Here is a 230,686-nt window from a genome sequence, read left to right on the forward strand (position 1 = left end):
CCTTAAAACCTTGTTTATTCTAATAATTCTCTCTTCAGACATAAAATCTTTTTATTTTTACCTTATTCGTTGTTCCACTTTTATCATACAATAAAAATAGAAATTTATTTTATACGAGGAATTAACAGTCTGTTAACTATCAAATTCTTCATTTAATATTCTCATTACATCTAAAATCGTTTCCTCTTCCAGATCAGTTCTTCTAACTAAATCTTCAACATCGTGTTTCAAAATACTTTTGGCAGTGTCTAAACCAATTTTTGCAAACTCTTCAATAACCCAATCTTCGATTTCGTCTGAAAACTCAGTTAATTCAACATCATCATCATCAGCAGTAGTACCTGCAACATCTCCTTCACGGATTACATCTAATTCGTAGCCCGTTAACTGGCCAGCTAAACGTATGTTATGCCCACCTCTACCAATTGCTTTAGAAACTTCTTCCAATTTCAAAAACACTTCAGCCCTTTTAGTTTCCTCGTTAATTTTGATTGAAGAAACTTTAGCAGGACTTAATGCTCTAGTAATATACAATTGAACGTTGCTGGTGTAGTTAATTACGTCAATATTTTCATTTCCTAATTCACGAACAATTCCATGAATACGAGATCCTTTCATACCAACACAAGCACCTACTGGATCAATACGATCATCATAAGAATCTACAGCTACTTTTGCTTTTTCGCCTGGAATTCTCACTACATTCTTAACCATAATTAAACCGTCAAAAACTTCTGGGATTTCTTGTTCAAATAATTTCTCCAAGAACTTATCAGAAGTTCTGGACATAATAATTTGAGGTTTGTTTCCTTTTAGTTCAACGCTTTCAATTATACCTCTAACATTATCTCCTTTACGGAAGAAATCTGAAGGTATTTGTTTTTCTTTTGGCAAAATGATTTCGTTTCCGTCATCATCCACCAAAATTACAACTCTTGGACGCACATGGTGTACTTCAGCAGTATAAATATCACCAATAATATCTTTAAATTGTTTATAAAGATTTGTATTATCGTGTTCGTGTATTTTTGAGATTAAATTTTGTCTTAAAGCCAATATCGCTCTTCTACCCAAATCTATCAGTTTAACTTCTTCTGAAACTTCTTCACCAATTTCGAAATCGGCTTCAATTTTTCTAGCTTCAGTCAATGTAATTTCTTCATTTTCAAAATCTAAATCCTCGTCGGCAACGATTACTCTTCTTCTCCAAATCTCCATATCTCCTTTATCAGGATTTATGATGATATCAAAATTATCATCTGAACCGTATTTTTTCTTCAATGCATTTCTAAATACATCTTCCAAAATTGCCATAAGCGTTACACGATCAATAAGTTTATCATCTTTAAACTCTGAGAATGAATCGATTAATGCTAAATTTTCCATGCGAATTCTTTAATTAAAATGTTACTGTAACAACTGCTTCTTTAATATCTGTGTAAGGAATCTGTAATTCTTTCTGAACTGTCTCTTTTCCCTTACCCACTTTTTTGGCTTCTCTAGCTTTCCAAGACAAAATTATAAAAAGATCATTAGCTTCAACTAATTCTGCTTCAATATTTTCGGTATTCGTTTTAACAATTAGCGTTCTCCCAATATTTTTTTTATACTGTCTCACTAATTTCAAAGGAGATCCAACTCCTACTGAGGCCACTTCTAAAGAAAAATCCTGTTCTTCTCTATCTAAGCTACCCTCAACAGCACGGCTTATATCAATGCAGTCCTGCAAAACCACTCCATTATCCCCATCAATGCCAATAATAATTTTAAAACTATCCGTTATCGTCAAGTCAATTAAAAAAATAGACGGCTTTTCCTGAAGAGCCTCTTCTACTACTTGCTTTACTTTCTCTTTAAATGTCATAATCTTTATAAAAAGAGGCACGCTATGCGTGCCTCATTATCTAGTATACTAATAAATAACGGTGCAAATATAGTCTTTTTTTATAAATCAAAAAAATTGATTAGTATTAAAAAAAAATATATCTTTATTTTGTCAATTAAAAAACAATTAGACTTAAATAAACCCAAATTACCATGAAAAAAATTCTAATCCCAACTGATTTTTCTAAATATGCTGACGAAGCAATAGAAGTTGGAGCACAAATTGCAAAAAAGAATAACAGCGAAATTGTCTTAATTCACATGCTGGAATTACCTACTCACATGAATGATGCCATATCAGGCGAAACAAGCATACCAGAGATCATGCTTTTTAAACGCAAAGCAGAAGAAACTCTAAAAAGCATAAAATCCCGTTCGTATTTAGACGGAATCAAAGTATCTGAAGTAGTAAGACTGGACGGTGCTTATAAAGGAATCAACAATTACATCAAACAAAACAGCGACTTTGACTTAATAGTAATGGGATCTCACGGCGCTACAGGCATTAATGAAATTTTAGTTGGCTCTAATACAGAAAAAGTAGTTAGACAATCAGAAATTCCAGTTTTAGTAATCAAAAACAAATTAGAAGACTTTAAAGCAACAAATATCATTTTTGCTTCAGACTTCTCTAATGAAATTAAAAAACCTTTTAAGAAAGTCATTGAATTAGCTAAAATATTTGGATCAAAATTAAATTTAGTAATGATCTGCACACCAAATAGTTTTAAAAGCACTTCAGCAGCACATAAAATTGTAAATGAATTCGTTTCTGAATTTGATATGCCCGAGTACTCTTTTGAAACATACAACGAAAGCAATATTGAAAAAGGAATCATAAATTATTCAAATGAAAACAATGGAGATATAATTGCTTTTTGCACACATGGAAGAACAGCATTAAATCATTTCTTCACCGGAAGCATTTCTGAGGATTTGGTAAACCATTCTTCAAAACCTGTATTAACCTTTAGAGTATAAATTTAAAAACAAAGAAAGCCTCTCCAAAACTGAGAGGCTTTCTTTTTAAATACATACAGCGTAAATTCATTCCATAAAAAAAGCCTCTCAAGTGAGAGGCTTTTTTTGTTGGTCTACTAGGACAAATACCTTAATACATCATTAAACACCAAAACCATTCAATCCCTTACAGAATAAAGGATTAATATGATCCATATTAAAAAATATATTTCATATCATACCAATAAATTTCACTTTATACCATACTTTTGCTACGTGAATTACTACGTTATTTTTTACACCTATGACTAACCCAAAATATTCTTTTTTTCTGGAATCAAAACCGAACAACACTGGCGAGCACTTAATCTTCCTAAACATGTCTTATGGGAAACGAGAGTACAATGTAAAAACAGAAAAATATAAGTATCTACCATTAAAATTATCAACTGGATTTAGCATTAAAAAAGAGGAATGGGATAGTGAGAATAATTGTGGTAATTTAACACATGTTAGAAAAAATGGCTTAGCATTAAACAATGCACTTAGCAAAATTAAAACTACAAGTATCCAGCAACTACAGCTTTTCGAAAATGAGCACAAAAAAAAACCAACTCCAAATGAATTAAAACGCATAATTCAAAAGGAACTAGGAACAAGTAAAGACACAAATATAGACATTAGTATCACTAAATATATTTCTGACAGAATTTCAGCACGAACGAATGCAGAAATTACAACCAAACAAAGAATTGCTAAAAGCACCGCAAATCAATACACCAACTTAAAAAATCATATTAAAAATTATGAAAAACATAGAAATATAGTTTTATCATTTGGAAAATTAACGGGCGAACAATTTTTAGACTTTTTCACAGTTATAAATGATCTTTACAAAACTGAAAGTGGCAATTATTATGCTCATAATACAATAGCAAAAGAAAACAAACATTTCAGAGCCATTTTAAACGCAGCTTATAAAAACAATATCAACATTGGATTTAATCATCTTCATGAAGATTTCGAAATAAAGCAACGAGAAATAAAAAACGAAATAGTCTTGACAATTGATCAACTTACAACCATCCTTAATGCTGATGTAAGCTTTTCAAAAGAATTCATACATGCTCGAAACTATATTTTAATATCAAGTTTTACGGGATTGAGAATAAGCGATATGGTTTGTTTACACGAAGTAGAATCTAAAAATTTAAAACATAATTCGGCGAAGTATTTTTGCTTTACAACTAAAATCAGAAAAAACAAAGAAAACAAAGATGATCTGATAGCTGTAATTCCCGTTCTTGAGCCAATTAAAGATTTACTAAAGCAAAACAGTAATTCCTTTCCAGAATTTCCCGCACAAACAAACATTAGAAAATACATCACCAAATTCCTTAAACATTTAAAATTTGAAAATCTAGTAGATGTAAAAAAATATTACTACAAAGTCAATAAAGCTGTTACTACAAAAGAAAAATTACACGATGTTTTCGGCCCACATGACTGCCGTAGCACGTATATCACTAATTTGAAGCAACTCGGTATTCCGAATGATGTAATTGAGCCTATAACACACCCAAAAAACAGTTCCAATTCAATGATTGACCGATATGACAAGAGTTCTTTAGTGAACAAAGCAGTACAATTCATAAATGTCTTGAATACAAAGAATTGCTCCTTATACAAATACTAATAATTAATTTCTATTTAAATTCTGTCACCTCTAACTGTGGTTTTAGACTATACTCTCTAAAAAATAACTGTTCCATAATTTGCTCTACCATATAAATATTCTCTGTTGTTGAGACAACCGAATCATGTATAGTTAGTAATGGCGCTCTACCCTTACCTATTTCATAATCAATTTTCGCAACCGCATCGAAGATGAATTTCGATTCCATCTTTTGAAGCATGATTGCCAATGCATTATATTCTACAGCTTTCATATGTCTTATTACTCCGAAGATTGTCGGGAATTCTTCCTGGAATAACAACTCGTATTTTGATAATTTCGCTCGATTTACATCGAAAAGAACACCTGAGAAGATACTTTTCTTGAATTTTTTTCTGATAAGTGCGTCCTTTAAATTTAAATGCTTACATGACACTTTCTTTGCCATATATTCGTAAAACTGCCCAGAGCAAACCAGTTCCAAATATCTATCTAACTCAGCTGATTCAACCATAGTATTACCTCTCATTAACATTCCCAAAAACAACGGCTGTGAATTACGAATATCGACCTGTGCCAGTTTTTGATCGTCAATGGTTAAAAATTTTCGGAGTTTAGCATCAATATTAGTAAGATTACAATGTAGCCTGTTCGATGTATCATCAACAACAATGAACTTCATTTCCTTCTCAAATAAATTAATACTACAGAATGCTGAATTGTACCTGTCCATATCTTGATCCCTAGTATAACGGTTACTTATATATTTTTTTGCCTTCTTACAATCGATCTCAAATAGTTGAAACCAATGATTAACAATTTGATATCCTTTACCATGTTTGTTAACATTATCTTTGATATCATCATATTTTCCAGTTAATTTCTTTGCCAATTCATGATCTTTCATATCTTGGAGTTTCCAGGTTAACTTCCACTTATCTATTATCTTGTAACCTCTACTTTTCTTGCCTCTGATTATCTTTCCGTCCGTCTCAAGTATGTTAAGATATATAAGGTCATTTATAATTGATTCAGCTTTCAAATCAGAGACCACTGTTCTAAGTAGCTGCATATTAATTGAGACGTAATCGGAATCTTCAACACTTCTATCCACAAATGGACGTACATAAATGTTTGATATCACATAGAGATAGTGACTAGTAAAATCTTTTCTTATTTTTGTTACTGCACAATGCTTCGAAATGATGATTTCTACTTCCGGACATACGAATATTTTCAATTTTTTTATATGGTTGTTTTTTATATGGTCAGTACAATTGGTAATTGTACTTTAGTTGCAATTTAGCCTAGCCAACCCGCTGTCTCTACACCACTAGTTAGACAGCGCTAGGGATTTTTCATCTTTACTGATATAGTATATATAAGATTTACATGCTTTTGTTGTGATAATTTTTGATTATTTTCGATATATTTTTGATTAGTGGTCCAGCTGAAAAAATAAAAAGGTGTAAATCAGCTGAAATATCAAAATGTAAATTCCAGTCAAAAAGAAGCAAAGTGTTTTTTTTAAACCCCTATAAACACTGGGTAAAACAAAGACTACCCCCCATTATAAGGGCGTTATGATTATTATAATAGTATAATATTATGATGAATCATGTGTTTTAATCTTTAAAGATCAAATTGATTATGGAAAATTTGTATACAATTAATTGTGATATGATACCTAAACATAAAATCACCGAAGTTTTAAAGTATAACAACTTTCACTTCTTTCCTGATAACCCAAAACCCGAAGGAGGCTTTGGGAGATATATCTTATTTAGTGAAGATAAAATGTGGTTTACCCAATCTCTAAAATATTCAGAAACCTCCCCATCATGTTGGGTTGTAATAAGGGCTAAATAATTATTCTTATCTACTTCTGACTCTAAATTTAAATAAATTCCAAAATTTAGGCGAAATGCCATCGCTATTTTATCAATATTTATATTTTCAGTATTATCCAAAGTATAAACTCCATCCTTCTTGATAACATTTAACCCGCCCTTTTTCCTTAATACAACTACAGAAATATACCTGTTAACGCCTATATTATAATCAATAAACAAATAATATCCGCCAGTAGCAAACGGCTTACTTTCAATCTCTTCTCTTAATTTATCGAGAGATTTAGAGAAATCTAAAAAACTCTGATCATCAACATCATCAGACAATTCCAAATAATTATTCAATAGTGTTGAAAAATCATTAGTATTATTTTCTTTAAATTTAGTATTTTTTAATGATGCACTTTCTGTAATTGATTTATGTAAACTTTCCGCTAATATTTTTGAAAAATTATCCGAGTAAGATATTTTTTTAGAATAATCAATCGTTGCTGTGGTTTTATTTTTTTCTTTATCCAAAAAATGGATAACATAGCGATTTACATTAATTTTATCTTCCATAAATAATTTACAGGTTAGTTCTTTTTATTATCATAATTGTTAATTATGTTTTGATTTATTAAATCAACTTTGTAAAAGTCTAATTTTTAGAATCCTAGATTTAATATAATTAACGAATATACATATTTTATAATAAAATATACGAAAAACCGTATTTCACAAATCAAGTTTAAAATCGAAAGAATTATTTTTTTTAATATAATTATCCAACCTAATGATGAAGAGAATCAATTACTAAAATTAACTGTCGCTGGAGAATATTCTTTATACAAACATAAAGATCATACTGTAGTTGAAAATGACACTATTGAACCGTAATGAAGAAGAATTTGCCTTAGTAGATTTCCCTGACAATCATCAAAAAGAATGTCTTGAACAAATTGGATTCCAAACACTTGATAATTTAAAAAACAAATGTTAGGAATTGCAATTGAAAAACAAATATTAAAACTTACATCCTAATACCTAATCTTTTAAATTAATTCATGATAATTTATGGTTAACTATCTATCTTTTTTAGAAAATCCTCAAATAAATTTTAAAAAGACATTTGAAGTTATGCGAGATTTTAGAATGGGAGGATTAAATCCATTTATTTATGATGAATTTATAGATACAATCAATGAACTGCCGAACATCCGCATGAGGGGGCCATTCGCATACGCTATTTTCGATAAATTTAACTTAATTGACATTACTCCACATCAGTTAGAAATAATCCAAAAAGAGGTTATAAAAAGAGGAATTAGAAAAAGTAAAATTTGTTGGCACCCGGAAGCAAGTAAATCTACATGCAAAACTGATAAATTTGGCGAAATAATCGTTAGTGCTGCTCATTCAATACAAAACAACGGAATTCTAAGTGAAATATCTGAGAATGGCATTGTTGTTTCTTACATCAGTAAAAATGGAAAGCTTATTGGTAACGAAATTCAAAAAAATTTTGCATCAACTTTTTTAGGTTTTTGCAATATTCACGATTCTATATTTTATCCGATAGAAACCGTTTCTTATTTAAATACTGCTGAACAAAATTTTTTATTCGCATATAGAGGATTTGTTATCGCATGCCATAAAAAAAGAGAAGTCTCAATTTCTAAGAATTTCGGAGATCAATGGGAAATAGATATCATCGAAAATAAAAAGATTTTTGACAAGGCTATTCGGCATAAAGATTATTTCGCAATTGAAAGTGAAGTCTTTGAATTATCACAATTTTATCCAATGGCAGTATCCTCATCATTTTATTTGGATTTTGATTTTGAAGGCAACCCTATTCCACATTCTGACGACAGAATGGAAAATATATTTGTGACTTTACTTCCTAAGAAAAAGGAAAACAAAACCTATTTCATAATTAGTTATTTCAAAGAAGATAAGCTTTTATATGAAAATTTAGTTAAACAACTTCGACAGCGAAACAATTTAAAATCTGATATAACAATGATCATTGCGGCTCATACAAATAATATTTTTTTTAATCCAATTTACTACAAAACATTTATTGAAGAAATACAAGATGATATATTAAAATTGATCTTCGAAACTCAATTTGATCATGGAATTATAGATGGAAAGAATAACATTAAACATCAATTTTCTTATACTCCTACTAATTATCTAAGAAATCAATATAAAATTAATCTTTTCGGTTATTAAATTTAACCATAAATGTGACCAATTATCAAACATGAAGATATGTAAACGTTTATTAGCATTAGCTATGTTCAACTCAGCATAACTAAACGGGGTGCAAAACTTTTCAAACCAATCCCTCTATAAAACATCATAATATTTCAATTCACATCACTAAATTACTACGTGATTTACTACGTGGTTAAAAAAATAAACCCCGTAAACGTTATGTTTATGGGGTTTTCTTAATTTACTAGTTGGTCTACTAGGACTCGAACCTAGAAAGACTGCACCAAAAACAGTTGTGTTACCATTACACCATAGACCAGCATTTTTACCAGCATTCTTGCTTAGCGAGTGCAAATTTAGAACAAATTCCTAGTTGTGCAAATTTTTTTTAGCTTTTTCTTCAAAAAAAATGAAACAAATTTCAATTTTAAAATCAAAATCTGATTAAAATACTGAAACACAAAGCATTTAAGAAAACGATTATTTTCAATAAAATTATAATAATGCGACTTAAGTTTATAAAAAAAAACATTTTCTTTGTAACACTTTTTAAAATAGATAAAAAAACAGAAGATACAGTATATGACATCATTCAATTTCAACAAATGGAATACCATTACAGGTTGGTTTGCCTTTTCAATCGCATTAATAACTTATACACTTACTGTTGAACCTACCATGAGCTTTTGGGATTGTGGAGAATATATCGCGACTGCAGCAAAACTGGAAGTTGGACATCCGCCTGGAGCTCCATTATTCCAAATGATTGGTGCTTTCTTTGCAATGTTTGCCATAAACAAAGAACATATCGCATTGATGGTAAACATGACTTCTGTATTTTCCAGTGCTTTTACGATATTATTTATGTTTTGGTCATCGAGTATCATTTTAAAAAAAATAATAAGTCAGTATTCTGAAATCAACAGCAATAATTCCGTTGTAATACTTGGAAGTTCTTTAGTAGGATCCCTCGCTTATACTTTTTCGGACAGTTTTTGGTTTAATGCGGTGGAAGCCGAAGTGTATGCAATGGCCAGCTTATTAATTTCTCTGCTTTTATGGCTAGGCTTGCGTTGGGAACAAGACATGGACACTCCCAGAGGTCATAAATGGTTATTGTTAATTTCACTTGTAGTTGGATTATCATTTGGAGTACACTTTATGGCCTTATTAACTATTCCTGCAATTGGGTTTTTATATTTTTTCAAAAATTACAAAGTAGTAACCGTTAAAAACTTCATCATTGCAAACATTGTAGTTGTTTCTGTTTTACTTTTCATATTCAAATTATTACTGCCGTTAACAATGGCATTCTTTGGTAAAACCGAAGTTTTCATGGTCAATTCAATGGGATTGCCTTTCAATTCCGGAACCATTTTTGTAACGCTTCTTCTAATCGCTTTCTTCTATTTTGGACTGAATTACACCCGCAAAAAAGGATTAGTACACTATAATACACTTATTCTTTGTATTCTTTTTATTCTTATCGGATTCTCAACCTGGCTGATGCTGCCGATTCGTGCCAATTCTGAAACTGTTATCAATGAAAACAAGCCATCTGATGCTGCAGAAGTTTTAGCCTACTACAACAGAGAACAATACGGAGTAAATCCTTTGTTCTACGGACCTCAGTACACAGAAGCTTTTGTAGGTTTGGATTCAAAAACTCCTTATTTAGACAAAGCTCCCAATTATGAGAGAGATTACAAAACTGGCAAATATGTAATTGTAAATAATTATAAAAATGCCGAACAAAACTCGGATGATAGCCAGAAAACTATTTTGCCAAGAATGTGGAGTACTGAACATATTGAAAACTATATAAACTTCACGCATCCGCCAGCATTTAGAATAAACCCAGACTATCCTTATGAAGAAGATCTTGTAAAATACGGATTAGATCCAAATAAATTAAGTGAGGAAGATTACAACAAAGCAATAGCGCAGCTAAGAAACGAAACTGAAAAAACTGTAAGTGAGTTTAGACAGGCTTATGCTCAAAAACAAATCGACAACGAAGGTTATGTTTCCTTCTTAAGCCACTATAAAGACTATTTAATCATAGACAAACCTACTACTGCCGATAATTTCAGCTTTATGTTTGAATACCAATTTGGCTATATGTATTGGAGGTATTTAATGTGGAATTTTGTTGGAAGACAAAACGATGAACAAGGAAGATATGATTATCTTGACGGAAACTGGATAAGCGGTATACCGTTTATCGATAATTTACACTTAATTTCTCAAGATAATTTACCCGCTGATGCCATAAACAACAAAGGCCGAAATGTTTATTTCTTCTTACCTTTTATACTTGGTTTAATTGGAATTATGTATCATGCGAGCAAAGACAGAAAAAGCTTTTATGTACTAGTAGCACTTTTCCTTTTTATGGGAATTGCATTGAAGATTTACTTAAACGAAAGACCGTTTGAACCGCGCGAAAGAGATTATGCTTTAGTAGGATCATTTTACGTATTTGCCATTTGGATTGGTTTTGGTGTATATTCATTATACGAAAGTTTTCAGAAATACCTTTCTCCAAAAATTGCTGGTCCAGTATTTATAGGAGCATCATTATTGGCAGCGCCTGTATTAATGGCTTATCAAAACTGGGATGATCACGACCGTTCAGGAAAACATACAGCAACTGCAATGGCAAAAGCCTACTTAGAGTCCTGTGATCCGAATGCTATTTTATTTACTATTGGAGATAACGACACCTTCCCTCTTTGGTATGCTCAAGAGATAGAAGGCATCCGTACCGATATTAAAATTGTCAATACAAGCTTATTCATGACCGACTGGTATATTGATCAAATGAAGAGAAAAGCATATCAGTCTAATGCCTTACCAATTTCATTTAAACACAATGAATATGTGGGAGATAAACTTGATTATGTAGCACACATTGAAAAAACAGAAAGCCGTTGGGATCTAAGTGCTTTTATAAAATTCATAAAAGATCCAAGATCCACTGTAGAGATGCAAAATGGTCAAACCATACATTTCTATCCAACCAACAAAATCAGAATTCCTATTAATAAAGCCAACATTATAAAAAACAAGGTCGTCAATCCAAAATTATACGATTCTATTGTTCCTTATATTGAAATTGACATCAAAGGAAACGCTATCTACAAAAACCGACTGATGATGCTGGATCTTATTAACAATAACAATTGGAAAAGACCAGTATATTTTAGCGGAGGTGCATTTGACGCTGAAGATTATTTATGGATGAAAGATTACCTTCAATTAGAAGGTATGGTTTATAAATTAGTTCCAATAAAAACTGCATTCGATAAAGATTCTGGTCAAATGGACATGGGACGAATTGATACCGACAATATGTATGCCAAAGTAATGGCATGGGATTGGGGCAACAGCGACAGCAACAAAATATATCACGACCCTGAAACCCGCAGAGAAAGTCTTACCTACCGAATGAATTTAGCCAGACTGATGAAACAGCTCTCCGCCGAAGGGAAAACGGATAAAGCAAAAAAAATCATTGAATTGGCAATGACAAAAATGCCTTTGGAAAAATTTGGATATTACTCCTTAGTTGAACCATTTGCTAAAGGATATTATGATGTTGGTGAAAAAGCAAAAGCTCATGATTTACTGGAAAAACTAATGGGCAAATACAAAGAAGAACTTAATTATTATGCCAAATTAATTCCTTCTGAACAGTCTGATGTAAGCATTGAAATCATTACCGCTATTGAAAGATACAGAAGCCTGCTGACTGTAATGCAGGAAAGCAACGACATTGAATATTATAATTCCAGCAAAAAAACATTCAATACTTATATCGAAATTTTTGCTAGATTTGGACGTAAAAAAGAATAAAAATCTGATATAAATAAAATCAATAAAAATGTAGTGTAACTAAAATGCACTACATTTTCTTTGTTTAAAACTGAATTTAATTGTAGTATTGAATTATGAAATTGCCATAGTTCTAAATACAAATACCACTAACAAAGCTAATCATTGCGATACTATATCTACAAAATTTAAACATAATCTATATATGAAATTCTATTGGATTAAGACAGCTATATTTATAAAAAAAATATTCTCCAATTATGTTTGGAACATTCCCAATACAGAAAATAAAATCTATCTCACTTTTGACGATGGACCAACCCCTGATGTAACAGAATGGGTGCTGGAAGAACTAAAAAAGCATCAGGCAAAAGCAACTTTTTTTTGCATTGGGAAGAATATAAAAAACAATCCGGATTTATTCAATAAAGTAATCAATAATGGACATGCGATAGGAAATCACACTTTTAATCATTTTAACGGATGGAAAACAAATACAGATGATTATTTAAAGAACACTTTTCTGTGCCAAGATGAAATCAGCAAATTAAGCACAGTAAATAACAAGCTCTTTCGGCCGCCTTATGGCAAAATAAAAAAATCACAATCCAAAAAATTGCGGGATCTAGGATATAAAATAATAATGTGGGACGTTCTCAGTGCCGATTTTGACCAAACCATAACACCAGAAAAATGTCTGGAAAATGTACTTCAAAATGCAGTTTCAGGAAGTATTATCATTTTTCATGACAGCATAAAAGGATACAAAAACTTAGAATACGTACTCCCTCAGTCATTAAAAGTTCTAAAAGAAAAGGGTTTTACATTTGATACAATCCATTAAAAATCAAAGATTATATTCCAAATTATAACTGTTCCTGTACAATTCCAATTAAGGTATTAGCATCAAGCTCACCAGATTGTCTCCAGATCATCATGCCTTCCTTGTAAATCATCAAAGTTGGCAGTCCTTTTATACGCAAAGCACCAGCTAATTCCTGATTTTTATCTACATCAATCATAATTACTTTTACTTTATCTCCAAGCGCCGCCGCAACATCTTTTATAACAGGATGCATCGATAGTGACGGTTCGTTCCAATCTGTGTAAAAATCAATTAACACAGGAACTTGAGCATTTATAAGTTCTCCAAATTTTGACATAAAACCAAAATATTAAATTTTTATTACTTTCAAAATGAGATATTAGTTTACAAATTTAGCATTTTAAACCAATTATGCTAATTTTTCACCTTTTATTAGTTGAATTACTGTAATCTCAGGCATAATTCCAACTCTGCCAGGATAGGCATGAAATCCGAAACCTCTATTTACATAAACGTACCTCCCTAAGTTTTCATATAATCCCGCCCATTGTTTATACACATATTGTGCCAAACTCCATTTGAAAAAACCTGGAATTTCAATCCCAAACTGCATTCCGTGAGTATGCCCGGAAAGTGTTAGCTGAAAGTGCTTTTCGTCATGCTGTACCACTTCATTCCAATGGCTAGGGTCATGGCTCATTAAAATTTTAAAATCATCTTTGGTCAAATTCTGAGAAGCTTTCTTTAAATCACCAGCCTGCTTGAAATTTTTACCCCAGTTTTCAACACCGACTAATGCAATTTTATGACCCTCTTTTTCGATAAAAGTATGCTCGTTCAACAACAATGTAAATCCTATTTGTCCATATAATTTTTTTATGTCTTCAAAGTTTTTATCCTTGTCGGATTGGGTAGGCCAAGTAACATATTCTCCATAATCATGATTCCCTAGAACTGAATACTTTCCGTATTCGTGTTTTTTGATTCTGCTAAAAGTTTCAATCCACGGATGCATTTCTTTCGCATGCGTATTCACAATATCACCTGTAAATAAAATCAAATCCGAATTTTGTTCATTAACCAAATCAATGGCATAATTGATTTTTTCAGGATTATCAAAACTGCCGCTGTGCACATCTGAGATTTGAGTAATTGTAAAACCATCAAAAGCATCAGGCAAATCTGGAAAATGTACCGCTTGTTTTATGACTTTAAAATTATATTTCCCTTCAAATATTCCATAAATTAAAGACAAAAAAGGAATAGCAGCTAACCCTAAACCAACTTGGCTGACAAATTTTCGTCTAGAAGGCAAAAAGTCAGCTTTACTGTTATTGTCAATAAAATAATTAATTGCCCCAGCGGCAACACGAAATACATCTTCACCCAAAAGAACAATCATCGTTACAATTTTCGGGACATATAGTACAAGCAATAACCCCATGGTAAACATAGTCTGCTTAGTTTGTCCAACCGAACGGTCAAATTGTGTGAAAGAATAAAGGATAAACGTAAAAAGCAAAAGGCTTATTATTTGATAAGAAATCAGCATCCATTTCAATTTAATCAAAGTTTTGACAGCCTGAAATGCATAAAGCTCAATAATAAAAAGAACAGCTCCTAAAAAAAATAAACGTAGAATCATTATTTAAAAAATTTTACACAAAGTAACAACTAATGAAAACGTTAAGGTTTTATATTATCATAATTTTAACGCAAAAAAGGGGAGTAAATTTCTTTATCTCCCCTTTCCGTCTATTAAAACCAACTTTTAATGCTTTTTTAGTAAATAATCCAATGAATCATTTACTAAAAAACCATTATTTTTTTGGAGTTGCTGATTCAGCAGTAGCTGCAGTTTTGGTTGCTTCTGCTTTGTGTGCTTTTTTGTCTTTTTTTGCTTCTTTTTTAGTTGCTTTTACTTCTTTAGCTGGTGCAGTTTGAGCTGGTGCAGTTTGTGCACTTACCATAACTGTTGTTCCTAAAGCCACTGCCAAAACCATCAATAAATTTTTCATGTTTCTAGATTTTAAATTAATAATTCGTTTATTAATAGGACAAAGCTATGCATGGCAGATGAAGATTAAATGAAGTTTTGTCCTCCCCTAAAATATTAACTTTTAATTATGTTTTTGCTCACTAGGAAACAATAACCGAAAGGTGGTTCCAATGTTCATTTCCGATGTTATCTCAATAGTTATATGGTGAAATTGAACAATACTTTCAACAATTGCAAGCCCTAACCCCTGCCCTTCCTGATCTGAACTTACTCTGGCAAACCTCTTAAAAACATTGCCCAGCTGTTTTTCATTCATTCCAATACCCGAATCAGAGATAGACAAAAAATAATTACCATTCAAAAAACCATCGCTAATTTCAATTGTACCAAAAGATTTATTGTATTTAACCGCATTGACAATTAAATTATAAAAGAGAATATGCATCAGCGTTTTATTTCCTCTAAAACTAAAATGATACTCCAGATTTTTATGAAAAGTCAATTCCTTGTCTTCAATTCTATCCTGCAAATCCGCCACCAAATCGGTAATTACAGCCTCAAAATCAATCTCTTCATTTGCCTCATATTGATTATTTTCAATTTTCGAAATCAACAATAAATTGGCAATTACCTTTTTCAGCAAATCTAAAGTACTCAGTGAACCCACAATTTTATCTACTGCATTATCATCTAAAGACTCGTTTTGAAGTAAATTTTCAAATTTGTTTTTCAACAATGCCACTGGAGTCAAAAGCTCATGGGACACATTGGCTATAAATTGTTTTTCTTTTTTAAACAATTCACTAATTCTGTCCATCATCTGATTCAGAACTGTATCCAGTTCCTGAAAATCCTTAGAATGTGATTGTATTGGCGTATGGTCGAAAGCTTCAGGTTCATTGACATGACGGATTTTAGTATCAATGATTTTATAAAAAGGCTTTAATAAATATTCGATATAAAAAGTATCAGCCACAAAAGTAATGACAACAATTATAATTAAAACCATTATGAAGAAAAGCCGAATTACAAAAGTAAGATCATTAATTTCACTTAAACTGTTACCTATTTCCAAAAGATAATTTGTGTTTTCGTACTTAAAATAATATTGAAGAATCCTATAATCATTGCTTTCTTCTTCAATTATTCTTGGTTCGGTGATAAAAAGGGTTTGATTTACTTTGCTGTTCGAAGGAACTCTGGAAAGCACAAGAAATTCACTATGCAGTGTTGAAAAACTCGCATAAGTCTCGGAAGTATCGTTTCGAACAATGAAATCATTTATTTCTTCCTTGTCTAAATGCTCAATAAATTTTTGCTTTTTCTCCAGCAAACTTTTATTGATGTGATTATAAACCACTTTTTCGACCAAAACAGGAAGCATCAGCCATAGAACTAAAATCAGCAACAAACGTGTTAATGCATTAAATATAGCCAGCTGATGCTTGATTTTCATAGTAGAAGTTTATCGTTTTAAAATTACGCATTTATTCTGTACCCAACATTTCTAACGGTTTCAAACCATTCAATTTTGGAATGTTTATCCAGTTTTTTTCTAAGATTCCGAACATGAACATCTATAAAATTCGAATCGGAATTTACTTCAAGAATATCTCCCCAAATGTGTTCCGTAAGCTGCAAACGTGTTATTACTCGATTTTTGTTCAATACTAAATATTGAAAAATATCAAATTCTTTTTTGGTAAGATTGATTGGGATTTCATCATAACTCACTTTATAATCCTGCAGTTTTAAACTATAGCCATGAACATCCAACTGATTGACTGTAAATCCGTGCATTCTCCGAATAATAGCAAATAAACGAGCGCCCAACTCAGTTAACGCAAATGGTTTTGTCAAATAATCATCGGCGCCAAGCTGCAGTCCGTTTATTCTGTCTTCCAGTTCTCCTTGTGCCGTAATGATGATTACGGCAACTTTAGAATCCGTTTTTCGAATCTCTTTTAAAACATCAAAACCGCTTCCGTCTGGCAGACCCAAATCCAGAAGCATTATATCATAGTCATTACTGCTGATTTCCTCCAAAGCCTCTTCACAGTTTTTGGAAATTTTACAGATATAACCACTGCCCAAAAGATATTCTTTCACTTCAAAAGCCAATTCTGGATTATCTTCAACAATAAGAATTTTCATAATCAATTATAATTTAAAAACGATTCAAAGCAACAACTAATGAAAAGAAAATATATTCCGTTATTGAAATTTTAACGTACCTAAAAATACAAAAAAAGCCAGTAAATTTCTCAACTGGCTTATAAAAACGATTAATCTTTTTGTTTTCCTTTCATCCTCATACAAAACAAAACAAAAACATTAATTATTTTTTTGCACTAGAACTTGCTGTTTCTGCTGAAGCAGTTTTTTTCACAGTTTTAGCTTTTCTATGTTTTGGATGTTTAGTCATTTTGACCTCTTTTACCACAGCAGTTTTTGCTGGTAGTGTTTTAGCATTTACCATTACAGCGGTTCCAAATAATACAGCGATTAACATTAATACTTTTTTCATGATTTCTAAAATTTTGAATTAATAATTTATTTTTATAGGTCAAATGTATAATCCAAAAATGAAGACAAAATGAAGATTAATTCTACAAATGATTTAATTATGAAAATTTTAACTTCAACTATTCTGAGCGTATTTTTCATTAATCACAACTGGTTTGATGGATTTTAATAACTCAAAACCAATGCTTAAATTTACATCTTAACATTTAAATTTCAATAATTATGAAAGAATTAAAAGAAGGAGATTTTGCAACTTATAAATTAGAAGACCCTTCATCCATTAACAGAGAAAAAGAAGTTACTGTTCAAATAACAAAAACTCCAAATGACAATTATTTATTTTATGAAGCTTTGAGATTAGACAATAATAAGCCTATTCCAAAAAACAAAGAAAAAGACTTTAATTATGAAATTATCGAAATTGGAAATCATCATTTCAAAGGTTTAAAAGCTACATTTCAAAGGGATTATTATTCTCGAAAAAATAAAACTCTTTACTTAGATAAATGGAATGTAAAAAACCTGAACTTTATTACAATTTCCTGTATTTCAATTAATATTTTTCAGCAAATAGATTTTCTAGATTATTATTTTGTAATAGACAATTCCAATATTCTAAATCAGGAATACTTCAATTACTTTTTTAAAGAGATTGACGGACATATTGATCTAAAAGATAATTTAGAAAAAATAAACAACATAAATGAATTATTTGACAAGCTCGATTTAATCAATTACAACTACAATAAAAAAGAAATTGTACTACATAAAGAACTAGAATCGAAAAAATAAAAACTACAATATTGTAATTTGATTTTTCTACTTTTACCACAAGAAACAAATTACAAAAAATGTCACAAAAACGCCTTTACCTTCTTGATGCTTATGCTCTAATATTTCGTGGTTATTTTGCCTTTATAAAAAACCCAAGAATCAATTCTAAAGGAATGGATACTTCGGCCATTATGGGATTTATGAATGCCCTGATGGATGTTATCAAAAGGGAAAAACCAGACCATTTAGCTGTCGCTTTTGACAAAGGCGGAAGCACCTACCGATATGAAATGTACCAAGAATACAAAGCACATCGTGACGAAACTCCCGAAGCTATTAAAATTGCCGTTCCATACATTCAGGAATTATTGAAAGCGATGCACATTCCAATTATTGAAGTTGCCGGTTTTGAAGCCGATGATTTAATAGGTACTATTGCAAAACAGGCCGAAAAAGAAAACTACCAAGTTTATATGGTAACGCCAGATAAGGATTTTGCCCAACTGGTTTCCGAAAATATCTTCATGTATAAACCTGCTCGAATGGGCAACGACATTGAAATTTGGGGAATCCCGGAAGTTTTAGCCCGATTCGAAATTGAACGCCCAGAACAAGTTATTGATTATCTGGGAATGATGGGCGATGCTGCCGATAATATACCTGGATTACCGGGCGTTGGAGAAAAAACAGCCAAGAAATTTTTAGCAGAATACGGTTCAATGGAAAATCTATTAGTTAATACTCATCAATTGAAAGGTGCTATAAAAGACAAAATTGAAGCCAATGCCGAGTTGGGAATTTTGTCTAAAAAATTAGCCACTATACTGCTCGATTGTCCTGTGACATTCAATGAAACGGATTACGAATTATCCAAACCCGATGTAGAAAAAACCGATGCGTTGTTTCAGGAATTGGAATTTCGTCAAATGAAAGCCCAGTTTGACAAATATTTTGGAACTGGAAAAGAATATGACGAAATCGACACGAACGGAAATGGCAACAATAACGATAATGGCACTGAAAAAATAATTAAAAAAGCTCCAGCTAAAAAATCAAATGAAGACCAATTTGATTTATTCGGTTTTTCGGATGAAGAAAGCGGTGAAGCAAAACCTAATTCATTTTACGCAACTTTAGAAAATACAGAACATTTTTATCAAATCATTCAAGGTGATTTTGCTGTAAAATTGCTTTTACAAAACTTAATGAACCAAACTTCGGTTTGTTTTGATACCGAAACCACAGGAATTGATGCTTTGAATGCCGAACTGGTTGGAATGTCATTTTCTTTCGAAAAAGGAAAAGCATTTTATGTTCCGTTTCCAGAAAATAGAGATGAAGCACAAGTTTTGGTTGACAAATTCAAACCTTTTTTCGAAAGTGAAAACATCGAGAAAATTGGGCAAAACGTCAAATATGATTTAAAGATTCTTTCAAATTATGGTGTTCAAATCAAAGGAAAGCTATTCGATACGATGATTGCACATTATTTGATCAATCCCGATATGCGTCATAATATGGATGTTTTATCGGAAACTTATTTAAAATATTCACCAAAATCCATTGAAGATTTAATTGGCAAAAAAGGGAAAGGCCAAAAAACAATGCGTGAAGTGCCATTGGAAGACATCAAGGAATATGCCGCAGAAGATGCTGATGTTACTTTTCAATTAAAACAAAATTTCAGTCCGATTCTCGATAAAGCCGAAACTAAAAAACTATTTGACGAAATCGAAATTCCGTTAATCCCAGTTTTAGCAGCAATGGAATTGGAAGGAATCAATCTGGACGTTCCTTTCTTAAAATCGATGTCGATTGAAATGGCAGTCGAAAGCAATGCATTGGAACAAAAAATTTATGAAACTGCTGGCGAGAAATTCAATTTGGCTTCTCCAAAACAATTAGGCGATATTTTATTTGACAAATTAAAAATAGGCGGAGCCAAACAAAAGAAAACCAAAACGGGCCAATATGCCACAGGCGAAGAAATTTTATCATATTTAGCAAATGACAACGAAATTGTTCGCGACATCCTCGAATGGCGACAAATGGTAAAATTGCAAAGTACTTATATTGATGCATTACCCAACCAAGTTGACGCAAAAACAGGCCGCGTTCACACCGATTATATGCAGACTGTTGCTGCAACAGGACGTTTGAGTTCCAATAATCCAAACCTGCAAAACATCCCGATTCGTACCGAAAGAGGACGATTGATCCGTAAAGCATTTATTGCCCGTGATGAAAACTACACTTTAGTTTCTGCGGATTATTCTCAGATAGAACTGCGAATTATAGCCGCTTTATCTGGCGAAGAAAATATGATTGCCGCTTTTCAAAACAACGAAGATATTCACAGAAGCACCGCTGCAAAAGTATTCAACGTTCCATTGGAAGAAGTGACTAAAGAACAGCGTAGTAATGCCAAAACCGTAAATTTCGGAATCATTTATGGTGTTTCTGCTTTTGGATTGAGCAATCAAACTTCGCTTTCGCGAAAAGAAAGCGCTGAGTTGATTGATGCTTATTATGCGACTTATCCAAAACTAAAATCTTATATGTCAAATCAAGTTGATTTTGCAAGAGAACACGGCTACGTACAAACAGTTTTAGGAAGAAGACGTTATTTAAAAGATATTAATTCTGCTAATATGATGGTCAAAAGCGGTGCCGAACGAAATGCAGTAAACGCACCAATTCAAGGTTCCGCTGCCGATATTATCAAAATTGCGATGATTAACATCCACAAAAAATTAGTTTCAGAAAACTGGAAATCGAAGATGTTATTGCAAGTACATGATGAGCTTGTGTTTGATGTTCACAACAGTGAATTAGACAAAATTCAGCCGATGATTAAACACGAAATGGAAAATGCATTTAAGATGGATGTTCCGCTAGATGTTGAAATTGGTTTGGGAAAAAATTGGCTGGAAGCGCATTAAAAAAATCTGCAGTATTCAGTAGCAGTTAGCAGTAATTGACATATAGAACATAACCATTTTTATGAAAAAATTAATTTTAATCTTTTTTATATTTCATTCCATAATTGCATTTTGTCAGAGTCAAGAGGAAACCTATTTAGAAGGCACAATAGCAAAAAGTAAAATCTATATGAGTATAAATGTATTTGGTTCTGCTGCTGAGGAACCAAATACTAATGCAATTTATTTTTATCAAAATTCATTAAAAGACATTAATTTAGAAGGAACCAAAAAAAACAATGTTTTTACTCTTGTTTTTAAACACCAAGATACAATTCACGAAAAATTTGTTATTACAAAAGTAGACAATACTAATTTTGAAGGAACATGGAGCAATGCTCAAGGAAAATCATTTCCAGTAAAACTCTCCCCAATTGATTTTTCCAATTATAAATCGACTTTACCGAAAGATTATTATGAAGATGAAGAATTAAATCTTATAAAATTAAAATTCCTTGAATTCAAAAAACAAAAAGTTACTATTTACAAAAACAAAGAAATTATTTGGTACACCGAAAAGCATTGTGATGCTCCCTTTTTTAGATTAGGAGATACTTTTTCGGAGAAAAGTAAAAATTCAGTCAATCCTGTTTTAGAAAAAACACATATTAAAAATACCATAAGGCAGTTAAACTGTTCTTCTGATTGGTACTATAACACAGGAGGAAATATAAGTTTTGATACTGATTTCACATTTTTAAACAACAATTTACTAGGATTTAAAATATCTTCAGACTGGTACTGCGGAGGAGCATATCCCGACAACGGTACTAAAGGATATTTAATTGATTTGAATACTGGAAAAAATTATGAGATTGACAACATAATTGCTTTTGACAAAAGCGTTACCACAGAAAAAGAAAGTAATTTTGACAGTTGGGTGAAATACAGACAGAAATATTTTGCTCCTAAACTTTATGCAATTATAAATAATGAGCAACATTTTATAAAACCAAAAGATACCGATGAAGATTCTTGTGATATGACCAATTTAGACATATGGTGGGGCGACGAAACTTGGATTTACACTGAAAAAGGCATTGAATTCACACCCTCTTTTCCACATGTGTCGAGGGCTTGCACAGAATCTTTCTTAGTTACCTTTGAAAAATTAAAAAGGTATAAAAATCCAAAATTCAGATACACCCTAAATTAAATTTCCTTTTTTAGTTGTTTTTTGTCAAATTTCCATTCTTACCGTATCAGAAGGAAATAATAATTTTGCTTCTTGATTTTTTTACTTATCAATTACAAAACCTGCAGGCAACGCCAATAATTTATATTGAATGGTTTTTGCCAAGCGATAATCACCAAGGGCATTGGGATGCAGTCTATCTGTATCTTTGTCATGAAAGTATTGCGATTGTACATCAGCCATTGGAAACAGACCACTTGTCGAATAGAGGTCGATTAACGGAACCGCCCAATAAGAAGCCACTTGCTTCAATACATCAACATAGGAATCAATATACAATCCTTGTCCGTTAGCATAGTTTTCGTCTGGCTGTACATTCTTCTCATTAAACTTAGCATACCCCCTGTGAATAGGCGTCATAATAACAATTTGCTGCTGTGGATAATTGTTCTTCAGGTAGGACATCGCTTTATTGATTCGTCCGCAAAAGGTTGAATCATTCAGGTTTGGAGTTCGGTATTTACGGGTTACTTCTTTTCCGTTGAAGTTGGTTTGCTTTGTTGTTTCACTGAAAAATTCACCTAACGGAATGTCGTGGTTATAGTCATTCGTTCCTGCAAAAATCAGTATTGCATCAACGTTCGTACCTTTTTCTTCATGCAGCTTAACTGATTGTTTGTAAATGTCATTCCACTGATTTCCACTGACGCCATATACAAAAGGTTCCATCCCCAGCAATTCATTTAGATACTCCCAATAAACACAAGCAGTTCCAACACGGCGTTTGTCAGTCATCGAATCGCCCAGAAAAGCCACCCGCTTGCTCTTCCATTGTGAGTTTAGTGTTTTTTCATTGTCTGTTAATTTTACTTTAGGAACAGCTTGTTGTGCAAATCCATTAAAACTAACTATCAATAAAAAGATAGAGGCACTTGCAATTATATGTTTCATATTTAAATTTATCTTTTTTGTTATGCTTTTTATGTTTTCATTTTGGCATTTCTCCAATCCTTTAATAGATCTAATAAATGCCTTATAGTATTTTTTCAAATATAGAAAATAATAACTGCAAACTACAAATCGCAAATTTCTTCTATTTTTGCTGTTTTTGTCCTCCGACCAGTAAAATAGGGCATTCGAAGGAAAAATAATGCCCTGATGCGTGCTTCGGACTGCCTGATACGAGCTTCGGACTCCCAATTGCATGCTTCGGAACGCCTGATATATGTTTCGGACACCCAATTATAATCTTCTGACAAATTGTTGCCTGCTTCGGATAGGTTTTTACAGTCTTCGGATGACTTATTCAATAATTTGTTATTCTTTTTGGATATCCCGAAAAAATTTTGCTCGGTATTAATCAAACCAAGTTTACAGCAAAACTATTTTTTGCTTTGCAATCCAATCGCATAACAATTACCATCTGCACTTCCAAAATAAACTGTATTATTGGCGACAAACGGAGAAGAAACAATAGATCCCAATTTATAAAATCGATCCATAACCGTTTTGTTAATATCATAGAAAGAAAGATCAGCTCCTTTGGCAGCATACGAAAAATCAATAAAATTATTATTCAGTATTTCTGAAGCAAATAACTTTCTATTTTCTGTGCTAAAACTATTCCATTCCTTACCCAAAGACTTTGTATTTACGGCAAAAAAATTACCCGTAAAATCTCCAAAATAAACTGTATCGCCAACTATTGCCGGAGAAGAATACACGTAGCCATTTGCTTTAAACCTAAACAATTCTTTTCCGCTTTTTGCATCCAAACCAAGTAATGCAAAAGTATCTGAAGTGCCTACATAAACAACACCATTATCCACAACCGCCGAACTGATTATCCAAGAATGTGCGACATCATACTTCCAAACCAATTTCCCAGTCACGGCATTGAGCGCAAATAAGAAAGGATCACGAGCTCCAAAGTACACCATGTCATTGGCAATAGCCACAGTAGATTCAATTCCTTTGAAACCAATTTTCGTTCCTGTTTCAAATTTCCAGTGTTCTTTTCCGGTTTCGATATCTAATGCATACAAATTAGCATCCCAACTACCAATATACAATGTGTTTTTATACAAGACAGGACTGCAGTGAATTGATCCTTTTGTTTCAAATTTCCATTTCAGCTCACCTGTGTTTGCGTTCAGCGCATATACATTCCCATCACTGCTTCCGAAGAAAACGCTTGGATTTTGTTTGTCCGGATTTATAACTGGAGAAGACAAAAAGAAATCCCATAAATCATCCATGTACTGATCAACTGGTTTCAAGCCTAAAAAACTTATTTCGCCAAACCATTTTTCTCCCCCAGTTTTAAATTTCCATTTCAAATGACCGTTTTTGGAATCAATGGCATAATAATAGCCGTCAAAACTGCCTATATAAACCATATTATTAAAAATTGCCGGCGAGCTATGAACTGCCCCTCCTGTTTTAAATTTCCAAAATATTTTACCCGTTTTTTCATGTATAGCGTAGAGATTCCCATCTTCACTGCCTATATAAACAATTCCATCATGAACTATTGGTGATGAAAAGATTTTTCCGTTTGTTTTAAAAACCCATTTCAAATCCCCTAGAGGTTTATAATTGTCTCCTTTAAAAACGCGGTTTTGAAATGCGCTTACTGTTCCTCCATTTTGTTGCTGACCAAAAACTATTGAATTATTTATTCCAAAAAGAATTATCAATACAGCTATTAAATACGAATATTTCATACAATGTTATTTTTCAAATACAATCTCTTGACAATAAAATTTCATTTCAGTTTTGTAAAAATGAAATCGATTATTAATTATTCTAAGAATGAGGGAATTATTGATTAAAGAAATCGAAAATCTTGAAACCTAATTTATTAACTTCAATCTTTTGATTTCTAAATCAATGTATCAACCAAAAAATCTCATTATGCAAAAAACAATCAAAACGATTATTTTGTTTTTTACATTTCTTATCGGAATAAGCATCTATGCAGTCAGTACTCAAAATCCGCCTGCTCACGCAAAAGCACACGACGTAAAAAGAAATACAGATACTGCCGAATCCAATGTGTGTTTTGACCTGTAATTAAAAGATACTTTTACCTAAATGGAGGCAAATGGGTTACTGCCACTTTGCCCAATACTATTCGATTAATAGGAGCTTTTAATGATTTTGACTTTGATGGAAACGATCCTTGGAAAGAAAATTCACAGCACAAAGAAAAATACAAACCTATTAAAACCAGCGATGTGAAAAAAATTGAAAAAACATACAATTCAAATTCATATAATAGTAATGTGAATAAGGGAAATAGTAAAAAGAACAAATAAGAGTTTATAGAAACGCTCTCACTTTTTAAAAATTAAAAAAGGCAATCAAGAAAAAATCTGATTGCCTTTTTTATTCTTATTTAGTAGATTCTCTTTCTTTTAATTTTGTTTTGATAACAACAGTTTCAAAAGGTTTGTGTTCTTCTTTAGATTCTAATCTATCAATTAATAATCTTACAGCTTCTTCTCCTATTTCAATTCCATGCTGACTGACTGTTGTTAAACTGGGTGACAATCTCCTAGAAGCAAGGATTCCATCGGCAAAGCCAATAATTTTTAAATCCTTAGGGATTTTATACCCTTTCTTTACTCCAACTTTTAAAGCCGCAACCGAATCATTTTCTTCCAATGCAAAAACGCCGTCTACCAGATTATTAGAATACAATTCATCAATCTTCTCCGCTAAATCATGGTCTGATTCTGATTCTGTGCGGATAATAATCTTTTCATTGATTTCTATATTATTTATTTTCAAGGCTTTTAAATATCCCTCAGCTCTTAATTTACCAACACTTAAATTATTTGAAGAAGAAATTAATGCAATGTTTTTACAACCTAAATCAATCAGGTGCTGCGTCGCATTTTGACCCGAATCAAAATCATCAACAATCACTTTATCACACTCTACCTCGTCTGTTGTTCTGTCAAACATAACAATGGGCGTACCATCATTTATTATAGAATTAAAATGGCTGTAATCATGCAGTTTTTGTGCCTCTTCTGAAATAGACAATACAAAACCGTCAATAGTTCCATTACTCAGCATCTCCATAGTATGAGCCTCTTTTTCTAACGACTCATTAGAGATACACATAATAACATTATAACCTCTCTCATCAGCTACCTTCTCAATACCGCTAAAAACCTTAGCAAAAAATGAGTTCAATATATTAGGTATAATAACTCCAATTGTTTTGGTTTTTCGGTTTTTAAGATTCAAACCAATAACGTTAGGCTTATAGTTTTTTAATTTTGCATATTCTTTAATTCTGACTTTCGTTTGTTCACTTATCTCAGGACTGTCATTAAGTGCCTTAGAAACAGTAGAAACCGAGACATTAAGTTCTTTCGCAATTTGTTTTAATGTTGCTTTTGCTTTCATTGGAGAGTGGTGGTATTTAAACTAAATTAATAGTCTTAAAATGAAAATTATTCGTATTTACCTATACATACCTATATTTTTACTAAAAAACATAAAAAAAAAGAGGCATTTATTCAATAAAACGGAAAAGTACAAAAAAAATGCAATATCAAAAAAAAAATCAATCAAAATTATTGCAAAAGAATAAAACACAAACTCCCTCAAATTTTCAATTCTATAAATATATATTTGATTATCAGCACAAACTCCCTAAAAAAATAATCAAATAAGCTATTTGTATTTAAAATAATTAATTGTACTTTTGCAACCCCTTTATTGGGGATGGAATGTTTAATTAAAATATATTATTGTGAACGCATTAAGCTACAAGACAATTTCAGCAACAAAAGCCAATTCTACAAAAGAATGGATTGTTGTAGACGCTGATGGTCATAACTTAGGACGTCTTGCTTCAAAAGTCGCTATGATTTTAAGAGGTAAGTACAAACCAAGTTACACACCACACGTAGACTGTGGAGATAACGTAATTGTTATCAACTCAGAAAAAATCAACCTTACAGGTAACAAGTTGGATGAAAAAACATACATCCGTCACACAGGTTACCCAGGAGGACAAAGAACTTTAACTGCTAAAGTATTGCAAGCAAAAAACCCTGCATTATTAGTAGAGAAAGCTGTAAAAGGAATGTTGCCTAAAAATAAATTAGGAGCAGAACTTTTTAGAAATTTAAATGTTGTTGTAGGATCTGAGCACAAACAAGGAGCTCAAAAACCTAGAACTGTTAACCTAAACGATCTTAAGTAATGGGAGTTATTCACAAAATCGGTAGAAGAAAAACCGCTGTTGCACGTGTATATGTTTCAGAAGGAACAGGAGTAATCACTGTTAACAAAAAAGCATTCGCAACTTATTTCCCAACTGCTACTTTACAGTACAAAGTTTTGCAACCATTGTCTATGACAGAAAACGCATCAAACTTTGACGTAAAAGTAAACGTTTACGGAGGTGGTTCAACTGGACAAGCAGAAGCTGTAAGAATGGCATTAGCACGTGTAATGTGTGAAGTAAATGCTGAAAACAGAGCTATCTTGAAACCAGAAGGTTTATTAACTAGAGACCCAAGAATGGTTGAACGTAAAAAATTCGGTCAGAAGAAAGCTCGTAAGAGATTCCAATTCTCTAAACGTTAATATTGCCTGTCTTGTTCAATTAGGACAAGACATCCTAGAATGTATTAAAAAATTTAAAACAATGTTGTTGTTGTCCCATCGAGGTGGGAAATTAGTTTAGCATCTAAATGTATACAGCCGAGTAATCGCCATTTATACATTGCTAATCAACAGAACGTAAACTAGTACAAAAAATGTCAAACAAAGTAGAAGTAAAAGAATTACTAGAAGCAGGTGTTCATTTTGGACACATGACTAGAAAATGGGATCCAAACATGGCTCCTTACATTTATATGGAGCGTAATGGTATACACATTATCAATCTATATAAAACTGCAGCAAAAATTGAAGAAGCTAATGACGCTTTGAAAAAAATCGCTGCATCAGGTAGAAAAATATTATTCGTTGCTACCAAAAAACAAGCAAAAGACATCGTTGCTGATAAAGCAAAAGCCGCAAACATGCCTTACATCACTGAAAGATGGCCTGGTGGAATGCTAACTAACTTCGTAACTATCCGTAAAGCTGTTAAAAAAATGGCTACTATTGATAAAATGAAGAAAGATGGTACTTTCATGACACTTTCTAAAAAAGAGCGTTTGCAAGTTGATCGTCTTCGTGCTAAACTAGAGAAAAACTTAGGTTCAATCGCAGATATGTCTAGACTTCCTGCAGCATTGTTCGTAGTAGATATCAAAGCTGAACACATCGCAATAAAAGAAGCTCAAAAATTAAACATTCCAGTTTTTGCAATGGTTGATACTAACTCTGATCCACGTGAAGTAGATTATGTTATCCCTGCAAATGATGATGCTTCTAAATCAATTGATAAAATTTTATCTTTAGTAACTGCTTCAATTATCGATGGTCTTGCAAACAGAACTTCTGATAAAGAAACTGATGCTACTGAAGTTGTTGCTGAAACTGAAGCTCCTGTAGCTGAAGTTGCAGCAGTTGAAGCTCCAGCAGCTCCAGCAACTGAAGAATAAATCAAATTTTAAATTCCAATTTTAAATTCCAAATTCCCCAAAAAGATTAATAACATTATGTTAGTAATTTAATAAAATTGGAATTTGGGATTTAAAAATTGGAATTTTTACTTTTATAACATTAAACAAATTATATTATGGCAACAATTACTGCTGCAGACGTAAATAAATTAAGACAAACTACAGGTGCCGGAATGATGGACTGTAAAAAAGCTTTGGTTGAAGCTGAAGGAGATTTCGATAAAGCTATACAAAACCTTAGAGAAAAAGGACAAAAAGTTGCTGATAACCGTTCTGATCGTGAGTCTTCTGAAGGAGCTGCTGTTTCTTTCATCAATGCAGACAAAACTAAAGGAGCTATCATCACTTTAAACTGCGAAACAGATTTCGTAGGTAAAAATGAAAGTTTCGTAGCTTTAGCTAAAGAATTAGTTGAAAAAGCAATCAACTTCTCTTCTAAAGAAGAATTTTTAGCTTCAGATTTCAATGGAATTACTGTTGCTGAAAAATTAATTGAACAAACTGGTGTTATCGGTGAAAAAATCGAAATCGGTGGTTTCGAAATCGTAGAAGGTGCTTTCGTAGGATCTTATGTTCACGTTAACAAAATTGCTGCTTTAACAGCGATTTCGGCAGCAGTTCCTAATGCTGAAGTGTTAACCAAAGACATCTCTATGCAGGTTGCTTCTATGGGAGCTGATACATTATCTTACAAAGATTTTGATCCAGCTTTCGTTGCTTCAGAACTTGCTGCTCGTATTGCTATAATCGAAAAAGAAAATGAAGAAGCAAAACGTTTAGGAAAAACTTTGAAAAATGTTCCTAAATATATTTCTTTCTCTCAATTAACTGAAGAAGTTATAAAACAAGCTGAAGAAGATGCTAAAGCTGAATTAAAAGCTGAAGGCAAACCAGAACAAATTTGGGACAAAATTATTCCAGGAAAAATTCTACGTTTCATCTCTGACAACACTACTTTAGATCAAGAGAAAGCCTTACTAGATCAAAACTTCATCAAAGATGACAGCAAAAAAGTTGGTGATTACGTTAAAGGATTCAACGTTGAGATTACAAATTTCAAAAGAGTTACTTTAGGATAGTCTATAAATAATTGCAACAAACGGATTCTATTTATTTTAGAATTTCGTTTACATACAAAATCCCATCTCGTTTCATTACGGGATGGGATTTTTTTTAAAATTACAGCAAAAAAAAACTTATAACGGTCTTCTATTTGTAATATTAGCAAGCATACATTTATTCTCAAGGAATCCACAAACTTCATTTACAACAAAAACTTGGACAATATTAACAAAGAAACCAAATCTTTCTGCTACTCTATTTAAATAACCATAAAAAAAACAGCAGTAAGCCTTCGCTTACTGCTGTTTTAAATCTATTATTTCGATTATTCTTTTTAGAGATTAACTAATTATTTGAATAAATCGAAATTATTTACCATTATTAACTTCTACAGTTACCATTGCAGTATTCTTCAATTCTTCTTTTTCAACCATTTTAGACAAAAGAAAAACAAGTATCGTTCCCGCAACTCCAAGTCCAGTCATAAACAGCCAATTGGATTCGTAATCAAAATTTTGAATAATTTCCATTCCTGTTTTAGCACTCAAGATATGAGCAAAACTATAACTCATCGTAAAAGCAGCCATATATTTTCCTTCTTGCCTATGCGATCTATCCATTGCGAATGAATTTGCAAACGGAAACGTCAGCATTACACCACAAGTCATAAAGAACATCATAGGAATCAAAACAGCTTCAAAAGGCAGCAATAACAATAAAAAACTAGTTGCCATAAGCAATAAGCCTAAAGAAATCACTTTATGATTGTTAATTTTATTACGGCTAACATAATTCACAATTGGAAGTTCAAAAAGCAAAATAAGCAATCCGTTCAAACTCAAAAGCAATCCGCTATCAAATTCGGTCATATTAAAACGCTCTTTATGATACAAAGGCAGTGTAGTAAAAATCTGAAAGAAAAGAATTCCAGTAATAAGGCAAATAATCAAATGCAGCATAAAAGGCTTGTCTTTCATTACCGAAACCTTAACATTTGGCTTATCATATTTATGCAGCTTAACAGGTATTTTTTTCTCTTTGACAAAAAACATAAAAACAATTATTGCCAATATACATGTCACACCATCAACATAAAAAATATACTCATACCCTAACTGCATGATAATCAAACCACCTAATACAGGACCAAAAAGAAACCCTAAATTGATAGCCGCACGTGTTAATGAATAAGCACGAGCCCTGTCTTCTTTTGCAGTAAATGTTTTTAAGCAAATCAACATCGCAGGTCTAAACATATCCGCAATACTGGTCAACACCAAAATACCAACACATAGCTCTTCAAAAGTTGAAGCATATTGCAGTAGTATAAACACTATACCGCTGGCAAATAAACTGAATACCATGACCTTGTAAAAGCCAATTTTATCAGACAGCTTACCGCTCAACCAAGTTCCAATTATAGAACCTATTCCAAAGAAAACCATTACCCAGCCAATCTGGCTGTAAGTGAATTGTAAATTTTCTTTCATGTATTTTGACAGAAAGGGAATAACCATAGTCCCGGCTCTGTTAATGAATGTAACTAAAGTTAAAATCCAAATCTCTTTCGGAAAACCTTTAAAATTGTCGAAGTATTTTTTTATCATAATTAATTTTTTTTGGGGCAAAAAATTTGTTCATCAAGGCAAAAATAGATTTTTTTTTGAATCAACCAACAAGTAAACAGTTAAAAAACAAAACATTTTCTAAACATTGCAAAAACAATTAGAAAAATTTTACAAAAACTTTTTTTTTAAAAAAAACACAAAACAGGCGGATTATTCAATTTTTAATATAGATTTGCATTTCTAAGAAACCCCAAAATAATTATAATATGAAAGAAAAAATCTACTATTTAATAGTTTGCCTTGTGCTTTCCTATTCAACACAAGCGCAACTCTACGGCGGTATAGAAATAGGAAGTAAAGGTATAAAAATGACCGTTCTTGATGTCGAAAGCATCAAAAGAAACACTTATGATGTAAAAGAGTTTTGGACTGAAAACGTTGGTATTGCTACTGGTATAGGAATAGACGGCACCTTATTACAAGAAGACATTGAAAAAGCAGGGAATGTAGTTTACAACAATTACAAAAAAATGCTTAACGAATACAAAATCGAAGATAAAAATATCTTTGTTGTAGCATCTTCTGGAGTTGGTTTAGCAAACAACACAAATGATTTAGTTGTAAAAATCAAAACTCTTACCAATAAAAAAATCGAGATTATCTCTTCTTCTCTTGAAGCAAAATTACTTTTAAGAGGATGTATCCCTCCTAAAAACTATTTAAGTTCAGTAATTATCGATATTGGAGGAGGAAACACTAAAGGCGGTTATGCCAAAGACATCAACGGTGCTTCTGTATTTTTTCCAATATCATGTGATTTAGGAACTGTTACTTTGACAGAAATCATTAATAAAAAATGTAAACAAAAAACAGTTTTCGAATTCAATGAAAATCTTTTTGACTACTTACCTACTATGAGAGAAAGTTTCAAAAAAATGTATACAAGCCGTGCTGAATCGCAAGACAAGAATAATGTTTACATATCTGGTGGAGCAGCTTGGGCATTTTACACTTTATTGACAGGAATAAAAGCTGAAGAAAATTTTACGCAAGTCCAATATGATGACATTCTATCGATTAGAACTATTGCAGAAAACAACTATCAAAGATTTGTAACTAATGCTGAAAGCAATGTAGAAATGCAAAAAGTATTAAAAACATATCAGCAAAAATATTTGATTGCAGCATTTAATCTTTTGGAAACTTCATTGGAGGTTATTCCAAACATCCAAAACAAAAAGATTTTCTTTGCTAAACAAGGTCAGATTGCTTGGTTAGTAAGTTACGTTTTCGATAGTGCTAAAGGAGTTAAACAAATCTATTAACATTGTCATATTCAAGTATTCTTTTTATAAGATCTTAGAAAACAAACTAGAGGCTGTCCAAAAAAGACAGCCTCTTTTTATTTAACTAAGGCCAAAACACATTTTTTAACAAAGCACTATATTTAGATTCAAAAAATAGATTATTTTTGGACAACTGTTCCTGTATCCAAAAATTAAATCATGAAGAATTTCAAAATAGTATTTACTTTTCTATTACTTGTAACATTTTCTGGCTGTGGTAAAATGGGAATCAACCTGGCTCCTAGAAAAAATATCTGATGCTAAATTCAAAGACGGCAAACTCAAAATGTGGTTTGATAAAAACAAAATGTACACCTCAGGCAGTGTCATAGGCATTAAACACGAAAAAAATGTACACTAATTTAGTATTAATAGGAAGAGCGGCTTACATCCCAACAGTAAAAGGTTACCATTGAAAAATTGGAAAATAATGGATAAGGAAATTCAAAGATGCGGCTGGTGTTTATCCAGCGATTTATACAAAAAATACCATGATGAAGAATGGGGCGTACCCGTGTACGAGGACACCAAACTATTTGAATTCTTGTTACTGGAAACTTTCCAAGCTGGATTAAGCTGGATAACCATACTCAATAAAAGAGAAAATTTCAAAACCGCTTTTGATGCATTTGACTATAAAAAAATAGCAGCTTATTCTGAAGAAAAAATACAGGAATTATTACAGAATTCCGGCATCATCCGCAACCAGTTAAAAGTTCGTTCGGCAGTTTCCAATGCTGTAGCTTTTATGAAAGTCCAAGAAGAATTTGGCAGTTTTTCCAACTATATCTGGGGCTTTGTAGAGGGGAAACCCATTATAAACAGCCGAAAAAACCTAAGCGAAGTTCAAGCCACCACTCCGCTTTCCGACGCTATCAGCAAAGATTTAAAAAAACGCGGCTTCAAATTTGTTGGCTCAACCGTAGTCTATGCACACATGCAGGCCACAGGAATGGTCGATGACCACGTAGCCGATTGCTGGAAAAAAAGCGGTCAGTAATCAGTTTTCAATCTGCAAAAATCCAACAAAAAAACTTTAAACGTTTAAACTATTAAACCTTTAAACGACAAACTATTAAACTTTTTTAATTACATTTGCTTCACACTTTAGGGGTGTCTGCAAAATTGCAGGCTGAGACTTTACCCTCGAACCTGATCTAGTTCATACTAGCGTAGGAAAAAGTAAGATGACTTCTTATTGTACATTTGTGCGCAATTGTAGCCATTCCTAAAGTATAATTACATACTAAATTCAAAAGGAATGGAACTAAAAATCAACAATCAGACTAAACAATTTGCCACTGACAGCCTAACTGTTCAGGCACTTCTTGACTTGGAAATTCCCGTAAAACAAAACGGAATTGCCCTGGCCATCAATAATACCGTTATTCCAAAATCCGATTGGAATTCCCATCTCATCAAAGAAACCGACGACATTTTAATCATATCAGCAACACAAGGAGGTTAATTAGGCTGCTCGAGCGGGCTATTCATTACATGTCCGCAATCAAAACCTCAAAAACATAGTCATAGAAAAAGCTTCCTTTGGTCGCTTTTCTATTCCTTGTTTTTTCTCGGTTTTACCTTTACGGGCTTTTCATTACTATCCTTAGCAGAAGACAAATATTCAACAAAACATAAACTACTCAACAATGAACAACGAAGAAAAAATCTCGAGAACCCCGTTTCCAAATTCCAAAAAAGTATATATCGAAGGAGAAATCCACCCGATAAAAGTAGCCATGCGTGAAATTTTACTCGCAGACACTAAAATGTCAAATGGCAGAATCGAAAAAAATCCATCGGTAACTGTTTACGATACTTCTGGTCCATTCACGGATCCTAATATTGAAATTGATATCCGCAAAGGATTACCTCGCATTCGCGAACAATGGATTCTAGACCGCAATGATGTAGAAGAATTAACCGAAATCTCCTCCGAGTACGGAAAATCGCGTTTGAATGACGCAAAACTAAACGACTTGCGTTTTGAATATTTGCACAAACCAATGCGTGCTAAAAAAGGAGCCAATGTTTCTCAATTGTATTACGCAAAACAAGGCATCATCACTCCCGAAATGGAATACATTGCCATCCGTGAAAACCAACGCATCGAACAACTAAATGAGCAACCGGCAGCAATGCAATGCCAGCACACAGGTCATAATTTTGGAGCAAATACTCCAAAATCCAAAATCACAGCGGAATTTGTTCGTAGCGAAGTAGCCAGGGGTCGTGCAATTATTCCAAATAACATCAACCATCCTGAAAGCGAACCGATGATTGTGGGTCGTAACTTTTTGGTAAAAATCAATGCTAATATTGGAAATAGCACTGTAACATCAAGCATCGAAGAAGAAGTAGAAAAAGCAGTTTGGGCTTGCCGTTGGGGAGCTGACACCATTATGGATTTATCTACAGGAAAAAACATTCACGAAACCAGAGAATGGATCATCCGAAATTCTCCAGTGCCAATCGGAACTGTACCCATTTACCAAGCATTAGAAAAAGTAAACGGAATTGCCGAAGATTTAACTTGGGAAGTATTCCGCGACACCTTAATTGAACAAGCGGAACAAGGTGTTTCGTATTTCACTATTCACGCTGGAGTTTTATTGCGATATATTCATTTAACCGCCAACCGCGTTACCGGAATCGTTTCCCGTGGCGGTTCAATTATGGCAAAATGGTGTTTATTTCACCACAAAGAAAACTTCCTTTACACCCATTTCGAAGAGATTTGCGAAATTATGAAACAATACGACGTAGCCTTTTCATTAGGAGATGGATTACGTCCGGGTTCTATTGCCGATGCCAATGATGCTGCACAATTTGCCGAATTGGAAACTCTTGGCGAACTGACAAAAATAGCTTGGAAACACGATGTTCAGGTATTTATTGAAGGTCCTGGCCACGTTCCAATGCACATGATCAAAGAAAACATGGATAAACAATTGGAACATTGTGACGAAGCTCCATTTTATACTTTAGGTCCATTAACAACTGATATTGCACCAGGTTACGACCATATCACTTCTGCTATTGGCGCTGCGATGATTGGCTGGTATGGCTGTGCAATGCTGTGTTATGTAACGCCAAAAGAACACCTTGGTTTACCGAACAAAAAAGACGTAAAAGACGGAGTGATCACTTATAAGATAGCTGCACACGCTGCCGATTTAGCAAAAGGACACCCAGGGTCGCAATATCGTGATAATGCCTTGAGTAAAGCCCGTTTCGAATTCCGCTGGGAAGACCAATTCAACTTATCATTAGATCCGGACACTGCCCGTGAATTTCACGATGAAACCTTACCTGCAGATGGAGCAAAAGTAGCTCATTTCTGCTCTATGTGCGGACCAAAATTCTGTTCTATGAAAATTTCGCAGGAAATCCGTGATGTTGCCGAAGCAGAAAAAGGAATGGCAGCAAAATCAGAAGAATTTATTGAACAAGGAAAAGAAATCTATATTTAGAATTAAGATGAAAGTATTAAGTATCAAGACTAACATCTTAATACTTAAAACTCAAAACTTAATACTTCTCATTATGATCATAATTACAAATCCAATTCCGATAGCCAATGAAATCAGCACCATTCATTCTCTTTTTGAGAATGGATTGGAGTTGCTTCATATTCGAAAGCCTGATTTTTCGGAAGAAGAAATGAAATCTTTTCTGGGGAAAACGAAAGTGGTTTTGAGACAACAATTGGTTTTGCACAGCCACCATCAATTGGCGCAAGCATTTGGAATAAATCGAATTCATTTCACGGAAAAAACAAGAATAGAAACACCCGAAGAAAATTTAAAAAACTGGAAAGAAACTGGATTTACAGTCACTGCCTCTATTCATCAAATGATGGATTTTGAAAAATTGTCCAATGTTTTTGATTACGCTTTTTTCGGGCCTGTTTTCGAAAGTATTTCAAAACAAAATTACATTTCGAATCTTGACTTTAAAAAAGAACTGGAACAAAGGAAAAATAATAAAACTGCATTAGTAGCAGTTGGAGGAATCACATCTAATAACATCAAAACCGCATTAGAATATGGTTTCGATGATGTGGCGCTTTTAGGCAGTATTTGGAACAGCAGTAATCCAATAGAAAATTTTAAACTATGTCAGCAAATCGTCCTTTCGTATTAACAATTGCAGGCTTCGACCCTTCAGCAGGTGCAGGAGTTTTGGCTGATGTAAAAACCTTCGAACAGCATCGGGTGTATGGTTTTGCAATTAATACCGGCAATACCATTCAAACCGAAAACGAGTTTTTTGAAATGCAATGGACTGATTTGGCTTTTGTTTTGAAATCATTAGAAAAACTATTCGATAATTATACCATCAAAGCAGTGAAAATTGGAATTATACCTTCATTAGAATATTTGAAACAGGTAGTTTTTACCATAAAAAGGCTTTCCCCAGAAACAAAAATTGTCTGGGATACGATTTTGAAATCAACTACTGAATTTGATTTTTTAACTATTGAAAACCGTAATGATCTGACAGAAATCCTGAATCAAATTGATTTAATTACTCCAAATTATAATGAAATTAAAATCATTTTCCCAAACTTCACTCCGCTCTCTTGTTTTATCAATACATTATCATTCATGACGGGAGAAGTTAATTGTTCTGTTTTGCTGAAAGGAGGTCACAACCCTAATGAAATGGGAGTTGATTATCTCTATACCGAAAAGGATGTGCATCAGCTTTTGCCAAAAACAGGAGAATGCTATGAAAAACATGGCTCAGGCTGTGTGTTATCCGCTGCAATTACAGCAAATCTTGCATTGGAACAAAACCTAAAAATAGCTTGTAAAAATGCAAAAATATATACCGAAAACTATTTACTGTCTAACCCAACTAAACTAGGATTCCATCATGTATAATAAACTACAGTACATCTCACAGGGAGAAAGCATTGAAGAACAATTGCTCAATATTCATCAGGCCTTAGACAATGGCTGCGACTGGATACAAATGAGATTTAAACATCAAAAACAAAAAAAAATATTTGCTTTGGCGGAAGCCGTGAAATTTTTATGTGAAGAATATTTAGCTAATTTCATTGTCAACGATGACGTTCATTTAGCCAAACAATTTAATGCCGATGGTGTTCATCTGGGACTCACAGATATGGGAGTTGCTGAAGCGCGAGCCATTTTAGGCAAAACTAAAATCATCGGAGCCACGGCAAACACTTTTGAAGATATTGTACGACAAGTTAACAATAGCTGTGATTATATTGGATTAGGTCCTTTTCAATTCACAAAAACCAAAAAAAATCTGAGTCCGATACTGGGGATTGAAGGATATGAATCTATTATAAACAAAATGGAACAATCCAAAATTGAAATACCCATTTATGCCATTGGAGGAATTACATTGGAAAATGTTGATGCGCTCATACAAACAGGAATTCATGGTATTGCCGTTTCTGGTATTATCACCGAAAGCGAAAGAAAAAACATACTCATCACACAACTTAACGAAAAATTATATGGCAATGTCATTGTTTAAGATAGGAGACAAAACACTAGAATCAAGACTATTTCTAGGAACTGGAAAATTTGGTTCCAATATAGAAATGGAGAAAGCCATTTTGGCTTCCGAAAGCGAATTGGTAACTGTAGCACTAAAAAGAATCGATCTCGAAACCGATACCGATGCGATTTTAAATCACTTAAAGCATCCCAAAATCAATTTATTACCCAACACTTCTGGCGCACGAAACGCTAAAGAAGCCATTTTTGCGGCACAATTGGCTAGAGAAGCTTTAGAAACCAACTGGCTAAAACTAGAGATTCATCCTGACCCAAAATACTTAATGCCGGATCCCATTGAAACCCTGAAAGCGACTGAAGAACTGGCGAAATTGGGATTCATTGTTTTGCCCTACATCCATGCCGATCCAGTTTTATGCAAGCATTTGGAAAATGCAGGAACAGCTGCCGTTATGCCTTTGGGATCGCCTATTGGCAGTAACAAAGGATTAAAAACCATTGATTTTCTGGAAATAATCATCGAGCAAAGTAACGTTCCTGTCATTATCGACGCAGGCATTGGCTCACCATCTGACGCAGCCAAAGCAATGGAAATGGGAGCTGATGCAGTCTTGGTAAACACCGCCATTGCCGTAGCCGGAAATCCAAAATTAATGGCCGAAGCTTTTAAGGAGGCGGTAATAGCTGGACGAAAAGCATTTGAAGCAAAACTGGGGCAACAATACAAACACGCAGTTGCATCTAGTCCTTTGACGGCTTTTTTGTATGAGTAACAGAATTCATTATTAACCGCAAAGCGCGCAAAGATTTACGCAAAGTTCGCAAAGCTTTGCGGACTTAACTTTAGATTCGGAACATAAAACTTTGCGCACTTTGCGGTAAAAAACATAATACTATGAAAACATTCAAATCTGTTTTTGATGGTTATGATTGGGAAACCATTCAAACCAAAATATATCAAACGACCTCCAAGCAAGTGGAACAGGCATTGGCAAAAAGCAAAAGAGACCTAGAGGATTTCATCGCTTTGATTTCGCCTGTAGCCACAACTTATTTGGAGCAAATGGCACAAGAATGCCATGAATTGACAAAAAAACGTTTTGGAAAAACCATTCAAATGTATGCACCGCTTTATTTGAGCAATGAATGCCAAAATATCTGCACATATTGCGGATTCAGTCTGGACAACAAAATCAAACGCAAAACATTATCGGATTCCGAAATAAAACTGGAAGCAGAGGCCTTGAAAACAGCGGGTTTTGATCATGTATTATTGGTTACGGGAGAAGCCAATTACACTGTAAACATCAATTATTTTCTAAATGCAATTGAGCAGATAAAAGAGCAATTCTCAACCATATCAGTCGAAGTGCAGCCACTTTCGACCGAAGAATATCAAGAATTGCATAAAGCTGGAGTTTATTCGGTTTTGGTGTATCAGGAAACCTATCATCAGGAAGTGTACAAAAAGTATCATACCAAAGGTAAAAAGTCCAATTTTGATTTTCGGCTGGAAACTCCTGACCGAATTGGTAAAGCGGGAATTCACAAGATTGGACTGGGCGTTTTATTGGGTCTTGAAGATTGGCGAACGGACAGTTTTTTCAATGCTCTGCATTTGGATTATTTACAAAAAACGTATTGGCAGACAAAATATTCGGTTTCCTTTCCGAGGTTACGCCCCGCCGAAGGAATTATTGAACCCAACTTTATTATGGACGATAAAGATTTGACGCAATTAATCTGCGCCTATCGATTGTGGAATGAAGATTTGGAGATTTCAATTTCGACACGGGAAAACGAAAAGTTCAGAAATAATATCATCCCGATTGGAGTAACCAGCATGAGTGCGGGCTCCAAAACCAATCCAGGCGGTTACGTTGTTGATCCCCAATCTTTGGAGCAATTTGAGATTAGCGATGAGCGTTCCGCACAGGAAATTGCCAAAATAATCACCGATAAAGGATATGAAGCTGTATGGAAAGATTGGGACAGAACATTTAGTCAAAGGTCGAAAGCCGAAAGTCTAAAAGAAAATTCGATTCTTAATTAATACTTTCTTTCACTTTTACGACTATCAAACTTTTAAGACTTAACAAAAAATGAGTGTAATTCAAGATTATTTAAGATACAACCGCCAAATGATGTTGCCCGAAATAGGCGATGAAGGGCAAAAAAAACTAAAAAATGCCAAAGTCTTGGTAATTGGTGCTGGCGGATTGGGGTGTCCTATTTTACAATATATTACTACAGCAGGTGTTGGCACGATCGGGATTGTTGATTTTGATAAAATCGAAATTCATAACCTGCACCGCCAAATTTTATATACACAAAACCAAGTCGGCAAAAACAAAGCAACTACTGCCAAAGAAACGTTGAAAACATTAAATCCTTTAATTACTATCGTTGCTTTCGAAGAAAAATTAACCTCCGAAAATGCCTCAACAATTCTACGGGATTTTGATTTTATAGTGGACGGTTCCGATAATTTTACCACTCGTTATTTAGTAAATGACACTTGTGTGGCTTTGGGAAAAACATTGATTTACGGAAGTATTTTAGGTTTTGAAGGACAATTGGCTGTATTCAATCATAACGGAACAAAAAATCTTCGGGATTTATTTCCAGAACCGCCTAACCCAAAAGATGTTCCTAATTGCAGTTTGAATGGTGTGTTAGGCACTTTGCCTGGGATGATTGGAACTATGATGGCTCACGAAACCTTAAAACTGATAATGGATTTACCATCTCTAGAAAATGAATTGGTCTTATTCAGTACTTTAAATTGGAGTTTTACGAAGCTGAAGTTTTAGTTTTTGGGATTCCTTTACAACTACAGGTTAATAACCGCAAAGACACAAGGTCGCAAAGAAAGTTAGTCTCTCTTCAAAATTGCCATAAAAACTTCCCGCTCTATTTCCCTGCATCCCAAACTTTCGAGATGTTCGTTATAAACTTGGCAATCCAAAAGTCGATAATTATCTTTTTTAAGTTGGTTTGCCAAAGCAATAAAGGCCATTTTCGAAGCATTGGAAACTAACGAAAACATACTTTCTCCACAGAAAACATGTGCCAAATTGACACCGTACAATCCGCCGACAAGTTGGTCATTTTGCCAAACTTCGACTGATTTTGCCATTCCAAGTTCATTGAGTCTGCAGTAGGCATCAATCATATCATTCGTAATCCAAGTTCCGGATTGCCCGTCACGTTTTACCTGCTGGCAATTGGAAATAACATCCCTAAAATTTTGATTGAAAGTAACTTTGAAAATATTTCTGTTGAGAATGTTTCTCATGCTTTTGGAAACAACTAATTCGTCCAAGTACAATACCATTCTGGGATTTGGTGACCACCAAATAATGGGTTCTCCTTCATTGAACCAAGGAAAAATGCCACTGTTATAAGCTAACTGCAAACGCTCTGGAGACAAGTCGCCTCCAACGGCGAGAATCCCATCGCTATCGGCGTGAGAAACTGGCGGGAAAAATAAATCTTTGGATAAATAATACATTTTTCAATGGCAAATTTCAATGGCAAATTTCAATTCAATTTCAAAAAAAATCAGAAATTCAAGTAAACTCAAACTTCTGATTTCTTATCTTTAATTTCTATTTTTCTTAGAATGGCAAATCGTCTGCTTCTTCTTCGTTTAAATTAGTTGCTGGCGCAAAAGTTGCTGCAGCCGGCATTGGAGGCGCTTGCTGAGCTGGTGCTTCGGCAGCCAGTCTTTCGATTCTCCAGCCTTGAATACTGTTAAAATATCTTGTTTCTCCTTGTGGATTAACCCATTCTCTTCCTCTTAAATTGATAGAAACTTTTACAGCTTCACCAATATTATAACTGTTTAACAAATCACATTTATCTTGAGTAAATTCAATCAGAATGTGCTGTGGATACTGCTCATCTGTAGTAACAACCAATTCTCTTTTTTTGAATGCTGCACTCACTTGTTGCTCTGGATTAACAACTTTAATTTTTCCTAATACTTCCATCTTCTTTTTGTTTTATTATTGTTACTTTGAATTTATTTTTTGGCTAAAAGTACTTTCCAAGCTGAAAGAACATCATTTTCTAAAAGATATTTTTTGGCTTTCAAGTGCTGTTTTTCAAGGTCATCAGAACTCAAAACAGCCTTTATGGCAAAATTTTGCTTTACAAATATACTAACTTCTTTAATTGTAGGCAAGGCTTCAATATTCCCGAGCATCCCTAAATCGTTTCCGTCAAAAACTGGACTGTTTTTAATAAAATCAGGAATGGCATCTACTCCAACACCAAGCGTTGTAAGCGGTTTTGGCACTTCAAACAATCCTTGATTGGATCTGGAATACCAATTAGCTCCTAGCCTAGACACTAAATCTATTTTATGTTGGTCTATCGCTCCATCTTCATTGAGAATTGCTTCATTGATATGAATGCGAACCACTTCACAAAGGATTAAATTTCCTGCGCCTCCTTCTGTCCCTAACGGAATTATCTGAGTTACTTTGCACTCAAACTGAACAGGTGATTCTTTTACCCTATAAGGTTTTACAACCTCGGATGGAACTGGCGTAAATCCAGCTTTTAAAAACTCGTCAACGCCTTCGGCATATTCTGTGCTGGCCAGCGAAGTTTGCTGTACCATATCGTAATTTACTACGTTGATAACTACTTCTAAAGTAGCTTCGGCATTGATTAATGTGTGTTTAACCGAATTGTCCCGTACCCGCCTTGCAGGCGAAAAAATAAGGATGGGCGGATTGGCACTGAAAACATTAAAAAAACTGAAAGGCGACAAATTGGGAATCCCATTTTTACCGATAGTACTGGCAAAAGCAATAGGTCGAGGTCCAACTGCACTTTGCAAATACCCTTGTAATTTTGCGGTTTCAATGCTTTTCGGATCAATGCTAATCATAGACTTTTTATTTGAACAAAAATAACAAAATAGCAGTTAGATTCTAGGTATTTCAACAATTTTATTATGAAAACAATTGCCCAAGCCCTAATGGAAACGATATCCTTTTGTCTCGTCCTCAAACGAGACAAAAGGTATAGTGGACAGCAGGAAGCAGCTCTTAAAAAGAAAGATATTTGAATTTCTCAAAACAATGATTTTTGTCCCTACACAATCCGAAGTCCATTATTTCGTTATATTTATACCACAAATTTACTTTTATGAACTTTTCTGAAAATAGAAATCCCATACGCTGGATAATAATTTTTATTTCTTTTCTGATAATCGCTATTATCCTTTGGAATACATATACTTTTTTTCAAATTTTTAAAAATGAAGAGCGAGTAAAAATGAACCTTTGGGCTATTGCCGAAAAAACATTAATTAACGCAAAACCAAATACCGAAGTTGATTTACCGCTTCAAATTTTCAATAACAACACTACCATTCCATTAATTCTAACAGAAAATGACAGCATAATAAATGTCAAGAATATTGATGAAGCCATTATAAAAGACAAGGCAAAAGCTGAAGAATATCTGGATGAATTAAAAAGTGAAAACGAACCCATTACCATTATTTATGCACCTGGAAAATCACAAGAACTGTATTATGGAGATTCTTCCTTAATTGATAAACTCAAATATTACCCCATAGCCTTATCGCTAATTATTGTCCTCTGCGGTATCCTGATCTACAATTTTTACCTCAACCATAAAATAGCAAGCCAAAACAAATTATGGGCAGGAATGGCCAAAGAAACGGCTCATCAGATAGGCACGCCCCTTTCGTCATTAATAGGCTGGCTGGAAATTTTAAAACTGGATAATGTAGACGAATCTATTACTACGGAGATTGAAAAAGACATTGTGCGTCTGCAGACCATAACTGACCGGTTTTCGAAAATTGGTTCCGAACCCAAATTAGAACTAAAAGACATAGTCGAGGAAACAAAACAATCATATAATTATCTGATTTCCCGTTTTTCTAACCAAATTGAATTTTCTTTTAAAGGTCCGTCAAAACCCATAGAAATTCTTCTGAATCCAACGTTACACAGCTGGACAATAGAAAATCTGGTTAAAAATGCCATAGATGCAATGAAAGGCCGAGGGAAATTATCTTTGGAAATTGAAGAGGATCATCATCACATAAAAATAAATGTAACTGATACCGGCAGCGGGATACCTAAAAAAGAATTCCACCGTATTTTTGAAACCGGTTTCACTACCAAAAAAAGAGGATGGGGACTTGGACTTTCATTAACCCGAAGAATTGTAGAGGAATACCACAAAGGCGCTATTAAAGTACTTCATTCTGAAATAGGGAAAGGCACTACTATGCAGATTTCATTCTTAAAAAATAATCACGCCTGAAATAAAATTCATTTTTCCCGTATTAATTCAAAGGCACTCCGAACCAAGTTACCTTAGTAAACATCCCTTTTCGGGCTGATTTACTTTTGCTCAGATACTCATTGACAAATTTTTCCTGATCTTCTATCTGTTTCAAAACATCGATAATAGATTTTTTTAATGATTTTACATTTTCAAAATTATTATCATTGAACTTCCCAATTTTATAAATTCGATTTTGACAATCCAATATTTTTTGTTTTGGAGCCACAATCATTTCCTTAATAGCTTCATCTGGCAAAAGTGGTTTGAATTTATTATTTCTATACATTATAAAATCATTAAACTGTGCTATAGCCTGATTATAATCATCGCTAATACCTTGCATTTTTGACATTGCCTCGTTATTTTGCAAAGCATCGACTTCACTCTTTTTGAATTGAGCCATTTCCTGAATCAAACTATTTTTGATGCCATTATTCTGAATTCGAATCAAAGCAGTTCTTGCCTTATCCAGATCTGACATCTGGTCATATTCCTCTATTTCACGAACAAAATCAAATTTTGGTTTGGTCTTGTTTATTTGGCTTTTTCCATCAATAAATTCCTGATTGGCAACCGTATAATTCAAAAACTGCCATAAATAGTCAAAAGGCATGTGCGTCGCAATAAATTGATTTGGTAAAACTTTATAATTGAGATTGTTTAATTTTTTAAAAAACTTATTTTTATCAACATATCCAGACCCCCAAGTTGGATCAAAAAGCCACCAAGTATTATCAATTCTTGCAGCACACCAAGCATGCGAAAGTACGTCCACTTTACCATTTTGCTTGGTATATCCATAAATAATATAGGCTTTAATGTTTACTTTTTTGGCTATATCATTAAAAACTTCGGCATAATGAATACAAACCCCTTTCTTGGATAATACCGTATTTTTTATTTTATCTGGGGAGACTTCTTTGAAATCAATTGACGCAATATTCTCAATATCATAACTGATATTCGATGCTGTCCAATAAAACACAGCTCTGATTTTATCTTTTTCTAATTTAAGATTTTCATTGATATATTTAGCAATACCATCTGTTGAAGTGCTTAAATCAGCAGGAATTTTGTCTATTTTAGCATCTGTCAAAGCATAAGGATTCTTGACTTGGCCAAAACTGAAAACCGTAAACATTAAAAACACAAACACACTCTTCATACTGTCTTATTTTTGAACATAAAAAAACACGAAACTTTTAAATTAATTCTTAAAAGAGTCGTGTTTCTTGCCTTTATACTTTTTTATAAATTAGCCTGAATACTTTTTGCCAAAGCCTCAAAGTCATCTTTTGTCAAACTTACTTTATGTCTGAAAGTCATTTCGCCCATTTCATTTAACGGAATCAAGTGAACGTGTGCATGTGGCACTTCAAGACCTACTACAGCCATTCCTACCCGTAAACAGGGAACCGTTTTCTCAAGTGCAATAGCCACTTTTTTTGAAAATGCCATCAAACCAAGATACAAATCATCTTCAATATCAAAAAACTTATCAATTTCTTTCTTTGGAATACAAAGCGTATGCCCTTTAGCATTCGGATTTACATCCAAAAAAGCCAGAAAATTTTCATCCTCCGCTACTTTATAGCAGGGTATTTCTCCGTCAATTATTTTTTTGAAAATGGTACTCATAAAATTAGATATTAGAAGTTAGAAAAAAGAACATAGATTGTAGAAACTGCAATCTGATCGCTAAAAACTGACCACTGAATACTTATACTATTACTCTCTTGAAATTTCAAGGATTTCAAATTTCAAAATACCGTTAGGCACTGTGATCTCGGCAACTTCACCTACTTTCTTTCCTAAAAGTCCTTTTCCAATCGGAGAAGTAACCGATATCTTTCCTGTTTTCAAATCAGCTTCACTTTCGGCAACTAATGTATATTTCATCTCCATTCCGTTCGTTTGGTTTTTGATCTTGACATGAGACAAAACCAATACTTTAGACAAATCAAGATTAGACTCATCAATCAATCTAGCGTTAGAGTGTACCTCTTCAAGCTTTGCTATTCTCATTTCAAGCATTCCTTGGGCTTCTTTGGCCGCATCATATTCTGCATTTTCAGATAAATCTCCTTTATCCCTTGCTTCTGCTATATCTTGAGATGCCTTTGGACGCATCACGCTTTTTAAATAATCTAATTCTTCTCTTAATTTTTTTAATCCTTCCGCTGTGTAATACGATATTGCGCTCATAATTTCATCATTTATATAAAATAGAAAAAATCCCATCAGGACGGGATTTCTTTCCACAAAGATAGTGTATTTTTATTTTTAGATTACAATAATATGTTAATCATAATAATTTCAAAGTTAAATAAATTAAATTTGTTTCACTAATTCTTTAGCCTTAATTTTAAATAATGAAAAAACACATTCTGTTACTTATCATATCTCTATTTTTTCTGAGATGCAGCGACAATCAAAACTCGAATAAAAACCCATACATACCTAATTACAGTTTCTCTGTAGATCTCAATCTGAATTTACCACTCTATTCAAATCTTAAAAGCCCCGGTAATGGCATTTATTATTCAAATGCGGGTGCAAAAGGCATAATCGTTTTCAATACCGGCACAGGCTACAACGCTTTTGACGCTGCTTGCCCCAATCAGGAAATCAGCAGCTGTTCCACGATGACCATCAAAGGAATCAATGCGCTTTGTGTGTGTGACAACAAAGAATATAACCTTTTTACAGGTCAAGGAAGTACGGCCGTGACTTACCCAATGAAACAATACCGCGTGCAGGTAGTAAGCGATACCCAAATTCGTATTTACAATTAATACTATTGGGGCGTGCCACCATAAAAAAAGGGAGCTAATCATCGCAATAGTGATCCGCTCCCTTTTTTTTATGCTGTCGGGCTATCCGCGCTACTTCGGTAGCCAGCTATTATCCCTCACGCGTGACCCACAGCATTATTCTAAATCCAGAGAAATTCTAAAACTATTAAACTCTCACATTTAAAACTTCAATGTTAGTCCCGCCAAGAAATTAACTCCTGCCTGCGGAAAATAATAAACATAACCTCCTCCATAATCAGCTCCATTCGAAACATAATCAACATTAAATATATTGTTTACCAAAACATTGATTCCTATCGATTTGAAAACTGAATTCATTTTAATTTCATAAGCAGCATTTAAGTCATTTACAAAATAATCCTTTAGTTTACCACTCGCATCATCAATGTTGTTCAAATACTGCTCGCTGACAAATTTAGACAGCCAGCTTATTCTTAATGGCACTATTGGTGCAAATGTCAAAATATTTCCTGCAATAAAATCAGGAGAATAGGCAATATTAGTATTTCCCAGATTAACTAAACTACCACTGGCATCAGAAACAAAATCAACATTTTTATTACTGCTTAATGTGAAGTTTGGTGAAATTGACCATTGTTTTGCGAATTTAATGGTCGCATCAACTTCCAATCCTAATCTATAACTATCCCCACTATTCTTACGAATAGGTGAACCCACATCATCCAGCTCTCCTGTCAAAACTAACTGATCTTTGTATTTCATATAGTACAAATTAGAATTCACTTGAAATTTACTAGATTTGAATCTCCAACCCAATTCATAATCATTTAGTTTTTCAGGCTTTACATTACTTCCTCCCTCATAATCCGTTCTGTTAGGTTCTCGATTCGCTCTGGCGTATGAAAAATATATGACGTTTTGTTTATTAACATCAAACGTAAATCCAGCCTTAGGATTGAAAAAATTAAAATTATCATTTACCAAACCAGTTTCCCAGCTATTAGCTTTATAATGTACATTTCGATATTGCAGATCTCCGTAAACGCTTAATTTTTCTAACAATTGATAATTAGCTTTCGCAAAAACATTACCATCAGTCTTGATTGAAAAATCGTCATAATAATGATCTCCCAGTTCGCTTTGTGAAGCATATCTCGCCCAAATTACTTTACCAAAATGATCTCCCTCATATTTATTCCAGCCGCCACCTAAAATCACATCTAGTTTATCCGCTTTATAATTAGCAGAAAAAGTAGTTCCGTAAAAATCATTATCCAACCATTTTTGACGAATCAAATCAGTTGCAGCAACTACACCAACTGGCTGTAAACCATAATCAGACATAGCTGCATTTTCTTTATAATTTTCATAATACCCTTTCCCTTTCGTATAATGAAAAGCCAAATTAGTATTCCAATTTTCAGATACTTTTTCGTTCCAATGCAATTGATAATGATCTTGTTTATAATTATCTGTTTCGTTATTGTAGTAACGAGTTTTTCCAAACTCATCAGTAAATTCTCCAGCAGAGTTGTAGGTTCTATCTTCCGCCATTTTAACCGCATTAATTCCGTTCCAAGCCTGATAAGTTTTTTCGGTACCGCCAAAGGTTAAGGCTTTAATCAAAGTTGTTTTTCCCACATAAGTACCTTGAAGAAAATATGATTTCAAATCGCTGCTTGCTCTATCTATATAACCATCAGATTTTAAAGCTGATAGACGTCCAGCAATTTCAAAATGATCATTCATTAAACCCGTGCTGAATTTTACTGTATGTTTTTGAGTATTGAAGCTCCCAAAAGAATTCGAAATTTCTCCGGTGCTTTTCTTAGCATAATTATCTGTCAGCATATTCAAACTAGCTCCAAAAGCACCTGCTCCATTTGTAGAAGTTCCTACACCTCGCTGTAATTGTAAACTCTCTACCGAAGAAGCAAAATCAGGCATGTTTACCCAATACGTTCCATGGCTTTCCGAATCATTATAAGGAATTCCGTTAATCGTTACATTGACACGGGTAGCATCACTTCCGCGGACACGAATCCCAGTATAGCCTAAGCCATTACCTGCATCGGAAGTTGTGATTACAGAAGGCAAATAATTCATTAGCACAGGAATGTCTTGACCTAGATTTCGGACCGCTAATTCTTCCTTACTCATATTGGAAAAAGTTACTGGTGTTTTTGCAGTGACTCTTACTGCCGAAACCAAAACCTCATCGAGCTGGTTGACTTTTGTAGTATCTTTTACTTGTGAAAAAGAGAGAAAAGAAAAAAGAAAAAAGAGAAAAGAAAATAAAATCTTCGAAAATCTAAAACTTACTATGGTCGAAGATGTTCGTAATTCGTAATTGGTAATTGATAATTGATTAAAATGTTTCATCCGTAAATGATTTACGAATAAAAGGGGGAATTATTCTTTTGTTTAAATTAATAAATGATTGTTCTACGGCAAATAGATAGAAACACTATTTTTTTGTCGTTTTTTCCCTTGGCAGCATTACCTGCCCAGGTTCTTTGGGTATGATCTCAGCTCGTTATTTAGAGCACCCCTTTGAGACAATGCAAAAGTAGTATTAAAAATTACAAAAATCAATAACAATTTCAAAAATCAATGGCAATGGTAATGGCAAAATTCAATTACAAATTTAAAAAGGAAAATTTAAATAAGGCAACTAATCTAAGTTAGGCTTTCTGCGTGATTGTTTAATCTCAGAAATATTTTTTTTGTCTTTAATTCGTTTTCGAATGACAGCTTTTGGAATTTTGGTAGGCTTTCGTTCTTTTTGAACATACAACCCTTTTTTTATGATATCCAAAAACCGTTTAGTAACGATTTCTTTGTTTTTAAGCTGGCTTCGGTCTTCATCGCAATTCAGAATCAAAATTAAATCTGCAGTTAATCTGTTTTGCAAATTGGTCTCTAAAATCAGTTTTTCCTCATCTGACAATGCTTGGGAATTTTGCAGATCAAAAGTCAGCACCACCTTAGACGAAACCTTATTAACGTTTTGTCCTCCCGCACCACTGCTTCTTACTGCTTTATATTTTACCTCTGAAAGAATCGTATGAATTTCCATTTACAATGGCTGATGGGCTTTTTTTAACAAATCATTTACTGTTTTTACAGGATTAAAAGTAAACAGAGGCACTTCTACAAAAACGGTTAGCCAATTAGCCATAGCGCCATTCCACAAACCGGGAAGCTCATACGATTTTATATCAACTCCGCCATGGTTTTTATATACAATAAAACCGCTTTCTGGGTCTATAAACTGCTTTAAATCGAACTTTTGGTTTTGATAATTTTTTAACCCGCAAACTAAATCTACGGGATTAAAATGTGTTGCTTCCTCAAATAATTTCAATTGTTTACTGTTTTTCAAATCAATCTGCGAAGTCTCAACAATCTGCAAAGTTTGTTTACCGTCAATACCTCTGACCCAAAACGGTCCTCCGCCAGGTTCTCCTTCATTTTTTACCATTCCGCAAACGCGAACGGGCTTATTGAGCAAATCCTTCAATTTTCCAATTTGATTTTTAAGCTTGAATTTATAAAAATCGTTATCCAATTCAATATTCAATTTTTCTTTTATAAAAATCAAAATTTCCTTTATTGTTTCTTCACCTGTCTCGCCACTATCTAATGCTTTCAAATATTCAAAAGTTTGATACTGTAGCTCCAATAAAATTCCGGCTAAGCCTTTTTTATAAAAAGAAATGTGATGAATATCGTTTTGAATCACATTGTCTATATTTTTAATAAAGACAACATCTGCATCAATCTCATTTAAATTCTCTATCAAAGCACCATGCCCACCAGGTCTAAAAACCAACATTCCTTTTTCGTCCCGAAAAGGCTTATTTTCCAGATCTACTGCAATAGTATCGCTTTCTTTTTTTTGAAAAGAAAAGCTAACTTCTATTTTTGAATTTGATTTTATTTCAATTTTGCTTTTTATTTTTTTGATAATTGCTTCAAATTGCTCTTGATGGCTCTCAGAAACCGTCAAATGCAAACTAGAATGATTATTAGAAGTTGCATAAAAAGCACACTCATGCAAATGCTCTTCAATAGGAGTAACTATATTCGCAGGGTATTTATGAAACGGAAGAATTCCTTTGGGCTTATTAGCAAAATTAAAATATTCTGGTGACAAGAGTGTCTTTATGAAATAATAGTTTTTATAATCACTCGTCAGTTTATTAAAATCAGGATATATTTCATGCAGTTTTTCATCTACTTCTTTAAAAAAAGGAAACTTATCCATCCCTACAATAAATAAGGATAATTCAGCATCTTTTTTTCTGTTTATATAAGCATTAATAGTTTCATGCCCCAAATCAAAGTCATTCAAAAAAGCACTTAAAAACTTAAACATTCTTGTGGCTGCCCCAGAAGCAGGAACAAATTTTTTCAGTTTTAGGCTTGATTTATTAGCATCAAAAAAACTGGCTTTTTGCTCAAAATCAGCATCAGACAATTGTAAGATTCCGTGATTTATAGTTGCCGGATTAACCAATACAATTTTGTGTATTCCTTCCCTGAAAATATTAAGCTGTCTTTTTATATTTTCTACTGGAATGCCGTGATGGTAGATCTGTAGAAAATCCACCGAAGAAAATCCCATCTGTAAAGCCATCGTCAAATCCTCTACAATGGCAACAGTTTTTTTTAAACGAGTCTCTTTGTCGCCAGAAACAGTAATAAAAGGTTTTCTGTTATCAATCAGCGATTGCTTAAAAACTTCAAAAACACTTTCTCTTCCCTCTGGACTGTCCCGCAAACCATCATCTTCCCATGGCACATCAATATCTGTCAAAAAAAACAAATCATATTGATGGGTACGGGCTGCCTTATCCAGTAATGAATCACAAAAATTATAATACAACTCGGAAAACACCTTTGTCACTAATAAATTAGTATCACAAAAAAGATATCTGTTAGCAATTAATGCACTTTCATTTTCCAATTTTGTCTGCCCATAAGCAATGGGCAGCATATCATCAATATCGCAGATGCCGCGGCCACTATCTAATTTTTCCTGCAGATAATCGCGTGCAAATTCAGGAACCCAAACCGTTTTATAATAGTCGGCAAGTTGTGTTGCCAAAGTAGTTTTTCCTGTAGACTCTGGACCAAAAATGGCAATTTTTATGATTGGTGATGCTCCAGACTTTGCAAGCTGTTCAAGATTTTCTTCCATTCTAAAAAACCGTAAACGGCAATAATTGTGAATACTGTATATTGAAAACTGGTAAAGGTATAACCTTTTGCAAAATAAAGCGGAATAGAAAGTAAATCTCCTGCAATCCAAAAAATCCAGTTTTCAATTTTTCTTTTGGCCATTAACCACATTCCAACGAAAAAAATTGCGGTCAATAAGGTATCTAAATAAGAGTACCAATTCGTAAATTTATTAAAATAAAGATAAATAACAACCACAAAGACAATAGTTAATGTAAAAATAATAACAGCTATCACCCTCTCTTTACCATTCATCGTAGAAATTGGAAATTCATCGATATTATCCTTTTTTCGAGTCCAATGATACCATCCATAAATGCTCATTATGAAATAATATACATTAATCATAGAATCGCCCAACAAACTCCATTGCCAAAGCAAATATGCATATATTGAAGTACTGATTAATCCTGTTGGAAAAACTAAAATATTATCCTTCTTGGCATACCAAACACTGCATAGCCCAAAAAAGACAGCTATAAGCTCCAGATACACTTCATGGACAGGATAGCCTTTATATTGCGCAAATAAGTAATCAAACATAATCGTTTACTTTTTATCTGTATTAAAAAAATCGGCATCATTTTCAAATGCTGTTCCTATAACAACTAAATCAGCACCTGCTTTATAAGCGCTCTGAATACCCTGCAAATCTATAATTCCGCCACCAACTATCAGCGGAATTTCGATGTTCTTTGCAACTAACTGAATCATTTCTAACGGAACTGCATTTTTTGCACCGCTGCCTGCTTCAAGATATAATAATTTATTCCCCATCATCTCCCCCGCCTGCGCAGTTGCAAGCACTAAGTCGAGATTATACCTGTCCAAAGGCTTGGTTTTACTGATGCGTTCTACTGCAGTTTCGCCCCCGCTTTCTATGAGCATATAGCCTGTTGAGATAATTTCGAGCTGTGTTTTCTTTAAAATTGGCGCAGCGTTTACTTGATGCTCTATCAAATAATCAGGATTACGACCAGAAATTAAGGACAAAAACAAAATAGCGTCCGCCTGATCTGAAATCTGGGATGGATTCCCTGGAAAAAGAACAACAGGCAAACTCATTTTTTGTTTTAAAGCAATAATCAATTCGTCCAGAATATCATTTTGAACATGGCTTCCGCCAATAAAAATATGAGTTGCGGGTGACTGTTTGATTTTTTCGATTAAATATTCCACATTGTCCCAAATAATTTTGTCGGGATCCAGAAGAATAGCGAGTAACTTTTGGTTTACTTCTTTAGACTGAAGAATTTGTTTATATATTACCATAGAAATTTTACAGAAATGCGCAAAGTTAACGCAAAGATGAACAAAGATTAAAAACTATTTTTCGAAAGCGTAAACTAAAGTAAAGTTTTCTATTTCCAAATAATTTACTTCGAACATTTTTTCCAAATTATCAAAAAGAAGACAAGCTTGAGTTTGGTTTTCGGTTAAAGAAAAAGGCGCAACCTGAATGTGATCTTTAAAACTGATTCCTTTTTCGTTTCTAATTTTAAAAATAGCTTCTTTGGCTCCCCAAATAACTGTTAGTTTTTTTATGTATTCGTCTAAGGATTCCAGTTCTAAATAATCGAATTCGCAATCAACAAACTTATCGGCGATACGAAGAATTTTTTCACGCTGCAGTTCCATATCAATTCCTACAGTTTCTTCACTTATGATTATCGACGCAAAATTATGAGAATGAGTAATTGAAATGTAACGATGATCACTTAAATACGGTTTGCCGAATTCATCATAATGCAAATCAAAATCATTAATACCAGCTTCCTGCAATAACATACGCACACTCAAAAAGGCACGCTGATGCATTTCAGATTTCATTCCGTTTAACCTCTTTTCGGTTTTGGGTTTTAAAGTTACCTGCGAACGCAATTCATCAAATGATTCAGTTATTTTCCAAACTAAAATTTGAGTTGCGGGACTGACATGTATGGTTTTGTATAAAGACATTTTGAATTTAGATTTCAGATTTCAGATTTCAGATTTCAGATTTTGAATTCCAACAACATTTAAGGAATCCCATTTTTGTTTGGTTTTTCTTAAATCAAAAATCCTAAATCACTAATCTACAATCTAAAATACTTTCGATTACGGCATTAAACAATTCACAAATATTACTGAATGCTTTTTAAATAATAAGTTATTATGTAAATTTGCAAAAAATTTTACACCCGAGCCTGAAAGGCAAACGGACGAAGTAATACAAATATACTATAAAAAATGAGTACAACGACTACGCCTTATGTGGCTTTCAAAGTAAAAGACATTTCTCTAGCGGCTTGGGGAAGAAAAGAAATTGAATTGGCGGAAGCTGAAATGCCAGGTTTAATGGCGCTTCGTGCTGAATATAAAGACGAACAGCCACTGAAAGGTGCGCGTATCGCCGGATGTTTGCACATGACCATTCAAACTGCTGTTTTGATCGAAACTTTAATTGCTCTTGGTGCTGAAGTTACTTGGTCTTCTTGTAACATTTTCTCTACTCAAGATCAGGCTGCTGCCGCTATTGCTGCTGCAGGAATTTCAGTTTACGCTTGGAAAGGTCTTGATGAGCAATCATTTGACTGGTGTATTGAGCAGACTTTATTCTTTGGCGAAGACAGAAAACCATTGAACATGATTCTTGATGACGGCGGAGATTTAACTAATATGGTTATTGACCGTTTCCCAGAATTGGTTCCTGGAATCAAAGGATTGTCTGAAGAAACTACTACTGGCGTTCACAGATTGTATGAAAGAGTAAAAGCCGGAACGTTGCCAATGCCTGCAATCAACATTAATGACTCTGTTACTAAATCTAAATTTGACAACAAATACGGTTGTAAAGAATCTGCTGTTGATGCTGTTCGTCGTGCAACTGATTTGATGTTAGCCGGAAAAAGAGTAATTGTTTGCGGATATGGTGATGTTGGAAAAGGAACTGCTGCTTCTTTTAGAGGTGCAGGATCTATTGTAACTGTTACTGAAATTGACCCAATTTGTGCTTTACAAGCTGCAATGGACGGTTATGAAGTTAAAAAATTAAATACTGTAATTGCTAATGCTGATATCATCATTACAACTACTGGAAATAAAGATATCGTTCTTGGTTCTCATTTCGAACAAATGAAAGACAAAACTGTTGTTTGTAACATCGGACACTTTGATAACGAAATTGATATGGCTTGGCTGAACAAAAACCATGGCGCATCTAAAATCGAAATCAAACCTCAGGTTGATAAATATACAATCAACGGAAAAGATATCATCATTCTTGCTGAAGGCCGTTTGGTAAACCTTGGTTGTGCTACAGGTCACCCAAGTTTTGTAATGAGTAACTCATTTACAAACCAAACTTTGGCTCAAATCGAATTATGGAAAAACAGCGCTGCTTACAACAATGACGTTTACATGTTGCCAAAACACTTAGATGAAAAAGTTGCAGCTTTGCACTTGGCTAAATTAGGAGTTGAATTGGAAATTTTACGTGATGATCAGGCTGCTTACATTGGCGTTGAAGTTCAAGGTCCATTCAAACCAGAATATTACAGATATTAGTATTATTTTTTAATGCTAAGTATTAATACAAAACCCTCACATTGCTGTGAGGGTTTTTTGTTGAATTGAATTTTAGACAACTATTTATCAACAATAGCATCTTGTGTTATAGTCTTGACTACCAGTGGAATTTCTACGGGCGGCTGCTCTTCTTTTTTAATTGCTCAATTTTTTCCAGTTGCTTCCTCTTCCCTTTATCTTTGATAGTTATCGTAATAACTGAACTTGTCATAAATCCTCCAAATGTAGTAACAAGTAGATCTTCGGCACCAAAACCTTCCTTACCATGTTTAATATCATAAACCTCTTTTGCCGTACCAACTAAAAAAGCACAAGCAGTCGAATAAAGGAGCGACTTTGGAGCGTTTTTAGTATGCTTATAAATCACTGCATAAGACAATGAAGATACCAAAGCTCCTGCACCAAAATGTGCAAGTTTGTCTTGTTTAATATCAGTTTGAGAAACCAAAGAAACAGACCACAGAAAAATTAATACATTTATTTTCATATTCTTATTATTTTACTTAAAATTATAAAAATAATTTAAATATGATCATAAAAAATACCAATATTTTACACATATCGGATTAAAAGCAAGTAAAATAGATTAATTTAATAATTAAAAAAAAAATGTAAGTTTTTTTAAAATTTCTTTAATTGAAAAGAAAAAACTACCTAACTAATGTTAAAAAAATATTTATTTGTTAAAAAATCATAAATAAATATAGCATTCTGACAAAAAAAGGATAACCATTAAATTTAACAAAAGAAAAACTCAAACAACACCATAACATCTTATACTGGAATAAAAGTTCAAGATTCGTTCAAACCAAAATATTACAGACACTAGAAGATTTTAAATTGATGATTTTAGACTTAAAACCCTTGCAGTGATGCAAGGGCTTTTATTTCTGTAAATTAGTCCGAATAAAGGGCTGTGCCATTGTTTGTTTAAAATATTAATTTTATATGACTATCCGTAACTAATACCGAACAGATAGAATTAGCCACAGATTAAAAAGATTTACACAGATTTTTTCAAAAAGTGTAATGTAATCAGTGTAATCTGTGGCAAAAAAATATACATGGCACTCTTTGCGGACAGTCATATTATTTTAAAACAAAAAAAGCTATTACTGTAAGTTTTTCATCTTTTTATCAACCAATGGGTAAAATAGAATTTATGAAGAAAGTAAACAATCAATTATGAAAGATCAATTTACAGACGAAATATTCCCCCATCAGGCATTGATTCATAAGATTTGCCGAATGTATAGGGATACTCCCGAAGACCAGGAAGATCTTTTTCAGGAGATAATCTATCAACTTTGGAAATCCTATCCTAAATTTCAAGGCAAGTCTAAAGTATCGACCTGGATGTATCGTATAGGATTAAACACAGCCATGGCATCATTCAGAAAACCCAAAGTCAAACTACTGTATTCTGATGCTCTTCCCGAGAAAAATATCCTCCCGGAAGTCGCAGAACCTTGGCGAGAGGAACTTCTATTTTCGGCCATTCGCCAACTGAGTGAAGACGAAAGAGCACTTATTGCACTTTACCTAGACGATTTAAGCTATGTCGAAATTTCAGAAATCGTTGGAATTTCAGAAAACAACATAGGAGTTCGTTTGAGCAGAATTAAGAAAAAACTAAAAGTAATTTTAAATAGATAATTATGGAACTAGAAAACTTAAAATCAGAGTATCAAAATGCAGGGAAAGCACTATTGAGCAAAGAAAAAATTCAAAAAATGATTCTTGAAAACAACCATCCTGTATTAAAAGGCGTCAGAATACAGCTACTTACAGAAACCGTTCTTTGGGCTATTTTCCTAGCGGTATATTACAATATTTTTGATGGACACTTAAAATCCCCTCTTTGGAACGTCCTGCTTATCGTATCGGTTATTTTTATACTGGTGCACAATGTATTGGGATTCCAAATCATAAGCAATCCGATAAATGGAAAGACCATTCTTGAATCACTAAAAAATTACCAGATCAAAATCAAAAACTATGCTGTTATTTCTATAGCTACGCGAGTAGTTGCCATTGCTATACTCTTGGGCTACTTCATCTCAACCATAGCATTTACGAAAGAAAAACTGTTCTCCTTAGGATTTATTTCTCTTATTATTCCTGTTCAAATTTACTTATTGCATCGGGTTTGGGCAAAAAGAAAAAGCAGAATAAACAACATGCTTCAGAAACTGAAAGAATAAACAAATTAATTTTCGTACTAAAATATCAAAAAAACCCGTTTCTTTCGAAACGGGTTTTGCAATAATATCTAAACTTATGATTATGCTTCGAATGGAAGTATAGAAACATAAGATTTATTATCTCTTTTCTTTTGGAAGTGAACAACTCCATCTACTCTTGCGTGTAGAGTGTGATCTTTACTAATGTAAACGTTTTCACCTGGATTATGCTTTGAACCTCTTTGTCTTACGATGATGTTCCCAGCAATAGCAGCTTGACCACCAAAAATCTTAACGCCTAAACGTTTTGATTCTGATTCTCTACCATTCTTAGAACTACCGACACCTTTCTTGTGAGCCATGACGTATTAGTTTATTTTGTTATTATTCTTGTGTATCTTCTTTTTTAGCTTTTGGAGCTTTCTTTACTTTAGGAGCCGGAGCTTCTTCTGTAGTTGCTTCAACTACCGCTTTTTTTGGAGCTGCTGCTTTTTTAGCTGTCCCGCCTGCAGTAATACCTTCAATTACAATTTGAGTAAGATATTGTCTATGACCGTTTCTTTTTTTGTATCCTTTTCTTCTTTTCTTTTTGAAAACGATAACTTTATCACCTTTTAAGTGTTGTAACACTTTAGCTTCTACTGAAGCACCTTCTATAGCTGGGGCGCCTATTGTGATTGAACCGTTATCATCTACCAAATAAACTTTATCAAAAGAAACTTTTGATCCTTCTTCATTTGTTAAACGGTGAACGTAAACCTTTAGGTCTTTGCTAACTTTAAACTGTTGCCCTGCTATCTCTACGATTGCATACATACTGAATTGTTTTAATAATTTTTAAGGATGCAAATATACAATTAAATATTTACCTTGCAATCCTTTGCTGAAAAAATATTTGCAGCCATACTTTTGAACATTTCACACTGTATTTGAAACAGTTAACAAATTAAACAAAATCTGGGTAAATATATTGTTAATACCAAATTTACTAATGTTCCACACAATAAAAAAACTACTTTTGACCTAATAAAACCAAAACTATTAGCAATAGAAAATAAGTTTATCAATCTTTGCAAAAAAAACAGCGATAATGTTAAGTAACGCAATAACGTTAGGAGGAGTTGCTTCGGCTCAAAAAGTAGTATTCGAAGAATATGATTTAGACAATGGGCTGCATGTTATTTTACATCATGATGCTTCGGCTCCAGTTGTAATCACATCGGTTATGTATCATGTAGGCGCCAAAGATGAAAATCCGGATCGTACTGGTTTTGCTCATTTTTTTGAACATTTATTATTTGAAGGCACACAAAATATAAAAAGAGGCGAATGGTTTAAGATTGTCACTTCAAACGGAGGAACAAATAATGCCAACACTACAGATGACAGAACCTATTATTACGAAATATTTCCATCTAACAATCTGGAATTGGGACTTTGGATGGAATCTGAAAGATTAATGCATCCAATAATCAACAAAATTGGGGTCGATACCCAAAATGAAGTTGTTAAAGAAGAAAAAAGAACCAGTTATGACAACAGACCTTACGGAAACATTCTGGCCGCAGTAAAACAGCACATGTTCAAAAACCACCCTTACCGATGGACAACCATAGGTTCCATGGAACACATTGATGCTGCGACACTGGAGGAATTTCAAGCATTCAACAAAAAATTTTACTTGCCTAACAATGCCGTTTTAGTGGTTGCAGGTGATTTTGAAAAAAAACAAGCCAAAGAATGGATTCAAAAATATTTTGGACCAATAACTAAAGGAGAAGTAACTCCAAAGAAAACATATTCTGAAGAACCTATTACCCAAACCATCAAAGCGACGTATGAAGATCCAAACATTCAAATTCCAATGCTGATTGCAAGTTACCGAACTCCTTCAATGAAAAGCAGGGATGCAAGAGTACTGGATTTAATTTCTTCTTACCTTAGTGATGGTAAAAGTTCCAAACTGTACAAAAAAGTGGTAGATGATAAAAAAATGGCATTACAGATTGGAGCTGTAGGCTTTAGCCAGGAAGATTACGGAATGTACATTTTATACGGCTTACCAATGGGGAATTTCTCTACCGATGAACTATTGAAAGAAATTGATGAAGAGATTGTAAAAATTCAAACTGAGTTGATTTCTGAAAATGACTATCAAAAACTGCAAAACAAGTTTGACAATACCTTTGTAAATTCTAATTCGACCATAGAAGGAATTGCTAATAATCTTGCCACCTATTACTTACTATATAAGGACGTGAATCTAATCAATACCGAAATTGAATTATATCATTCTATTACCCGTGAGGAAATAAGAGCGGTTGCAAAAAAATACCTAAATCCAAATCAGCGCTTACTTTTGGATTATGTCCCCGCAAAAGCACATAATTAAAAGCTTAAAGAAAGCAATTAATAGTATTATTCATCATTTGTTATAAACAGGAATTATGCCAGCACAAGACCGCATACAGCCCAAATCCGGAAAACCACCAATTATAAACATCAAAAAACCGCAAACCTTTATTCTGTCCAATGGAATGAAAGTTATGGTAGTCGAAAATCATAAATTGCCTCGAGTTACTTTTAATTTAACTCTAGACAATCCCCTGTTTACTGAAGGAAACAAAAAAGGAGTAGATGAACTAACCAGCAATTTAATTGGGAACGGAAGCAAAAAAATATCAAAAACTGTTTTTCATGAAGAAATAGATTTTTTGGGAGCCGACATCAATTTTAGTTCTCATGGCGCAACAGCAAATTCTCTTTCGAAATTCAGCGGAAGGATTTTAGAATTATTAGCCGAAGGCGTACTACATCCAAATTTCACTCAAGAAGAATTTGACAAAGAAAAAGCCAAATTAATTGAAGGTATGAAAGCAGAGGAAAAAAGTGTTCCTGCAATTGCAAACCGTGTTGTTGATGCATTGGCTTTTGGGAAAAATCATCCTTCAGGCGAATTTATGACAGAAACAACATTAAACAACATTACTCTGACCGATATCGAAACCAATTATCACAATTATTTCGCTCCTAAAAATGCCTATTTAGTAATCGTAGGCGATGTAAAACACATCAATGTTAAAGCAGCTGTTGAAAAATTATTTGGCACTTGGGAAAAAAGAAGCATTCCGAACATATCATACAATATACCTAAAAATGTTTCGAATCTGCAGATCAACTTAGTAGATGTTCCTAATGCAGTTCAATCTGAAATCACTTTGGTAAACACCGTGAATCTAAAAATGAACGATCCAGATTTTTTTCCAGCTGTAATTGCCAACCAAATCCTAGGCGGCGATTTCAACAGTTACCTAAACATGAATCTGCGCGAAAAAAACGCTTGGACTTATGGGGCAAGATCCAGCATAGGAGCGGGAAAGCATACTACGAAGTTCTACGCTAAATCGGCCGTAAGAAACGCCGTTACCCATAGTGCCGTTGTAGAATTCATCAAAGAAATAAAAAGAATAAGAACCCAAAAAGTAACAAACGAAGTTCTCGCTACTGTAAAAGCAGGCTATATAGGCCGTTTTGTTATGCAGGTAGAAAAACCGCAAACAGTAGCCCGATACGCATTGAATACAGAAACCGAAAAACTTCCTGTTGATTTTTATGAAAAATACATTCAAACCATTAATGCAGTAACCACGGATGATGTTTTGCGTGTAGCCAACAAATACTTCCTGATAGACAATATCCGGATCGTAATTGTGGGGAAAGAATCTGAAATTGCACCAGAATTGGAAGAACTAAAAATTCCAATGTTTTATTTTGACAAGTATGGAACTCCTTTGGAAAAACCTGTCTTTAAAAACTAAATCAAACAGAGAACTGCCACATTTACATCTATTTCTTAGCCGATAAATAAACACCAATTAGAATAATAAAAGCGCCTATACACTGAACAAATGTCAGCACTTCATTGTCCAGTAATCCCCAAAAAATAGCCACTATAGGAATCAAATACGTAACCGATGTGGCAAAAACAGGCGATGAAATCTGGATTAGCTTAAAGAAAATAATATTTGCAATTCCAGTGCCTATAACCCCCAAAATCAATATAAACCAAAGAGAATGCTGTACTTTTTCGACATGTACAGCTTCAAAAAAATCAGTAAAAAACAAAATTCCCAAGGCTGGAAAAAGCAATATCAAAAAATTTCCAGTGGTAATACTCAAAGAAGTCAGATCTGACAAATATCGTTTTATTAAATTAACGTTTGTTGCATAACAAACAGAAGCAATCAAAACCAAAATTGCATAATAATAATTCTGCTCCGGATGATTAACCGCACCATTAAAAACTAAAAGAAGACAGCCAACAAGTCCAATAATTACACCCCATATTTGGCTTCTCCTGAAAGTAATTCCAAAAAATGCGGCTCCCAAAATCAATGTATTCAGCGGAGTCAATGAATTTAAAATCGCCGTAATCGAACTGTCAATCTGGGTTTCAGCTATCGCAAAAAGATAAGCCGGAATAAAAGTACCAAATAAAGAAGTTAATGCAATATATTTCCATTGATGACGGGGGATTTTAATCAAGCTTTTGAATCCTATTAAAAGCAAAAATAACGCTGCAAAAATAATGCGCAGTGACCCCAATTGAAAAGCTGTTAATCCGACTAACCCTTTTTTTATCAATATAAATGAGCTTCCCCAAATTAAGGACAGAACCAACAAATAAACCCACTTCAACTGCTTTAACATGATAAACACTATTTTGGTGCAAAATTGTAATAATTTTAGTAATTAGGGTTTCTTTTTTAATTATTTTTGCATAAAATCATAAAAATTTAAATCAATTAAAAATCTCATTATAATGAACTTCACAAAATCAATCACAATTATAGCACTTTCAGGATTGCTTTTTGCAAGCTGTAAAGACAATAAAGCAGAAGTAAAAACTGAAACTGCTTCAACAGAAACTGCAGCACCGAAAGTTAAAAAAGAAATCGCAATTGCTAATCTGCAGACAGCAAGCTTCACTATTGAAGGAATGACATGTGCTGTTGGATGTGCCAAAACAATACAGGAAGAATTAACTGAATTAGACGGTGTTCAAACTGCAAAAGTTGATTTTGATAAAAAACTGGCCACTGTAACATTTGACAAAACCGTTCAAACTCCAGAAACCTTAACTAAAATAGTTCAAGCAACAGGCGATGGAAAAACATACAAAGTTTCCAATATGAAGTCTTAAACAGACTGATTTACCCATAAAAAAAGCATTCATCGCTGGCGAATGCTTTTTTTTATGGAGTAATACGAGTAAAATCCGTTATAATCTGTTCAATCCGTATAATCAGTGTGCCATTTTCGGTTGCTAGATACTGTTTCCGGCAAACATTTTTTAGATTACTTCCATTTTAAAGTTTCCATCAGGCGCTGCATGTCATTTTTAATATAACTCGCTGCCGGCATAATAGAATCAAAATTAGGTTTAGCATAAAAATAAACCGAACCTGTAACAAAATGCTTAATACTGTCAGTAGCATAAAACTGAGAGTTGGTTGCCGCATTTCCATCTACCTGATAAAACATGCCGTACACTTTTTTATCTGGATTTATATATGGTTGCTCCAATATATCATCGGCCTTTATAACATGCTCATACGTTAATTTTTGAGCATCTCTAAGCAATATTTTTATATTTCCACTTACAGGCTTATAAGTTAGGTAAATCGTAGCCTTCATCTTTGGGTACGTAATTGAATAACCGCAACCTTTATCCTCCTTTACAATCGCTTTGGAATTCACATCAAATTCAAAAGGACACTCCCCTTTGAAACCAATATATTCCGCTTCGGGATAATCCAATCGCAAATAACTGGAAGGTTTAGGCAAAACATCATTTTTACACCCAACTATAGACAAGAAGAATGCGAAAAACACAACTAGAGCGGTAATTTTTTTAAGCATTTTGTATATTATTCAATCGTTACTTTAATTTGTTTGACACGTTTTTGATCTACAGATTCGATGACAAACGTACAGTTTTCAAAAACTATTTTCTGTCCTTTTTTAGGGAAATTACCCAATAACTCCAAAATAAATCCTGCCAAGGTTTCCGCTTCTCCTTTTTGTTCTTCGAATAAATCCTCATCAACATCAATAATTCTATAGAAATCCTTTAAATTTATTTTGCCTTCAAAAATATAATTTCTATCATCAATCTTAGAAAAATTAACAGGTGCATCGTCAAATTCATCACTGATATCGCCAACTATCTCTTCTATAACATCTTCTAACGAAACCAACCCCGATGTTCCACCGTATTCGTCCACCACAATTGCCAGATGGCTTTTCATGCTTTGAAAATCTTTGAGCAAATTATCCAGTTTTTTATTTTCTGGAACAAAAAATGGTTCTCGCAATAAAGTTGTCCAATCAAACTCGATGTCGTTGATATAAGGCAATAGATCTTTGACAAATAAGACGCCTTCAATTTGGTCAATATTGTCTCTATATACAGGAATTCTGGAGAATCCTTTTTCTATTATTTTTGGATAAATTGACGCAAATGACTCTGTGATTTCCAGAGCAAAAACATCAATTCTTGGACTCATTACTTGTCTGGTGTCCGTATTTCCGAAGGATACAATTCCTTCCAATAATTTTTGCTCTTCGGTTGAAGTTTCACCGCTATCTGTCAGTTCCAGTGCTTGCGAAAGCTGGTCAACAGAGAAATTTGTTTTTTGTTTTCCTAATTTATTTTGTAAAAATAAAGTAACTGAACGCATAGGTATGCTTACAGGCGATAAAATTTTATCTAATCCAGAAATGGGATATGCGATTAATTGAGCAAATTTCACATTGTTCCTGCTAGCATATACTTTAGGCAAAACCTCACCAAAAAGCAACAGCAAAAAGGTCACCAAAATTACTTCGATTATGAATTTTAAAACTGGGGAATGGATAGCGGTAAAAATATCTTTCCCGACAAAAGAAAACAAAATAACCACTCCGATATTAATAAAATTATTAGCTACGAGCAGTGTCGCTAAAAGTTTTTTTGGTTTTTCTAAAAGCCGAACAATAATTTTTCCTTTCGAACTATTTTCTTGGATAGAATCTTCCAAATCCTTTGGTGATAAGGAGAATAAAGCTACTTCGGCACCTGAAACTATTGCTGAGAAAAACAGCAAAATAATAATTCCGATAAAACCGAATATTAAAGTAAGATCAACTTGAGACGCAATCTCTAAACTGGGCTCTGGGTCCAAATTCGTATAAATTAGTTAAACAATTAAAACGGCAAGTCATTGATTGGCAAACCGTTATTTTGATCGTCAAAGTTAGTGTTTTTTGTGGATTCTGAAGAATTTAATGTTTTATTACTTTCTGTATCTTTTTTGGTTGTCAAAAAAGTAAACTCAGTTACTTGGATTTCCATAGTATGTTTGGTTGAACCATCTTCAGCTTGCCACTGTCTGGATTTAATACGCCCTTCCACATAAATCTTATCCCCTTTAGAAAGGTACTTTTCGCAAATTTCAGCAGCTTTGTTGCGTACTACCAAGTTATGCCATTCTGTAGAAACGATTTTTTCGTTTGTCGTTTTGTTGACATAAACTTCATTTGTAGCCAATTGAAATCTTCCGATGCAGTTTCCTCCGTCAAAATAATGCATTTTGACATTATCGCCAAGATGACCTATAAGCATCACTTTATTTAATGTTCCGTTCATGATTGAGTGGTATTTCTATCAAAGGTACATTATTTTTTGAAAACTGCTTTTATTGGCTTTTTAAATCATTGGCAGAAAAAATCTGTTCCAATGAAAGCAATTTATTATGTTACTTCCCACTTTTTTTAATTAATGCCCATACTCGATCATTAAAATTTACCTTATTGATTCCCGTTAATTTCTCCAATACTTTAAAATAATTATCATTGCCTTTTTCATATTTCCCGCAACTAAGCAATTCGATCACAGCTGGAAAACCTTTTTCTTTTTCGATTTTTTCAACAATCAAAGCGTTAATCAAATAACTCACTATTAGATGTTTTTCTTTGCTTTCGCCAAAATTATAAAATCCGTCATACAAGCTCAGCCAATCTGATTTTGGATTGGAAGCGACTTTTTCTTTGAAAATTTTCAGAATTTGTGGCCAACTAATTCCCCAACTTCCTCCGTAAAGATAAGCGCAGCCTTCATCAACTGGTTTATTGATAGTGTTTTTTGGAATAGCATTTCTGGTTCGTTCATGCCATAAATCGTGCGGATCAAAGCTATTGAAACTTGTATTGTAAGTTCCATTGACCAACAAAGTGGTTTTGTTTTCATTGGCGTTAAAAGTGCTAACGGAACGGCCATTGTATTCTGATTTATATAAAACTCCAATGTTTTTCAATAATTCAGGCATGTCATTGCAACCGTACCAAACGATATTGTCTTGCGGTGCATTTAATTTTTTGTCAAACAAAGCGACATCTTTTACATACTCCGTGGCGACTTTGGTGTTTAATTCTTTTTTGAAGTGAAAGGTCGTATTACCAATTTTTTTGGTTTGCCAAGAAAAGGTATTGCGTTGCAAGGGCGATAAAAAATAGAATTTATCGTCTATATATTTGGCTAGAATTTCAAAACTGGCGTTCAAAATCGGCGTGTTTTCGTTTATACCTAAATAAGAAAGCTGGATTATGAAATTGCTTTTATCAATTTGCACGATATTCGTCAAATAGCCTTTGTAAAAATTATCATCTTTGAATTTAACGCTTTTCTCTATTCCTTTCATTTCATCCAAAAGGATTGAAGTTTCGAGCAAGTCTTCTTTCAGGACAAAAACATTTTCTTTGTTGAGTCTTTCTTTCTGACTCAAAAAACCGTTTAAGGATTTCAAAAGATGATTAGCAATTAAAGTGTCTTTTGGTAAAACGACATTTGCAGGAACAATTAAAGGATTGGTTTGTGCAAATGCTGTCAATCCAAGATGCAGACTTAATAGAAGGATGATATTTTTCAAAGCGGGGTATTTTAATAGTCGAAAGTTAGAAATATCTTAATTAAGAAGCAAGATGGTATGGTTTTAATTTGGCTTTACAATTTTTCCTCAATGAAATTATGAATAACAATTGGGAACGGAAATGTTTTGGCAGTTTCGAGGTCAATGCCATTTTCGATGGTACCTTTTAAATTTGCTTTCCAAAATTTGATGTGCAAATGCTGGTGCGATAGTTTATGAACTATGCTTTCTTCATTATATTCCAACAGGCTCTCCATTTTGTTTTCCTGGAAAAAGTGTTGATTGATTTGCTTGACTACGGTTTCAAAATCTTCGACTTTGTCGGTTTCGATTAAAGGAAACTCATACAGATTGTGCCAAATTCCTTTGGCAGTGCGTTTCTGGATAATGGTGTTCTCCAAATCATCGACTGCTACTATGTAATTAAAGTAGCGATTTCGAACTTTAGTTTTCTTTGATTTTGCGGGAAGCTGATTGACTTTCTTTTTTTGCAGCGCAGCACAGCTATTATTAAAGACGCATTCGGTACAATTTGGATTTTTCGGAACACATTGTAGGGCGCCAAATTCCATTATGGCTTGATTGAATTGTGCAGGATTGTCTTTTGGCATCAGTTCGAAAGCCAAAGCAGCAAATTCTTTTTTGGCAGAAGCTTGGGCAATATCTGTTTCCAAGTCGAAATAACGCGAAAGCACTCGAAAAACGTTTCCATCAACCACGGGAACGCATTCATTATAGGAGAAGGAGGCAATTGCGGCGGCGGTATATTCGCCAATTCCTTTTAGTTTTAGCAAGTCGGCATAATTATCCGGAAAAACGCCATTCATTTCATGCGCTACTATTTGCGCTGTCTTATGCAGATTGCGGGCACGGGAATAATACCCTAATCCCTGCCAAAGTTTCAAGACCTGCTCTTCATGGGCGTTTGCCAAATCAAGAATAGTTGGAAAAGTGGCTGTAAAAGCAAAAAAATAAGGCATTCCCTGCGCTACTCTTGTTTGCTGCAGCATAATTTCGGAGAGCCAAATTGGGTATGGATTGGTTGTTTTTCGCCAAGGCAAATCCCGCTTGTTTTGCAAATACCACTTAATTAGCGTTTTAGAAAAAATCATTGTAAAAATTTAGAAAACAAAAGTAATTGTTTATGTAATTAAAATTTAACGAATTAGGTTGATTTATTGTTTTTTAAATTCATATATTTGCAAACTCAAAAAAATTATTACAACATAATAAAAAGGAAGAAAATGACGAAAGCAGATATCGTAGCGAAGATTTCAGAAAAATTAGGTCTTGAAAAAGGGGATGTACAAGCAACCGTAGAGACTTTTATGAACGAAGTAAAAAACTCACTAGAAACTGGTGACAATGTTTATCTAAGAGGTTTCGGTAGTTTTATCGTTAAAACAAGAGCTGAAAAAACTGGAAGAAATATTTCCAAAAATACCACTATCAAAATCCCAGCACACAACATTCCTGCATTCAAACCTGCGAAAGTTTTTGTTGAAGGTGTAAAAGTGAACAACGAAGCAAAATAACACTATTAATTAATTATAAAATCTATTAGATATGCCAAGTGGTAAAAAAAGAAAGAGACATAAGGTAGCAACGCACAAACGTAAAAAAAGAGCGAGAGCTAACCGTCACAAAAAGAAAAAGTAGTTTTAAACTACTTTTTTCTTTTTTAAGTTCATTGAAATTTGGGAAAATAGTAACGCAGAATTCAGTTATCAGTCGGCAGTATAAAACTGCAGTCTAAAATCTTAAATCTGCAGTCTAAAATCCCTTCCGGGTACAATACCTGTTAAATTATTGTTTAATCCATCTGTAAATAAGATTTCAGATTTTAGATTTTAGATTTTAGATTTTAAAAAATCTATACTCTTTTATCTATGCTCTTTTATCTAAAATACAGATAAAAATTTACAAATGAATAAAGAATTAATCATTCGATCTAGTTCTGACTATGTAGATTTTGCCTTATTAAAAGATGGAAAACTAATTGAATTACACAAGGAAGAAGAGAAAAGCAACTTTCAAGTAGGTGATATTTTTATTGCCAAAATAAGGAAACCCGTTGCTGGTCTTAACGCTGCTTTTGTAAATGTTGGCTTCGAGAAAGATGCCTTTTTACATTATCACGATTTAGGCCCTAACTTAGCTTCCCAACTGAAATTCATAAAACTTGTAAGCGCAGGTAAAATAAAAGATTTCTCCCTAAAAAACTTTCAGTTTGAAAAAGAAATAGATAAAGATGGTACAATTACAGATGTAATTAGTGCTAATCAATCTGTTTTGGTGCAAGTTGTCAAAGAACCAATATCGACCAAAGGCCCAAGATTAAGCGCAGAGCTTTCTCTGGCCGGAAGATTTATTGTTTTGGTTCCGTTTTCTGACCGCGTTTCTATTTCTCAAAAAATAGAAGACAAAAAAGAAAAGGACCGTTTGAAACGTCTTGTACAATCAGTCAAACCAAAAGGATTTGGCGTTATTGTTCGCACAGTAGCCGAAGGCAAAAGCACAGTAGAATTAGAAAAAGATTTGCAGAACCTGCTCAGCAGATGGAATGCAATGTGTAAAAAATTACCAACTGCTCATCATCCGTCCAAAATATTAGGAGAGCTCAACAGAGCTTCTTCGATATTAAGAGACGTATTTAATGATACCTTTAGCGGTATTCAGATTGATGATGAAGAGTTGTACCACCAAACAAAGGATTATCTGCAGGAAATTGCACCATCCAAACAATCAATTGTTAAGTTCTATCAGTCTAAAGACACTCCAATTTTTGAGAAATACAATATAGAAAGACAGATCAAGACTTCATTTGGAAAAACAGTTTCCATGAGTAAAGGGGCTTACCTTATTATAGAACACACCGAAGCGTTACACGTTATTGATGTAAACAGCGGTAACCGTTCTAACAAAGCTACCAACCAAGAGGATACAGCCATGGAAGTCAATATGATTGCAGCTGCCGAAATAGCGAGACAATTGCGTCTTCGTGATATGGGCGGAATCATCGTAGTTGATTTTATCGATATGTCGAATCCTGAAAATCGTAAAGTCTTGTTCGACTTCCTGAGGGAAGAAATGAGCGACGATAAAGCAAAACACAAAATCTTACCACCGAGTAAATTTGGGCTAGTCCAGATTACCAGACAACGCGTAAGACCAGAAGTTAACATAAAAACAAGAGAAGAAGATCCAAACAATGAGCACGGCGAAATAGAAGCGCCAATATTAATCATTGACAAAATCGCTTCCGACTTGGAAAGAGTTTTAAAAACCCACAATAAAGTTGTTCTTAATGTACATCCGTTTGTGGCTGCATACCTCAGTAAGGGGTTTCCATCATTGCGTTCAAAATGGTTTTTTGAACACAAAAAATGGGTGAAAATCATACCACGTGACGCTTACACGTATTTAGAATATCATTTCTACGACAAAAAAGGAAATGTTATCAAAGAATAAAAATTGAAACCGTCTCGTTTTTTAACGAGACGGTTTTTTTGTGCTTTTTTAAAAAATATTCATTCTGAAAATTGCTCCAAAACAAACTTTTTTATTACTTTCACTTAATCTAAAAGTAAATATTTTCTTTACTTATGGGGACGCAAATAAGATGAAACATACTATTAAGCTATTACGAATTCAAAAGAAGAGAACTCCACTTTTTGCATTTTTCTGTTTATTTATCTGTTATAATTCGTTTGCACAAAAAGACACCATTTACTTTGACGACTGTTGGAAAAATTGCTCTAAAGAATTGGCAATTTATTACCGAATCCAGCCCGAAAAAATTGAAACAAAAAAAGCAATTGGATATCAAATCAAGGATATTGATTCGGTCTATTCCATAAAAGACTATTATTCAAAAACCCATAAATTACAATTTCAAGGCTATTCCAAAGACAAAGAAGCGAAAAAATTAGTTGGAAATTCCAAATGGTTTGATGAAAATGAAACACTTTTGAATGCCCAAAACTATAATTACAAGGAAAAACCCGCTTCTAAACTCCTAGACTGGCAACCCATTTTTTACATCAATTATTCAATAACGGTCAAAAGTCAATTTACAGGCGGTTTGGAATTTTGCTTGGATTGCGAGGACAAAAGCAAACTGTTTTTCGGCTTAGGCTATGGAATAAGCAGTTATGACGGCAAGTATTTTGGACTGCCCGACGTTCATCTCTCTTTAAATACTGAAAACTTGTTATTTATTAAAGCAGGAGGTTCCAATCGAAACTTATATTCAGTCGCTGGATTTTCACTTTTAAATTTTATTGACCTTGGGTTTGGCTATTCCTATCCTTTAACACAAAATAAAACTCCAGAATTAAAAGGATTTACTTTTGGATTAACCTTTAGAGTCACTAATAACAAAAACGCTTACATTCCGCTTCGAATTGGTTTTTGAAAACGAAATTTTCTAATTAATCCGAAAGTTATTCTGAGCGTATAAGAGATAGAAACCAGCTACCAAAGTAACGCTGATGAGCCCGACAGCTTAATAGAAAGGGGCAACTAGCAAGTCATACTAATAAGCCCCTTTTTTTATTATGGTGTTATGCCCAAACTATTAATTTTTTAATCCTTCACAATCTCAATTTTTCTTCGGATTTCGTTTCCAAATTCATCAACCACTGTCACATAATGAAATCCTGTCGTAGTTGAAATAGGCATTTCATGAAAAGTTTTGGTACTGCCTTTGTACACATTATCCACATACCAAAACAGTTTGCTTTCGCGTTGTGAATGCGCCACTTTTAGAATCACAGGCTGCACTTCGCTGTTGAAATTTTTGGTGAGATAGATTTTACTGTTGGTTTTGGGATAAATAAAATCCATCGTTGCCGTTTGCGTTCCCATACAATCATTTCTAAAAGGTGGTAATGGCAAATATTCTATATGCTGACTTTTGTAATACCAAGCCATTACAGGAGGCAAAACAAACCAGTTTTTAGTCACTATATTTTCTATATTTTCACAACTGCTGTTCACTTGAAACTGCTGTGATTTATCCAAATGCACCGTTTTATGATACGGACAAATAGAAGTGTTTTTTCCTTTTTTCGGAATCCATTGTTTTATGCTTGAACAGCCTTCTTTAGCCAAATGACCACTCAAACTACAAACCTCAACTTCTTCTAAATCCTTGTAAGGCGTATCGAACCATCGCTGTCTTGGCAACAAATTAAAAACATCAAACAAAATGGGTGCTGCACTGGTAACTCCCGTCAATGTGGGTCTCCCCTCACCTGTTGCGTTCCCAACCCAAACACCCACGACGTATCTGGCGCTGGTTCCTATCGCCCACGCATCCCGATTCCCAAAGCTTGTACCCGTTTTCCATGCAATTTTGAGTGAACTATCGTAAAATTTCCAAGCTTCGTCTCCTTCGGGACGATTGACTTGCTCCATTGCGTTATAGGTAAGCCAAATTGAGCCTGCTCCCAAGATGTTTTTTTGTTTGGTCTCGTCTCCAAAATCGACTTGAAAATTATCATCATAATTTAATTCGGCAAATTCATTGGTTCTGTATTGTCCTTGATTTCTATTGAAATAATTCAAAGTTGAGGACAAACCGGCGTAAGTTCGGCATAGATCCCATAAATTGCTTTCGGCACCGCCCAAAATAAGCGACAAACCGTAATGGTCAGGCGGTTTTGAAATGTCCCGCAATTTGAATCGCTGTAATTCTTCATAAAATTTATTCACTCCAAAATCCTGTAACATCAATACGGCAGGAATATTCAAGGAACGCGATAATGCCCGATGTGCAGGGACTGCTCCGTCAAATGTCAAGTTAAAATTCTGGGGGGTATATCCTGAAATCTGTGTTGGAATATCTGCCACTAATGTATTCGGCAACAACTCCCCATCGTCGAGCATACCAGCATATAAAAGCGGTTTGAGAATACTTCCCGTACTTCTTGGCGCATCAATAATATCCACATCTTTTTGATGGTTGCCATCGGTAGGCGAATTCCCCACATAACTCAAAACTTTTCTATTGGACACATCTATCACCAAAATAGCCAAATTATGGACTTCGTTTTGCTTGTACTGACTGTAATAATACTTCGCAATTTGATTGACTCTGTTTTGTAAGCCAATTTCGATTGTCGTTTTCACCCGGTTTCCTTGTTGGTTCTTGGCAACTCGCTGTAATAAATGAGGTGCGATTTGCGGTAAATCATACGGTTTTTGTGGTAAAGGCTCATCGATCGAAAGTTCGTAAGTCTGCTTATCGATAATCCCCTCTTGATTGAGTTTCAACAAAAGCCGATTGCGTTTATTCAACAATTTGATTTGGTTTTTCCCTGGATAAATCAAGCTTGGAGCATTTGGCAAAACAGCCAAAGTAGCGCTCTCTGCCCAAGACAATTGATGGGATTGTACGCCAAAATACCGCCATGAAGCCATTTCAAGACCCACCACATTTCCGCCAAAAGGAGCGTGTGAAGCATACAATTCCAAAATTTCGTTTTTGGAATACCCCAACTCTAATCGGGTGGCGAGAATGAGTTCGATTATTTTTTCAAAATAAGTCCGGCCTTTGCCGTTTCTGGACAACCGAATGACTTGCTGGGTCAACGTACTTCCTCCACGAACGACTTTGCCCGCTTTCCTGTTTTGTTGAAATGCATTGACCATCGCCACAGGATTGAATCCGGGGTGTTTATAGAAATATTCATCTTCAAAATAGACGATACATTTTTTGAATTTATCTGGAACGCTGTCTTGCGCTGGAAATCGCCATTGTCCATCAAGCGCAATTTTGGCTCCAAGTAATTCTCCTTCCTTACTTTCAATCACCGTAGAATAAGGTTCTTGAAACAAAGTTCTTGGCAATGAAAAACAATAAACCACCAATAGCAAAAATACTATTGATGATTTAATTTTATTCTCTTTTATCCAATTGATTATGCGTTGCAGGAACGCTATTAGTTTATTTTTCAAAGTGAATTTTGTTTGTTTCATCCTAACAGGTTTCCAAAACCTGTTAGGTATTCTTCTACAATTCTAAAATAAAAATAGGATTAACATTGCCTAAATAAATACCTAACAGGTTTTGGAAACCTGTTAGGATAAGCAAATACCAATATAATTTAGTCATCCATTTTATCAATCGCATCAATTAACCCTTCATAAACCAATCTTCTTTCATCGTGATAAAACTTAAAATTATCAATACCTCCAAATAATTCTAGAATAAAACCTCTATCAATACTCGTTTCTTTATTCGAAATAAAAGAACGATACGACGAATGCAAATACGTTTCAAATGATTTCGTGAATTTATGTTTTACAGAATTTAAATGAACATATATTATTAATTGCTTCAAATACTCTTCATTTTCAATTCTATTTCGTTGCAGATGTTCTTGAAATAAACTCCCTGTTCTATTATAAGCCGTGTTTATGCTTTTGGCATACGAATTAAAAAAATTAGAAAAAGGCAAATGAATTTTCTCTTTAAATTTTTCTGGCAACTCTTCTTTGTCTTTAATTCTTAAAACAATATGAAAATGATTCTTGAGCAAACAGTACCCATAAACATCTACAACTGACAAAAGATATTTCTTCATTTTCTCTAGAAAATAATTATAATTCTTCTCTTCAATGAAAATATTTTCTTTGTTATTGCCTCTATTGTATATGTGATAATATTGACCTGATTCGAAAATATCTTTTTCCATATTTTATTTTTTTTATTCTAACAGGTTTCTACTTTCCTAACAGGTTTCCAAAACCAGTTAGGTATGATTTTCATCTCTAAAAGAAAAATTAGTCAATTCGTCCTAATTAAATACCTAACAGGTTTTGGAAACCTGTTAGGATACGTGCTACTTCACCACCTGAACCCAAAACCCTTTGGTTCTCGCCAAAAACGTATTATCATACATCGCTTCGCATTGCAGTCCCGGCAAATAATAGGTTCCCAAATAAGAAGCATTCAGTAATATTCTAAAAGTTTTTGTTTCTCCTGATTTCAATCCAAAATAGAAATTGGTTCTGTCATCACGAATGTCAATATAATCGGCAGTATTATTGGTAGCATCGCCATAATCCGTGAATCGGGTATTTACAATTTCGAAACCAGAAGGCAGAATTTGAGATAAGGCTACATTTTCTACTCGCTCATTTTTCTGATTTCTAACCGTTACCTCAGCAATAAACTCTGTTCCCTGATTAATTGTAGACACATTGATAACGCCTCCTTTTCTATCTTTGAAAACAATAGAAGCTGAAACATTACTTTGAATTGCTTTCTCTTGACCAATAGGAAGAATTCCTGTATTCAGTACACGGACAAACAATCTGTTTTTTCTATTATTTTTTAGAGCCAAACTATTTGAACCCATTTTGACAATCAAACTTCTGTCGGCAATTGTTTTCATCGTTTTAACAGTTTGCTTTTTTCCGTCTTTACTAAATTGAACATCGATTCCTTTGACACCGTTGCTTATCGAAAATTTAGTCATTGCATACAAACAATAAGCTGTAGTTTGGGTGCTCATCCATTGGTCGCTTGACATATCTTTAGCTAGTTTTATTGCCATTGCAAATGCTTTTTGCTTTTGCCCAAGCAATAGCATAGTTTCCAAAGCCATTGCGCGATTTCTATCGGCAGAACCATAATAGTAATAATTGTAATTCGAATTATCATCAATTGTAGTTTTTAGCAACAAGTTCAAACCTGCTGATTTTTGTCCTGCCAATACATAAGCCGAAGCCAAACGCAATTTACTTTCGTTCGAAATTCCTTTGGTTTCACGCAATCTGTTCATTGAAGACAAATCAGGCGCTCCTGCCAATGCCAAAGTATATAAGCGATAAGCTTGTGCCAAATCATTCCCATATCTGGATTCAAATCTCCATTGTTTGGCTTCTTTTTGTTGGTAGGAGATCCATTTTGATTTGAAATTAATAGGTAAAAAGTATCCTTTTTTCTCTGCTTCTATCATAAAATGGCCGGCATACGAAGAACCCCAATCATCGGATTCTGTTCCACCTTGCCAATACGATAATCCTCCATTTGATAATTGAAAACCTCCTAATCGATTGATTCCTGCCGTGATGTTTTTTTGAGTTAATTGCTGACGAGTAGCGTCCAAATCCATAATATCGCTCAAATACAACTGCGGAAAAACAGACGAAGTCGTTTGCTCTACACAGCCGTGAGGATATTGAATAAGATACTGCAATCTTCCATTTAAATTAATAGTTGGCATCGAAGAAATCTCCAATTTTGCCTTATTACTTCCTGAAACACCAAATGTTTTCCAAGAAATAGTTTTAGCACTGTTGGGTTCCAAAATCACATCGGTAAACGTATTGGTAACTGGATTTGGATTGGTCATATCTATCTCTACATCATAAACCGATTTCTCTTTACCCGAAGTTGCTACAATCTGCACTTTTCCAATTCCGGTAACAGAACCAACGGATAAATTGAAATAAGCCATTTTCTCGTCAGGCTGTGCAAATGATACTTTTTGGGAAGCACTTCCGATAACTTTTAATCCATTATTGGTTTTAATTTGGACTGTAACGTTTTTGATATTTTTTTCCATTGCAAAAACAGTGACAGGAATCGTCACTTTCTCCGATGGCGAAATTTTTCTCGGCAATGAAGCCAAGACCATCAAAGGACTGCGGACAGGAGTTGCTTTTTCGACACTACCATAAGCACTTGTAGTGGCATCGCCAGCCACAATCATCGTTTTTACAGAGCCAATGTATTTTGGCAATTTTACCTGATGAGTTTTCGTCTCACCTTTTTCCAATTTAAAAGGTCCCATATAAATTACAACTGGTTTGAATCGGTTCGCTTTTTTGGCTTTTCCACCACCTAAGTCCTGGTCACCACCAATACTGAAAATCTGATTCACTTTTCCGCCATACGCTCCAATCACATCATCGTAAATATCCCAAGTTTTTACGCCCAAAGCTTCACGGACATAAAAACTGTCCCAAGCATTTGGCACTTTAAAACGAGTTAAATCCAATAATCCTTCATCTACGATTGCAATAGTATAAGTCATTGCTTTTCCGGATTGTTCGCTCACTTTTACAGCGAATGATTGCTCCGGACGCAACACATCTGACATCACTAGTTTGGGTGCAAGGATCGTGTTTTTGTCAACAACCTCAATCGGCACAATTCCATACATTCGGATTGGCAAATCGTTCTTGGTTGACGCGTGCGGTTGTAAAAGTGTAATATTGAAATACACGTTCGGCGCCATAGAAGCCGTAATCGGAATGGTTACTTTAGTTTCTCCTTTTTGTGTCTTTGCCCAAAGCGTTTGTACTACTTTTGAGCCATTTTCGATAGAAATAAAAGCCCGTCCTCCTTCACTAGACGGAAACGAAATCTGGGCATTTTCACCCACGGCATACTTTTCTTTATCGGTCGAAAAAACCAACATGTTTGCTGTTGAAGCATCTGTGTTTTTAGTTTTTCCAGACCACATTGGCCAATCGATATTTACCGTCAATGCTGTTGCATGTCCGCCAACGGCATCAGAAACCCGAATCATATAACGCCCCCATTCTTCATCTGTCAACGCAAACCGCACATTCCCTTTTCCATTCGCATCGGTATTTATTCTAAAGGTTTTATACGAAGTTGTGGCATTATCCGAATTATAATTAGACAAATTATCACTTGAAGCATCCCACCACCAGTGCCATTCTACTTTATAAACTTTTACTTCCAGATTTCTAACTGACTTTGGTCTGCCGTTTTCATCAACCGTAACAATATCAAATTGGTTCACTTTACGGGTTTCCAGCATTCCATACTTGTTAGGTTCTGGCGATTTGACCCCAACATAAGTGTTATACGGAGAATAGGTAGTTGCCATAACATCGGTACTGAAATCACCTCCTTCTTCATACACTTTAGTAATAAATGACGCTTTCAGCATCCCTGGTGCTTCTCCTTGTATTTTTGGATCTATTGTTGTGTTCGCCTTTCCATTAGCATCTAATTTTCCTGAGAAAACAGTAACTTCTTCGGTGCTGAATTTTCGAACCAAATCATCAAAAACATACTTTTCATACTTCTTGAAAGTCGTTGTTTGTTGCGAAAATTTTGCCTGCATTTCTACATTCAAATTTTTAGCCACAGCTCCGTGAAGCCAGGTTACTTCCAGATTACTCGTATTTGGATAGGATGAAGAAAGCACCGCTCTTTTGAAACTATTTTTAATTTTTAAACGATTCGGCTTGATGGTTTCGATTTTGATGCTTTTATAAAACTTAGCACCACCAACACTGACCATCGCTTCCCAATTTCCGGTTGGAGCATCCGCATCTGTAGGGACAATAAAAGAATAATGATTCCAGTCATTTGATTTTTGAACGGTTTGATAGGTAATTTTCCCATTAGGATCGGCTAATCTAAATTTTATCGGATGCCCCAATGGAATTTTATTCGAGGCATCATTCAAAATAAAGGACAAATACAAATTATCGCCAGGTCTCCAAACGCCACGTTCTCCATAAATAAATCCTTTAAGTCCTTTTTGCAAAGTTTCACCAGCCACATTAAAATTACTGACCGATAACGAATTTCCGTCATCAAGTCGTACATAAGTTGATTGCGTCCCGTAAGTCACAATGGCAAAATAGGCAAAAGTATCCAGCTGAAAACTAGCAATCCCTTCACTGCTTGTGGCTCCGGTAGCCAATTTTTGCTGTTGAAAACTATACAGATCTACTCTGGCATTCGAAATTGGTTCGGTTGTAATGATATTGTTTACGGTAAATAAATACGATTTGTTTTCACCTCTTTTGGCAATTACCCCAACATCCGACGCTAAGATATTTGTCCCAATCTTGGCATTGTAATAATATGAACTGGAGCAAGGATCCTCACTTTCCCTCCAATCATAATCACCTTCATAGTAATCATCGTAATTGTTTTCACTATAATTCACGTCCTTTTCATCTACTTCTTCTGCTTCCTCATTTTCACTGTCATCGGCTGTTGAAGATTCACATTTGTATAGAGAATAGGCTTTTTTATACGAAAACTCCACTCTGTAAATGGCACCGGGTTCCGGCGTTATAATTTTGGACAAATCCAAAGCAAAAGTGTTCCATTTACTTGGATTGACTAAGTTCCCTTCATTAAGATTAAGCGTTGATTTGGCAATGGGCTGTCCCACTCTTTTCAAATTTCGGGTGCCATTCAGCTCATTGTCCTGCAAAAATTGAAGAATGTTGTTTTTGTAAATTTTGAATACTTTTACATCAACGGCACTTAAGTTTACAGCTTCAAAATTGAGTTTTAGATTGCTTGAACTTGGCAAAATCGTTCCGTTTTTAATAAAACGAACATTAGGTTTTATTTCATCAAATGAGATTTTCTCGGAGTAATTCTGATTTAACTTTTTACCGTATTCACTTTCAATTCCTTGAAAAACTTCCAATAATAAATCCCCCGTGAGTTTTTGAGAAAAAACACCTGCTTCAGGCTCGACTACTTCAACAACTTCTTCTGGTTCTTCAACCGAAGCAGTATCAACAGCAACAGCCGTTGAGTCAGAAACAACAGCAATTGCAACTGGTTCTGGAGCTACTTCAACTGGTTTCTCAACAGCTTTGTCATTATTAAAATAAACTTTCAAGACATTTCCCTGTGTAGAAAACTTTAAATTACTCGTGTTTTGAATCGCTACCAAACCTTTAAAATCCTGCCCTTTTTCTAATGGTTCGGAAAAATTAATGCTTAACGACTGATTATTCCCTTCCTGCATTTCGATTTTAATGACTTTGAATTCATTCAAGGCAGTGATCGGAAAATCGACAGACCCTTTTTGGTCCATATCATAATCATTCCCATCATATGCAATCTCAAGATTACTCTTAGAATCCAATCGCTGAATACTGTCAATTCTAAATTTAAACTCTTTTCCAACTGCATTCGATTTCTCGAAAATAATTTTCAAATCATTTCCGTCATGTTCTGCTTCCACCAATTTCTTAGCGGTTTCAAAATCGATATTGTCTGCTGTTTTCAGCACACAATTCAGATATTGATATTCTTTGCTATAAGATTGAACATCAAGAGTGTTAACAATAAAATCCTGCTTGATGGTTTTTACCGTGAAATTGAATTTGGAAAGTTCCTTGTTTTTCTCGGCTACTTTTGGATTTAGTTTATCCAAATGCAAAGTCACCTGATATTCGGTATTCGATTCGAGCTTTTTTTCGGGAATAAAAGCGATGGTATTGTTCGAAAGCGCAACCACTTTTCCGTTGACACTCGGAGAAATATCGAACAAATCATCATCCAAAACCTGATTGACTTTCCAATTGTTGTTATCGAAAGCCAAAACCACACGAATGTCAGATTGCGCCGAGACTATTCCCCCCGTAAAACTGACTATATACTCTTTAAATAATGAAAAATCGGAATTAAAATCGGAGGCTGATTTTCTGCTACAGGCCTGAAACAAAATACACACAACAAACACGTAAATTAATCCTTTTGTTTTCACTTTTATCTAGAGTTAATGGGTTACAAGTTATAATTTTAGCAACATTTCACAGTTAAGTCCATAACTGCAAAAGCGCACATTATATTGTAGTAAAAGTATAGTATTTAATTAATTATTTTAAGAAGAAAATTCTTTGAGGGCAAATTATTTTTTAAAGGTGTTTTTTAGGAGCTTTTTCCAGCTATCCGTTTCAATCTTTTTATTTTTAAAGGAAAAATAAAAAGGATTTTCACTGCTATCTGGGCTAGGGCATTCGGGTCAATAAGTTATTTTCTTCTCTCCACAAAAAACCGTTTCATCAGTTCCGAAGCTTCATTAGCCATAACTCCGCGAACAACAACTGTTTTAGGATGCAGTTGCGTACCCATTTTCATATAACCGCGATGTTCATCGGTGGCGCCATACACAATTTTAGTAATCTGACTCCAGTACAAAGCACCGGCACACATCTGGCAAGGTTCCACTGTTACATAAAGCGTGCATTCTTTAAGGTATTTTCCTCCAAGGAAATTGGCAGCAGCGGTAATGGCCTGCATTTCGGCATGGGCAGTAACGTCATTCAGCAATTCAGTTAAATTGTGGCTTCGGGCAATGACGGTATTATTGACCACAATAACGGCTCCCACAGGAATTTCACCTTTATCAAAAGCCATTTCGGCTTCCTGCAAAGCTTTCTTCATGAAGTACTCGTCGGTGAAAATGTTTTCCATTTGGCAAAAGTACGATTTTGAAATAATTTTTGTCAGCTTAAAAACTTGGCTTTTCGCAATTATCTGCTGTTACAGTAAATTCAAATCGTAACTTCTGCTTCTACCCTCTCCTCTTGGAGTCAAAATGCTTTTTTCGGCCAAATCCTGCAAATCTCTTGTAGCAGTTGCCCTAGAAGTTTTTGTGAGGGAGACATACTTTAAAGCCGTCATTCCTCCTTCAAAACCAGAAATGCCATTTTCAAATATTTTAAAAACAGCCTTCCTTTGTCTTTCATTCATCATATTTTTAAACTTGTCGATGAATTTAGTTTTGTTTAGTGTGAAAAGCACTGTTTGTTTGGCATTTTTTTGAGATTCTAAAGTCAATTTAGAAAAATAGAATATCCAATCAGTAATTTCAAGTGTTCTTTGAGCTTGTTTTAAGGATTGGTAGTACCGTTTTTTATCCTGTTCAATAGTACTTGAAATACTCATTAAGACAGGACGGTTTAAGGAATCCGAAAGACATTTTTCGGCAATTGCCCTGCCAATTCTGCCATTTCCATCTTCAAAAGGATGAATGCTCTCAAAATACAAATGTGAAATGGAAGTCTTTATTAATGCGTTTTTAATGTCTGTTTCTTTTATTTCAAAATCATTATACCATTTAATAAATTCTTTCATCTCATGAGGAACTTGGACTGATGGCGGAGCTTCAAAATGAATAATTTCTTTACCAAAAGAACCAGAAACAATTTGCATAGACTCTTTTCCTACCCTATACTCGCCTGGACTAACATATCTGGAATATTCCATAAGAATCGCATGCCATTGCTTTATTATAAACTCAGAAAGTTTTTCAGAATAGGAATTTCGAACCGTCACCATTAACTTTCCAATTCCTTGCGCATTTTTATCTCTAATATGCCCAGAAGAATCTTCAATGCCTAAGTTTTTCTTAATAGAAGACATTACATCTTGTCGGCTAAAAAATTCTCCCTCTATTTCTGAAGTCTTGATGGCTTCCGAAATCATAAACTGCAAAATTGTTTCCTGTTGAATCTCAGTTGACAAAGAATCGACAAGACCTTTCATCTCTCCTGTTTCTAATGCAAAATCAATACATAATGAGTCCAATATTGAATCATCAAATATGAATTTTGGCCAGTTTGGTAGTTGCCAGTTGTATTTCATGAGGCATTTAGCATTATTAATCGCCTCAAATATAGCTATTTTTTGAGGCGATTAACAAAAATAATCGCCTCATTTTTTAGACAAAGCTAATTTTTGACAGAAATCCAAGTTCAAAACACAATTTGTCGAACACATTCAAAAACAGATTTCAATTTAAAACCGTAAATTTGCTTTTTATCAAATAAATGAAAAGCAGTTTGCTCGAACATATCCATTCACCAGTCGATTTGCGCTTGCTTGATGAAGCAGAACTTCCTCAATTGGCACAGGAATTACGTGATTTTATCATCAATATTGTTGCCACAAAGGAAGGTCACCTTGGCGCCAGTCTTGGCGTGGTAGAACTCACTATTGCATTGCATTATGTTTTCAACACTCCCGAAGATTTATTGGTTTGGGATGTGGGTCATCAAGCCTATGGACATAAAATTTTGACCGAAAGAAGAACTGTTTTTCATACCAACCGTCAATTGGGCGGTATTTCGGGTTTTCCAAAAAGAAGCGAAAGCATTTATGACGCTTTTGGCGTAGGCCACTCCTCCACTTCTATTTCGGCAGCGCTGGGAATGGCGATTGCCTCTAATTTAAAAGGCGATTTCGAAAAACAGCATATTGCCGTAATTGGCGATGCTTCGATAGCCTCAGGAATGGCATTTGAGGGATTAAACCACGCCGGAGTTACCAATGCTAATTTATTGGTCATCCTAAATGATAATGCGATCGGAATTGACCCAAGCGTGGGCGCACTCAAAAAATATCTCACTTCTGTAAAAGAGGGAAAAAACCCAAAGCAGAATAATATGATTCGATCACTAAATTTCGATTATTCTGGACCTATTGACGGAAATGATATTTTTGCTGTAATCAAAGAATTGAAACGTCTAAAAAAAATTAAAGGTCCAAAGTTTCTGCACCTTATTACGACTAAAGGCAAAGGCCTTCAACAAGCTGAAGAAGATCAGGTAAAATATCATGCTCCTGGTAAATTTGATGCAATAACGGGCGAAATTATCCCAAAACAAGAAGAAAATTTACCCCCAAAATACCAAGATGTTTTTGGTTTAACTGTTTTAGATTTAGCCAAAAAGAACGAAAAAATTGTTGGAATCACTCCAGCAATGCCTTCTGGAAGTTCGTTGAAATTCATGATGGATGCCTTTCCGAAACGTGCTTTTGACGTGGGCATTGCAGAACAGCACGCCGTGACTTTGTCCGCTGGAATGGCTACGCAGGGAATGATTGTGTATTGCAATATATATTCCACTTTTTTACAGCGTGCTTACGACCAAGTAATTCATGATGTGGCTTTACAAAATTTGCCCGTCATTTTTTGTCTGGATCGAGCCGGTTTGGTTGGAGAAGATGGAGCGACACATCACGGTGTTTTTGATTTAGCTTATTTACGCTGCATTCCAAACATGATTATTTACGCTCCTTTGAATGAAATTGATCTGCAAAATATTTTATATACTGCCCAATTGGGATTAAACCAACCTATTGCGATTCGCTATCCACGCGGACGAGGCGTGATTAAAGATTGGCAGACATCACATTTTGGCAAATACAAAACAATCGAAATCGGAAAAGCAAAACTGCTCAAAAACGGATTCAAAACTGCTGTTTTATCTACCGGAGCAATTGGTAATAATGTAACATTGGCTCTAGCCAAAATACAACATCCGGAAAATTTTGCCCATTATGATTTTCCGTTTGTAAAACCGCTGGATGAAAAGGAACTGCACACTATTTTTAAACAATTTGAAGCTATAATTACTATTGAAGATGGCGTAATCAAAGGAGGATTCGGAGGCGCAATTTTAGAATTTGCCGCAATCAATAATTATACTTCCAAAATACAGCTTTTGGGAATTCCTGACACATTTATTGAACAGGGTTCTGTTGATGAATTACAACAATATTGTAAAATTTCCGTTGATTGTTTAAAAATAATTTTCTCAAGTTGTTGAAATTAATTATTTTGCGCTCCAAAATACCTCAAATCTATTATGACTTCTTTAGCCAAATTTTTTATAGTCTTTTTTTTATTGTTTTCCGTTTATGGTTTCTCACAAATTAAGATAATCACAAGTAAAGCAGACACAATTACTGCAAAAAAAACGGACAAACAGCCTTCTAATATTATTATAACTGCTAAGCCAGATACAATTACCTACTGGAAACATAAAAACGTTCTAGGCGTTGACGTTTCAGAAATCGCCTTTGTAAATTGGAGTGCTGGGGGAACAAGTGCAATAACAGGACTCGTTAGAGGAGATCTTAAATATGATTATAAAGATGATTATCAGGTTTGGTCAAACGAACTCATTATTAGATACGGTTTAAACAAACAAGAAGGCATTGAACTTAGAAAAACGGATGATGCTTTCAAAATCAACTCCACTTATGGCTTCAGAACAAATTCAACATCAAATTGGTATCATTCAGCTAAATTAAACTTCAATACCCAATTTACTAACGGATATAAATATCCTAACACCGAAAATCCTATTTCGAAACCTTTTGCTCCAGCATACATCTTTTTGGGGGTTGGATCGGAGTACATTTATAAACCTGCAAATTTTAATTTATACTTATCTCCCTTAACCCTAAAAAGTACAATGGTGCTCGATCAAACGCTAGCTGACTCAGGTGCTTATGGTGTAAAAAAAGCAGTTTATGACGCCGATGGAAATTTAATTTCTGAAGGTGAAAGGTCAAAAACGGAACTTGGTATATTAATTACTTCCAATATTGAAAAAGAAATATTCACTAATATTGTATTAAAAAACCGCTTAATTTTATACACCGACTATTTACATAATTTTGGCAACATTGATGTTGACTGGCAATGTTTTTCTTATTTGAAAGTCAATCAATATGTAAAGGCAAATGTTGGCTTCAATTTAGTTTATGATGAAGATATAGATGTCATCAAAGAAGAAAACGGAGTCAAAATTAATGAAGGTGCCAAAGTACAACTAAAACAAGTTTTGGGAGTTGGGGTTGAATATGCTTTTTAAAACATAAAAGAGAGCCTTTTTTTGCCCCTCTTTTATTATATTTTACTAAAAAATCACCATTGCAGAAGAAGAACTAATAAGCATTAATTGTTCTGTAAAACAGTAATGCATTACCATCTGTCAGCATGGAAACAAAATGACAAATATGAAGCAGCCTTTCATATAAATTGTCCTTTGCTAACTGATGTTTTTCTGGCAGCATTTTCAATATCAGCCCATCATAATTAGACATTTCTCCATCGTGTTTATTATTGAAAGCGGTTATGAATTTATCGAGTAAGGTTTGTATTATCTGATAGCCTACAATTTCTTTTTCCACCACTTCACGGCTTTGATAAATGTTATTCACACTAATCTTGATGATATCATCCATCTGAGCCTTGTATTTGCTTTTATCTGTTAAGGCAAAAGGAAATTCTCCTCTCATAATATCCTCTTCATTTTCAACAAAAACTTTTACAGCGTCATTGATTAAACTGCCAATAGCTAAAGCGCGCAAATAACTAATTCTGTCTTCTTTGGTTTCTAATGTCTTGTACTTAGAAGCATCGATACTGTCTTTCACCAATTTTATTAAATATTCCAAAGCAAAATCTTCAGAAACTAATCCTAAATTAATTCCGTCTTCAAAGTCTATAATCGTGTAACAAATATCATCTGCAGCTTCTACAAGATAAGCAAGAGGATGTCTTTCGAAACCAATATCATCTCCTGTTTTATTGGCAATCATTCCCATTTCGGAAGCGACTTCCTGAAAAAATGCCTTGTCGGTTTGAAAAAAACCATACTTTTTGTCGGCAATATTTTTTGTTGGTTTTTTAGGCAAACTTTCTTTGGGATACTTCATAAAAGCACCAAGAGTCGCATAGGAAAGCCTAATTCCTCCATCAACCCCAGGACGCGAACTGTTTAAAACCGAAAATCCATTTGCATTTCCTTCAAAATCTATTAAATCCTGCCATTCTTTGGCAGACAATTGTTCCTTATATTTCAATCCTTTTCCAATAGAAAAATATTCGCCTATCGCTTTTTCGCCAGAATGCCCAAAAGGCGGATTCCCAATATCATGAGCTAAAGATGCTGCGGCCACAATAGCTCCAAAATCGTTCATTTGATAACCATGAACTTCTTTTAAATGCGGATATTTTTCGATGATTTTTTTTCCTACCAATCTGCCCAATGAGCGTCCAACTACTGAAACCTCTAAACTATGCGTTAAACGGGTGTGCACAAAATCAGTTTTTGAGAGCGGAATCACCTGTGTTTTGTCCTGCAGACTTCTAAAAGCGGAGGAAAATATGATTCGGTCATAATCAACTTCAAAACCTAAACGTGTATCATCCTGCTCGATTCGCAATCTTTTCCCTTTGTCTCCTTGCCTTTTTAGTGATAATAATTGTTCCCAGTTCATTGTGATTTCTAATTGTAGATTGCTTCGCCAGTTCGCTATCGCTCGTGTAACGAATTATGATTTTAGATTTAAAACAACCAAAAATACATTTTATTTTAAGATTTTCATCTAATTAAATTACTTAACAAGGCTTGCAGTGGTTCGCGTGAGGGATAGGAATAAGCTACCGAAGTAGCATGGATAGCCCGACCCCATCTCAATAAAAGGGCGTATAACTGCAAAGAGAGTTAGCCCTTTTATTGAGATGGGGTCACGCCCAAATGATCAATCAAATCGCCAAAGCCGTACTGTGCTTGATTTCGCCCATAACAAAAACGCTTTGAGTATTCCCGATATTCTCGATAGTGGAGAGTTTGTTCATCACAAAGTCCTGATAACTGGACATATCTTCGACCAAAATTTTTAGCATAAAATCATAATCACCCGCAATGTTATAGCATTCAATAATTTCTGGAAGTGCCACGATATCTTTGACAAAATTGCTTCCAACATTTTTTGCATGTTCTTTCAGCCGGACATTGCAAAAAACAGTCATTCCAAGATTCAATTTTTTCTTGTCCAATAAAGCTACATACTTCATTATGTAACCATCGCGTTCCAGTCTTTTTATGCGCTCATAAACAGGAGTTACCGTGAGGAATAATTTACTGGCCAGCTCTTTTATATTGATATTGGAGTCTTCCTGCAAATGTTTTAAGATTTGTAAATCGATACTGTCAATATTGTCCATAGTTTTTTTTACGGTTAAAGTTGAAACATACAGCATGCTTCAAAACTAATTACTGAAATAACTCACTGATTTAAATTATTTCACTGAAATAAACTGCTAATTTAAGTTTAATTTTCTAATACAATAACTTTGCTCAGTAATAAATACTGATAAAAATGAAAACAAATAATTTAGGTTATCCAAGAATTGGCAGCAACAGAGAATTGAAAAAAGCGAATGAATTGTACTGGGCTGGAAAAATTTCTCCCGAAAATTTATTGGCCGCAGGTTCAACAATCAGGAAAGAAAATTGGCAATTACAAGCCGAAAATGGCATTGATTTGATTCCGTCAAATGACTTTTCGCTTTATGATCAAGTACTGGATTTGACTCTTACGCTTGGCGCAATTCCAGAACGCTACCAAGAATTTGCTAGAACAAACAACTCACTTGACTTGTATTTTGCTATGGCTCGCGGCGCTCAAAAAGACGGACAAGATGTTGTGGCGATGGAAATGACGAAATGGTTTGACACCAACTACCACTACATTGTTCCAGAATTTACCAAAAACCAAAAATTTGAACTGTTTTCGACCAAAATTATAGCTGAATTTATTGAAGCTAAAAACCTTGGAATCATAACAAAACCTGTTTTAATCGGACCTGTTTCTTATTTATTGCTTGGAAAAGAAAAAGAAGATGGTTTTCATAGAATTGATCTTATCGAAAAATTATTGCCTGTATATTTTGAAATTCTAAACGCATTACAAAAGGAAGGAGCAGAATATATTCAGTTAGACGAGCCGTTTTTAGCCTTGAATTTGACAGACAAAGAACGTAATGCAATTACTCATGTTTACAATGAAATCAGCAAAAAATTCTCCTCATTAAAAATAATTTTAGCCAATTATTTTGATTGTTTTGGCGAAAATCTGGAGACCGTTTTAGCTTTGCCGGTTCATACTTTACACTTGGATTTAGTACGATGTTCTTCTCAATTAGATGATATTTTAGAATCAGGAAAACTGGACAACAGCGTAAATCTTTCTCTTGGTGTAGTGGACGGAAGAAACATCTGGAAAAATGATTTTAAAAAATCGTTAGCACTAATCGAAAAAGCAGTTACTGCTTTGGGAGAAAATCGAATTTTAGTTGCTCCTTCCTGTTCTTTAATTCACTCGCCCTGTGATTTAGATTTGGAAACTAATGATGCAACATTAACTCCTGAAATCAAACAATGGCTGGCTTTTGCAAAGCAAAAAATTCAAGAAGTTTCTTTATTAAAAAACTTAGCTTCCGAAAATATTTCTGTTGCTGACGCTACTCAATTAGAAGCTAATATTGTTGCAAACAATAACCGTAAAACTTCTAAATTAATTCATAACGAAAAAGTAAAAAATAGAGTCGCTTCTATTGTTGAATCGGATTCTAAAAGAAACAATACTTTTGCAACGCGAAGACAAAAACAAGCCGAAGCTTTGCAACTGCCTTTGTTTCCAACCACAACAATTGGATCATTCCCCCAGACTGCAGAAGTAAGAAGCTGGAGAGCCAAATTCAAAAAAGGCGAATTAACTCAAGCGGAATACGATGCTTTACTTAAAAAGGAAACCGAAGAAACTATCCGTTTTCAGGAAGAATCAGGAATTGATGTTTTAGTTCACGGGGAATTTGAGCGCAACGATATGGTGGAATATTTTGGTGAGCAATTGGACGGATTTACCTTTACCAAAAATGGCTGGGTACAAAGCTACGGAAGCCGCTGTGTAAAACCTCCAGTTATTTATGGAGATGTTTCCCGTCCAAATCCAATGACTGTAAAATGGGCTGAATTTGCACAGTCGCTTACTCCAAAATGGGTAAAAGGAATGCTGACCGGACCAGTAACTATCTTACAATGGTCGTTTGTCCGCAATGATCAGCCACGTTCTGAAACTTGTACGCAGATTGCTTTGGCTATTCGTGATGAAGTTGTTGACTTAGAAAAAGCAGGAATCAAAATCATTCAAATTGACGAGCCAGCGATTCGCGAAGGATTACCATTACGCAAAGAAGAATGGGCAAATTATCTTGAGTGGGCGATAAAAGCTTTTAGAATTTCGGCCAGCGATGTTGCTGATGATACCCAAATCCACACACACATGTGCTACAGCGAATTCAACGATATCATTCAAAATATTGCAGACATGGATGCTGATGTAATTACTATCGAATGTTCTCGTTCGCAAATGGAATTGCTAGATGCTTTTGCTGATTTTAAATACCCGAACGAAATTGGCCCTGGAGTATACGACATTCATTCGCCACGTGTTCCTTCCAACGAAGAAATGGTTCACTTGCTGAAAAAAGCAGCCTCGGTGATTCCAGCCGATCAATTGTGGGTAAATCCTGATTGCGGTTTGAAAACACGCCATTGGGATGAAACCAAAAAAGCCTTAATCGAAATGGTGAATGCTGCTAAGAAAATGCGTGTTGCTGCCTCTCATTTGGAAACAATTTAATATTTATTTCAAAACCATTAAGGGAGTTTTGCAGTAAGAGTTCATCATTTATTTACAAACATTCCTTGATAGTTATTTATAAAAAAGGCTTCGTGATGAAGCCTTTTTGTATTTACATTGAATTAATAATTATAACGTCGCTGCTCCCCCATCCAATAACAGCTCTCCTCCTATCATAAACTTAGAATCATCGGAAGCCAGATAAAGGAATCCTGCAGCCATCTCTTCTGAAGTTCCCAAACGTTTGGCTGGAATTCCTGAAGCATAATACGCTTTTGTTCCGTTGGCTTCTTCTTCGGAAGCACCGCCTCTTGCAAATATTGGGGTATCAATAGGGCCAGGAGAAAGCACATTGACACGAATATTTCTGTCCAATAATTCAGCAGATAACGTTCTTGCCAACGAACGAACTGCAGCTTTCGAAGCTGAGTAAGCAGCCGTTGTCGCAAATCCTTTGTGAGCTACTGTAGATGCCGTAATAACAATCGAAGCGCCATCATTTAAATGTGGTAATGCTTTTTGAATCGTGAAGAAAACACCTTTGAAATTAATATCACTGGTTTGGTCGAACATTTCTTCGGTATAATCGGCTAAAGGCGCTGCGATAAATACGCCTGCATTCACTACCAATACATCAATTTTTCCAAAAGTATCTTTTACAGTTCCATAAGTAGTATCAATATTGTTTATATCCGAAACATCGCTCACCAAGCCAATCGAGGCATTCCCAATCTCGAAGACCGCTTCATCAATGGTCTTTTTGTTACGGCCAGTTATCGCCACTTTTGCACCTTGTTCTGCAAATAATTTAGCTGTTGCCAATCCTATTCCGCTGTTACCTCCTGTAATTACGGCTACTTTGTTTTGTAATTTTTTCATGAATTTATTTATAGTTTGATTATTTCAAGTATTCAAATATCTAAGTATTTCGATGTTTTTGATTAAAAAAAAGCTAAAGCACTAAACTGTTGATATAGTCCGCATAAGCAGTACAAACTTCTTTATTGACTACAAACTTCAGGTTACGACCTTCTTTATCGGCTATTAATAAATCGGCGTCTATCAGTTGTTTTATATGATGTGACATTGTAGATTGAGCCAGATTAAACTCAGCCGAGACATCACAGCATTGCACACAGCTTTCGCTACCGCTGACAATCTTCATAATCTTCAGACGATAAGGATCGCCCAAAGCTTTTGAGATTTTTTCGACTTGTTTTATGCTTAAACTCATAATCATGGGGCAAAGATAAAAATATATTTTCAATATATCGAAATACTTCGATATAATTTCTAAATTTGCACGAACAATATTTCAATGACTAATTACAGCTTGAATTATTTTCTTCAAAAACATCCTCTATGAAAATTTTATATACGTATCTCAAAACCCACAAAACGCTTTTATACATAGCGTTGCTTTTGGCCACAATAAATCAGTGTTTTTCCTTATATGATTCCATTATTATTGGTAAACTGCTTAACGAATGCGGTGTTGGTGTTGCCAATTTTAATCACAATCAGCTCAGTTTTACCAAAGCAGTTTTAGGCTGGCTGGCTATCTCTTTAGGTGCTGCGATGGTTTCCAGAATTGCCAAAAACTTTCAGGATTATTTCACCAATATCATCATTCAGCGGACAGGTGCACAAATGTATACCGAAGGGATTCAAAAAGCACTGCAATTGCCTTTTCAGGATTTTGAAGACCAGCGAAGCGGCGAAACCTTAGGCAAACTTCAAAAAGTAAAAATTGACTGCGAAAAATTCATCACACTGGCTATATCATTAATTTTTCAATCGATAGTCGGCATCGTATTTGTCGTGGTTTATGCAATAAGTATTCATTGGCTGTTGGGGCCAATATTTTTGGCAACCGTTCCTGTAATCGCTTTTATCAGTTCATTTTTAGGCAAAAGAATCAAGAAAGTTTCCAGAGAGATTTTAGGAGAAACTACAGCTTTAGCAGGAGCCACAACCGAATCCCTAAGAAATATCGAACTTGTAAAAAGTTTAGGATTAACCGAGCAAGAAGTCAATAGACTGAATGCTACAACCATTAGAATCCTTGGATTAGAACTCAAAAAGGTACGATTCATCCGTTCGCTGAGTTTTATACAAGGCACAACGGTTCATTTTATGAGAACTACTTTGGTTTTTGCACTCTATATGTTCATTTTTAAAGACATTATCAAACCGGGAGATTTGATTACTTTAATGTTCTTTTCTTTCTTTTTGTTTAATCCGCTGCAAGAACTTGGAAACGTAATTGCAACCTATAACGAAACGAAAGCTTCGATGGATAATTTTGCTGATTTAATGAATTCCAAAAGTGAAGAAACGCCTGTAAATCCAAAAACTATTGGTGCCATCAATCATCTGCGTTTTGAGAATATTTCATTTAAGCACCAAACTGCCAGTTCCTATGCTGTAAAAAATATTTCTTTTGAAGCGAAAGCTGGCGAAACCATTGCTTTTGTGGGGCCATCGGGAAGCGGTAAAACGACTTTGGTAAAAATGCTAGTCGGATTGTATAATCCCGCAGAAGGCGCTATTTTTTATAATGAAAAAAATGCCAAAGACATTGACCTTACCGAATTAAGACAGCAACTAGGTTTTGTAACCCAAGATGCTCAATTGTTTTCAGGAACGATAAAAGACAATTTACTATTTGTAAAACCAAATGCTACCGACGAAGAAATCAACGATGTTTTAAAAAAATCGGCATGTCAAAATTTATTAAAACGTGCCGAAAATGGAATCAATACAACGATTGGTGAAGGCGGTATAAAAGTATCCGGTGGCGAAAAACAGCGTTTGTCTATTGCCAGAGCTCTGCTTAGAAATCCGCACTTGTTACTTTTTGACGAAGCAACCTCAGCATTGGACTCGATTACCGAAGAAGAAATCACCAAAACCATCCGCAGCATATCATCTAAACAAGACCAAATTACAGTATTGATTGCACATCGTTTATCGACCATTATGCACGCTGATAAAATATTCGTTTTGGAGCAAGGAGAAATCATCGAACAAGGCAAACACCAAGATTTATTGGACGAAAAAGGCTTATATTATGCAATGTGGAGACAACAGATTGGAGAGAGGAAGTAACGGATTTATTCTGAACAGTTTGAATAATTTACAACTGAAAAAACCTAGCAAATTCTGAATTTGCTAGGTTTTGTTTTTATAATCCCAATCTTTTAGACCAATTTTTAGGAGAACGCGAGGTATGAAAAACGCCAATAACAATAATTTCGCTCTTTTCAAATCTATAATGAATTCCATAAGGGAACCGTGAAATAAACCTAACTTTTATGTTTTTATATCTTTTTTGAAACGCATCTGGATTTCTCAAAATAGTATCAATTCCAGCTTCTAGACAAAGTTCAAAATCATAAGAAAGTCCTATTCTTTGTTCTTCATACCAAAGAACAATATCTTCAATATCAAATAACGCTTCTTTTACGAAATGAATTTTGTACACTATCGAATACTTTTTAAATGGTTTTTAACCTCATCCCAAGTATACAATTCCGTTTTCCCTTCTTCTAAATTCTTTATTCGAATATCTAATTCTCTTTTCACATCATCAGAAATTTCTAAATCATTTTTAGAAACACTGTCCCATAATTGCTCGGCAAGAACAATTTTTTCTGCATTACTGTATTTAGACAAATTTTTAATTTCCATAACTCCCTGTATTAGTATTGAATACTACAAATTTAAACAAAATTAATTAGGAATCGAGAACCCTCTAGCCCCGATTGAAGTGAAAATTCTTTTTATTTTTCCTTTAAAAATAAAAAGATTACTTCACTAAACTTTTATTTTTATAGGAGTTCAGTGAATACATTTGAAACGAAAAGCGGGATTAGCTCCAAAAAAAACAGCTATCATTACAATAGCTGTTCCTCTTTTTTCTGTTTTCTCGATTAAGACCCACACATTTCGCAATCTTCCGGGCCAGCATTTTTAGCTAATTCAATCATTGCTCTGTATTCTTCAGGAGTCATTTGAGCTTGCACCTCAACGGCTTCAAGAACTCTTGCTTGTGGTTTAGAATCAGGAATAGCTTCCTCTTTTTTATCGTTGTTCAACGTAAACTTAATAGCATCAACCGCTGCTTTGGTTCTCAAGTAGTACATTCCGGTTTTCAATCCAGACTGCCAAGCATAGAAGTGCATAGATGTCAATTTAGAATAATTGGCGTCCTGCATGAACAAGTTCAGCGATTGTGACTGATCTACAAAATATCCTCTTTGACGAGACATATCGATGATATCTTTCATTGACATTTCCCAAACAGTTTTATACAACTCCTTCAAATCTTGCGGAATTATATCAATGTTCTGCACCGATCCGTTGTGACGCATGATTTCTTGTTTCAAGTTATCATTCCACAATCCAAGTCTTACTAAATCGTGTAATAAATGTTTGTTCACTACGATAAATTCTCCAGATAGTACACGTCTTGTGTAAATATTTGAAGTATAAGGTTCAAATGCTTCGTTGTTACCCAAAATTTGAGAAGTCGAAGCCGTTGGCATTGGCGCAACCAATAATGAGTTACGAACTCCGTTTTTCACCACTTCTTTTCTAAGCGAAGCCCAGTCCCATCTTCCTGATAACTCTTCGTCTTTCATTCCCCACAAATTGTGCTGGAATTCACCGTTTGACATTGGAGAACCTTTGAAAGTAGAATATGGACCTTCTTCTATTGCCATTTCCATAGATGCGGTACAGGCAGCAAAGTAAAGGGTTTCGAATATTTCTTGGTTTAATGTTTTAGCTTCGTCACTTGTAAAAGGCAAACGTAACATGATGAAAGCATCAGCAAGACCTTGTACTCCAAGACCGATTGGTCTGTGACGCATATTGGAATTTTCGGCTTCTTTTACAGGATAGTAGTTTCTGTCGATTACTCTGTTCAAGTTACGAGTCACTCGTTTAGTTACATCAAATAATAATTGATGATTAAAAGCTCCATTCTCGATAAACATCGGTAAAGAAATAGAAGCCAAATTACAAACCGCCACCTCATCACTTGAAGTGAATTCCATAATCTCGGTACACAAATTCGATGAACGAATAGTTCCTAGATTTTTTTGGTTTGATTTTCTGTTGGCTGCATCTTTATACAACATATAAGGCGTTCCAGTCTCAATTTGTGACTCAAGGATTTTCTCCCATAATTCACGTGCTTTGATGGTTTTTCTACCTTTTCCTCTAAATTCATAATCGGTATATAAAGCTTCGAATTCTTCGCCATACACATCATACAAACCTGGACATTCGTTAGGACACATCAAAGTCCAAGTAGAATCTTCCTGAACACGTTTCATGAATAAATCAGAAGTCCACATCGCGAAGAATAAATCTCTGGCACGCATCTCTTCTTTACCTGTATTCTTTTTCAAATCCAGAAAGTCGAAAATATCGGCATGCCAAGTTTCGATATAAATTGCAAAACTCCCTTTTCTTTTTCCTCCACCTTGATCTACATAACGAGCTGTATCGTTAAAAACTCTCAACATTGGCACAATTCCGTTTGAAGTACCGTTTGTACCACGAATATAAGAACCCGTTGCACGAACATTATGGATAGAAAGTCCAACTCCGCCAGCTGATTGCGAGATTTTTGCTGTTTGTTTTAAAGTATCATAAATACCATCAATACTGTCATCCTGCATTGCCAAAAGGAAGCAAGAAGACATTTGAGGTTTTGGAGTACCTGCGTTAAATAAAGTTGGAGTTGCGTGGGTAAAGAATTTTTTAGACATTAAGTCATAAGTTTCCAATACCGATTTTAAATCGTCAAGGTGAATCCCAACAGAAACACGCATCAGCATGTGTTGCGGACGCTCCACTATTTTTCCGTTTATTTTTAATAAATACGAACGTTCAAGCGTTTTAAAACCAAAATAATCGTAGTTAAAATCTCTATTGTAAATGATATGCGAATCCAAAAATTCGGCATTTTCCATAATCACTTTATGAACCTCTTCAGCCAATAATGGCGACTCTTGATTAGTTCTTGGATTGATATAGTGATACATTTCATTCATCGTTTCCGAGAATGATTTTTTGGTGTTTGAATGTAAATTTGATATCGCAATACGAGCGGCCAATTGTGCATAATCTGGGTGAGCAATTGTCATAGAAGCAGCAGTTTCTGCAGCAAGATTATCCAGTTCGGATGTAGAAACCCCATCATACAAACCTTCAATAACACGCATAGCAACTTTAACTGGATCAACCAATTCGTTCAAGCCATAACATAACTTTTTAATTCTCTCTGTAATTTTATCAAACATTACAGGCTCTTTGTGGCCGTCTCTTTTTACAACGTACATACTCTCTAATTTATTTAGTGAATGAATTGTGACTTACGAACAGTAGGAATTCATAATTCATTTTTTTACTCTGCGTTAATCCATAACACACTTCGATATTTCGTTTCATCGCATAAAAATGAAATGAAACAAAACGCCGTTGTATGTCCCGAAAATAACGGGACTGAATTAACTTAGCTTTCAGATTTGGGGATCTTAAAAAACTATTTAATTATAATTGTTCTTTTATTATTTTTTTAAACTGCGTTAAATACTATAACGTATTTTACATCAAAATTGTATTTTAAAAATCAGCGTCGAAGCTTATTTTTTGGGAATCACCGCCTTCAGTAACTTTAACGCCTGATTTTTGATATTCAGCAACTTTTTTCTCGAAGAAATTAGTTTTCCCTTGTAGTGAAATCATATCCATAAAATCGAATGGATTAGAAACATTGTATTCTCTGTCACAACCCAACTCTACCAATAGCCTGTCGGCTACAAATTCCAGATATTGAGTCATTAAACCAGCATTCATCCCGATTAAGCTCACAGGAAGCGATTCGGTAATAAATTCTCTTTCTATATTCAAAGCATCAACGATAATACTTCTAATTCTTTCTTTTGGCACTTTATTTACCAAATGGTGGTTATGCAAATGAACTGCAAAATCACAGTGAACACCTTCGTCACGGGAAATCAGCTCATTTGAAAAGGTCAAACCTGGCATTAATCCCCGTTTTTTCAACCAATAAATAGAACAAAATGCTCCTGAAAAGAAAATCCCTTCTACTGCTGCAAAAGCAATCAGCCTTTCGGCAAAAGAATCCGATTCAATCCATTTTAATGCCCAGTCTGCTTTTTTTCTGATAGCAGGAAAAACATCCAAAGCATTGAATAAATCCGATTTTTCGGTTTCGTCTTTTACATAGGTGTCAATCAAAAGAGAATACGTTTCACTATGGATATTTTCCATCATGATCTGGAAACCATAGAAAAATTTAGCTTCAGCATATTGCACTTCATTCACAAAATTCTCAGCAAGATTTTCATTAACAATTCCGTCTGAGGCTGCAAAAAAAGCTAAAATGTGTTTTATAAAATAACGTTCATCATCATTTAACTTATTATTCCAATCATTTAAATCCTGTGACAAATCAATCTCTTCAGCAGTCCAAAAACTAGCTTCCATCATTTTGTATCTTTCCCAAATATCATGATGCTTAATTGGAAAAATTACGAAACGATTTTTATTTTCTTGTAAAATTGGTTCTATTTTAGACATTGGATTATGTTGTTTATTTTGATTTTTTTTTATGAAAATGAATACGAAAACCGAATTACAAAGATTGTGAAATAATGCGGTTATTAAAAGTCAAACTTATTCACAATAGCTCATAGTTTTTAACAAAAAATACAAATGGGAATACTTTTCATACAAATTATATTTATTTGATTTTCAATAATTTACACCTAATAAAACGATGCAAACTCCCATAAAATAACGAATTTAAAAGAAAAAAATAAGAATTTCAGAGTTGGTTTCTACAAACCTTTTTTTAAGTCTTCGGCAACTTTTTCAAGTTCCAAATACCAGTCGTTTCCAAAGCGGCGTACAAGGGCTTCTTTGACAAATTTATACACTGGAACTTCGAGTTCCTGTCCTAAAGAACAGGCTGCGTCACAAATATCCCATTTGTCATAATTAACAGCTGCAAACTCGGTGAAATCTTTAACTCGTATAGGATACAAATGACAGGAAACCGGTTTTTTCCAGTCAATTATTCCTTGATTGTAAGCTTGTTCTATTCCGCAAAGTGCAGTTTTCCCGTCAAAAATGACATAAGCACAATCTTTATTGTCAATCAGCGGTGTTTCCAGATCGCCATCTGTTCCATTTACCCAGGTACCCTGAGCTTCAATCGCCTCAATTCCCTGTTTTCTTAAAAATGGTTTCACCTTTGGATATATTTCCTCCAATATTTTTGTTTCTGCCAAACTTAATGGAGCACCCGCATCGCCATCGACACAGCAAGCCCCTTTGCAGGCTGACAAATTACAAACAAATTCTTTTTCGAGTATATCCTCCGAGACGATGGTTTTTCCTAGCTGAAACATTTTGCAAAGGTAACCAAAGATTCAGGAAATAAAAATCCACTTTTAAACTTACACATCAAATTAACACATTGCAACTATTTTACTTACATAAATCATTAGCCTTTTTTATTTTCAGCCTCAACAACCTATTAATTATCTGTTCATTAATATAAAAAACAAATTATTTGACTCCATTATCAATTAACACTAGAATTCCTGTAATGAAAAAATATACGTATTTTTGAAACCTTAATGCTCCCAAGCAATTATTCATTAAAATTAATATTTATGATGGATTTCAATATAAAAGAAATAATAACGGTAGGAATGGTTCTTTTTGCTGTAATTGATATCGTAGGATCCATTCCAATCATAGTAGGATTAAGAGCCAAACACGGCCATATTGAATCCGAGAAAGCAGCATTGGTTGCAGGACTCATTATGGTACTGTTTTTATTTATAGGAGAAGAATTTTTGAGTCTCATAGGTATTGACGTACATTCATTTGCAGTAGCAGGATCTTTTGTATTATTTTTTTTAGCATTAGAAATGATTTTGGGAATTCGAATTTATCGAGATGAAGAAGCAGGCTCCGCCTCTATCGTTCCATTAGCTTTCCCACTCATTGCAGGTGCTGGAACAATGACTACTTTACTTTCATTGCGGTCACAATTTCACACTCTAAATATTGTTATCGCCATAGTACTAAACATTATATTAGTTTATATTGTTTTAAAATCTTCTGGAAAAATCGAAAAAATGCTGGGTCAAAATGGACTTGGGGTAATTCGTAAGACATTTGGTGTAGTCCTTTTGGCAATAGCTGTTAAATTATTTGCCGCTAATGTTAAAGGTTTGTTTCTCTAAAAAAAAAAATTATAAATTTATCCCCTAAAATCTTTTCTGGTAAAGATTACTTGTATTTGAACGATTTAACGATAGTCTATGAATAAAACTTTACCGGTTAAAAAAAAATATAACTTATGAAAATTTTCACTAACATCTTAGTGTTTTTAGCCGTTTCGCTTCTTGTTTTCAATATTACCTTAATTGATTTTCAAAATCCGTTTAAAGGAGACAGTGTAATCGCGCTTGTTGGTGTAGTCGCTTCATTTTGTGCAGTATTAATTCTTCTGATTTTTAGAATGTCTAAAAAAATAGTTGAAAAAATGAACGATAACGCATAACTGTGTTTGATGTATTGATTATAGGCGGAGGTGTTTCAGGAATGTCATGCGCAATGGTATTGGGCTCAGCCAAAAAGAAAGCGTTTGTTGCTAATAAGAAAATTGGGATCTTTACCCACCAGAAGACTTCTGCTCTACAAGAAGCACTTTTCAACAATGCCTATGGAATTGCTCCAGGAAAATTAGGATCTGAATTATTAATCGAAAGTATAGAGCATTTATCCGAAACTTATCCTCATATCACTCAAATCCCCGAAGAAAAAGTATTAAAAATTAAAGGACACTATCCTGAATTTACTGTAATTACTAACAAAAATACGTACCAAACCCAAAATATTGTCATTGGTATAGGCTCTGCCAATACATTTGCTATTGAAGGCTTGATGCAATTTGTAGAACCACACAAAAAAACCTTACCCGAAAAACAAAGAATCCAACTTAAAAACACAGATCATAAAGTAGCTGACGGCATTTATGTGACAGGAACTCTTGCAGGGTGGAGAAGCCAGCTGGCTATTGCCGCAGGAAGCGGTGCCGCTGTTGCTACCGATTTGCTTACTTTATGGAACGGAGGCACACAAAGTCATTCTCACGACAGTATTCGATAAATTAATTTCATTTACTTAACCGAAACAATCTCTTTTACTTTGATATGATTTTCGGTTTCAGTTTTCCAGATTTCTCCTTTTACTGTAACTTCCTCACCTTCTTTGAGCTTTTTGTAATTTTGAGGACCGCCAAGATTCACTATACTAATTAACGCGAAATAAACCTCGTTTTTATCCGTGCCAATTCTAGCAGTATAGCCGTCTTTTCCAAACTCAACAGACACAACTTTTCCTGAAATTGTATTTTTATCTTTCATACAGGCACAAGAAACGGTAAAAACCAAAAGCATTAAAACTGCCGAAAATCGAAGCGTATTTTTCATTTTTATTTTGTTTACTGTTTTGGATTCAAAACTGCTTTAATCATAGCATCTTCTTTCAGAACCATTTTATAATAATAGCTGTCGCCATACAATTGTCGGGCAAATTCAGCATTAACATATCTTTTTACCAAAGCTTTATAGTTAATCAAATTGATCTGCAATCCGTTTTGGGCAAGATACTTTTCAAAGGCATTAAAATATAAATCGGTTGTATTGATTTTAGTTTGAAACTGATCGAAAGTCATTTTTGCAAACATATTTCTGTTTTTATCCAATTGCTCAAAAACAAAATGCCCTACAATTCCTGACTGTAATAAATACGAAACATTTTCAGTTCCATGTTCTGCTTCCAAAGGCACAAAAACATCAGGAACAATACCGCCTCCACCATAAACAATTTTTCCTTTTTTAGTCTTAAACTTCAAGGAATCCACCACTTTTATACTGTCTTTTTTATACAATTCTCCGTGTAAAAAACGCGAATCCGATTCTTTAAAATATTCTTCATTCCCTTTGGAATAAGGCTTTTGAATAGATCTTCCTGTTGGCGTATAATATCTGGCAATTGTAAGCCGAACCGCCGAACCATCATTAAAATCCATTTCCCGCTGCACCAACCCTTTACCAAAAGAGCGCCTTCCTACGATTGTCCCGCGGTCATTATCCTGTATCGCTCCTGCTAAAATCTCACTGGCCGAAGCACTGTTTTCATTAATTAAAACAAATACATTGCCCGTTTCAAAACTGCCTTTTTCTGTAGCAAACATTTTCTCAGTTGGTTCTTTTGTGCTTTTGGTAAACACAATCAGTGTTTTGTCTTTCAAAAACTCATCGGCAATGGCGATTGCTTCTTCCATATATCCTCCGCCATTATCGCGAACATCAATTACAAGAGATTTTACGCCTTGCTTTTTTAAGCTGGCCATAGCTTTTATAAATTCGGCATAAGTAGTTTCGGCAAAACGATTTATCTTGATATAGCCAGTAGTGGCATTTAACCGCAGGGCAACATCAACACTTTTCAAAGGAATCACATCACGTTTGATGGTGATCTTCATTTTTTTATGTTCAGATTTGCGGTAAACTGTCAATTCTATTTTAGAACCAACTTCTCCCTTTAAAGTAGCAAACAAACTGTCATTAGGTAATTTCCGGCCAAATAATTTGATTTTATCCGCAAACAGAATACGATCTCCAGCCAAGATACCCGCTCTAGCAGAAGGACCATTTTTTACGGGAGCTATAACTGCAACAGAATCTTTAAACATGTAAAAATTAATTCCAATTCCCACAAAATCTCCTTTCATGGTCTCCGCTATTTCTGCTTGCTGCTGTGCTGGAATATACACCGAATGCGGGTCTAACTTTGCCAAAATATTATCAACAGTTAAGCTTACAATAGAATCTGTATTCACATCATCAACATATTCATTATCGATGAAATCAATCAGCTTATTAAGTTTTTCTTTAGTGTTTTGTTTAGCAATAAAAGATTTGGATGATGGCGAGCCAGACAAACTGCCAATAAAAATGCCTAAGGCAAAAATGCCTCCAATTAATATGGGCAAATACTTGTTATCAAATTTCATTTTGTTAATCTTCTAAAACGGGGATATGTTCTACTTCTATACCCGCCTTTATTAAAAACTGCAATCCAGAATCATCTCGGTAACCATTATGATAAACCACTCTTTTTATCCCAGACTGATGAATAAGCTTACTGCATTCCTTACAAGGCGAAAGCGTTATATACAAAGTAGCTCCTTCACAAGACTGTGTAGATCTCGCCACTTTCAATATGGCATTAGCTTCGGCATGCAGAACATCCCAGCGTGTTAATCCGTCTTCGTCTTCACAGCAGTTTTCAAACCCTGATGGCGTTCCATTGTACCCATCAGATATAATCATTCGGTCTTTTACAATAATGGCCCCTACTTGTTTTCTTTTGCAATAGGACAACAAACCCCATTCTGTAGCAATCCTAAGATAGGCCTTGTCGTATTTGTTTAATTTTATTTTTTCCATAAATGTCTATCTCTTCCAGATTTCATTTTCCAAAATCATTGGCAAAACTACCCCAATTATAAATGCTGACATCACCAATGCCCAATCCCGTTTTGAAAAACGAAAGACTGTCTGTACAATATAAGACAAAATCAAAACTACAATGACAACTGTAATTTGAGCCGCTTCTATTCCTAATGCAAATTCACACATTGGCAATAATTTTGAAGTGGCACTGCCTCCCAATAGTGTTTTAAAATAATTTGAAAACCCCAACCCGTGGATGATCCCAAAAAACAATGTTACTATAAAAACTAAATTGACGCTTCCGTTTTTACTGGTTTTCCCTGCCGTAAATAAATTATAGAAAGCAGTTATTAAAATCGTAATTGGTATCAGCAATTCGACCACATTAACTTTGACAGCTATAATTTCAAAAACCGAAAGAAAAAGTGCCGCAGTATGTCCCAAGGTAAATACAGTTACTAAAAGCAAAATTCTTTTCCAGTCATTAAAAGAGAAAGGAACAGACAATGCAATTAAAAACAAAACATGATCATAAGCATGTATATTCAATACATGTTTTAAACCTATCTGAAAGTATATTAGAAATTCTGACATTACTAAATGAATTAAATGATATGGGGACGTAAACTTACGATTAATTTTGAAAATGAAATATTTGATTAAAAAATCATTAACTAAAAAAATAAAAACGTCCCTCAATCCTACAAAAAAACGATCAAAAAATAAAATCAATACTAAAAAATAACTAACTTTATATCAAACCTTAAACACAAACATTATGCCTTTTTCAGACTTATTCAACAGTGAAAACATACAAAAGAACCGAGGTCATTTTTCAGCCATTGTCCGTGTAGCCCATGCCGATGGTAATATTACTGAGCAAGAGCAAAATTTTTTGGATAAATTAGCTGTAGCGCTTCAAATTTCTAAGGAAGAATACGACGAGATTTTAGAAGATCCTTCTAAATACCCAATCAACGCACCTTATTTATATATCGAAAGACTGGAAGCTCTCTATAAACTGGCCAGAATTGTACACCGTGATCATCAATTGGGAGACTTACAGGAACACCTATTGGTTAAGTTTGCTCTTGCCTTAGGTTTTACCCCTGGCAATGTAAATTACATAGTAAACAAAGCACTAAAATTAGTAGACTTACAAGTAGATGAAGAAACTTTTTTGTATGAAATGAAAAACATGTATAAATAACAACAGCTCCCGAAAATGGGAGCTGTTTTTTTGGTTTATTCTTTGGTTTGTTTTGGTTTACTATTTAATATTTGCTCAGTTTTGCTTTATGCATAAACTCTTCGGCTTTTTTAACCATGTTTAAGCTTCCGCAAAAGAAAGGCACTCTTTCATGAAGTTCTGCAGGCTGAATTTCCATTATCCGGTCAAAACCATCCGAAGCTTTTCCGCCGGCTTGTTCTACGATAAAAGCCATCGGATTGCATTCGTACAGCAAACGCAGTTTTCCTCTTGGAGCTTTAGAGCTTGTTGGATAAATATAAATTCCTCCTTTAATCATGTTTCTGTGAATATCCGAAACTAAACTTCCAATATAACGGGAAGTATAAGGGCGATCTTCTTCTTCGAGCTGACAGTACTTGATATAGTCTTTTACCCCTTGCGGAAAATGAACATAATTCCCTTCGTTAATCGAATATATATTTCCATCCTCAGAAAATTTCATATTAGGATGCGAGAGATAAAAAGTTCCGATAGCAGGATTCAAAGTAAATCCGTTCACTCCATGTCCTGTAGTATAGACAAGCATAGTCGAAGTTCCATAAATTACGTAACCTGCAGCTACTTGATTAATACCAGGCTGCAGAAAATCTTCTAGTGTTACGGGAGTTCCGATAGGCGTAATTCTTCTATACACCGAAAAAATAGTTCCTACAGAAACATTTACATCAATATTAGAAGAGCCGTCTAACGGATCCATCAAAACAACATACTTATTATTATGACTGTTATCACTTCCTTCGACTGTAATAAAATCATCATTCTCCTCTGAAGCGATCCCGCAGACAATTTCCCGATTAATTAAAGTCTGAATAAAAACTTCATTGGCATAAACATCCAATTTTTGCTGATCTTCGCCTTGAATATTCTGCTCGCCGGCAGCACCGACAATGTCTACTAATCCTGCTTTGTTTACTTTGTAATTGACAACTTTGGCAGCCAACCGAATTGAATTAATAATCCTGGATAATTCACCCGATGAGTATTGAAAAGCTTTTTGATTTTCAATGATAAATTCGCCTAATGTTTTGTTTCTTTCTTTCATTACGAAATCGATGTAGTTAGTTTGAAGTCACAAATATCGTTTTTTTTGTGAAAATGAAAAGAATAATACTTAGATAGTTTATCTGTATTGTATATTTGCTACATATTTCATAAAAACAAGTTCCTAATTGACTGTTTTTTAATAGAATTCAAGAATAAAAACACGAAATCATGAAAATACGCAAAGGAAGAAAAGAGGACATGCATGGTGTTTTAGCATTAATTCAGGAACTGGCAGTATTCGAAAAAGAGCCAGATGCAGTTTTAATAACGGTTGATGATCTTATTGGCGATGGTTTTGGAGACAAACCCCTCTTTCAAGTTTTTGTTGCCGAAGCTGCCAATAACCCAAACGAAATTGTAGGCATAGCATTGTATTACTACCGCTACTCTACTTGGAAAGGAAAGACAATCCATCTGGAAGATTTAGTTGTAAAAGAAAACATGCGCGGAACAGGATTAGGCTACGCTTTGTATTCTGAAATTATCAAACAGGGGAAAAAGGACAAAGTAAGAAGAATTGAATGGAATGTATTGGACTGGAACACACCAGCAATGGAGTTTTACAAAAAATCGGGAGCCAATATTCTTGAAGACTGGAGAGTAGTTCAAATGGATGAAGCTGCAATTGATTTATTTTTAGAAAAAAATAAATCCGAATAAAAAAATCACATCAAATTCCAGTTCAAAATTGATGTTTGGAATTTGAAATTTAAATATTTTGAAATTTAATTTTATACTATGAGGGTATTCAAATTTGGTGGTGCTTCTGTAAAAGATGCAGCCGGTATCAAAAACGTATATGACGTTTTACAACAAGTGGGCTATGAAGATGTGCTGGTTATCGTTTCGGCTATGGGAAAGACAACTAATGCACTTGAAGACGTAATCAAAAATTATTTTGACAAATCACCCGAATTAAATTCATCGGTACAAGAAGTAAAAAAATACCACAATCAAATCCTATTAGATTTATTTGAAGACGATAAAAATGAAGCTTTTACTGCTGTAAATACTCAATTTGCTGATTTAGAATATTTTTTAGCGCATAATAAATCGCCAAATTATAACTTTGTTTACGATCAAATTGTAAGCTACGGAGAATTGATTTCGACTACTATTCTGAGTCATTTTATGGCTTTCAAAGGCATACAGACACAATGGTTGGATGTTAGAAATTTTGTTAAGACAGATTCTACTTACCGTGATGCTGAAGTAGATTGGGAATTGACGCAAAAAAATATTGCCAACAACGTTAAACGTAAAATATTAAACATTACCCAAGGATTTTTGGGATCAGACGAAAACAATTTCACAACTACTTTAGGGCGCGAAGGATCCGATTATAGTGCCGCTATATTTGCATATTGCCTGAATGCCGAAAGCGTAACTATCTGGAAAGACGTTCCCGGAGTAATGAATGCCGATCCAAGGTATTTTGAAAATGCAAGCCTGCTGAACCAAATTTCCTATCGTGAAGCTATCGAATTGGCTTTTTACGGAGCATCGGTTATCCACCCAAAAACATTACAGCCTTTACAGAAAAAAGAAATTCCATTGTATGTAAAATCTTTTATCAATCCGTTGCTAAAAGGGACAGCTGTTTCCAAAGGCGTAGATCTTGAACCGTATTTGCCTTGTTTTATTGTAAAAAGAAATCAATTGCTGATTTCATTGTCTTCAATAGATTTCTCTTTCATCATGGAAGAAAACATCAGCGAAATCTTTGGTTTGTTTCACCAATTTAAGCTAAAAGTAAACTTAATCCAGAATTCTGCGATTAGTTTCTCAGTATGTGTGGAAGATAAATTTGGGAATTTCAATGAATTGAATGCAATCCTTTCCAAAAAGTTCAAAGTAGATTTCACCGAAAATGTGACCTTATATACCATCAGACATTTTAATGAAAATGCTGCTCAAACCGTGGAAGAAAACAAAACGGTTCTTTTAAAACAAGTGAGCAGAGAAACGATGCAGATTGTGACTAAAGAGAATTAAATCTTAGAAAAAAACATTAGTTAATTTAAAAAATGGAAGCCGAATTAACGACTTCCATTTTTTGTTTATTGAAATTAGCCAGCCATTGCCTGACTCGATTGTTTATCTTTTAAAAAATAATCGATCGTAACATCAAACTCTTGACAAACCTTAACCATCATCAGAAAATCTATTTTTTACATTTATCACTTTCAATATTACACAAAGTCGTTTGCGATATTCCTAAACGGCAGGCTAATTCAGGTTGAGAAAAATTAAATGACACTCTAAGTCTCTTTATTCTAGCACCAATACTCATTATATATTTTTTTATAAATATCTCGCATTAAAGCAACAATAACAATACCTACTTTTGGTGATATTTACACAATCCATAAAATTTAACATAATTACAAGATCCATCAACAAAATTATTCATTTTCGAATAGGAAACTGATTTCAGTTTATTAATCTTTGCCTCCTTAAAAGTTAAATTATAAAATAATAATCCGATGAAAAAATTATTACTATCAATTGCATTCTTGTTAATAGCACAAATAACAATAGCGCAAGATGCCAGTTTTAAAGCAGATGTATTAAAACTAATCTCTATTAGTGGCGCCGATGCTCAAATAAAACTTGTAAAACCGCAAATTTTGAATATGGTTCCGGAGAATAAAAAAGAAAATTTTTCAAAAGAATTTGATGCTTCTATTCCAAGTTTGCTTGACAAAATGTCTAATGTTTATATGGAAATTTATACCCCTGCTGACATAAAAGCAATGATTGTATTTTATGAAAGTCCCGTAGGAAAAAAAATGAGTGAAAAAGCTGGCGAACTTGGACAAAAATCAATGCAGGCAGGACAGGAATGGAGTCAAGAATTGCAAGGGATAATCGCAAAATATAAAGAAGATGTTCCTGCGCAAAATACATATTCGGTAACGAAACCAAAATAAAGAGTTGCCTTATCCTTACTTTTGACGATTTGCAAAAAATTTTATTCTTATTTTAATCAACGTCGTTTTCTTGTCTATAAAATGCAAGCGTGAAAATTTGGTCATAATTTTACAAAAATTAATGGAATAATATGTTATAAAAAAAATTGACGATTCTTTTTTATAAGCAACTCTATATTAACCTATTATAACTTATGAAATAATTTTTATTCAAGAGGCATTCTCCTAAGTATTTAAACAGAAAATTTTCATAGTGAGTATTGGCTAATAGATTAAAATAGCATCAATGCCTTTCTAATCCAGAAAGGCATTTTTATTATTCAAATGGATATTCTAAAAAACATCGCAGATACAATTTATATTCTTGAAAATAAGACGATTTCCACATCTGGAAATCATTCGGAATTAATGAAAACCGAAAACTTTTATAGTGACTATTGGGAAGCTGTTTAGTTCTTTTAAAAACAATTCTCAATTGACTTCTCCTCTATTCCCTAATTAACACATTATAAAATAATAAACACTAATTTTGGCACTTTGGAGTTATACTGTTTATGCTAAAAAAAGTATTATTTTGGATTGTCATTTTTTGTTTTTCTGCGCTTCACGCACAAGAAACAGACTTGGGGTACACCACCAAAAAAATAGCTTTCACAACAGATACCATACATCTGGAAAATGTGAGCATCAATTCCAATTTTTTTAAAATTTTCGACCATAAAAACCAAGTCATTGACAGCACTTCATACGAAGTAAATTTTCCAAAAGGCATTCTCTTATTCAAAAACCAAAACCTATCGTCTGCTGATTCCCTTACGGTTCATTATCAAAAACTGCCCGATATTTTAACCAAAGAATATACTGTTTACGACAGCAGTAAAATTATTGATAACGAAGCCACGAATCAAAAATTATATCGGATAGAAAACCCATCGACACCCAAAAATATTCCGTTTGATGGACTTGTTGCTGTGGGCAGTCTTTCCAGAAGTGTCATTGTAGGCAACAATCAAAACGCAGTAGTCAATTCGAATTTAGATTTTAAAATCACAGGAAAAATATCTGAGAAAGTCAGTATCCGAGCCTCGATTCAGGACACCAACATTCCAGTTCAGGAAGGCAGTTATTCCCAACGGCTGAACCAGTATGACAACATATTCATGGAACTGTTTACCGACAGCTGGAATGTTCGTGCCGGCGATGTATTCATAGGAAACAATACTACACGTTTCCTGACTTTCAACAAGAAAACACAAGGACTGTTAGCAACCGTCAACTTTGGAACCGAAGACAAAAAGACAACCGTTTTTGCATCCGGCGGACTGGTGACTGGAAATTACGCCAGCAGTAATTTCAAAGGACAGGAAGGCAATCAGGGACCTTATAAATTAGTTGGAAAAAACGGCGAATTATATGTGCTGGTCATCATTGGCTCTGAACGGGTTTATGTCAATGGCAATTTAGTCAAGAGAGGTCAGGAGAACGATTATATTATTGATTATAATTCGGGGGAAATTGTTTTTACGCCACAATTCCCGATTACATCTGAAATGCGGATTGTGGTCGAATACCAATATTCCGAAAACAATTATTCCCGATTCATCACCTACGACGGCGGAAGTTTTACCGACAAAAAATGGAGTTTTGGCGCTGCGGTATATTCTGAAAACGATTTAAAAAATCAGCCGGTTCAGCAGAATCTTTCACAGGAACAAGCTCAAATTTTGGCAGAAGCAGGCGATAATACCAGTTTAATGGTTGCTCCATCGGCAGTTCCTGACACTTATGACGAAAAGAAAATACAGTACAAAAAAACCATTCTCGGCGCAGAAACCATTTATGAATATTCCACAGACTCTAATGATGAATTGTACAATGTTCAGTTTACCTTGGTTGGTCAAGCCAAAGGAAATTATATTTTAACCAACCCAACCAGCGTTGATAAAATATTTGAATATGTCGCGCCAGCAAACGGAATTCCACAAGGAAACTATCAGCCTATTATTCAATTAATCGCTCCTATAAAATCTCAGGTAGCCACTTTCTTTGGAAAATACAATCCTTCTGAGAAAACAGCCGTATCATTTGAATTGGCCGTCAGCAACAGTGACCAAAATTTATTCTCATCCATAGACGACAGCAACAATCAAGGATTATCGGGCGAAATCAACGCAAAACAGCGGCTGTATTCAAAAAAATGGAACATAGATGCTTTTGCCAATTTTCAAGCTGTACAAGCCGATTTTAAACCCGTAGAGCGAATCAACAGCATTGAGTTTTACCGCGATTGGAATGTCAACTCTGTTACTGCAACTGGAAATCAAAGCTTATTGGAAACTGGAATCAATTTTAATTTAGTTCCCAAAAAAAAGGATTCTACAACTGTTGCAAACATTACGTATGCTTTTGAGAAATTAGCGCTTTCCAATATGTATTCGGGGATAAAAAACAACCTCAATACAAATTTTGAATTCAAAAAATGGAGTATAAAAAACGATGGAAGTTATCTAAAAAGTGATGATTTAGAAAATAATTCAACTTTTTTGAGAAATCTTTCGCAGATACGCTATCATCACAAAAGGAATTGGGTTGGAACTAGCGTTCACTTTGAAGACAATCAGGAAAAGAACAAAGCAACCCAACAGTTTTCTTTGCTCAGCCAGCGATTTTCGGAATACGGAATATACGCTGGTCATGGCGACAGCACCAAAGTATATTTTCAATTGGGTTATGCAAGAAGAATAAACGACAGTGTTCAAAATGGATTACTGCAAAGAGTAAACACTTCAAACAGTTATAATTTTCAATCCAAATTACTCAAAACGGAGAGCCGTGATATTTCCTTATTTGTGAACTACAGACAATTAGATTATACTGATCCTAATTTGAAAAACACACCTTCTCTTAACTCAAGAATAGTGTATAACGATCAGTATTTTAAAAAACTAGTTCAAAGCAATACCCGTTACGAAACTAATTCTGGCACCATGCCTTTTCAGGATTACACGTATGTTGAAGTTCCAGCTGGTCAGGGAAAATATACTTGGAATGATTACAATGGCGATGGAATTAAGGATTTGGAAGAATTTGAGATTGCTCCTTTTTTGGATTTAGCGACTTATACCAGAATCTTTTTACCCAATCAAATTTATATCAAAACGAACCAAAACAGATTCTCACAATCGTTTATCATCAATCCTATTATTTGGCAAAACAGCAAACCGTTCAAGAAAGCGCTGTCCCACTTTTATATGCAGACTTCCTTTATTATGGACCGAAAAATCAAGAATGACGGAGAACACTTGGCTCTGAATCCATTTGAATCTTCAGCATCAGATATTTTGGGGCTTATCAAAACTTTCACCAATAGTCTGTCGTACAATAGAGGAAAAAGAGACCATTCAGTTACCTATACTTTTACGAAGAATGAGACCCAAAATTTATTATCCATTGGCACCATTAAAAATGACAACAGCTTTCATCAATTGGAATACCAGCATTTATTGCAAAAAAGCTGGTTGTTTGACATAGTCGCAAAAACGTTGCAAAACGCAACAGAATCCAAAACATTTGCCGAAAAAAACTATACTATTGAAGGCTATTTATGGATTCCAAAGATTAGCTATCTGTTCTCTAAAAATGTGAGTTTGGATCTTTTTTATGAATACATCAGTAAAGAAAATCAAATTGGCAGTTTGGATACTTTAACACAAAACCGATTTGGAACCGCATTTAGCTACACAGGCACTTCCAAGTTTAACATCAACAGTGAAATTTCATTGTATAAAAATGACTTTACTGGCAATGAATATTCTTCGGCAGGATATCAAATGCTGGAAGGGCTGCAAAAAGGACAAAACATCACTTGGAGAACATTGTTTCAAGTAAATCTGACTAAGTTTTTAGACTTGAATTTCGTTTATCAAGGCCGAAAAAGCGAAACCAGCAATGCCATTCACACAGGAAGCGTTGAATTAAGGGCTTATTTTTAAACAATTAGCATACAATTTTAAAAAAAATCAGTAAATTTAAATCTAATTTAAAATCTAAATAGCTATGAAATCACAGATTGCTTCGCCTATTCGCCTTTTAGGCTCGGGTCACGAAAACAAAAAAAACAAACTGCTAAGATTGAGTAAAAAATTATTTTTATTAAGTTTCATCTTTATTGCTTCGAATGCTTTTTACGGACAAACAACCAAAACTAAAGAGCAGGCAACTGTTGAAAAAACAACAAAAATCACCAAAAAAAAGGCAGATAAAGCGACTAAAGATTCTAAAGCAACTGCCGATAAAACTAAGAAAGAGGCAAAAAAATCAGCAGATAAAGCTACCAAGGATTCTAAAGCTACTGTTGACAAAACGGTAAAAGAAACCAAAAAAACGGCAGACAAGGCTACTAAAGATTCTAAAACTACAGCCGATAAAAAAACAAAAGAAGTAAAAAAAGAAATTGCTAAATCTTCGGACAAATCAAAATCTGCAGCAAAAACTGCTGATAAAGTGACTGGAGAATACAATGGCAAAAAAGTATATACCGGTCCACAAGGAGGTAAATATTACATCAATTCAAACGGAAACAAAACTTATATCAAGCAATAAACCGATTTCATAATATAACTGCAAGAGGCTTTCCATGTTGGTTAGCCTTTTTTGTTTACAATCCCAAAACTCACAATATTGTCAATCATGACAAATTTACGAGTCATTGGCAACCTAGCCTAGCATCTTATCCCGACTACGCTCGATATGACATAAAAATAGTTTGAATTATCTTTCCAAAAGATATTACTTTAGCATAGAAATCCCGAGTTATCACATTAAATAATCTTTTAGTAATACATTGCAAACATTAAAAGGCAACACAAAAAGTATCTTTAGACTTACAATTAAACTGTAAGACTGACACATGAATTTAAACTCTGAAAATAAAACAATTTTGATCGCGCCCTTAAATTGGGGACTGGGACACGCGACCCGATGCATTCCTATTATTAAAGCGCTGCAGGAAAATAATTTTACCCCAATAATTGCTTCAGACGGAGTTGCTCTGGAATTACTCCGCAAAGAGTTTCCGTATTTAAAAACTCTGGAACTCCCTTCCTATCAGATTGAGTATGCCAAAAACGGCAAAAACTTTAAATGGAAACTGATAAAAAGCCTGCCCAAAATGCTGGAAGCTATCAGTGAAGAGAAAAACATTGTAAAAAAATGGGTGAAAAAATATAAAATAGACGGAATCATATCGGATAATCGATTGGGAGTTTTCAGCAAAAAAATTCCGTCTGTCTTTATCACCCATCAGTTGAATGTCATGACTGGAAACACCACTTGGATTACGAGTAAAATTCACCAAAAAATCATAAAAAAATACACTGCCTGCTGGATTCCAGATGTAAATTCCGAATTAAATCTTACTGGAAAACTGGGGCATTTGGAGAACAATTCTCTAACACTAAACTATTTGGGACCATTGAGCCGAATGCACAAAATGGCATTGCCAATTCAGTATGACCTGATGATTATTTTATCTGGACCCGAACCTCAGCGGGGATTATTGGAAGCGCACCTGACCGAAGAAGTAAAGCGTTTTGACGGAAAAGTGGTTTTTATAAAAGGAATAATCGAAGCACAACAAAAGAAAGAGCAGATAGGAGATGTAACCTATTACAATTTCATGAAAACGCGCCAGCTGGAATACACCTTCAATGAAAGCGAAAAAGTACTCTGCAGATCCGGCTATACCACGATTATGGATTTAGTCAAACTGAATAAAAAAGCTTTTTTCATCCCCACTCCCGGGCAGTACGAACAGGTTTATCTGGCCGAAAAATTACAAGAAGAAGGTATGGTGCCGTATGCAACCCAAGACAGCTTTAGAATTGAAAATCTTTCGCAAATAGACCAATTCAAAGGGCTTCCTGAATTGAGCAGTACGGCAGACTGGGAAGAGTTATTCAAAGTATTTTAAATGGATTTCGATTATTAGTGTTTGCTTTTCCACATTTTGTAATAATATATTCCAAATAAAATTTGCCCGATTAGAAAAAGTATATTGATTACAATTCTATTTAGATTTGCAATTAAATTGAATGAATTAATTGTTGTGTGCTAACCTGGAATTATTGAAGCTGCGAAATCAAATTCAAAAAACATAACAGAATAAGGGATTAAAATCACAAACAAAAATGTGAAAATAATTAATGATTTTTTTGTTTTCATTTAGAAATATATTGCAAAAATCCGTTGTAGTGCCTGTTAGCGGTTCGTTGTTTTATTTCAATTATTATTTTTTAAAATCGACTAAAGTTTTATCAATCAAATTTTCAATTTCTAAAAAGTTGTTTGCAAGTTGTAAAATTTTTTCTTGCACTTTTTCATTTTCCAATTCTACCCATCCTTCCATTAATGTTAGCGGTCCAAAATCTGTTCTTACATTTTCCCATTTATGCGAATAATTTTTAAATTTTTCTCTAAAAGAGTTTGCAAATTTTCTACTTTCTATATTGTAACCATTTAATTTTCGAAGTTTAAAAGCATGGATATTATAATATATTTTTTTCTCTTGCAAAGTTGTTTCATTAACCCAAATTGAAAAAAAAATTCTAGTTTCGGCTGTCAATGGATTCTCTGTTGAATTTGTCCAAGATATTTTATAAAGCTTTAAAAAAATGGAATTTAAAACTTTCCCAACAGCAATTTCAAGTTTTTTTTCAGTTAATCCCTGCTTTTCAATTTGGATTGCTACTTTCTGAAATAAATTTATATACTCATCAAATTCCATTTACTTAAATTTTAATTAATATGTCAATCTTTAACATAATGCGCTACAATCATGGTCAACGTTTCGTGGCTTTAAGAAGTTGGGGATTTGTAAGCCCAAAACTTTCGATTAAGCACTGAAAATCAAAAGTACAAAACAAACTTTAAATTAAGCCCTAAACCCCCAATTTCTTAAAACCGCTGTTGTATGTTCACCCTTCGTCTTAGTACTGTAAAGTTTAGTCTGTGTCAACCTTGGTAGGGTTTGTCTCGGAAGTGTATAAACCTTTTTAATATTTAGTCCACCGAACCAACAACACAAATCTATAGGAAACTCGTCAAGAATAGTGTTGTTAGTATGAGCTTATAGATGAAGTTTTCTTTGATTGGAAAATCAACAATTAAAGGCAAGGGAGATAACTTATTCGGTCTTCACGGGTGGCGATAATTTGGGTAACAGAAATTCTGTTTTCATATTGTTGGAGTACCCTCTTGCCAGCAGTCTCTTTTTATTCATATTCCATAACTCAAACTGCACATTAATTATCTGTTGACCTAACTTGATTATTTTTGTCCTACCAGTAACCACTTCGTCCAATTTAGCAGGTGCCATGTAATCAATAACATTGTTAATAGTAACATACAAATTTGCCTTTCCTAAGCATAGAATAGTAGCGCCTACCATATCATCCATCATAGCGGAAATAACTCCACCATGCAAGGTACCCCCAGGGTTAATCATAATAGGAGAGACGGTAAAATCAAAAATCAGACTACCTTCACCTATCTCCTTCACCACTGGTCGTAGCCAAATCATAAAAGCAGACGGTGATTCTGTGACAACTTGGTTGATTTGATTTAGTAATATTTCTTTGTACGGGTTTGGTGTTTTCATAGATGATTGTACTAAATTATTAATATTTTGTTTCGACTCATTTTGATTTTTCAAATTGAGTTATTTCATTAATTCAAGAACTGATTTCTATATTCAGTTGGAGTAATCCCAATAGTTTTTTTAAATAATCGCGAAAAATAAGGAGGATTTTCAAAGCCAAGTTGAAATGCAGTTTCCGCTATAGTATTGTCTGTACTCATCAGTACGTTTTTTGCTTCAATAATTAAAGCTGTATGAATATGGTCTATCGCAGTCTTACCAGTTTCCTGTTTCAATAAGTCGCTAAGATATCCTGCCGATAACGATAACTTAGACGCCATATATTTTACTGTTGGCAATCCATCCTTTTGGAGTGTTCCGCTTTCAAAATATTCCTTCAGGATTTCTGTAAACTTAGAAATTATTGTACCTGACAAAACAGTCCGATTCAAGAACTGCCGATTGTAAAATCTTGACGAATATTTCAGAATGGACTCAATATAGCCTATAATTATCTCTTTAGTGAGATTATCTTGGTTGTTGTAATATTCCTCACGTATTTTATTAAAGAGATTCCAAATGGTTTCTTCTTCTTTAGGAGATAGATGCAGTGCTTCATTTGCCTCATAATCGAAGTAGCTGTATTTTTTAATTGTAGCATGAAGTGGGTGATTGACTAAATAATCTTCATCTATAAAGATTATAAATCCATTTTCTTCTAATTCAAGGTCGTTCATCCGTATGATTTGATTGGGCTTCATAAAAAACATAGAACCAGTATCGCTATCATATTTGGTCTTGCCATACAAGAGTGTGCCAAATTTTACCTTTTTTAAAGCAATCTTGTAAAAACCCATTGTAAATTCCGAATAAACAAAATTGCAGTCTTTTATGTCTTCAAATGTCAACACTCCAAGCAATGGATTTTCTTGCGGAGGAAGTCCGTTTGTTTTGTACACATCGGTTATAGTCTTAAAATGTTTCATGTCTAAATATACTAAAAGTTACAATTATTTTTCAATATTAAATTACCCAATGATAAATAGACAATGGATTTTTATTGAAAACCATTGTCTATTTATATCTTTTTGTTTTCCTAATTATTCTGACTTATCCATTGGTCAAATGTTACAAATTCACTGGTGGCAATTTCTTTTGCCAATTCAATCTGTAACGTAGAATCTGGTCCCATATAGGTGTACTTTTCCCAAAATCCACACATTTCTGCCATTTCCTTTGCTCCTTCAAAAAAAGTTGAAAATACTTCACTTAGCAATGTGTAGAATGTAATACGATTTTGTTATAGTAACAACATAACGCAAATTTTGATTAAAAAACCAATATAATCCAAGCAAATCTACAGCAGTTTTTCTGTAGAATTTATATTATGCTAAAGATTGAAGACAGCTTTAAGATGAAGCGGATATCTTTCCAAATCACTTTTTACATTCCCATCTTTAAATATATCAAAACAATTATAATCGACCACAACTTCAGCACCACAAAATCTGTAATTGGCTGTAATAGCTATTAGCACGTCAGCAGTACTTCTGCCTTCAAAAAGAAACTGAGCGGGGTCATCAAAACTAGCCTTTGGAGCATTCCACGTAGCAGATACCATAAACTTCTTCTGCTGCAAGTTTCCACCAGTTCCATATTGCTTTGTTAAATCCTCTCTGGTTCTTCCGTCTCCACTCAAAAATCTAAAATTTTCTCTGCCACTGTTAAAGACATCGTCGACATATTTTTTGTAAATCCAAGGAGCCCCAAACCAGTTGATAGGGGTCTGCAAAATGATAATGTCTGCATCTAAATGCTTTTCAACCTCTTCGTTTGCGTCATAACCATCTTCTACTTTAGTTTCCAAAACTTCAAACACATTAGCCACAAAAAATTCCTTGGCAATAGCCTGAAGGGATTCATTAAGTACTCCTTCACTAAAATTAGGATAATTTAGATGCGTATTGATAAGCAGTACTTTTTTTTTCTGATTCATTTTAAATATCAATTATTGTTTACTGACAGATTTCTTGTTTTCCTACTCATTCTGACTTATCCATTCGTCAAATGATACATATTCACTGGTGGCAATTTCTTTTGCCAATTCAATCTGTAACGTAGAATCTGGTCCCATATAGGTGTATTTTTCCCAAAATCCACACATTTCTGCCATTTCCTTTGCTCCTTCAAAAAAAGTTGAAAATACTTCACCTGGGACTTGTGTAAAGCTGTACTCTTTTCCGTGCTTTTTATAGGCTTCGAGTACGTCGTTGAAACTATTCAGTTCTGTTGCCAATGCAAGGTAATTGCTATTACCAGCTTTTTCAGGCTGCAAAAATGCACCTGCCACTACTTTTCCCATATCATTGATGTCCGACCAATGAATTACTTTCTTTGTCGGATCTAACGGAAATGTCCAGCCTGTTGTGCCGTCTTGTTTTTCTTGTGGAGCAAGACGTCCGATAAGATTTTGAAAATAGAATGGAGCTTCTACAAATGTTGAGAATTTAAACCCTGCATTTTTCACCAAGTTATCTACCTTTGATTTGTTTGTAAAATGAGGAACGTCAAATTCACCATTACTTATTGATTCAACATCAGGCAGTGTTGACCAAACAAAGTGCTGTATCCCTGTTGCTTTTGCTGCTTCAATGGCATTTCTTCCTTGGGTGATTTCGTCTGCACCTGCCCAGAAGTCGGTTACCACAAATACGCCATAAGCATCCTTAAACGCTTCCTTTAATGACTGCAAATCGGTTAAATCTGCATAAACGGCCTCATGTGCCTTGCCTGAATATTTTTCAGGATTACGGGTTGTTGCTTTTACATTGAAAGAACCTTCATTTACCAAGGTATTTACCACACCCTTTCCTTGTGAGCCTGTTGCTCCAATTACTATTATTGTTTTTTTCATTTTGTTCATTATTTTTTGTCGTTAAATATTGAAACAAAATTAGATTATGAGTTTGGTATCAAATTATACAAAACAAGAAAGATGTGATACATTTTAAGGACAAACCTTTTTGAAGTTTTCAATTAAGAATATGTGCTTATTGCAAACTATGAGCATAAAAGGAAACTGCATTGTTTTTTTCAGCTCTTTGCGAGGTTTGATTTGTATCCGAGTTTTTTGAGCTTTGCTATGTGCTAAAAATTTAATTTGGACAGGTGGCAAAGTCATGTTAGTTTGAATTCCCCGATGCCGTTTAGGGTGACATACTACGTCAGTCTGTAAAAAAACTAAAATCTGCCTACTGAGAATCTCATATTTGAGTTTTTTCTTTGGTAGCCCTCCGGATACTTTCTAAATTTGAGGAGGTTTTTTCACAGACTGTACTACGTTTTGGTACTACAGCGGGTTTGGGACTAAATTAAGCCCATTCTTCGGATTTGCCAAATCATTCAAATACAAAACCAACTTTCCCTTAAGCCTATTGCCCAAATCCATTGTAGCTGTTATAGGTGGTTTCTTTTGATCCCTTAAAGTTTAATTGATAGTTCCAAATGCCCACCCAAACCAAGCTCAACAATTTTTTGCAGAGTTGAAAATCTAGCTTCTTTAATGTTGTTTTCTATCTTAGAGATATAGGATTTTGTAGTTCCTGCTTTTTCAGCAAGTTCTTCCTGTGTTAAACCTTTTTGAAGTCTAGCTTCGTGAATCATTGCACCAATCTTAAAGCTCTCATATCCAGCATCAAGTTCGTCCCTTTCTACAGTTCCAATTTTTCCGTAATGTTTATCTTTAAACTGGTCAAGTGTTTTTATATTATTATTTTTCGTTTTCATAGTCTTGTTTGATTTTAAGTGCCTTTTCAATTTCTTTTTTTGGAGTCTTCTGCGTTTTCTTTTGAAATCCGTTTGTTAGAATTATTAATTGTCCTTGATCAAAAAAGCAAAAGATTCTAAAGATATAGCTTCCTTGTTGAATTCTAATTTCAAAAAGCCCGTCCGTATTTTCAATATGTTTAAGATACGTTTCAGGAATTCTGTCCAATTCTTGAATTAATTCTAACGTCCAGATAATTTTCGCCTTGACTTTTTCTCGTTGTTTTTCAAAGAATTCTTCAAAGTAATCTTTGTAAAAAATGATTGTTCGTTGCTTATCCATAATACAAATATACGTAAGTTGTACTAAAGTGAAACTTATTATTTGTGAATTTTTTGTTTTGGTAGTGAAATCACCTATAACGTCAGTCTGTAAAAAAACTAAAATCAGCCTCCTGAGAATCTCATATTCGAGATTTTTCTTTGTAGCCCTCCGAATACTTTCTAAATTTGAGGAGGTTTTTTCACAGACTGACGTTCTGGGACTACAGCGGGTTTGGGACTAAATTAACCCCATTATTCAGATTAGCCACCCGAGCGATAGCGAATAGGCGAAGCAAATCATCCCAAATACAAAACCAATTTTTCATTAAGCCTATTGCCCAAATCCGTTGTACCTGTTAGCGGTTCGTTGTTTTATCTAAATGATTCTAAATAATCTTTTGCAAATTGCTCAACTGTAATTAATTTCTTAGCTAATATGTCCTCTCCAACTGTATTTACAAAATCGGCTTTCCCATTTCTCTGTCCTTCTGCAATGGCTATAAAAGTATTTATCATCATTGGTGGCATACCTTTTTCAGTCATTCTCTGTTTCGCTTCTTCACTTGTCATTGAAACGTATTCAATTTTTTCGCCAATGGCTTTGCTGATAGCTTCTGTAACTTGTCCATAATTTACCGCAACTCCACCAGTAAGCAAATGAGTTTTGTTGATATGGTTTTTGGGATGTGTCAAAATCGTAAATGAAATTTCGGCAATATCTCTTGTGTCAATAAAAGGTTTTTTGCCTTCGCCTGTCGCTTCATAAATTTTTCGTTCTCTTTGAATAGTTTCTGAAAAATAGCCCAGCCAATTTTGCATAAATGAGTTGGGTTGAATGATGGTAAAGTTTACGCCTGATGCTTTTAAAAATTCTTCAACCTCTCCATTTGGTCTTGCTATAAAGTTTTGTGAATTTTTATCGGCACCAGGTGAAGATAATTTTACGATGTGTTGTACACCGCATCGCTTTGCACTTTCAATAACATTGTTTTGTTCGGTGGCAAAATTTTGATTAACACTTGATGCGAGAAAAACTGATTTGCTGTTTTTCATTGTTTGCTCAAGTGTTTCTTTGTTACCCATGTCTGCCTCTATCCACTCTACATTGGGTAGGGTTTTCACTTTGCTTTTGTCTCTGGTTACAGCAATTGTTGGAATGTTGACTTGTGATAAAAAGGTCAAGAGTTCCTTGCCTATTTTTCCTGTTGCACCGAATACGGTGATGTTGTTTAGATTATTCATTTGATTTTGATTTTATTTTCAGTTATTAATTTATTTAGTCGACTAAGTATTTGTGTAATTTTTTTTAACTCAAATTTTTAAGCACCTTTTCTAATAATATTCGTAAAGAATTTTCTTGTGTGTCTGTTAATCCCTTTGTTACAATAGTTTCCATTGTTTTCCAAATTTCTGCAATGTGCTTGTAAGCGTCCGTTCCTTTTTTTGTTAGATACACTCTTGATGTTCTTTTGTCATTAGCATCTTTTTCTTTTTTTATCATTCCATTTGCTTCCATACGGTTAATCATGTTAGAAATGGTCGCATGCTGAATACACATTTTCTCTACCAATGCAGAAACTGTTTGTCCGTCTTCAATACTTAGGTAATACAAAAGAATGTCTTGCCCTCCGTGAATGTTTGCTTCGGCTAACAAAATATTACTTTTGTTTCTGCGATGTTTGCATATCTGAACAAGCAGTTGGCTGATTGAATTTTGTTGGCTTTTTGATTTCATAGGGGCAAAGATAAATAAATTTAGTTAGCCGGCTAACTAAATTTAAAAAAGTTTATCAGATTATTTTTTTGTCAAGATTTTTAAGTTGGATTGTATCAGTTTGGGTGACGCTATGCAGTTACCACTAACATTTTGCATTGGCGAAGTACAAGGAGTTCGTTGCTGGTTCTGCCCTACCAATGAGATTAAATTGAGAACGAAAATTTAGAATTAAGACTAAAGCTCAATTGGAGAGGTCTATCCCCAAACCAAAGTTGATAGTGAACTACAGCTGATGTTTGCTGGTCTTGCCCCGTTTTTTGGCAATGCATTGTTAGCGGTTCGTTGTTTTTGCTGACGTTATACTTGTTTCTTCATTTCTTAGCCTCTACAACTGCAAGATTATTGATAAGCTTCCATTCGTTGTCAATGTCTAACACCAACGAGTTAAACGATACGAAATAATTCTCGGAACTCTCTAAACGCAGTTTGACCATTGCGATAGTTTCACAATCGTCAATGCTTTCAATTTTCATTATTCTTCGCAGTCCACCAAAAATGCCCTCTTTGATGTTTGATAAATATTTTTTTTGTCAATTATTGTAATGCCTGAAGACCCCATAAACCCATTATTTGTGACTCTGAAATCATTATGTAATACTTTGTCTAATAGAACTAAATCACTGTTGTCGCCACCTTTTACAAAATTTGTTATTACTCGCTCTATTTTTTCTGTTGTTGTCATAAGTTTTTTTGTTTGAATATTTTTGTCAGGTTGTAAATGATTAAGTGTCTCACCACAATGACCGCTAACGTCAGTCTGTGAAAAAACTAAAATCAGCCTCTTGAGAATCTCATATTTGAGATTTTTCTTTGGCAACCCTCCGAATACTTTCTAAATTTAAAGTAGTTTTTTCACAGCCTGACGCTCTCGCGCTACAAGCAGTTTGGGACTAAATTAATCCCTATTTTAGGATTTGCCAAATCTTCCAAATACAAGACCAATTTTAAATTAAGCCAAATGCCCAGCTTGCTTGTAGCGTGTGTTGGCAGTCGTATTTTTACGAAATCCAAGTTCCTTCTGTTTTGTCAATTATCCATTTGTTATTTACTTTCTTAATAAAGATTCTGAATCCTTGTCTGCAAAGTCTTCCGCAATAAAATCCAGCATCAAGAATTCCAAATGTTTTTTGTTTGTCAAATTGTATTCTTGAAAAGTAAACAACCCCAGAAAATAAAAAGTTGTATTTAGTTTCCCAAATTACACCTCTATCTTTTGGAAATTGAGATACGTTTTTAATTTCAAAATTATTATTCAGTTTGATATTTTTAAAATCTAAAATATATTCAGTTTCATTTTCTTTTGGGATAAAAAGCTTAGAATTTGGAAAATGTTTTTCAAAATCATTCTTTAAATCTTCTCTACTATTTTTTATTTTTGGATCAAAAGCAATGATAATTTTGGACGTATCGTTCTTTATTTCTAAAGTTCTTTTTTTCCATTCTAATAATTTTAATTTTTCTTCTTTAGTTGCTTTTGTAGAATCAACTCCAATGTAGTGTCCTGTTTTATCGTATATCGATTCTCCATATTTTGGCGGAAAATTTGTCATTAATCTAATATCAATACAAGTTGAATCAATCAAACTTGGAAAAATTTCTGTCATTACATTTTTCTCAAATTCTATTTCTGTAACTTTCTTTTCGCAACTTGCAAAGAAAATTATTAATAAGACAAATATCGTTTTGTTTAGGTTTCTCATAATATGACTGCCAACTTGTATATAGGTCTGACAAAACTAGACTCATCAACCCTCATTTGGGTGGATAAGTCTGACGGACGCCTCTTTATACCTTTTTTTCAAATATAGGAAATAATAGTCACAAACCTACAAAATGAAAATTCCGCATGCTTTTACTGTTTTTATGTTCCTCCCTGCAAAATGGGGCATTCGAAGGAAAAAAGCCCTGAACAGCAAATCGAACTCAGTTTGTTAGATAACTTCACAGGCTTTATCATTCTGTTTTTTTGCATACGCCTTTGCGAGTCCAATTCCACGCAAAGGAGCTGAGACACAAAGTACACCGTATTTAAAACCAATAAAAAAAGCCAGAACCGTTTATCAGTTCCGACTTCTTGCAATCTATGAGTTTCGAATTCTTAAAGAAAAATTATTCCTTAGGCAGTATATCATCCATTTTATCATGCTTAATAATTTTGGCATTGACCATAAAATAAACATACTCGGCTATATTAGTGCAATGTTCAGAAATACGTTCTAAATGCTTTAAAACAATAACAAGATTCGTTCCCGAAACCACTGCTTTGGAGTTCACTTTCATTTCGTTGATAATATCATGAACAGCTTCATCGGTTTTATTTTTAATTTCTTTGTTCAAAACAAATATTTCACCAATTGTGCTTTCCTCACGGGTTATGAAACAATGGTTGGTCTTAACCGTAATCAATTCAACTAATTTAGAAATAGCAGCAATATTGAACTTTACGACCAAATCGTGTTTTTCCTTTATGTTTTTGGCTTTCTTTACAATGCTGACAGATAAATCGCCTATGCGTTCAATCTCATTGCTAATTTGCATTGCCGACATAATAAAACGCAAATCGGAAGCTACTGGTTGCTGCAAAGCAAAAATCCTTTGACAGATTTCGTCTATCTTGACATCCAGTTTATCAATTCTACTTTCCGTTTTTTTATAATTTTCTGCTCAGCCGTTTCTGGCTCCTGCAAAAGTATTTTAATGGCTTCGCTTACCTGACCCTCGGCCAAGTGTCCAATTTTTTCAATAATGCCTTTTAATTTTTCTAATTCTATTTCGAAATGTGTTGCCATCTTTTTTTATTTAAAATTTAATGATTTAAAAATTAAAAGATTCAAGAATTATGAAATTTTTCAATCTTTAAATCTTTTAATAATCACTTTTTATCCAAATCTTCCCGTTATATAATCTTCAGTTTGTTTTTGGACAGGATTTGTAAATATAGAATTTGTTTTACCCATTTCTATTAAATTCCCCATATAAAAGAAAGCAGTCTGGTCACTCGTTCTAGCCGCTTGCTGCATATTGTGAGTGACAATGATTATCGTATACTGCTCTTTTAACTGATGTATTAATTCCTCAATTTTCGAAGTAGAAATAGGATCTAATGCACTGGCTGGCTCATCCATTAAAATAATATCCGGGCTTACCGCCAATGTTCTTCCGATACACAAACGCTGCTGCTGTCCACCCGAAAGCCCAAGCGCAGAATCGTCCAAACGGTCTTTCAGCTCATCCCAAATAGCAGCTTGGCGCAAAGAAGTTTCCACAATTTCGTCCAATTGCGTTTTATCTTTTATTCCGTTGATGCGGGGACCATAGGCAATATTTTCATAAATGGATTTTGGAAAAGGATTCGATTTTTGAAAAACCATTCCAATCTTTTTTCGAATATTAACTACATCAACATTTTTATTATAAATGTCAACACCTTCTACAAGCATCTCTCCTGTAATAGAAACACTCGGAATCAAGTCATTCATTCTGTTAATGCATCTCAAAAAAGTTGATTTCCCGCAACCTGAAGGTCCAATCAGAGCTGTCACTTTATTGGCTGGAATTTCCATTGTGATTTCATTCAGTGCCTTTTTTTCACCATAATATAGTGACAAATCATTAACTTTTATTTTTATGTCTTTCATATTTTTTATAGGTTAAGTCTACTGTCGTTAAAAAGAATAAAAATTTATTTTTTTATTCTTAAATAATACCTTTCAAAACATCAACTTCTTAATACTTAATACTTATTTTGCTTTTCTTCTGATTCTTGCTCTAATGATTACTGCTACTACATTTAATGATAATGTCAAGATTAACAGTACTAATGTTGTAGCAAACTGTATCGGCATTGTTTTCTCCACATCAGAAGATTGGGTGGACATAATATAAATATGGTATCCCAAATTCATAAACTGATCACTCAAAGAACCTGGCAATGTAGCCAAATAATAAGCAGCTCCTGTAAACAGAATTGGTGCAACTTCGCCAGCTCCCCTGCTTACTGCAAGAATAGTTCCGGTCATAATTCCAGATACTGATTCCGGCAGAATCACTTTGCGGATAGTCTGCCATTTAGTTGCGCCAAGTGCCAAACTTGCTTCTCTCAATTCTCTTGGAATTGTTTTCAAAGCTTCTTCGACAGAAACAATAATAACAGGCAATGTCAATAAAGACATCGTTAAACTTGCCCAAAGAATATTAGGCTGTCCCCAGCGCAATTGACCATCGTTGAGAACGGTATCAGCGCCAGCTCCAATAAACTGTATAAAAAAACCAAGACCAAAAAGACCAAAAATAATAGAAGGAACAACAGCCAAAGTACGAACAGAGAATCGAACCGCTGCAGCAAATTTAGAGTTTTCACCAGCATATTCCGTTAAATAAAGAGCTGTTATTGTACCAAAAGGAACCGCTGCAATTGACATTACGATTACTAAAATAAAAGTTCCGATTATGGCTGGGAAAATTCCGCCTTCTGTCATTCCGTTAGTAGGAAAAGAAGAAATAAATTCCCAAGAAAATTTACTTCGCCCCTGATATACAATAATTCCCAAAATAATAAAAAGAATAGCAATGATAAGGATTACAGCCAATTGGGTCAACCCAATGAAAAATTTACCTTTTGCTTCCGAACCTCTTTTTTTACTGGAAAAAAAATGATTTTCTGTTTGATTTATAACTGTATCCATAATTATTTACCTTGGAATTTTTTCAATAATTTACCTTTAACATAAAACTCAGCCACCGCATTTAATGCAAAAGAGAAAATGAAAAGCAAAGAGCCAATAAAGAACAAAACACTGTAATGAGTTTCTCCAAAAACAGTTTCTGCCATTTCAGAACCAATAGTCGCTGCAAACGTACGCACGCTTTCAAAAGGATTGGCAGATACTAAAGCCGCATTTCCAGTTGCCATCAAAGCAATCATGGTTTCTCCAAAAACTCTTCCGATTCCTAATAACAGTGCTGCAAAAATACCTGGTGTTGCCGCTGGCAAGATCACAAAAAAAGCAGTTTGCCATTTACTGGCTCCTAAAGCCAAACTTGCTTCGGTATATGTTTTTGGCACAGCCGCCAATGCATCTTCCGAAATTGTATAAATAATTGGAATTGCTGCCAAAGCCATGGCTACTCCGCCAATAAAAGCATTCAGCCTGGAATCATATCCAAAAACATCCTGGAAGAAACTGGCCAATACCATCAGAGCAAAAAAACCAATAACTACTGATGGAAAAGCAGCAAGCATTTCGATAACAGGCTTAATTATTTCTTTAACTCTTTTTGATGCAAAACAGGAAGTGTATAAGGCCGCTAAAACTGCCAACGGACCAGCGATAAGCATAGCAATAATAGTCACTTTCAAAGTTCCGATTAACAGCCCTAACAACCCGAATCGAGGATTATCGGATACTGGAACCCATTCCGTAGTAAAAAATGTACTCCATGTTTTATCTTCACCCTCCTGATTTTGAGAAACAGCATCCATTGTTTCATCAGTTGACGGAACTGTTAAATCTTCTTTTGGGGCATCACCATACGATTCAGGTTTCAAATCATCATTGGAAACAGATTCTGAACCATAGGTTTCTGGCTTTAACTCTTCAGTTTCTGCGCCATACGTTTCCGGCTTCAGCTCTTCAGCAGTAGCTCCGTAAGATTCTGGTTTGTTAGTTTTAGCTTCAGCCTCAGTTAATGCTTTAGAATCTGCTCCAGAACTAAATAATGGCAATGATTCTTTAAAGACAAAAATGAAAATTAAAAAGATAACTGCTATGGATAAAAACGCAACTGATGAAATAATCTTTTCAGCAAGAAACTCAGAAATCCTGAATTGTTTCTTTAGGCTTTCTTCCGTAAAAGTCTTTGTTTTTGGAAATAATTTGGAATCCATTTTATTTATTTAGGAATTCATATGTAGACACTGTCTGCTTTTATTTTGTTTACGGGCAATTTACGGTTACGCTCATTTCGTATTTGGCAGACATAAATATCCCTCACTTCAATATATATAAAATGAGGGATCTTTTACTATTATTATTTTAACGGATAATATCCAACCTCAGCAATAAGAGTCTGACCTTCAGAACTCAAAATCCAGTCGATAAAAGCTTTAGCTTCTCCTGTTGGTTTTGATTTCAAATACATATACAAATATCTAGAAATTGGGTAAGTATGATTTTTAATTGTTGCTGCAGTTGGCAAAATGCCTGGGCTTTTGTCATCTTTCTTAACAGCACAATCTTTTACTCCTTCAGCATAAGCAGCACCACCGTATCCAATAGAAAATTTATCTTTTTTAACAGCATTTACAATAGCGGCAGTTCCTGGCAACGTTTGACAAGATGGAGAAAAATCAGTTCTAACCACATTGTCCTTAAAGAAACCAAAAGTTCCCGAACTGCTTTCTCTGCCATACAATTTGATTGGAGCATCAGGACCGCCAACTTCATTCCAGTTAGTAATTTTACCTGCGAAAATTTGGCCAATCTGTTTCAATGTAAGGGATGTAACCGGATTTGCTTTATTCAAATAAACAGACAAACCGTCTTTGGCACAAGGAATTTCAACTCCCATTGAATTGTATCTCGCTTTTAATTTTTCAATTTCAGATGCTTTGATAGGACGGCTGGAATTAGCGATATCCGTCGATCCGTTGATTAATGCTGCCAAACCTACTCCAGATCCTCCTCCTGTTACCTGAATAGAAGCTCCTGGGTTTTTCTTCATATATACTTCGGCCCATTTTTGAGACAAAATAACCATCGTATCAGAACCTTTAACTGTTACCTTATTTATAGTAGTGAATGAAAATCCAATAGTCATTACCGCTATTAAAAGAACTGCTATTTTAAATTTAGTTGTATTCATTTTAAGTGTCTTTTTTATTTTGGTACAAAAGTAAAACCGCTACGTTAAGTCTATGTTAAGTAAGCATTATTCAATCTTTACCATTTCATTCTTTTTACAATAATTTTACAATAAATAAAAAGTAGCTTAACTATTGAAAGTTTATTAGTACTGAATATCAATGATATAAAAAAATCATGCCTATAAAAACCAAAAGAGGCTATTTCACGAATTGTAAAATAGCCTCTTTTGTATAAATATTTTCAATGAAATCATTTTAGAAATTAACCTGAAATCTCAAAGTTGCTGTATTATTTCGAATATCATCATTATATATTCCTCCAATTGCAGTACTCGTTTCATTAATTGGCATTGTATATCCTAAACCTATTTTTGTATTGGTCGTAAAAAAGTAATGAAATGCAAATCCCCAAGTTTGAACTCTTAAATCATTTGCAACAGTCACATCATTTCCAGACAATTTTTTATTTGGATCGAATGAATCGTAACGGATTCCTCCTTGAAATTTTGTTCCAAAGTTTTTCTCTAATGTCACATAATAACCAATAAAATCTCTTTCTCCGCTAAAATTAAAAGAAGGATTATTGTTAATAATAGCACTTCCTGCAGTACCAGAAATAATCCCCGTATTAAACTCTGACTTCAAAGCAATACCGCCCAGAATATCATAGTACAATTGAAGTTCGCCACCAAACCATTGTTTTCTTAATTTGTCTCCAACAGCAGCTTGAAACGGTTTATTATCAGTATCACTGTAAGTACCAGCTGCAAAAACAGTATTTTTACCATAAAAAGCACTTCCTCCAAAATCAATTCCTAAACCTGTATTAGGGAATTTCAACGAATATGTCGCTCTTGCAACAAAATCTTTTTCGCTGTCAACATCGGCAACTTGATTAGCAATAGGACCCTCACCAAAGTTTCCATTGAATGCGGCGATTTGAATTTTTAAGGGAATTTCATATTGAGTAATGAAATTAGCTTCAACTTTTGCTCCCAAATCTCTTTCCTGCGGATACAAAATACCCGACATTCTGCTTCTTTCCAATAGAATTCTGTCTCTTGAAGAAAACTCAACTTCGTAATCCGGGCGGTTAAACTGTCCAACCCATAATTGAAACGTATTGATCCATGTATCATTCAATTGAACATACGCATCTTTGAGTGTTACTGCGCTGAAAGTAAAGTTAGGCTGCAAAACAAATGTCACACCTTCAATAGGCTGATAGGTGAATTTAACTCTGGCTCTTCTAATAACAAATGAATTATTTACATCAACTGTATTGGTTGATAATGGTACACTTGTTTCAGATGTTCCAGGTTTAAATTGAAAAAGACCTGTAGAGGTTGGTACATCCTGATAATTATACATATCAAACTGTACCTGCATATATCCTGATATTTTCAATTTGGACATTTTATCTACTTGCTCCTGCAATGGAGATAACTGCTCATTTAAAGCATCAAATTTTAATTGATGTTCATTAATAGACTGCTGCAATGAGTCAAGACTAATGGAGCTGATGGGTTTAATAGAATCATTTTCAACTTCTTGCGCATTAGCTATACCAAAACCAGACAACATTAATGCAACTATAACTTTTTTCATTTCTTTCTGATAAGAATGTTAATTTTGCAGCAAAGGTGATACTGCAATGTTAAGTTAAAGTTAACACAATGTTATTTAGATGATAATTTAATGTTAATGCGCTTTTTATGGAGAAATTTTAATTAAAAAATAAAAGTTATTTGCTTGAAAATCAGTTTTTTATATTTTATTTTAAATTTACTTTAAACGTTACCAAATCTTTAATTTAATTTCTTTTTTAAGCCAAATTGATCTGTAATGTAAGTCTTTTCTAAGGTAAAAGAAAAATCAGATCCTATTCCAAACTCACTTTCGACATATATTTTTTCTTTATGAGCTTCGATAATATGCTTCACTATAGAAAGCCCTAATCCTGAACCTCCTTCGGTTCTCGAACCGCTTTTATCTACTCTGTAAAACCTTTCAAAAAGGCGCGGTATGTTATGTGCTTCTATCCCTTCGCCATTATCAGAAATGCGTACCAAAACTTTTTTATTGGTTAAATTAACAATAGAAACTTCGGTCAAACCACCTTCTTTTCCGTATTTTATTGAATTCACAATTAAATTCTCAACCACTTGCTGAATTTTGTCTTTATCACCATTTACAAAAATGGGCTGAATATTATCATTTTCAAATGCCAAGGTAACATTCTTTTTATCGGCTTTCATTTCCAGTAAATCGAAAACATTTTGAATTAATTTCACAATATCAAATTTTGTAAAATCAAGATTTAAATCCCCAGATTCTAATTTGGTAATCATATCCAGATCTTCCACTATATAAATTAATCGCTCTACTCCTTTTTCGGCTCTTTTCAGGTATTTTTTACGAATGGATTTATCATCCATAGCGCCATCAATAAGTGTTGACAGATAACCTTGAACGGTAAATAATGGTGTTTTAAGCTCATGCGAAACGTTTCCTAAAAACTCTCTTCGATACACTTCGCGTATTTGAAGCATTTCGATTTCCAGCTTTTTGTCGGTAGCAAATTTCTTTACTTCCCGAGTTAATGTTTCCATATCAGTTGTAATGGGCTGATTGATAAAGGTACTTGACTCTAATAAGGAGACGTCATCGTAAATTTTCTTTACTCTTCGGTAAATAAACCGCTCCACTCGGTATTGCAAAACAAAAAATGTAAATACATAAACAAAAAAAAGGCTGATAAAACCAAACAGCAACATGCTCGAGAAAGAGGATTTGAACAGTATTACAGAAAAAATCATGCAAAACCCCGACACAAATAAACTGATATATAAAGCCGATTTTATAGCAAACTTGTAGCTTTTTTTGAAATTGATTTTCATTATTGATTTAGTGCGCGCATTATGGGTTGTTTGAAAAGAATTGAAACTTTGATTTCAGAAATATTTAAAATTCAAAGACGAAGATTCAAAGTTAAAAAATAGTTTTATAGTCTTTCCTAAACAATAGTATATTAATTCTCAATTTTGAGGCTTATTAATTTTTAAGCAGTTTTTAAAAACTTAGCATCTAAAAATTTAAACTTCAAACTTATACCCTACTCCTTTTATGGTTTTGAAAAGATCGTCGCCTATTTTTTCACGAAGTTTTCGGATGTGAACATCAATAGTCCTGCCGCCAACGACAACATCATTACCCCAAACTTTGTCTAAGATTTCTTCCCGCTTGAAAACTTTACCCGGCTTGGAAGCCAAAAGATAAAACAGCTCAAATTCCTTTCTTGGCAACGCAATTTCAAGGTTATCCTTTACGATTTTATACTCTTCACGGTTAATTTCTATACCTCCCACATTAAGTGTTTCGGCATTTTGATCCTGTTCTTTTAATCTTCTTAAAAGAGCTTTTACCTTAATAACCAGCAGTTTTGGTTTTATTGGCTTAGTAATATAATCATCAGCACCAGCATCAAAACCAGCTACTTGAGAATAATCCTCGCTTCTTGCTGTTAAAAAAGTAATGATGACATTATTCAGTTCAGGAATTTTTCTGATATGCTCACAGGCTTCCATTCCGTCCATTTCGGGCATCATGACATCCATTATAATAAGGCTTGGCAATTCTTTTTTGGCTTTTTCGATAGCTTCTTTACCATTAGCGGCCGTAACAATTTGGTATCCCTCCTGCGCTAAATTATAGCTTACAATTTCTAAAATATCCGGTTCATCATCAACCAGAAGGATCTTGGTGTTTCTTTTCTTCATATTTATTTAATGGCAAAAATTAAGTTTTTCAATTGTATTTACAAATCAGTAACATACAAAGACTTTTTATTGCAATGTAAAAGTACTAATAAACCACTTAGTATCAATGCCAAAAAAAGCGGACTTAACTATAATTTAATATGATAACAATTTCATAATAATTATGACATTCATTGATAACCTCATGTTAACACAAAGACTAGAATCCTGCCATTTATTTGCAGAAAATTAAATACTACTTAAAATGAAATTAAAATTTCTATTCTTTACACTATTTATTTGTGTTATAGGTTTCGCACAAAATACCGGAACTATAACAGGTGTTTTATTAGACAAAGACTCCAATAATCAGCCATTGCCATTTGCCAATGTTCTAATAAAAGGAACAAAAATCGGTGCTAATACTGATATTGACGGAAAATATTCTATTTCAGCCGCTCCAGGAAATTACACTATTCAATTTAGCTTTTTGGGCTATGAATCTGTAGAAATTCCTGTAACTGTAACCGCTAACGAAACTGTCACAGCGAACAGCTCTTTGGGATCCGGAAGCTATAAACTGAAAGACGTAGTCATCAAATCTAATGGTGGCGGAAGAGAAAAAGAAACGGCTTTATTATTGGAACAAAAAAATGCAATTGAAATGAAACAAGTTATTGGCGCTCAAGAGCTATCAAGAAAAGGAGTTTCTGATGCAGCTGCAGCAGTTGTAAAAACTTCAGGTGTAGCAAAATCTGAAGGAGTAAATAACGTTTTTGTGCGTGGACTAGGTGATCGTTATAATTCAACTTCCCTAAACGGTTTACCGCTTCCGTCTGAAGATCCTTTATACAAAAATATTTCTTTGGATTTCTTTCAATCAAACATCATTAAAAACATCAACATCAACAAAACATTTGGAGCTAATCTAAGTGGTGATAATTCTGGAGCAAATATTGATATTTCTTCAAAAGAATTAAATGAATCAAAATTACTAATTGTTTCTGCTGGTGGGGGATTTAACACTAACGCTACTTCGGCGAAAACCTTTTCTGTAGCCGATGGAGCATACAACTATTTTGGATTTCTTGAAAACGGAAGAAACCTTCCAATTACTGATTTAACTCGATACACATTTAATTCAAGTTTGAAAACAAACAGTGTTTCAACACCAATTAACGAAAACTTTAACATTGTTGCAGGCGGAAAATTCAATGTGGGAAAAAACAATAATACACTTTCGCTTTTTGGAGTAGCAAGCAACACGAATGACTATACTTACAAAACAGGTTTCGTAGGGCAAGCTACAAATACAGGTGATTACCAACAAAGAATGAACATGGAGCGTGCTGATTACAAAACCACGCAAACAATACTTGGAAATGTAAAATATAAGTATAAAAAAGGATATATTTCTGCAAATTCACTCTTCATACATAATAATTCACAATATGTTGGAAAATATTTAGGATATCATAAAGACATCAATGATAATCTTGGGGCTGAATCTGCTGAAAACTCACTAATAGTACGTCAGCAAAACAACAACAACAACCTGCTTTCTAACCAATTATTGTCAGAATATAAATTTAACGATAAAATCAGCATTAATGCAGGAGCGGTTTACAGTACTGTTCGCGGAACAGAACCAGACCGAAAAACAAATGCATACGCAATGAACACATCTGGAAACTACATTCTAAGTTCAAATTCACCTGGAGACAACAATCGTTATTTTTCTACATTAGACGAAAATGACTTTGGTGCAAACGCAGAAGCAGTTTACACAATTAATCCAAATGCAGATAAACAAATACAAATTGTCTTTGGTGGGAATTATAGAAAAACAGACCGTACCTTCAATTTTACTGAAATAGATTTCCAACAAGGTGGGTTAGCTATCGATCCTAACAATCCAGATGCAGTACTGAATCAAGCAAACCTTAATGCTGGTACATTCAATCTTATTACTTTATGGAACAATTCTAACTTAAACCCAATGTATTACATTGGTAATCGTAATATCGCAGCAGGTTACGCGCAGGTAGTTTACCCTGTTAACGAAAAACTTACCTTGCAGTTTGGTTTAAGAAACGAAAATATAAAACAAACAATTAACTGGGACACCAACATTACCAGTACAGTAACAGATCTAACTACAGCACCATCAATTATCGATAAAAATTATGTATTACCAAGTGCAAACCTAAAATACAGTTTTAACGAGAAAAATGCAATACGTATTTCTGCAAGTAAAACATACACAATGCCACAGTTTAAAGAAATGGCAAACTTCCTGTACAGCGATGTAAACTTTAACGAACGTGGAAACCCTTATTTAACTCCTTCTACAGTATATAATGGAGATATTAAATATGACTACTACCTATCTAAAAAAGAAATTATTTCGGTAGGAGCTTACTACAAATTTATCCAGGATCCAATCTTAAGAATGATTATGAATACACCCGGACTTGATTATTCTTATGTTAACACCAACAAAGCTTATGTTGCAGGTGCTGAAATTGAAGTACGTAAAACATTATATAGTATTGAAAGTGAAAAACATAAAAACGAATTCAATTTCGGATTAAATGCTTCATATTTATATAGTAAAGAAGATCAAACGGATGTAACAACAGGTCTTGTATCTGCCACTTTTACCCATAATACAGGTAAAATGCAAGGAGCTGCACCATTACTAGTAAACTCAGACATTAGCTTTAGCACAGATTCAGAAAACACTACCTTTTTATCTACCCTGGTATTTAATTATTTCTATGATAAAGTATATTCAGTAGGAACAACAGGTCGTGAAAATCTTATTGAAAGATCAGTTCCAACGTTGGATTTCATTAACCGCTTTGAATTTAAAAAAAGCAAGATGACCTTAAGCCTTGGCGCTCGCAACATACTTAATCCAAAATTCAGACTTACCCAACAAGCTACATCTAACCTAACTGGCTTAACTCAAGATGTACTAATCAGTAGCTATCGCAAAGGAGCAATTATTTCGATGGGACTTAACTGGCAATTATAATTTTTAAATCAAAAAATCAATTTAAATAACTAATCGCTGTTTTACAGATAAAAAAAGACAACCTAGAGTAAGGAAAATAATTTCAATATTAGATTTCGTAAACAAATTTGAATTTTAAAAAAAAATCTTAATCCTAATTTAAATTGAACTAAAATACATACATAATTTGTCGAAGCTAATAGTTTATTAATTAAAAAAAATCTATACAAACAACGGAGTTTATTGAAGCTATATAAAAATTACAATATCATAACCAGCCTTTAACTTCTTAATAACATTGGGTAAATATATTTGCAAAGGATTTAAAAAACGATTCAAAAATCAAAAAATGAAAAAAATGAAAAAATTTCTTATGCTTGCTATTGCAGCATCAATGGTAGCTTCTTGTAGTAGCGACGACAATAGTTCTGATACTAATACTGAAACAAAAGACGGTTACATATCATCACTAAAAGATCCTGATTATGATGTATCAAACCTAAAAGGAAAAATAAATGCAGATATTATATTACCTGCTGGAAACTATACATTAACAGGTCGTTTAATTGTAGTTGATGGTGCAACACTAACGGTTAGCCCAGGTGCTAAATTTATTGCAACTGCTACTGCAGGAACTGCTGCAACAAGTATATCTGTAGAAGTATTACGTGGAGGTAAAATTAATGCTGTAGGTACTGTTGCTGCTCCAATCGTTTTCACTTCTGCAAACAAAAAACCAGGTGACTGGATGGGTGTTTTCCTTTGTGGAAAAGCAACACTTGTAAATGCAGCTACAGGAACACGTGACGGGTCATTCACACAAACAACAGAACTAGGAGACGAGCTTTACGGCGGTAATGATGATGCTGATTCATCAGGACATTTAGAGTATGTAGAAATTGCTTATGCTGGTGCTCGTGTTAACGCTACAAAAGAAGGTAACAACCTTTCTCTTTATGCACAAGGTACAGGAACTATTCTTAAAAACCTTTTCTTACACGATGGTTCTGACGATAATATCGAATTCTTCGGAGGTCGTGTAAATGTTGAAAATGCACTTGTTGTAAACTCTGCTGATGACACGTTTGACTGGTGTTTAGGTTGGACTGGTACTGCTAAAAACATTATTGAGGTGCGTGAAGCAGCATTTACTGACATCACTAATGGTTCTGGTATGATGGAAGGTGACGGTGGATTTGCTGACCTTGCTTCTACTCCAGCTGTAACAACTAACTTATCTAACCCGACATTTACTAACCTTTCTGTAGGTGTGTATAACGCAAACGGTGTTGATTCAGGTTCTACAAGCGGTGCAGCTTATGCACTTCGTGCTGGTTTTACTTTCCGTACAGGTTGTAAAATTACTATTCAAAATGCAAAAGTTATTTGGGGTGCAGCAGCTGCTAACCCAGTAAATGGATTAATTAAATTTAACGATGGTACAGGATCAGCTCTTGCTGCAAATGTTAACATCAGTATAAACTATTCTGGAATCGATTTCAGAGGTTTATCAGGTGTAACTACAACAGCAGACAGTCCAAATCCTGGTGCTAACTACAACTTAAATGGTGCGTATCCAGCTTATTTAATTGGTGACTTCCAAAAACTAGTTTTCAACGCAACTGCTAATACAGGTGCTGATAAATCAGTTTTTGCTTGGACAAATTACGACTTCGCTACTAAAGCTCCTGGTCTATTTTAATAAGTTCTTAAAACAATATTTAGTATTAAATCCTTCGAAAATATTTTCGAAGGATTTTTTTTGTTTAGTATAATGCTAAAAAAAAATCTCTTAAAGCGTTAATCAATACATAATCAATTCAAATATAAATAGTTAGAAATTTACGATGTTTTTTTGGCGTAATTTTTGAGATCTTTAGTTTACTTGCTACAATGAAATCATGCGACGAAGAGAAACTAATTTAACTGGACTTGTATTATCAGAAACGATAACTGGATCAAGTATTTCATTAACAGCTGGAGCATGGGCTACAGTTGATGGAGTTAGTTTAATAAAATTAGAGTTAAATAAACATTAAAAACATCCTAATTCGTTAGGATGTTTTTTTTCTATTAAACTTTTTTATATCTTTACTACAACAAACTTAAGCTGATGGTAAAAAACTACTTTTATATTACTCTCTTAGCGGCTATTTTTTTTACTACTGATGCTTTAGCACAAGACAATAAACAGCCGAAAACACAAGAAGATTCTTCAATTGAAGGGTTAAGTTTGTACCCAAATCCTGTGGCTACCGGTAAAGTTTACATTACTTCAAAAAAAGACTCAGAAAAAGAGATTATTATTTTTGATGTGTTAGGCAAAAAGGTATTGCAAACCATAATTAGCACTAAAGAACTAAACATCTCAAATCTATCCCCAGGGATTTATATCATAAAAATAACAGAAGAAGGCGCCACTAGCAGCAGAAAACTAATAGTCCAATAATTCATCATAACAAAATTATAAAAGTTCCAAAAGTCTTTGGAACTTTTTTTATGCCCTCTTTTTAAAAACATAAATATCAAAAACTAAAAAAGGTCCAAAAAATAATATCTTTGCCCTCAAAAAAAAACTTGATTACAGCCAGCGACATATTTACCATTTCGAACCAGAAGCAATTTGAAAAAATAGCCCTAAAAGTGTTCCGCTTTCAATATGAAAATAATTTGGTGTATCAAGAGTTTTGCGATTTGCTAAAAACGAATCCGCAAAAAGTAAAATCGCTGCATCAAATACCGTTTTTACCTATTCAGTTTTTCAAAAGCCATAACGTTGTCTCAAACAACGATCCTATTCAGGCAACTTTTACCAGTAGTGGAACAACAGGAACCATAACGAGCAGACATTTGGTTACCGATGTTTCCATTTATGAAGAAAGCTATCGTAAAGGTTTTTCGCAATTTTACGGAAACATTGAGGATTATGTTGTCTTGGCTTTACTTCCTTCCTATCTTGAGAGAGAAGGTTCTTCATTGATTTATATGGTTGAAGATTTAATACAGTTAACCAACAACAGCGATAGCGGGTTTTACCTGAACAATCATGAGGAATTAATTCAAAAACTGGTTGATTTAGACCAAGCGGGGCAAAATGTAATTCTGATTGGGGTTACCTATGCTTTATTAGATTTAATCGAAAAAAGAACTTTCCAACTTCAGCACACCATTATCATGGAAACTGGCGGAATGAAAGGCAAACGCAAAGAAATGATTCGGGAAGAATTGCATGAACAGCTTTGCAATGGATTTGGCGTTACTGCCATCCATTCTGAATACGGAATGACCGAATTACTATCCCAGGCTTATTCGTTAGGGAACGGCGTATTTGAATGCCCTTCTTGGATGCAAATACACATTCGCGACACTGAAGATGCTTTAACTTATATAAACGACGGAAAAACCGGTGGAATTAACGTTATTGACTTGGCGAATATCAACTCTTGCTCATTCATTGCCACACAGGATTTGGGCAAAAAATATCCCAATACCACTTTCGAAGTATTGGGACGTTTTGATAATTCTGATATTCGGGGATGTAATTTGATGGTGATCTAAAACCAATTCAAACTTTCTCTCTTATTTAATTTCTAAAGAACTGGCTTCCAAATTTCTTCCTGAAACCTTTATCTTTATTGGGCTTTTCAAATTTTTTGTTTTAAGAACAATAGTCGCAATTCCCGCTTCGGCTTTTACTGGATTCTCTCCAATTAATGCTGCGTTTCCTTCCGTTAAAGCAAAAGTAACTTCGTCTGTTGCCGTTGGGATAATCGTTCCGTTGCTGTCTGTAATTTTTGCATAAACAAAAACCACATCTGGAGAATCTGGATTGATTGGCTTTGAAGAAACATCATAACTCAATTCTATTTTTGTACTGTTTCCAGGTGTTTTCACAACATCAGAAACTACTTTTTCGCCTTTGACAAATCCTTCAGCCCGCAAAGTGCCTGCGATAAACTTATCCATTTTGAAAACAAATGGAGGATGCTGCAATTTGTTGCTGTTATCGTTTATCAGGGGTTTTTCTTTGGCAACCAAAACATCATTCAAATACAAGGCCACTTCATCGCAATTACTGTAAACCGTCACATTCAAAGGTGAACTTTCTGTCCAATAACTGGCAATATTTACCATTGGGCCTGAAACTAATTTGGAATCCAAAACCACAGTGGCATCCCGTTGGCTTTGATAAAAATAGTACGCAAATTTGGGTATTCTAAAAATATCGCTTATTCCAGAACTTTCTAAATCATTGCTGTATCCGCGATTGTAATCGAACATTACCCAATTGGCTTCTCCAATGGTTTGTGCTCCTTTTCTATTCGAATTGGAGGCTTCCTGAAAATTATAGGCTTGCTGCAGTAATCGTTTTTCGCCAAAACCACGCAACTGTCGTGAGGTTCTCTCATCTTCCTTCAAATTGGCAAATTCGGTTTGATTGAATCCTGCATTTTGCGCATAATATTCCCAATCGCCGTATTCAGCTATGAAAATTTTTCGGTTTCCTTTGTTGTATTTAGTCCAATAATCGGGTGCTTTTCCATGTTGTCTGGCTGGAATAAAAATGTCGTAATTAGGATTATCAATCCAGCAAGCGGTATAATTATATGAAAAAGGTAATTCTTCTCTCAACGTTTTCGAGGCTTCTTTCATAAAGCTTTCGCTCATTTGGGTTTCGTTCAAAGAGGCTTCCCAAAAAATAATACTCGGATGATTGCGATCTCTTCTTGCCATTTCCCTAATGTCTTGAATAGCGTTTTTCTGAAAGGTTTCATTGCCAAAAAACTGCCAACCCGTTAAACTGTTCATCACCAAAATTCCCAATTCATCACAAGCATCCAAAAAAGCTTCGGCGTGTGGATAATGGGACATTCGTACAAAATCAAATCCTGCGTTTTTTATTTTTACGGCATCACGGTACTGCGCTTCGTCTGAAATGGCATAGCCCACATACGGATATTCCTGATGCTCATTGGTTCCTGTAATATATAATTTCTCGTCATTGAGATAATAGCCATCTTCTTTAATTTCGGATTTTCGAATACCTACTTTTTCTGAATAGCTGTCAACTATTTTGTTATTTACCAGCAACTGAACTTCAAGATGATATAAATTGGGTTTAGAAATTGACCACAATTTAGGGTTATCCACGACAATATTTTGCGTAATTGCTTTGTCCGAATTGGCATTTACGGTAAATTTTTCCGACTTGAATTCCAGTTTTTCTCCCTCATTATTGGTCAGGACACATTTTAACAAAGCGGTCTTTTCGACAGAAAATTCATTTTTTAAATGGACTTGAACCGCTCCTGAAGCTTTAATTTTGTTGATGTTTTCGAAATTTACATAAATTCCGCCACTGGCTTTTTTGTCGGCCTGAATCGCATTGGTAATGTATAATTTATTGGTTGTAACCAAATATACATTCCTGTAAATTCCGCCATAATAATTAAAATCCAAATCCTTTAACGGTTTCCCGGGAAGAAACTCTGGATTGTCTTCATTATTAACCTTGACCTTTATTATATTGTCTTTATTGGATTCCAAAAAGGGAGTGACATCTACCGTAAATGGCAAATAACCGCCTTTGTGATTGCTCACTTTGGTGTCGTTTATCCAAACATCGGCTTCCTGCATTACGCCTTCAAAATAAAGAAATACTTTCTGGTCTTTTGAATTGGATACCTGAAACTTTTTTTGATACCAACAGTTTCCTTGAAACTGATTATTAACCACCAAAGGTTCTATGTTTGCCGTATGCGGAATTGTGATTTTTTCCCAATCTGGATTTGTCTTATCTTCTTTTCTGAATTGCCAATCCATTCCAAAATTGACTTTGGTTCTGGTTTGTGCCTTTGTATCTCCAATAGAAAAAAGCAATACTAAAAGCAGTATGTTTTTAAAAATATATTTCATTAATGATTTTAATTAGTTTTTAAACGCATCTAAAGCTGTCGATGGTTTTCCGTTTGATTGCCAAGCATTCAATTGATAACCGCTCCAACTTTTTTCGCCCTCTGGCTCCCAATAAATCACGCCAAGACCTTTGTTGTTTGGAACCGCTTTTACTGCATTTATAACTGCCGTCAACATATCTTTGGTGTTTTGTGCCAAAGTATAATCACCGCCAACTTCTACAACCATCACTTCTTTACCATATCTTGAAACCATGTCGTTTAGGTTGTTTTGCAAGTCGGCAATCGTAACTTTATAATCACTGCCCAACCAATACGGGTAATAAGACATTCCAATTACGTCGTATTTCACATTGTTGGCTTTTGCATTATCAAAAAACCATCTGAATCTTGCATTGTCATTTCCTTTATCAATATGAACAATTACTTTGATGGCAGCATTCACTGCTTTTGTGGCATCATAACCTTTGTTCAAAAGCTGTGCAAGCTGACCGAAATTGGATGATTTTCCTTCTGGCCACAACATTCCATCAGGAATTTCATTGCCAATTTGCACCCATTCTGGCGTTACTCCAGCCGTTTTCAAGGAAGTCAACACATCAAAAGTATGGTTATACACATCGTTTAACAAGTCCGAAAAGGAATGGTTTGCCCAAGCTGCGGGCTTAGTTTGCTTCCCAGGATCGGCCCACGAATCACTGTAATGAAAATCAATCATAATGCGCATTCCTAATTTTTGGGCGCGAACAGCCATCGTAACGGTTTCGGCTGGACTGCAATGTCCGCTGGCTTTGTCATTGGATGGATTTACCCAAACACGAAGACGAATGGTATTAATTCCCCTGTCTTTCAGAATTTGCAAACAATCTTTTTCTGAATTATCCGTATCATAAAATTTGTATCCTGTAGTTTCCATTTGTGGCAGCCAGCTTACATCTGCCCCTTTAGAAAATGTGGATACTACCGGAGGTATTGGCGTTGGATCAGCGTCAGCATTTTGTGCATTGCTACAAGAAAAAACTGTTAACATTGCAAATGCTATCCAAACGAATCGGAATTGTGTTGGTATATTTTTCATTTTTTTAGACCTTTAATAACAGATAGATTTATTATTTTGACAATTGGTACTTCACGCTTACAAAAAACGAATGCCTTTCCAAAATTATGATATTCTTTAAATTTATTGATTTAGAATTATTGGGGATAATTAGTTTTTAGACCATTATCCCCAACATTTCATTAATTAGCCATTTTGATTGTTTTATCAATAGCGTTAATCGTTATGGTGTATGATCCTGGCGTACCTACAAATTTAAAATTGGCGTCGTTGCTTCCGTCATTTTGAAGTTTGGCATCAATTGTATAACCTAAATCAGCATAATGCTTATAGTTATTATTGGTGTCCCATACGCCTTGTGATTCAAAAAATCGAAATACTCCAGCAGAGAAAACAAATGTTGCCTGCCAAATATCTGGTGTTTTTTCAGTGATTTTTGTTTCACCACCGCTAAAATTCCAAGCCCCCGGAGTAGCATCACCTACTACCCATAATGGACCCGAAGGATTTAGTGTAATTGTTTTTTTAACGCTGTCTATTACTAATCCATAGATTCCTGCTGTACCAATAAATACGAAATTAAAATCACCTGACCCTTCGTTTTCAAAACGAGCATCAATAGCGTATCCTTTGTCTTTATAGTATTTGTAGCTTAATCCGGTTGCCCAATCGTTCTCGGCTGAGAACAATCGAAATTTACCTGCCTTAAAAGCTAATTTCACAGTCTGAACATCAGAAGCGCAATTTGTGGGAGCTGTAAAATTCCATCCTACATTTTCTATTGCATCACCAACAACCCAAAGTGGATTGCAAGCGGTTGAAGTAGCCGCTTTTTCAATCAGTGTAATATTTATCATTTGAACTGTAGAAGTAATTTCTTGAGTACCTGCGCCACCGTTACCAATTTTAGACTTTACTCTAAAATAGACAATTCCCGTGTTATTTGGTTTTCCGGCACTGTTGGTAGTTTTGGGATCTTCATCTAAACCCAATTGATCAGCTAAATCCAATAATTGGCTTACCAAAACCGACATATTGGTTTGTTTTGAAACTCCTATTGAAAGAGGTTTTTTAAACGACTCATCTATTGCCGCTTGAACTTCATAATCGCTATTTACGCCTGAAATTGGGGCATTCCAAATAAATCGATCGGCAATATTACTTTTTGTTTCTTTCGACAATAAATATTCGCTGGCAAAATTATTTGTAAAAGCAATTTGTTCTGATCCCAAATCAGCTATAAAAATTGGTTTGTCTTCCTCTGAACAACTAGTAAATAAGAGCGCATTACTAATAAGAAATATAGAATAAATTAATTTTTTCATCTTTGTTTCGTTTTATATTTTAATACCCAGGGTTTTGTTTTAAGTTAGGATTGGATAAAATTTCCGACACCGGAATTGGGAACAAGTTGTATTTGCTGTCCACTCCTTTTCCGTTCAAGACACCACCTTTCCAAGCCCATAAATAATCTGCTGAAGTGAATTTTTTATAGCGGATAAGATCGGTTCTTCTGTATCCTTCCCACATCATTTCTCTAGCTCTTTCGTCTAGAATAAACTGTAAATTCAAATCTTTTGAAGCAATATTTCCCGAAGTGCTGTTGGGGTCATTGGCATAAGCTCTTCCTCTTATTTTGTTGATATTGCTTAGCGCCAATTGTAAATCTCCTCCTGTTCCGCCTCTTAAAACTGCTTCTGCATAAATCAAATACATTTCAGGCAAACGGAAAACCGGAAAATCAATATCGCTCAAATTATTATAGGTGTTTTTTTGCGGAATTTTAACCCCTGCTCTATCTACATTTCGGTATTTATAAATCGAATAACCACTTAGTGAATTGGATAACGACACCACTTCCAAGGTGCGTTTTGCCTCATCTTTTTCTGTCCAAAACACTGCTCTTTTATCAACACTTGTGTCGTGTGTTGGAAACAAAGACACAATAGACGGTGTTACACGATAAAGATTCCAACTGGCGCTCATGCCATTAATTTCTGCAGGAACACCTGATGCGCCTAATGCAAAAACATTTGTGGTTCCCCAAGAAGTTACATATTCATTATTATAGTTGAAGGTGAAAATAAATTCGCTGGTGTTTTTATTGTTATCCCCGAGCATCAGCCATTGATGATTCGAAACTAATGAATAACCTGCATCAATTACTTTTTTGCTATAAGTAATGGCTTCCGTATAATGTGCTTCGCCGGAATATACCTCAGCATTCAGATAGAGTCTAGCCAAAAGCGACCAAACTGCAGCTTTATCGGCACGTCCGTATTCGTTGGCTTTTGGAGCGGCCATAGATGCATCAATCGCTTTCAATTCCGATTCAATAAAACGGTACAAATCGGCTTGTTTTATTTGTTTTGGAATTTCGCCATTGGCCAATGTTGCTTCCGTTGCAAACGAAGGGTTTCCAAACAAATCCAAAAGCATCCAATAGGCATAAGCTCTAACAAAACGCACTTCGGAATAGTACTTTGCAATCTCTGCTTTATCAGCTTCAGAAAAACCTCTTTTGCTTACCATTTCTGGCGATGCTTCGATAATAAAATTATTGCAAAGCGTAATCAGGTACAAGCCACTTTTATATACATCGGCAGATTCAGTATGATCAGCCGACCAGTCTAACTCAGTAGTTTTATGGCTATCCCAGGTATTTACAGCTTCGTCACTAGAGACTTCCTGCAATTCCCAATAACCTCTGTAGAAGAAATTATTAGCACCCGATAATTGAATATATGTAGAAACAAGCCCTTGTTTATACCCATCAAGCGTGCTAAATTGGACATCATTGGTCAATGCATTTGTAGGGAATCGGTCCAAATCATTTGTGCAGGATGTAACCATCAAAGCCACCAAAAGGATTCCAATATATTTGATTTTAAATAAACTTTTTTTCATTTTTATAATTTTAATAAATTAAGTTTTCCTTAGAAATTTAAATTCAAAGAAAGCGAATAGGTTCTTGGTGCAGTATAGATAGCTCCATTGTTGCTCCCCCAATTATAGGATGCTTCAGGATCACCTCCTGTAAAATCGGTGATTACGAATACGTTTTGAACAGAAGCAGATAAAATAACTTTGTTATTGTCTTTTTTAGGATTGATTAAATTTCCAAAATCATAACTTAAATTAATGTTATCCATTTTTAAGAAAGAAGCGTCTTGTAAATAATAATCACTGTATTGCTGATTAACATTTCCTGCCTGCGTAAAACCAGTTTCGAAATAAGATTGGTCAATATTATTGCGTGTTAAACCGCTGTAAATAGCCGATAAATTGTCGTTTGGTTTGTAAAACACATATTGTCCAAGATTAGAATGAAAGGCCATACCCAAGGCTAATTTTTTATAATTAAAAGCGGTATTGAAGCCAATAATATGTTTTGGCGAAGAACTTTCGGTTCTGTATCTGTCTTTTTCATTGATAAGTCCATCGTTATTTAAATCCACCATTTGATCTTCGATAGGTTTTCCTTGAGCATTGTAAACTTGATGATAAACAAAGAAAGTATTTCTAGAATACCCAACAGAATTTACTAATATATTGCCGCTCAATAAACCTACTCCCGAATCATCTCCTACAGAAAGTTTGGTGATTTTATTTTCGTTGTAGCTATAATTAACGCCTAGATTCCAATCGAAATCTCCCTTTTTGACAAGTAAGGCATTAACATTTACTTCTAAGCCCCTGTTTTCTAAACTACCAATATTTTTAACAATGTTATTGGCAAAATCTGTCCCAGAAGGAATGGTAACATCGTTTAGCAAGTCATCTGTAACTCTATGATAAACATCAAAACTTCCATAAATTCTATTGCTGAATAAACCCCAATCTAATCCAATATTCGAAGTTGTTGATTGTTCCCATTTTCTGTTACGGTCGGTTGCACTAGGATCTACTCCTTGAATGAAATTATTCCCTATTGGGTATTTAATGTTAGATGCGCCTAAGTTGTAAATTGGGATATAACCATAATTACCAATTCCTTCTTGTTGTCCTGTTACTCCCCATCCAATTCTAAATTTAAGATTAGAGATAACTTTCGAATCGACTAAAAACTTTTCGTCATTTATTTTCCAAGCCCCAGATACTGATGGAAAAGAACCCCATCTTGTTTTTGGAGAAAAACGAGATGAACCATCGGTTCTATAGGTGCCTGTCAGCACATATTTATCTTTAAATGTGTAAATTAATCTACCAAAATACGATATTAAGGTGTTTTGCGGAATGTCAAAATTGAAATTTGGTTTTGAACCCGGTTGCACATTCCCATCAACATCGTAGGATGGATAAAAATAGTTGGTCGTTTTGAAATCATTATACGAATAACCTGCCAAAGCTTCGATACGGCTGTCGATAGATTTGATTTCTTTTGAATAATTCAATGTCGTTTCTGAAAATACATTTTCGGTTTTATATCCTAGATCTCCTTTAGAAACATATCCATTAGAAATGCTTACTGGAAAATAATTGGCTGGTGCATAATAATCCCAAGTGCCATTAGCAACATCATAACCTGAATTTATTTTAATGCTTAAATCAGGAAAGGAATGTACCTTATAATCCAATTGAAGATTTCCAATACTTCTAAGACTTGAAGTCCTGTCTTGAACTTGTTCGAGAATGGAAACCGGATTATTATGTCCGTGTAGGACTGCCGGATTTGATGCAAATTCAGAATATTGCCAATATCCTCCATAAATCGAATTAGGATCTTTAACAGATTGCGTAGGATCGAATGTCACGGCGGTATAAATGGCACTTTCGTCCGCTCTTCTCTCTTTTTGGCTTATTCCTTTAACATTCAAATTCACTTTAAGATGATCATCAAAAAAAGTAGGATTGATATTAAGTGTAACTGTATTTCTCTTAAAATTTCCTGTTTTCAACGTTCCATCTTGGTCTAAAAAACCATAAGAAAAACGGTATGGCAATGCTTTTATGCCTCCAGTAAAACTTATTGAATTGTCATAGGTCAAAGCAGTTTGATAGATTTCATCTTGCCAATCCGTGTTGGCTGTACCTAATTTAAAATCAGAAATAGGCACTCCAGCAACTATTGACGCTTGCTTGGCAACCTCCCTGTACTGATCTCCCGACAAAAGATCTTGTTTGTAGATATTGCTAGATGCGGAAAATTTTGATACAAATGAAACTTTCAGATCTCCTTTTCCTCCTGCTTTAGTAGTAATAATTATAACTCCATTCGATCCTCTTGAGCCATAAATTGCAGCAGCAGAAGCATCTTTAAGAATACTAAAAGAAGCAATATCATCTGGATTCAAAGCGCTTATCACACCAGGTCCATCGGATAAACCAATTGGCACCCCATCAATCACGAATAATGGATTATTGGAAGCACTCAATGAGGCTCCTCCTCTTAACAAAAAAGAACTGCCGGCACCTGGTTTTCCGCTTACGGGTGTTATTTGCAAACCAGGAACTTTATTGGCAATAAGCTGCTCGGCATTGGTTACAAATCCTTTTTGGAATTCTTTAGCATTTACTTGGGTTACGGAACCAGTAAGATCTTTTTTCTTGGTTGAACCATATCCAATAACCACTACTTCATTTAGTGTTTTAGACGTTTCTTGAAGGGATATATTCAAGATATTTCCTGTAATTTTTTTCTCGACAGTTGCATATCCTAAAAATGAAAATACTGCAATATCTCCAGTTGCTGCTTTAATTTGGTAATTCCCACTGTAGTCGGAAATCGCACCATCAGTACTGTTTTTTATTGTTATCGTTACACCGGGCAGACTTGCCTTGGTTACTCCGTCTATTATAGTACCTCTAACATCTATTTTTTGTCCAAAAAATAAAAGAGGTATTAAAAAAATAATCAATGAACAGGATAGCTTGTATGCTATGGAAGTTCTTTTTCGCTTTGGTTTCGTATTCATATTAGGTTTTGATTGTAATAGTTATTTTTTTTTTGTTTTAGGATTGGTTACTGTTCATTTCTTTTTTTCATCATTCAATTTTGGTTTGTTTTTTAAGTTAGTATGGTTTGTTTAAAACTCATTTTCAATCTAAGTGTCCAATCAAAAAAAAGACACTGATCGAATGGTAAAATTATACTTGGAGTTATAAACAAAAGGGGCACGAAATCGTTTTTTTAGGGGCACGAAATCGTTTTATTTCAGAAAATAATCAGCGCAAAAGCCCTGAAAAACAGTATGGTGAAGGAATTTTATTGTGCCATTTGGAAATATAAAATAGTTTTCCCACATCCCAGCCCTCTCCAAAAAGGAGGGAGATAGAGTCGGATTATTTTATGCTTCTAAAAGGTATTATTTGTGGTATCCAGTTTGCGTTCGAATACTTAAAAAACAAAATGAAGGGTTTTATTTTTCCTTCATATAAAAAGTTGGAGGATTGCCAAAACGTTCCTTGAATAGCTTACTAAAATATTTTCGGTCGGAATAACCTACTTGATAGCAAACTTCGTTTAGGGTATATTGTTTTGTTTTAAGAAGTTGTTTGGCTTTTTTTAATCTATAATCCCGCATATACTCAACAAGCGACAAGCCTGTTAAGGTTTTTAGTTTTTTATAAAGCACGGAGTGGCTCATTCCAAGTTCTTTGGCTACTAGATTTGCGCTAAGATTATCCGAATCAATGTTTTTTTCGATAAAGAGTCCTAAATTTTCAAGAAATTCTTGGTCTTTTTTATTTTTTACAAATTCAGAGACATCGGTTGTGTCTTCTGAATGAAATTTTTGGTGTAATAAACTTCTGTTTTTAAGAATATTTTTAATTCTGGCACGAAGAAGCGACTCATTAAATGGTTTGGTAACATAGTCATCGGCCCCCATTTCAAATCCCTCTAATTTATGCATAAAAGAATCTCTGGCGGTCAACAATATAATGGGAATATGACTTGTGCTAACATTTGATTTCAAATTATGGGTAAGCTCAATACCGTCCATAATAGGCATCATAACATCGCTTATGATAAGATCCGGTAATTTATCCAAAGCCATTTCCAGTCCTTCTTTCCCATTGGGTGCTTGTAAAATAGTAAACTCGTCCGAAAGAAGTTCGACTATATAGTTGCAGATATCAATATTGTCTTCAACAATAAGCAGGGTTTGTTCTTTTGCGGGAACTGGAGTATCGATGCCTTGCGTTAGCACTTCAACTTTATTCGGTTTAGTGGTAAAATAACTTTCAATAAATTCATCATTAGCTTCATTGGCTCCAATTTCGGCATCATTATAAAAAGAATTTCCTTTTTTTAACAGAATTGTAAACGTGCTGCCGGCTCCTTTTTTACTTTTAACCTTTATTTCTCCTTTGTGCAGTTTTATAATTTCATTCGAAATGGTTAATCCTAATCCAAATCCTGCTCCATTGATGTTGTTGGCTTCATTGGCCTGATAAAACCGATTGAATATTTTGGAGAGGTGTTTTTTTGAAATTCCAATTCCTTCATCGACCAATTCCAATTGTACTTCCGCATCGGTTTCTGTAATAGACAGTTTTATGGAGCCTCCCGTGTTTGTAAATTTCAAGGCATTGGAAAACAAGTTATAAAGCACTTTTTCCATTTGCTTTTTGTCAAACCATAGTTCCATAATTGGACTTGAGGATTCAAATTCAAACTTAATATCCTTTTGATAGGCAAATTCTTTGAAGGAGAGGTATATCTCTTTGCTAAACTTGACCCAATCCGCTTTTACGACCTTTAACTTGATTTGACGATGCTCCAGCTTTCGATAATCAAGAAGTTCATTGACTAGATTAAGCAGGTATTCTCCATTTTTTTTGATGGCACCAAAAGGATTTTGTTGGTGTTCTTCAGGATATTCATTGCTTTTCAATAATTTATTTATGGCACTCAAAATAAGTGTAACCGGAGTTCGTATTTCATGGGAAATATTAGTGAAGAAATCCTGTTTCAAATTATGAAGCTCCACTTCCTTTTCACGAGAAAACTTTTCAAATCTTAAATCCGCTTTCATTTTTTCCCACGAAATGATGTACTTTATAGAAATTCGCAACATTAAAATTCCTAAAATCGCATAAATCAAAAAAGCCCACCATTCTAACCAAAAAGGCTTTAGTATTTTAATATTCAAAGCACTATACTCATTCCCCCATTCACTTCCCAATTCCCTGCTTCTTACTTTAAAAACATATTGCCCAGGAGAAAGATTGGTATAGGTAGCCGATCCATCTTTACCTATAGACCTCCAATTCCTGTCGAAATTATCCATTTTTATCTGGTATTCGCAACCGGCAGATGACGGAAACAGCATTGCCGCAAATTCGAAAGTGATTACATCCTGATCGTGTTTTAAAGTAATATTTTCGGAAAAAGAAATGTCCTTTTTTAATACCTCGTCTTCGCCAATTAGGACTTCTTTGTTGAAAAGTTTAAAACTTGTAAATTTTACTTCAGGAGTTATATTTTTGACCTTAATGGTTTCGGGATTAAATTTGACAACTCCTTTGGAACAGCCAAAATACAGCATTCCTTCTTCATCTTTGAAGCAGGAATTTATGTGATAATCTCCTTTGAGATTGGAAAAGCTTTTAAACGCTTTTGTGGCATAATCATAATTAAAAATCCCTTGCTTGGTGCTAAACCAAATCAGTCCTTTATTGTCTTCTATAATTGCCGTTACGGTTTGATAACGAACGTTTTTGAAATTATCAAACCGATTGATTTTTTGAGTTTTTTTATCCAATAAATCGATTCCTTCACCAGCTGTTCCTATCCAAATATTTCCTTTTGTATCTTTTAAAATGCTGTAAACATAATCACTGCTTATTGAATTTTTATTCCCATCCACACTTTTATAAACCTTAAAACGGTCGGTTTTTGTATCGAAAAGATTCACGCCTCCGCCAAAAGTTGCCAGCCAAATTAAATCACCATCTTTTTGAAGTGATATTACATTGTCGCTGCTTATGGAATTTTTATCCCCTGTTTTCTTTTTAAAACTTTTAAACTCTTTTGCAGTAACATCAAAATAATTAAGTCCACCCCCCCAAGTTGCGACCCAAATATTATTTTCATCATCTTCAACAACGTAACGAACGTCATTAAAACTCAAAGATTTTGGGTCGCCTATCTCCTGTTTGAATTGAGTAAAACTTCCCGTTTTATAGTTAAAATTAACAAGTCCATTTACAAAAGTGCCTATCCAGAGAGTCCCATTGCGGGCTTTATTGATGTATTGAATATAATCATCCCCAATTGAATTTTTATTGGCGCTGTTGTAACGCTTTGCTGCATGGCCATTTGGCTGTAAAACGGTCAATCCTTTTCCGTCTAATCCCATAAAAAAGGCATCCTTGTTTTTATAGACCGACAGTACCGAAATAGGTGATTCGCCCTTGCTTGCACTAGGTAAAAAAGTATAATCTTTATTAAGACGCAACACATCGACACCATTCCAAGCTGTTCCCAACCAAATATTGGAATTCTCATCTTCCATTAAAGCATAAATAGCATTGCTGGAAATAGACGACTCCGATTGGGAATCATTGGTATAACTAGTGACTATCGGATGTGTGCTCTTTATGTTTTGTATTTTAAAAAGTCCAATTCCATCCGTACCAATCCAAATTGCTCCATTTCGACTCCTTTTAATACAGCGTACAATATGGATTTCTTTGTCTATTCCATACGATTTTTTCTGGAAACCCAAGTTATTCACATCAAAGGTTAGTAATCCTTTTCCGCTGGTTCCTATCAAGATTTCATTCTTGTTCAATCCAATTATCGAATGGATATAATCGGGAGAAATACCGCTTGAAGACTTGATTCGGATAAACTTCCCCGTTTTTGGATTAAATTTATTCAATCCTCCTCCGAAGGTGCCAATCCAAAAATTTTTATTTCCATCTTCATAAATGCTTCTAACGTCATTATGGCTAATCGAATAATTGTTTTTGCTTTCGAATTTATAGGTTTTAAATGTTTGTTCTTTTTCATTGAAAAAGGACATTCCATTTTTTGTCCCTAGCCAAATCGTTCCTTTGGAATCTTCAAAAAGGCTATTCAATTCATTGGAAGGAATCGATCGATTATCGTTGGGAATGTTTTTGTAGGTTACAAATTTATCATTTGAAGGATTATATAAATTCAATCCGCCCCCGAGTGTCGCTATCCAAATTTTCCCTTTATGGTCTATCAGCAAATCGGAAATACTATTGGTACTTAAAGCGCTGTTTTGTTTGTTGTATATTTTAATTTTATTGCCATCATACCGATTTAGTCCATTTTGGGTAGCAATCCAAACAAAACCGTTTTTCTCCTTTACAATACTGCTTACCCTGTCATTAGACAATCCATTAGTTTGGTTTATTTTACTAAACATCACTTGAGACTGGCAAAAACAAGGCGTAAAAACAGAATATATTGAAAGGAAAAAAAATGTAAAAACAGCGTTTTTTAGTTTTGTTTTCAAAGCAAAATTCAAATTAAGAGGATTCCGACAGTAGATTATTGAAAAAATTTTAGCACAAATAAACTATTTAAAATTTTGTTCTAAACGACAAATATAAATAATTGAAATTTATTTGATTGTTTTTTTTAATTATAATGAATTTAAAAACAACTATTCTAATGAATGTTTAAAAACACTGTTAATGCCATTTGTAATCTGAAAATGTCATATAAAGAAAGATTGTCTTTTTTGTAGTTCAATTTAAAATCTAAATAGCTTAAAACATATCGAATAGCAATTGATTCCAAGCAAAAAAAATCCCAATAACTCTTTTCGAGCTATTGGGACGTTTTGATAATTCTGATATTCGGGGTTGTAATTTGATGATAATTAAAAAAGTTAGTTTATTGAATCGTTAAATCGGCTATACATCCCGATTAAACAGTTAAACCACTCTAATCACAAAATAATTTTTCTTACCGCTTTGCAAAAGCACAAATTGGTTATTGATTAAATCTTTGCTCGAAAGCGCAAATTCTTCAGTTACTTTTTCCTTGTTCACCGAAATAGAATTGGCAGTCAAAGCTCTTCTTGCCTCACCATTTGATTTAAAGAAACCAGTTTTTTCGTTCAGAACTTTAATAATATCAAGACCTGTTTCTATATCGCTTTTTGAAATCTCAGCTTGTGGAACTCCATCAATTACTTCTAAAAAGGTTTTAGCATCTAATTTGATTAAACCATCCATTTTAGGATTAAAAAAGGCTGCTGTGGCTTCAATTGCTTTTTCCAACTCTTCTTTTGAATGTACAAAAACTGTCAACTCTTCGGCCAATTTTCTTTGTAAAACTCTTAAATGTGGCGCAACTTTATGCTCTTCGATTAAAGCGTCTATTTCTTCTTTTCCTAAGAAAGTGAAAATTTTAATATATTTCTCTGCATCTACATCAGTCGTGTTCAACCAAAATTGGTAAAATTTATAAACCGAAGTTTTATCCGCTGTCAGCCAAACGTTTCCGCCTTCGGATTTTCCAAATTTAGAACCATCGGCTTTGGTAATTAACGGACAGGTCATTGCAAAAGCTTTGGCTTCTTCTCCAACGTTCATTCTGCGAACCAATTCAGTTCCTGTTGTGATATTTCCCCATTGGTCCGAACCGCCCATCTGCAGTAAACAATTGTATTCTTTATGCAAATGATAAAAATCGTATCCTTGAATTAATTGATAGGTAAACTCCGTGAAAGACATTCCCTCGCCTTCGCCAGACAAACGTTTCTTAACAGAATCTTTGGCCATCATATAATTTACCGTGATACGCTTACCAACATCACGGGCAAAATTGATGAATGACAAGCCCTTCATCCAATCATAGTTATTCACCAAAACCGGAGCATTTGGCGTTGTTTCATTGAAGTCTAAGAATCGTGACAAAACTCCTTTTATTCCTTCAACATTGTGATTTAAAGTGGCTTCGTCCAATAAATTTCTTTCATCAGATTTTCCGGAAGGATCTCCAATCATTCCAGTTGCGCCACCTACCAAAGCAATAGGTTTGTGACCAAAATTTTTAAGGTGAACCAATAAAATAATCGGCACCAAACTACCAATGTGCAAAGAATCTGACGTAGGATCAAATCCAATATAAGTAGTTGTCATTTCTTTTAAAAGCTGTTCTTCAGTTCCTGGCATGATATCGTGAACTAAACCACGCCATTGTAATTCGGAAATAATATTTTTCATTATGTACTAATCAATTTTGGGCAAAGGTAGGAAATTCAATGGCAAAATTCAATTTCAATTTCAATGGCAATGGAAAACTCAATTCAATGTTTTAAAATTGATTTTTGATTTTGAAATTGTCATTGAAATTGATTTTCCTATATTTGTAAATATGGTATTAGTCACAGGAGGAACAGGTTTAGTCGGCGCACATCTATTAATTCACCTAACAGAAAAAGGAGAACAAGTTCGTGCTATTTATAGAAATTTAGATAACATCCAAAAGACAAGATCACTCTTTTCTTTGTACAAAAAAGATGTTTTTTTTGAGTTAATTGAATGGACTCAAGCTGATATTCTGGATATTCCTTCTTTAGAGAATGCTTTTCAAGGAATTGACAAAGTGTATCACTGTGCCGCTATGATTTCTTTTGATCCAAAAGACGAAAATCTGGTCCGGAAAACAAATATCGAAGGCACGGCAAACATTGTGAATTTTTGTTTAGCATATAACATCCAAAAACTTTGTCATGTAAGCACAATTGCAGCTCTTGGAGACTTAGTTGCACACGAATCTATTATTACTGAAGAAACCGAATGGAATCCCGAAAAACTGCATAGCGATTATGCAATTTCAAAGTATGGTGCAGAAATGGAAATTTGGCGCGGTCAGCAGGAAGGCCTTAAAGTTGCAATTATAAATCCCGGTGTTATCATAGGATCTGGATTTTGGAATCAGGGAAGCGGTGAGATTTTCAAGAAAGTAAAAAATGGACTGCCTTTCTACACCAAAGGGTCAACTGGTTTTGTCACAGTCACTGATGTTGTAAATATACTGTATCAATTAATGGAAAGCTCTATTCATGGAGAACGATACACACTAATTGGCCAAAATATCAATTTTCAAGATTTTTTATTCTCAGTTGCTGATGCTTTAAAAGTCAAAAGACCCAAGTATCATGCAACCCCTTATATGATGAATTCCTTGTCTAAATTGAGCTGGATCGCTTCTACTGTTTTTGGTCAAAAAAGACAGCTCAGCAAAGCTTCTGCCAAATCTTCTTATTCATCGGATTTATATTCTAATGAAAAAATAAAAAACGCCTTGAACATAACATTCACAGACGTTTCTGATTATATAAAAAAAATTGTTGTTTTGTAGTTAGTCTATTTTTTAAGCTTTAAATTCTTTCCTTTTTTAGCTTTCTTTATAGAATCTATCTTTTTAATCTTCAGCTCTTTCCTTTTTTTAGATTTACTTATAGAATCTTTCTCTTTTTTTATTTTTAATTCTTTGGCTTTCTTAACTTTATTTATAGAATCCAGTATTTTTTTTCCTTTTGCTTTTTTAAGTGCTGCTTCCTTTTTTTCGGCCTTTTTATTAATCAAATCCACTACATCTTTCTCCTTTTTTAATCGGTCGTTTACGGCATCAAACATCTTTTTATATTCTCTATAATCAGAGGCATAATATGCATTGCTCTTAGCAAACTGAATACTGTCAATTTTATATTTTTTGAAAATATATGTTTTTGGGTTTACCCCATTTTTATATAAAGAATTTGGATCTTGGTATCTTATAGCTTCCAAAAGCGAGATGTCATAAAATATAGCTGCCATCACCTTTTTATCAATAAGATTGTCTGGTCTTTCAACCAAATCCTTATTACAGCTAAAAAATGAAGCAACTAAAATAAAAAGAGATATTACTTTTTTCATATTCTATAATTATCGGTCAAATAACATTCTTTGTCCAGCACGAATGTCTTTTACTTTAAAACCCGAATAAACTAACTTCCCATTAACGAAAGTATGCGTGATTCTAGATTTAAAAGTAAATCCTTCAAAAGGAGACCAACCGCATTTTGAAAGTATATTTTCTTTCTTAACACTCCAAGGCAAACCTGAATTAATAATTACCAAATCAGCATAATAACCTTCTTTAATGAAACCTCTTTTTTCAATTTTGAAAATCTTAGCCGGATTATGACACATCTTTTCAACGATTTTCTCCACACTAATTTTTCCTTGATGATAGGCTTCAAACATCGCTACAAGTGCATGCTGCACTAATGGCCCTCCTGAAGGAGCCTGTAAATATTTTTGTTTTTTCTCTTCCAGTGTATGAGGCGCGTGATCGGTAGCAATTACATCAATCCGTCCGTCATTAAGCGCTTCCCAAAGCACTTTTCTGTCATTAGCGGTTTTTACAGCTGGATTCCATTTAATAAAATTCCCTTTTGTTTCATAATCATCATTAGTAAACCACAAATGATGCACACAGACTTCGGCTGTAATCTTTTTTTCTTCCAGTGGAATTTTATTGGTAAACAACTCCATTTCTTTAGCAGTCGAAAGATGGAAGACATGCAGTCTTGCACCCGTTTTTTTGGCCAAAGCAATTGCTTTTGAAGAAGACAGATAACAAGCCTCTTCACTGCGGATAAGATGATGAGCCGTTACAGGAACATCTTCGCCAAACTCTTCTTTATATTTTTCCAGATTATTTTTGATAGTCATCTCGTCTTCACAATGAACTGCAATCAGCATGGAAGTACACGAAAATATTTTCTCTAATACCGCTTCATTATCCACCAGCATATTTCCTGTAGAAGATCCCAAAAATATTTTAATCCCGGCAACATTCTTAGGATTTGTTTTTAGAACTTCTTCCAAATTATCATTAGTAGCGCCCATCATAAACGAATAATTGGCAAATGACTTTTCAGAAGCTATTTGGTATTTTTCTTCCAGAATTTCTTGAGTAACGGCATTTGGAACTGTATTGGGCTGTTCTATGAATGAAGTTATGCCTCCAGCAACTGCCGCTCTTGACTCGGATTCGATATCCCCTTTATGAGTAAGACCCGGCTCTCTAAAATGCACCTGATCATCAATAACTCCAGGGATAAGATAATTCCCTTCGGCATCGATAATCATACAGTCAGATGATTTCAAGCTGATATTATCCGAAATCTCAACAATAAGATCATTCTCTACAAGAACGTCTCCTTCAAAAATAACTCCTTCATTTACTATTTTAGCATTCTTAATTAAATATCTATTCATAGCATTCTCTTTTACAAACTGTTAAATAACTTTTTTAAACGCAGCATAATAACTCCAAATACAGCTTCAACTATTATGGAATTACTCATTTTGGATTGCCCCTTAGTCCTGTCGGTAAAAATAATCGGCACTTCCGAAATGGCTAATTTATTACAATAAGTACGGTATTTCATTTCAATCTGAAAAGCATAACCAACAAATCTAATCTTATCCAGATTAATCGATTCGAGGACTATTCTTTTATAACAAACAAAACCAGCTGTTGCATCGTGAATTTTCATCCCAGTTATCATGCGGACATAAACGGACGCAAAATAAGACAGCAAAACACGGCTTAAAGGCCAGTTAACAACATTAACTCCGGTAACATAACGTGAACCAATAGCTAAATCGGCATCACCAAAATGACAGGCATCGTATAATTTCTCTAAATCACTAGGGTTATGAGAGAAATCTGCATCCATTTCAAAAATAAAATCATAATTATTTTTCAATGCCCATTTAAAACCATGGACATACGCGGTTCCCAAGCCAGATTTCTGGGCTCTTTTCTCCAAAAACAATCTATCCCTATACTCTTCCTGAAGCATAACTACCTTATCAGCAGTATGATCCGGAGAGTTATCATCAATAACCAAGACATGGAAAGATTTGTGTTGAGAGAGCACCGCTCTGACAATGCTTTCGATGTTTTCAATTTCGTTATAAGTAGGAATTATAACAATGCAATTGTTCATATTTCGCGTAATTTCGTTGCAAAAGTAACCTTTTTATGCCATTTGATTATTATAAAATTATAATAAATAATGTTATAAAAATTAGTAATTTTGCTCTAATTATGACTGAACACATACTTCATCCAAGAATAACTGATACTAGCGATTGGGTAACTATAATTTTCATTATGGCTTTTGGCATTATTGCATTGACCAAATCTGTTTATGAAAACCGTTTTGAAGATTTTTCCAAATTAATTTTCTCCGACAAATACACTAGAATATACAGAGACAGCAGCCATTTGATGGATATGTTTTCAATTCCCTTATTCTTTGTTCAGATAATTTCCTTTTCTTTTTTTATTCAAATTGTACTAAGCCAATTTGGTTATGGAACAAAAACAGACTGGATATTGTTTATTCAGATTTTTACTTTTGTGACTTACTTTATTTTCTCAAAATTCCTGATTGAAAAAATCATCGCAACGTCGTTTAAGATAGAAGAAATTGCCGAACAGTTTAATTTACAAAAGATTAGCTACAGAACTTATGTAGGTTTATTATTACTCCCAATTGACATCATTTTATTTTATTATGATTCTGCTTTAAAGAATATCCCCCTGCTAATCCTATACAGCATAATAGTTTTAAATATTTTTCTGTACCTGTTTTCAATAAAAAATTACAGAAAAGAAATTTTCAGCAAGTTGTTTTATTTTATTTTATATCTTTGCACTCTCGAAATAGCACCCTATTATTTTATGTATTATTGGTTTACAAAAGATAGCGTTTAGAAATTATTTAAAATATGAAAGTGAAAACAATTTTGGTATCGCAGCCAGAACCTAAAGTGGAAAATTCTCCATACTTTGAGCTACAGCAAAAGCATAAAGTAAAAATTGATTTCAGACCTTTTATTCATGTAGAAGGAGTAAGCGCGAAAGAAATTAGACTTCAAAAAATTGATCTAAATAATTATACCGCTATTATATTGACAAGTAAAAATGGCGTGGATCATTTTTTTAGAGTGGCAGAAGAAATGCGTTATAAGATTCCTGAAGGATTAAAATACTTTTGCCAGTCTGAAGCGATTGCATTTTACCTGCAAAAATATGTAGTGTACAGAAAGCGTAAAATATATGTCGGGCCAAAAGACTTTGCCGATTTGTCGCCTTTGATCAAAAAATACAAAGACGAAAAATTCCTGCTTCCAGCTTCAGACCAATTAAATGCGGACATTCCTGTCACATTAAACACTTTAAAAGTAGATTGGACTCCAGCTACTTTTTACAAAACAGTAATGAGTGACTTATCTGATTTAGCAGATGTTTATTATGATGTTTTGGCTTTCTTTAGTCCTACCGGAATTAAATCTTTATATAAAAATTTTCCCGACTTTGAACAAAACGATACTCGAATAGCCGTTTTTGGCAGTACTACTCAAAAAGAAGCTCTTGATCACGGATTACGTGTAGACATAATGGCTCCAACACCAGGAACTCCATCGATGACAATGGCTTTAGAAAAATATATAATAGAGGTTAACAAAGCAAAATAGTCATATCCAAAACTACTATTTTTAAAATCCAAATTCCAATTTACGTTAATTGGGATTTGGATTTTTATTTTTAAATCATTTCAGTTATTTTTGATTACAGATTAAACCAAAATTACTTTTTTAATTCAAACAAACAGTCATGGATATCTTTTTTTTAGCGACACAAAGTTTTCAAACAAAAGCTATTCGAAACTCTTTAGACAAACAAATCTAACTTTATCTAACCAAAAGAACTTTATGAAAAAAGCCCGATTAAGCCCTCATAATCCCATTATCCATGCTAATTGCCAATTGTAGCTCTGCAAAAAAAGGAAAATCAGATTATGTTGAAGTTAAAAAAATCAGCTATAAAACTGATATCGAACCTATAATTGCAAACAGCTGTACTCCTTGCCATATACCGCCTCAAGGAAGAAAAGAACCACTGGAAAGCTACGATCATGTAAAAACAAATATTGGCGCTATACTGGAACGCGTTCAGCTGCCACAGGACAATCGTAAATTTATGCCTCCAGTAAACAAAAAACCGGCGCTAACTGCTGACCAACTTGCAGTTTTAATAAAATGGCAACAACAAGGTATGACTGAATAATACTTTTATAAAAATCCGTCTCAATTTTACATTGAGGCGGATTTTATTTTTTAAATCGCTATGAAATTACCTTCTATTATTAAAAATTGAAATGTAATACAACAAGGTAGCAATAGAACCCAATGCTGCAACTACATAAGTTCTGGCTGCCCATTTCAAAGAATCCTTTGCTCCTGCATGCTCTTCACGAGTTAACATGTTTTTATTTTCCAGCCAAGCCAGAGCCCTGTTGCTCGCATCATATTCTACAGGTAAAGTCACAATAGAAAACAAAGTTGTTGCCGCAAAAATCACGATTCCAATCAACAAAAGTGCTGGAAAGGTTCTAATCATCAAGATTCCTGCTAACAAAATCCACTGCATGTAGGATGAAGCCACATTCACAACTGGCACCAACTGGGAACGCAAAGTCAGCATACTATAAGCCGTAGCGTGCTGTACGGCATGACCGCATTCATGCGCCGCAACTGCCGCTGCTGCCGCGTTTCTTTGGTTATAAACGGCCTCGCTTAAATTAACCGTTTTATCCGTTGGGTTGTAATGGTCGGTCAATTGTCCTTCAACCGAAATTACTCTTACGTCGTAAATTCCGTGATCAGCAAGCATTTTCTCAGCTATTTCACGTCCAGACATTCCGTTTTGCAAATGCAGTTTCGAATAAAATTCAAATTTACTCTTTAGTGTAGAACTCACTAACCAACTTGCCAGCATAATACCGCCCGCAAGAATTAAATAACTCATTCCCATATTTTTGTTTTTTATAGTTTAGTTTCAAAATAAACATCAAATTCTGAACCAAATTATAGTTGTGTCATTTTGGCATTTACAAAATTATCTGCAGATCGTAATAAAGGCTATCAATTCTGTAGCTTCATAATACGTAAAAGAGACATTTATAATCTCATACCCTTCTGAAGACTTAGCATTCAAGAAAACTTCTACTTCTCTTGACAATTCATCTTTCATACTGGAAAAACCAGCCTTTTTTTTCAAAATGTGAATTTCGTGTTTTTTCATTTTTATGTTTTTTATATTGGTTGTAAAAAAGCGAAAAATGTTACACAAAAAAATCCCAAACCCCAATCGTAAAATTGGAATTTGGAATTCATATATTTTGCAGATTCGAACGTAGAGACGCACTGCAGTGCGTCTCTACAATATTCGTCTCTACAATATCGTCGTTACAATGTGCGTTCTGTAATTACCCCACCAAATTGATGATTTTCCCCGGAACAATAATCACCTTATTCGGTGTTTTACCATCCAGTTGTTTGATGGTTCTTTCGTCTTTCATTACGATTTCCTCGATTTGTTCTTTGGTTAAATCCAAAGGTAAATTGATAGTAAAACGCATTTTTCCGTTGAAAGAAACCGGATATTCTTTATCGCTTTCCACCAAATGAGCAGGCTCAAATACTGGGAACGGAACAGTTGCAATAGAACCTGTATTTCCTAGCAATGACCATAATTCTTCTGCAATGTGTGGCGCATAAGGCGAAATCACAATCGCCAATGGTTCTAGAATAGCACGAGAATGACAGTTTTGCGTTGACAATTCATTCACACAAATCATAAACTGAGAAACCGAAGTATTGAAAGAGAAACTCTCGATATCCTCAGCTACTTTCTTAATTGTTTTGTGCAATGATTTCAAGTTGTCTTTTGTTGGTTCATCATTGGTAACAATCAAACCATTTTCGTCAAAATACAAACGACACAGTTTTTTCAAGAATCCAAAAACTCCCGAAATTCCTGCCGTGTTCCAAGGTTTCGCTTGTTCCAATGGCCCCAAGAACATTTCGTACAAACGCAACGTATCGGCTCCGTATTCGTTACAAATATCATCTGGAGTAACTACATTGTATTTGGATTTTGACATTTTTTCGACTTCGCGACCAACGATGTATTTTCCGTTTTCTTCAGTAATAAATTCTGCATCAGCATAATCCTCTCTCCACGCTTTAAATTTTTCAACATCCAATTCATCAGAGGAATTTACAAAATTGACATCTACATGTAACTTATTAAAAGAATCTTCGTAAAGTCTAATAGAATCAACATTCGATTTTAAATACTTAAATATTTTTTTACCTAAATCATCAAGAATGATGTTATCAATTTTATGAGTGTTATAATAAACACCATCACGTCTAATATCTATAAAAATATCATTTCCATAATCGATATTAGCAAAAAATTTGTTTAATTCTTTTATATAAAATTGTGAAATATAAACATTTTTCACATCTCCAATCTCATCCAAATTATTATATCCCGACACACTTGTAATTGCTAGTCTATAAACAAACGCACTCATCCCCAAAATCATTCCCTGATTAATCAGCTTTTTGAATGGTTCTTCAGTAGGTGCAAAACCTTTGTCTTTTAAGAATTTGTTCCAAAAACGGGAATACAATAAGTGACCAGTTGCGTGTTCGCTTCCGCCAATGTATAAATCCACGCTTTCCCAATAAGCCAATGCTTCTTTGCTAGCAAATTCTCCTTCATTTTTTACATCCATATAACGCATCCAATACCAAGAACTTCCCGCCCAACCCGGCATCGTGTTCAATTCTAAAGGAAAAACAGTCACCTCCCCTAACCCCTCCGAAGGAGGGGAAAGAAGCTCGTTCGAAACAACTTTGTTATTTACACTATCCCAAGCCCAAACTGTTGCATTTCCCAATGGAGGTAATCCGTCTTCGGTTGGCAAGTATTTTTCAACTTCCGGCAAGATGATAGGTAAATGTTGCGCATCAATCATTTGTGGCAAGCCATTCACATAATACACAGGGAAAGGCTCTCCCCAATATCTTTGACGAGAGAAAACCGCATCACGCAAACGGTAATTGATTTTCCCTTTTCCTTGACCTATTTTTTCAAGCTCCTCAATTATCTTTTTGGTTGCTTCCTTGTAATTCAGTCCGTTTAAGAAATCCGAATTGGCAATCTCCACATTGTCTTTAGAACCAAAAGCCTCTTTGGAAATATCCACATTTGCAAAAATGTTCTTGATTTCCTGCATTCCTTTTTGCCCTTTGAAGAAATTAGCAAAAGCATAATCTCTTTCGTCACCACAAGGAACCGCCATCACAGCACCTGTTCCGTAGCCAGCCAAAACATAATCCCCAATCCAAACCGGAATCGGTTCTTTAGTGAACGGATGCTCAGCAAACGCTCCCGTGAAAACTCCAGAAATAGTTTTCACATCCGCCATACGCTCTCTTTCGGAACGCTTGGCTGTTTTTTCTATGTAAGCCTCAACTTCCGCTTTTTGTTCTGGAGTTGTAATTTGTGCAACCAATTCGTGTTCCGGCGCAAGAGTCATGAATGTAACTCCGAAGATGGTGTCGGGACGAGTTGTGAATACCTGAATCCCCCTAGCCCCCGAAGGGGGAACAATGGCGTTATTCAGTTCATGTTTTATAATATTTAAAACACTATCAATATTATTTAAAATCTCCTTATTATTGAATCGAATTACTTTAAATCCTTTTTCATTAAGAACTTTTGTGCGTTCGGCATCTGCTTCTTGTTGAGAATCATGAATTCCTCCATCAACTTCAATTACCAATTTCTTTGAAAGGCAAACAAAATCAACAATATAATCATCAATCAAATGTTGTTGTCTAAATTTAAAATCTAAAGCTTTCGATTTTAAATTTAACCACAATATTTTTTCAGCTTCTGTTGGATTGTTTCTCATTTCTTTTGCTCTCTCAAGCAATAAATGAGAATTATTTCCTCCCGTCATATAACCTAAAGTTTTTTCAGACTCCAAGTTCTCTTCCCCTTCGGGGAAGGATAGGATGGGGAAAGAAACCATCGCTCCAACCGATTTCCCAATCCAATTCCTCTGACTTTCTTTTATAGACTCACTCCAGTCAATATCATTCAAACCTTGCAGTAAACGCTCCGCATAAGCCGAAATTCGCATACTCCATTGAGTCATTTTTTTACGAATCACAGGATAACCGCCACGCTCCGAAACACCGTTTACGATTTCGTCATTCGCCAAAACCGTTCCCAATCCCGGACACCAGTTCACTTCAGTCTCTGCCAAATACGTCAATCGGTATTGCAGCAAAATTTTCTCCTGCTGTTCTTTTGCGAAAGCGTTCCATTCATTTGCCGAAAACACTTCAATATTATCGTCGCAAACCGCATTTACATTCGCATTTCCTTCCGCAGAAAAAACTGAAACCAAAGTTGAAATATCCTCTGCCTTATCTGTATTTTTATTGTACCAAGAATTAAACAATTGGATAAAAATCCATTGCGTATGCTTGTAATAATCAGGATTCGAAGTACGCACTTCACGATCCCAATCAAATGAAAATCCTATTTTGTCCAACTGCTTTCTGTACCCGGCAATCACTTTTCCTTCCTTGTCTACGCCACCATCAATATTTACGCGAGTCGTGTCCTCTGGACGTTGTCCGGTCTGAATCGCATATTGCTCTGCCGGCAACCCAAAACTGTCGTACCCCATCGGGTGCAACACGTTAAAACCTTGGTGTCTTTTGTATCTTGAGTACACATCCGATGCGATGTACCCCAGCGGATGCCCCACGTGCAATCCCGCTCCAGACGGATAAGGAAACATATCCAACACATAATGTTTTGGTTTGTCTGAATCGTTTTTGGCCGCAAAAGTTTTATGCTCTGCCCAGTATTTTTGCCATTTGGCTTCTATTTCGTTCGGATTGTATTTCATTCCTTTTATCTATATTTTTTTTATCGGAGTCATGCTTTCGCACACTCAAGTTCTTTTTTGAGTTGCTGAGTTACTTAGAAACTGAGTTGCTAAGTTTTAATACGCTGAATTATAAGTTTGCAAATTTACATTTATTGTATGGGGTATGAAAATAATTTATTTCTCTAAATTTTAAAATAATTTGGGCGTGACCCTCCGTAAAAAACTACGGGTCGGGCTTTACGTTCCCGCTTTTTTTCTTCATCAATTACTTCGGTTTAAACCCGAAGTAATTGATGAAGAAAAAAGAGCTCCACTTTAATCCCTCACGCAAAACACCAAGCCAGAAACAATCACATTTCCGTTTATTTTATAATGAAAGATGATTTTTTTTACAATAAAAAAATAGAATGTACTGGTTTTTTATAAGTAAAAATACTTATGTTTGCAGTATGTTTTAAAAAACACACCTATGTATTCCACTAAAAAATACAAAATTGAAGTTCGTCTTTGGATTGAAGAAGCCGAAGGTCCCTTTTTGGGAATTGGAAAAATCTGGCTCTTAGAAAATATTCAAAAAACAGGTTCAATAACCAATGCGGCTAAAGAAATGAAAATGGCGTACCGACAAGCGTGGCAATTAGTCGAAGAAATGAACCAGCGTGCCGAAAGTCCTTTGGTCGAAAAATTATTAGGCGGTAAAGGCGGCGGTGGCGCGCGATTAACCGAAGCCGGTGAAAGAGCCATTGCTGTATTTTACGAAATCGAAAAACGGATTAAGGATTTTGCACAAAAGGAAACGGAGAATCTAAAATTTTAGCATTTATAACATCAGTAACCCATTGGTTGTAATCATTTTAAACACATAGAAACATAGATTTTATAAGTTCAAAAGTAGGCGTTTCACTTATTTTAAGTACCCATAGCCTCTATGTGAAAGAAATGTATTTCTTTTTTGCATTCTTTTTTTAATAAAGTCTATGTTTCTATGTGTTAAATATTTTTTTTGAATGCCTCCAACAGGTTATCAGTATTCATTTGTAAACACAACAATAAAACACTATAAGCACAACTAACTCCATATTAATGAAACCAAAAAACCATTTATTATACCTAACAATTACTTTTATAGCTTTTCTTTTTAGCCAAAATCTATCAGCTCAAATCGACAGTAACATTACCAATTTATTAGTTCAAAAAAATATCATCACACAGCGCGAAGCAGATTCGTTATTGGTTATCGAAAGCTTTAATAAAAAAGTAAATTCAGAAAATAAAATATTTACTGTCGGATTGGAGTTCAGACCTAGAGGCGAGTATCGCGATGGCTACCGACAGTTGCCAAACGACACCACCAAAGCCGCTTTTTTTGCCTCACAAAGAAGCCGTTTAAACATCAGCTACGAACAGCCAAAGTTTAAATTCCTGACTTCAATACAAGACATTCGGGTTTGGGGACAATACGGACAAGCTTCAGTAACGGGGTCTTTAAATGTTTATGAAGCCTTCGCAGAAGTTGAAATTGTTGAGAATTTCTCTGCCAGATTAGGACGTCAAAAAGTGGAACTAGACAATGGCCGATTGTTCTCGGCAGCCAACTGGAGTCAGACAGGGCGCGCACATGACGGAGTTGATCTTATCTATAAAAATGATAAAATCGAAACGGAATTATTTACTGCTTTCAATCAAAGTTCAGAACGCATTTTTGAAACGTCATATTCGCCGACGACTTTTAATAATTACAAACTTTTGAACCTGCATTATTTAAAAGCTAAACTAAACCCGAATTTCACTTTAACAACAATAAACACTGCCGATAGTTTTGAGAGCAAAACCAATTCGCAGACATTATACACAAGAGCAACTTCAGGAGGGCGTTTGGAATTTGAGAAAGATAATCTGTATTTAACTTTTAGCGGCTATTACCAATACGGACAGCTTCAGTCTGGCACCAACATTTCAGCTTATTATTTCCAGCCCGAAATACAATACAGACTGCAAAAATGGACAGCTCGTTTAGGAGCGGAGATTATGAGTGGAGACGATGCTCCCCAGCCGTCTGAAATATCCAAATCATTTGTACCGCTGTATGGTGTGGCTTGGAAGTTTATGGGAAACATGGATTATTTTACCACTTTTCCAAAAGATGTACAAAACGGCGGATTGGTAAATCCATATTTCTTTTTCAATTATGATTGGAACAAAAATCTTTCTATACGATCCGATTTTCATTTATTTTACTTAGAAAATAAAATCTTAGATAAACAAAAAAACGTAGTTGAACCCTATTTGGGTTTTGAAAATGATTTAATTCTGAGATACAAATACAACACTTTCACAAGCATTGATTTGGGATTCTCTTATCTGTTTGCCGACAAAAGCATGGAAGTTTTAAAGGGTGGAAACAGCAATTCGACCCCGCTCTGGAGTTATGTAATGATTACCTTTAAACCCGAATTATTTAGTTCTAAAAAATAGAAACATCATGAAAAATAAGATCAAATTATTACCGCTGTCTTTAATCCTTTTTGTTTCAATCACAATTTTCGGACAGCAAAAAGCGACTGTTGTTGTCGCAGCAAACTTGAAAACAGCAATGGATTCCATTTTGAAAGTATATAAACTAAAAAATCCGAACGATGTAATTCAAGTTACTTATGGAGCTTCTGGGAAATTTTACGAGCAAATTTCGAATGGAGCGCCTTTTGATTTGTTTTTTTCAGCTGATATGAATTTTCCAAAACAGCTAAAAAATTATGGTTTTACCGTTTCTCCGATAAAATTATATGCGATAGGAAGATTAGCGATTTGGAGTAAAAAATTAGATCCAAATACCGAGAAAATGAATTCGCTGTTAAATGAAAAAGTAAAAAAAATCTCCATCGGGAATCCAAAAACAGCTCCTTATGGTGCTAAAACAATAGAAAGCTTAAAACATTTCAAACTGTACGACAAAGTAAAAAGTAATCTGGTGTTTGGCGAAAACATTGCTCAAGCAGCCCAGTTTACCGCTTTTGGCGCATCCGATATTGGAATAATCGCTTTATCCGATGCGATGTCTCCAGCGATGAAAAAAGAATGCGGAAAATATTATGTGATTCCGCAAGAAAGCCATTCACCGTTAGAACAAGGTTGCGTAATTTTGAAACACGGCAAAGGAAATGCTGTAGCAAAGCAATTTTATGACTATATTTCGTCTGAAAAAGCAATTCAGATTCTGAATTATTACGGTTATTCACAAAACAAAAAATGAACACACTTTTAGGAAATATTACCGAAATCACTACCGAAGGCTCTTTGTCATTGGTTAAAATAAAAGTGCAGGATACTGTATTAACTTCGATAGTAATTGACACACCCGAAACGGCTCATTATCTAAAAACAGGAAACAGCATAAAAATACTTTTTAAAGAAACTGAAGTCATTCTTGCCAAAAAATTTGCAGGAACAATAAGTGTTCAGAATAAAATGGACTGCATTGTAAATTCATTCGAAAAGGGAACATTGCTCTGCAAAATAATATTGCGTTTTGGCAGGTATACCATTGCCTCCGTAATTACAAGAACGGCGTTTGACCAACTCGGCATAGAAGAAAATGATGAAATTACCGCGATGATAAAAACCAACGAAATAAGTTTATCCCATGATTGATTTCGAGCCTATATATCTCACGCTAAAACTAGCTTTTACCACGACAGTAATTCTGCTTATTGTGGGACTGCCACTGGCGTATTGGCTGGCGTACAGCAAAATAAAATCGAAAGTAATTATCGAAGCAGTTGTAAGTCTGCCATTGGTTTTACCGCCATCGGTTTTGGGTTTTTATTTGTTGATTGCCTTTAGTCCCGAAAATGCATTTGGCAAATTTCTTGATAATTATTTTGATATCCGACTGGTGTTTACCTTCACGGGGTTGGTAATTTCATCGGTTTTGTACAGTCTGCCTTTTATGGTTCAGCCCGCTCAAAGCGGTTTCAAATCGATATCCAAAAACTTAATTGACGCTTCCTATACGCTAGGGAAAAGTAAATGGCAAACGGTTTTTCATGTACTGCTTCCAAACATGAAAATGGCGCTGCTGACAGGAATTGTGCTGAGTTTTGCACATACAATTGGAGAATTTGGAGTTGTATTAATGGTTGGCGGAAGCATTCCGAATGAAACTAAAGTGGTTTCCATAGCGGTATTTGACGAAGTAACTGCAATGAATTATCACGATGCCAATGTGTATTCGGCAATTTTACTGATTTTTTCTTTTGTTGTTTTATTGAGTGTTTATAGTATTAACCACCGCTTTAGCAAAATAAGCCCCTTGCCATGATTGAATTTAAAATCAGCAAAAAACTGCAGTCCGCATCGGGAGAAATGATTTTGGATCTTGATTTTCAAGTGAAGGAAAATGACTTTGTGACTTTGTATGGCGCTTCGGGTTCTGGAAAAACAACTACTTTGCAGCTATTGTCCGGCTTGATGAATCCTGAAGCAGGAATTATAAAAGTCAAAGATTTCCTTTGGCTGGACACGCATTCTAAAATAAATCTCCCACCGCAAAAACGCAAAATTGGCTATGTTTTTCAGGATTATGCATTGTTCCCGAATATGAGCGTTCGAGAAAATCTGGATTTTGCTTTAGAAAAAGGACAAGATAAAACCATTGTTGACGAACTGCTGCAGACAATGGAACTCGTTTCTTTACAGCATCAAAAACCAAATCAATTATCAGGCGGACAGCAACAGCGTGTAGCTTTGGCGAGAGCCTTGGTTCGGCAGCCGGATATTCTGCTTTTGGATGAACCTTTATCGGCAATTGATACCGAAATGCGTTTGAAATTGCAGGATTATCTTTTGGAAGCGCATAGAAAATATAAACTGACCACCATTTTAGTCAGTCACGATATTTCCGAAATTTATAAACTTTCAGACCAAGTACTGGTTATTGAAAATGGCACAATCACAAAACAAGGAACACCTTCTGAGATATTTTCAAGCCATTCAAATAGCGGGAAATTTCAATTTATAGGGGAGATTTTAAAAATCGAAAAAGAAAACTTCATTTACATAGTCTCAGTTTTAATTGGCACCAATATTGTAAAAGTTGTTGCGATGGAAGAAGAAACAGAGGCGCTGCGCATAGGCGAAAAAATAGTAGTTTCTTCGAAAGCATTTAATCCGATTTTGAGTAAATTGGCTTAATTTCATTCAGAAAGGCATCTTTCTGCACTAAAGTTAAAACTTTGGCTGCCTTTAACTTCAAATTAAAGAATATGTTTATTATTTTTACCCCATAATTACAAAAAACTATGGCATCATCCTTTGATAAATTCCAAAAACGCAGATTACTTTCCTCTTATTTCTCGGTAGTTCTGAGTATATTTTTAGTATTATTTCTTTTAGGGGTACTAGGCTTTTTTATTATAAATTCTAAAAAACTGGCAGACGATTTCAAAGAAGAAATTGCGATGACAGTATTTTTTAAGAATGATGCTAATGACAGTATTGTAAAAGCTTTTGGCACTGAATTAAAATCCGCCCGTTTTGCAAAATCGTATGTGTATGTTTCCAAAGAAGCTGCCGCAAAACAGCATTCGGATATTATTGGTGAAGATTTCATGACCTTTTTAGGCGAAAATCCTTTACAGAATTCTTATGACATTCACTTAAAAGCCAATTTTGTGGTTAGAGACAGTATCGCAAAAATAGAAGCCCGTTTACGCAAAAATGCTATGGTTTCGGATATTGTTTATGACAAACAGCTGGTAAATTTAGTTAATGACAACATCAAGAAAGTGAGTATGTGGATATTAATCGCCAGCGGATTATTGACGGTTATCGCTGTACTGTTAATCAACAGTTCATTGCGTTTGTCCATTTATTCAAACCGATTCATCATTAAAACCATGCAGATGGTGGGCGCTACTAAATCTTTTATTAGAAAACCTTTTGTAATGCGTAGCATAAAACTGGGAATGATTGGAGCTGGTCTTGCTGTTCTTGCTTTATTAGCACTGCTCATTTATCTTGCTAATACTTACCCGGGTCTGGGAATCTTAGATGACAAATTAGTAATTGCCCTTGTCCTAATTGCCATATTTGGAATTGGCATTTTGATTACTTGGTTAAGCACTTATTTTGCGACACAGCGATTCTTAAACTTAAGAACTGACGATTTATACTAAATTAAAAATATAGGAATGAAACTGCTTCGTTCCTCACAATGACAAAATGAAAAACAACGAACAAAATAAACACGAATTCCTTTTTGAAAAAGTAAATTATAAAATTCTATTAATTGGAATTGGTGTAATTGTATTAGGTTTTATACTAATGTCTGGCGGCGGCAGCGATGACCCTAATGTATTTAACGATTCTGTTTTTGATTTCCGAAGAATTCGTTTGGCGCCAGCAACAGTTCTAATTGGTTTTGGAATTACTATTTATGCTATCCTTAAAAATTCTAAAAAAGCATAAATGAATACATTACAAGCTATTATCCTTGCTATTATCGAGGGGATTACTGAGTTTTTGCCTGTTTCTTCTACAGGACACATGATTATCGCTTCCTCTTTTTTTGGAATAGCACACGATGATTTTACCAAACTTTTTACTATTGTAATTCAATTGGGAGCCATCTTATCGGTTGTGATTTTATATTTCAAGCGTTTTTTTCAATCCTTTGATTTTTATTTCAAATTAGTAGTAGCTTTTATTCCCGCTGTTGTTTTTGGTTTGCTTTTCAGCAAAAAAATTGACGCCTTGCTCGAGAATCCTGTAACAGTTGCCGTTTCATTATTGATAGGCGGTATTATTTTATTAAAAGTAGATCAATGGTTCAATAACCCAAATACCTCCGAAACTTCACAAGAAACCACTTATTTACAGGCTTTAAAAATTGGTTTGTTCCAATGTCTTGCCATGATTCCAGGTGTTTCCAGAAGCGGCGCATCGATTGTTGGAGGAATGTCGCAAAAACTTTCACGAACTTCTGCTGCAGAATTCTCTTTCTTTCTAGCTGTCCCTACAATGCTGGGAGCTACGGCAAAAAAATGCTATGATTATTATAAAGACGGATTTGTATTGTCTGACGATCAAATTAATTTACTTATTATAGGAAATGTGATTGCATTTATTGTTGCTCTTTTGGCAATTAAAAGCTTCATCGGATTTTTGACAAAAAACGGATTTAAAGTTTTTGGTTATTACCGAATTATTGCTGGAATTGTACTGCTGGCAATTCATTATTTCATCCACCCTCTGACCGTAATTTAATGACAGCCGAAGATTTTTTAAATGGTCAGGTTCTCTTAATTGACAAACCTTTGCATTTTACTTCTTTCCAAGCGGTAAACAAGCTCAAATATGCGTTAATCAATAAAGCAGGATTGCCAAAAAAATTTAAGATTGGGCATGCGGGCACTTTAGATCCGTTAGCTTCTGGCCTATTATTGGTCTGTACTGGGAAATTCACTAAAAGAATATCTGAATTACAGGGTCAAGCCAAAGAATATACTGGAACTTTTTATATTGGAGCCACAACACCTTCCTATGATTTGGAAACCGAAATCGATCAAACTTTCCCAACAGATCATATCGATGAAACTTTGATTCACGAAACGGTAAAACAGTTTTTAGGCGAAATTGATCAAAAACCGCCTGTTTTTTCGGCCATAAAAAAAGACGGCGTTCGCCTATACGAACACGCTCGTGCTGGCGAAACGGTAGAAATTGCTTCGAGAAAAACTACTATTCATGAATTTGAAATCACCCGAATTGCACTTCCTGAAATTGATTTTAGAGTAGTCTGCAGTAAGGGAACTTATATTCGTTCTCTCGCTTTCGATTTTGGAAAAGCACTGAATTCTGGGTCGCACTTAACTGTTTTGAGGCGCACAAAAATTGGCGATTACAATGTAGAAGATGCAATAAATGTAAATTTATTCGAACAGAGTCTAATCCAAAAAATGTAATCCAAAAAAAAACACATAACAAATACAAAATTGGATTTGTGATGTGTTTTTTATTAAAGCAGTGTCTTTACACTCTTTTTTCAGTTTGCCATCACTATTGATTAATAGTGAGTAGCGCTTTCATTTCCAAATAGAAAATGAGAGAAATAGTCGTAAAACTTTTCAAATAGCTTTTTCATACGATGTCTTTTAAATTGTTAAACAATATTTAAAACGCCAATAAAAAAAAGTAAATCAAAACAATAGACTTGGTTAGCAAATACTAAATTACATTTTTTTTGTTAAAAAAAAATAATTTCAAAAAAAATATCCTCATAAACAAACACATTCTTTTATAGAATACATCATGGCTGTAACTTCATTTTGTACAGACAATCCTTTATCATGCAAATACCACAACTGCAATTGCGCTTTGCCCTCTTCATCAATCATCCCAAATTGTTCTTTATAATTCACAATTAAATCAGCAGCTCCTTTGGGTCTTGGTCCCCAATGACAGCACACTTTTCCAAATTCTTTGTCAATAACCAAAAGTTTTGGAACGGCCCTTGCTCCATTAGTCAGATATTGATTCATCAAATCATCATTCGAATCTCTGAAAATGATTTTCAATTTTATTTTATTTGATTCGAGAGCCATTTTATTCAATATTGGCAAAACTTGAGCTGCGTCGCCACACCAGCCTTCAGCAATAACTAACCAAATATATTCTTTGTTTAATGTTTTTAGTTTAGACTTGATTTCTTCAGTAACAACAATTGTTTTGTCCAAACGTTTCAGTCTTGTTTCGTTCAAAGCAGTATAATTCAATAATTCTGGAGATTGCTCATTCCCTGTTGACCTGCCTTCTGCCAGCAAATCGCTCACAACTTTCTTATACTCTAAATAGGAATAACTGTTAAATAATGCTTTTGCTACCGAACTTTTCATTTATCTTTAATTTAATTCTCATCAAAAGAAACTTACATATTGTTATTGATTAGCCGGCAGTTTATTTTATCATTTTTTCGTGATTACTCTATGCTGCCTCAACAACAATATGCTCATTTCATATACAAGTTTATCTGATACAAATTTAGGGATATGATTATATTTAAAATGTGATAAAAATCATCTCAGAACAAACAAAAAGCATAAATTTATTAAATGAACAAAAACACAAAATCAATAGGCTTAATACTTTCTGGAGGAGGATCAAAAGGTATCGCTCATGCAGGCGTGTTACAATTTCTGGAAGAAAAAAACATTCATCCCCTGCAGATTGCTGGTTCAAGTGCAGGCTCCATTGTTGCTGCCTTATATGGCAGCGGGAAATCTCCTGCAGCCATTTTGGATTTCTTTAAATCAATTTATTTTTTTCATTGGAAACATTTCACCTTTTCAAAAGCGGGTTTAATAGATTCCGAATCATTCAAAGAGTATTTTTATGACATTTTTAAGGACACGACTTTGTCTGAACTCAAAATTCCAGTATACATCACGGCAACTGATATGATTAAAGGGAAATCAAAAATATTTGGACCAGAAACAAAAACGATAGATGCAATTTTGGCATCATCATCATTCCCTGGAATAATGTCCCCTTATGAGATTGATGGCCAATTATACAGCGACGGAGGAATACTCAATCATTTTCCAACTGACATTTTAAAAGAAAAATGCGAAACTTTAATTGGCGTTTATGTTAGCCCGATTCAAAAAATTGAAGCTGGTGATTTAAATTCAATCAAATCAGTAACGGCAAGAGCTTTTGATTTGCTATCGGCAAATTCAAGCACACAAAAGTTTGATCATTGCAATTGGCTGATTGAACCCGAAGCCTTATCTCAATACAGCACATTCGAAACCAGTAAAATTAAGATGGAAGCTATATTTAATATCGGGTATGAATCTGCCAAAAAATCTTACGAAAAACTTAATTTAAATATTTAAGGAACACTATTTTCAAAAAAAACAGAATATGTCTATATTTGCACAAATTTCGTGAGATTGAACTCAATAACTGACGCAATTTACTTTCGACAAACGAAGGGAGACCTTAAAAAAACAAAACTGACTGATGAAATACAAAAGAATCCTTCTGAAATTAAGCGGTGAAGCTTTAATGGGTGATTTACAATATGGTATTGACCCAAAACGATTGGCCGAATATGCCGATGAAATCAAGCAAATTCATGCCAAAGGTGTAGAAATCGCTATCGTAATTGGAGGAGGAAACATTTTTAGAGGTGTGGCTGGAGCCAGTAAGGGAATGGACAGAGTACAAGGAGATTATATGGGAATGCTTGCTACTGTTATTAACGGAATGGCGCTGCAGGGAGCTCTTGAAGACAAAGGGATGAAAACCCGCCTGCAGACAGCTTTAAAAATGGAATCCATTGCAGAACCTTATATCAAAAGAAGAGCGGACCGCCACTTAGAAAAAGGAAGAATTGTAATTTTTGGAGCAGGAACCGGAAACCCTTATTTCACTACTGATACCGCAGCCGTTTTGCGCGGTATCGAAATCAATGCTGATGTTATTTTAAAAGGAACCCGTGTTGATGGTGTTTATGACTGTGATCCTGAAAAAAATGCTTCTGCTGTAAAATTTGACTTCATCACTTTCGATGATGTATTGAAAAAAGGATTGAATGTAATGGATACCACAGCATTTACTTTAAGCCAGGAAAACAAATTGCCAATAGTTGTATTCGACATGAACAAAGCAGGCAATCTATTGAAAATTTGTACAGGAGACAATATAGGAACAGTAGTAAATATATAGACATCTTGGATTAATTAGATTGTTGGATTATTAGATAAGAATAGAAAAATTCTAAAAAAAATCCAAAAATCTGAAAATCCAAAAATCTGAAAATCTAAATTATGACCGAAGAAATTGAATTTATATTAGACAGCACAGAAGAATCAATGACAGGTTCGATTGAGCATTTGGAAAAAGCTTTTTTAAATATCCGCGCCGGAAAAGCATCGCCAGCGATGTTGGGAAGTGTTTTTGTTGATTATTACGGGTCAGCATCACCGCTGTCACAAGTCTCCAAAATCAGTGTCCCTGATGCCAGAACAATTACACTGCAGCCTTTTGAAAAAAACATGCTGCATCCTATAGAAAAAGCAATTATGATTGCTAATCTTGGTTTCAATCCAATGAATAACGGCGACATGATTATCATCAGCGTTCCGCCACTTACCGAAGACCGAAGACGCGAATTGGCAAAACAAGCCAAATCAGAAGCAGAAGATGCCAAAATCGGGATTAGAAATGCCCGAAAAGATGCTAATACTGATATCAAAAAATTAGAAAAAGAAGGAACTTCGGAAGACATTTGCAAAAGCGCCGAAGAAGAAGTGCAAAACTTGACTAATTCTTATATTAAAAAAATTGATGAGCTTCTGGCAGTAAAAGAAGCCGAAATCATGAAAGTTTAATATTCAAACTAAAAATAAAAATCTGTCAAGTTCATTTGGAACGAGACAGATTTTTTTATAGTTATTTTTGTAGCAACAAAACGCCTAAAAAAACGTTTTGCATTAAATCGTTTATATGAAGCACTTTATTATTTTGTTCTTCTTTTTTACGTTTTCGCTTCAAGCACAATTTCAAATAACCGGAATTGTAAAAGATGCTTCAACCCAAAAAGCACTCCCTTTCGCCTCTATTACTTCAAATGATGGCTCCAGCACCATATCTGATGTGGACGGAAAGTTCCGTTTATTATCCAAAAACCAAATAACGGCAATAACGATTTCCTACATTGGATACGTAAAAAAAAACATTGCCGTAACAGACAGCCAGCTGTTTTACAAAATAACCTTGCTTCAAAAAACAGATCCTCTCAATGAAGTTATTATTTCTAATGAAAACCCTGCATTGGCCATTATAAAGAAAGCCATTCAGAATAAAGAGCAAAACAATCCGCAGAAAAAACTAAAAAGCTTCGAGTTCAAATCCTACAACAAACTCATTGTTACTGCCAATCCTGATTCCATAAATGGAACTATAGACTCCGTATTTGTAACCGACACTTATGGAACTTATCTAAAAAAACTCGATTCTACCGATTATAAATTCAAACAGCTCATCAAGAAACAGCATTTGTTTCAAACGGAAAAAGTGTCAAAATACCAATTTGACGGCAAGAGATTAAAAGAAACGATTTTAGGCACAAAAATGGCAGGATTCAAACAGCCAGTTTACGAAATCCTAACTTTTAATCTTCAGTCCTACTCCATTTACGACCCAAAATACGAGCTTTTCGAAACCAAATACAACAGCCCGATTGACAATGACGCTCTAAAGGATTACAACTTCAAACTACTGGACACTGTGGCTATAGATGGACGGGACACCTATATGATTTACTTTAAAAACAAGAAAGAAAAAAGAGCTGCAGGACTGGAAGGAATCTTATATATCGATGAAATAAATTTTGCAGTTGCAAAAGCGATTATGCGCATCAAAGGCATACTGGACATTAGCGGGATTCATGAATTTCAGTTCATTCCAGAAAAATACTTGTGGTTTCCTACCTCGACAACTTTTAAAATTGTCAAAGGAATCAATGATGACGATATAAAAATATTGGGAGGAACAATTCAATTTGACGGCGATGTTGAAGAAGACTTAACGCCAAGAAAAAGAAATGAATCTGATTATATTTATCTGCTTTCCCAAACCACAAATTTCGACATTCAATACACTACTCCTGTATCAATCAAAAAACCGATAGTTCAAGTTGAAATCAAAGAGAATGCCATAAACAAACCTGAAAGCTTTTGGACTGAATTCCGAAAAGACAGTCTGGATAGCCGCAGCGAGAAAACCTATTTATCCCTTGACAGCATTTCGATAAAAAAGAGAATTGAAAACAGGCTGAATTTAGGGCGAAAAATTCTAACCGGTTACCTCCCCCTTGGCTTTTGGGATTTCGATCTGCGCAGAATACTGAGCTATAACAATTATGAAGGTCTTCGGTTAGGTATTGGAGGCACAACAAATGATTATTTCTCAAAAAAATACCGCCTCGAAGGCTATTCAGCTTATGGACTGAGGGATCATAACTTCAAATACAATTCAGGAATCAGTGTCCGAGTGAATAAATTCTCTAATAGCTGGGTTGGCGTAAGCTATACCGATGATCTGCGGGACATTGCCAGTACCGATTATGCTGTTGAAAAAAAGGCATTCAAGATTTATGACCCGCGTTCGATAAACTTCAATACTTTTTACCGATATGAGCGCTGGAGAATTGCTTTGGAAAGTAAAATTATTCCAAAAACAGAAAGTGTTTTGGCGTTGGCCAATACTTTTATAACGCCTCAATTCGATTACACTTATGTTCTAAATGGCACTTCGTATCACACCTACACGATGACTACGGCGACACTTTCTTTAAAATGGAATCCCTACAGTGATTATATGCAAACCCCAAACGGGAGATTTGAAGCCGAAAAACGGTTTCCAAAATTCACATTACAGCTAACGCAGTCCATTCCGAATGTTTGGAATAATGACTTTGTCTATACCAAAATTGATTTTAAAGCCGATTATCAAATCAAATATTTAAATGGTCAAAGAACTTATTTACTGCTCGAAGCCGGAACCGCTTTTGGAGATATTCCGCTGCCTCAATTGTACAGCAACTCACCTAACAACCTTAACCAGGAAACGATTTTTAAGAGAATTACATTTGCCGGCAGAAACAGTTTTGAGACCATGTACTTCAATGAATTTTTTTCCAGCGAATTCCTGTCTTTTCAGTTCAAACACGGTTTTAACCGAATTCACATTTTCAATAAAATAAAACCCTCCCTCGATTTTGTGACCAGAATGGCTTGGGGTTCCATGAAAAATTCTGACAACCATATCGGAATCGATTTTAAGACCTTGAACAAAGGATTTTTTGAATCCGGTATCGAACTCAATAAAATCTTCAACGGATTGGGTCTCGGCGGCTATTACCGTTATGGACCAAATCATCTAAGTAACTTCAAAGATAATATTGCTATAAAACTGACTTTTATTTTGGATTTAAGTTTTTAAAAAAGACTCCAACTTTTTTTTTCCAAAATCATTAGAGTCTTTTTAATCAAAAATTAAGATTTAATAATCAGTACCGAAGGCGTATTATTTAACCAAGTGCTATGCGAATCAATAAGTTTTTTCCAGCTTTCTAAACTAATAATCATTAAATCCTGTTGTTCCAAAAATTCTTTTTTGATGGTTCTTTCCTGCGTCATCATGATATGATTAGGCGCTATCTGTTCGATGGAACGGACAACTTCTTGAATTTCCCTATTTTTTCTGGCTTCGCTCATAGAATCCAAAACTGTAATTTGAGAACCATTATTGTGTATCAGTTTTTGGGCAAATTCCATCAGGAAACCGTCTTCAACAGAGAAAATGGGTATAAAAACCCGATTGATTTCTTCCAGTTCTTTATCGACAAGGATTCCAACAGGCATTTTGCTGTTAGCGATAATTTGTCTGGTTCTTTCATCAAAAGGAGAGTTTTCGAACAAACCTTCTTTCCCGGTAATTTTATCAATAAAACGGTCTGGATTGATAATTCGTGTTGTAAAACCCAGCACTTTTCCAAGTAATGTCCCTTCAAAAATAGATTGTCCCAAACCAACCAGTAACAAATCATAATCACCATGATTGGCCGTTTCGGTAATATCAGAATCAATGTCATTGGACACTTTAAACAGCGTAACAATTTTTTGTCCCAAATTTTCGGACTCGGAAATAACCGGCAAAAAGACTTCCTTTTCATGATCTTTGACATCAAACGAATGCAGTTCTGAACTCAACGACAAGTGCATTGCTGTCACGATGGTGTTTCCGCCTTGTTTTTTAACCAGACTGTTAGCTACTTTCAGCAACAGTTTGCCCTTATCGGCAGTGGCAAAAGAAATAAGTATTTTATATTTGCTCTTTTTACTGATTTCTTCAGGAATAACGGTCGGTTTATCTCTAAAAATATAGTTGATTAAATCCAAAGCCGGCCCAGTCATAAAGGTTGTTACCAAAGCCATAATTACCATCATCGTAAAAATCTGGGTGGACAAAACACCTAAATCATACCCAATGTTCAGTACGACCAATTCCATTAAACCTCTTGTATTCATTAAGGTCCCAATAGACAAACTGTCTTTCCAGCTGTGACCTACAAACTTTGCGGCAAGTGCGCTTCCAAAAAATTTACCAGCCACCGCAACCATAATAATAACTCCCGTAATTTTCCATAAATGCGGATCATCAATCAATCCGATTTGGGTTCTCAAACCTGTAAAAACGAAGAACAAAGGAAGCAAAACAACCACCGACACGTCTTCGATTTTTTCGATAAAAATAGAACGGAATTTATTATTTTCGGGCATGATAGCACCAGCCAGAAAAGCTCCGAACAAAGCATGAATCCCTATTAATTCTGTAACATAAGAAGACAGTAATAAAGTTAAAAAGAAAATAGCGACAACAGGTTTACTCAGACTTTCTCTTGTCGAATTCAAATCACCCACTTTTTTTAGAAAAGGACGAACGACTTTTAGCATCAGCATTACATATAATACAGCCAATACTATAACATACAGCGAACTGGTAAACGAACCCGCTTTTACAATAGCAATTACAGCTGCCAAAATACACCAGGCCGTAATATCATCGGCTGCGGCACAAGTGATTACAATTGCCCCTAATTTAGTTTTATGTATCCCGCGTTCCCGAACGATTCCGGCCAAAACCGGAAAAGCAGTAATACTCATAGCAATTCCCAAGAACAGCCCAAAAGAAAGAAACTCAACTCCTTCCGGAGCAAAAGAATAATAAATATAATAAGCCAAGCCCAAACCTAGAGCAAACGGAATTATAATACTGGCATGGCTGATTACTACGGCATCATGCGCTTTGTTTTTGAGTGCTTTCAAATCAAGTTCCATTCCTACCACAAACATGAAAAGGATTAACCCAATTTGGCTTAAAAACTGCAAGTTGCCTAATGAATCTTTTGGAAACAGCATTCCCGAAAATTCCGGAAAATACATCCCAATTAAAGAAGGTCCTAAAACAATACCGGCAATCATTTCGCCAATTACTGTTGGCTGTCCAATTTTTCTGCAAACCCAGCCAAAAAAACGGGCAACCAAAATTATAGTTACAATTTGTGCCAAAAGAATAGCCAAAGGGTGCTGTAAATTTTGAGTCATTGATGTCAAAAAATCATTCCAATGCCCATTTTCTATGTGGTGAGGAACAATATCCCTCCCAAATTCCAATGTTTTTCCCTTTAGAATAATCCAATAAATCAAAACAGAAAATCCGCCTATAATGCTCAAATAGAAAAAAGAATTTTTAATATTCTTCATACGACACTCTTTTAAAATTAATTTAAATTTTCATGCAAATATGAGAACAGATTTTTGAGGCAAAAAATGAATTGCAATCTAATTTTTAGGCGATGTAATAAGACCGTAAAACTTTGTAATAAGTTAAGTTATTAAGTGTAATTTCACAAATAAAAAAAATAAACTAACATTTAACAGACAAAATTCTTTTTAAGATTTGTAAACATTTAGTTACCTAAAAGTCTTTTTCATGATTTGTAAACTTTTATTTATATATTCGCTAGATAAACACCTGCACTTTTTATAACAGAAAGCCAAGCAAAACTAGGTGGATTGAAGGCGTTTTGTGGCTGGTGTACACAAGTTAAGCACAAGCTTAGTGTAGCGAAACAAATTTAATATATGATAGAAGCTAAATTAAAAGAAACTACTTTAATTATATTTGAGTTAGAATATCTAAAATCTGATTTAATCTCAATTATGAATCCAGATTCAGTGTATTTTAAAACTATAATTGAAAATTCACCTTCATTCTATCGTATATATCGAAATTCGTATAAACTTTTTGTGATTGAGCTTGCTAAAATTCTTGACTCAAAAGAAGATTTTAGTATAATCTCATCCGTTAATTTTTTAATTACAAACAGAAAAAAAATAGTATGGAAAAATAGCGAAATACAATTAGAAAGATTGAATTTTATCAGAGACGAAATTAAAAGTATAGAAAATTTACATTTAAAAAGTATAAAAATTCTACGTGATAAGTTTTATGCACATACTGATAAAAATAGACACGAAATTGAGTTAAGTTTTAATTTGCAACTAGGTTGGGAAATACTAAAACAATTAAGAGCCTTTTTTGAAGAAATTGTGCTAAAAGTAAATAATCAGCATATAATGTTTTCTGTACTATCAAATTTAACAAATGAAATGGTTTTACTTCAACGGTATAAATTAATTCAAAATATGATTCAACTAAAATTAAAGGAACAACCAAATATTGGTGAATTACAAAAAGTCCGTGATATAATGCAAGGAAAACTAACATAATTCCAAACCCGCTCTAGAATTACAATATTCATGATAAGCATAAAAAAAACAGTTGACGATTAACTAATAAAAATATCTGAAAAAATGGCTGAAAAATCTTTAAATGACTCAATAAATATGACTGGCACTCTTGTACAATTTCAAACAGACATGCGCAGAGGTTATGCAAATGGTTCCTTAGGCATAATTGTTTCAGGACTTTCTTGGCTCATTTCTGCAATTGTAGCCTATCAATATTCAGCTAGCCAGGCAGTTTGGACGCTTTTAATTGGAGGAATGCTTATCCATCCTGTAAGTATACTGCTCTACAAGACAATTGGACTAAGCGGAAATCATACAAAGGGAAATCCATTAGGAAATCTGGGGATGGAAGGGACAATATTTATGATTATGTGCATACCTATTGCTTTTGGGCTTTCATTACAGCATACACAATGGTTTTTTCAAGGCATGCTTCTGATTATTGGCGGAAGATATTTGACATTTTCTTCTATATACGGAATTAAGCTTTATTGGATTTTAGGAGCTGTTTTAGGAATTGCGGCATGTTTATTATTTAAAAATAATGTGCAGCCTTTTGGCACTTTATTAACTGGTGCGCTTATTGAAATTTTGTTTGGGCTTTTTATGTTTTTATCTTTTCAAAGAAACAATAAAAATATTTAGAGTTGCTGCGAGAAGTAAAATAGCTCATTAAGCTCTTTTCTAATACTATGTAGTTAAAGATCACGACCAACGAAGTTAAGTTATAATTTCACTTTATCCAAAAAATCATTTTTATACGTTTCGCTCAAAACTAATACAGCTGGTTTTCCTTTTCCCTCCTGTAGTGTAAGCGTAATTTCATTGTGATTAAAAAACTGAACTGCAGTCAAAGCAATGATTTCTTTTTTATTCACTCTGCAGAATTCAGCTTTAGGAAGCTGATTCAATAATGAACCAAAATTGATGTTTTTCAGAATTAAAATACTGCCGTCAGCCAAATACACTTCCTTATCCCTGCTGTCAACCGGTGCTGTTTTGATGTATTGAATCTGGTCGAAGTACAATAACGACTTACCTTTATCAGTATTCAGATGAATAAATTTTTTGGAAACATCCAGTTTTTGGAATCGTTCCAATGCTTTAGCAACGGCTTTTTCCAGACGCTCTTTGGTAACTGGTTTGGTGATGTAATCTACAGCGTTAATGTCGAAAGCTTCGGCAGCGTAATTTTTGTAGGCGGTGGTAAAAATTATCAGTTTATTTTGAAGCAGATTCGCTAAAGTCAAACCATCAATTCCCGGCATTTCGATATCTGAAATACACAAATCAAAATCAAGTTTGGGAACTTCGTCCAATAATTTTTGAGGATCGTTGAATGCTTTTATAACTTCTAATTCCGGAATTTGTTCACAGAGCATTTTCAGGTAAGTCAAACCCGGCAATTCATCGTCAAGCAGTAAGCATTTGATTTTTGTATTCAAGAAGATTGATTTTTAAATGCGCAATATAAATGTCGTTTTCGACAAATTTATCCAATTTGAACTGATTTTTGTATATAATTTTTAATCGTTGTTCCAATGTTGCTGCGCCAATACCGCTTCGTTCTTTTTTTAAGGCTTTTTTCTCGGAAATTTTATTGGAAACCGTAAGAGAGAAACAATTGTCCTTGAATTCAAACAAAATTGAAATAAAAGCATCGGCACTTTGTAAATCAGCGTGCTTAAAGGCATTTTCAATCAGATCAATCGAAATTAAAGGTGCCAAAAGATTTTGCTCATACAGCTTTTCTCCTTCATTAATCTTGGTTTTCACTTTCAATTCAAAAAGCGGACTCACTTTAATTTTATTAATTTCAATCAGATTCAAGGCAAATTGGATTTCTTCTTTTGGGGAAACAAATTTCTTCTGGCTTTCGTACAAAATATAATCCAAAACATTAGCCAATTTATCCAAAGCAAAATACGTTTGGTACGCATGCGACTGAATTGAATTGAGAATGTTTTTGAAAAGATGCGGATTGAGTTTGGATTCTAATGTTTCCAATTGCAGATTGTTGACTTTCATTTCAAGCAGACCAAATTTCTCTTCAACGCTTTTTTTGGCTTTGCCAGATTCAATCAATCGATAAACAAGATAGCAAAGCACCACAACGAATACCAGAATAATTACCAGTAATACATATAAGAGAGTGTTGTTTTCTTGTGTGTTATTCATTTTATATGAATTAGTGAGACGACACGAATTTCAGCCCAATTATAGACGATATCAAAGTAAACAAAAAGAAAAGTCTCCAGAAAGTTGCCGGTTCTTTGAATACAAAAATACCAATTAAGACAGTTCCTACCGCACCTATTCCTGTCCAGACTGCATAAGCAGTTCCGATTGGCAAAGTTTGAGAAGCTTTGTACAAAAGCGTCATGCTAATCGAAAGCGCTATAAAAAAACCAACCATCCACAGAGTCGATGTCACCCCCGAAGTTTCTTTGGCTTTGCCCAAACAAGCAGCAAAACCTACTTCAAATAAACCTGCTATGATGAGTAAAATCCAGTTCATGATTATGGCTTTATAATCAATACCGAAGGCACGCCGCTTAGCCAAGTGCTGCGGGAATCCAACAAGTCTTTCCAGCTGTCCAAACTTACAATCATTAAATCTTGCTTCATCAAAAATTCATCATAAAGAATAGATTCGTTATTCAGAATTACATTCTTGTGAAATTTTTGCTTTAAAGAACCGATGGCGCTTGCAATAACAAAATTAGACTCCATGTGTCCTTTCATGTCCAAAAAGGTAACCGAAGTATTATTGTTATAAATTAATTTTTGGGCATAATCAATCAAAAACGAATCTTCAGGGCAATAAATAGGCACAAAAACATGATTTACTTCTTTCAATTCTTTATCAATCAAAACTCCCAATGGCATTTTAACTTTCAATACAATCTGTCTGGTTCTTTCATCAAATGGAGAATTGACAAACAAACCTTCTTTACCTGTAAATTTATCCAGTAATCGTTCGGGATTAATTATTCGGGAAGTAAAACCAATTACTTTGCCCAACAGAGTACCTTCAAAAATGGATTTCCCTAAACCAACGATTAATAAATCATAATCTCCTTGATTAGCAATATCAATTATTTCTGATTCAACATCCAGTGTTGCCTTGAAAACAGTTGTAATTTCCTGTTTCAATATAACCGCTTCTTTCACAATTGGACTAAAACTGCTTTTCTCTTTATCTTCCATATTAAAGGAATGCATTTCATCGCTCAAAGACAAATGCAGCGCAGTAATACTGGTAGATTCATTTTGTTTTTTAACCAAGCTATGAGCTAAACGCAGCAACGATTTCCCTTTTTCATTGTTCCCAAAAGAAATCAGAATTCTATACTTGCTTTGATCGATTTCTTCTTCATGATCAGAAATATCGGTAGTCTTAAAAATATAATTGATTAAATCCAGCGCAGGTCCGGTCATAAAAGTAGTCACCAAAGCCATAATTACCATCATTGTAAAAACTTGAGTCGTAAGAACTCCAAGTCCCAATCCAATATTCAAAACAATTAATTCCATCAAACCTCTGGTATTCATCAAAGCCCCAATGATAAGGCTGTTTCTCCAGCTTTGTCCCACGAATTTTGCTGCTAAAGCACTTCCTAAAAATTTACCCGCAACAGCAACAAGTATGATAAAACCGGTCACTTTCCACAAATAAGGCTCGTTTAATGAACCTATTTCGGTACGCAAACCCGTGAATACAAAAAACAAAGGCAACAACAGTATTACTGATACATCTTCAACTTTCGCAATAAATACAGTTCTGAATTTAGGAACATCGGGCATAATGGCTCCCATCATAAAAGCACCAAACAGCGCATGAATACCAATCAGTTCAGTAGCATAGGAAGATATGATTAACAATAAAAAAAGATAGCAACAACGGGTTTACTCAAGCTGTCTTTGGATCCGTACAAATCACCAATTCTTTTCAAAAAAGGCTTTACCAGATAAATCATTGTCAGTACATAAATTGCTGCTAATGAAATTATATACATCGAACTCTCAAAAGTTCCTGCTTTTACAATAGCAATTACAACAGCCAATAAACACCAAGCGGTAATATCATCGGCGGCTGCACAGGTAATGGCTATAGCTCCCAACTTGGTTTTATGCATGCCTCTTTCCTGAACAATACGCGCCAGAACTGGAAATGCGGTAATACTCATAGCAATACCCATAAACAGACTAAAAGAAAGAAACTTAACCCCTTCCGGGGCAAAACGATTATAAACAAAATAAGCCAGTCCAATACCTAATGCAAACGGAATAACGATACTTGCATGGCTAATAACAACAGCTTCTTTTGCCCTGTTCTTCAACACTTTGATATCGAGCTCCATTCCAATTACAAACATAAAAAGTATCAGTCCAATCTGGCTCAAAAATTTTAAGTTTTCTAATGAATTGGCTGGAAAAAGGGCATGAAAAAAATCAGGAAAATACAGTCCCAAAAGAGATGGCCCAAGTGCAATTCCGGCAATAATTTCACCAATTACTGATGGCTGTCCAATTTTTTTGAAAAACCATCCAAAAAAACGGGCCACAAGGATAATCATTATAATTTGTGCCAATAAAATAGCCAATGGATCCTGTATGTTGTGAAGCATTGAAATCAGAAAATCATTCCAGGAATCACTGCTGCCCAATGGATGAACGATGGTCTCTTTGTGCTCCAGAAGTTTTCCTTTATTTATAATCCAATACATTAATGCGGTAAAACCGCCTGTAACTCCCAAATAAAACAATGTATTTCTGTACTTTTTCATAAGACACCCTTCAATAAATTCGTATCAACCTAAAAAAATCAAATATATATAAATTAGAAGCTACAACGTCACTTTGATTCAAAATAAAAATAAAAAATTAACAATTAAATTAACAAAAAGCATTCTTGAAAACACAAGCGTTATAGCTGTTTTAACTACCTTTGTAAATTTTAAAAAATTGACATGATCAAATGGTTTAGCTTGGGGTTTTGGGAATTAATAGCCAGAGTCGTACTTCGAAATAGAATTTTAATGTTATCGATTGTTGCAGCGATAACGGCTTTATTGGCAATGCAATGGAAAAACATCCATTTTACGCATACAGAAGCCAATATGTTACCCGATGACAATATTGTAAATATAGAATACAAAGCCTTTTTAGACAAGTTTGGCGAAGAAGGAAATTTGGTCATTATTGGTGTAAAGGACAAAACATTTTTCACCCCAAAAGCTTACGCAGCATGGGCAAAATTAATGAACAGCCTAAAAGAAGACAAAGCAGTTGATTTAGTTATTTCGATAAATGATCTAAAGAAATTACAAAAAAACGAACCTCTTCAAAAATTCGAATTAGTTCCTTTTGTTGATCAAAGCAAAACCACAGACAAAGCATATCTTGAAAAAATAAAAAAAGAGCTTTTTAATGATATGCCTTTTTACGAAGGACTGCTCTTCAATAAAAGATCAGGAACAATACGTTCAGCCATTTATTTGGACAAAAAAATTGTAAATACTCCAGCCAGAAAGGATTTTATTACAGACCGATTAGTTCCTGCCGTAGAAGCATTTGAAAAAGAAACCAAAATAGACCTTCGTGTTTCTGGAATGCCTTACATCCGAACACTTAATTCGCAGACTATTATAAGTGAAATAAGTCTTTTCATAGGAGCCTCATTACTAGTAACTTCATTGCTTTTCTTTTTCTTTTTCAGAAGTTTTAGAGCCACTTTAATTTCAATAGTTATTGTGATTATTGGGGTAATGTGGTCTTTTGGTTTCTTAGGATTGTTAAATTATGAAATCACTGTTTTAACGGCTTTAGTTCCTTCTTTAATAATTGTAATTGGAATTCCGAACTGTATTTTCCTTACCAATAAATACCATCAGGAGTACAAAATCCACCGAAATAAAGCCAAAGCACTGCAGCGTGTTACTACCAAAGTAGGAATGGCAACTCTTATGACTAATGTAACTACCGCAATTGGTTTTTTCACTTTTATAACTTCAAATAACAAACTGCTTATTGAGTTTGGAAACGTAACTTCGATTAACATTCTGGCATTGTTCTTTTTGTGTATTATAGTGATTCCAATATTTCATAGTTACATTCCTGCACCAAAAGACCGTCATATTGAACACCTTGACAGAGGTTATGTAAAATCATTTATGGACTGGATTTTGCGGAATGTAAAAGAAAGCCGTTTTTCTATTTATGTGGTTGCTGTTTCATTGCTTGTAATCAGTATTATCGGAATTTACAAAATGCGCATCTCTGGCAGTATAATAGAAGATATGCCTAAAAAAGCGCCTTTTTTTAAGGATATACTCTTCTTCGAAAAAGAATTTGACGGAGTAATGCCTTTGGAAATCATGATTGACACCAAACATAAAAAAGGAGTCATGAAACTTTCTACACTCAAGCGAATGGAAGAACTGGAAACTGCAATTGATGAAATTCCTGAACTATCAAAACCTATTTCGATTGTAAATCTGGTAAAATATTCCAAACAGGCTTACTATAACGGAAACCCGGAATATTACGAATTGCCGACTTCACAGGAACAGGCTTTCATTTTGTCGTATGCCAAAAATTCCACCAAAAAAGGCAAAGGTGACTTGATGAAAAGCTACGTAGATTCGACAGGTCAATTTGCCCGAATTACCACTTTCATGCGTGATGATAACGGAGGCGTAATGCCTATAATTGAAGCTGAAATCCGCAAAAAAGCCGATAAAATTTTTCCTCCGGACAGATATCATGTAACTATTACGGGAAAAGCATTGGTCTTCCAGAAAGGAACAGGCTACTTGCTGAACAATCTGCTTTCATCATTGGTTTTTGCCTTTTTCCTAACCGCACTTTTAATTGGATTTATGTTCCGTTCCTTTAAAATGATTTTGGTTTCTATTATTCCAAATTTATTGCCGTTACTGTTAACCGCCGGAATTATGGGCTTTTTTGATATTCCGCTGAAACCTTCAACGATATTGGTTTTCGGGATTGCCTTTGGTCTTTCGGTAGATGATACCGTCCGATTCTTGGCGCAATACCGAGAAGAATTAAAGAAAAACGACTGGAAAATCCGAAAATCAGTATATGCTACTTTTAACGATGCCGGTTTGAGCATGTTCTATACTTCTATTGTATTGTTCTTTGGATTTTCGGTGTTTATGCTGTCTAGTTTTGGCGGTACTATTGCACTTGGCGGGTTAGTTTCGCTGACTTTATTGTTCGGAATGCTGTCTAATTTAATGTTATTGCCTGCTTTGGTTTTAACCCTGAACAAAACATTGGCAAACGAACAGGAATTTATCGAGCCAAAAATTGAAATCCTGGAATTCACGGACGAAGAGATTGATGATTTTGAGAAAAAGTAGAAATCACTATATCGCTTTATGTCCTTTACGACAAATATTTCTCGCAAAGAGCAGAGACACAAAAAACCGCAAAGTAACAATTTGCTTTGCGGTTTTTTTATTTAAATTATATTGAGTTTACTAATTAAACATGACTTTTCGATTATTCATTGTGTATGCTAAAAAATAATTGTGACACCCACTTTGATTTTTCACAAAGAAGAAAGCCGCCAATGCATGGCAGCTTTCAAACAGGTAATTAATTAGAGTTTACGAAATTTCGATCATCCTTGGAGGTTTTTGTTTAGCCTCTTCACGTTTTGGAATAGACAACAATAAAAGTCCGTTTTCATAATGAGCTATTATTTTATCCTCATCCACTACGTTTTTAGGTAATTCGAAACTTCTCTGAAATGATTGGTAACTAAACTCTCTACGGCTGAAATTTTCGTCATCAGTAGCTAGTTCATGCTCCTTCATCGAAGAAATAACCAAGTGGTTACCGTCAAGTGTAATCTTGAAGTCATTTTTGTTCATACCTGGAGCGGCGACTTCAACCTCGTAGCTGTCTTTAGTCTCTTTGATGTTTACAGAAGGCAGCGTAGTATTTGTTGTTGAAAAATTGTTATTTTCCAAATTGAAAAAATCACGGCCAAAGATATCATCAAAAAACAAACGATGTAAAGCAGGAGCTTGACCCCCATTGCTTTTAATAAAATTCATAACTGTTTACTTTTAAAATTGTTAAACAAATATTTTTTTAAACTTGCACAAGTTTAAGAATAGAAAAACAAAATATATGCCATTTGAAAGAACTGCCATTTTTTCAGAACAGGATTGAAAAATTGTCATACACCTATATATCAATGCTATACATTAAATATATAGAATTAAATATTTGATTTTTTCATTAACTTTAAATTTCAAATTCCAAAATCTTCCAAAAACTCAGCTACAATTTTGTGTTTAATTTCTATTTTCAGGAATTAACAATTGTGTTCAAAACATTATTCTTTTCCTTTTTCCTATAAAAAACAAAAGATATAGCGGATAGGAGAAAATTGCTCCTTAATACACTATATCCCACAATGGCAATTACAAACAAATGATTTATATTTGCATTTAGATTAAAACACCGATTTTCCTTTAATCAAAATTAGAACTCTAAAATCTAAAATTAAAATGAGACACACAAAAGTTAAAGACTTATTAAACAGTACAACAACTTTACAGGAAATTAATGCCAAAGGCTGGGTTAGAACTTTTAGAAATAATCAGTTTATTGCCTTAAATGATGGTTCAACTATCAATAATATACAATGTGTTGTCGATTTTGAAAATACTCCTGATGAAACTTTAAAGAGAATTACAACTGGCGCTGCAGTTTCGGTTACAGGAACTTTGATCGAGAGCAAAGGTGCTGGACAGAAATATGAGATTCAGGTTGCTAAACTTGAAATATTGGGAGACTCCGATCCAGAGAAATTCCCGATGCAGCCTAAAAAACATTCACTGGAATTCCTGCGTGAAAATGCGCATTTAAGAGTTCGAACAAATGCTTTTGGAGCGATTATGCGTGTGCGTTCGGTTTTATCGTATGCAGTTCACAGCTATTTTCAGCAAAAAGGCTTTGTATATGTAAATACGCCAATCATCACAGGAGCAGATGCAGAAGGTGCTGGGGAAATGTTCCAAGTGACTTCGCTGCCATTGGATAATTTACCTAAAAACGAAGAAGGCGCTATTGATTATAAAAAAGATTTCTTCGGAAAGCACACTAACTTAACGGTTTCTGGACAATTGGAAGGCGAAACTTTTGCAATGGCTTTGGGACAGATTTATACTTTTGGACCAACATTCAGAGCAGAAAACTCGAACACTTCACGCCATTTGGCTGAATTTTGGATGATTGAACCAGAAGTGGCTTTCAATAATTTGGATGACAATATGGATTTGGCAGAAGATTTTATCCAATATGTAATTAAATACACAATGGAAAAATGTGCCGATGATTTAAAGTTTCTGGAAGGAAGACTTTTGGAAGAAGAAAAATCAAAACCACAGGCTGAAAGAAGTGAAATGGCTTTGCTGGAAAAATTAAATTTTGTTTTAGAAAACAACTTCAAACGCGTTTCTTATACTGAAGCGATTGATATTTTAAGAGATTCGACTCCAAACAAAAAGAAAAAATTTCAATACATCATCAACGAATGGGGAGCTGATTTACAATCGGAACACGAGCGTTATTTGGTAGAAAAACACTTTAAATGTCCTGTAATCTTATTTGATTATCCAGCGAACATCAAAGCTTTCTACATGCGCTTGAACGAAGACGGAAAAACGGTCCGTGCGATGGATATTCTTTTCCCTGGAATTGGAGAAATCGTAGGAGGCTCGCAAAGAGAAGAACGTTTTGATGTTTTGGTCGAAAAAATGAAAGCCTTAGGAATCGACGAAGAAGAATTATGGTGGTACTTGGATACTAGAAGATTTGGTTCGGCTGTTCACTCCGGTTTTGGACTTGGATTTGAAAGACTGGTACTTTTTGTAACCGGAATGACAAACATACGTGACGTAATTGCGTTCCCGAGAACACCTCAAAATGCGGAATTTTAGAAAATAGTTTACATGGTTTAAAAGTTTAATATTGTTTAAAAGTTTAATCCGGTTTGGATTCTTTAGTGTTGCTTAAAATCCAACTGCGTTAAACCCTTAAACCTTTACCTTTAAACAATATTAAACTTTTAAAACCTTAAACCGTTAAACAATACATAATGCTAAAGCAATTTTTAAATTTAAAAATATCCCAGAAATTATCTCCGCAGCAAATCCAGTTGATGAAGTTAATTCAATTGCCTACGCAAGCATTTGAACAGCGATTGCTGGAAGAAATGAATGAAAATCCTGCTCTGGAGTCTGGAAAAGAGGAGGACGATTATGAAAAAGACGAGTTTGACACTGAAGAATACGATGATTATGAAGATTCAGAATCTGACAGAATGGATGCTGAAGATATTAACATAGACGAGTATTTAAGCAGCGATGACACTCCCGACTATAAAACGCAAGCCAATAATTACAGCGATGATGACGACACTAAAGAAACGCCATTTGCTGCAGCAATAAGTTTTCACCAAGACCTCATCAATCAATTAAACACTTTTATCCTTAACGACGAAGAGCGTGATATTGCCGAATTTTTGGTAGGAAGCATAGACGACACAGGATATATCCGAAGAAGCACTGCTGATTTGGTAGATGACATGGCATTTACCCAAGGTATTTACACTACTGAAAAGCAAGTGGAAACAATCTTGAATATCATTCACGCTCTGGAACCGACTGGTGTTGGAGCACGCGATTTACAGGAATGTTTATTACTGCAGCTCAAACACAAAACACCAACAGAATCTGTCGATCTAGCAACAGCCATAATCGATCAGCATTTTGACGCTTTTGTGAGAAAACATTACGACAAACTGATTCAAAAATTCGGCATCTCTAACGAACAGCTTAAAAATGCGATCCACGAAATTGAAAGACTCAATCCAAAACCAGGAGGATCATTTTCCGGAAATAGTAAAATTACCGAAAATATAGTACCTGATTTCGCAATCCGTATTGTTGACGGCGAACTGGAGCTCACCTTAAATGGAAGAAATGCACCTTCACTGCATATTTCCAAAGATTATCAGGAAATGATGCAAACGTATAAAGAGTCGAAAGATAAATCAAGCTCACAAAAAGATGCCGTACAGTTTATTAAACAAAAGCTAGACTCGGCAAAATGGTTTATTGATGCTATAAAACAACGTCAGGACACTTTGTTTGTCACGATGAATGCCATTATGCATTATCAAAAAGACTATTTATTGGATGGTGACGAAACGCGTTTAAAGCCAATGATTCTAAAAGATATTGCCGATATGATCGGACTGGACATATCGACCGTTTCAAGAGTTGCAAACAGTAAATATGTTGAGACTCCCTATGGAACAAAGCTGATAAAAGAATTCTTCTCGGAAGCCATGAAAAATGATCAGGGTGAAGACGTATCTACTCTCGAAATCAAAAGAATTTTACAGAATACTATTGAAGAAGAAGACAAAAAAAACCCTTTGCCAGATGATCTTTTGGCCGAAATACTCAAAGAAAAAGGATATCCAATTGCTAGAAGAACCATAGCTAAATATCGCGAACAACTGGAAATTCCTGTGGCCCGAATGAGAAAAAAACTCTAATTATACCTCTCTAAAACTAATTTCTTCAAATCTGCTTTTTAAAATTGAAAAAGATACTCCCCATATTTTCCTATATATTTCATCCGCTTTTCACTCCTGTACAAGCCTGCATTTTTTATTTTTTATTCCACAACGCTGATTTCAAAATTGATCAGATTACTACGTTTTTTTGGCAGATTTCTATTGTAACCATAATGATTCCAATGGCATTATACTACTTGCTTCGTTTTACAGGCAAAGCGGACAGCATAATGATTGCCGACTTGGAACAACGCAAAATACCGCTAGTATTTCAGAGCTTTTTAATCATTTTATTGTTGCGGAAAATCGTCCTGCTAGAATATTATCCAGAATTGCATTTTTTTTTCATAGGAGCATTATTTAGCACCTTATTTGCTCTTGGCCTGCTCTATGTCAAATTCAAAGCCAGCCTGCACATGCTTGCCATTTCAGCTTTAACTGTTTTTGTTTTCGGGCTTAATATTCATTTACAGACAGGAAGCGTATATCTTGTTCCTTTTTTATTGCTAATGAATGGGTTTGTAGCTTCCTCCCGTTTAGTAATGCAGGCGCATACACCTAATGAGTTAATTATTGGAGTATTCTTGGGCAGTATTCCTCAAATAATATTTCTTTTTTTATGGCTATAAAATATAAAAAACCACACCCACACTTAAAGTATTCATAGTAATTGATATCGAATCAATTTGAGCCGTGGATTTAAAAAAAGAATTCAATCCATAATACACCTGCAGGTTAAAAGCGCTATATCCCATTGAAAGATATACACCGTAAAGCAACTCTTCAAAATCTTTATTGTTTTTTATGACAATCTTCTCATTGCCATCATCATAAACAGATTTATCATACAATAAATAACTGACTTTGAAACCGCCGTATATTCTAAAAAACTGAAAAGATTCCGGAGTCGAATTACGCCATCTCAATTCAATTGGCAATTCTACCCGCAATTGTTCGAATCTGTTTTTATCATGATTAACGGTGGAGGGGATTATACTATAGATTGGATTATTATTAGTGCCCACAATAGACATATTTTGAATGTAATTATTAAATGACAAACCAATCCCTGGAGCAACTGCAAAAGTCCTGCTCTTATTAAGCGGGAAATCTCTAAGGAATCCTGCAGTAAAACCAAACGATATTTTTTCTTGCGAAAGACCTTCCGGTTTTTTTACAATTGAATTGTAATTAAGTCCAGCATAAAACTGATCTTCTCTGTAAAGGCTGTCAATCTTGACATTTAATGTATCAATTGAAAACGCTGCCTCCTGAGAAAACCCTTTAAAAAATGACAAAAAAAGAAAACAGCCAAGAAATAATCGCATCATTAGTCTGAGAGTTTAGTGGGTAGCAATGGATTTAATATTCTTCAAAACGTAATGCTTATGAATAGCTGTTACAAATATCATAAAAAAAACGCTCAACCCATTTAAGATTGAACGTTTTTCTTTCGCAGAGAGAAAGGGATTCGAACCATTGCCAAAAAACCCCGTGTTAATAATACTTTCTGAAATTTTAAACTTCGTGTGCCACGAATGTGCCACAAAATCATTTTAATATCCAAAAACACTCCTCAGTATCTTAAAGTGCTTTCTACAAGAAAACAACCTTTCTTTTAAAGAACAAAATTCAACTTAATATGCTTCAAATATAATAAAAGATTGTTAGTTTCTATCAAATTTAATTTCTTTTTCCGATCACTTTTCCCTATTCCCTCATCTGGATTACTTGAATTGCAAATGCTACGATTTACCTTTTAATTTAAGCAGATACTTGTGTCAAACACCCCCCTTTGGGAGATTAAACCAATCCCAAAAAACTACGTACTATCAAATTCTCCTAAGAAATTTTTTGGCTGTCTTAGTCTCAAAGAAATAATTGGAAACAGTAATAAAAACAAAGGCACTCCCTCCTTTATCGGGAAAGCCTTCATTTTTTTAAAAATGGTACAGCCAATTTGATGAATCACTCCTCTGTCGTGAATCATCAAAAAGGCCGGCGATTAAATTGATAGTATGTACTATCTTTTTTGCGTCTGGCTTTCTTTTTCATTTGGTTGGCTAATAATTCTTCATCATAATCTTCTGCTTTTGCATTGGATAATAACCCTCCAAAGACTTCGATAAGGTTGTTTTCTTCGTGGCTATAGGACATATTTTCTTTAACCAAAAAGTCAAACGGATTGTATGGTTGTTTGATCTCTTCATTTATAGCACCATTATTCTTTGAAGTAATATATCCCTTTGCAGGCTGATCCATTTTATTGTCATTATTCCACAAATCATTGAAAACGTTAGCCGAAAGGTTTTTGCCTAATTGCGAACCATTCCACACGGATTTCGAACTATGGTCAACAAAGGTTATTCCATAAACTCTGCCTTCGGTATTTCGTCTTACAACGGTATTAATACCTCGTTCCAACAACCGTTTTTTAAATTCCTTTTCATCCGATGCTGCCTGTAAAGACATCTCAATGCTAGTCTTGAGCAAAGCTTTGGATGGCTCATTTTTCAACAATTCCTTGGACTGGCCATAGTGTTGTTGAAGTTGAACATATCCTGCCTGTTTACCGAATAGCGAAGCCTTAAAGGGATTGCTCGCTTTTTCTCCCTTATCATTTAATGCGAAATATGCCAATCCCTGCCTTGGAATTCCGTTATATTCGCCCTTAACTTCTTCGGCGGTTATATTGAAAAGGGAAAGCAGGGCATTGTATGCTCCGAAACCCTCAAATTTATAGTGTCTTGGCAAATGACGGATTACAGAAGCCATCTGACTCTTTATGCTCCCAGCCTTATAATCAACAGGTTTGAATATTTGATTCTGTGGGTTCTGTTTTTTCTCCACAGCTGATATCAGGCAGAATTCTTTTTCTAATTCTCGACAGACATCCATTGAACGCCTTTTTTCAAATTTATCGGATATTTTTCTTCCCTCTTCATCCACGCAAACCGATACGATATGGATATGGGTACGGTCTATATCAGTATGCTTGAATACCACAAAAGGCTGTTCAGCGTAACCCATTTTCTGCATATACTTTTGCGCCAGCTGTTCAAACTGTCCATCACTTACTTTATCCTTCGGATCAGGATTCAGCGATATATGCAATATTGGTTTTTCAGTCTTTCGATTGGCCAGCAGATACGGTTCAAAAGAACGCAACAGGTGGCTGATGGCATAACTGCCATCGGTGGTTTCAATTATCTTATTAGTATACAAAACCTCTCCGTTTTCCTTTTCCACTTTGAGCTGATTGTATGCCAATGCACCATACAGATTGCTCCCTCTTCCGATTTTCGCTATCATTTTTTCAGGTATTTTGCTTCAAACTCCTCAGTTAGCAGAATGATTTTTTGGCACAATACCGCCATTTCTGCTGTCTGCTTTTCCAATTTATAGAGATAGGCTGCCGCTTTCTTTTCGGAAAAATTGCGGTACAGTATTTTTATCAGCTGGTTATAATTTGTTCCTACAGCCCTGAACTGGCCGAATAAAGTGGTCAGGCGCATATAGTAATCCATGGTTGCCTTGTCAACCGTTACGGTCGTAATACCTTTTTGGAAAATACATGCCGTAATAAAATGCGCCTTTACATTCATCCGTGAAGCTTCATAGAAGCAAAGGAAACGTGCATTTTCTTCAGCCGTAAGGCTTATGGAATAGCGGTGAACGGCGGGATCTTTCTTGGGATGCCTGCCTCCTTTATGTGGGACTGTTTTGCCGTTGTTTTCCATAACTATTATTACTGGTTTCGTTTAAAAGAATTTTAAAACCAATATATTTTATCATTAGTGATGGCATCTGGATATTGCAGGATGTGGAAGCATTTGGCTTATTATTTCCACATGTGAATTTTCGCCCTAAGGACAACCTCCGTCAAATAAAGCCACTACAGGACAGTATGCAAGAATGCCCCGCTTTCGGGATTAATTTCATGAAAAACGTGAAATTATGCTCTACAAAGAAACAGTTACCAAAGAGATGTGGGAACTTCTTCAAAGACTCATGAAAGATGAAAAATTGAAAGATTTTAACCTTGTAGGAGGAACAGCTCTCAGCCTAATGATTGGCCATAGATTAAGTATCGATTTGGATCTGTTCACCACGGAAGATTTTGACGAGCAAGCCATACTTACCCATTTAGGAAATCAGCATTCGGTAAAGATCAGGCAGATTCTTGAAAATACAATGCTTTTGGATATAGGCAGTGTCAAGGTAGACATTCTCGCCCACAAATATCCATGGCAGGAACCTGTTCAGAATGAAGAAGGAATACGGCTGGTCTCTTTATATGACATCGGTGCCATGAAGCTTCATGCAATATTTCAAAACGGAACAAGAATCAAAGACTTTGTTGACATGTATTTTCTTTTGGAACACCATCCCCTTAAGACCTATTTAGAAGCTTACCAAAACAAATATAATAGAAATCCGAGACTGGCTGCTCTTGCATTACTGGATCATAGGAATATAGACAAAGAAGAAAAAGTCAAACTCATCAAAGGAAAAGAAACCAATTGGAACAAAATAACCCAGCGACTAAAAAAAGCAGTTTTCAATCCTTCCATTTTATTTTCTGAATCAAAAAATCAAATTCCTCCACCCAATAAAGGACGTGGATTTAGACGCTAAGCGTTTGAATAAGAAGTTAAAAAATCGTATATTTACTATATGGCACGAGTTAAAAAAATAAGGCAATCCCAAATCTAAACCCAGTATTTTTTTGGGATTTCGACATAGATGCTATGGACTTTGAGAGAGCCTATAAAACTATTATAGCCCGTATCGTAGAGCGTGGAGGACAGGAAGAAATCGACGAAATTGTTCGTTTCTACGGCCTTGAAAAGGTGGTAAAAGCGATTCGTGACGAAATTTATTTTCTTCCTAATTATGCCATTGACAAGGCTTTAAAATTGTTTCCTGAACTTAAAAAGGAAGAGATGTACTGCTATCTTAACCGTAAGGATAAAACCTACCACTGGATCTAGTTTTTAGACTATAAGCCATTCTTACGAACAAATAAATAAAAAGAAAACGAAGTTAGGTCAGGCATTAAACTTAGCAAAAGACTACGGCATAATGTCTTGCTCGTTCCTCGCAAGCCACCCTCACGGGACTTATTCCGTTTCCTTTTGCTAAGCTTACTGCCAGCCCTGTGAAATTGCTTTCTTTTTCTTTTTTACGGTTTTTCTGTTTTCTTTTGAAATTATATTTATGGCTTTAAATATGCCCGTACAGCAATATTTGAAAACTTAAATATTTACATACAAATATGTGCCTGTGTTCAAATATGTATTCTTGCCTATGCGTAAAAGCATATTCAAATAAAAGCATTTGCATATAAAAGCGTATTCATGTAAAAGCATATGTATGTAAAAACAGCCTTACTGCTTTTATAGTTTTACAGATACCTTACACAATTCAATAGCTAACAAACTGCAAAAACAAACGATACTGCGTGTATTGGTAAGGTATTTTTAACAACCTTAAACAAAAGGAATTTATTATCATCCTCGAAACTATTTGTAACCTTAAGCGTGTTTGAGGGTGAATCACTTTTTAAATTACCGAAAAAACAAAAAAAAGGGCATCAAGCCCTTTCAATTAAAAACCATATCAAATAATATTTTCGCAGGAAAACAGCAAGTTGTGTTTTGAGATGCTTGAAATACTTTCTGCATCTCAAAACAACTTGCCCTTGCAGGGGGCTGGAAAACGTCTCCAAAGTCGGCCTTTTATTAGTATTATAAATGGAGATTGAGGATTAAAAATAAAAGATGATTGCAGTTATTTATTTCCATACCATTTGATTTCATACCAATTCCTCATTATAATTAGCTTCTATATTTTCTTTCACTTCCAGAAATAGTCGATGCATTATATTTAATAGTTCAACTATATTAATTGGAAAAAATTACGCTATTGTCCCTAAAAAAACTTACAAGATGCAGACTTAGATATTTAATGTTTCCGCATTTTTTCAGTGCCCCGCTATATAGAAAACTGAATCAGCTTCTAAAATTCCAATCCTCCCAGTATCGTAAATGATTATTAATAGATATGAGAATCATCCTCAGGGTAATAATCAAGAAAATTACTCCCGATTTTAAGCAATCAAAGAATGAATGCCTGTTTAAAGGAATTTCAAATCTAGAATATTAGGAATCCATCAGCGAGAGCGAATGATAATTCCAATTTATCAAAATCACAATGATAAAATAGAAAACCTTATCGGCAATGGGTATGCTTATGGCACATTGGAACGCTTCAAAATATCTTTGAAACACTTGAAAGAATACATTTTGTGGAAGTATAATTTTGAAGACATAAGCATTAACAAAATTGATTACGCCTTTGTAACTGAATTTGAATTCTATTTGAGAAGCGTTAAAAAATGTAACAACAATACAGCCGTGAAATATGTTAGAAATTTCAGAAAAATAATCAAGATTTGTCTTGATAACGATTGGTTAGATAAAAATCCGTGTAGCCGATACGAAGGAAAAATGAAAGAAGTCGAAAGAGAATTTCTTACTGAAGAAGAATTAAACAGAATTTATATCAAACGATTTTCATCAGAGCGATTAAATTTAGTAAAGGATATTTTTATTTTTTCCTGTTATACCGGTTTGGCTTATGTTGATGTAAAAGGATTAAAGAAGGACCACATAGCAATAGGCATCGATGGTGAAAAATGGATTTTTAAAAATCGCCAAAAAACAGATACCAAGTCAAAAATTCCAGTACTACCAATTGCACAAGAAATCATTAAAAAATATGCCGACCATCCAAAGTGTTTAAATGAAGATAGCATCTTGCCTATTTTGACTAACCAAAAAATGAATGCTTATCTTAAAGAAGTTGGAGATTTATGTGATATTTCAAAAGAAATTACTTTTCATATGGCTCGACACACTTTTGCAACATCTGTAACACTTACTAATGGCGTTCCTATTGAAACTGTAAGCAAAATGCTTGGTCATAAAAACATACAAACAACTCAACATTACGCTAAAATTTTAGACCAAAAAGTAAGTGAGGATATGCAGATTTTAAGAAATAAGTTTACAGCAACTGATAATAAATTCAATAAAGCCAATTGATTAAAAACTAAAAATAAATTTCACAATAAATTATTTAAAGAGTAAAATGATGTTTTTACTCTTTAATAATTTCTTTTCTATATGCCGTACCCCAAATAGCAAGTTGTTTAATTGAGTCTTTTAATTTTATTCCGTGTTCGGTAAGCTCATATTCTACCGTTATTGGCTGTGTTTCTAAAACAGTTCTTTTTAATAGATGATTCAATTCCATATCCTTTAATTCTTTGCTTAACATTTTTCCTGATATTCCTTTAATTTCTTTTAAAAGATCAGAATATCTTTTTTTACTAAAACAAAGTACAGCAATAATTGGAATCTTCCATTTGCCATTCAGTACGTCCATTGCATCGTGTGCTGCTCTAATGATTAAAGCGCACTCTGATTCTTCATTTTGATTTGCTTCCATAAGTTACTTTGTTACCTTATTGTTACCGTTACTTTTTGTTACTATATTACAAAAGTAAACTAATTTGATTTAGTTTTGTTGACTACAAAAGCAAATAAAACAGTAAATTTATATGAAATATCTAGATTAAACATTTATAATTTTAGAAGCTATGAAACATACCTCAATTATAAAAAATTGAAAATTCACAAATACAAAATGACAATAACAAATAATGAGTAAACTAATTTATATAATGGATCCATTTTGTGGTTGGTGTTATGGAAACAGTACCAATACACAAAAACTATATGAAAAATACAAAGATCAACTTGATTTTGAAATTTTCCCAGCTGGAATGTGGACTGGTGCCAATGCTAGAAAACAATCCAAACAAATGGCACAATTTATCAAAAAGCACGATCCACAAGTACAGCAAACTACAGGAACTGAATTTGGAAAGGACTATTTTGAATTTATAGAAAATGAAAATGTAGTTTTAGACAGCGAAGTACCATCAAGAGCTATCGTTACTGTGAAAAAACTATGGGCTTCACAAGCTGTCCCTTTTGCAATTGAAGTCCAAAAAGCTAGGTATCTGCACGGAAAAGACTTGAATGAAGATATTACCTATTTAAGTATTTGTGAAAATTTAAAATTGGATAAAAACCAATTTTTGGAAGTTTTTCATTCGCAATCAATCAAAAAAGAAATAGAAGAAACCTTTGCTTTGGCACAAAAATATGCCAGTTCCTACCCAACGCTTTTGGCAGAAAAAGAAGGTAATCTGTATGTTTTAGAACAAGGATATGCCCCATTTGGAGCAATTCAAGAACAGATTGAGACACTTTTTTTAACTAATTTAAAATTGAACAATGAAAGAAATTATCTCAACAGCATTTTTAACAATCTTAATTTTATTTAATATGGAATCACAAGCGCAGAGTTTTAAAACAATTGAAACCAAAGATTTGAAACTTCAAGTTTACAACGCATCCGAAAACAGTTTTGGTGTAGCATCGGTAATTGTATCTGGAAAAACAGATGCAGTTTTGATTGACGCACAATTTACTTTGGCGGATGCCGAAAAAGTAGCACAGGAAATCAAAGCAAGTGGCAAAAAACTAACCACTATTTATGTTTCTCACGCAGATCCTGATTATTATTTTGGATTGGAAATATTCAAAAAATATTTTCCAGATGTAGTTGCTTATGCTTCGCCAGCATCAGTAGAAGCTATTAAGGCTACTGCTCAAAAGAAATTAGAAGTTTGGGGCGAAAGATTGGGTAAAAACATTACGTCAAACGTTATTTTACCTCAGGTTTTAAAAGGAAACAGTATTGAATTGGAAGGTCAGAAATTAGAAATAATTGGTTTGGAAGAGTTCCCGAATAAAACTTTTGTATGGATTCCTTCTATAAAAGCAGCTGTTGGCGGAATCAATGTTTTTGGAACTACTTTTCATCTTTGGATGGCAGATGCACAAACTGCTGATGCCCGCAAAAGCTGGATTTCAGTTTTAGATAAAATTACAGCTTTGAAACCAGAAATTGTAATTCCGGCACACGCCAATTCCAATTCTCCATTTGATATAACTACTGTAAATCATACCAAAAGTTATATTAAATTCTACGAAGAAGCGTTGAAAACCAATAAAACTTCAGAGGATTTAATCAAAGCTATAAAAGCAAAATATCCAACACTTACTTTTGATACTGCTTTGATGATAGGTGCAAAAGTAAATACTGGAGAAATGAAATGGTAAAATCAATTATTTACAGCCTGACAGCACTTTTTGTATTGTCAGGCTGTTCTTTAAATAAAAAAGCAATGACAAATCTTGACATTATAAAAAGTACTTACGAAGGAAAAACTTCGGAAGAAAACGGTAAAAATTTGGCTAAATATGTAGCCGATGATATTTCCTGGACAGAAGCCAAAGGATTTCCTTATGCAGGGACTTATATTGGATTGGACAACGTAACAAAAAACGTTTTTAGCCGATTAGGAAGCGAATGGATTGATTATAAATTTACTCCAGAAGATTATGTTACTAGTGATGATAAAGTGGTTGCTTACGGAACTTACACAGGAACTTACAAAATTACAGGAAAACCATTCACCGCCAGAGTAGCTCACGTTTGGAAATTGAAAGATAGCAAAATTGTAAGTTTCGAACAGTTTGTAGATAGCCAACCTGTAATTGATGTAATGAAATAAAAATTATAACGGATAAATTCGATAGGACAATTCCAGCAGACGCAGTAAAATATTTTCGCAGTTGTATTGCAAATGGGAATTTAAAAGGAGCGTTAAGTTGTTTTGATAAAGATGCGATATACATTGAGAGAGACGGGGAAGAAATTATAGGCATAGACAATATTGAAAAATCAATGGAACATCTTTGTACTTGGAAACCTAAAATAACAGGAAGTAACTACAAAGTAACAATTGTAGAAAACCTTGCTATTTGGGTTGACAAATATTCATTAAAAGCAATAATGCCCGACGGAAACCCAGTTGAAATGAATGGTGTAACAAGTTGTATGATGAAGAAAAACAACGAAGGAATTTGGTTATGGTTAGTGGACAATCCTTTTGCATCAGCAGTTTTTGAAAATTAACCACTTACGTTTATTGAAACAAATGGAATTGCATTGAAGAAAAGCACGAACCGCCAACCGCCGTTTGATTTTACTTTAAATTGTATCATTTTTTCTTATTTCAATAAATAAATTACAATAATGATAGAAATGTTGAATAGTTTCATAGGAACTTTGAATAGTGATTAAGTACCAAATCCGTTCTTTTTATTAGCTTGCCATCTTATAATTTAATCAAAAATCAATGCATCAAAATCTGTTATCTTACATAAACCGATATGCTTCTTTACCTCTTACTAACGAAGAAGAAGCTTTAATCGTAGCGACTTTTCAACCCAAAAAGTTCAGAAAAAAACAATACTTTTTGCAAGAAGGAGATATATGCAAATACGCTGGTTTTATTGTAAAAGGGGCTATGCGCCAATACAGTGTTGATGATAAAGGAGGAGAACATATTGTACAGCTATTCATTGAAAACTACTGGGCAAATGACCGTGAAAGCTCTACTATGCTTACACCATCTGTTTATAATATTGATGCTTGGGAAGATACAGATATACTTCTTATAACCAGAGCCGATATGCTGGATTTAATGGCAAAAATACCTGCAATGGCGGAAATGATACGCTTAATGGATGAAAGAAATGCTATTGCTAACCAACGAAGATTAAATTCTACTATCAGCAATACTGCAGAAAAACGCTATGAAGAATTTGCCAAAAATCACGCTCAATTTATTCAACGATTTCCGCAACACCTTATTGCTTCTTTTTTAGGCATAACCAAAGAAACGTTGAGCCGAATTAGAAAGCAAGCCATAAAGTAAAGACTTGATTTAAAATTTCACAAAAACCGTTGACAAATGTCAACGGTTTTTTTTATCATATCTCATTGTGGCAAGCTGTGTCTTTGATACAACTTTGCCTTATCAAAATGAATTAAAATTTTAAAAAATAAAACAATGAGTGATTTATCAAAAATGTCTAAAACAGTAGTTTTCCACGAAGCTGGGAAACCAGAAGTATTGAAAGTTGAACAAGTTGAAGTTGCTTTTCCAGCAGCACAAGAAGTACGAATTCAGGTTAAATCAATCGGAATTAACAGAGCCGATGCAATGTACCGTCAAGGAATGTATATCGAAAACCCTATTTTTCCAGCACAATTAGGCTATGAAGCCGCAGGAATTATTGAAGCTGTAGGTAACGAAGTTTCGCATTTGGCAGTGGGGGATGTAGTAAATGTGGTTCCGGGTTTTTCTTTACACAACTATGCTTCTTATGGCGAATATATTAATATGCCAGCGTATGCAGTGCACAAATATCCATCTAATTTGTCTTTTGACGAAGCGGCATCTGTTTGGACAAGTTACTTAACAATATATGGTATAGTTGTGCATTCGGGTCAATTAAAAGCGGGACAATTTGTGGTAATTAATGCTGCTTCTAGTAGTGCAGGATTGGCAGCCATTCAAATTACAAACTACGTTGGAGGAATTGCAATTGCTCTAACTACTTCATCAAAGAAAAAAGAGGCATTATTAAAAGCGGGTGCAGCTCACGTAATTGTAACTTCCGAACAAGATATTGCAGCCGAAGTTTTAAAAATTACAGAAAATGTAGGTGCTCATTTAATTTTAGATCCTGTAGTAGGAGCAAAATTCAGCAATCTATTAAGTTCAGTTGCCGAAAACGGAAAAGTGTTTGTTTACGGTGCATTAAGTCACGAACCTGCCAGTTTTCCAGCATTTGATGTTTTGATGAAAACCCCAACTATTAGAGGCTATTCAGCTATTGAAGTAATGGGGAATATGGAAGTTTTAATACAAGCCATCACTTTTATTGATAAAGGATTAGCGGAAGAAAAATTGAAACCAGTTATCGATAAAGTTTTTAGTATTGATGATATTGTTGCTTCTCATAACTATTTAGAATCCAATCAACAATTTGGAAAAATAGTAGTGAATATATAATTGCATTTTAGCTATATCAATAAAAACCGTTGACAAATGTCAACGGTTTTTTTAGTATTTCAATCTATTTTTGAAAAATTAAATAACTTAAAAATTTATTATGAAAATTAAAACAACTTTAGAGGAAAGACGTTCTGTTAATTTTTTTGACACCTCAAAAAAAATAGAAAAATCAACATTGTCTGATATTATTAATTTAGCAGTATTAGCACCTTCAGCCTTTAATCTTCAACCTTGGAGGATAATTGTAGCTGAAAGTACAGAGGCAAAACAAAAATTAAAAACATTATCAAATGATCAACCAAAAGTTTTGGAAGCATCTGCTTGCTTAATACTTATTGGAAATAAAAATGGCTGGGATAATACGAATCCTGTCTGGGATGAAATGCTTGTAAGTGTAGGTGGTAATCAAGAAATGGTTGATGGAGCCAAACAAGCAGCATCTTATTTATACGGTTCAACAGAAGATAACAAACTTAAATTTGCTGAAAGCAATGTTGGGTTATTGGCAATGTCAATAATGACGGCAGCAAAAGAATTTGGAGTAGATACGCATCCAATGAGCGGAATTAACTTTGAAGGAGTTCACAAAGAATTTGAATTACAGGAGCAAGAAACCGTAGTGATGACGATTTGTATGGGCTATTTTGACCAAACTAAAACATTATACCCGCGTCGTCCTCGACTTGGTTTTGACCAAATTGTAACTATTTTATAATTAGCTGCTTTCAATTTAAAAGCTAAAACCGTTGATAAATGTCAACGGTTTTTTTATGAAATATTAGGTACTGCAATAGCTTTTAAACTAACATTCCATTGTCAATTGATTATGAACTTTACCCCACTCTGCCATAGCTTCTAAAACAGGTAGTAATGTTTTTCCCTTTTCAGACAAATAATATTCTACGTGTGGCGGAACAATTTCTTTTGCATCTCTCACAACCAAGCCATCAAGTTCTAACTGTTTTAGTTGTTGCGCCAGCATTTTCTCTGTAGTGAATGTCAATATTTTTTTCAATTGCCCAAATCGCAATGGTTCATTTCGAAGTTGATATAGAATAATAGTTTTCCATCTTCCACCAATCATTTCAATGGTAAAGGACATTGGACATTTAGTAAGGACATTATTGTTTAAGCTATTGGTTGAATTCTCTTTTCTCTTTGCCATTTTTACGCTTACTTTTTAGGTAGTACTTGTTTTTATAATAGTGCAAATATACCTTTGTATTATTAAAAATCAAATAAAAATAAAAAACTATGAAAGTATTATTAATTGGAGGAACGGGCAACATTGGTCAGCGAATATTAAAAGAAGCTCTGGATAAAGAGTATGAAGTAACCGCAGTACAACGCAAACCAGAGGCATTAGAATTGAAACACCCAAATTTAACAGTAATCAAAGGCGACTTGTTGAACGAGGCAGAATTACCGTCTTTAATAGCTGGTAAAGATGTTGTTGTATCTGCAATATCACTTTATGCAGGACTATCACCTGAACAGTTTAAAAAAGCACACCAAAACCTTATTGATGCTTTAAAAAAACAACCGCAAACAAGAATTATTGCCGTGGGAGGAGGTACCAATAATGAGGTTGCACCAGGCGTAAGAATGTTGGATGTTGAAGATATTATGAAAAATATTCCAGAAGAATACAAGCCTTCGATTTTTGCACACGGTGAAGTGCAGAAATTATATGAAGCTTCAGGACTGGAAAACTGGACATATTTTAACCCCGCAGCAATGATACAAGCAGGCGAACGCACAGGTAAATTCAGGTTAGGAACTACTAATCTGGTTGCTGACGAAAACGGTGCAAGCTCTATTTCATTCGAAGATTATGCAGTTGCATTAGTGGATGAAATCAAAAATAAGCAATTTGTAGGCAAACCATTTACCATTGGTTATTAAATCAAATCATTATAAAATAAAATGGAAAATAAATTAGAACAATTACTGGTTCATCATTTAAACGAAATTTGGAATCAGCGTGACGAAACACTTCGGCTTACAGCTATTGAAAAATTTTATACGAAGGACTTTACGTTATTTGAAGAAGGCGAAAACGTAACAGGTTATGATGCTATAAATCATAAAGTAAGTACACTTTTAAATAGTTTTCCTCCCATTTTTTCTATAAAGCAATTAAAACCAATTGGTATTAATAACAATATAGGAAAATTAGATTGGGGTGTTGGTCCAGAGGGTGCTCCTCCAGTAGCAACAGGTACAGACATCGTAATTTTTGAAAACGGAAAAATAAAATCATTATATGTATTTCTAAATAAATAAAATAAAATGGAAAAAATCGTAAATTTAAGTGATGTTAAGGCTGTTCGCAATATGAACAACATCATCAACCTTCACGAAATGATGATTAACCAAAGAAAGCCAGACGAAGCTGTAGCAGAATTTTTAGATCCTGAATATATCCAACACGACCCTTTATTGGAAACAGGTGCAGCAGGTTTAGCAAAATTCTTCAAACAAGTAATAGATGAACATCCTACTGCTAGTTGGACGGGACAACGAATTATAGCTGCTGACGATTTTGTGTGGGTTCATTCTAACTTCCGAAACATCTTTAATGATGACCCAAATGATACAGGTATTGCCGGGGTAGATATTTTTAAAATGAACGATGAAGGAAAAGCCATTGAACATTGGGAAGTGCTGCAACTTGTTGGCACACCAGATAATGCAGCACCGTGGGTGTCACCCAATCTGAAAGCCTCCAATACAAATGGTATATTTTAAATTGTGCAAAAGTACTCTAATTTTCATTTTGTAAATTCAACAACTTAATCTAAACCGTTGACAAAATGTCAACGGTTTTTTATCAAATAACATAGTTTTGGCTAGGAGTTTTTAAAGGTTTTAGCAACATTAGTATTAATTCTTCCAATGAGTCCTGCTAAAATTAAATGCTTGAGTTAGTTATTTATTTTTGCAGTCCCTTGCTTGAGCGTCTCTTTATGTTTTTTGCCCCAGTCATTAAGCATTAGTATTATATCTACAAGCGATTCACAATACTTTGTAATAGAATATTCAACAGTAATAGGTTTAGTATTTTTAGCTTCTCTGACTATTAGCATATTAATTTCAAGTTCTGCCAATTCTTTAGATAATATACGGGGAGAAATTCCTAATAAACGAGACAGTTGATTAAACTGCATTTTCCCGTCTTTAAGCAAAACGGTTATTAAAGGTAATTTCCATTTCCCACCAATGACAGTAAGTGTATCATTCAATGCTACGCGTATTTTTTGGCACTCTTCAAAATCATCTGATAGGTTACTCATTTTTATAAGTTTATAAGTTTCATTACTATTTTAACAATAAACAAACTTACCTTATAATATTAAATAAACGAAATACTATTGTAAAGAGAAGTACTATTCTTTTTGTAACCCATAGAATTAACAGATAATATTCTATCTAAATTCGAACTTTATTAATCACAACTATAAATTTAAATTATGAAAAAAATAAGTGTTTTAATAGCTATTATGTTTATCATAAGTAGTAGAGCACAGTCACCACAACCTTTTATAGGTGCGGATATGATTGTATTTAATGCCAAAATAACTACGGGAAGTCTTTCACTACCCGAAGCTTCTGCACTAGCGGTCAAAAGAGGCAGGATTTATGCAGTAGGTACAGACGCTGAAATTCTCATTCTAAAAGACAACAGTACAAAATTAATAGATGCCGGCGGGAAGCGTTTGATACCTGGTATAAACGATGCACATACCCACGTACTGAACGAAAGAAGCTATAACTATACCTTAAGATGGGATGGCGTACCAACCTTAAAACGGGCATTGGAAATGCTGACCGAGCAAGCAGCAAGAACGCCCGAAGGGCAATGGGTAAAAGTAATTGGCGGATGGTCGCCCTACCAGTTTAAGGAAAACCGATTTCCAACGATAGAAGAGATTAAAAAAGCAGTTCCAAACAGACCAACGATTGTGCAATACGCATACAACAGGGCGTATTTAAATGATTTGGCGATGAAAGCCCTTGGAGTGGGAACCAGCCGTCTTCCTTCCGTGCCGGGAACGGAGCTTGAAAAAGATAAAAAAGGCAATTACACTGGCGTGATACGAGGCAATACTTTTTTCTTCGTTTCACTGGAATTTATGGAACCGCAAGCTAATGCAGAAGAACAGCTGAATTCACTTATTTATGTAATAAACGATATGAATCGCTTTGGTGTTACTTCTGCCGTAGATGCTGCCAGTATGATTTCATATCCGCAAGGGCACACCGAGATAGATTTATTAGCCCGTGAAAATAAGCTGAACATCAGGTTTCCTTTTATCGACCTCCAATTTGGAGATGTTAGCAGTCCATCTTTGATCGATGCAGAAATTAATGCGATTACAAAAAAATCGCCCGTAAGTCCGGGAGAGAACCTGCATCCCACAATGGCACACGGGCACGAATATGAAGGTACGGGCGAAGTGTTGAGGCTGGAACTACACGACCACGAAAATTTTGATAAGCCTGCTATTATTATTGATAAGGACACGATGCGTTATTACATCGAGAAAGATATAACCAAACTTGTACAGAGAAGAATCCCTTTTCGTATGCACATCAGTTACAACGAAAACATTACGCCTTTTTTAGATGCCTTGGAAAATATTAATAGAAAGATACCATTGGACGGTTTGCGTTGGAGCATAGAACACGCAGAAACAATAACACCTGAAAATATTGCCAGAGTGAAAAAATTAGGCGGTGGTATTTCGCTTGATACAAAAATGGCACTACACGGTGAAGGATTTATTAAGACTTATGGGCTTGAAAAAGCTTTGTATACACCTAGATTGAGAGAGCTTGTAAACAGTGGCATACCGCTAACAATGACCACCGACGCATTCAGGGCATCTACTTACAATCCGTGGGTTGGCATCAGCTGGATGATTACCGGAAAATCGGTTTCAGGAACTGAAATACTGGCAAAAGACAACCGTTTAACAAGAGAAGAAGCCCTTAAATTGTTTACTTATGGACCAACTTGGTTTGAGCAAACTGAAAATGAAATGGGTAAAATTGTTCCGGGCAATCTGGCAGATTTTGTACTGCTAAACAAAGACTATTTTACAATACCGGAAGATGAAATAAAAACGATTTCTTCTGCATTAACGGTTGTTGACGGCAGAGTAGTCTTTGGTACAGGAAATTACAGTAACCTAGCTCCAAAATTACCAGCGATACTTCCGGCTTGGTCACCACTAAAATATTTTGGAGGCTATTAACAACTAACATTGCAAGCAGAGAAATCCTGCGATGTTGAAGCATTTTTTAGAATCAATACATAAAAATCAAAGAATTTAATTATGAAAAAGTTATTGTCAATTTTAATAGTTGCTTTATTAAGCACGCAGGTTTTTGCACAAAACACTTGGAAGGTAGATCCGTATCACGCAAAATTAACCTTTAGCGTTACGCACCTTGGCATCTCCGATGTAGCAGGTTTATTCAAGAAATTTGATGTAACCATCACTACGGGAAAGGCAGATTTTAGCGATGCGGTTTTTGAACTTTCCACAGACGTTGCCAGCATTAACACAGAAGTGGAAATGAGAGATGATGATTTAAGGTCTGCTAACTTTTTTGAAGTAGAAAAATATCCAAAAATGACTTTTAAAAGCACCTCCATAAAGAAAATCAGCAAAAATAAATACAAGCTTGCAGGGAATCTAACCCTTCACGGCATTACAAAGCCTGTAACAATGGATTTATGGTTTAGAGGTACGGCTGAAAACCCACTGAACAAAGTAACATCTGCAGGTTTTCAATTAATGGGAAGTTTAAAACGTTCCGACTTTGGCATCGGACCCAAATTTCTTCCGTCTTTTATAGGAGATAAAGTAAATATAAGAGTGGATAGTGAGTTTATTAAAAAATAAAATTGCGAAGAATCTGTTGATGAAAATCAACAGATTTAATTATCATTTATCATCATTTTAAGCAAGTCTTTGGTGGTAATTTTAATTTTTAAATAAATGTAATATGATTGAAACAGTTATAGAAGCCCGACAGGCAATAATAAGCCCCGGATTTTCCGTCAAACGAATTCTTCCTTTTCGATTAAAGAGAATGCTTGGGCCTTTCATTTTTATGGACCACGGTGGCCCAATTAGCGTGCCAGCAACTCCAAATTTAGATGTTTTGCCACACCCTCATATTGGCCTATCAACCGTAAGTTATTTACTTGGGGGCAATGTTAATCTAACACACAGGGATAGCCTTGGTGTGGAGCAATTGATAAAGCCCGGAGAGGTAAACTGGATGACTGCAGGGAAAGGCATAGCCCATAGCGAACGTTTTGAAGACCCGGCAATACTGGCTGGTGGCGGGCTAGAAATGATTCAAACCTGGGTAGCACTTCCTGAAAAAGACGAGGAAGCAGATCCCTCATTCAAAAACTACATGGCAGAAGAATTACCGATTTTTACCGATAAGGGGATTTGGATGCGCTTGATAGCTGGTGACGCTTATGGTCTAACAAGCCACGTTAAAACCAGTTCGCCCTTGTTTTACCTGCACGTTGTTCTTGACCAAGGTACCAAGTTTGCAATGCCGAAGGAACATAGTGAAAGAGGTGCGTATATTGTTAAAGGTAGCGTTGAAGTTCAAGGTGTTACTTATCACGAAGGGCAGTTATTGGTATTTACCAAGGGGGCTGATACTTTGCTCATTGCAAAACAAAATACCACTTTAATGTTGTTGGGCGGTGAGCACATTGGCGACCGCTACATCTGGTGGAACTTTGTATCAAGCCGTAAAGAACGAATCGAGCAAGCCAAGGAAGACTGGAAACAAGGTAGAATTCTTTTGCCTCCCACAGATAATAAAGAGTTTGTGCCGCTGCCCGAAGATAATTCAAAACCAGCCGGAGGCCCGCCTCCCGGAGCACTTTCCTGATAAAGCTAAAGCAATTTCAATTTCTATAGTTTACACTAAATTTTCGGATAATTTAAATTATAGTATCGTCTAATTTCAAAAAACGTTGACATATATCAATGTTTTTTTTTATCATATCGCATCGCTTTAAGGGTTAGTTCTATCGCAATTTTACATTATAAAACAAACAACAAATTAACCTTAAAAATTAGAAAAAATGAACAAGAACAAAATTATTTACTGGGCTACAACTGGAATTATTTGTGCTATGATGGTATTTAGTGCTTACGGATATTTTTCAAATCCAGATATGAAAGCGGCATTCGTCCATTTAGGTTTTCCCGATTATTTCAGAATTGAACTTGGAGTTCTCAAAATTTTAGGAGCTTTAGCATTAATTCTTCCAATGGTTCCAGCTAAAATCAAATCCTTCGCTTATTTCGGATTTGCATTGACCTTTGTTTCTGCATTTATTGCGCATACAGCAAGTGGTGATCCAATGTCTGTGGCAGTTGCACCGATTATCTTTTTAGTGATTTTGGGAGTATCTAATTACTATCAGGATAAAATTTAAGAAATAAAATATCCACTAACAAAAAGTTTACGTAAGCAAAAAGCAACAGCTAAAAAGACAACTCAAATTAGCGATGAATATTCAAATAAGGTCGCTCAAAAAACAAATCCTATACCTATGAAAAAGGAAACCAGTTTCTCGACAAAAGGTAACAAAACCGATCTCGGTCCTTTGACTATCAATAGAATGTTACCTAATCAATATGCAAAAAAAGTGGGCCCTTTTGTATTTCTTGATTATGTTGCTCCTGCCATTAAAGAAGTGATCAATACAAAAGGAATGGGGGCTCATCCACATCGGGGGATTGCTACATTAACGTATATTCTTCAAGGCGAAGTAGAACATTTTGACAGCGCTGGACATACTGGAAAAATTTATTCTGGCGGTATGCAATGGATGAAAGCAGGAAATGGAATCGTACACGACGAAAATTTTAACTACGACTCCCAAACGGATAGTAAAATGATTCAAGGCTTTCAGTTTTGGATTAATCTTCCTGCCAAAAACAAAGCCGAAAGTCCAGACCATATAGCCATTCAAGCGGATGATGTACCTAGAAAAGCATTGCCTAATGATACAGGTTGGATAAAAGTAATTGTGGGCAATTATGAAGAATTGAGTTCTAAAATACCAAATTATTCCGAGCAGTTTTTATATCACATTCATTTGGAAGCGGGAAAACAGTTTTCCATAAGTTTGGCTGATAAAATAGAGGCTGCCGCTTTTTTGACCACACAAAATGCAATACTTAACGATACCGAATTTCAAGCTGGAGAGTTTGTAGAATTTGGAAGAAAAGCAGGAGAAATCGAAATAAAAAACATTTCCCAAACCAGTATCGATGTGTTATTGTTTGGTGGCGAAGAATATACAGAACCTATCGTGTCCGAAGGTCCGTTTGTGATGAATACACTAGCCGAAATATGTGACGCATACCGTGATTTTTATGATGGAAAATACGGGGAAATTAATCTAAATAAATAAGAAAAAATGAAATTATTACAATCAAATAAAATAGGGAATTTAACCCTAAATAACAGTATAGCAATGGCGCCTATGACACGTGCTCGTGGCGAAGGAAACGGAGTAGCAAATGATTTGACCGTTTTATATTACACCCAAAGAGCAACTGCGGGGTTGATAATTACGGAAGGCATCAATATCTCGGAACAAGCATTGGGAAGCCCTTTTACATTAGGAATTTATACAGAAGCCCAAATTGAAGGCTGGAAAAAAGTAACTAATGCAGTACACCAAAATGGAGGGAAAATTTTTGCCCAGCTTTGGCATACAGGTAGAGTAGCTCATTCGGCAGATAAAAATGGTGTATTGCCAGTTGCACCATCTGCAATTGCTATTGCCGGTCAACAACATTTTTCGTCGCAAGGACTTGTAGATTATGAAATCCCAAGAGCATTGAGCACGATAGAAGTAAAACTAGTGATACAAGACTACAAACAAGCTGCTATTAATGCCATTGAAGCAGGTTTTGATGGTGTAGAACTTCACGCCGCTACAGGTTACTTGCCTAATCAATTTTTAGCCGAAAGTGCTAATACTCGCAAAGATGAATATGGTGGAAGCATCGAAAATCGCAGCCGTTTTATTCTAGAAGTAATGCAAGCAATGGGAGCAGGAATTGGAGCAGATAAAGTAGGAATCAAATTATCACCAAGTATTCCTTACAACAGTATTCTTGAAAGCGATCCACTAGCAACTTACACCTATTTAATAACACAACTAGATAAGCTACCATTGGCATACATTCATTTAATGAATCCCTTATTTCTTCCCGAAGAAGGTTTCGACCAATATGCAAAAGATGTAATGGGAACTTTCGGTACACTAACCAAACATACGGTAATTGCTAATGCAGGATATAATCGTGAAACTGCCGAAGCTGAACTAAACAAAGGAATAGCCAAAATCATTTCCTTCGGAGTTCCGTTTATTGCCAATCCCGATTTGGTAAAACGTTTTGAACTTAATGCCGAACTTAATGAAGCCGACCATACTACGTTTTACGGAGGTAATGAAAAAGGCTATACCGATTATTCGGGTTTAGCATAGTCAAGAATAAATTATGTGATGTAATTTTTACCAAGTCATAAAAACTTCTTTACTTAAAAAATAATTAACAACTCATACTATGGAAATAGGAATTGACAGTTTTGCATCTGGTACAATTAAAAATGCCGTTGATGGAGCAGATATACTCGAAGATTTATTAACACGAATAGAACAGGCGGATCAGGCTGGTCTATCCAGTTTTGGTATTGGAGAACACCATCGTCGGGAGTTTTTTGATTCGGCACCAGCCATAATTTTGGCAGCCGCAGCCGCTAGAACAAAACAAATTAGATTAACCAGTGCAGTAACTGTTTTGAGTGCTGCCGATCCAGTGAGAGTTTTTCAGGAATTTGCGACTCTTGATCTTATTTCAAGAGGAAGAATAGAATTAGTAGTAGGACGGGGTTCGTTTACAGAATCATTTCCTTTATTCGGATTCAATCTTCAGGATTACGATGCCCTTTTCTTGGAAAAATTGGAATTGTTAATCCAAATTCAAAATAATGAAAAACTAACTTGGTCAGGTAAGTTCAGAGCTCCTTTACACAATCAGCCTATATATCCAAGACCGTTTCAAGATACATTGCCTTTATGGATTGGTGTTGGCGGTACTCCTGCATCCTTTGTAAGAGCAGGTACATTAGGATTGCCACTAATGATTGCCATCATTGGTGGTGAAACAAGACGATTTCGAGGATTAGTTGATATGTATCGAGAAGCGGGAAGACAAGCAGGACACTCTCCTGAACAATTAAAAGTAGGCATTCATTCTTTAGGTTATGTTGCTAATGACAGAGAAAAAGCTTTTGCTAATTATTATCCTGGCTACGCCGAAACGGTTACCCGAATAGGAAGAGAAAGAGGCTGGCCACCAATGACAGCGGGTCATTTTGAAGCTCAAGTGGGTAAGAATGGTGCATTATTAGTGGGCGAACCAGAAGAGGTTGCTGATAAAATTATTCGATTTAGTGAAGATTTGGGAGGCGTTTCCAGATTTACTTTCCAGATGGATAATGCAGGTTTAACACATTCACAATTAATGAAATCCATTGAATTGATTGGTAGCAAAATGATTCCATTAGTAAATAATTATAACAACTAAAAATGAAAAACAGATTAGAAAATAAGGTGTGTATTATCACAGGAACTGGGGGTAGTATTGGACGTGCCGCGGCAATTCGTTTTGCGGCAGAAGGAGCTTTGGTGGTTGGTTGTGATTATAATAGTGATGCTGGTCAGAAAACATTAGATTTAATCTTGGCATCCGGAGGCAGTATGATTTCCCTTCACCCAGTCGATTTGACAAAGATAGAAGAGTGTAAAAAGTTAGTAGAACTAGCCATAAAAACATACGGACGTATCGATGTACTTTTCAACAATGCTGCAATGGCGCACTTCAACTGGATTGAAGATATTAGTGAAAACGAATGGCATATGAACACCCGTGAAGAGGTTGATTTGGTGTTTTTCTTAACTCAAGCGGCGTGGCTATATTTAAAACAAAGTCACGGCACAATTGTAAATACGGCTTCACTTTCGGGACACAGAACATTTAAAACGTTAGGAGCCCTTGCTCATGCAACCGCCAAGATGGGAATTATTGGTATGACAAAGCAATTGGCTATGGAAGGTCGTGAACACGGAATGAGAGCCAATTCGATTTCGCCAGGTGTAATAGAAACTAACCAAACGCAGGAACAACTTAAAGATAAAGAATGGGCAGATTATATGATAGGAAAAACGTTAGTTAGCCGTCTTGGTAAGCCTGAAGAGGTTGCAAATGCTGCCTTATTTCTGGCTTCAGATGAAAGTTCTTTCATAACAGGTGTTGATATTAAAGTTGACGGAGGAATGTCTATTTGGTAAAAAGTAATTCAAAAATAATAAGAGCAAAGCAAACAATTGCTTTTAAATTAATTAAAAAAAATTACTATGAAAAATCATTTCAAAAAAACAATCCAAATACTGATAGCTTCTTTATTTGTAACCACGTCTTTACTGGGACAATCATCTATTTTTAAAAAACGGGATGCTTATCAAACACTTTCACAGATTTGGGAATTAGACCCTGAAACAACTCGGGAAGGCTTTATTTTAACTACCTATAAACCCGTTTATGTTTTACCGTTCCGGTTTTCGAGTCATAGGCGTGAGATTCCTTTTGAAGTGCCAGTTGACGAAGTTCAGGTGGATAAACCAATGGAATTAGACAATGTAGAAGCTACGATACAATTAAGTTTAAAAACCAAAATAGCTCAAAATATTTTAGGAAAAGGTACTTTATGGCTGGCTTACACTCAAAAATCATTTTGGCAGGTTTATAATGTCGAATTTTCAAGACCTTTTAGAGAAACCAATTATGAGCCTGAATTGATATTTAACTATCCTATAAAATATAATTTTTTAGGATTAAATACTAAAATGGTCGGTTTTTCATTTAATCATCAATCCAATGGAAGAGAAGGCAAACAATTTTCTCGTAGCTGGAACCGATTTATTATGCACGCAGGTTTTGAAGACAAAGATTGGAGTTTGGTATTAAGAACCTGGGTAACCGCTGAAATTAGTGAAAACCCCGATATTAAAAATTATATGGGCAGAGGTGACGCTACCTTCAATTACAGATTAAACAAACATTTATTAACATTACGTGGTCAGCATTCTTTAAGAGGCGGTTCTAATAATCACGGTAGTATTGAACTCGACTGGGCTTTTCCTATATATGGAAATCTAACTGGCTACGGTCAGTTTTTTCACGGTTACGGAGACGCGATGATCGATTACAATCAAATACACACTATTGCTGGAATTGGGATGGTATTTTCAGGAACACTATAAATCCTAATAAAAAGTTTTTTTAATATTTAATGGCTATGATTCAAAATTATAAATACATAAGTCCTTTCAAAATCCTGATTTCTTTTCATAAATTGATTGAGGGATTAGAACAAATAGCACTATCCGATATTGACTATAGATCCAACTATGCCAAGGGTTTATTGGATCAGATAAAAGACAAACCTGAATTTATAAGTGGTATAGATAATCTGAATATAATCGAAAATAATCAGGAACAAATAAAGAATTTATTAGCCGATTTATTCCCCACAGCATTAACTCATAATGAAATAAAAGCAGTAACATTACCTTTTTATGATATTACTTTTAATTATTCTGAACGCTTTAAAAAAATTTTAGATGATGTTGGAGCAACATTTGATATGAGCATTCGAGATATAGATGAACATCAGTTTTATATAATGAACTGCACCCTGATATTAAATGGATATTATGGTCAAAATGTTGATTTTGGGAAACCCTTATTTTATGATATTCCAGACAAAAATGGCATCATTAAACATTATAAAATATTGTATAATGCAGACTTTTTGGAAATATACCCAACAGGCAATACTCGATTTTTAACCCAAACAGAAATTGAAGAATTAATCGATAATTATGATGACATCGATTTATGGAAAAGAGCATTCCCTGAAAATTCTTGGTTTCTAAAAGGATTTTCTATAATATCATTGGTAGATGTAACGGTTGAAAGTGCTGTTTCCAATCTGAAATCAAACCTATTAAAAACGGATGCAGAAAAATCAAAACTGAATGATAGTTTCGAATCTATTTTTAGATCTGTGCTAAAGATTCCAGATTTAAGAATTGGTGTAACTTTTTATGATGAAGAAGAAGCCAGTTTTGTAACACCGCCTTTCAATGAAGGTAAATCAAAAAGCTTTTTATTATTGGATGTTCAGGGCGCCGATTGTAAAAATGCACTTTGCGGATGTTCTTATGAAAGTTTGATTGAAAATAACAAACCCTTCATCATTCCCGATGTTTTAGAATTTGCTAAAACCAAAGAGAATTACCAGTTTGGCGAACATTTATTGAGCCAAGACATTCAGAGTTTTTTATTAGCACCAGTTATCAAAGACAATAAATTATTGGGATTATTTGAGTTGGCATCTTCAACCGTTAGAGCTTTAAACTCGGTTAATGCTAATAAGCTGAAGTTGATTTTGCCTTATATATCCGACACTATCGAAAAGACTAATGACGATATGATTAATCAATTGGAAGCTATTATCCAAAAGGAATACACAGCAATTCATCCAAGTGTGTATTGGAAATTCAAGAAAGAAGCCAAGAATTATTTCCATTCCAATATTTCGATTAAGGACTATACTTTCAAAGAAATTGTCTTCAAAGACGTTTATCCTTTATATGGACAAATAGATATTAAAGGCTCATCGGAAAATAGAAATAACGCCATTGTTAATGATTTGAAAGAACAAATCAACCAAATTATTGACATAATTGATCTCTTGAATTTGGATAAAAAAATGGGCGTTATTGAACAAAAAAAGTTTGAATTGCAAAGCTTTTTATTAGAATTAGAGCTACCGTTTCAAAACAATCTGGAACAAATTATTCATCATTATATCGAAACTGAAATTCATTCCTTTTTAAAAAATACAGCTTCTAATAAAAAAACGGAAACTCTGATAAATGATTATTTCAACAAATTAGACCCTAAAACAGGAATGTTTTATCAGACCCGAAAAGATTTTGATGATACCATAATGAGTATCAACAAAAGACTTTCTTCCATATTGGATGACAAACAACAACAAGCACAGGAAATTTTCCCGCATTATTATGAGCGTTTCAAAACCGATGGAGTGGAGCACAATTTATACATCGGAGCTTCGATAGAACCAAACAAAACTTTCGACACTATGTATCTGCACAACCTGCGATTATGGCAGTTGGAAACACTTTGTGAAATGGAATTGGAACACCATAAACTAAAAACAACCTTGCCCTACACTCTAGATGTTACTTCGTTAATACTCGCGTTCAGTTCTCCTATTTCTATCCGTTTCAGGATGGACGAAAAACGGTTTGATGTCGATGGTTCCTATAATGCACGCTACGAAGTCGTTAAAAAAAGAATTGATAAAGCTTTTGTGAAAAATTCAGCAGAACGCATAACGCAAAAAGAGAAAATTACCATTGTATATTCTAATTCATCTGAAGAAAAAGAATATACCAAATACATTAAATATTTGCAACACAAAGGTTTATTAGAAGACAAAATAGAGAAACTAGAAGTCGAAGATTTACAAGCTGTTTCGGGCTTAAAAGCACTTCGAGTGAAAGTGAAACACAACGACAATAGTTTATTGATAGAAGCTTCAGTATTCATTACTAACCTTTTCAAAGAAAGATTGGATTCAAAATATTCCTATCATAATCTGGAACATACAAAAGGGGTTGTTATAGGCATTGAAACCCTATGCAAAGCTGAAAAAATAAATCAAGAAACGACCGATATACTCCTTTTGGCTGGCTGGTTTCACGATGCGGGTTATATAGACGGTGGCGAGAATCACGAAAAAAGAAGTGTCAAAATTGCTTTAGATTTTTTACAGGATGCAACTGTTTCTGACAACGTTCAGCAAAAAGTAAGCGACTTAATTTTGGCAACTACATTCAATTATATTCCTAAAAATAGATTGGAAAAAATAATAAAAGATGCTGACAATGCTCATTTAGCCAATGAAAATTATCCTGATTCATTAGAAAAATTAAGAACCGAATGGGAAAACTCCATCAACAAAACCTATTGTAATACTGATTGGTTCACGCTGAATATTGAATTTCTTAAAAAACATCAATATTATACAAAATTTGCGCAAAAAGAATGGCAAAATTCTAAAGAAGCAAATCTGAAATTAATTGAAAAAAAACTATTAAACATATAATATTATGGAAGAAAATATCCTGGAAAACGACAAATTAGAAAAATCATTTCTAACAGAGAACGACAAAAAAAGAAAAAAAATAAAGGGCTGAAAGCAGAGAAACCAGACAAAGCTATTGATACAATGTTTAAGACTACCTTAAGCAACCACAAAAATTTAAGTCGTTTTGTTGATAATAAAGCTCACATTTTATTATCCGTGAATGCCATAATTATTTCAATTTCGCTCTCAAAGATTATTCCAAAATTGGATAGTCCAGCAAACACACATTTAATTATACCAACATTAATTTTGATTGTATCTAGTGTGGCTTCAATGATATTTGCTATTCTAGCCACAAGACCCAATGTAACTAAAGGTAATTTTTCTCGAAAAGAAGTAGAAGAAAAAAAGGTCAATCTTCTGTTTTTTGGCAATTTTTACAAAATGCCTTACGAAGATTATAATTGGGCAATGAATGAATTAATGAAAGATAGTGAGTATATATACAATTCTATGATTAAAGATTTGTATCATCTGGGAATAGTTTTAGAAAAAAAATACCGATTATTAAGAACGACATACAACATTTTTATGTTCGGAATTATTATTTCTGTTCTGGCTTTTCTAATTGCTTTTAAATTTCAATAAAAGACATCCATATGAAAAAAGCATTCCAATATCTCTTGATAGTAACATTCCTGATACAATCTTGTGCCACTTTCAAACCACAATATAGTTCTGATGCTAAACAGGAAATCTATCCAAACGACAAGAAAGTGGTGCATACTTTTTTTCTTGTTGGCGATGCTGGGAATGGTGTGTTTAAGGATACTGTAAACAATCCAAATTCATTGGTAAATTCTATAAATTCGGCTACTAAAAACAGCACTTTACTTTTTTTGGGAGACAATATTTATCCGGCTGGAATGCCAAAAACAGATGATAGCAATCGAAAGGATGCCGAAAAAAAACTGCAAAATCAAATCGATGTTGCGAGTACATTCAAAGGGAAAACTATTTTTATTCCAGGCAATCACGATTGGTATAGCGACGGTGTTCAGGGACTAAAAAGTCAGCAGGAATTTGTAGAAAAACAGTTAGGCAAAAAGTCATTTTTACCTAAAAACAGCTGTGCAATAGAAACTGTAAATATTAGCAATGATATTGTACTTATCATTGTTGACTCGCAATGGTACATTACCAATTGGGACAAGGAACCCACCATAAATGAAGATTGCGATATAAAAACAAGAACCGCTTTTTTAGACGAATTCAGAAGCGAAATTAAAAAAGCCAGAGGTAAAACGACTCTTGTAGCCATTCATCATCCTATGTTTAGCAATGGTTCTCATGGCGGACAATATTCTTTTAAAAGTCATTTACAGCCTTTGCCAGTTTTAGGAAGTTTAAAGAACTTAATTCGGGAAACCAGTGGTATTTCCAATGCCGATTTGCAAAATGATAAATACAATGAGTTAAAGAAAAACCTGGTTGCTTCTGCACAGCAAAACGATAAAGTAATTTTTATTTCAGGACACGATCACAATTTGCAGTATATTATTGAAGACAATTTGCACCAAATCATTAGTGGCTCGGCTTCTAAAATATCAGAAACCCGAAATACAAAAGGAGGTCAGTTTTCCTATGGCGTAAATGGTTATGCCATTGTCGATGTTTTTGAGGATGGCTCTTCTTTTGTCCGTTTTATAAATAGTAATGACAACAAAGTAGTTTATCAATCCAATGTGCTGTCGCCTGATACTAAAAAGCAAAATTTCACCTTTGATGCCAATTTTCCATCCGAAATAAAAAGTAGTATCTATGATATAAAAGCCACCACTAAATCCAATTTTTATAATTTTTTATGGGGCAAAAAATATAGGAATACCTACAGCATTCCTGTAACGGCAAAAACTGTAAATCTCGACACTTTATTTGGTGGACTAACACCTGTTAGAAAAGGCGGTGGAAATCAATCGAAGACATTGCGGTTAAAAACGAAAGACGGAAAACAATATGTCATAAGAGCAATGAAAAAAAATGCGAGCCAATACATTCAATCCGCTGTTTTCAAAGATCAATATGTCGAAAGTAAATTTAGGAATACTGCTTCCGAAAGTTTGGTAATGGATGTTTTTACGGGTTCGTATCCGTATGCACCATTCATAATACCCGATCTTTCAGAAGCTATTGGAGTGTATCATCTGAATCCAAAATTGTATTATATCCCAAAACAAAAAGCATTAGGCGATTTCAATAATGAATTTGGAGATGAATTATATCTTTTTGAAGAGCAGGCTTCAGAGGATAATTTTGAACTTGATGTTCCGAATTTTACAGGAAATGTAATCAGTACTGAAGATCTTATACTCGAATTGCATTCAGACGAAAGCAAGACGGTAGATGAATCAGCCTATATTAGAGCACGGTTATTTGATATGCTAATCAATGATTGGGACAGGCATCAAGATCAATGGCGTTGGCTGGAATTTAAAGAAAACGGAAAAACTATTTTCAGACCATTGCCAAGAGACCGAGATCAGGCGTTTTCTAAAATGTCAGATGGATTTATTTTGGGAACTGCTATAAGATTAATTCCTCCTGCAAAATTATTACGAAAATATAGTGATGATCTCAAAGATGTGAAAGGTTTCAATATAGAACCTTATCCGCTTGATATTGCCTTTATAAAATCGGCAGATAAAACCATTTGGGATGAGCAGGTTCGTTTGATACAAAACAACCTGACCAATGAAATAATCGAAAAGTCGTTTCAAAATATTCCGAAAGAAGTAAATGACGAAACGATTACATTCATCAAGCAAACACTTCAGGCAAGAAAGAATAATTTACAGCAAATTTCAGACAGGTATTTCAAATTAATCAATAAATATGCAGTTATAACAGCAACAAACAAAGATGATTTAATTAAAATTGAATGTGATGAAAAAGTAACAGTTTCGCTATTTCGAAAAAAGAAAAACAATACCAAAGAGTTATTTTTTTACAAAATATACGACCCAAAACTAACTAAAGAACTCTGGATTTATGGACTCGATGACAAGGATGATTTTGAAATTACAGGTAAGAGCAAGAAAATCAAAATTCGTCTTATTGGTGGGCAAAACAATGACGAATACAGCGTCCAAAATGGCAAAAACATATTCATCTACGACTATAAAACCAAAAAGAATACGATTGAAAACACAGATAATGCGACCATAAAATTGAGAGATGATTACGATGTGAACACCTATGATTACAAGAAATTAAAAACAAATACCAATCAAATTATCCCAATCGTTGGGGCTAATCCAGATGATGGATTGAAAATTGGAGTAAACAATATTTATACGCAATATGGTTTTGAAAGAAATCCTTTTTCAGCAAGACACCAGTTTAAGGGAGCTTATTATTTTGCAACCAATGGCTATGAATTGAATTATAACGGAGAATTTGCCAATGTAATTGGAAAACTAAACCTCTTAGTACAATCCAATTTTCAAAGTGCTAATTTCAGTCAGAACTTTTTCGGATATGGAAATGAAACTGTAAATAACGATGACATTTATGGAATGGATTACAATCGGGTCAAAGTCCGTGATTTTGGTATTGCACCATCGCTCGTCTGGAGAGCAAATGGAGGCAGTAATGTATCTTTCGGTGGATTCTACAAATCAGTAGAAGTCGAAGAAACCCGAGGCAGATTTGTTGATAATAACAGCGAATTATCTCCATCTATTTTTGAAGCCAACCAATTTGCAGGAGTACGTTCTAAATTTCAATTCGAAAATTATGACAATAAAGCCTATCCTACTATCGGAATGAAAACAGCTGTAGAAGTAGGATTTACAACTAGTCTGGAAGATTCCAAAAGAAATTTCGTTTATATTATTCCAGAAGTGAGCTTTAACCATAAACTGATTCCGTCGGGGAAATTGGTTTTAGCCACCCAGATAAAAAGCCGTATTATTTTCAATGATAATTTCGAATTTTATCAGGCATCTTCTATTGGAGGAAATGATGGATTAAGAGGATTCAGGAACCAGCGTTTTACAGGACAACAATCTTTATTTCAAAATACCGATATCCGATATACCTTCAATAGTTTAAAAACGGCTCTTCTTCCAATACGAATAGGTATTTACGGAGGATTTGATTATGGACGAGTTTGGATAAAAGACGATAATTCTAACAAATGGAACAACTCTTACGGAGGTGGATTTTTCATTAACGGAGTCGAATTATTAACAGCAAATCTTGGATTATTCAATTCTATTGATGGTTTAAGAGTTGCTTTTTCATTGGGATTTCAATTTTAAAAAGTATTAAAAATGATAAAAGTATTTACATTAGTCGCCATAATTTCTTTGTTTTCTTGTGAGAGCAAAAATCAAACAACTCCTTTAAAACAAATAGCTGAATTGCCAAAAGAGTTAAAAGAAGTTTCTGGGATAGCCTATTCCAACAATTTGATTTACAGTATTGAAGATAGCGGAAACGAAAACCAAGTGACTGTTTTAGATACTTTAGGAACAATCACAAAAAAATTACGATCAACAATACGGAAAATATCGATTGGGAAGATGTAATCTTTGATACCAAAGGCAATTTGTACATAGGAGATTTTGGCAACAACGACAATACCCGAAAAGATTTAGCCATTTACAAAATTGATCAATCGAATCTGCAAGGAGAAAGTGCTAATGTTGCCTATACAATTTCTTTCGATTATCCAGAACAAACGGAATTTCCACCCAAGAAAAAAGATTTAATGTTCGACGTTGAAGCTTTTTTGAGTACAATAATCATTTCTATTTGTTCACCAAAAACAGAAGCAAAGGTTTTGATGGTACGAGTTACATTTACAAAATCCCCAATACAGCAGGGCATCATCACGCCCAATTAATAAAAACCATTACTACTTGTACCGATTATCAAAACTGTGCTATAACCAGTGCCACAATTAGTCCTGATGGTTCCAAATTTGTATTGTTGTCGCATTCTAAAATTTGGCTTTTCGAAAACTATTCTAAAGACAATATTACCGATGGAAAAATGAGCGAATTAGATTTAGATCACTTTTCTCAAAAGGAAGCCGTTTGTTTCAAAACTAATGAGACTTTACTTATTGCTGACGAAAGAGTCAAAAAAACAGGCGGAAATTTATACCAAGTACCCCTGCAATCTTTAAAGAAATAAAATTCACTTTTCATCTTATATAAAAATTATGGAGCTAAATTGTACAATTCCATCGGAGATTTCTTGGCTTTCTTTTAACAGTTGCATTCTGGATGAAGCCAATGATAAAAGTAACCCATTATATGAGCGTATTAAATTTTTAGCCATTCATTCGTCTAATTTAGATGAATTTTTTAGAGTAAAAATCAATACATTATTACTGGGAAATTCAGAGAAAAAGCACACTTTATTAAATCAAATTTTAGCAGAAGTAAACCGCCAGCAAAATGAATTTGGTGTAATTTGGAAAAACACAATCGTACCAGAATTAGCCGATAATAAAATTGTTTTGTATGAAAATCAAGAAATCACAAAGGAACATTTAAACGAAATAGAATATTATTTTAAGAGCATAATCCTTTCTTATATTCAGGTAGTTTACATTTCAGAGAACAATCCTAAACCTTATTTTTTGAATAATCGAGGATTGTATTTATTGGTAAAATTAAAAGATGTTGCAGGTAATTTCAATTATGCATATCTAAATATTCCTTCCGACAAACTCAATCGTTACAAGCAATTGCAAAGCCAAAATGACACGAACTACATTATTTCTATTGACACCATCATCAAGAAATGTTTGTCCTTTATATTCCCTTTAGAAGAAGTTATTTCTTGTAATGCAATAAAATTAAATCGGGATGAAAACTATAAAATTACCGATGAAACTTCAGGAAATTTAATAGCGAAGATAGAAGCCAAAATTGACGAACGAAAATCAGGTTCAGCAACACGATTTTTGTATGATGCCAGTATGGAATCGGAAACTATTTTGGTTTGTAAAAAAGCCTTTCGATTGCACGATAACGAAATGATTGAAGGAGGAAGCCATCATAATCTTTTTGATCTATTCCAATTTCCAAATCCAATAAAGCCAAAACTTCAAGGTCAAAATTATCCGCCATTAAAGCATTATCCTTTTGAAAACAACACTTCTATTTTTGAAATTATTGACAATCAAAATCAATTAATTCATTTTCCTTACCAATCCTATCATTATGTTTTACAGTTTTTCAATCAAGCAGCAATTCATAAAAATGTTACTGAAATAAAAATTACGTTATACCGAATCTCATCACAATCACTAATTGCTAATGCTTTGATAAGTGCTGCAAAAAACGGCAAAAAAGTAACTGTTTTTGTAGAAGTCAAAGCCCGATTTGATGAGAATAACAATTTATTTTGGTCTAAAGAAATGAAAAAAGCAGGCATCAAAATTATTTACAGTATGCCTAATTTAAAAGTACACGCCAAAGTCGCTCTTGTTACGATGAAAAATGAAGCAGGCAAAAACAAATTTTACAGTTATTTATCCACAGGGAATTTTAACGAAAGTACCGCCAGTATTTATTCTGATTTTGGCTTTTTCACTTCTGAAAAAAAATACACAACCGATTTGAAAAAGGTATTTGCATTTTTAAAAACCAAGGAAAAAACAGCAACAATAAAAAACCTTTTGGTTGCTGGTTTTAATATGAAAGACAAACTAATCGAATTAATAAACACTGAAATTACGAACAAAAAAGCGGGGAAAGAAGCATCTATTTTAATAAAAGTAAACGGAGTTGATGAAAAAGAGATTGTCGAAAAACTTATAGAAGCAAGCCAAGCTGGTGTTCAAGTAACGCTTTTGGTACGTGGAATTTGCACTTTATTACCTGAAATTAAAAACACCACCGAAAACATAAAAATCTATCGTATTGTGGATATGTTTTTAGAACACGGCAGAATTTACAAATTTGCCAATGCTGGCAAAGAGAAAATCTACTTATCATCTGCCGATATGTTAAGCAGAAATTTAAACCGGAGAATCGAAGTTGCTTTCCCAATAAAAGATGAAAATCATATAGCCGAAATCAACACCATAATTCGATTGCAATTAGAAGACAACACCAAAAAAAGAACTATAAATGATAAAGGGTTGAATGATTCAATTATAGAAAATAAAGATAATCCAAGACGCTCTCAAACAGAAATTTATGACTGGATTGCACAGAAAAATAAAATTTCCCAAACAGCCAATATAATATGAGAATTTCAAGAAGAATAAGTACCCTAATACTTTTGATGGCATTGCTACAACTCAATGCCCAAAATAGTATAAAAACCGATACACTAAAAACCGAAAACAAATTTAAAATCAAACAATTCATTATTCCAACCGTATTAATTGCATACGGAACCATAAGCCTAAATAGTAGTATGCTGCATAAAGTTGATGAAGAAATTAAAGAAGATGTGCAAAAAAACAATAAATACAGATTTGACACTTATATGCTATTTGTGCCTGCAGCATCAGTATATGCACTTAATGCTATGGGCATCAAAGGAAAACATAATTTACGGGATAGAAGTATCATTTTAGGAACATCCTATTTAATTATGTTAAGTACAACAATGGGGTTAAAATCGATAACCAAAATCGAAAGACCAGATGGCAACGATACTAATTCATTTCCATCAGGACATACTGCGGGTGCTTTTGCAGGAGCTGAATTTTTGTGGCAAGAATACAAAGACAAATCAATTTGGTATGGCGTTTCAGGATATTTTGTAGCATCGGCAACAGGATTTTCTCGAATCCACAACAATAGGCATTGGTTTTCGGATGTGGCAATGGGAGCAGGAATTGGAATTTTAAGTACAAAATTAGCCTATCTCGCTTTTCCATACATCAACAACAAATTATTAAAATCAAATAAAAATGAGGGTTCAACAATGATAGCTCCTTTTTATAACGGAAAAGAAGTAGGAGTTGGAATGATTATGAACTTAAAATAGAAACAAAAAAATAAAACAATGCTTGCCTTTTTACTATACCCAATTTCACTAATTCCGTTAAGGATTTTATATCTTTTTTCTGATTTATGTGCTTATTTACTTTATTATGTATTTAAGTATCGCCGTAAAGTAGTAACCGAAAACATACATAAATCATTCCCGAATCTAACTGATATTGAAAGAATTAATATTGAGAAAAAATTCTACAATAATTTTTGCGACAATTTTATTGAAACTATAAAATTGCTTTCAATTTCAGAAAAAAAATTACAATCTCACATAACGGCAGACTACTCTGAACTAGAAAGAATACTTGCCCAAAATCAAAATTGCCATATCTATTTAGGACATCAATTCAATTGGGAATGGGCAAATGCACATATTGCATCAGTACTTAAAAAAACAAATGTTGTAGTGGCTTATAAACCTTTAAGAAGTCGTTTAGCAAATGATTTGATGCTGAAAATAAGGAGTCGTTTTGGCTCAAAAATGGTAGCTTCAAAAAATATGAAAAAAGAAATGCTGGCGTTTTTAGATAAACAACATATTTTAATATTGGTTGCAGATCAAAACCCAAAAGTTCCACAAAAAAGTTTTTGGACTTCATTTTTATCCCAAAGAACAGCTTTTTTGAGCGGTACCGAATTAAATACAGCACATTATAAAACCCCAAGCCTTTTTGCAAATATTATCCGTGAAGAAAGAGGA

At 34.4% G+C, this 230,686-nt stretch carries 211 protein-coding genes, 1 tRNA gene, 1 pseudogene and 2 riboswitches (2 of these 215 cut by a window edge); of the genes and pseudogenes, 110 read left to right on the top strand and 103 right to left on the bottom strand.

What is annotated here, in order from left to right:
- The 3 genes from infB to rimP all read right to left on the bottom strand — a co-directional run.
- Window positions 1–42 carry the 5' end (the start) of a translation initiation factor IF-2 gene (gene infB, locus CLU83_RS13910; RefSeq protein ID WP_100432165.1) on the bottom strand. Its footprint begins 2,877 nt before the window's first position, so 42 of the gene's 2,919 nt are visible here — the first part of the coding sequence; its start codon is at window positions 40–42; its stop codon lies beyond the left edge, outside the window.
- Between the two features lie 90 nt (window positions 43–132).
- On the bottom strand, window positions 133–1,386 hold the full coding sequence (gene nusA, locus CLU83_RS13915) for a transcription termination factor NusA (protein WP_100432166.1): 1,254 nt from the start codon (window positions 1,384–1,386) through the stop codon (window positions 133–135).
- 13 nt (window positions 1,387–1,399) lie between these two features.
- Window positions 1,400–1,864, bottom strand: a complete 465-nt coding sequence (rimP, locus tag CLU83_RS13920) for a ribosome assembly cofactor RimP (protein ID WP_100432167.1) — start codon at window positions 1,862–1,864, stop codon at window positions 1,400–1,402.
- Window positions 1,865–2,037: 173 nt separating this feature from the next.
- Between rimP and CLU83_RS13925 the strand changes: the two genes are divergently transcribed.
- Both CLU83_RS13925 and CLU83_RS13930 read left to right on the top strand, forming a co-directional pair.
- On the top strand, window positions 2,038–2,865 hold the full coding sequence (locus CLU83_RS13925) for a universal stress protein (protein ID WP_100432168.1): 828 nt from the start codon (window positions 2,038–2,040) through the stop codon (window positions 2,863–2,865).
- 283 nt (window positions 2,866–3,148) lie between these two features.
- Window positions 3,149–4,540, top strand: coding sequence for a phage integrase SAM-like domain-containing protein (locus tag CLU83_RS13930; protein ID WP_100432169.1), 1,392 nt, complete (start codon window positions 3,149–3,151; stop codon window positions 4,538–4,540).
- 10 nt (window positions 4,541–4,550) lie between these two features.
- Here CLU83_RS13930 and CLU83_RS13935 read toward each other — a convergent pair whose 3' ends face one another.
- Both CLU83_RS13935 and CLU83_RS13940 read right to left on the bottom strand, forming a co-directional pair.
- On the bottom strand, window positions 4,551–5,759 hold the full coding sequence (locus CLU83_RS13935) for a hypothetical protein (RefSeq protein WP_100432170.1): 1,209 nt from the start codon (window positions 5,757–5,759) through the stop codon (window positions 4,551–4,553).
- A 487-nt stretch (window positions 5,760–6,246) separates the two neighbouring features.
- On the bottom strand, window positions 6,247–6,930 hold the full coding sequence (locus tag CLU83_RS13940; RefSeq protein WP_100432171.1) for a nucleoid-associated protein: 684 nt from the start codon (window positions 6,928–6,930) through the stop codon (window positions 6,247–6,249).
- Window positions 6,931–7,228: 298 nt separating this feature from the next.
- Between CLU83_RS13940 and CLU83_RS22685 the strand changes: the two genes are divergently transcribed.
- Together CLU83_RS22685 and CLU83_RS13945 are read left to right on the top strand one after the other, a co-directional pair.
- Entirely contained in the window at window positions 7,229–7,351 is a 123-nt protein-coding gene (locus tag CLU83_RS22685; RefSeq protein ID WP_255410987.1) for a hypothetical protein, read from the top strand.
- A 74-nt stretch (window positions 7,352–7,425) separates the two neighbouring features.
- Complete coding sequence (locus CLU83_RS13945; RefSeq protein ID WP_100432172.1) at window positions 7,426–8,589, top strand: hypothetical protein; 1,164 nt, start codon at window positions 7,426–7,428, stop codon at window positions 8,587–8,589.
- Between the two features lie 233 nt (window positions 8,590–8,822).
- Here the strand turns inward: CLU83_RS13945 and CLU83_RS13950 are convergent.
- Window positions 8,823–8,893 (bottom strand) — tRNA-Gln (locus tag CLU83_RS13950).
- A gap of 263 nt (window positions 8,894–9,156) precedes the next feature.
- On the opposite strand from CLU83_RS13950, the gene CLU83_RS13955 reads away from it, so the two are divergent.
- On the top strand, window positions 9,157–12,432 hold the full coding sequence (locus CLU83_RS13955) for a DUF2723 domain-containing protein (RefSeq protein ID WP_100432173.1): 3,276 nt from the start codon (window positions 9,157–9,159) through the stop codon (window positions 12,430–12,432).
- 184 nt (window positions 12,433–12,616) lie between these two features.
- Window positions 12,617–13,255, top strand: a complete 639-nt coding sequence (locus CLU83_RS13960; protein ID WP_100432174.1) for a polysaccharide deacetylase family protein — start codon at window positions 12,617–12,619, stop codon at window positions 13,253–13,255.
- A gap of 22 nt (window positions 13,256–13,277) precedes the next feature.
- Here CLU83_RS13960 and CLU83_RS13965 read toward each other — a convergent pair whose 3' ends face one another.
- From CLU83_RS13965 to CLU83_RS13990, 6 genes are all read right to left on the bottom strand, one after another.
- Entirely contained in the window at window positions 13,278–13,574 is a 297-nt protein-coding gene (locus CLU83_RS13965) for a co-chaperone YbbN (RefSeq protein ID WP_100432175.1), read from the bottom strand.
- A 72-nt stretch (window positions 13,575–13,646) separates the two neighbouring features.
- Entirely contained in the window at window positions 13,647–14,882 is a 1,236-nt protein-coding gene (locus tag CLU83_RS13970) for a metallophosphoesterase (protein ID WP_100432176.1), read from the bottom strand.
- Between the two features lie 175 nt (window positions 14,883–15,057).
- Window positions 15,058–15,255 carry a hypothetical protein gene (locus CLU83_RS13975; protein WP_100432177.1) on the bottom strand — a complete coding sequence of 66 codons (198 nt, stop codon included), beginning with the start codon at window positions 15,253–15,255 and terminating at the stop codon, window positions 15,058–15,060.
- 102 nt (window positions 15,256–15,357) lie between these two features.
- Window positions 15,358–16,692: a cell wall metabolism sensor histidine kinase WalK gene (locus tag CLU83_RS13980; RefSeq protein WP_232727112.1), complete on the bottom strand. Its 1,335-nt coding sequence runs from the start codon at window positions 16,690–16,692 to the stop codon at window positions 15,358–15,360.
- Window positions 16,693–16,715: 23 nt separating this feature from the next.
- Window positions 16,716–17,390: a response regulator transcription factor gene (locus CLU83_RS13985; protein ID WP_100432178.1), complete on the bottom strand. Its 675-nt coding sequence runs from the start codon at window positions 17,388–17,390 to the stop codon at window positions 16,716–16,718.
- Window positions 17,391–17,574: 184 nt separating this feature from the next.
- A complete protein-coding gene (locus CLU83_RS13990; protein WP_100432179.1) occupies window positions 17,575–17,763 on the bottom strand; it encodes a hypothetical protein in 189 nt (62 codons plus the stop codon).
- Between the two features lie 221 nt (window positions 17,764–17,984).
- Between CLU83_RS13990 and CLU83_RS13995 the strand changes: the two genes are divergently transcribed.
- The 3 genes from CLU83_RS13995 (at window position 17,985) to CLU83_RS14005 (ending at window position 22,673) form a co-directional block, all read left to right on the top strand.
- Window positions 17,985–18,554, top strand: a complete 570-nt coding sequence (locus tag CLU83_RS13995; RefSeq protein WP_100432180.1) for a hypothetical protein — start codon at window positions 17,985–17,987, stop codon at window positions 18,552–18,554.
- Window positions 18,555–18,613: 59 nt separating this feature from the next.
- The gene (polA, locus tag CLU83_RS14000; RefSeq protein WP_100432181.1) at window positions 18,614–21,478 is read left to right on the top strand and encodes a DNA polymerase I; all 2,865 of its coding nucleotides are present in this window, start codon (window positions 18,614–18,616) and stop codon (window positions 21,476–21,478) included.
- 169 nt (window positions 21,479–21,647) lie between these two features.
- The gene (locus CLU83_RS14005; RefSeq protein WP_232727113.1) at window positions 21,648–22,673 is read left to right on the top strand and encodes a hypothetical protein; all 1,026 of its coding nucleotides are present in this window, start codon (window positions 21,648–21,650) and stop codon (window positions 22,671–22,673) included.
- Between the two features lie 81 nt (window positions 22,674–22,754).
- On the opposite strand, the gene CLU83_RS14010 is transcribed toward CLU83_RS14005, so the two are convergent.
- Together CLU83_RS14010 and CLU83_RS14015 are read right to left on the bottom strand one after the other, a co-directional pair.
- On the bottom strand, window positions 22,755–23,603 hold the full coding sequence (locus tag CLU83_RS14010; protein WP_100433742.1) for an SGNH/GDSL hydrolase family protein: 849 nt from the start codon (window positions 23,601–23,603) through the stop codon (window positions 22,755–22,757).
- Between the two features lie 431 nt (window positions 23,604–24,034).
- On the bottom strand, window positions 24,035–25,378 hold the full coding sequence (locus CLU83_RS14015) for a PQQ-binding-like beta-propeller repeat protein (RefSeq protein ID WP_100432183.1): 1,344 nt from the start codon (window positions 25,376–25,378) through the stop codon (window positions 24,035–24,037).
- A 190-nt stretch (window positions 25,379–25,568) separates the two neighbouring features.
- On the opposite strand from CLU83_RS14015, the gene CLU83_RS14020 reads away from it, so the two are divergent.
- Both CLU83_RS14020 and CLU83_RS14025 read left to right on the top strand, forming a co-directional pair.
- The gene (locus CLU83_RS14020; protein ID WP_157802098.1) at window positions 25,569–25,727 is read left to right on the top strand and encodes a hypothetical protein; all 159 of its coding nucleotides are present in this window, start codon (window positions 25,569–25,571) and stop codon (window positions 25,725–25,727) included.
- Window positions 25,728–25,774: 47 nt separating this feature from the next.
- Window positions 25,775–25,972 (top strand): hypothetical protein, encoded by a 198-nt coding sequence (locus tag CLU83_RS14025; protein WP_100432185.1) that lies wholly within the window; start codon window positions 25,775–25,777, stop codon window positions 25,970–25,972.
- 76 nt (window positions 25,973–26,048) lie between these two features.
- Here CLU83_RS14025 and CLU83_RS14030 read toward each other — a convergent pair whose 3' ends face one another.
- Window positions 26,049–27,074 (bottom strand): LacI family DNA-binding transcriptional regulator, encoded by a 1,026-nt coding sequence (locus CLU83_RS14030; protein ID WP_100432186.1) that lies wholly within the window; start codon window positions 27,072–27,074, stop codon window positions 26,049–26,051.
- Window positions 27,075–27,423: 349 nt separating this feature from the next.
- Here CLU83_RS14030 and rplM point away from each other — a divergent pair, with 349 nt between their 5' ends.
- The 4 genes from rplM (at window position 27,424) to tsf (ending at window position 30,333) form a co-directional block, all read left to right on the top strand.
- The gene (gene rplM / locus CLU83_RS14035; protein WP_100432187.1) at window positions 27,424–27,879 is read left to right on the top strand and encodes a 50S ribosomal protein L13; all 456 of its coding nucleotides are present in this window, start codon (window positions 27,424–27,426) and stop codon (window positions 27,877–27,879) included.
- On the top strand, window positions 27,879–28,265 hold the full coding sequence (rpsI, locus tag CLU83_RS14040; RefSeq protein WP_100432188.1) for a 30S ribosomal protein S9: 387 nt from the start codon (window positions 27,879–27,881) through the stop codon (window positions 28,263–28,265). The genes rplM and rpsI overlap by 1 nt, the downstream gene beginning before the upstream one ends.
- 173 nt (window positions 28,266–28,438) lie before the next feature.
- Complete coding sequence (gene rpsB / locus CLU83_RS14045) at window positions 28,439–29,233, top strand: 30S ribosomal protein S2 (protein ID WP_100432189.1); 795 nt, start codon at window positions 28,439–28,441, stop codon at window positions 29,231–29,233.
- A 137-nt stretch (window positions 29,234–29,370) separates the two neighbouring features.
- Entirely contained in the window at window positions 29,371–30,333 is a 963-nt protein-coding gene (tsf, locus tag CLU83_RS14050) for a translation elongation factor Ts (RefSeq protein WP_100432190.1), read from the top strand.
- A gap of 351 nt (window positions 30,334–30,684) precedes the next feature.
- Here tsf and CLU83_RS14055 read toward each other — a convergent pair whose 3' ends face one another.
- On the bottom strand, window positions 30,685–31,923 hold the full coding sequence (locus CLU83_RS14055) for an MFS transporter (protein ID WP_100432191.1): 1,239 nt from the start codon (window positions 31,921–31,923) through the stop codon (window positions 30,685–30,687).
- A gap of 227 nt (window positions 31,924–32,150) precedes the next feature.
- Here CLU83_RS14055 and CLU83_RS14060 point away from each other — a divergent pair, with 227 nt between their 5' ends.
- From CLU83_RS14060 to CLU83_RS14105, 10 genes are all read left to right on the top strand, one after another.
- Entirely contained in the window at window positions 32,151–33,209 is a 1,059-nt protein-coding gene (locus CLU83_RS14060) for an exopolyphosphatase (protein ID WP_100432192.1), read from the top strand.
- A 451-nt stretch (window positions 33,210–33,660) separates the two neighbouring features.
- Window positions 33,661–34,230 (top strand): DNA-3-methyladenine glycosylase I, encoded by a 570-nt coding sequence (locus CLU83_RS14065; RefSeq protein WP_100432193.1) that lies wholly within the window; start codon window positions 33,661–33,663, stop codon window positions 34,228–34,230.
- Window positions 34,231–34,329: 99 nt separating this feature from the next.
- Window positions 34,330–34,426: riboswitch (TPP riboswitch) on the top strand.
- Between the two features lie 65 nt (window positions 34,427–34,491).
- Window positions 34,492–34,698 (top strand): sulfur carrier protein ThiS, encoded by a 207-nt coding sequence (gene thiS / locus CLU83_RS14070; protein ID WP_100432194.1) that lies wholly within the window; start codon window positions 34,492–34,494, stop codon window positions 34,696–34,698.
- Window positions 34,699–34,882: 184 nt separating this feature from the next.
- Window positions 34,883–36,706, top strand: coding sequence for a phosphomethylpyrimidine synthase ThiC (gene thiC / locus CLU83_RS14075; RefSeq protein ID WP_100432195.1), 1,824 nt, complete (start codon window positions 34,883–34,885; stop codon window positions 36,704–36,706).
- 73 nt (window positions 36,707–36,779) lie between these two features.
- Window positions 36,780–37,379, top strand: coding sequence for a thiamine phosphate synthase (locus CLU83_RS14080; protein ID WP_100432196.1), 600 nt, complete (start codon window positions 36,780–36,782; stop codon window positions 37,377–37,379).
- The gene (locus tag CLU83_RS14085) at window positions 37,352–38,122 is read left to right on the top strand and encodes a hydroxymethylpyrimidine/phosphomethylpyrimidine kinase (RefSeq protein ID WP_100432197.1); all 771 of its coding nucleotides are present in this window, start codon (window positions 37,352–37,354) and stop codon (window positions 38,120–38,122) included. Before CLU83_RS14080 ends, CLU83_RS14085 begins: the two co-directional genes overlap by 28 nt.
- Window positions 38,115–38,753, top strand: a complete 639-nt coding sequence (locus CLU83_RS14090) for a thiamine phosphate synthase (RefSeq protein WP_100432198.1) — start codon at window positions 38,115–38,117, stop codon at window positions 38,751–38,753. Before CLU83_RS14085 ends, CLU83_RS14090 begins: the two co-directional genes overlap by 8 nt.
- Window positions 38,734–39,510: a thiazole synthase gene (locus tag CLU83_RS14095; RefSeq protein WP_369828771.1), complete on the top strand. Its 777-nt coding sequence runs from the start codon at window positions 38,734–38,736 to the stop codon at window positions 39,508–39,510. The genes CLU83_RS14090 and CLU83_RS14095 overlap by 20 nt, the downstream gene beginning before the upstream one ends.
- 122 nt (window positions 39,511–39,632) lie before the next feature.
- On the top strand, window positions 39,633–40,790 hold the full coding sequence (gene thiH, locus CLU83_RS14100) for a 2-iminoacetate synthase ThiH (RefSeq protein ID WP_100432200.1): 1,158 nt from the start codon (window positions 39,633–39,635) through the stop codon (window positions 40,788–40,790).
- A 49-nt stretch (window positions 40,791–40,839) separates the two neighbouring features.
- Window positions 40,840–41,550, top strand: coding sequence for a HesA/MoeB/ThiF family protein (locus tag CLU83_RS14105; RefSeq protein WP_100432201.1), 711 nt, complete (start codon window positions 40,840–40,842; stop codon window positions 41,548–41,550).
- Window positions 41,551–41,612: 62 nt separating this feature from the next.
- Here the strand turns inward: CLU83_RS14105 and aat are convergent, their stop codons facing one another.
- From aat to CLU83_RS14120, 3 genes are all read right to left on the bottom strand, one after another.
- The gene (gene aat, locus CLU83_RS14110; RefSeq protein WP_100432202.1) at window positions 41,613–42,251 is read right to left on the bottom strand and encodes a leucyl/phenylalanyl-tRNA--protein transferase; all 639 of its coding nucleotides are present in this window, start codon (window positions 42,249–42,251) and stop codon (window positions 41,613–41,615) included.
- Window positions 42,252–42,357: 106 nt separating this feature from the next.
- Window positions 42,358–42,732 (bottom strand): DUF3127 domain-containing protein, encoded by a 375-nt coding sequence (locus tag CLU83_RS14115; RefSeq protein WP_100432203.1) that lies wholly within the window; start codon window positions 42,730–42,732, stop codon window positions 42,358–42,360.
- Between the two features lie 32 nt (window positions 42,733–42,764).
- Entirely contained in the window at window positions 42,765–43,640 is an 876-nt protein-coding gene (locus tag CLU83_RS14120) for a flavin reductase family protein (protein WP_100432204.1), read from the bottom strand.
- 260 nt (window positions 43,641–43,900) lie between these two features.
- Between CLU83_RS14120 and CLU83_RS14125 the strand changes: the two genes are divergently transcribed.
- Complete coding sequence (locus CLU83_RS14125) at window positions 43,901–45,055, top strand: PAS domain-containing sensor histidine kinase (protein WP_100432205.1); 1,155 nt, start codon at window positions 43,901–43,903, stop codon at window positions 45,053–45,055.
- 22 nt (window positions 45,056–45,077) lie between these two features.
- Here CLU83_RS14125 and CLU83_RS14130 read toward each other — a convergent pair whose 3' ends face one another.
- The 3 genes from CLU83_RS14130 to greA all read right to left on the bottom strand — a co-directional run bounded on the left by CLU83_RS14130 (window position 45,078) and on the right by greA (window position 47,284).
- Complete coding sequence (locus CLU83_RS14130) at window positions 45,078–46,244, bottom strand: transglutaminase domain-containing protein (RefSeq protein WP_100432206.1); 1,167 nt, start codon at window positions 46,242–46,244, stop codon at window positions 45,078–45,080.
- Between the two features lie 83 nt (window positions 46,245–46,327).
- The gene (locus CLU83_RS14135; RefSeq protein ID WP_100432207.1) at window positions 46,328–46,717 is read right to left on the bottom strand and encodes an HIT family protein; all 390 of its coding nucleotides are present in this window, start codon (window positions 46,715–46,717) and stop codon (window positions 46,328–46,330) included.
- A gap of 90 nt (window positions 46,718–46,807) precedes the next feature.
- Entirely contained in the window at window positions 46,808–47,284 is a 477-nt protein-coding gene (gene greA, locus CLU83_RS14140; RefSeq protein WP_100433743.1) for a transcription elongation factor GreA, read from the bottom strand.
- A 167-nt stretch (window positions 47,285–47,451) separates the two neighbouring features.
- On the opposite strand from greA, the gene CLU83_RS14145 reads away from it, so the two are divergent.
- Window positions 47,452–47,874, top strand: a complete 423-nt coding sequence (locus CLU83_RS14145; RefSeq protein WP_100432208.1) for a hypothetical protein — start codon at window positions 47,452–47,454, stop codon at window positions 47,872–47,874.
- 180 nt (window positions 47,875–48,054) lie between these two features.
- On the opposite strand, the gene CLU83_RS14150 is transcribed toward CLU83_RS14145, so the two are convergent.
- From CLU83_RS14150 to CLU83_RS14175, 6 genes are all read right to left on the bottom strand, one after another.
- The gene (locus tag CLU83_RS14150) at window positions 48,055–50,238 is read right to left on the bottom strand and encodes a TonB-dependent receptor (RefSeq protein ID WP_100432209.1); all 2,184 of its coding nucleotides are present in this window, start codon (window positions 50,236–50,238) and stop codon (window positions 48,055–48,057) included.
- Between the two features lie 87 nt (window positions 50,239–50,325).
- Window positions 50,326–50,419: riboswitch (TPP riboswitch) on the bottom strand.
- A 111-nt stretch (window positions 50,420–50,530) separates the two neighbouring features.
- Complete coding sequence (gene arfB, locus CLU83_RS14155; RefSeq protein ID WP_100432210.1) at window positions 50,531–50,935, bottom strand: alternative ribosome rescue aminoacyl-tRNA hydrolase ArfB; 405 nt, start codon at window positions 50,933–50,935, stop codon at window positions 50,531–50,533.
- Window positions 50,936–53,062 (bottom strand): DUF4301 family protein, encoded by a 2,127-nt coding sequence (locus CLU83_RS14160; RefSeq protein WP_100432211.1) that lies wholly within the window; start codon window positions 53,060–53,062, stop codon window positions 50,936–50,938. It lies immediately after the preceding gene.
- Window positions 53,011–53,646 (bottom strand): nicotinamide riboside transporter PnuC, encoded by a 636-nt coding sequence (pnuC, locus tag CLU83_RS14165; RefSeq protein ID WP_100432212.1) that lies wholly within the window; start codon window positions 53,644–53,646, stop codon window positions 53,011–53,013. Before pnuC ends, CLU83_RS14160 begins: the two co-directional genes overlap by 52 nt.
- A gap of 6 nt (window positions 53,647–53,652) precedes the next feature.
- Entirely contained in the window at window positions 53,653–54,375 is a 723-nt protein-coding gene (locus CLU83_RS14170; RefSeq protein WP_100432213.1) for a geranylgeranylglyceryl/heptaprenylglyceryl phosphate synthase, read from the bottom strand.
- Window positions 54,376–54,429: 54 nt separating this feature from the next.
- Complete coding sequence (locus CLU83_RS14175; protein WP_100432214.1) at window positions 54,430–55,062, bottom strand: 4'-phosphopantetheinyl transferase superfamily protein; 633 nt, start codon at window positions 55,060–55,062, stop codon at window positions 54,430–54,432.
- Window positions 55,063–55,332: 270 nt separating this feature from the next.
- On the opposite strand from CLU83_RS14175, the gene ahcY reads away from it, so the two are divergent.
- Window positions 55,333–56,649, top strand: coding sequence for an adenosylhomocysteinase (gene ahcY, locus CLU83_RS14180; protein WP_100432215.1), 1,317 nt, complete (start codon window positions 55,333–55,335; stop codon window positions 56,647–56,649).
- Window positions 56,650–56,782: 133 nt separating this feature from the next.
- Here ahcY and CLU83_RS14185 read toward each other — a convergent pair whose 3' ends face one another.
- Window positions 56,783–57,157: a hypothetical protein gene (locus CLU83_RS14185; RefSeq protein ID WP_100432216.1), complete on the bottom strand. Its 375-nt coding sequence runs from the start codon at window positions 57,155–57,157 to the stop codon at window positions 56,783–56,785.
- 698 nt (window positions 57,158–57,855) lie between these two features.
- Between CLU83_RS14185 and CLU83_RS14190 the strand changes: the two genes are divergently transcribed.
- Together CLU83_RS14190 and CLU83_RS14195 are read left to right on the top strand one after the other, a co-directional pair.
- Window positions 57,856–58,326 carry an RNA polymerase sigma factor gene (locus tag CLU83_RS14190; RefSeq protein ID WP_100432217.1) on the top strand — a complete coding sequence of 157 codons (471 nt, stop codon included), beginning with the start codon at window positions 57,856–57,858 and terminating at the stop codon, window positions 58,324–58,326.
- Window positions 58,327–58,328: 2 nt separating this feature from the next.
- Window positions 58,329–58,874 (top strand): hypothetical protein, encoded by a 546-nt coding sequence (locus CLU83_RS14195; RefSeq protein WP_100432218.1) that lies wholly within the window; start codon window positions 58,329–58,331, stop codon window positions 58,872–58,874.
- 80 nt (window positions 58,875–58,954) lie between these two features.
- Here the strand turns inward: CLU83_RS14195 and rpmA are convergent, their stop codons facing one another.
- Entirely contained in the window at window positions 58,955–59,215 is a 261-nt protein-coding gene (gene rpmA, locus CLU83_RS14200) for a 50S ribosomal protein L27 (RefSeq protein WP_100432219.1), read from the bottom strand.
- A gap of 22 nt (window positions 59,216–59,237) precedes the next feature.
- Window positions 59,238–59,669 carry a 50S ribosomal protein L21 gene (gene rplU, locus CLU83_RS14205; protein ID WP_100432220.1) on the bottom strand — a complete coding sequence of 144 codons (432 nt, stop codon included), beginning with the start codon at window positions 59,667–59,669 and terminating at the stop codon, window positions 59,238–59,240.
- Window positions 59,670–59,943: 274 nt separating this feature from the next.
- Between rplU and CLU83_RS14210 the strand changes: the two genes are divergently transcribed.
- Together CLU83_RS14210 and CLU83_RS14215 are read left to right on the top strand one after the other, a co-directional pair.
- On the top strand, window positions 59,944–61,245 hold the full coding sequence (locus CLU83_RS14210; RefSeq protein WP_100432221.1) for a pitrilysin family protein: 1,302 nt from the start codon (window positions 59,944–59,946) through the stop codon (window positions 61,243–61,245).
- A 55-nt stretch (window positions 61,246–61,300) separates the two neighbouring features.
- A complete protein-coding gene (locus CLU83_RS14215; protein ID WP_100432222.1) occupies window positions 61,301–62,671 on the top strand; it encodes a pitrilysin family protein in 1,371 nt (456 codons plus the stop codon).
- Between the two features lie 28 nt (window positions 62,672–62,699).
- On the opposite strand, the gene CLU83_RS14220 is transcribed toward CLU83_RS14215, so the two are convergent.
- The gene (locus CLU83_RS14220; RefSeq protein ID WP_100433744.1) at window positions 62,700–63,566 is read right to left on the bottom strand and encodes a DMT family transporter; all 867 of its coding nucleotides are present in this window, start codon (window positions 63,564–63,566) and stop codon (window positions 62,700–62,702) included.
- A 109-nt stretch (window positions 63,567–63,675) separates the two neighbouring features.
- Here CLU83_RS14220 and CLU83_RS14225 point away from each other — a divergent pair, with 109 nt between their 5' ends.
- Entirely contained in the window at window positions 63,676–64,056 is a 381-nt protein-coding gene (locus CLU83_RS14225) for a heavy-metal-associated domain-containing protein (protein ID WP_100432223.1), read from the top strand.
- Between the two features lie 155 nt (window positions 64,057–64,211).
- Here the strand turns inward: CLU83_RS14225 and gldD are convergent, their stop codons facing one another.
- The 5 genes from gldD to mutY form a co-directional block, all read right to left on the bottom strand.
- Window positions 64,212–64,775 (bottom strand): gliding motility lipoprotein GldD, encoded by a 564-nt coding sequence (gene gldD, locus CLU83_RS14230; protein WP_100432224.1) that lies wholly within the window; start codon window positions 64,773–64,775, stop codon window positions 64,212–64,214.
- An 8-nt stretch (window positions 64,776–64,783) separates the two neighbouring features.
- Window positions 64,784–66,079: a gliding motility-associated protein GldE gene (locus tag CLU83_RS14235; RefSeq protein ID WP_100432225.1), complete on the bottom strand. Its 1,296-nt coding sequence runs from the start codon at window positions 66,077–66,079 to the stop codon at window positions 64,784–64,786.
- Window positions 66,080–66,102: 23 nt separating this feature from the next.
- Entirely contained in the window at window positions 66,103–66,543 is a 441-nt protein-coding gene (locus CLU83_RS14240) for a single-stranded DNA-binding protein (RefSeq protein ID WP_100432226.1), read from the bottom strand.
- 109 nt (window positions 66,544–66,652) lie between these two features.
- The gene (locus CLU83_RS14245; protein ID WP_100432227.1) at window positions 66,653–67,822 is read right to left on the bottom strand and encodes a hypothetical protein; all 1,170 of its coding nucleotides are present in this window, start codon (window positions 67,820–67,822) and stop codon (window positions 66,653–66,655) included.
- 74 nt (window positions 67,823–67,896) lie between these two features.
- Window positions 67,897–68,934 (bottom strand): A/G-specific adenine glycosylase, encoded by a 1,038-nt coding sequence (gene mutY / locus CLU83_RS14250; RefSeq protein WP_100432228.1) that lies wholly within the window; start codon window positions 68,932–68,934, stop codon window positions 67,897–67,899.
- An 87-nt stretch (window positions 68,935–69,021) separates the two neighbouring features.
- Between mutY and CLU83_RS14255 the strand changes: the two genes are divergently transcribed.
- From CLU83_RS14255 to CLU83_RS14265, 3 genes are all read left to right on the top strand, one after another.
- Window positions 69,022–69,357: an HU family DNA-binding protein gene (locus CLU83_RS14255; RefSeq protein WP_255410990.1), complete on the top strand. Its 336-nt coding sequence runs from the start codon at window positions 69,022–69,024 to the stop codon at window positions 69,355–69,357.
- A 391-nt stretch (window positions 69,358–69,748) separates the two neighbouring features.
- Window positions 69,749–71,293, top strand: coding sequence for a ribonuclease E/G (locus tag CLU83_RS14260; RefSeq protein WP_100432229.1), 1,545 nt, complete (start codon window positions 69,749–69,751; stop codon window positions 71,291–71,293).
- Between the two features lie 151 nt (window positions 71,294–71,444).
- Window positions 71,445–72,239, top strand: coding sequence for a hypothetical protein (locus tag CLU83_RS14265; protein ID WP_232727115.1), 795 nt, complete (start codon window positions 71,445–71,447; stop codon window positions 72,237–72,239).
- Window positions 72,240–72,409: 170 nt separating this feature from the next.
- Here CLU83_RS14265 and pbpC read toward each other — a convergent pair whose 3' ends face one another.
- The 5 genes from pbpC to CLU83_RS14290 all read right to left on the bottom strand — a co-directional run bounded on the left by pbpC (window position 72,410) and on the right by CLU83_RS14290 (window position 83,225).
- Window positions 72,410–74,806 carry a penicillin-binding protein 1C gene (gene pbpC, locus CLU83_RS14270; RefSeq protein WP_198512293.1) on the bottom strand — a complete coding sequence of 799 codons (2,397 nt, stop codon included), beginning with the start codon at window positions 74,804–74,806 and terminating at the stop codon, window positions 72,410–72,412.
- Window positions 74,807–74,934: 128 nt separating this feature from the next.
- Entirely contained in the window at window positions 74,935–75,525 is a 591-nt protein-coding gene (locus CLU83_RS14275) for a transposase (RefSeq protein WP_100432230.1), read from the bottom strand.
- 147 nt (window positions 75,526–75,672) lie between these two features.
- Window positions 75,673–81,342: an alpha-2-macroglobulin gene (locus CLU83_RS14280; RefSeq protein ID WP_100432231.1), complete on the bottom strand. Its 5,670-nt coding sequence runs from the start codon at window positions 81,340–81,342 to the stop codon at window positions 75,673–75,675.
- A 266-nt stretch (window positions 81,343–81,608) separates the two neighbouring features.
- Window positions 81,609–82,052: a nucleoside deaminase gene (locus tag CLU83_RS14285; protein ID WP_100432232.1), complete on the bottom strand. Its 444-nt coding sequence runs from the start codon at window positions 82,050–82,052 to the stop codon at window positions 81,609–81,611.
- Window positions 82,053–82,121: 69 nt separating this feature from the next.
- Complete coding sequence (locus tag CLU83_RS14290; RefSeq protein WP_100432233.1) at window positions 82,122–83,225, bottom strand: Fic family protein; 1,104 nt, start codon at window positions 83,223–83,225, stop codon at window positions 82,122–82,124.
- Window positions 83,226–83,410: 185 nt separating this feature from the next.
- Between CLU83_RS14290 and CLU83_RS14295 the strand changes: the two genes are divergently transcribed.
- Both CLU83_RS14295 and CLU83_RS14300 read left to right on the top strand, forming a co-directional pair.
- Entirely contained in the window at window positions 83,411–85,192 is a 1,782-nt protein-coding gene (locus CLU83_RS14295; protein WP_100432234.1) for a 1-deoxy-D-xylulose-5-phosphate synthase, read from the top strand.
- Between the two features lie 39 nt (window positions 85,193–85,231).
- A complete protein-coding gene (locus CLU83_RS14300; RefSeq protein ID WP_100432235.1) occupies window positions 85,232–86,245 on the top strand; it encodes a DUF3078 domain-containing protein in 1,014 nt (337 codons plus the stop codon).
- A 73-nt stretch (window positions 86,246–86,318) separates the two neighbouring features.
- Here the strand turns inward: CLU83_RS14300 and CLU83_RS14305 are convergent, their stop codons facing one another.
- Complete coding sequence (locus tag CLU83_RS14305) at window positions 86,319–87,656, bottom strand: deoxyguanosinetriphosphate triphosphohydrolase (RefSeq protein ID WP_100432236.1); 1,338 nt, start codon at window positions 87,654–87,656, stop codon at window positions 86,319–86,321.
- A gap of 268 nt (window positions 87,657–87,924) precedes the next feature.
- Complete coding sequence (locus tag CLU83_RS14310) at window positions 87,925–88,386, bottom strand: Lrp/AsnC family transcriptional regulator (protein WP_100433747.1); 462 nt, start codon at window positions 88,384–88,386, stop codon at window positions 87,925–87,927.
- Between the two features lie 155 nt (window positions 88,387–88,541).
- On the opposite strand from CLU83_RS14310, the gene metE reads away from it, so the two are divergent.
- Window positions 88,542–90,866, top strand: coding sequence for a 5-methyltetrahydropteroyltriglutamate--homocysteine S-methyltransferase (gene metE / locus CLU83_RS14315; RefSeq protein WP_100432237.1), 2,325 nt, complete (start codon window positions 88,542–88,544; stop codon window positions 90,864–90,866).
- A gap of 129 nt (window positions 90,867–90,995) precedes the next feature.
- On the opposite strand, the gene CLU83_RS14320 is transcribed toward metE, so the two are convergent.
- Window positions 90,996–91,745, bottom strand: coding sequence for an SDR family oxidoreductase (locus CLU83_RS14320; RefSeq protein ID WP_100432238.1), 750 nt, complete (start codon window positions 91,743–91,745; stop codon window positions 90,996–90,998).
- 73 nt (window positions 91,746–91,818) lie between these two features.
- Window positions 91,819–92,106, bottom strand: a complete 288-nt coding sequence (locus CLU83_RS14325) for a metalloregulator ArsR/SmtB family transcription factor (RefSeq protein ID WP_100432239.1) — start codon at window positions 92,104–92,106, stop codon at window positions 91,819–91,821.
- Window positions 92,107–92,228: 122 nt separating this feature from the next.
- Between CLU83_RS14325 and CLU83_RS14330 the strand changes: the two genes are divergently transcribed.
- Entirely contained in the window at window positions 92,229–93,977 is a 1,749-nt protein-coding gene (locus CLU83_RS14330) for an ABC transporter ATP-binding protein (RefSeq protein WP_100432240.1), read from the top strand.
- Window positions 93,978–94,053: 76 nt separating this feature from the next.
- Here CLU83_RS14330 and CLU83_RS14335 read toward each other — a convergent pair whose 3' ends face one another.
- From CLU83_RS14335 to CLU83_RS14355, 5 genes are all read right to left on the bottom strand, one after another.
- Window positions 94,054–94,353, bottom strand: coding sequence for a type II toxin-antitoxin system RelE/ParE family toxin (locus CLU83_RS14335; protein WP_157802099.1), 300 nt, complete (start codon window positions 94,351–94,353; stop codon window positions 94,054–94,056).
- Window positions 94,353–94,559, bottom strand: a complete 207-nt coding sequence (locus CLU83_RS14340) for an addiction module protein (protein WP_100432242.1) — start codon at window positions 94,557–94,559, stop codon at window positions 94,353–94,355. The genes CLU83_RS14335 and CLU83_RS14340 overlap by 1 nt, the downstream gene beginning before the upstream one ends.
- A gap of 242 nt (window positions 94,560–94,801) precedes the next feature.
- Entirely contained in the window at window positions 94,802–97,222 is a 2,421-nt protein-coding gene (locus tag CLU83_RS14345) for a ribonucleoside-diphosphate reductase subunit alpha (protein ID WP_100432243.1), read from the bottom strand.
- A 283-nt stretch (window positions 97,223–97,505) separates the two neighbouring features.
- Complete coding sequence (locus CLU83_RS14350) at window positions 97,506–98,486, bottom strand: ribonucleotide-diphosphate reductase subunit beta (protein WP_100432244.1); 981 nt, start codon at window positions 98,484–98,486, stop codon at window positions 97,506–97,508.
- 260 nt (window positions 98,487–98,746) lie between these two features.
- Window positions 98,747–99,319, bottom strand: coding sequence for a DUF3109 family protein (locus CLU83_RS14355; protein ID WP_100432245.1), 573 nt, complete (start codon window positions 99,317–99,319; stop codon window positions 98,747–98,749).
- 267 nt (window positions 99,320–99,586) lie between these two features.
- On the opposite strand from CLU83_RS14355, the gene CLU83_RS14360 reads away from it, so the two are divergent.
- From CLU83_RS14360 to CLU83_RS14370, 3 genes are all read left to right on the top strand, one after another.
- On the top strand, window positions 99,587–100,165 hold the full coding sequence (locus CLU83_RS14360; protein ID WP_100433748.1) for a MarC family protein: 579 nt from the start codon (window positions 99,587–99,589) through the stop codon (window positions 100,163–100,165).
- A 116-nt stretch (window positions 100,166–100,281) separates the two neighbouring features.
- The gene (locus tag CLU83_RS14365; protein ID WP_100432246.1) at window positions 100,282–100,485 is read left to right on the top strand and encodes a hypothetical protein; all 204 of its coding nucleotides are present in this window, start codon (window positions 100,282–100,284) and stop codon (window positions 100,483–100,485) included.
- 2 nt (window positions 100,486–100,487) lie between these two features.
- The gene (locus CLU83_RS14370; protein WP_100432247.1) at window positions 100,488–101,093 is read left to right on the top strand and encodes an FAD-dependent oxidoreductase; all 606 of its coding nucleotides are present in this window, start codon (window positions 100,488–100,490) and stop codon (window positions 101,091–101,093) included.
- An 11-nt stretch (window positions 101,094–101,104) separates the two neighbouring features.
- Here the strand turns inward: CLU83_RS14370 and CLU83_RS14375 are convergent, their stop codons facing one another.
- The 4 genes from CLU83_RS14375 to CLU83_RS14390 are packed head-to-tail and all read right to left on the bottom strand — an operon-like array spanning window position 101,105 to window position 104,041.
- Window positions 101,105–101,416 carry a hypothetical protein gene (locus CLU83_RS14375; RefSeq protein WP_100432248.1) on the bottom strand — a complete coding sequence of 104 codons (312 nt, stop codon included), beginning with the start codon at window positions 101,414–101,416 and terminating at the stop codon, window positions 101,105–101,107.
- Between the two features lie 11 nt (window positions 101,417–101,427).
- Window positions 101,428–103,005 (bottom strand): S41 family peptidase, encoded by a 1,578-nt coding sequence (locus tag CLU83_RS14380; protein WP_100432249.1) that lies wholly within the window; start codon window positions 103,003–103,005, stop codon window positions 101,428–101,430.
- 4 nt (window positions 103,006–103,009) lie between these two features.
- Entirely contained in the window at window positions 103,010–103,441 is a 432-nt protein-coding gene (locus tag CLU83_RS14385; protein ID WP_035634321.1) for a dCMP deaminase family protein, read from the bottom strand.
- Between the two features lie 6 nt (window positions 103,442–103,447).
- Window positions 103,448–104,041: a HupE/UreJ family protein gene (locus CLU83_RS14390; RefSeq protein ID WP_100433749.1), complete on the bottom strand. Its 594-nt coding sequence runs from the start codon at window positions 104,039–104,041 to the stop codon at window positions 103,448–103,450.
- A gap of 184 nt (window positions 104,042–104,225) precedes the next feature.
- On the opposite strand from CLU83_RS14390, the gene CLU83_RS14395 reads away from it, so the two are divergent.
- Window positions 104,226–104,657, top strand: coding sequence for a TerB family tellurite resistance protein (locus tag CLU83_RS14395; RefSeq protein WP_100432250.1), 432 nt, complete (start codon window positions 104,226–104,228; stop codon window positions 104,655–104,657).
- 64 nt (window positions 104,658–104,721) lie between these two features.
- Here CLU83_RS14395 and fbp read toward each other — a convergent pair whose 3' ends face one another.
- Window positions 104,722–105,741 carry a class 1 fructose-bisphosphatase gene (gene fbp / locus CLU83_RS14400; protein ID WP_100432251.1) on the bottom strand — a complete coding sequence of 340 codons (1,020 nt, stop codon included), beginning with the start codon at window positions 105,739–105,741 and terminating at the stop codon, window positions 104,722–104,724.
- 170 nt (window positions 105,742–105,911) lie between these two features.
- Between fbp and CLU83_RS14405 the strand changes: the two genes are divergently transcribed.
- The 6 genes from CLU83_RS14405 (at window position 105,912) to CLU83_RS14430 (ending at window position 114,647) form a co-directional block, all read left to right on the top strand.
- The gene (locus tag CLU83_RS14405) at window positions 105,912–106,403 is read left to right on the top strand and encodes a GNAT family N-acetyltransferase (protein ID WP_100432252.1); all 492 of its coding nucleotides are present in this window, start codon (window positions 105,912–105,914) and stop codon (window positions 106,401–106,403) included.
- Between the two features lie 78 nt (window positions 106,404–106,481).
- The gene (locus tag CLU83_RS14410) at window positions 106,482–107,738 is read left to right on the top strand and encodes an aspartate kinase (protein WP_100432253.1); all 1,257 of its coding nucleotides are present in this window, start codon (window positions 106,482–106,484) and stop codon (window positions 107,736–107,738) included.
- 491 nt (window positions 107,739–108,229) lie between these two features.
- Window positions 108,230–108,676, top strand: coding sequence for a DUF2059 domain-containing protein (locus CLU83_RS14415; RefSeq protein ID WP_100432254.1), 447 nt, complete (start codon window positions 108,230–108,232; stop codon window positions 108,674–108,676).
- A 554-nt stretch (window positions 108,677–109,230) separates the two neighbouring features.
- Window positions 109,231–112,668, top strand: coding sequence for a hypothetical protein (locus tag CLU83_RS14420; RefSeq protein WP_100432255.1), 3,438 nt, complete (start codon window positions 109,231–109,233; stop codon window positions 112,666–112,668).
- A 64-nt stretch (window positions 112,669–112,732) separates the two neighbouring features.
- Window positions 112,733–113,278: a hypothetical protein gene (locus CLU83_RS14425; RefSeq protein ID WP_232727117.1), complete on the top strand. Its 546-nt coding sequence runs from the start codon at window positions 112,733–112,735 to the stop codon at window positions 113,276–113,278.
- 307 nt (window positions 113,279–113,585) lie between these two features.
- On the top strand, window positions 113,586–114,647 hold the full coding sequence (locus CLU83_RS14430; protein WP_100432256.1) for a glycosyltransferase: 1,062 nt from the start codon (window positions 113,586–113,588) through the stop codon (window positions 114,645–114,647).
- Window positions 114,648–114,962: 315 nt separating this feature from the next.
- Here CLU83_RS14430 and CLU83_RS14435 read toward each other — a convergent pair whose 3' ends face one another.
- The 21 genes from CLU83_RS14435 to CLU83_RS14530 all read right to left on the bottom strand — a co-directional run bounded on the left by CLU83_RS14435 (window position 114,963) and on the right by CLU83_RS14530 (window position 132,822).
- On the bottom strand, window positions 114,963–115,460 hold the full coding sequence (locus tag CLU83_RS14435; RefSeq protein WP_100432257.1) for a hypothetical protein: 498 nt from the start codon (window positions 115,458–115,460) through the stop codon (window positions 114,963–114,965).
- Between the two features lie 399 nt (window positions 115,461–115,859).
- Window positions 115,860–116,387 carry a PaaI family thioesterase gene (locus CLU83_RS14440; protein WP_232727118.1) on the bottom strand — a complete coding sequence of 176 codons (528 nt, stop codon included), beginning with the start codon at window positions 116,385–116,387 and terminating at the stop codon, window positions 115,860–115,862.
- A gap of 14 nt (window positions 116,388–116,401) precedes the next feature.
- Window positions 116,402–117,298 (bottom strand): AraC family transcriptional regulator, encoded by an 897-nt coding sequence (locus tag CLU83_RS14445; protein ID WP_100432258.1) that lies wholly within the window; start codon window positions 117,296–117,298, stop codon window positions 116,402–116,404.
- 110 nt (window positions 117,299–117,408) lie between these two features.
- The gene (locus CLU83_RS14450) at window positions 117,409–117,588 is read right to left on the bottom strand and encodes a hypothetical protein (RefSeq protein WP_100432259.1); all 180 of its coding nucleotides are present in this window, start codon (window positions 117,586–117,588) and stop codon (window positions 117,409–117,411) included.
- A 114-nt stretch (window positions 117,589–117,702) separates the two neighbouring features.
- Complete coding sequence (locus tag CLU83_RS14455; RefSeq protein WP_100432260.1) at window positions 117,703–118,308, bottom strand: NAD(P)H-dependent oxidoreductase; 606 nt, start codon at window positions 118,306–118,308, stop codon at window positions 117,703–117,705.
- 42 nt (window positions 118,309–118,350) lie between these two features.
- On the bottom strand, window positions 118,351–119,226 hold the full coding sequence (locus CLU83_RS14460) for an NmrA/HSCARG family protein (protein WP_157802100.1): 876 nt from the start codon (window positions 119,224–119,226) through the stop codon (window positions 118,351–118,353).
- A gap of 566 nt (window positions 119,227–119,792) precedes the next feature.
- Window positions 119,793–120,098: a helix-turn-helix domain-containing protein gene (locus tag CLU83_RS14465; protein ID WP_100432262.1), complete on the bottom strand. Its 306-nt coding sequence runs from the start codon at window positions 120,096–120,098 to the stop codon at window positions 119,793–119,795.
- Window positions 120,082–120,420 (bottom strand): type II toxin-antitoxin system RelE/ParE family toxin, encoded by a 339-nt coding sequence (locus CLU83_RS14470; RefSeq protein ID WP_100432263.1) that lies wholly within the window; start codon window positions 120,418–120,420, stop codon window positions 120,082–120,084. The genes CLU83_RS14465 and CLU83_RS14470 overlap by 17 nt, the downstream gene beginning before the upstream one ends.
- 353 nt (window positions 120,421–120,773) lie before the next feature.
- Window positions 120,774–121,643, bottom strand: a complete 870-nt coding sequence (locus CLU83_RS14475; protein ID WP_100432264.1) for an SDR family oxidoreductase — start codon at window positions 121,641–121,643, stop codon at window positions 120,774–120,776.
- Window positions 121,644–121,707: 64 nt separating this feature from the next.
- Entirely contained in the window at window positions 121,708–122,136 is a 429-nt protein-coding gene (locus CLU83_RS14480; protein WP_100432265.1) for a MarR family winged helix-turn-helix transcriptional regulator, read from the bottom strand.
- A gap of 514 nt (window positions 122,137–122,650) precedes the next feature.
- Window positions 122,651–122,860, bottom strand: coding sequence for a hypothetical protein (locus tag CLU83_RS22135; RefSeq protein WP_157802102.1), 210 nt, complete (start codon window positions 122,858–122,860; stop codon window positions 122,651–122,653).
- A gap of 316 nt (window positions 122,861–123,176) precedes the next feature.
- Window positions 123,177–123,782 carry a hypothetical protein gene (locus CLU83_RS14490; protein WP_157802103.1) on the bottom strand — a complete coding sequence of 202 codons (606 nt, stop codon included), beginning with the start codon at window positions 123,780–123,782 and terminating at the stop codon, window positions 123,177–123,179.
- A gap of 505 nt (window positions 123,783–124,287) precedes the next feature.
- Complete coding sequence (phoU, locus tag CLU83_RS14495) at window positions 124,288–124,812, bottom strand: phosphate signaling complex protein PhoU (protein WP_369828806.1); 525 nt, start codon at window positions 124,810–124,812, stop codon at window positions 124,288–124,290.
- Window positions 124,788–124,967: a hypothetical protein gene (locus CLU83_RS22520; RefSeq protein ID WP_232727119.1), complete on the bottom strand. Its 180-nt coding sequence runs from the start codon at window positions 124,965–124,967 to the stop codon at window positions 124,788–124,790. The genes phoU and CLU83_RS22520 overlap by 25 nt, the downstream gene beginning before the upstream one ends.
- Window positions 124,968–125,057: 90 nt before the next feature.
- Window positions 125,058–125,816, bottom strand: coding sequence for a phosphate ABC transporter ATP-binding protein PstB (pstB, locus tag CLU83_RS14500; protein ID WP_100432268.1), 759 nt, complete (start codon window positions 125,814–125,816; stop codon window positions 125,058–125,060).
- A gap of 102 nt (window positions 125,817–125,918) precedes the next feature.
- Window positions 125,919–126,863: a phosphate ABC transporter permease PstA gene (gene pstA, locus CLU83_RS14505; protein ID WP_100432269.1), complete on the bottom strand. Its 945-nt coding sequence runs from the start codon at window positions 126,861–126,863 to the stop codon at window positions 125,919–125,921.
- Between the two features lie 2 nt (window positions 126,864–126,865).
- Complete coding sequence (gene pstC, locus CLU83_RS14510) at window positions 126,866–128,065, bottom strand: phosphate ABC transporter permease subunit PstC (RefSeq protein ID WP_100432270.1); 1,200 nt, start codon at window positions 128,063–128,065, stop codon at window positions 126,866–126,868.
- Between the two features lie 143 nt (window positions 128,066–128,208).
- A complete protein-coding gene (locus CLU83_RS14515) occupies window positions 128,209–129,042 on the bottom strand; it encodes a phosphate ABC transporter substrate-binding protein (protein WP_100432271.1) in 834 nt (277 codons plus the stop codon).
- A gap of 256 nt (window positions 129,043–129,298) precedes the next feature.
- Entirely contained in the window at window positions 129,299–130,651 is a 1,353-nt protein-coding gene (locus CLU83_RS14520) for a hypothetical protein (RefSeq protein ID WP_100432272.1), read from the bottom strand.
- A gap of 200 nt (window positions 130,652–130,851) precedes the next feature.
- Window positions 130,852–131,943, bottom strand: a complete 1,092-nt coding sequence (locus tag CLU83_RS14525; RefSeq protein WP_100432273.1) for a cell wall metabolism sensor histidine kinase WalK — start codon at window positions 131,941–131,943, stop codon at window positions 130,852–130,854.
- Window positions 131,944–132,138: 195 nt separating this feature from the next.
- On the bottom strand, window positions 132,139–132,822 hold the full coding sequence (locus CLU83_RS14530) for a response regulator transcription factor (RefSeq protein ID WP_100432274.1): 684 nt from the start codon (window positions 132,820–132,822) through the stop codon (window positions 132,139–132,141).
- 244 nt (window positions 132,823–133,066) lie between these two features.
- Here CLU83_RS14530 and CLU83_RS14535 point away from each other — a divergent pair, with 244 nt between their 5' ends.
- The 5 genes from CLU83_RS14535 (at window position 133,067) to CLU83_RS14550 (ending at window position 139,378) form a co-directional block, all read left to right on the top strand.
- Complete coding sequence (locus tag CLU83_RS14535; RefSeq protein ID WP_100432275.1) at window positions 133,067–135,841, top strand: TonB-dependent receptor; 2,775 nt, start codon at window positions 133,067–133,069, stop codon at window positions 135,839–135,841.
- A 337-nt stretch (window positions 135,842–136,178) separates the two neighbouring features.
- Window positions 136,179–137,522, top strand: a complete 1,344-nt coding sequence (locus CLU83_RS14540; RefSeq protein ID WP_157802104.1) for a hypothetical protein — start codon at window positions 136,179–136,181, stop codon at window positions 137,520–137,522.
- 199 nt (window positions 137,523–137,721) lie between these two features.
- Window positions 137,722–137,859 carry a hypothetical protein gene (locus tag CLU83_RS22140; RefSeq protein ID WP_157802105.1) on the top strand — a complete coding sequence of 46 codons (138 nt, stop codon included), beginning with the start codon at window positions 137,722–137,724 and terminating at the stop codon, window positions 137,857–137,859.
- A 74-nt stretch (window positions 137,860–137,933) separates the two neighbouring features.
- Entirely contained in the window at window positions 137,934–138,269 is a 336-nt protein-coding gene (locus CLU83_RS14545) for a T9SS type A sorting domain-containing protein (protein ID WP_100432277.1), read from the top strand.
- Window positions 138,270–138,373: 104 nt separating this feature from the next.
- Complete coding sequence (locus CLU83_RS14550; protein WP_369828807.1) at window positions 138,374–139,378, top strand: acyl transferase; 1,005 nt, start codon at window positions 138,374–138,376, stop codon at window positions 139,376–139,378.
- Window positions 139,379–139,399: 21 nt separating this feature from the next.
- Here CLU83_RS14550 and CLU83_RS14555 read toward each other — a convergent pair whose 3' ends face one another.
- The 7 genes from CLU83_RS14555 to tyrS all read right to left on the bottom strand — a co-directional run bounded on the left by CLU83_RS14555 (window position 139,400) and on the right by tyrS (window position 154,948).
- Entirely contained in the window at window positions 139,400–141,736 is a 2,337-nt protein-coding gene (locus tag CLU83_RS14555; protein WP_100432279.1) for a glycoside hydrolase family 2 TIM barrel-domain containing protein, read from the bottom strand.
- 12 nt (window positions 141,737–141,748) lie between these two features.
- Complete coding sequence (locus CLU83_RS14560; RefSeq protein ID WP_232727120.1) at window positions 141,749–142,813, bottom strand: glycosyl hydrolase 53 family protein; 1,065 nt, start codon at window positions 142,811–142,813, stop codon at window positions 141,749–141,751.
- A gap of 161 nt (window positions 142,814–142,974) precedes the next feature.
- Window positions 142,975–144,117, bottom strand: coding sequence for a SusE domain-containing protein (locus CLU83_RS14565; RefSeq protein ID WP_100432281.1), 1,143 nt, complete (start codon window positions 144,115–144,117; stop codon window positions 142,975–142,977).
- A 19-nt stretch (window positions 144,118–144,136) separates the two neighbouring features.
- Window positions 144,137–145,699, bottom strand: coding sequence for a RagB/SusD family nutrient uptake outer membrane protein (locus tag CLU83_RS14570; protein ID WP_100432282.1), 1,563 nt, complete (start codon window positions 145,697–145,699; stop codon window positions 144,137–144,139).
- 29 nt (window positions 145,700–145,728) lie between these two features.
- Window positions 145,729–148,707, bottom strand: a complete 2,979-nt coding sequence (locus tag CLU83_RS14575; protein ID WP_100432283.1) for a TonB-dependent receptor — start codon at window positions 148,705–148,707, stop codon at window positions 145,729–145,731.
- Window positions 148,708–149,151: 444 nt separating this feature from the next.
- Window positions 149,152–153,138 (bottom strand): two-component regulator propeller domain-containing protein, encoded by a 3,987-nt coding sequence (locus CLU83_RS14580; protein WP_198512295.1) that lies wholly within the window; start codon window positions 153,136–153,138, stop codon window positions 149,152–149,154.
- A gap of 514 nt (window positions 153,139–153,652) precedes the next feature.
- Window positions 153,653–154,948 carry a tyrosine--tRNA ligase gene (tyrS, locus tag CLU83_RS14585; protein ID WP_100432285.1) on the bottom strand — a complete coding sequence of 432 codons (1,296 nt, stop codon included), beginning with the start codon at window positions 154,946–154,948 and terminating at the stop codon, window positions 153,653–153,655.
- Between the two features lie 151 nt (window positions 154,949–155,099).
- On the opposite strand from tyrS, the gene CLU83_RS14590 reads away from it, so the two are divergent.
- On the top strand, window positions 155,100–156,089 hold the full coding sequence (locus CLU83_RS14590; protein ID WP_100433752.1) for an NAD-dependent epimerase/dehydratase family protein: 990 nt from the start codon (window positions 155,100–155,102) through the stop codon (window positions 156,087–156,089).
- Between the two features lie 5 nt (window positions 156,090–156,094).
- Here the strand turns inward: CLU83_RS14590 and CLU83_RS14595 are convergent, their stop codons facing one another.
- Genes CLU83_RS14595 through CLU83_RS14605 form a run of 3 tightly spaced genes read right to left on the bottom strand, consistent with a single transcriptional unit; the run spans window position 156,095 to window position 158,733 of the window.
- Window positions 156,095–156,646, bottom strand: coding sequence for a DUF4296 domain-containing protein (locus tag CLU83_RS14595; protein WP_232727121.1), 552 nt, complete (start codon window positions 156,644–156,646; stop codon window positions 156,095–156,097).
- Window positions 156,647–156,655: 9 nt separating this feature from the next.
- Entirely contained in the window at window positions 156,656–157,996 is a 1,341-nt protein-coding gene (locus CLU83_RS14600) for a dihydroorotase (RefSeq protein ID WP_100432286.1), read from the bottom strand.
- 11 nt (window positions 157,997–158,007) lie between these two features.
- Window positions 158,008–158,733 (bottom strand): polyprenol monophosphomannose synthase, encoded by a 726-nt coding sequence (locus CLU83_RS14605; protein ID WP_100432287.1) that lies wholly within the window; start codon window positions 158,731–158,733, stop codon window positions 158,008–158,010.
- A 101-nt stretch (window positions 158,734–158,834) separates the two neighbouring features.
- Here CLU83_RS14605 and CLU83_RS14610 point away from each other — a divergent pair, with 101 nt between their 5' ends.
- From CLU83_RS14610 to CLU83_RS14620, 3 genes are all read left to right on the top strand, one after another.
- Complete coding sequence (locus CLU83_RS14610) at window positions 158,835–159,506, top strand: DUF4271 domain-containing protein (RefSeq protein WP_100433754.1); 672 nt, start codon at window positions 158,835–158,837, stop codon at window positions 159,504–159,506.
- A gap of 14 nt (window positions 159,507–159,520) precedes the next feature.
- The gene (locus CLU83_RS14615) at window positions 159,521–160,270 is read left to right on the top strand and encodes a uroporphyrinogen-III synthase (RefSeq protein WP_100432288.1); all 750 of its coding nucleotides are present in this window, start codon (window positions 159,521–159,523) and stop codon (window positions 160,268–160,270) included.
- A 277-nt stretch (window positions 160,271–160,547) separates the two neighbouring features.
- A complete protein-coding gene (locus tag CLU83_RS14620) occupies window positions 160,548–160,862 on the top strand; it encodes a hypothetical protein (protein ID WP_100432289.1) in 315 nt (104 codons plus the stop codon).
- Window positions 160,863–160,928: 66 nt separating this feature from the next.
- Here CLU83_RS14620 and CLU83_RS14625 read toward each other — a convergent pair whose 3' ends face one another.
- The 3 genes from CLU83_RS14625 to CLU83_RS14635 form a co-directional block, all read right to left on the bottom strand.
- Window positions 160,929–161,609, bottom strand: coding sequence for a zinc metallopeptidase (locus CLU83_RS14625; protein WP_100432290.1), 681 nt, complete (start codon window positions 161,607–161,609; stop codon window positions 160,929–160,931).
- Window positions 161,610–161,693: 84 nt separating this feature from the next.
- Window positions 161,694–161,879 carry a hypothetical protein gene (locus CLU83_RS14630; protein WP_100432291.1) on the bottom strand — a complete coding sequence of 62 codons (186 nt, stop codon included), beginning with the start codon at window positions 161,877–161,879 and terminating at the stop codon, window positions 161,694–161,696.
- A 184-nt stretch (window positions 161,880–162,063) separates the two neighbouring features.
- Complete coding sequence (locus tag CLU83_RS14635) at window positions 162,064–165,579, bottom strand: DUF559 domain-containing protein (RefSeq protein ID WP_100432292.1); 3,516 nt, start codon at window positions 165,577–165,579, stop codon at window positions 162,064–162,066.
- 451 nt (window positions 165,580–166,030) lie between these two features.
- Here CLU83_RS14635 and CLU83_RS14640 point away from each other — a divergent pair, with 451 nt between their 5' ends.
- From CLU83_RS14640 to truB, 10 genes are all read left to right on the top strand, one after another.
- Window positions 166,031–166,378: a winged helix-turn-helix domain-containing protein gene (locus CLU83_RS14640; RefSeq protein ID WP_100432293.1), complete on the top strand. Its 348-nt coding sequence runs from the start codon at window positions 166,031–166,033 to the stop codon at window positions 166,376–166,378.
- 266 nt (window positions 166,379–166,644) lie between these two features.
- Complete coding sequence (locus CLU83_RS14645) at window positions 166,645–168,036, top strand: alginate export family protein (protein WP_100432294.1); 1,392 nt, start codon at window positions 166,645–166,647, stop codon at window positions 168,034–168,036.
- Window positions 168,037–168,043: 7 nt separating this feature from the next.
- Complete coding sequence (modA, locus tag CLU83_RS14650) at window positions 168,044–168,811, top strand: molybdate ABC transporter substrate-binding protein (protein ID WP_100432295.1); 768 nt, start codon at window positions 168,044–168,046, stop codon at window positions 168,809–168,811.
- The gene (locus tag CLU83_RS14655; RefSeq protein WP_100432296.1) at window positions 168,808–169,209 is read left to right on the top strand and encodes a molybdopterin-binding protein; all 402 of its coding nucleotides are present in this window, start codon (window positions 168,808–168,810) and stop codon (window positions 169,207–169,209) included. The genes modA and CLU83_RS14655 overlap by 4 nt, the downstream gene beginning before the upstream one ends.
- Window positions 169,202–169,879, top strand: coding sequence for a molybdate ABC transporter permease subunit (gene modB, locus CLU83_RS14660; RefSeq protein ID WP_100432297.1), 678 nt, complete (start codon window positions 169,202–169,204; stop codon window positions 169,877–169,879). The genes CLU83_RS14655 and modB overlap by 8 nt, the downstream gene beginning before the upstream one ends.
- Complete coding sequence (locus tag CLU83_RS14665) at window positions 169,876–170,751, top strand: ABC transporter ATP-binding protein (protein WP_100432298.1); 876 nt, start codon at window positions 169,876–169,878, stop codon at window positions 170,749–170,751. Before modB ends, CLU83_RS14665 begins: the two co-directional genes overlap by 4 nt.
- 107 nt (window positions 170,752–170,858) lie before the next feature.
- Window positions 170,859–171,734 carry an ABC transporter permease gene (locus tag CLU83_RS14670; RefSeq protein WP_100432299.1) on the top strand — a complete coding sequence of 292 codons (876 nt, stop codon included), beginning with the start codon at window positions 170,859–170,861 and terminating at the stop codon, window positions 171,732–171,734.
- Between the two features lie 46 nt (window positions 171,735–171,780).
- Window positions 171,781–172,026 (top strand): DUF3098 domain-containing protein, encoded by a 246-nt coding sequence (locus CLU83_RS14675; protein ID WP_100432300.1) that lies wholly within the window; start codon window positions 171,781–171,783, stop codon window positions 172,024–172,026.
- Window positions 172,027–172,824, top strand: a complete 798-nt coding sequence (locus CLU83_RS14680; RefSeq protein ID WP_100432301.1) for an undecaprenyl-diphosphate phosphatase — start codon at window positions 172,027–172,029, stop codon at window positions 172,822–172,824.
- Window positions 172,824–173,522, top strand: a complete 699-nt coding sequence (truB, locus tag CLU83_RS14685) for a tRNA pseudouridine(55) synthase TruB (RefSeq protein ID WP_100432302.1) — start codon at window positions 172,824–172,826, stop codon at window positions 173,520–173,522. The genes CLU83_RS14680 and truB overlap by 1 nt, the downstream gene beginning before the upstream one ends.
- 312 nt (window positions 173,523–173,834) lie before the next feature.
- Here the strand turns inward: truB and CLU83_RS14690 are convergent, their stop codons facing one another.
- On the bottom strand, window positions 173,835–174,452 hold the full coding sequence (locus CLU83_RS14690; RefSeq protein ID WP_100432303.1) for a thioredoxin family protein: 618 nt from the start codon (window positions 174,450–174,452) through the stop codon (window positions 173,835–173,837).
- A 216-nt stretch (window positions 174,453–174,668) separates the two neighbouring features.
- Here CLU83_RS14690 and CLU83_RS14695 point away from each other — a divergent pair, with 216 nt between their 5' ends.
- From CLU83_RS14695 to CLU83_RS14710, 4 genes are all read left to right on the top strand, one after another.
- Complete coding sequence (locus CLU83_RS14695; RefSeq protein ID WP_100432304.1) at window positions 174,669–175,454, top strand: patatin-like phospholipase family protein; 786 nt, start codon at window positions 174,669–174,671, stop codon at window positions 175,452–175,454.
- Between the two features lie 127 nt (window positions 175,455–175,581).
- The gene (gene pyrH / locus CLU83_RS14700) at window positions 175,582–176,289 is read left to right on the top strand and encodes a UMP kinase (protein WP_100432305.1); all 708 of its coding nucleotides are present in this window, start codon (window positions 175,582–175,584) and stop codon (window positions 176,287–176,289) included.
- 101 nt (window positions 176,290–176,390) lie between these two features.
- Complete coding sequence (gene frr / locus CLU83_RS14705; protein ID WP_100432306.1) at window positions 176,391–176,954, top strand: ribosome recycling factor; 564 nt, start codon at window positions 176,391–176,393, stop codon at window positions 176,952–176,954.
- A gap of 115 nt (window positions 176,955–177,069) precedes the next feature.
- Window positions 177,070–179,568, top strand: a complete 2,499-nt coding sequence (locus CLU83_RS14710; protein ID WP_100432307.1) for a DUF5686 family protein — start codon at window positions 177,070–177,072, stop codon at window positions 179,566–179,568.
- 53 nt (window positions 179,569–179,621) lie between these two features.
- On the opposite strand, the gene CLU83_RS14715 is transcribed toward CLU83_RS14710, so the two are convergent.
- A complete protein-coding gene (locus tag CLU83_RS14715; protein WP_100432308.1) occupies window positions 179,622–181,892 on the bottom strand; it encodes a cation:proton antiporter in 2,271 nt (756 codons plus the stop codon).
- A 381-nt stretch (window positions 181,893–182,273) separates the two neighbouring features.
- On the opposite strand from CLU83_RS14715, the gene CLU83_RS14720 reads away from it, so the two are divergent.
- On the top strand, window positions 182,274–182,921 hold the full coding sequence (locus CLU83_RS14720; RefSeq protein WP_100432309.1) for a hypothetical protein: 648 nt from the start codon (window positions 182,274–182,276) through the stop codon (window positions 182,919–182,921).
- Between the two features lie 84 nt (window positions 182,922–183,005).
- Entirely contained in the window at window positions 183,006–183,587 is a 582-nt protein-coding gene (locus CLU83_RS14725; protein WP_232727122.1) for a hypothetical protein, read from the top strand.
- Window positions 183,588–183,667: 80 nt separating this feature from the next.
- On the opposite strand, the gene CLU83_RS14730 is transcribed toward CLU83_RS14725, so the two are convergent.
- The 4 genes and pseudogenes from CLU83_RS14730 to CLU83_RS14745 form a co-directional block, all read right to left on the bottom strand.
- Window positions 183,668–184,387: a LytTR family DNA-binding domain-containing protein gene (locus tag CLU83_RS14730; RefSeq protein WP_100432310.1), complete on the bottom strand. Its 720-nt coding sequence runs from the start codon at window positions 184,385–184,387 to the stop codon at window positions 183,668–183,670.
- Window positions 184,356–185,120 (bottom strand): sensor histidine kinase, encoded by a 765-nt coding sequence (locus CLU83_RS14735; protein WP_100432311.1) that lies wholly within the window; start codon window positions 185,118–185,120, stop codon window positions 184,356–184,358. The genes CLU83_RS14730 and CLU83_RS14735 overlap by 32 nt, the downstream gene beginning before the upstream one ends.
- A gap of 10 nt (window positions 185,121–185,130) precedes the next feature.
- Complete coding sequence (locus CLU83_RS14740) at window positions 185,131–185,460, bottom strand: multidrug efflux SMR transporter (RefSeq protein ID WP_100432312.1); 330 nt, start codon at window positions 185,458–185,460, stop codon at window positions 185,131–185,133.
- Between the two features lie 2 nt (window positions 185,461–185,462).
- Window positions 185,463–187,732, bottom strand: a pseudogene (locus CLU83_RS14745) (cation:proton antiporter).
- Between the two features lie 183 nt (window positions 187,733–187,915).
- Here CLU83_RS14745 and CLU83_RS14750 point away from each other — a divergent pair.
- Window positions 187,916–190,330, top strand: coding sequence for an RND family transporter (locus CLU83_RS14750; protein ID WP_100432313.1), 2,415 nt, complete (start codon window positions 187,916–187,918; stop codon window positions 190,328–190,330).
- A 249-nt stretch (window positions 190,331–190,579) separates the two neighbouring features.
- Here the strand turns inward: CLU83_RS14750 and CLU83_RS14755 are convergent, their stop codons facing one another.
- Entirely contained in the window at window positions 190,580–191,032 is a 453-nt protein-coding gene (locus CLU83_RS14755) for an Hsp20/alpha crystallin family protein (RefSeq protein WP_100432314.1), read from the bottom strand.
- A 459-nt stretch (window positions 191,033–191,491) separates the two neighbouring features.
- On the opposite strand from CLU83_RS14755, the gene asnS reads away from it, so the two are divergent.
- The 3 genes from asnS (at window position 191,492) to CLU83_RS14770 (ending at window position 195,200) form a co-directional block, all read left to right on the top strand.
- Window positions 191,492–192,925 carry an asparagine--tRNA ligase gene (asnS, locus tag CLU83_RS14760; protein WP_100432315.1) on the top strand — a complete coding sequence of 478 codons (1,434 nt, stop codon included), beginning with the start codon at window positions 191,492–191,494 and terminating at the stop codon, window positions 192,923–192,925.
- 158 nt (window positions 192,926–193,083) lie between these two features.
- On the top strand, window positions 193,084–194,550 hold the full coding sequence (gene rpoN / locus CLU83_RS14765) for an RNA polymerase factor sigma-54 (protein ID WP_100432316.1): 1,467 nt from the start codon (window positions 193,084–193,086) through the stop codon (window positions 194,548–194,550).
- Window positions 194,551–194,594: 44 nt separating this feature from the next.
- Entirely contained in the window at window positions 194,595–195,200 is a 606-nt protein-coding gene (locus CLU83_RS14770; protein WP_100432317.1) for a hypothetical protein, read from the top strand.
- Here the strand turns inward: CLU83_RS14770 and CLU83_RS14775 are convergent.
- The 3 genes from CLU83_RS14775 to mobA all read right to left on the bottom strand — a co-directional run bounded on the left by CLU83_RS14775 (window position 195,195) and on the right by mobA (window position 198,311).
- A complete protein-coding gene (locus tag CLU83_RS14775) occupies window positions 195,195–195,902 on the bottom strand; it encodes a porin family protein (RefSeq protein WP_100432318.1) in 708 nt (235 codons plus the stop codon). The two genes, CLU83_RS14770 and CLU83_RS14775, sit on opposite strands and share 6 nt — an antisense overlap.
- A gap of 658 nt (window positions 195,903–196,560) precedes the next feature.
- Window positions 196,561–197,883, bottom strand: coding sequence for a conjugal transfer protein MobB (gene mobB / locus CLU83_RS14780; RefSeq protein WP_100432319.1), 1,323 nt, complete (start codon window positions 197,881–197,883; stop codon window positions 196,561–196,563).
- Window positions 197,880–198,311 (bottom strand): conjugal transfer protein MobA, encoded by a 432-nt coding sequence (gene mobA, locus CLU83_RS14785; protein ID WP_100432320.1) that lies wholly within the window; start codon window positions 198,309–198,311, stop codon window positions 197,880–197,882. Before mobA ends, mobB begins: the two co-directional genes overlap by 4 nt.
- Window positions 198,312–198,528: 217 nt before the next feature.
- On the opposite strand from mobA, the gene CLU83_RS14790 reads away from it, so the two are divergent.
- The 3 genes from CLU83_RS14790 to CLU83_RS14800 all read left to right on the top strand — a co-directional run bounded on the left by CLU83_RS14790 (window position 198,529) and on the right by CLU83_RS14800 (window position 201,680).
- Window positions 198,529–199,209, top strand: a complete 681-nt coding sequence (locus CLU83_RS14790) for a nucleotidyl transferase AbiEii/AbiGii toxin family protein (protein ID WP_100432321.1) — start codon at window positions 198,529–198,531, stop codon at window positions 199,207–199,209.
- Between the two features lie 113 nt (window positions 199,210–199,322).
- On the top strand, window positions 199,323–199,565 hold the full coding sequence (locus CLU83_RS14795; protein WP_232727123.1) for a hypothetical protein: 243 nt from the start codon (window positions 199,323–199,325) through the stop codon (window positions 199,563–199,565).
- Window positions 199,566–200,759: 1,194 nt separating this feature from the next.
- Entirely contained in the window at window positions 200,760–201,680 is a 921-nt protein-coding gene (locus CLU83_RS14800; protein ID WP_100432323.1) for a site-specific integrase, read from the top strand.
- A gap of 55 nt (window positions 201,681–201,735) precedes the next feature.
- Here the strand turns inward: CLU83_RS14800 and CLU83_RS14805 are convergent, their stop codons facing one another.
- Window positions 201,736–202,086, bottom strand: coding sequence for a helix-turn-helix domain-containing protein (locus CLU83_RS14805; RefSeq protein WP_100432324.1), 351 nt, complete (start codon window positions 202,084–202,086; stop codon window positions 201,736–201,738).
- A gap of 214 nt (window positions 202,087–202,300) precedes the next feature.
- Between CLU83_RS14805 and CLU83_RS14810 the strand changes: the two genes are divergently transcribed.
- The 7 genes from CLU83_RS14810 (at window position 202,301) to CLU83_RS14840 (ending at window position 207,356) form a co-directional block, all read left to right on the top strand.
- Complete coding sequence (locus CLU83_RS14810; RefSeq protein ID WP_232727124.1) at window positions 202,301–202,990, top strand: DsbA family protein; 690 nt, start codon at window positions 202,301–202,303, stop codon at window positions 202,988–202,990.
- Window positions 202,941–203,831: an MBL fold metallo-hydrolase gene (locus tag CLU83_RS14815; protein ID WP_100432326.1), complete on the top strand. Its 891-nt coding sequence runs from the start codon at window positions 202,941–202,943 to the stop codon at window positions 203,829–203,831. Before CLU83_RS14810 ends, CLU83_RS14815 begins: the two co-directional genes overlap by 50 nt.
- On the top strand, window positions 203,825–204,286 hold the full coding sequence (locus tag CLU83_RS14820; RefSeq protein ID WP_232727125.1) for a nuclear transport factor 2 family protein: 462 nt from the start codon (window positions 203,825–203,827) through the stop codon (window positions 204,284–204,286). The genes CLU83_RS14815 and CLU83_RS14820 overlap by 7 nt, the downstream gene beginning before the upstream one ends.
- Window positions 204,287–204,459: 173 nt before the next feature.
- A complete protein-coding gene (locus CLU83_RS14825) occupies window positions 204,460–204,690 on the top strand; it encodes a hypothetical protein (RefSeq protein ID WP_369828773.1) in 231 nt (76 codons plus the stop codon).
- A 223-nt stretch (window positions 204,691–204,913) separates the two neighbouring features.
- Complete coding sequence (locus tag CLU83_RS14830) at window positions 204,914–205,495, top strand: Crp/Fnr family transcriptional regulator (RefSeq protein ID WP_100432328.1); 582 nt, start codon at window positions 204,914–204,916, stop codon at window positions 205,493–205,495.
- A 135-nt stretch (window positions 205,496–205,630) separates the two neighbouring features.
- A complete protein-coding gene (locus tag CLU83_RS14835) occupies window positions 205,631–206,638 on the top strand; it encodes a zinc-dependent alcohol dehydrogenase family protein (RefSeq protein ID WP_100432329.1) in 1,008 nt (335 codons plus the stop codon).
- A gap of 100 nt (window positions 206,639–206,738) precedes the next feature.
- The gene (locus tag CLU83_RS14840; protein WP_100432330.1) at window positions 206,739–207,356 is read left to right on the top strand and encodes a nitroreductase family protein; all 618 of its coding nucleotides are present in this window, start codon (window positions 206,739–206,741) and stop codon (window positions 207,354–207,356) included.
- 87 nt (window positions 207,357–207,443) lie between these two features.
- Here the strand turns inward: CLU83_RS14840 and CLU83_RS14845 are convergent, their stop codons facing one another.
- Window positions 207,444–207,806, bottom strand: coding sequence for a helix-turn-helix domain-containing protein (locus CLU83_RS14845; protein ID WP_100432331.1), 363 nt, complete (start codon window positions 207,804–207,806; stop codon window positions 207,444–207,446).
- Window positions 207,807–207,895: 89 nt separating this feature from the next.
- Between CLU83_RS14845 and CLU83_RS14850 the strand changes: the two genes are divergently transcribed.
- From CLU83_RS14850 to CLU83_RS14860, 3 genes are read left to right on the top strand one after another with little or no spacing between them, the layout of a single operon-like run.
- Window positions 207,896–208,546, top strand: a complete 651-nt coding sequence (locus tag CLU83_RS14850; protein WP_100432332.1) for an NAD(P)-dependent oxidoreductase — start codon at window positions 207,896–207,898, stop codon at window positions 208,544–208,546.
- A gap of 21 nt (window positions 208,547–208,567) precedes the next feature.
- The gene (locus CLU83_RS14855; RefSeq protein ID WP_100432333.1) at window positions 208,568–208,927 is read left to right on the top strand and encodes a nuclear transport factor 2 family protein; all 360 of its coding nucleotides are present in this window, start codon (window positions 208,568–208,570) and stop codon (window positions 208,925–208,927) included.
- A 6-nt stretch (window positions 208,928–208,933) separates the two neighbouring features.
- Window positions 208,934–209,392 carry a nuclear transport factor 2 family protein gene (locus CLU83_RS14860; protein WP_100432334.1) on the top strand — a complete coding sequence of 153 codons (459 nt, stop codon included), beginning with the start codon at window positions 208,934–208,936 and terminating at the stop codon, window positions 209,390–209,392.
- 176 nt (window positions 209,393–209,568) lie between these two features.
- Here the strand turns inward: CLU83_RS14860 and CLU83_RS14865 are convergent, their stop codons facing one another.
- A complete protein-coding gene (locus CLU83_RS14865) occupies window positions 209,569–209,937 on the bottom strand; it encodes a helix-turn-helix domain-containing protein (RefSeq protein ID WP_100432335.1) in 369 nt (122 codons plus the stop codon).
- A 177-nt stretch (window positions 209,938–210,114) separates the two neighbouring features.
- On the opposite strand from CLU83_RS14865, the gene CLU83_RS14870 reads away from it, so the two are divergent.
- The 18 genes from CLU83_RS14870 to CLU83_RS14940 all read left to right on the top strand — a co-directional run.
- The gene (locus tag CLU83_RS14870; RefSeq protein WP_100432336.1) at window positions 210,115–211,902 is read left to right on the top strand and encodes an amidohydrolase; all 1,788 of its coding nucleotides are present in this window, start codon (window positions 210,115–210,117) and stop codon (window positions 211,900–211,902) included.
- 81 nt (window positions 211,903–211,983) lie between these two features.
- On the top strand, window positions 211,984–212,556 hold the full coding sequence (locus CLU83_RS14875; protein ID WP_100432337.1) for a YceI family protein: 573 nt from the start codon (window positions 211,984–211,986) through the stop codon (window positions 212,554–212,556).
- A gap of 103 nt (window positions 212,557–212,659) precedes the next feature.
- Window positions 212,660–213,574 carry a pirin family protein gene (locus CLU83_RS14880; protein ID WP_100432338.1) on the top strand — a complete coding sequence of 305 codons (915 nt, stop codon included), beginning with the start codon at window positions 212,660–212,662 and terminating at the stop codon, window positions 213,572–213,574.
- Window positions 213,575–213,770: 196 nt separating this feature from the next.
- The gene (locus CLU83_RS14885) at window positions 213,771–214,127 is read left to right on the top strand and encodes a DoxX family protein (protein ID WP_100432339.1); all 357 of its coding nucleotides are present in this window, start codon (window positions 213,771–213,773) and stop codon (window positions 214,125–214,127) included.
- Window positions 214,128–214,244: 117 nt separating this feature from the next.
- Window positions 214,245–215,111 (top strand): pirin family protein, encoded by an 867-nt coding sequence (locus CLU83_RS14890; RefSeq protein ID WP_100432340.1) that lies wholly within the window; start codon window positions 214,245–214,247, stop codon window positions 215,109–215,111.
- A gap of 6 nt (window positions 215,112–215,117) precedes the next feature.
- Window positions 215,118–216,197 (top strand): alkene reductase, encoded by a 1,080-nt coding sequence (locus CLU83_RS14895; RefSeq protein WP_100432341.1) that lies wholly within the window; start codon window positions 215,118–215,120, stop codon window positions 216,195–216,197.
- Window positions 216,198–216,276: 79 nt separating this feature from the next.
- Entirely contained in the window at window positions 216,277–217,299 is a 1,023-nt protein-coding gene (locus tag CLU83_RS14900; RefSeq protein WP_100432342.1) for an LLM class flavin-dependent oxidoreductase, read from the top strand.
- Window positions 217,300–217,301: 2 nt separating this feature from the next.
- Complete coding sequence (locus CLU83_RS14905) at window positions 217,302–218,063, top strand: SDR family NAD(P)-dependent oxidoreductase (protein WP_100432343.1); 762 nt, start codon at window positions 217,302–217,304, stop codon at window positions 218,061–218,063.
- A gap of 66 nt (window positions 218,064–218,129) precedes the next feature.
- Entirely contained in the window at window positions 218,130–219,035 is a 906-nt protein-coding gene (locus CLU83_RS14910; RefSeq protein WP_100432344.1) for a phospholipase A, read from the top strand.
- A 35-nt stretch (window positions 219,036–219,070) separates the two neighbouring features.
- Window positions 219,071–221,974: an HD domain-containing protein gene (locus CLU83_RS22525; RefSeq protein WP_232727126.1), complete on the top strand. Its 2,904-nt coding sequence runs from the start codon at window positions 219,071–219,073 to the stop codon at window positions 221,972–221,974.
- Between the two features lie 123 nt (window positions 221,975–222,097).
- Window positions 222,098–222,604, top strand: a complete 507-nt coding sequence (locus tag CLU83_RS22530; RefSeq protein ID WP_232727127.1) for a Pycsar system effector family protein — start codon at window positions 222,098–222,100, stop codon at window positions 222,602–222,604.
- 11 nt (window positions 222,605–222,615) lie between these two features.
- Window positions 222,616–226,278, top strand: a complete 3,663-nt coding sequence (locus tag CLU83_RS14920; protein WP_100432345.1) for a metallophosphoesterase — start codon at window positions 222,616–222,618, stop codon at window positions 226,276–226,278.
- A 12-nt stretch (window positions 226,279–226,290) separates the two neighbouring features.
- Window positions 226,291–226,548 (top strand): hypothetical protein, encoded by a 258-nt coding sequence (locus tag CLU83_RS22880; protein ID WP_369828774.1) that lies wholly within the window; start codon window positions 226,291–226,293, stop codon window positions 226,546–226,548.
- A 20-nt stretch (window positions 226,549–226,568) separates the two neighbouring features.
- The gene (locus CLU83_RS22885) at window positions 226,569–226,865 is read left to right on the top strand and encodes a hypothetical protein (RefSeq protein ID WP_369828775.1); all 297 of its coding nucleotides are present in this window, start codon (window positions 226,569–226,571) and stop codon (window positions 226,863–226,865) included.
- Window positions 226,775–227,158, top strand: a complete 384-nt coding sequence (locus tag CLU83_RS22890) for a hypothetical protein (RefSeq protein WP_369828776.1) — start codon at window positions 226,775–226,777, stop codon at window positions 227,156–227,158. The genes CLU83_RS22885 and CLU83_RS22890 overlap by 91 nt, the downstream gene beginning before the upstream one ends.
- A 28-nt stretch (window positions 227,159–227,186) precedes the next feature.
- Window positions 227,187–229,229: a polyphosphate kinase 1 gene (gene ppk1, locus CLU83_RS14930; protein WP_100432346.1), complete on the top strand. Its 2,043-nt coding sequence runs from the start codon at window positions 227,187–227,189 to the stop codon at window positions 229,227–229,229.
- Window positions 229,226–229,978, top strand: coding sequence for a phosphatase PAP2 family protein (locus CLU83_RS14935; protein ID WP_100432347.1), 753 nt, complete (start codon window positions 229,226–229,228; stop codon window positions 229,976–229,978). The genes ppk1 and CLU83_RS14935 overlap by 4 nt, the downstream gene beginning before the upstream one ends.
- A gap of 18 nt (window positions 229,979–229,996) precedes the next feature.
- Window positions 229,997–230,686, top strand: partial view of a lysophospholipid acyltransferase family protein gene (locus tag CLU83_RS14940; RefSeq protein ID WP_100432348.1) — the 5' portion only. The gene runs 189 nt beyond the window's last position; only the first 690 of its 879 coding nucleotides appear in the window; it begins with the start codon at window positions 229,997–229,999; the stop codon falls past the right edge of the window.

The organism is Flavobacterium sp. 1 (genome assembly GCF_002797935.1).
In the GTDB taxonomy this organism is placed as follows: Bacteria; Bacteroidota; Bacteroidia; order Flavobacteriales; family Flavobacteriaceae; genus Flavobacterium.

What these genes read in the sequence shown, in the direction of transcription:
- CLU83_RS14360 (WP_100433748.1), top strand. Translation starts at nt 99,587, where the DNA reads ATGATGGATTTCAATATAAAAGAAATAATAACGGTAGGAATGGTTCTT.
- CLU83_RS14175 (WP_100432214.1), bottom strand. Translation starts at nt 55,062, where the DNA reads ATGTCTTTATACAAAACCATACATGTCAGTCCCGCAACTCAAATTTTA.
- CLU83_RS14560 (WP_232727120.1), bottom strand. Translation starts at nt 142,813, where the DNA reads ATGAAAAATATACCAACACAATTCCGATTCGTTTGGATAGCATTTGCA.
- CLU83_RS13985 (WP_100432178.1), bottom strand. Translation starts at nt 17,390, where the DNA reads ATGAAAATTCTTATTGTTGAAGATAATCCAGAATTGGCTTTTGAAGTG.
- CLU83_RS14715 (WP_100432308.1), bottom strand. Translation starts at nt 181,892, where the DNA reads ATGAAGAATATTAAAAATTCTTTTTTCTATTTGAGCATTATAGGCGGA.
- CLU83_RS14445 (WP_100432258.1), bottom strand. Translation starts at nt 117,298, where the DNA reads ATGAAACATTTTAAGACTATAACCGATGTGTACAAAACAAACGGACTT.
- CLU83_RS14065 (WP_100432193.1), top strand. Translation starts at nt 33,661, where the DNA reads ATGGATAAGGAAATTCAAAGATGCGGCTGGTGTTTATCCAGCGATTTA.
- CLU83_RS13945 (WP_100432172.1), top strand. Translation starts at nt 7,426, where the DNA reads ATGGTTAACTATCTATCTTTTTTAGAAAATCCTCAAATAAATTTTAAA.
- CLU83_RS13995 (WP_100432180.1), top strand. Translation starts at nt 17,985, where the DNA reads ATGAAAGAATTAAAAGAAGGAGATTTTGCAACTTATAAATTAGAAGAC.
- CLU83_RS14425 (WP_232727117.1), top strand. Translation starts at nt 112,733, where the DNA reads ATGAAATCACAGATTGCTTCGCCTATTCGCCTTTTAGGCTCGGGTCAC.
- CLU83_RS14115 (WP_100432203.1), bottom strand. Translation starts at nt 42,732, where the DNA reads ATGGAAGTATTAGGAAAAATTAAAGTTGTTAATCCAGAGCAACAAGTG.
- CLU83_RS14875 (WP_100432337.1), top strand. Translation starts at nt 211,984, where the DNA reads ATGAAAAAGTTATTGTCAATTTTAATAGTTGCTTTATTAAGCACGCAG.
- CLU83_RS14480 (WP_100432265.1), bottom strand. Translation starts at nt 122,136, where the DNA reads ATGAAATCAAAAAGCCAACAAAATTCAATCAGCCAACTGCTTGTTCAG.
- CLU83_RS14740 (WP_100432312.1), bottom strand. Translation starts at nt 185,460, where the DNA reads ATGAACTGGATTTTACTCATCATAGCAGGTTTATTTGAAGTAGGTTTT.
- rpoN (WP_100432316.1), top strand. Translation starts at nt 193,084, where the DNA reads ATGCTAAAGCAATTTTTAAATTTAAAAATATCCCAGAAATTATCTCCG.
- CLU83_RS14395 (WP_100432250.1), top strand. Translation starts at nt 104,226, where the DNA reads ATGCCTTTTTCAGACTTATTCAACAGTGAAAACATACAAAAGAACCGA.
- pstA (WP_100432269.1), bottom strand. Translation starts at nt 126,863, where the DNA reads ATGGATACAGTTATAAATCAAACAGAAAATCATTTTTTTTCCAGTAAA.
- CLU83_RS14790 (WP_100432321.1), top strand. Translation starts at nt 198,529, where the DNA reads ATGCTCTACAAAGAAACAGTTACCAAAGAGATGTGGGAACTTCTTCAA.
- CLU83_RS14680 (WP_100432301.1), top strand. Translation starts at nt 172,027, where the DNA reads ATGAATACATTACAAGCTATTATCCTTGCTATTATCGAGGGGATTACT.
- CLU83_RS14530 (WP_100432274.1), bottom strand. Translation starts at nt 132,822, where the DNA reads ATGAAGAAAAGAAACACCAAGATCCTTCTGGTTGATGATGAACCGGAT.
- CLU83_RS14895 (WP_100432341.1), top strand. Translation starts at nt 215,118, where the DNA reads ATGAAATTATTACAATCAAATAAAATAGGGAATTTAACCCTAAATAAC.
- CLU83_RS14170 (WP_100432213.1), bottom strand. Translation starts at nt 54,375, where the DNA reads ATGGTAATATATAAACAAATTCTTCAGTCTAAAGAAGTAAACCAAAAG.
- CLU83_RS14015 (WP_100432183.1), bottom strand. Translation starts at nt 25,378, where the DNA reads ATGAAATATTCGTATTTAATAGCTGTATTGATAATTCTTTTTGGAATA.
- CLU83_RS13925 (WP_100432168.1), top strand. Translation starts at nt 2,038, where the DNA reads ATGAAAAAAATTCTAATCCCAACTGATTTTTCTAAATATGCTGACGAA.
- CLU83_RS14435 (WP_100432257.1), bottom strand. Translation starts at nt 115,460, where the DNA reads ATGGAATTTGATGAGTATATAAATTTATTTCAGAAAGTAGCAATCCAA.
- rpsB (WP_100432189.1), top strand. Translation starts at nt 28,439, where the DNA reads ATGTCAAACAAAGTAGAAGTAAAAGAATTACTAGAAGCAGGTGTTCAT.
- CLU83_RS22530 (WP_232727127.1), top strand. Translation starts at nt 222,098, where the DNA reads ATGTTTAAGACTACCTTAAGCAACCACAAAAATTTAAGTCGTTTTGTT.
- nusA (WP_100432166.1), bottom strand. Translation starts at nt 1,386, where the DNA reads ATGGAAAATTTAGCATTAATCGATTCATTCTCAGAGTTTAAAGATGAT.
- CLU83_RS14775 (WP_100432318.1), bottom strand. Translation starts at nt 195,902, where the DNA reads ATGATGCGATTATTTCTTGGCTGTTTTCTTTTTTTGTCATTTTTTAAA.
- CLU83_RS14630 (WP_100432291.1), bottom strand. Translation starts at nt 161,879, where the DNA reads ATGAAAAAACACGAAATTCACATTTTGAAAAAAAAGGCTGGTTTTTCC.
- CLU83_RS14640 (WP_100432293.1), top strand. Translation starts at nt 166,031, where the DNA reads ATGTATTCCACTAAAAAATACAAAATTGAAGTTCGTCTTTGGATTGAA.
- CLU83_RS14855 (WP_100432333.1), top strand. Translation starts at nt 208,568, where the DNA reads ATGGAAAATAAATTAGAACAATTACTGGTTCATCATTTAAACGAAATT.
- CLU83_RS14750 (WP_100432313.1), top strand. Translation starts at nt 187,916, where the DNA reads ATGATCAAATGGTTTAGCTTGGGGTTTTGGGAATTAATAGCCAGAGTC.
- fbp (WP_100432251.1), bottom strand. Translation starts at nt 105,741, where the DNA reads ATGAAAGAAAGAAACAAAACATTAGGCGAATTTATCATTGAAAATCAA.
- CLU83_RS14090 (WP_100432198.1), top strand. Translation starts at nt 38,115, where the DNA reads ATGTATAATAAACTACAGTACATCTCACAGGGAGAAAGCATTGAAGAA.
- CLU83_RS14410 (WP_100432253.1), top strand. Translation starts at nt 106,482, where the DNA reads ATGAGGGTATTCAAATTTGGTGGTGCTTCTGTAAAAGATGCAGCCGGT.
- CLU83_RS14135 (WP_100432207.1), bottom strand. Translation starts at nt 46,717, where the DNA reads ATGAGTACCATTTTCAAAAAAATAATTGACGGAGAAATACCCTGCTAT.
- CLU83_RS14185 (WP_100432216.1), bottom strand. Translation starts at nt 57,157, where the DNA reads ATGAAAATAAATGTATTAATTTTTCTGTGGTCTGTTTCTTTGGTTTCT.
- CLU83_RS14330 (WP_100432240.1), top strand. Translation starts at nt 92,229, where the DNA reads ATGAAAATTTTATATACGTATCTCAAAACCCACAAAACGCTTTTATAC.
- CLU83_RS14005 (WP_232727113.1), top strand. Translation starts at nt 21,648, where the DNA reads ATGAGTATAAATGTATTTGGTTCTGCTGCTGAGGAACCAAATACTAAT.
- CLU83_RS14305 (WP_100432236.1), bottom strand. Translation starts at nt 87,656, where the DNA reads ATGAACTGGGAACAATTATTATCACTAAAAAGGCAAGGAGACAAAGGG.
- CLU83_RS14885 (WP_100432339.1), top strand. Translation starts at nt 213,771, where the DNA reads ATGAACAAGAACAAAATTATTTACTGGGCTACAACTGGAATTATTTGT.
- CLU83_RS14240 (WP_100432226.1), bottom strand. Translation starts at nt 66,543, where the DNA reads ATGAACGGAACATTAAATAAAGTGATGCTTATAGGTCATCTTGGCGAT.
- CLU83_RS14300 (WP_100432235.1), top strand. Translation starts at nt 85,232, where the DNA reads ATGACTTCTTTAGCCAAATTTTTTATAGTCTTTTTTTTATTGTTTTCC.
- CLU83_RS14935 (WP_100432347.1), top strand. Translation starts at nt 229,226, where the DNA reads ATGAGAATTTCAAGAAGAATAAGTACCCTAATACTTTTGATGGCATTG.
- CLU83_RS14580 (WP_198512295.1), bottom strand. Translation starts at nt 153,138, where the DNA reads ATGTTTAGTAAAATAAACCAAACTAATGGATTGTCTAATGACAGGGTA.
- CLU83_RS14120 (WP_100432204.1), bottom strand. Translation starts at nt 43,640, where the DNA reads ATGATTAGCATTGATCCGAAAAGCATTGAAACCGCAAAATTACAAGGG.
- CLU83_RS14060 (WP_100432192.1), top strand. Translation starts at nt 32,151, where the DNA reads ATGAAAGAAAAAATCTACTATTTAATAGTTTGCCTTGTGCTTTCCTAT.
- CLU83_RS14095 (WP_369828771.1), top strand. Translation starts at nt 38,734, where the DNA reads ATGGCAATGTCATTGTTTAAGATAGGAGACAAAACACTAGAATCAAGA.
- ppk1 (WP_100432346.1), top strand. Translation starts at nt 227,187, where the DNA reads ATGGAGCTAAATTGTACAATTCCATCGGAGATTTCTTGGCTTTCTTTT.
- CLU83_RS14145 (WP_100432208.1), top strand. Translation starts at nt 47,452, where the DNA reads ATGAAAAAACACATTCTGTTACTTATCATATCTCTATTTTTTCTGAGA.
- CLU83_RS22135 (WP_157802102.1), bottom strand. Translation starts at nt 122,860, where the DNA reads ATGACAACAACAGAAAAAATAGAGCGAGTAATAACAAATTTTGTAAAA.
- rimP (WP_100432167.1), bottom strand. Translation starts at nt 1,864, where the DNA reads ATGACATTTAAAGAGAAAGTAAAGCAAGTAGTAGAAGAGGCTCTTCAG.
- CLU83_RS14665 (WP_100432298.1), top strand. Translation starts at nt 169,876, where the DNA reads ATGATTGAATTTAAAATCAGCAAAAAACTGCAGTCCGCATCGGGAGAA.
- CLU83_RS14645 (WP_100432294.1), top strand. Translation starts at nt 166,645, where the DNA reads ATGAAACCAAAAAACCATTTATTATACCTAACAATTACTTTTATAGCT.
- CLU83_RS14105 (WP_100432201.1), top strand. Translation starts at nt 40,840, where the DNA reads ATGAGTGTAATTCAAGATTATTTAAGATACAACCGCCAAATGATGTTG.
- CLU83_RS14490 (WP_157802103.1), bottom strand. Translation starts at nt 123,782, where the DNA reads ATGACAGAAATTTTTCCAAGTTTGATTGATTCAACTTGTATTGATATT.
- mobB (WP_100432319.1), bottom strand. Translation starts at nt 197,883, where the DNA reads ATGATAGCGAAAATCGGAAGAGGGAGCAATCTGTATGGTGCATTGGCA.
- truB (WP_100432302.1), top strand. Translation starts at nt 172,824, where the DNA reads ATGACAGCCGAAGATTTTTTAAATGGTCAGGTTCTCTTAATTGACAAA.
- rpsI (WP_100432188.1), top strand. Translation starts at nt 27,879, where the DNA reads ATGGGAGTTATTCACAAAATCGGTAGAAGAAAAACCGCTGTTGCACGT.
- modB (WP_100432297.1), top strand. Translation starts at nt 169,202, where the DNA reads ATGATTGATTTCGAGCCTATATATCTCACGCTAAAACTAGCTTTTACC.
- thiC (WP_100432195.1), top strand. Translation starts at nt 34,883, where the DNA reads ATGAACAACGAAGAAAAAATCTCGAGAACCCCGTTTCCAAATTCCAAA.
- CLU83_RS14860 (WP_100432334.1), top strand. Translation starts at nt 208,934, where the DNA reads ATGGAAAAAATCGTAAATTTAAGTGATGTTAAGGCTGTTCGCAATATG.
- CLU83_RS14905 (WP_100432343.1), top strand. Translation starts at nt 217,302, where the DNA reads ATGAAAAACAGATTAGAAAATAAGGTGTGTATTATCACAGGAACTGGG.
- gldD (WP_100432224.1), bottom strand. Translation starts at nt 64,775, where the DNA reads ATGCTTAAAAAAATTACCGCTCTAGTTGTGTTTTTCGCATTCTTCTTG.
- CLU83_RS14190 (WP_100432217.1), top strand. Translation starts at nt 57,856, where the DNA reads ATGAAAGATCAATTTACAGACGAAATATTCCCCCATCAGGCATTGATT.
- CLU83_RS14325 (WP_100432239.1), bottom strand. Translation starts at nt 92,106, where the DNA reads ATGATTATGAGTTTAAGCATAAAACAAGTCGAAAAAATCTCAAAAGCT.
- CLU83_RS14615 (WP_100432288.1), top strand. Translation starts at nt 159,521, where the DNA reads ATGAAAGTGAAAACAATTTTGGTATCGCAGCCAGAACCTAAAGTGGAA.
- rpmA (WP_100432219.1), bottom strand. Translation starts at nt 59,215, where the DNA reads ATGGCTCACAAGAAAGGTGTCGGTAGTTCTAAGAATGGTAGAGAATCA.
- pnuC (WP_100432212.1), bottom strand. Translation starts at nt 53,646, where the DNA reads ATGTTTGATTACTTATTTGCGCAATATAAAGGCTATCCTGTCCATGAA.
- CLU83_RS14820 (WP_232727125.1), top strand. Translation starts at nt 203,825, where the DNA reads ATGGTAAAATCAATTATTTACAGCCTGACAGCACTTTTTGTATTGTCA.
- pyrH (WP_100432305.1), top strand. Translation starts at nt 175,582, where the DNA reads ATGAAATACAAAAGAATCCTTCTGAAATTAAGCGGTGAAGCTTTAATG.
- polA (WP_100432181.1), top strand. Translation starts at nt 18,614, where the DNA reads ATGTCACAAAAACGCCTTTACCTTCTTGATGCTTATGCTCTAATATTT.
- CLU83_RS14840 (WP_100432330.1), top strand. Translation starts at nt 206,739, where the DNA reads ATGAAAATTAAAACAACTTTAGAGGAAAGACGTTCTGTTAATTTTTTT.
- CLU83_RS14320 (WP_100432238.1), bottom strand. Translation starts at nt 91,745, where the DNA reads ATGAAAAAATTACAAAACAAAGTAGCCGTAATTACAGGAGGTAACAGC.
- mutY (WP_100432228.1), bottom strand. Translation starts at nt 68,934, where the DNA reads ATGATTTTTTCTAAAACGCTAATTAAGTGGTATTTGCAAAACAAGCGG.
- CLU83_RS14380 (WP_100432249.1), bottom strand. Translation starts at nt 103,005, where the DNA reads ATGAAATTTGATAACAAGTATTTGCCCATATTAATTGGAGGCATTTTT.
- tyrS (WP_100432285.1), bottom strand. Translation starts at nt 154,948, where the DNA reads ATGAAAAATATTATTTCCGAATTACAATGGCGTGGTTTAGTTCACGAT.
- CLU83_RS14830 (WP_100432328.1), top strand. Translation starts at nt 204,914, where the DNA reads ATGCATCAAAATCTGTTATCTTACATAAACCGATATGCTTCTTTACCT.
- CLU83_RS14825 (WP_369828773.1), top strand. Translation starts at nt 204,460, where the DNA reads ATGGAACATCTTTGTACTTGGAAACCTAAAATAACAGGAAGTAACTAC.
- CLU83_RS14710 (WP_100432307.1), top strand. Translation starts at nt 177,070, where the DNA reads ATGAAGCACTTTATTATTTTGTTCTTCTTTTTTACGTTTTCGCTTCAA.
- thiS (WP_100432194.1), top strand. Translation starts at nt 34,492, where the DNA reads ATGGAACTAAAAATCAACAATCAGACTAAACAATTTGCCACTGACAGC.
- CLU83_RS14210 (WP_100432221.1), top strand. Translation starts at nt 59,944, where the DNA reads ATGTTAAGTAACGCAATAACGTTAGGAGGAGTTGCTTCGGCTCAAAAA.
- CLU83_RS14460 (WP_157802100.1), bottom strand. Translation starts at nt 119,226, where the DNA reads ATGAAAAAAACAATAATAGTAATTGGAGCAACAGGCTCACAAGGAAAG.
- CLU83_RS14265 (WP_232727115.1), top strand. Translation starts at nt 71,445, where the DNA reads ATGAAACATACTATTAAGCTATTACGAATTCAAAAGAAGAGAACTCCA.
- CLU83_RS14310 (WP_100433747.1), bottom strand. Translation starts at nt 88,386, where the DNA reads ATGGACAATATTGACAGTATCGATTTACAAATCTTAAAACATTTGCAG.
- thiH (WP_100432200.1), top strand. Translation starts at nt 39,633, where the DNA reads ATGAAAACATTCAAATCTGTTTTTGATGGTTATGATTGGGAAACCATT.
- CLU83_RS14655 (WP_100432296.1), top strand. Translation starts at nt 168,808, where the DNA reads ATGAACACACTTTTAGGAAATATTACCGAAATCACTACCGAAGGCTCT.
- CLU83_RS14365 (WP_100432246.1), top strand. Translation starts at nt 100,282, where the DNA reads ATGAAAATTTTCACTAACATCTTAGTGTTTTTAGCCGTTTCGCTTCTT.
- CLU83_RS14225 (WP_100432223.1), top strand. Translation starts at nt 63,676, where the DNA reads ATGAACTTCACAAAATCAATCACAATTATAGCACTTTCAGGATTGCTT.
- CLU83_RS14795 (WP_232727123.1), top strand. Translation starts at nt 199,323, where the DNA reads ATGGACTTTGAGAGAGCCTATAAAACTATTATAGCCCGTATCGTAGAG.
- CLU83_RS14055 (WP_100432191.1), bottom strand. Translation starts at nt 31,923, where the DNA reads ATGATAAAAAAATACTTCGACAATTTTAAAGGTTTTCCGAAAGAGATT.
- modA (WP_100432295.1), top strand. Translation starts at nt 168,044, where the DNA reads ATGAAAAATAAGATCAAATTATTACCGCTGTCTTTAATCCTTTTTGTT.
- CLU83_RS13975 (WP_100432177.1), bottom strand. Translation starts at nt 15,255, where the DNA reads ATGAAAAATTTATTGATGGTTTTGGCAGTGGCTTTAGGAACAACAGTT.
- CLU83_RS14420 (WP_100432255.1), top strand. Translation starts at nt 109,231, where the DNA reads ATGCTAAAAAAAGTATTATTTTGGATTGTCATTTTTTGTTTTTCTGCG.
- CLU83_RS14195 (WP_100432218.1), top strand. Translation starts at nt 58,329, where the DNA reads ATGGAACTAGAAAACTTAAAATCAGAGTATCAAAATGCAGGGAAAGCA.
- CLU83_RS22685 (WP_255410987.1), top strand. Translation starts at nt 7,229, where the DNA reads ATGACACTATTGAACCGTAATGAAGAAGAATTTGCCTTAGTAGATTTC.
- tsf (WP_100432190.1), top strand. Translation starts at nt 29,371, where the DNA reads ATGGCAACAATTACTGCTGCAGACGTAAATAAATTAAGACAAACTACA.
- CLU83_RS13930 (WP_100432169.1), top strand. Translation starts at nt 3,149, where the DNA reads ATGACTAACCCAAAATATTCTTTTTTTCTGGAATCAAAACCGAACAAC.
- CLU83_RS14565 (WP_100432281.1), bottom strand. Translation starts at nt 144,117, where the DNA reads ATGAAAAAATTAATTTATTCTATATTTCTTATTAGTAATGCGCTCTTA.
- CLU83_RS14900 (WP_100432342.1), top strand. Translation starts at nt 216,277, where the DNA reads ATGGAAATAGGAATTGACAGTTTTGCATCTGGTACAATTAAAAATGCC.
- CLU83_RS14815 (WP_100432326.1), top strand. Translation starts at nt 202,941, where the DNA reads ATGAAAGAAATTATCTCAACAGCATTTTTAACAATCTTAATTTTATTT.
- CLU83_RS14635 (WP_100432292.1), bottom strand. Translation starts at nt 165,579, where the DNA reads ATGAAATACAATCCGAACGAAATAGAAGCCAAATGGCAAAAATACTGG.
- asnS (WP_100432315.1), top strand. Translation starts at nt 191,492, where the DNA reads ATGAGACACACAAAAGTTAAAGACTTATTAAACAGTACAACAACTTTA.
- CLU83_RS14690 (WP_100432303.1), bottom strand. Translation starts at nt 174,452, where the DNA reads ATGAAAAGTTCGGTAGCAAAAGCATTATTTAACAGTTATTCCTATTTA.
- CLU83_RS14850 (WP_100432332.1), top strand. Translation starts at nt 207,896, where the DNA reads ATGAAAGTATTATTAATTGGAGGAACGGGCAACATTGGTCAGCGAATA.
- CLU83_RS14555 (WP_100432279.1), bottom strand. Translation starts at nt 141,736, where the DNA reads ATGAAATATATTTTTAAAAACATACTGCTTTTAGTATTGCTTTTTTCT.
- CLU83_RS14355 (WP_100432245.1), bottom strand. Translation starts at nt 99,319, where the DNA reads ATGTTTCAGCTAGGAAAAACCATCGTCTCGGAGGATATACTCGAAAAA.
- CLU83_RS14455 (WP_100432260.1), bottom strand. Translation starts at nt 118,308, where the DNA reads ATGAATCAGAAAAAAAAAGTACTGCTTATCAATACGCATCTAAATTAT.
- CLU83_RS14010 (WP_100433742.1), bottom strand. Translation starts at nt 23,603, where the DNA reads ATGAAACATATAATTGCAAGTGCCTCTATCTTTTTATTGATAGTTAGT.
- pbpC (WP_198512293.1), bottom strand. Translation starts at nt 74,806, where the DNA reads ATGAAACAAACAAAATTCACTTTGAAAAATAAACTAATAGCGTTCCTG.
- CLU83_RS14545 (WP_100432277.1), top strand. Translation starts at nt 137,934, where the DNA reads ATGGTAAAAAACTACTTTTATATTACTCTCTTAGCGGCTATTTTTTTT.
- CLU83_RS13970 (WP_100432176.1), bottom strand. Translation starts at nt 14,882, where the DNA reads ATGATTCTACGTTTATTTTTTTTAGGAGCTGTTCTTTTTATTATTGAG.
- CLU83_RS22525 (WP_232727126.1), top strand. Translation starts at nt 219,071, where the DNA reads ATGATTCAAAATTATAAATACATAAGTCCTTTCAAAATCCTGATTTCT.
- CLU83_RS13955 (WP_100432173.1), top strand. Translation starts at nt 9,157, where the DNA reads ATGACATCATTCAATTTCAACAAATGGAATACCATTACAGGTTGGTTT.
- metE (WP_100432237.1), top strand. Translation starts at nt 88,542, where the DNA reads ATGAAAACAAATAATTTAGGTTATCCAAGAATTGGCAGCAACAGAGAA.
- CLU83_RS14085 (WP_100432197.1), top strand. Translation starts at nt 37,352, where the DNA reads ATGTCAGCAAATCGTCCTTTCGTATTAACAATTGCAGGCTTCGACCCT.
- CLU83_RS22520 (WP_232727119.1), bottom strand. Translation starts at nt 124,967, where the DNA reads ATGGCAACACATTTCGAAATAGAATTAGAAAAATTAAAAGGCATTATT.
- arfB (WP_100432210.1), bottom strand. Translation starts at nt 50,935, where the DNA reads ATGGAAATTCATACGATTCTTTCAGAGGTAAAATATAAAGCAGTAAGA.
- CLU83_RS14465 (WP_100432262.1), bottom strand. Translation starts at nt 120,098, where the DNA reads ATGAAAACGAAAAATAATAATATAAAAACACTTGACCAGTTTAAAGAT.
- CLU83_RS14725 (WP_232727122.1), top strand. Translation starts at nt 183,006, where the DNA reads ATGGCTGAAAAATCTTTAAATGACTCAATAAATATGACTGGCACTCTT.
- CLU83_RS14695 (WP_100432304.1), top strand. Translation starts at nt 174,669, where the DNA reads ATGAACAAAAACACAAAATCAATAGGCTTAATACTTTCTGGAGGAGGA.
- CLU83_RS14475 (WP_100432264.1), bottom strand. Translation starts at nt 121,643, where the DNA reads ATGAATAATCTAAACAACATCACCGTATTCGGTGCAACAGGAAAAATA.
- pstC (WP_100432270.1), bottom strand. Translation starts at nt 128,065, where the DNA reads ATGGATTCCAAATTATTTCCAAAAACAAAGACTTTTACGGAAGAAAGC.
- CLU83_RS14260 (WP_100432229.1), top strand. Translation starts at nt 69,749, where the DNA reads ATGAATAAAGAATTAATCATTCGATCTAGTTCTGACTATGTAGATTTT.
- CLU83_RS14345 (WP_100432243.1), bottom strand. Translation starts at nt 97,222, where the DNA reads ATGTACGTTGTAAAAAGAGACGGCCACAAAGAGCCTGTAATGTTTGAT.
- CLU83_RS14625 (WP_100432290.1), bottom strand. Translation starts at nt 161,609, where the DNA reads ATGGGAATGAGTTATTTAATTCTTGCGGGCGGTATTATGCTGGCAAGT.
- CLU83_RS14285 (WP_100432232.1), bottom strand. Translation starts at nt 82,052, where the DNA reads ATGGAAAACATTTTCACCGACGAGTACTTCATGAAGAAAGCTTTGCAG.
- CLU83_RS14130 (WP_100432206.1), bottom strand. Translation starts at nt 46,244, where the DNA reads ATGAAGAGTGTGTTTGTGTTTTTAATGTTTACGGTTTTCAGTTTTGGC.
- CLU83_RS14405 (WP_100432252.1), top strand. Translation starts at nt 105,912, where the DNA reads ATGAAAATACGCAAAGGAAGAAAAGAGGACATGCATGGTGTTTTAGCA.
- CLU83_RS13980 (WP_232727112.1), bottom strand. Translation starts at nt 16,692, where the DNA reads ATGAAAATCAAGCATCAGCTGGCTATATTTAATGCATTAACACGTTTG.
- CLU83_RS14735 (WP_100432311.1), bottom strand. Translation starts at nt 185,120, where the DNA reads ATGAATAACACACAAGAAAACAACACTCTCTTATATGTATTACTGGTA.
- CLU83_RS14870 (WP_100432336.1), top strand. Translation starts at nt 210,115, where the DNA reads ATGAAAAAAATAAGTGTTTTAATAGCTATTATGTTTATCATAAGTAGT.
- CLU83_RS14525 (WP_100432273.1), bottom strand. Translation starts at nt 131,943, where the DNA reads ATGAAAATCAATTTCAAAAAAAGCTACAAGTTTGCTATAAAATCGGCT.
- CLU83_RS14080 (WP_100432196.1), top strand. Translation starts at nt 36,780, where the DNA reads ATGATCATAATTACAAATCCAATTCCGATAGCCAATGAAATCAGCACC.
- CLU83_RS14215 (WP_100432222.1), top strand. Translation starts at nt 61,301, where the DNA reads ATGCCAGCACAAGACCGCATACAGCCCAAATCCGGAAAACCACCAATT.
- CLU83_RS13965 (WP_100432175.1), bottom strand. Translation starts at nt 13,574, where the DNA reads ATGTCAAAATTTGGAGAACTTATAAATGCTCAAGTTCCTGTGTTAATT.
- CLU83_RS14520 (WP_100432272.1), bottom strand. Translation starts at nt 130,651, where the DNA reads ATGAAAAAAGTTATAGTTGCATTAATGTTGTCTGGTTTTGGTATAGCT.
- CLU83_RS14160 (WP_100432211.1), bottom strand. Translation starts at nt 53,062, where the DNA reads ATGGAAGAAAATCTTGAACAGCTTGCAAAGTCTGGAGCATCACCAATC.
- CLU83_RS14810 (WP_232727124.1), top strand. Translation starts at nt 202,301, where the DNA reads ATGAGTAAACTAATTTATATAATGGATCCATTTTGTGGTTGGTGTTAT.
- CLU83_RS14430 (WP_100432256.1), top strand. Translation starts at nt 113,586, where the DNA reads ATGAATTTAAACTCTGAAAATAAAACAATTTTGATCGCGCCCTTAAAT.
- CLU83_RS14150 (WP_100432209.1), bottom strand. Translation starts at nt 50,238, where the DNA reads ATGAAACATTTTAATCAATTATCAATTACCAATTACGAATTACGAACA.
- CLU83_RS14720 (WP_100432309.1), top strand. Translation starts at nt 182,274, where the DNA reads ATGATAGAAGCTAAATTAAAAGAAACTACTTTAATTATATTTGAGTTA.
- CLU83_RS14755 (WP_100432314.1), bottom strand. Translation starts at nt 191,032, where the DNA reads ATGAATTTTATTAAAAGCAATGGGGGTCAAGCTCCTGCTTTACATCGT.
- CLU83_RS14030 (WP_100432186.1), bottom strand. Translation starts at nt 27,074, where the DNA reads ATGAAAGCAAAAGCAACATTAAAACAAATTGCGAAAGAACTTAATGTC.
- CLU83_RS14535 (WP_100432275.1), top strand. Translation starts at nt 133,067, where the DNA reads ATGAAATTAAAATTTCTATTCTTTACACTATTTATTTGTGTTATAGGT.
- CLU83_RS14590 (WP_100433752.1), top strand. Translation starts at nt 155,100, where the DNA reads ATGGTATTAGTCACAGGAGGAACAGGTTTAGTCGGCGCACATCTATTA.
- CLU83_RS14125 (WP_100432205.1), top strand. Translation starts at nt 43,901, where the DNA reads ATGAACTTTTCTGAAAATAGAAATCCCATACGCTGGATAATAATTTTT.
- CLU83_RS14800 (WP_100432323.1), top strand. Translation starts at nt 200,760, where the DNA reads ATGATAATTCCAATTTATCAAAATCACAATGATAAAATAGAAAACCTT.
- CLU83_RS13940 (WP_100432171.1), bottom strand. Translation starts at nt 6,930, where the DNA reads ATGGAAGATAAAATTAATGTAAATCGCTATGTTATCCATTTTTTGGAT.
- CLU83_RS14470 (WP_100432263.1), bottom strand. Translation starts at nt 120,420, where the DNA reads ATGGATAAGCAACGAACAATCATTTTTTACAAAGATTACTTTGAAGAA.
- CLU83_RS14390 (WP_100433749.1), bottom strand. Translation starts at nt 104,041, where the DNA reads ATGTCAGAATTTCTAATATACTTTCAGATAGGTTTAAAACATGTATTG.
- rplU (WP_100432220.1), bottom strand. Translation starts at nt 59,669, where the DNA reads ATGTATGCAATCGTAGAGATAGCAGGGCAACAGTTTAAAGTTAGCAAA.
- CLU83_RS14805 (WP_100432324.1), bottom strand. Translation starts at nt 202,086, where the DNA reads ATGGAAGCAAATCAAAATGAAGAATCAGAGTGCGCTTTAATCATTAGA.
- CLU83_RS14570 (WP_100432282.1), bottom strand. Translation starts at nt 145,699, where the DNA reads ATGAAAAAAAGTTTATTTAAAATCAAATATATTGGAATCCTTTTGGTG.
- aat (WP_100432202.1), bottom strand. Translation starts at nt 42,251, where the DNA reads ATGTATTATTTATCCAAAGATTTATTTTTCCCGCCAGTTTCTCACGCC.
- CLU83_RS13960 (WP_100432174.1), top strand. Translation starts at nt 12,617, where the DNA reads ATGAAATTCTATTGGATTAAGACAGCTATATTTATAAAAAAAATATTC.
- CLU83_RS14415 (WP_100432254.1), top strand. Translation starts at nt 108,230, where the DNA reads ATGAAAAAATTATTACTATCAATTGCATTCTTGTTAATAGCACAAATA.
- CLU83_RS14675 (WP_100432300.1), top strand. Translation starts at nt 171,781, where the DNA reads ATGAAAAACAACGAACAAAATAAACACGAATTCCTTTTTGAAAAAGTA.
- CLU83_RS14290 (WP_100432233.1), bottom strand. Translation starts at nt 83,225, where the DNA reads ATGAAATACAACTGGCAACTACCAAACTGGCCAAAATTCATATTTGAT.
- CLU83_RS14540 (WP_157802104.1), top strand. Translation starts at nt 136,179, where the DNA reads ATGAAAAAATTTCTTATGCTTGCTATTGCAGCATCAATGGTAGCTTCT.
- CLU83_RS22880 (WP_369828774.1), top strand. Translation starts at nt 226,291, where the DNA reads ATGATAAAAGTATTTACATTAGTCGCCATAATTTCTTTGTTTTCTTGT.
- CLU83_RS14910 (WP_100432344.1), top strand. Translation starts at nt 218,130, where the DNA reads ATGAAAAATCATTTCAAAAAAACAATCCAAATACTGATAGCTTCTTTA.
- CLU83_RS14835 (WP_100432329.1), top strand. Translation starts at nt 205,631, where the DNA reads ATGAGTGATTTATCAAAAATGTCTAAAACAGTAGTTTTCCACGAAGCT.
- CLU83_RS14605 (WP_100432287.1), bottom strand. Translation starts at nt 158,733, where the DNA reads ATGAACAATTGCATTGTTATAATTCCTACTTATAACGAAATTGAAAAC.
- CLU83_RS14375 (WP_100432248.1), bottom strand. Translation starts at nt 101,416, where the DNA reads ATGAAAAATACGCTTCGATTTTCGGCAGTTTTAATGCTTTTGGTTTTT.
- CLU83_RS14020 (WP_157802098.1), top strand. Translation starts at nt 25,569, where the DNA reads ATGCAAAAAACAATCAAAACGATTATTTTGTTTTTTACATTTCTTATC.
- ahcY (WP_100432215.1), top strand. Translation starts at nt 55,333, where the DNA reads ATGAGTACAACGACTACGCCTTATGTGGCTTTCAAAGTAAAAGACATT.
- CLU83_RS14575 (WP_100432283.1), bottom strand. Translation starts at nt 148,707, where the DNA reads ATGAATACGAAACCAAAGCGAAAAAGAACTTCCATAGCATACAAGCTA.
- CLU83_RS14845 (WP_100432331.1), bottom strand. Translation starts at nt 207,806, where the DNA reads ATGGCAAAGAGAAAAGAGAATTCAACCAATAGCTTAAACAATAATGTC.
- CLU83_RS14295 (WP_100432234.1), top strand. Translation starts at nt 83,411, where the DNA reads ATGAAAAGCAGTTTGCTCGAACATATCCATTCACCAGTCGATTTGCGC.
- CLU83_RS14670 (WP_100432299.1), top strand. Translation starts at nt 170,859, where the DNA reads ATGGCATCATCCTTTGATAAATTCCAAAAACGCAGATTACTTTCCTCT.
- CLU83_RS14880 (WP_100432338.1), top strand. Translation starts at nt 212,660, where the DNA reads ATGATTGAAACAGTTATAGAAGCCCGACAGGCAATAATAAGCCCCGGA.
- greA (WP_100433743.1), bottom strand. Translation starts at nt 47,284, where the DNA reads ATGAGCGCAATATCGTATTACACAGCGGAAGGATTAAAAAAATTAAGA.
- CLU83_RS14600 (WP_100432286.1), bottom strand. Translation starts at nt 157,996, where the DNA reads ATGAATAGATATTTAATTAAGAATGCTAAAATAGTAAATGAAGGAGTT.
- CLU83_RS14595 (WP_232727121.1), bottom strand. Translation starts at nt 156,646, where the DNA reads ATGAAAAAAGTAATATCTCTTTTTATTTTAGTTGCTTCATTTTTTAGC.
- pstB (WP_100432268.1), bottom strand. Translation starts at nt 125,816, where the DNA reads ATGAAAGACATAAAAATAAAAGTTAATGATTTGTCACTATATTATGGT.
- CLU83_RS14920 (WP_100432345.1), top strand. Translation starts at nt 222,616, where the DNA reads ATGAAAAAAGCATTCCAATATCTCTTGATAGTAACATTCCTGATACAA.
- frr (WP_100432306.1), top strand. Translation starts at nt 176,391, where the DNA reads ATGACCGAAGAAATTGAATTTATATTAGACAGCACAGAAGAATCAATG.
- CLU83_RS14275 (WP_100432230.1), bottom strand. Translation starts at nt 75,525, where the DNA reads ATGGAAAAAGATATTTTCGAATCAGGTCAATATTATCACATATACAAT.
- CLU83_RS14890 (WP_100432340.1), top strand. Translation starts at nt 214,245, where the DNA reads ATGAAAAAGGAAACCAGTTTCTCGACAAAAGGTAACAAAACCGATCTC.
- CLU83_RS14610 (WP_100433754.1), top strand. Translation starts at nt 158,835, where the DNA reads ATGACTGAACACATACTTCATCCAAGAATAACTGATACTAGCGATTGG.
- CLU83_RS14340 (WP_100432242.1), bottom strand. Translation starts at nt 94,559, where the DNA reads ATGGAAATTAAAAATTTGTCTAAATACAGTAATGCAGAAAAAATTGTT.
- CLU83_RS14385 (WP_035634321.1), bottom strand. Translation starts at nt 103,441, where the DNA reads ATGGAAAAAATAAAATTAAACAAATACGACAAGGCCTATCTTAGGATT.
- CLU83_RS14865 (WP_100432335.1), bottom strand. Translation starts at nt 209,937, where the DNA reads ATGAGTAACCTATCAGATGATTTTGAAGAGTGCCAAAAAATACGCGTA.
- CLU83_RS22140 (WP_157802105.1), top strand. Translation starts at nt 137,722, where the DNA reads ATGCGACGAAGAGAAACTAATTTAACTGGACTTGTATTATCAGAAACG.
- CLU83_RS14350 (WP_100432244.1), bottom strand. Translation starts at nt 98,486, where the DNA reads ATGTCTAAAATAGAACCAATTTTACAAGAAAATAAAAATCGTTTCGTA.
- mobA (WP_100432320.1), bottom strand. Translation starts at nt 198,311, where the DNA reads ATGGAAAACAACGGCAAAACAGTCCCACATAAAGGAGGCAGGCATCCC.
- CLU83_RS14515 (WP_100432271.1), bottom strand. Translation starts at nt 129,042, where the DNA reads ATGAATACAACTAAATTTAAAATAGCAGTTCTTTTAATAGCGGTAATG.
- CLU83_RS14620 (WP_100432289.1), top strand. Translation starts at nt 160,548, where the DNA reads ATGCTAATTGCCAATTGTAGCTCTGCAAAAAAAGGAAAATCAGATTAT.
- CLU83_RS13990 (WP_100432179.1), bottom strand. Translation starts at nt 17,763, where the DNA reads ATGAAAAAAGTATTAATGTTAATCGCTGTATTATTTGGAACCGCTGTA.